This is a genomic window from Methylobacterium symbioticum, assembly GCF_902141845.1.
GTDB lineage: Bacteria > Pseudomonadota > Alphaproteobacteria > Rhizobiales > Beijerinckiaceae > Methylobacterium > Methylobacterium symbioticum.
Genome location: NZ_CABFPH010000003.1, coordinates 1 through 161697 on the forward strand (window position 1 = coordinate 1; position 161697 = coordinate 161697).

Below are 161697 nucleotides of genomic sequence, written 5' to 3' on the forward strand. Positions count from 1 at the left end.
GTGGCGACGCCGCGCCGCGCCGGGATCGCGCCGGGCGCGGCCTCGCCGGGCACCACGTGCACGCCGATCGTGCCGCTGCGGCGCACGAGGTCGTGCACCACCGAGCCGTGGACCAGCTCGAAGGCCCAGGACCGCGCCGCCTTGCCGACGACGATGTGGTTGACGTTGGCCGAGCGCGCATAGGCCAGGATGTCGTCGGCGATGCGCCGCCCGCCCGGCAAGGTGACGGCGTCGCCCCCGAGCCGGTCGGCGAGGCGCAGCGCCTCGGCGATGCGGTCGCGCTGCGTCTCGCTGAAGGCGGCCGAGCGTGCGCCCTCGATGAAGAGCGCGGTCCAGGGGGCGTGCAGGCGGTCGGCGAGGCGCTTGGCGTAGCGCACGAGTCCGGCCCCGCGCGGATCCTCGTTGACGCAGACCAGCACCCGCTCGCCGGCCGCCCAGGGGCCGGCGATGGCGTTCGCCCGCATGTGGCTCAGGAGCTCGTCGTCCACCCGGTCCGCGGTGCGCCGGAGGGCCAGCTCGCGCAAGGCGGTGAGGTTGCCGCGGGAGAAATAGTGGCTCAGGGCCCGCTCGGCATGGTCCGGCACGTAGACCTTGCCGTCCTTCAGGCGCTGGATCAGGTCGTCCGGGTTGAGATCGATCACCTCGATGTCGTCGGCCCGGTCGAGCAAGCCGTCGGGCACGGTCTCGCGCACGCGGATGCGGGTGATCGCGGCGACGACGTCGTTCAGGCTCTCCACGTGCTGGATGTTGAGCGTGGTGAGCACGTCGATGCCGGCATCGAGCAACTCCTCCACGTCCTGGTAGCGCTTGGGGTGGCGCGAGCCCGGCGCGTTGGTGTGGGCGAGCTCGTCCACCAGCGCGATCTCCGGCCGGCGGGCCAGCAGCGCGTCGAGATCCATCTCCTGCAGGAGGGTGCCGTGATAGGGCACGCTGCGGCGCGGGATCACCGCGAAGCCGTCGAGCAGCGCCTCGGTCTCGGCCCGGCCATGGGTCTCGACCACGCCGACCACCACGTCGGCGCCCGCCTTCAGCCGGGCGCGCCCGATCATCAGCATCTCGTAGGTCTTGCCGACGCCGGGGGCCGCGCCGAGGAAGACCTTGAGCCGGCCACGCGTCCGCGCCTCCCGGCGCGCCGCATCGAGCAGCGCGTCGGGCGAGGGGCGGTTCGGGTCTCGGCCGGTCTCGGGCATGCGCGATCTTACCGGCGCGCTCAGCGCCGGGCGAGATCGTCCAGCGCGAGGTTGAGCGCCAGGACGTTGACCCGGGGCTCGCCGAGGAGGCCCAGCGTCCGGCCCCGCATCTGCGCCGTCACCAGGGCGCGCAGGCCCTCCTCGGGCAGGTTGCGCGCCCGGGCGACGCGCGGCACCTGGAACAGGGCGGCCTCGGGCGAGATGTCGGGGTCGAGCCCCGAGCCGCTCGCGGTGACGAGGTCGATCGGCACCGGCCGGCCGGGATTCTCCGCCTGCAGGGCGTCGCGCTCGGCCTTCACGCGCTCGGCCAGCGCCGCGCTGGTCGGCCCGAGATTCGAGCCCATCGAGTTCGATGCGTTGTAGGGCGCCGGCACGGTCTTCGCCGGATCGGCCGGGTCCGCCGCGGTGGTGGCCGAGGGCCGGCCGTGGAAGTAGCCCGCCCCCGTGAAGCTCTGCCCGATCAGGCTGGAGCCGACGACCCGGCCGTCGCGCGTGATCAGGCTGCCCGCGGCCTGAGCGGGGAAGATCGCCCCGGCGAGGCCGGTCATGGCGAGGGGGTAGGCGAGGCCGGTCAGCCCGGTCAGGGCGACGAGGAGAACGAGGGCGGGACGCAGATGCGTGAGCATGGCGGTGGGTCCGGGCTGGGGGCAGGCGAAGATCAGGCGAGGTGCAGGGCGCTGACGGCGAGGTCGATCGCCTTGATGCCGAGGAAGGGCACCAGGACGCCGCCGAGCCCGTAGACGAGGAGGTTGCGGCGCAGGAGCGCGGCGGCTCCGACCGGGCGGTAGGCGACGCCCCGCAGCGCGAGCGGGATCAGCGCCACGATGACGAGGGCGTTGAAGATGATCGCCGACAGGATCGCGCTCTGCGGCGAGGCGAGCCCCATGACGTTCAGGGCCTGGAGCTGCGGGTAGAGCCCGAGGAACATCGCCGGGAGCACCGCGAAGTACTTCGCCACGTCGTTGGCGATGGAGAAGGTCGTCAGCGCCCCGCGGGTCATCAGGAGCTGCTTGCCGATGCCGACGATCTCGATGAGCTTGGTGGGGTCGGAATCGAGGTCGACCATGTTGCCGGCCTCGCGCGCGGCCACCGTGCCGGTGTTCATGGCGACGCCGACATCGGCCTGGGCCAGCGCCGGCGCGTCGTTGGTGCCGTCGCCGCACATGGCCACCAGCTTGCCCTCCGCCTGTTCGCGGCGGATCAGCGCCAGCTTGTCCTCGGGGGTGGCCTGGGCCAGGAAGTCGTCCACCCCGGCCTCGGCCGCGATGGCGGCTGCGGTCATGGGGTTATCGCCGGTGATCATCACCGTGCGGATGCCCATGCGGCGCAGCTCCGCGAAGCGCTCGCGGATGCCGCCCTTCACGATGTCCTTGAGGTGGACGACGCCGAGCAGCGCATGGTCGCGGGCCACCGCGAGCGGCGTACCGCCGCCCTTGGCGATCTCCTCGGCGATGGCGCGGATCTCGGCCACGGCCTCGCTCTCGGCCTCCGGCGCGTAGGCGAGGGCGGCGTTCGAGCCGCGATGGGCCAGCGGCCGGGTCGAGACGGCGGCGATCACGGCCTCCACCGCGCCCTTGCGGATGGCGCTGCCGTCGAGATCCACGCCGGACATGCGCGACTGCGCCGTGAAGGGCACGAAGGTGGCGTTGCGGGCGGCCATGTCGCGGGCGCGGATCCCGTAGGCCTCCTTCGCGAGCACGACGATGGAGCGCCCCTCCGGCGTCTCGTCGGCGAGGGAGGCGAGCTGCGCCGCGTCGGCGAGATCCCGCTCGGAGACGCCGCGCACGGGCCGGAACGCCGTGGCCTGGCGGTTGCCGAGGGTGATCGTGCCGGTCTTGTCGAGGAGCAGCGTGTCCACGTCGCCCGCCGCCTCGACGGCGCGGCCCGACAGGGCGAGCACGTTGAAGCGCACCAGCCGGTCCATGCCGGCGATGCCGATGGCCGAGAGCAGGGCGCCGATCGTGGTCGGGATCAGCGTCACGAACAGGGCCACCAGCACGATCACCGGGATCGTGCCGCCGGCATAGCGCGCGAAGCTCGGGATCGAGGCCACCGCGAAGACGAACACGATGGTGAGGCCGGCGAGCAGGATGTTCAGCGCGATCTCGTTGGGGGTCTTACTGCGCGCCGCGCCCTCCACCAGCGCGATCATGCGGTCGACGAAGGTCGAGCCGGGCTCGGCGGTGATGCGCACCGTGATCGCGTCCGAGAGCACCTGCGTGCCGCCGGTCACCGCCGAGCGGTCGCCGCCCGATTCGCGGATCACGGGGGCGGATTCGCCGGTGATCGCCGCCTCGTTGACCGAGGCCACGCCCGCGACCACCTCGCCGTCGGAGGGGATCAGGTCGCCCGCCTCGACGAGGACGCGGTCGCCGACCCGGAGGCTCGTGCCCGGCACGGTCTCGTAGCGGCCATCCTGGCCGGTGAGGCGCTTGGCCGTCATCTCGGTGCGGGTGCGGCGCAGCGATTCGGCCTGGGCCTTGCCGCGGCCCTCGGCCAGCGCCTCGGCGAAATTCGCGAAGAGCAGGGTGAACCAGAGCCAGAGGATGATCTGGCCCGAGAAGGCGAGGTCGCTTCCCCCGGCGGCGAGGTCGCGCAGGAACAGGACGGTGGTGAGCGCCGCCACCACCTCGACCACGAACATGACCGGGTTGCGGATCATGGCGCGCGGATCGAGCTTCCTGACGGAGCCGGCGAGGGCCGGCCCGACGAGGGCGGCGCTGAACAGGGATGGGGTCTTGCGGGACATGGGTCTTTCGTGTCCGGAAGGAGAGGCGAGGGGACCCGGGGGGAGGGCCCGGGTCCTCGGCGTTCTGCGCGCGAGGGCTCTAGGGCCCGGCCGTGCCGGCGGTCAGCGCGAAGGCTGCGGTGAGGGCGAGGCCGCCCAGCATCGCCACCGCGAGGAGCGCCAGCACGAGGTCGGAGGTGCGCACCGGCCGCGGGCCGGGCCCGTGCGCCCGGTGGCGGAGCCGCTCCTCTGCGAGCAGGTGCCGCGCGCGGCGGAGGTCGAGGGTGCGCGGCATCTCAGCCCCCCGTCGCGAAGGTCTGGCCCGCCGCGCCGGCGAGGTGCTCGACCACGGGGCCGAGCGCCAGCGAGGGGAAGAAGGTGAGGCCGCCGACGATCAGGATGACGCCGACGAGCAGCCCGACGAACAGCCCGCCATCGGTGGGGAAGGTGCCGGCGGAGGCCGGGACGCGCTTCTTGGCCGCGAGCGAGCCGGCGATGGCGAGCGCCGGCAGGATCACGAAGAAGCGGCCGACCAGCATGCCGAGCGCCAGCGTCACGTTGTAGAACAGGGTGTTGCCGGTGAGGCCGCCGAAGGCCGAGCCGTTATTGGCCGCCGCCGAGGTGAAGGCGTAGAGGATCTCCGAGAAGCCGTGCGGGCCGGCATTGGCGGGGGCGGCGGGGGCGGCCGGCAGCACGGTGGCGAGCGCGGTCAGCCCCAGCATCATCAGCGGCAGGCAGAGGACGGCGAGCATGGCCATTTTTCCCTCGCGCGCCTCGATCTTCTTGCCGAGATATCCCGGCGTGCGGCCGCCCACCAGCCCCGCCACGAAGATCGCCACCACGACGAAGACCAGCATGCCGTAGAGGCCGGCGCCGACCCCGCCGACGATGATCTCGCCGAGCTGCATGTTGAGCATCGGCACGAGGCCGCCGAGCGCCGTGAACGAGTCGTGCATGGCGTTGACCGCGCCGCAGGAGGCGGCCGTCGTCACCACCGCGAACAGGGCCGAGGCCGGGATGCCGAAGCGGACCTCCTTGCCCTCCAGGTTGCCGCCCGTGAGCCCGAGCCCGTTCAGCACCGGGCTGCCTGCGGCCTCGGCCCAGTAGGTCACGGCGGTGCCGGCCACGAACAGCAGCATCATGGCCGCGAGGATCGCCCAGCCCTGCCGCTCGTCGCCGACCATGCGGCCGAAGACGTTGGTGAGCCCGGCGCCGAGCGCGAAGATCGTGACCATCTGCACGACATTCGCCAGCGCGGTCGGATTCTCGAAGGGATGCGCGGCGTTGGCGTTGAAGAAGCCGCCGCCATTGGTGCCGAGCATCTTGATTGCGACCTGGCTCGCGACCGGGCCGACCGCGATGGTCTGCTGCGCGCCCTCCAGCGTCGTCGCCGCGACGGAGGGCGCGAGCGTCTGCGGCATACCTTGCGCGACGTAGAACAGGGTCAGCGCGGCGCAGAGCGGCAGCAGCAGGTAGAGGGTGCAGCGGGTCAGGTCGACCCAGAACGAGCCGACCGTCCGCGCCGAGGCGCGGGCGAAGCCGCGGATCAGGGCGACGGCGAGCGCGATGCCGGTGGCCGCCGAGAGGAAGTTCTGGTGGGTCAGGCCGAGTATCTGCGACAGGTACGAGAGCGTGCTCTCGCCGCCGTAGTTCTGCCAGTTGGTGTTGGTGACGAAGCTCGCCGCCGTGTTGAAGGCGAGATCGGGCGCGACCGCCGCCTGGTCCATCGGGTTGAGGGGCAGCACCGCCTGCAGGCGCAGCACCGCGTAGAGCAGCACGAAGCCGAGCGCGTGGAAGGCCAGCATGGCGAGCCCGTAGCCGAGCCAGCTCTGCTCGTGATCCGCGTCGATGCCGGCGAGGCGGTAGAGCCCGCGCTCGACGGGGCCGAGCACGGGCGAGAGGGGGGTGGGCACGCCGGTGAAGACCCGGGTCATGTAGAGGCCGAGCGGCTTCACGAGCGCCAGCACGACCGCGCAGAACAGCGCGATCTGGATCCAGCCGTCGAGGGTCATGGGGGGAGGTCCGTCAGGGGCCGCTCAGAACCGCTCGGGGCGGACGAGGGCGTAGGTCAGGTAGGCGAGGAGCCCGGCCGTCACGAGGGCGCCGAGGGCGAGGTCGAGACTCATGGCGGCGTGCCTCACAGACGCGCGCAGAGGGCGGCGTAGCCGGCCGACAGGCCGAAGAAGGCGAGGCCGCCGGCGAGGAAGAGGATGTCGAGCATGGTGCGTCCGGTCCGTTCGGCCGGGACGGACGCGACCTCGCGCCCTCCACGGCCCGGCCGGAGTGTCGGCCCGAACCGCGTTAGCGTTCGAGAGGGAGCGGACGGCGATCGTATAAGGATCCCATCAGGATCCGGGCGGCGGGGCTTTTCGGGGATCGGGACCGGGCCGGACGGCGCAGCACCGCAATCCTTGCGGCGACGCGCTCTGCTTCGCCGAACCGGTGCCCCCGTCGGCTTGAGCGCGCGAGAACGTTCTCCGTGATCCTTGGATCACGGAAGATGCTCTAAAGGATTGAATAAAAAGGATTTTCTTTCGCGGAACCGGCAACCACGTCCGCGGACGATGCGCTAGCCGCGCCGGTGCAGGAAGCTGCGCTCGCCCTTGGCGGCCTCCTCGACCTGCTGGATCGCGTCGAGCAGGTCCACCATCCGTTTCGGCTCGGCCGGACGGAGCAGGCCGGACGCGTCGACACGGCGAGGCTCGATCCGGTTCGCCCGGATCTGGGCCTCGGTCAGGGCTCCGAAATCGCGGCTCCTGCGTCGATTCATGGCGGCACCTCCGAACCGGAAGACCCTCGCCGCACATGGTTAACGATGCGTTACGCGCGCCCGCCCGGGCGCATTCTGAACGGGAGCCGTCCAGCGGTTTTCAGGTGCCGTTCAACTGGCACGGCCTAGCTTGGCTGACCTCGCAGGGATGGGCGCCCGAACCTCGGGCCGGCCACGCGCGGTTCGATCGATCAGGACCCCATGCCCTCTCGCGCGCCTCTCGCCATCGGCTCGAGCCCTCGGTGCGCGGACGGACGATCCGGGGCCGAGCCCCGGCCTGCCGAAGCCCTGCTGCAGGGCCTCGCCCCGCTCCTCGACCTCGCCTTCGGCATCGAGGGCGAGCCGGCCTTCCCCGACGAGATCGCCGCCTTGGTGGCCCGCCTGCATACCGGGCCGCTCGGATCCGGAGGCGTCGTGCCGGCGGACGCCGCGCCGGCCCTGGAGGCCGCCTGAGGCTTGCGCCCGCGGACAATGCTCTAGGCGCGGATCCTGCGGGAGACGACCTCGCAGGGATTGAGGCCAATATCCTCCAGCTCGCGGTCGCTGAGACGCGCCAGTTCCCGGCAGGCGCAACGCGCGCGCCGCCACGCCTGCATATATCGAAGCATTGTCCACATGCCCGCCTCCGCGCTCGGATGTCGCGTTGTCACGCTCGGTCCCAAGACGAAGGCCCGGATGTTCTCGCCTCGCGGGCGGGATGCCCGCCCCGAGGCTGCCGGTGCCGTGCGGATCGGCCGCTTCGGCCGGTCAGGAAGCCGCCCGAAGCCGGCCGATGGCCCCTTCGAGCTGGCACGCCTCAGCCTCGTAGACACGCTCGAACGCGGCCCAGGCGAGCAGGAGGCCGAGGAGCGACAGCGCGAAGGCGAGAGAGGCCGCGACGCTGTCGCCGGATTGCGGATGACGGATGATCTGCACGGATCACCTCCCATCCCCCCGATAGGCCCGGATCTGTAGACGGTCCGCGCGTGGACGACTGTGCTGACGCGCACCTCGTCGGGTTTCGGGCGGCCCGGTCACCGCGCGAGGTTCGAGCGCTCCTAAGCCGACGTGGATGCCGGCTCGGCGAAAGAGAGCGCATCGAAACAATGACGTGGGCCCGTGGTGTGTCGCGCGCTCTTGCCGAACCAGTCTTCGGGTCGGCGTCGGGATCACGCGAGGCGCCGCCCGACGCGGTCGTGGTAGGGATCGGCGGGTGCCTTCCGATCGGCATCCCCGCCCAGACAGGCTTCGCGTAGGGAGAACCCCCGCCATGGCGCAATCCGTGCCGGCTCCGATCAGCCGGTTTCCCGTCCCCGATCTCGCGGACATGCCCGCCGACATCCGGGACCGCCTGATCCGCGTGCAGGAGAAGTCGGGCTTCATCCCGAACGTGTTCCTGACGCTCGCCTACCGTCCCGACGAGTTCCGCGCCTTCATGGCCTATCACGACGCGCTGATGGACAAGGAGGGCGGCCTGACCAAGGCCGAGCGCGAGATGATCGTCGTCGCGACGAGCAGCCGGAACCAGTGCCCGTATTGCGTGGTCGCCCACGGGGCGATCCTGCGCATCCGTGCCAAGAATCCGCTGATCGCCGATCAGGTCGCGATCAACTACCGCAAGGCCGACATCACGGAGCGGCAGCGGGCGATGCTCGATTTCGCGTTCAAGGTCGCGTTCGAGGCGCACCTGGTCGCGGAGGCGGATTTCGCTGCGCTCGCGGAGGCCGGCTTCAGCCGGGACGACGTCTGGGACATCGCCGCGATCGCGGCCTTCTTCGCGCTGTCGAACCGCATGGCGAACGTGACGGGCATGCGGCCGAACGACGAGTTCTACACGCTGGGCCGCTAGAGCACGCGCCGATTGGATTGCCCCGCAATCCAATCGGATCACGCGTTCTCTATCACTGGGTTAGAGACGGATTCACCGATCAGGTTGAAGCAACCTGATCGGATCCGGCTCCAGAGGGTACGCGGCTTCAGGCAGCGGGAAGGCGCGCGCCTCCCCGCGGCCGGGCGCTCACTGCATGGTCGGCATCACGAAGTCGGCGCCGGCGCGGATGCCGGTCGGCCAGCGGGTCGTAATGGTCTTGAGGCGCGTGTAGAAGCGCACGCCCTCGGGCCCGTGCATGTGGTGGTCGCCGAACAGCGAGGCCTTCCAGCCGCCGAAGGAGTGGAAGGCCATCGGCACCGGGATCGGCACGTTGATGCCGACCATGCCGACCTCGATCTGGTGCGCGAACTCGCGCGCCGCGTCGCCGTCACGGGTGAAGATCGCGGTGCCGTTGCCGAATTCGTGCTCGTTGATGAGCCGGGCCGCCGTCGCGTAGTCGGGCGCGCGGGTCACGGCGAGCACGGGGCCGAAGATCTCCTCCTTGTAGATCCGCATCTCCGGCGTCACGCGGTCGAACAGCGAGCCGCCGAGGAAGTAGCCGCCCTCGTAGCCCTGCAGCTTGAGGTCGCGCCCGTCGACCAGCAGCTCGGCACCCTCGGCGACGCCCTGGTCGATGTAGCCGCGCACCTTCTCGTAGTGCTGCTTCGTGACGAGCGGGCCCATCTCGGAATCCGGATCGGTGCCGGGGCCGACCTTGAGGGCGCGGATCTTCGGGATCAGCCGCTCGATCAGGGCATCGGCGGTGCGCTCGCCCACCGGCACCGCGACGGAGACGGCCATGCAGCGCTCGCCGGCCGAGCCGTAGGCGGCACCCATAAGCGCGTCGACCGCCTGGTCCATGTCGGCGTCGGGCATCACGATCATGTGGTTCTTGGCGCCGCCGAGGCACTGGGCGCGCTTACCCTGGGCGGTGGCGGTCGCGTAGATGTAGCGGGCGATCGGCGTCGAGCCGACGAAGCTCACGGCGCTGATGCCGGGGCTGTGGAGCAGCGCGTCGACCGCCTCCTTGTCGCCCTGCACGACTTGGAACACGCCGTCCGGCAGGCCGGCCTCCGTCAGCCACTCGGCGATCAGCAGGGCGGCGGAAGGGTCGCGCTCGGAGGGCTTCAGCACGAAGCAGTTGCCGCAGGCGAGCGCGACGGGGAACATCCACATCGGCACCATGGCGGGGAAGTTGAACGGCGTGATGCCCGCGACCACCCCGAGCGGCTGGCGCAGCGAGTGGGAATCGACGCGCGTGCCGACATTCTCGGTCACCTCGCCCTTGAGCAGCTGGGGCGCGCCGGTGGCGAACTCGACGACCTCCAGGCCGCGCAGGACCTCGCCCTTGGCGTCGGACAGCACCTTGCCGTGCTCGGCGGTGATCAGCGCGGCGAGCGTGTCGATGCGCTCTTCCAGGATCGCCAGGAACTTGTTGAGGATGCGGGCGCGCCGCAGGGGCGGCGTCGCGGCCCAGGCCGGGAAGACGGCGCGGGCGCCCGCCACGGCGGCCTCGACCTCGTCGCGGTTCGCCAGCGCCACCGCGCCGGTCTCCTCGCCGGTGGCGGGGTTGAAGACCGGCGCCGTGCGGCCCGATCGGCCGGACACGCGGGTCCCGTTCACGAAATGGGGGATCTCGGTGGGCATGGGCATCTCCGTTTCCCTGTCGCGGCGGTGACGGCGCCCGGCCCCGGGCGCGCATCGGGCCTGGGCCCTGGAGGCCGCCCCCGCATCAGCGGAAACGGGCACGGTCCCGGCAAACCGCCGATTGTCGCCGGCTCGTTTTCGGCCTACGGAAATCGAAGCTCAATGACCGATCCCGCTGAACCGATGTGCGGGATTTGATGCCCGGACATCGGGATCAGCCATGAGGCCGGATCAGCCATGAACTGGGATCATCTGCAGGTGTTCCTGGCGGTGGCGCGCCACGGGCAGATGCTGGAAGCCGGCCGTCGGCTCGGCCTCAACCACGCCACCGTGGCGCGCCGGCTCGAGGCGCTGGAAGGCGCCCTCGGCACCGTCCTGTTCCATCGCCGGCCGAACGGCTCCGCGCTCACGGAGGCCGGCGAGCATCTCGTTCCGGTGGCCGAGCGGATCGAGGCCGAGGTTCTGGCGGCCACCGCCCGGATGCGGGCGCAGGAGGCGGAGCCCAGCGGCACGGTGCGGATCGGCGCGCCGGACGGCCTCGGCAACCTGTTCCTCGCGCGCGAGCTCGGTCTGTTCGCGAGCCGCTACGCCAACCTCGTCGTGGAACTGGTGCCGCTGCCCCGCTCCTTCTCGCTGTCGCGGCGGGAGGCCGACCTCGCGATCGGCCTCGACCGGCCGGCGCATGGACGCCTCATCCTCTCGAAGCTGTCCGAGTACAGCCTCGGCCTCTACGCGGCGCGCGACTATCTCGACCGGGCGGGCGAGCCGACCTGCGAGGCCGACCTCGCCGCGCATGCCGCCGTGATCGGCGTCGAGGACTATGCCTACGCCTCGGCCCTCGATTACGCCGCCTTCCTGCAGGATCGGGCCCAGCGCGTCTTCCGCTGCGCCGGCGTGGTCGGGCAGCTGGAAGCGGTGCGGGCCGGCGCCGGGATTGGCATCCTGCACGACTTCGCGGCGGCCGACTGCCCCGATCTCGTACGCGTCCTGCCGGAGACGGCGTTCGAGCGGACCTATTGGCTGATGTCGCATCCCGACAGCCACGAGGCCCGGCGCGTCGCGGCCTGCCGGGCCTTCATCACCCAGCGGTTTCGCGAGGAGCGCGACCGCTTCCTGATCCGGCGCCGTGCGCCGGCGGCGCGTGGCCTGTCCGATCGAGCGTCCTCGGAGCCGGTCTGAGCCGAGTCCTTGGGTTTGGGGCTCCGTCGAACAGGCTTCCCGGCCCGAGCGCGGTCGGCGGGCCGGGGCCTGTCCCGCTCTCAGGTCGCGGCGCTGCGCAGCTTCTGCCCGAGGCCGATGGCGCGGGAAATCCGCGAGCGCTCCGCGCTGTAGGTGGCGCAGACCAGGGGGTAGTCGATCGGCAGCCCCCATTTCGCCCGGTAGGCTTCCGGGGTCAGGCCGCGCAGGGTCAGGTGCCGGCGCAGGGCCTTGTAGGGCTTGCCGTCCTCGAAGCTGATGATGCTGTCGGGGCGGATCGAGGCGCGGATCTGCGCGTCGGTGGCCTTCTTCAATTCTTCCTTCGCCGGCGCCCCGAGGGTGCGCAGGGACTGGTGCACCGTGCTGACGAGGTCGGGCAACTGGCCCGAGGGTACGCTGTTATGCGCGACGTAGGCGATGACGATTTTCGCGGCGAGCTCGAAGACATCGGGTTCCGGCTGCATCGACTTCCCCCCATGGTCATGACACCCGCACTGCGGGAACAGCCGCATGCGATTGCATCTTACAATGGCATAATTTGCCGAATTCTTCTACCTCCGATTGAATTGATATGGGTGTAGAGATTCCGTCGGATCGGCGCCCCGGCGCGGTCTTGTGCAATGCGCCGCCGCCGCCGAGCTGCCGCGCACGCTTGCGCGCGGGATGACCGATTCTTGCTTGAAAATGCGCCACATGTCTCTCAGGAACAAGTGGATTTCACGGCTCCGCGCGTCCGGGCACGGGCCGGCATGAACGGATAGGTCGGTTGCGATGGAGATTCTCGTCGTTGGCGCGGGCGTCGTCGGTCTCGCGGTCGGGCGGGCGCTCGCGCTGCGCGGGCACGAGGTGGTGGTGGCCGACGCGGCTGAGGCGTTCGGCACCGGGGTCTCCGCCCGCAATTCCGAGGTCATCCACGGCGGCATGTACTATCCGGACGGCTCGCTCCGGGCGCGCCACTGCGTGGCCGGGCGGCGGATGCTCTACGCCTTCTGCGAGAGCCACGGCGTGGCGCACCGCGCCTGCGGCAAGCTGATCGTGGCGGTGAACGAGGCGGAGGCGGACAAGGTCGCGGCGATTCGCGACCAGGGCGTGGCGAACGGCGTCGAGGACCTCGTGCTCCTCGACCGCACCGCGGCGCGGACGCTCGAGCCGAACCTCGCCTGCACCGCCGCGCTGCTCTCGCCGCGCACGGGCATCGTCGACAGCCACGGCCTGATGCTGGCGCTGCTGGGCGAGATCGAGGATCGTGGCGGGATGCTCGCCCTGAACACGCCGGTCGAGTCCCTGGCGCGGTCGGACGGCCGCTGGCTCGCCCGGTTCGGCGGCGCGACGCCCGGCGCGTTTCCCTGCGATGCGGTGGTGAATGCCGCGAGCTTCGGGGCGCAGGATCTCGCCCGGGCCACCGACGGCTACGGGCCCGAGCGCGTGCCGCCCCTCGTCCTCGCGCGGGGCAACTATTTCGGCTGCACGGGCCGGCCGGCCTTCCGGCACCTGATCTACCCGGCCCCGGTCGATGGCGGGCTCGGCATCCATCTCACCCTGGACCTCGCCGGGCGGATGCGCTTCGGGCCGGATGTGGAATGGATCGACAGCCTCGATTACCGGGTCGATCCCGCCCGAGCCGCGCTGTTCTACGACGCGATCCGCCGATACTGGCCCGGCCTCCCGGACGGCGCCCTGGTCCCCGATTATGCCGGCATCCGGCCGAAGCTCACCGGACCCGGCGGCGGATCCGCCGATTTCCGCATCGACGGCCCGGCCGAGCACGGCCTGCCCGGCCTCGTCCACCTGTTCGGCATCGAGAGCCCGGGCCTCACCTCCAGCCTCTCCCTGGCCGAGGACGTCGCCGACCGCCTGGAGGCCTGATCCCGGGTGTCGAGAGGGGTCACCCCTCTCGCGGGTCCAGGGCGGAGCCCTGGGAAGGCCCGTCAGGGCTTCGCCCCGACACCCCACCGAAGGGGTGACCCCTTCGGGATCCCGGACCTGATTATGACAGCAGATGCAGGGCCAGCGGCACCACGATCGCGGTGAGGAAGGCGTTGAGGCCCATGGCGATGCCCGCGAAGGTGCCCGCCACCTCGCTCACCTGGAAGGCCCGGGCGGTGCCGACGCCGTGGGCGGCGAGCCCCGCGGCGAAGCCGCGCGCCCGCATGTCGCGGATGCCCATCAATTGCATCAGCGGGGTCACGAGGATCGCCCCGACGATGCCGGTGGTCATCACCAGCACGGCGGTCAGGGTCGGGTCGCCGCCGAGCGCCTCCGAGATGCCCATCGCGACGCCGGAGGTCACGGATTTCGGGCTGAGCGAGACGATCACCGGCTCGGGGATGCCCAGCAGCCGTGCGGTGCCGATCGCGGTGACGAGGGCGGCCGTGCAGCCGGCCGCGAGAGCCGCCAGCATCGGCAGGAAGGCCCGCACCACCGTGGCCCGGTGCTCGTAGAGCGGCAGCGCCAGCACCACCGTCGCGGGGCCGAGCAGGAAGTGCACGAACTGCGCGCCGGCGAAATAGGTGGGGTAGGGCGTCTCGGTGAGCGCCAGCACGCTCCCGGTGATGGCGATGGCGATCAGCACCGGGTTCGCCACCGGGTGGCGCCCGGTGGCCGCCGAGATCCGGTCGGCCACGAGATAGGCGGCGAGCGTCACCGTGAGCCAGAGGAGGGGGGTCCGCGAGAGATAGACCCAGAGGGCGAACTCGCCGCTCATCGCTCGCCGCCCCCGCGGCCGACCAGGCGCTCGACGCCGACGAAGACCAGCACCGTCACGGCGAGGGCGGCGACCGTCGAGGCGACGATGACGACGGCGAGCTTCAGCCCCTGCGCCTGCACCACGTCCAGCCGGCCGACGATGCCCGCACCCGCCGGCACGAACATCAGCGACAGGTTGGCGAGCAGGCCCTTGCCGGTGCTCTCCAGGGTGCCGTCGGTCAGGGGCCGCGGCATCAGGCGCAGCAGGGCCGGCGGCCCGCTGTCGCGCAGGATGAGGAAGCCGAGGAGCAGCGCCATGCCGAGCACGGGACCGGGCACCGGCAGGCCCGCGCCGCGCGCCGCGGCCTCCCCGATGAGCTGGGCCAGGAGGATGAGGGTGAGGCTCGCGATCATCGGCGTGGGCCGCCTCTCAGGCGGTCGCCTCGCCCCGCCCCGCCGCCTCGGCGCGGGCCTCGCCGATCGCAGCCTCGTCGAGGCCGAGAAGCCGGCCCAGCCGCCAGACCAGGGCCTCCTCGAACTCGTCGACGGTGCCGTCGGCGCCCGCGACGGACCAGGCCATGGCGAGCAGCCGCGTCCGCTCGGCGGCGTCGGCCGCGTGCGGCAGCATCTCGACCAGGCTCGCCACGTCGCGCGTCTCGGCATCGAAGGCGCTGGCGCGGGCGATCAGGGCGCTGGCCGCCTCCGGTGTGGGGGCATAGCGGCCGAGCACGAGCCGGGCCAGACGGTCGGATTCGGCGGTCGCGAGGATGCCGTCGACGCGCGCCACGTGGACGAGGAGCGCGGTCGCGGCGAGATGGGTATCGTCGATGGGCTCGGGTCGTTCCGCGAGACCGAAGGCCTCGGCGGCATAGGCACGCAGACGTGAGACGAGCGACATGACGTGCTCCCGCGGGGGTCGACGGCACAGTTCCGGGCCACGACCGTGCCGTCAAGGACAAGGCCGCACGGCGCCGGTCTCCGGCGGTTCGGCGTTGCAACCGGGCATCGGCCGGCGGCGAGACCTCTGGCCGATGCGCCTTGCCAAGACGCGGCCGGACCGCTAGAGCCAGCACCCGAACGGGCCGCGCACGGACCGTTCCTGCCGCAATAGCTCAGCTGGTAGAGCACCTCATTCGTAATGAGGGGGTCGGGGGTTCGAATCCCTCTTGCGGCACCATTCTTTTCAAGCGCTGAGCTCTCAAGCGCTTTAAGTTTGCACCCCAGCAGCCTGATATGGGGTGCACTGGGGGGCAGCGGGACAAGCCGCTTCTCGATTCTTGCCACTCAGCTCGAGATTGAAGGGTGAAGCAGCGATCGATTCGCCCGTGCTTTAACTCTTGGGCTTCAGCAAAGCAGGCGAAGCTTGACGCCGTGATCACGGCCGCGCGCTGAACGGCGTTGATGACGCTCTCACCCATCACTCACGAGGGGCGATGGACACCCATACTAGGCGGCCCGTCAGTGCGTGGCATACCGTGGAGGTCTGCCTGCGCCATAATTTGAGGGAACGACGCGGAAACTTGACGCTATCAATGAGCTACGACGACACGCCGCATCCGCACCCCCTCCCCCCATCAGCTCTGCTCCCGGACGCAGTGGCGTCGGACAAGGCAAAGGCACTGCCTCCAGAGTTACGGGGCGGTTACTATGCCATATCAACAGCCCTTAGGGGAGCCGCCAAAAGGGATGCAGCCCACGATTGGACGACCCTATCCGAAATCATGGGTTTCCAGTTCACTCCCGGGAACGTCGCTGAACCATTTCATCCGAAGGCCATTTTTGGTGACCGTCGGTCTATGATCCCGGACGATCTGACGGACGCTCAACTTGACCGGTTGTCCGAGTACGTCACCAATCTTGACGACGACCTCGTCGTCGCCCGCGCAGGCGACGTGCTTTGGCTTCGGCAGCGTGACGTAAAGGCGGCGCGCCGGACCGTCGAAGCCTATCTGGCAGCCGGGATTGCCTCCGAAGACCCGAACCACTGGACCACGTGCTTCGCGTTGTACGAGCGAGGTGTTCGGCTCGCGCGTCAAATTGAGCCCAAGGGTGAACTGCCTCGTCGACTGCTCGGGTATCTCGAAGGTCGTGTTCGGCACTACGATGGCGACGACCCGCTCTACCTTTCCTTGAAGATTATGGACCTGCTGGAGGAGGTGCGCTTCGGTGATTTCGCGGCGCTCGCAGAGATTGCTGGCCGCATCGCCTCGAAATCCGAGGAGGCCGGCGACTTCCGGCGAGCGCAGGAGTATTACGCGACACAAGCCCGGCTACTGAAGCGAGCGGGCGACCGCGATGCGGCCGAGGCCGCCCTTTGCGCCCGCGCCCAGACATTCGTGTCAGAGGCAGAGGATCAGGAGAAGGCGGGCTCCTTCATAGCCGCCCACAAGTTTTGGGAGGATTCAGTACAAGCGTTCCAGGCCCGCCCGTCGCTGCGAGCCCGACTGCCCGATCTCCGGCGTCGCCTCGCGGAGGCTGGACGGGGTGTCCTCGGCGAGATGAAGCGGGTGCAATCTGACTCGGTCGATCTTACCGAACAGGTTGATGCCGTGCAGGCTCTCTTCCGCGGTCTGCCACGCCAGGACGCGATCTTTCGGCTGGCGTTGATCGACGAACTTATCGACCCCGTGAAGCTCCGCGAGCAGACGCTCGCCACACTGAAAGACAGCCCCTTACAGACGATCATTAGAGCCGACGTGTTTGATCAAGCGGGCCGGAAGATCGCGGTGCGGCCTGCCCTTGGCTCAGGCGACTCGAAGGTCGAGGAGGCCGCCATTGACGGTTTCATGGATCAGAATGCACGGTTTCATCGACACTTCGCCGTCCATGCCGCGCTGGCACCTGCTGTTCGGGTTATGCGCGATGAGCACGATCTGGGGCAGGAGGAGATCGCGGTCGTCATTGCAGATAGCCACTTCATCCCGACCGGCCGGCTCGGCCTGTTCGCGCGTGGCCTTGAAGCAGGATTCAAGTTTGATTCCTCAACAGCGCTTCATTTGCTTATCCCGCAGGCTGAGAACTCGCTGCGGCACCTCCTCGAAGGTGAAGGCATCGTCGCGCGCAACATCAACACCGACGGAGTTGAGGAGGTTTGGGGCGTCGAACGGATCCTCGATCATCCCAAAGCGACCGACGTGCTGGGCGCAGAATGTGTCTACGAGCTTCGGACGCTCCTCGCTGGGCGACTCGGGCCGAATCCTAGGAACGTCGTCGCTCATGGCTTGGTCGACGAGGATCATCTGAACGGTCAGATTGGATTCTATCTGTGGTGGGTCATCCTCCGACTCGTCGTCGTGGGCAGCCCGCAACTTGCCGCCTTCATCGCGCGTCTGAATGCTGCCGGCTCGTCAGAGGAGGCCGAGGCGGAGGTTTGACCGTCAGACGGCATGCCCATGTATCCTGACTGCGATCTGCGCGGCTCCCGTCTTCGCCTGATCTGCGATCGCCGCGCTCGGCGCTCGCCAAACAGATCGGCCTGGGCATGGTTGGTGCAGCGGTGAAGGTCGAGGAAACCGCGCCGGTACCTGCTGAGGAGCCTGCCGCTCCGAAGACGCGCGGCCGCCGGAAGCAGTCCGGCGATCAGGCTTAAGCCAACCGTTGCGGCTCTGCTGCCTAGAGCCAGGGCTGCGAGGTAGCATGACGGGCCGGGTGTGAAGCTCTCCCAGCCCGCCGGCTTTGCGACGAGATCGGTGCCCCTCCCTCGCCTCGCTGCCAAGCTCAAGGCATTGCATGTCGGGTGGTTGCACAGCAGCGCATCCGGGTGGCAGCCTGCTCAGAACGATATGAGCTGAGGTGGTGATGGAACGTCCACGCAGGGTTGGCATGGCTTGGTACCTGCCGGAGGACTACGACCGCTTGCGCGGGATGATGTCGGATGCCGACCGGATGCCGACCGGATGCCGTTGAGCCATGAAGGCTGGATCATCTCCGCCGAGCAGCTCGAACGGGAGGTGATCCGAAGCGGCGTTGCAGTCATCCGGGTGCCGCTCATCCCGGATGAGTTTCGGTCTTGGTGTGCGGCCAGGAATTTGCCAGCTGACGGCGCCGCGCGCGCGCGATTTGCCAATGAGGCAGTCGACCAAGCTGATGAAGGCCAGCCAGCGGGGACGTATCACGTAGGCTAGCAGTCTGCTCCCTTAGCTGCCTCCAGCGTATTTGACACCCACCAGCAGCAGGGCGCATCTCGTTCGACACAGCAGCGCCAGTATGAGGCTTAGATGGATCAGTCCGAACGCGGGACGAAGCGGATCTGCCCGACGACGGGACGGAAATTCTACGACCTCAACCGTGACCCTGTGATCTCCCCCTATACGGGCGAGGTCGTGCCGACCGCCGTTGCAGCAGCCTATGGTCGCGGCGCACCGCCAGCCTTCTCGCGCAAGCCCGTCGTCGACGAGGAGGAGCCCGAGACGGAAGGTCCTGAGCTGGTCTCGCTCGACGAGGTCGAGGCTGAGGAAGCGGACACGGCCCGGGACAGCGACACCGAGAGCGACGATCTGAACGTCGAGGACGATGCCGAGAGCAGCGACGACGATACGCTGATCGAGGATGAGGACGACGATAGCGCTACGGATCTGGTCGATGTCGAGAACGACGACGAGGACTAGCGCCTAGTCGGCCTTGCCATCAGGAGGGCTGAGCGGACCGCGTTGCGCCGTGAGGGAGCATGCGTGTCCGCCAGCTCCGCGAGTTGCTGGGGTGAGGCGTGCCGCGTTACCGCAGCGGCGAGGTCGAGCGAGAAGCGCTGATCGATATGATGCTCGCCCGTGGTTGGATCGGCGAGGTAGGTGTCGACCGCCGCAGAGATATCCTCGATGGCGATGCGCTCGGCCGAGACGAGGTCCCACAGGGTCTGGTCGCACAGCATGCGCGCTGTCTAGGCCGTTGCCTATGGCCGCGCCACCGAAACCACCCTGCGGACCGTCTCCTGCGACGAGTCGTGCCAGTCCGAGCGGGCGCTGAATGACATTCTCACGATCTGTTGGCGGGCTCGTCCCGGGGCGAACGTGTGGACCCTGCACGGCCTGCTGCAAGATCCTGGCCGTAGAGGCTCTCGGCAAGCCGGCAGGCACCTTGTGCCCTCACAGCGCCGGCGATGCGTGCACGATCTACGCCGAGCGCCCTGACGCATGCGCCCGTTGGCACTGCCTTTGGCGGAAGATCGGGGCCTTGCCGGACGAACTCAGGCCCGACCGGTCGGGTGTGGTCTTCGCGTTGGAGAAGCGGTCGCCGGACGCAGCCGGACATGAAGGTGCCTGTATCGTCGGCCGCTCTGTCGAGGGAGAGCACGTCTTCGAAGGCTGGGCGGCGACCGAAGCGTTCGCCATGTTCAAGCGAGAGGGTTCCTTACCGGTGTGGCAGGCATCCGATCGCTTCGCGGCCCTGATGTATAGTCCAAAATAAAATCCCGGCAGGCCAGCACCTTCTCGCCTCCGAGCCGCAGCCCTTCTGCGATAATGACCGCGGCGGTTCTAATCAGCCTGAAAACTGCCGGGCTTGGCCCTAATCTTGCCGGAACAGTAGCGTTCGGCATCTCGGCGCTGTTGCGGTCGTACAGACACGTGCCCGCGCACAGGGTGATCGCAGCGGCTTATTGAAGCTGTGAGGAAATAAATCGCGCTTCTAAGGTTTAGTGCGAGTAGAAGATCCACCATGTTGCGCTTTCGGAAGCCCCTGGTGCCAGCAAACCTGCGCCTCGTGGTCGAGGCTTGTACCGTGAAGCCCGGCTGTTTCCGCTGGATCATCCGCTCAACAGATGGGCAAGAGGTGCAGTGGTCTCCATACAGCTTCGCGTCTAGGGACGGAGCCAAGCTGTCAGGTGAACTCTGGATGCGTGAGATGCAGGCGTCTGCATGACGCCCCACTACCTGGCGGCTGCCTTGCCGGCGGAGCCCGTGAGTAACGGCGTTTGCTGGTGCTGGACCAAGCGCCACTTGTCGTGAGAAGGCGGCAATAGGTCGAGGTGCACTGGGAGGCGCATTCTCCCATTGTACCGTAAGCGCTCGTTGGCAGGCGCCTTGCGGGACAAGATCCTGGACTGGGATACAGTGCTGTCGCGAGCCTGGGAGCCAGAGCACTGGATGTTCGACTGGAACGACCTGACCTTCTTCCTGGAACTCGCCCGGCACGGCCGTCTGATGCCGGCCGCACGGCGGCTGAAGGTCGACCACACGACGGTGAGCCGCCGCATCGCCGAGCTGGAGCGCGGCCTCGATTCCCGTCTATTCAACCGCAACTCGGACGGCTTCGCATTGACCGAGGCCGGCCACAAGCTGTTCGTGATCGCCGAGGCCATCGAGCAGAAGACGCTCTCGGTCCCGGAAGCGCTCGGGCTGCAGGACGTCGCCCAGCCAATTGGGCGTGTCCGTGTCGCGAGCATGGAGGGCATCGCCGCGTTCTACCTCGCGGCCAAGTTCAGCGAACTCACCGCGAAGGTGCCGGGCGTCGTCGTCGAGCTCGTCACGGAGCGGCACCTCATCAACCTGACCAAGCGGGAGGCGGACATCTCGGTGTCGTTCGTGCCGCCCCAGGGGCAACGCCTCCGGGTCAGGAAGGTCGGCGAGTTCCGCCTGGCCCTGTTCTCCTCCGAACATTACCTCGCCGGCCGCGGCTATCCGGCGACGCGCGCGGAACTCCAAGACCACGACTTCGTCGACTACGTCGACGACCTGGTCGCCATCAGCCCGGTGCACTGGCTGCTGGAAGTCTTGACGCCCTCGAACGTGGTCTTCCGCTCGACCAGCATGGCCGCCCAGCAAACGGCCGTCGCATCAGGCGCGGGCATCGGCCTGCTGCCGCTCTTCTCGGCGAAGACCAATCCGGCGCTGGTGCCCGTGCTTCCGGACGCGGTGGCGGTGAGCCGCGACCTATACCTCGGCGTACATGAGGATATCGAGTGCGTCGGCCGTGTTCGCGTGGTCACCCGGTTCCTTACGGACCTGTTCGCCGAAGATGCAGCCTACCTGAACGAATTCTGAGCAGGGGTCTGCATAAGCGCACTACGCATTGCGGATTTTCCGCCTTCGCTGATGGAGCGGGCTTTGATGAGATAGCGGCATTCTCATTTCAGAGCCGCGCCGATGCCGATAGAGTACCCACGCTTCAAAGCCGCGGCTTGCCACGTCGCCCCAGTCTACCTCGACAGCGCCGCCTCGGCCGAAAAGGCGGTGGCGCTGATCGGCGAGGCCGTCCGCGCAGGTGCGGACCTCGTGGTCTTCCCCGAAGGCTACATGCCTGGCTTTCCCCTCTGGGTGGCCTTGCGCGCGCCGATTCACAATCATGACCTCTTCAAGCGACTGGCAGCCCAGTCCGTCCGCCTCGATGGACCTGAGATCGGCGCGGTGCGCGCCGCTGCGCGGCGGCACGGTGTCGTCGTCTCCCTCGGGTTCAGCGAGAGCACCGAGGCCAGCGTCGGCTGCCTTTGGAACGCGAACGTGCTGATCGGGCGCGACGGCGCCATCCTCAACCACCACCGCAAGCTGGTCCCGACCTTCTACGAGAAGCTTGTCTGGGCGAATGGCGACGCCCGGGGCCTGCGTGTGACCCAGACCGAGATCGGACGGGTCGGCATGCTGATCTGCGGCGAGAACACGAACCCGCTGGCCCGCTACGCCCTGATGGCGCAGGGCGAGCAGGTCCACATCTCGACCTACCCCCCGGCGTGGCCGACCCGGCCGCCGGGCGAGAGCGCGGCCTATGACCTGAAGCGAGCCATCGAGATCCGCGCCGGGGCACACGCCTTCGAGGCCAAGGTCTTCAACATCGTCTGCTCCGCCGTCCTCGACAAGACAGCGAAATCGATCCTGTGCGACGGCGATGCCGTCCTGGCCGAGATCGTCGAGCGGACGCCTTCGGGAGTCTCCATGGTTCTGGATCCCACCGGGTCTCACGTCGTCGAGCCGCGCCAGGGGGGTGAGGGGATCGTCTACGCCGATATCGACGTCGCGGCTTGCATCGAGCCGAAGCAGTTCCACGATGTCGTCGGCTACTACAACCGGTTCGACATCTTTCAGCTGAACGTCGACCGGACGCCACGCGAGCCGGTCAGCTTCGAGGCCGCAGCCGGGCCGGCGATGATGGAGGTCGGCGACCCCGTCGGCCATCAGACCGGCTCCTTCGGGCCGGGCCTCGCTCGGGCGGCGCTCGAGGGTAGCGATCAGACATTGGCACCACCGTTGCGGCGGCCGGGCAGCTGACGGGTCCATAACGCGGCCCTACGCGCTTCGTGGTGCCCATCCGTCAGCATCGCGCATGCGACAGCCTGAGAAAAGACTTGGAATATTGCCATCCGAGCGGATTTTTCGCGATCATTCTTTGCGAATATCGGATATAGAATCAAATCTATCGACTAAATACATATCATAAAATGCCTAAGGGTCGTTGATATCGTTCCCGAGGAGAATCGAATGCGCCGGTCGTTGACGAATGCACTAATCGCTGGAGCAGCGCTCATCGTAGCCGCGCTGTCGCCCGCAGAGGCCAAAGACACGGTCAAGATCGCCTTCATCGGCCCCCTGACCGGCGGCAATGCTGCCGCGGGCGTCGGAGGGCGAAACTCCTCGATGCTGGCCGTGCAGCTCAGAAATGCTGATCCCAAGGCGAAATTTGCCTATGAGCTTGTCCCCTTCGACGACGAGTGCAAGCCGAATATCGGAGTCCAAGTGGCGACGAAAGCCGCTGCGGATCGCGCCATTGTAGCCGGCGTCACGCACTACTGTTCGGCCGTCGGCATCGCGACGGTGGACACCTATGCGCGCTTCAAGCTCCCTGTGGTGGTCTGGGGCGCGATCTTGCCGGACATCACCTACGGCAACGACTACAAGCAGATTCACCGCGTGAACGGGACGATGATCAACGAGGGCAAGCTCGCGGCCCAGTTCCTGACCGCGCGTGGCTTCAAGACGTTTGCCGTGGTCCACGATACGACCGATTATGGCAAGGGCCAGAACAAATACTTCTCGGAATATCTGAAGCCCGCGGGCGGCGAGATCGTCGCAACTTTCCCCGTCAGCCCCGATCAGCAGGACTTCACGGCTGAGTTGACCCGCATCAAGGAGCTCAAGCCCGACATGATCTTCGTCGGAGGTCTGACGCCGCTCGGCGTCCGAGTCCGTTCGCAGATGGAGCGGCTCGGTGTCGATGCCCGCATGGCAGGCGTCTCCGGCATCATGACGGCGGGATTCCTCGAAGGTGCGGGGGCCGCCGCGGAAGGGACGATCTCCTTCCACAACGGCGCTCCTCTCTCGAAATACGCGGACGGACAGGCCTTCGCCGACGCGTATGCCAGGGCCGGTTTCCGCGAGGATCCGGATGCCTACGGTCCCTTCGCATACAGCGCCGCGAACCTGATCATGGACGCCGTCGAGAAGGTCGGTCCGGATCGTGCGAAGATCACCGCGGAACTGAACGCTACGAAGGGCCGACCGTCCCTGATCGGCGAGATCAATTTCGACGATCATCGCCAGAACATCGTGACCGCGAACGTCTATGTCGCGCAGGGCGGGAAATGGGTCTTCTGGCCCGACAGCGAGTACGCGGCCGGCAAACGCACCATCGCGGGGCGGTAATTCCGGATCGCAGGTCATCCGCCATCTCAGCGGGCCTTCGGAGCACATGATGGATATCGGCTTCCTGGCCCAGCATCTGTTCAACGGACTGATGCTGGGTGTCATCTACGCGATGATCGCACTCGGCTTCTCGCTGTTCTTCGGCGTGCTGGACGTGATCAAATTCTCGCACGGAGACGTCGTGACGCTCGGCGCCTTCGCCGCGCTCGGTGCGATCGCCTTCGTCGGCTCCGTCGTTCCCCTGCCCGGCCTCGCCCTGGTCCTGGGACTGCTCGCGGCCATCGCGGCCAGCATGGCGGCGGGCATGGTGATCGGCGGCACGCTGGTGCTGCCGCTGCGGAACGCACCTCCGGTCAACGTCCTGCTCATCACCCTGATGGCCGGGACCATCCTGCGGGAAGCCATTCGCCTGGGCGTACCAAACGGCGGCAACCCGAAGCCGTTTCCGGCCCTTCTGCCGGACCGGCGAATCGAGATCGGATCCTTCAGCGTCGGGATCGACAGCGTGACGATCCTGCTGGCCGGCTTGGCCGTCGTCGTCGCGACGCACCACCTCGTCACTCGCACGCGCCTCGGGCTCGCGATCCGCGCCGTCGCTCAGGATCCCGAAGTGGCCTGCCTCTCGGGCATCGATTTTCGCCGCACAGTCCTCGGGACCTTCGCCCTGGGTTCGGCGCTCGCGGCCGTGGCGGGTTGCATGCTCGGCCTCTACTACCGCGAGATCAACTTCAGCATGGGCCTCGTTCTCGGGGTCATCGGCTTCGCCGCCGCCGTCGTCGGCGGCCTGGGCAGTCTGCTGGGCCCGATCCTCGGCGGCTTCCTGTTCGCCGGGGTGCAGACCCTCGTGACGATCACCGTCCCCTCCGCCAGCGCCTACAAGGACGTCGCCGCCTTCGCCGTCGTGATCGCTCTCATCGGCCTCTTCCCCACCGGCCTCATCTCCGAACGCGCCAGCGAGCGAGTCTGACCATGCCCCTCGCAGACATCCGGATCGCCGGAGCTCCGATGCCCGGAAACGGACTTCCGAAACGTGCCGCCGCGGTTGCGATCCCGGCCTTGGCCTTCGCGGGCCTCGCGTGGCTCCTCGGCGCCGAGCGCGAATGGGAGATCGTGACGATCCTGGTCGGGTTCCTGGCCGTCCTCGTTGTCCTCGACCGCACGCAGCCGGGGCGCGCCGTTGCCGCCGCCTGCCGGGCGGAGCGGAGCGTTGCGAACGCAACGGCCGTGATCGCGACCCTGGTCGTGCTCTGGACTTTCCGCGAAGAGCATTTCGCCCTCCTGATGGTCGCCACGGTCGCGCTCTCCGCCACTGCGTGCGTCGGCCTCAACATCCAGATGGCCTTCGGCGGCATCGCCAACTTCGCTGCGGCGGCCTTCTTCACGCTCGGTGCCTACACAGCCGCGGTCCTCACCGGACATACGGCACTCCCGCACCTGCTGGTCCTCGCCGCAGGCGGAGCCGTGACGAGCGTTCTCGGCCTCGTGCTTCTGCTGCCGGTCCTGCGGACGCGGGGCCACTACGTGGCGCTCGTCACGATCGCCTTCGGTCTCCTTCTGCGCAACCTTCTGGAGGTGAACGACACCTTCGGCGGTCCGCAGGGCATGAAGATCCCAGCTTTCGCACCGTTCGGCTTCGACTTCGGCACGATCACCTCCATCGCCGGCATCGAGGTTTCGTTCTACCTGCCCTACGCTCTGGCTGCGGCCGCCCTCTTCGGCATGGCCTTCCTCGCCGCACGGTGTCTGGAGCTGTCCTGGATCGGCATCGCGATCGATGCGGTGCGGACTGATCCGATCGCCGCATCGACCTTCGGCTTGTCGCCTGCCCGCTGGAAGGCCACCGCCTTCCTGATCGGCAATGCGATGATCGGCGTCGCCGGCGCCCTGTACGGGATGATGAACGGTTTCGTGAACCCGAACGGTGCAGGCTTCGGTGAGTCCCTGACGCTGATCTCGATCGTCGTGCTCGGAGGCCTCGGCAATCTCTGGGGCACGGTGGCGGCCTCGGCCGTGGTTCTGGCCCTGCCCGAGAAGCTCCAGCCGATCCAGGAGTACCGGCTGCTGATCTTCGCCGCCGTCGTCATCGCGATCCTGCGCTTCCGCCCGGGTGGTCTGCTGCCACGTCCGCTCCGCGTCCTCGGCAGCCGGGACGGAGTCGAAGCATGACCGCCCCCCTGCTCGCCTGCTCCGGTCTGACGATGCGCTTCGGCGGCCTGGTCGCCCTGGACGGATTGGACATCGCTGTCGAGCGCGGCACGACGATTGGTCTCGTCGGTCCCAACGGTTCGGGCAAGACGACCTTCTTCAACGTCCTGACCGGGCTCTACCGTCCCTCCGCGGGAGCGGCCGCGTTGGCCGATGAAGACATCTTCGCCAAATCGCCCCAGGCGATCGGGCGGGCCGGCGTGGCGAGGACGTTCCAGCACTGCAGGTTGATGCTCGACCAGAGCGTGTTCGACAACATCGCTCTGGGTGCCCTGCGGCATCGGCATCTCGGCCTCGCGGCCCAGTTCTTCCGCCGCCGTAGGCTGCGTGAGGAGATCGACGCCCTGGTCGATCAGGTTCGGCAGCTCGCAAACCGCTTCAACCCCGCCATTGCCACGGCCCTGTTCGAGCCGGCGGGCAGCTTCACCATGATCGACCGGAGGCGCATCGAGATCTGCCGGGCACTCATCGCGAACCCGCGCCTTCTGCTGCTCGATGAACCCTCGGCAGGCATGACGCCGGAGGAGACGCGGCGGCTGATGGACGATCTGCTCGAATTCCGTCGCGAATCCCCAGACCTCGCCGTGATCCTCGTCGAGCACGAGATGGACGTGATCCGCCGCGTCTCGAACCGCTGCATCGTCCTCAATTTCGGCCGCAAGATCTTCGAAGGCTCTTTCGAGGCCTTGATCGAGGATCGCGACGTCCAGACCGCCTATCTTGGGAGCGGCCATTGAGCACGACACGCAGGGCCGCCACGCGGCAACTCTCGGTCGCCCGGGTGACTTCGGGCTACGACCGGGCCGACGTGCTCAAGGAGGTCTCGATCGAGGTGCGGCCCGGCGAGGTCACCTGCATCCTCGGCGCGAACGGCGCCGGCAAGAGCACCCTCATCCGGACCATCCTCGGGCTGAACCGCGTGCGGGCCGGAGCGATTGCCTTCGGCGGGGCGAGTCTCGCCGGCATGCCGCCCCACAGGATCGTGGCGCTCGGCATCGGCGTCGTCCCGGAAGGCAACCGGGTGCTTCCGCGTATGACGGTCGCGGAGAACCTCCAGGTCGGTGGCCTTCTTGAAGCGCAGCCGCGCAAGGTCGCAGAACGCATGGAGGCAATGTTCGCGATCTTCCCGCGACTCAAGGAGAGGCGAGCTCAGCTGGCAGGCACCTTGTCAGGCGGAGAGCGCTCGATGCTCTCGATCGCGCGCGGGCTGATGACCGATCCCGAACTCGTCGTATTCGACGAGCCATCGCTCGGCCTGTCGCCGCTGTTCGTGTCGGAGGTCTTCGCGATCGTGCGTCACCTGAAGGCGATGGACCTGACGATCCTTCTTGTCGAGCAGAATGTGCGGCAGACACTGGACGTCGCCGATCATGGCTACGTGCTCTCCCAGGGGCGCGTCGTTGCCGCAGGCGAGACGCGAATGCTCCGGGAGGATCCGGAGTTGCACAAGGCCTATTTCGGCGTCCACTAAGGAAAAGCGGAGGCTCCGGGGTGAGCGCGGTCTGGCTCTGTGCTCCACCTGGCCTCGGTAAGGCGGAGGACTCCGTCGGGCTGCATCCGTCCGGGCTGATAGGTCGCGACGTGGACCTCGCGCGCGTCCTCGGCGGCCATGAGATCGTCGTCACCGCCCAAGTGCCGATCCCATCGGCCGTGCTGCGGGGGTGTCCCTGGGTGCGCGGCATCGTCATCGTCGGATCCACTTCCGACACGCTCGTCGACCGGGAGGTGATCGGGGTGGCAGGCCTTCTGTCCGCATGGATCCGGATGGACGCGGATCATCTCCGAAGCGAAGCCCTCGTCAGAGAAGAGATCGCGGGCATGGAGCGCCGGCTGCGGGCCCTCGATGCCCTGGCGGAGGGCTGGGAAGGGACCTGAAGCCCAGGTCCCGCTGGCGTTCAGGCGAGCCGCTCCGCCTCGAACCAGGGCAGAAGGCCGGTTCCCGGATCGCAATTCACATATTCGAAGCGCTGACCCTCCTCCGGGAGGACGAAGACCTCGTGCCATGTCCGGAGCTGGTTCCGTGGGCCGTAGTGGCGGTAGCGCTGGATGGCCGCGCGGAAGATCGCCGCGTGCGTGGCGTGATCCTCGGCCCAGCGCTCCATGTGGCGCAGCGACAGGAAGTAGGCGTGGGCGTGGGCCTCCGGCTTTCGCACGCCGTCCGTGTCCGTCGTGTCTTGCCAGCGCATGCAGGCGCAACCGGTGGGAAGCGGATTGCCCGCGAGGTAGTCCATGCCGGCTCCGAGCGGGCCGCGCAGCTTGGCGTCGTAATCCGCACGCTGCTCGTCGTCCATGCGCCCCCAGGTGTTGGCCGAACGGATCAGTGCCAGGTTTTGCGGCGGCCGGACCGACCAGTGTTCCCCGAAGCCGTTCCGCGCCGGCTGCGGCGCGAGGCCAGCGTCCTCCGGCGTGTCGAGCGGATCGATCGCGGCCGCGGGCAGCCGGTCGCGCATGGCGCCGTAATAGCCGCAATAGGGGGTCGGAAAGATCGCGATGTCCGGGCTTGACATCAGGCCGGCGGGATAGTCCTTCCAGTAGATGCTCTCCTGCCGGTCGCGCGGAACCCACAGGACTTCCCGCCAAGCGCCGTACGGTCCGGCCAGCCGCTCCGGCTCGTGCCACCAACGCTCCACCTCGGCATCCGCGGCCCAGGCCTCGAAGCGGGCCGATGAGACCCAATAGGCGCAGACGACGTGCTCCACGCGCCCGCTGGCGAGACGGGAGCGGGCGTGGTCGAAGCAGGTCGGACCATCGGCATGAGCCGTGAGCCGGTCCCCGATCCAACCCCGCATCGGATGATGGTCGAGTTCGGCGTCCGACGACGCCTGGGCTCCGAAGAAGGCGATATGCATCCCTGCCTCGCCTTCCGGGAGCAGGAACGACCAACGTTGGACCGCAGGTACGAAACCCGGCGGCTTGCGCAGCGGTGCAAGCCGCTCACGAGGACCGAAGGCTTCGGTTGGCGCGGCATCCAACACGCGCCCGCCTCTGTACAATTCTTCGGCAACCTCAGGCCCGGCGTCCATCAGGATATCCGCGATATTTTGATCTGAGCCGAAGGATGCCAGGATCCGACCGCAGGCTCACGACCGAAATGGTGCAACCGTGCGTGCAAAAATGCCAACTCGACGGTTCCACGGGACTGCTAAACCTGCGCTCGGTCAGCGGGCCGGCTATCCCGAGCATGGTACATGCCATGCTTCAGTCCGCTTCGCGCCATAAGCGGTCCTTGGCCTTTGGTCAGGAAGCGGGCCTTCAGATTTGCGCTCATCGCCGTTATTCAGCCCGTTCCGGCCAAGGCTCCGAAGCGAAAGTAGCAACCGTCGAGGTAGCAGCTAAGGAGTCAGGCCGAACGGTGCCCACGCCAGCCGCGCGTAGACGTGTGAAAGCTAGTTGAGCGAGCCTGCGTATGATGTCAATACGCTGACATCTGCGCCAAATTGCTGATATATTAAATGTATATGTATCATAAATCAAATCTCAGAATCATATTTTAAATACTCATAAATAGCATTCGATCGTCTGACCCTGCGAAGATAGGCTGTCTCGATGGGATACAATAAGATATCCCTCCGCCTTCGAGCAGACAGATCGTTTATATCTGCGAATAAGAGCCTCTCACAAAACTCCCGGTGGCCGGGAGATCTCCCTCTGGGCACGACAGCGCAGCGGGAATTTTGTGAGAGGCTCTGAGACTTCACGGCGCCGATGAAAGGCCGAGCAATTGCCCGACCGCGACCTGTAGCGTCCCGCCGAAGAAGAAGCCATCGCGTGCCACCCGCGTGCTGCGCGGGTTGTAGAAATTATTGGCGTTCTGGAAATACTGGATCGTAGGTTCGATCGCGATGTACTGGGCAATCTGAATGTGGGCATTCAGCTCGTAAGCGAAGCTGTTCCTCGACTTGAAGTAGCCCGCGCCGCCTGCGGCGATGTTGGACATCTGTAAGAAGGATTGTTCGGAGTTGGAGAGCTGCGTCCAGTGAAATTTCACGCCAATGCTGTCATAGGGACGGCTCTGGAGTGGCGACTGGAGGGTGAAGCCGCCATAGGCCTCAGCCGTCACCGGGACGATGCCGTAGGGCGCCGCGGAGACGCTGGCGAAGGCGACCAAGGACGTCGGATGGAGGTTCCCGGCTTCGGTACCCCCGTCGGCCCGCCACACTACGCTCTGCGCGTTGAAGATGAAGCCGGCGCTACCGTCCTGCGTGCGCGCGGGATCGGTCGGATTGAACACGATGGAGCGACCGCGCGCCGAGAAGGCCGGGTCGGTCCGCTGCGAGGAATTGTAGAAGCCGAGCAGCTCGAAACGGTTCGGATAGAGCGTCGTCGTGAAATCGGTCTTGTAGCCGATCTCGGCCAGCGCGAGGGCACCGGTGGAAGTCCGGGTATCCCAGTCGAACCCGTACTGGAAGACGGCGCGGGGATTGTCCTCGTAGGCGCCCGCCTGGACATACCAGGCGGGGGTGATGTTGTACGAGACGCGGGCCATCCACGAGGCCAGCGTCGGGACCTTCACGCCCGCCGATTGATACCAGACGTTGTTCCAGTTGCTGACGAAGTTGCCCTGGATCGGGAGGTTGAAGGCGCGGTTCGGATTGCTGCGGCCCACCTCGACGGTCATCGCGCCGTCCAGGAGCTTCTGCTCGTAGCTGAGGACGGAGAACTGGCTGGCGGTCGCGGGGAAGACGGGCTCGAAGCCCGCGGTCAGGTCGCCATAGGCCGGCGCGAAGTTGTTGATGTGGGTCCGCAGGGTGTGGACCGTCTCCAGGACATGGAAGGTGCCGCCGTTGATGCCGGCGATCCGGCCCATGTCGAAATCGGCGCCGGCGATCAAGAGGCCCGTATTGGCGCTGATGCCTTTGATCACGCCCATGTCGAAATTGTTGTAGTACGCGTCGATGAACAGCAGATGCAGGTTGATGCCGGCGGCCTCCGCCGCGGCGCCGATGGGCGCGAGCGGCCCGACGGGAAGGGGGCGGACCGGGCCCGGCTGCGTGACGGCAGGCTGGATCTGCGGATTGATGTTGCGGATGATCCGTCCGGGCGGTCCCTTCGGCCGCCGCAGGGCCGTGTGCCGGTCGTCGCCGCGCCGCATCGGGCGCGCGCTCCGCGCGTCGAGCAGCCGCTCCGCCGTGGCCTCCGGCTGCAGCGCCGCTTGCCGGGCCGCAGCGTCCTGGGCCGCCGCCTGCGACGCGAATCCGAGGACACTGGTGCCAGCCAGAAGATTTAGGACAATAAGCCTAATATTTGAGCGCACGAAAGCAAGCATGGTCAAACCCCGGTTGTGAGTGTCAGTCGGGCTGGCGGCCGTTGGTCCGGCTTATGGGTGCCAGGCGTCGAGCAGGGCGGCGCCGTCCGTGACGAGGCCGACATGCATGGCGATGATCCGCATCGCGGCATCTTCGAGATGCGGATTGGTGCCGGCCACGAGGTCGCGCGGGACGACCACCCGGTAGCCGAGGTTCGAGGCGTCGAAGGCGGTGTTGAGCACGCAGCAATCGGCGAGGCACCCGTCGAGGACGAGGGTGCCGACACCCATGTTGCGCAGCAGGAAGTCGAGGTCGGTCGGGTAGAAGGCCGACAGGCGCTTCTTGCCGGACACGATGAGGTCGCGCGCGTCGACCTCGGTGACGAACTCGGTCCAGCGCGTTCCCTCGATGGCGTGGGCGTCGGCATTGCCGATGGCGCCGACATGCAGCGGGAAGACGAGGCGCCAGGCCGACTTGCGCCCGGCCACGTCGTCGACCCCGCCCGCCCGCAGGGTGCTGCGGACGTGGATCACCGGGACACCGAGGTCGCGGGCCTTCGCGTGGAAGGCATCGACCGGGGCGACGACGTCCCGGGCCCGGGGCGCTGGACAGGGGCAGAGCGGATCGTCCTCGAGATGACCGCGATGGAGGTCGATGGAGACGATGGCGGTGCGGCTCCGGTCGAAGAACTCGGAGAATTCCGGGCCGAGCTCCCGCAGCTCGCCGTCGATGTAGCTCTTCATGGCGCGGGCTCCTTATCTGCGCTCGCGGTCGTAGGCGACGCCGAGGAGGGTGGGGGTTCCGGCTCCTTGCGCCGGCCGGCGGCTCTGAAGACCGAGGACGACAAGGGTCGCCACGTAGGGCAGCATGTTGAGGAAGTGCGGGTCGATCCAGCTCGCGCCGCCGACCTGCGCCCGGAAGCGGTAGGCGTCGATCAGGCCGAACAGGATGGCCCCGGCCACGATCCAGAGAGGCCGCCAGCGGGCGAAGATCACCAGGGCGAGGGCGATCCAGCCGCGCCCCGCCGTCATGTTCTCGATCCAGGAGGGGGTGAGGACGACGGAGATGAAGGCCCCGCCGAGCCCGATGAGGCCGGAGCCCAGGACCACGTACAGGCCGCGCAGCGGCACCACGGGCAGGCCGAGGGCATCGAGCGCCGCCGGGTTCTCGCCGAGCGTGCGCAGGAGCAGTCCGGGCCGGGTATGCCGAAGGAACAGGGCGGCGATCACCGCACAGGCCAGGGCCGCGGCGACGTAGACGCCGCTCGCCGCCGCCGAGGCGGCCCCGGCCTCACCGAGAGTCAGCCCCACATAGGATTGCCCTAGGAAGGCGGAGAGGCCCGATCCGAGGATCGTCATGGCGAGTCCCGTGACCACCTGGTTGAGGCGCAAGCCGACCACCAGGGCCGCGAAGAGGCCGCCGAAGGCCGCCGCCGCCAGGACGGCGCAGCCCATGCCGGCGAGGCCCGAGCCCGTCCCGTGGGCCACCATGAAGGCGGCCACGGCGCCGACCAGCATCGTGCCCTCGATCCCGAGGTTCAGGACACCCGCCCGCTCGATGAGTAGCTCCCCAAGCGCCGCGTAGAGGATCGGCGTCGCCGAAACGAGAGCGGCCCCGAGCAGGAGGAGGCTTGGATCGCTCGCGCTCATGCGGTGGTGCTCCGGACGATGCGGATGCGGTAGCGGGCCAGCGAGCCGGCTCCGAGGATGCAGATGAGGATGGTCGCCTGGAGGACGGTGCTGATCGCGCCGGGGATGTGGGCAATCTGCAGGCTAAAGCCGCCGTTCAGGAGGCCGGCATAGAGGATCGAGACCAGAAGGATCGGCAGGGGCCGCCCCCCGGCCAGCCACGCGACCAGCACGCCCATGAAGCCGTAACCGGGGGACAGCCCGGTCTGGAGCCGGCCGGTGGTCGCCGAGATCTCGATCGCCCCGGCCAGGCCCGCCAGCGCTCCCGACGCGCACAGCCCCGAGATCACGATCCAGGCGGCGTTGATGCCACTGTAGCGCGCGGCCTCGGGGGCATCGCCCGCGACCCGCAGCTCGTAGCCCCAGCGCGTGCCGGAATCGACAACCGCGAGCAGGGCGACCGCCGCGAGGAGGACGGGAAAGCCGCCCTGGATCGCGCCGAAGACGGGACCGAGCTGCCCGGCATCCAGGATCGGCGGCGAGTAGGGGAACGAGAAGGTCAGCGGGTCCGCCCAGGGGCCGCGCACCAGGTAGTTGATCCAGAGCAGGCAGATGTAGTTCAGCATGAGCGTCGTCAGGATCTCGCTCATGCCGAGCACCGCCCGCGGGATGGCTGCCAGCGCCGCCCAGGCCGCCCCGCCGAGCAGGCCGGCGCCGAGCACCAGCGCCACGGCCAGGGGGTGGGCGGTGTCCTCGGGGAGGCAGAGGCCGATGCCGGTGGCCGCGAAGGCCCCGAAGAAGAACTGCCCCTCGGCGCCGATATTGATGAGGTTCGCCCGCGACGCGAGGGCGATCCCAACCGCGCAGAGGCCGATCGGCACGGCCTTGCTCAGGGTCGATTGCACGGCCGGCCAGGAGCCGAAGGCGCCGCGGACCAGGGCATCGAGCACGGAGGCCGGAGGATGATCGGAGAGGGCGAGGAGGCCCGCCGACAGGGCGAGCGCGAGGCCGCCACCCACCGCCGCACGTAGGGCGTAGGCGGCTAGGGTCGGATCCGTCAGTCGCGGTTCGAGGCGCACACGCATCAGGAAGCCTCCGCTGCCGTCATGAAGCGCCCGATCTCGTTGAGGCTGGTCTGGGCGGTCGCTCGGTCGAGGACGATGCGGCCGCCGCTCATCACCAGAATGCGCGTGGCGATCGCCAGACATTCTTCCAGTTCCTCGCTCGCCATCAGCACGGCGGCGCCGGCCGCCGCCCGCGCGATCAGGGCGTTGCGGATCTGGGCCGCTGCGGCGATGTCGAGGCCGCGGGTGGGGTAGCTCGCCACGATCAGGTCGGGGTCGCCGACCAGCTCCCGCCCGAGGACGATGCGCTGGAGATTGCCGCCGGACAGGCGCCGGATCGCCGAATCCGGGTCGGCGACGACGCCGAACGTATCCTGGACCCTGCCGCAATGGCGACGGACCTCCCGGCGCCGCAGCCAGACGGAGAAGGGCTTGCGCCGGTGCACGCCGAGGAGGGCGTTGTCCTCGATGCTGAGGCCGGGCGCCAGCGCGACACCGAGGTGCTGTGCCGGGATGAAGGCGAAGCCGCGGCCCTTCCGACTCCCGGACGCGACGATGCGACCTGCGGACGGGGGCTTCTGCCCGCCGATCGCGTCGAGAAGCTCGGCCTGCCCATTGCCGGCGACCCCGACTACGGCGACGAGCTCGCCGCCGCGGACCTTGAAGCTGACGTCGTGGACGCTGTCCCGCCCGGAATGGCCGGTGACGCGCAAGTTCTCGACGACGAGTCTCTCCGGTCCCGGTGCCGAGGCCGGGCGGGCGGCGAGAGAGACGCTGCGCGTGCCCACGATCAGCCCCGCGATCTCCTCGGAGCTGCGGCCGGCCGCGCTGCCCTCGAACACCACGCGGCCGCCCCGCATCACGACGAGCCGGCTGGCCACCTGCCGGATCTCCGACAGCTTGTGGGAGATCAGGATCACCGAGCGGCCGCGGGCGACGATGCGGCGCACCAGCATGAACAGGCGCTCCGATTCCAGCGGCGAGAGCACCGATGTCGGCTCGTCGAGGATCAGGATGCGGGCGCCCTGTGCAAGAACCCGTAGGATCTCCAACTGCTGCCGCTCGGCGAGGCTCATGCGCCAGACCGGCTTGCCCATGTCGAGATCGAAACCGACCTCGGCCATGAGCCGCCGCACCTCGTCGGAGGGACGCCTGCGCTGCCAGACCCGGCCTCGGTCCACCGCCAAGGAGACGTTCTCGTAGGCGGTGAGCGACGGCACCAGCTTGAACTGCTGGTGTACCATCCCGATCCCCCGGGCGACGGAGGCGGCCGGAGACCCGAGCGCCATCGGGCGCTCGTCGACCTCGACCGTTCCCGCATCCGGCAGGTACAGGCCGCACAGGACGTTCATGGCCGTGGACTTGCCGGCACCGTTCTCGCCGAGCAGCGCCACCACCTCCCCGGGCATGACCGAGAAGGACACGTCGTCGTTGGCGACGAGCTTGCCGAAGCTCTTGGTCACGCCCTGCAGGCGGCACAGCGGCGCGGTGGCTCCGTTCACCTGCAGGGGGATGGGGAAGCCCGCGTTCATTTCTGCGGGACCGCGCCGGAGACGCCCTCGAGGAGCCAGCGCATCTTCTGGATGTCGGGCAGACCGAGGGCCTTGCCTTCGGACAGGACGACATTGCCCTTGTTGTCCTTCAGCGGCGCCTTCCAATAATCGAACGTGCCGCCAGCGATCGCCGTGCGCTTCTCTTCGACCAGCTTGGCCACCTCGGTCGGAACCAGCGGTGACATCTTCGCCAGGCCGACCACGCCGTCGTCGAGGCCGCCGTAATAGTCGCCGGGCCTGAAGGCCTTGTCCTGCACGGACTTGATCAGCCTCTTGTCGAGCTCGCACCAGTTCCAGACCGTTCCCGTCAGAACCTTGTCCCCGCCGATCGCAGACATGTCGGATTCTGAGCCGATGGCGAAGGCGCCCTTCTCGATCGCGCCCTGCAGGGCGGAGGCCGTGTCCTGATGCTGAGCGATCACGTCGTTGCCGGCTTCCACGAGGGCCACGGCGGCTTGCTTTTCCGCCGGAGGGTCGAACCACGACAGGGTCCACACCACGCTGACGGTCGCCTTCGGGTTGACCGAGCGCACGCCGAGCGCGAACGCGTTGATCCCGGCGATCACGGGCGGGATCGGCTGGGCGGCGACGAAGCCGATCTTGTTCGTCTTCGTCATCCGGCCGGCGACGATGCCGTTCAGGTAGCGCCCGTCCCAGAGCTTCCCGTAGACGTTCTGGATGTTGGCACCCGGTGCGATGGTCGGCGCGATGCCGAAGAAGTGCGTGTCGGGGTTCTGCTTGGCGACCTTCTGGGTGAAGGGCTGGTAGCCGAAGGCGGTCGCAAAGATCGCCTTGTAGCCCTGGCCGATCAGATCCTGCTCGATCCGCGCCGTGTCGGGCCCTTCCGGAACCGATTCCACGAAGGTTGTCTTGATGCCCGCCGCCTCCAGGCAGCGGCGCGCCTCGTCATGCCGGGCCGTCCAGCCGGCATCGGCCCGCGGCCCCACATACAGGAAGCCCGCCTTGAGCGGCTCGTCGGCCCCAGCAGGCGAGAGAGAGGCGGCCAGAGTCAGAAGCGCCGCGCCGAAAATTTGAGCCCGCATCAACAACCTCCGTGCCTGCTGATTTTTATGATATTAAAACATGGGCGGGTTTTTTCAAAGAGATTTCATGCACAATAGTACGGCAGAGATGCCTTTGAGTTCGGCAGGTCCGTCTCACTCAACGCCAGGATGTGGTTTTTCGCCAGGGGAGGCAGGCTTTGACGAGGGCCGTATCCGCGCCGGTGCGCAGAGGATCCCCCTGTGAAATATCGCGGATCGATGCCCACTGGCTTGTCATCACATATCGGTGATCTGAAAGCGGGGGCGCACAGCGATGACAAATTGGGCAGAGAGGAACTTTCTTGCCGATCGCTAAGACGGAGGGACCGAGCTGTGCCACTGGACAGGGAATTGGAACCGGCCTATCCCTGACTAGATTTTTAACAGTATCAAAATGAAGCCGGCAGCATTCGACTACCACCGACCGACCGACGTTGTCGCCGCGCTGGCCCTGCTCGACGCGCACGGCGCCGACGGAAAAGTGCTGGCCGGCGGCCAGAGTCTCGTAGCAGCGATGAACTTCCGCCTCGCGCGTCCGGGCGTGCTGATCGACGTCAACCGGATTGCCGAACTGGACTACCTCCGGGTCGAGGGCGGGCATCTGCGCGTCGGCGCGCTGACCCGCCACGCAGCCTTCCACCGGCCAGTGGTCGACGGGCCGCTCGGGACCCTCCTGAGTCGGGTTGTCGAGCACGTGGCGCATTATCCGATCCGCCAGCGCGGGACCTTCGCCGGCAGCCTCGCCCATGCCGATCCCGCCTCCGAATGGTGCCTGACCGCCACGGTGCTCGATGCGGAGATTTCGGTGCGGAGCCTGCGCGGCGCGCGCAGCATCCCGGCCTCCGCCTTCTTCAAGGGGACGTTCACGACGGCCCTGGAGCCGGACGAGCTGATCACCGAGATCCGCCTGCCTCTCCTCGATGCGGGCTGGCGCGGCGGGTTCTCCGAGTTCTCCCGGCGCGCGGGCGATTTCGCTCTGGCGATGGCGCTCGCGGTGCTGCGCGTCGAAAGCGGCGTGATCCGCGCTGCCCGCCTCGGCATCGGCGGCGTCGCCGACAGGGCGATCCGCCTCCACGCCGTCGAGGCGGCGCTGGTGGGCCGGGAGGCGACCGAGTCCATCTTCCGCGCCGCCGGGGCGGAGGCGAGCCGCGCCGTTGAGCCCAGCGCCGACATCCACGCCTCGTCTGAGTACCGGCGCGACCTGATCGCCGCGATGGTCGCGCGGGCCCTGGCGGAGGCGGCCGCGTGAACTGGATCGGCCGTTCGCTTCCCCGCCTTGAGGACCCGACGCTCCTGCGCGGCCACGGCCACTACGTGGCCGATCTCGCCCAGGATGCGGCCCATATCCGCTTCGTGCGCAGCCCCGTGGCCCGCGGGCGCATCCTCGGGATCGAGGCCCCGGAGGGCGTGACCGTCTACACCGCGGCGGATCTCTCCGATGTCGGTCAGATCCGGCCGGTCCTCGAACGGCCGGACTACGTTGCCGTGGGCCAGCCGGTCCTGCCGTCCGACCGTGTCTGCTTCGCCGGGCAGGCTGTGGCCTTCGTGGTCGCGGACGAGGCCGCCGCAGCCGAGGATCTCGCCGAGCAGATCTTCCTCGATATCGAGCCGGAGGAGCCGGTGGTCGACCTCGACGCCGCCCTGCGCCCGGATGCTGTCCCGACCCACCCCGAAGCCCCCGGCAACGTCCTCGTGGAGGGACGGATGCGCACCTCGGGGCTCGACGCGGCCTTCGCGGGCGCGGCGGCCGTCGTGGAACTCGATCTGCGCTCGCGGCGCCAGTCGGCCATGCCCATGGAGACCCGCGGCGGCGTGGCGCGCTACGACCAGCGCGACCGGCGCACGACGCTCCACGCCTCGGTGCAGATGCCGCACATGCTGCGCACGGGGCTCGCCGACCTGCTCGGCTGCCCCGAGGCAGATCTGCGGGTGATCGCCCCCGATGTTGGCGGCGGCTTCGGGCAGAAGATGTCCCTGTTCCCGGAATACGTGGCGCTCGTCTGGCTCGCCCGACACCTGAAGCGCGACGTGGCCTGGATCGAGGATCGCCGGGAGAACTTCCTCGCCTCGGCCCATAGCCGCGACCAGGCCTTCACGGTGCGCGGCGCCTTCGACGCGCAGGGCCGCCTCCTCGGGCTGGAGGCGGATCTGCGCAGCAATGTCGGCGCCTTCTCCTGCTATCCGGTCACCTGCGGCGTCGAGCCGCTGATGGCCTTCGCCGAGCTGCCCGGGCCCTACAAGGTGCTCGAATACGGAGCACGCTCGCGGGGGGTCACCACCAACACCTGCACCATGGCGCCCTATCGCGGGGTCGCCCGCCCCATGCTCACCCTGACCATGGAGCGGCTGATGGAGGACGCCGCCCGGCGCCTCGGGCTTGACCCGATCGAGATCCGCCGCCGCAACCTTATCGACAGCTTCCCGCACCGCTCACCCACCGGGCTCGTCTACGACGCGGGCTCCTACATCGCCGCGATGGAGGCTGCCGTCGCCGCGGTCGACCTGCCCGCCTTCCGGCGCCGTCAGGCGGAAGCGCTGACGCAGGGACGCTATCTTGGCCTCGGCATCTCGGTCTTCAGCGAACGCACCGGCTACGGCACGCCGGCCTACGCCGCCCGCGGCATGGCGATCGTGCCGGGCTACGAGCAGGTGGACTGCGCCCTCGATCCGTCCGGGCACTTGGAGCTCCGCATCGGCGCCTCGCCGCACGGCCAGGGCCTCGCCACCGCCCTGGCACAGCTCGTGGCGGACGAGTTGGGAGTCGTGCCGTCCCAGGTCCGTGTAATCTCGGGCGACACCGACCGAACGCCCTACGGATGGGGCACCTTCGCCAGCCGCTCGATGGTCATCGCCGGGGGCGCCTCGAAGCTCGCCTCGGCCAAGGTCGCGGCCAAGTTGCGCGCCGTCGCCGCCTGCCTGATGGAGGCGACGGAGGCCGAGATCGACCTGGAGGGCGGCCTCGCCCGGGTCAGGGGCACGAACCGCTCGACCCCGATCCGCGAGATCGCCCGGGCCGCCCACCACCGCAGCCACCTCTTCTCAGACCTGGAGGGCGGGCTGCGCCAGACCGCCTTCTACGATCCGTTCGGCACCTTCTCGAATGCCTGCCACGTGGCGGAGGTCGAGGTGGATGTGGATACCGGCGGGGTCCGGATCGAGCGCTTCCTCGTGGTCGAGGATGCCGGGCGCCTGATCAACCCAATGATCGTCGACGGGCAGATCCACGGCGGCGTCGCCCAGGGCATCGCCAACGCGCTGTACGAGGAGATGATCTACGATCCCGACGGCAACCTGCTGACGGCCTCGCTGGCCGACTACCTGCCGCCAACGATCAACGAGATCCCGAAGATCGAGATCATCCACATGGAGACGATCTCCGACGCCACCCTGACCGGGGCGAAGGGCGTCGGGGAAGGCGGGACGATTGGCGCGCCGGCGGCGATCGTCAACGCCATCGTCGACGCGCTCGCGCCCTTCGGCGTCGCGATCAACGAGACCCCCGCCACGCCTGAGCGCATCCGCGCCGCCATCCGCTCCGCCCGGGAGAACCGCCATGAATGACAGGCTCGCGATCACCCTCAACGTTAACGGACAGAGCTACCCCGTCACGGTCGAGCCCCGGAAGTCGCTGGCCGACGCCCTGCGCGAGGATTGCGGACTGACCGGGACGCATCTCGGCTGCGAGCACGGAGTCTGCGGCGCCTGTACCGTCATTGTCGACGGCCGCCCCGTCCGCTCCTGCCTGATGTTCGCCGTCCAGGCGGAGGGCTTGGCCGTCTGCACGGTCGAGGGCCTCGCCGAGGGCGAGGCGCTGCATCCGCTGCAGCGCCATTTCTGGGAACAGCACGGCCTGCAATGCGGCTTCTGCACGCCGGGCTTCCTGATGCTCGCGGCCGGCGCGTTCGAGGCCGACCCGACGATCGACGAGGCGGAGATGATAGACGTCCTGTCGTCCAACCTGTGCCGCTGCACCGGCTACCAGAACATCGCCAAGGCGGTGTCCCTGGCGCTCCAGGACATGCGGGCGGGCGTCTGACCATGCACGGCACCAGCTACAGCATCGGCCGCTCGCCGAAGCGCCTGGAAGACCACCCCCTCCTGACGGGCGCCGGCCGCTTCGCCGCGGACATCGCCTTTCCCGGACAGGTGACGATGCGGGTCGTCCGCTCTCCGATCGCCTTCGGGCGCATCCTCGATATCGATACGCGCGCGGCGCTCGACTGTCCCGGCGTGCTCGCCGTCTGGACCGCGGCGGACCTGACCGAGCTTCCACCGATCGACTTCCGCATGACCCGGGTCGACGGCCTGGAGCCTTACCGTCAGCCCGTGCTCGCCCGCGACTTCGTCCGCTATGTCGGCGAACCCGTCGCGGTGGTGTTCGCCGAGGATGCCTATGCAGCCGAGGACGCCGCCGATCTCGTCTTCTGCGAGATCGACGACCTCGCGCCGCGCCTCGACCCGCTCGACGAGCCGGGGGCGTTCGCGCCGGGGAAAGATGCCGGGCTGCGCACCGAGCCGGCGGTCCTGCGTAAGGGCTACGGCGACGTCGAGGCGGCCTTCGCCGCCGCGCATGCGGTGGTCGAGCTCGATGTCGCCATCGGCCGCCATTCCGGCGTCCCGATGGAGACGCGCGGGGCGGTGGCGATCCTCGACCCCGACACCGACATCCTGACCCTGCACGGCGCCGCCAAGGTCGTGCACTACAACCGCGACGCGATCGCCCGGATGCTCGGCCGTGAGCCGGACTTGCTCCAGCTCAGCGAGAGCCATGTCGGCGGCGGCTTCGGCATCCGCGGCGAGATCTACCCCGAGGACGTGCTGGTCTGCGCCGCCGCCCTACGCCTGCGCCGGCCCGTGCGCTGGATCGAGGACCGGCGCGAGCACCTGATGGCCGCCAACCATTCCCGCGACCAGCGCCACCGGATGCGGGCGGCGGTGGATGCGCGCGGCTTCATCCTCGGCCTCGACGTGTGCTTCTTCACCGACCAGGGCGCCTACATCCGCACCCACGGTGCCACCGTGTCGGACCTCGCCGCCGCCCTGCTGCCGGGCCCCTACATCGTCCCGGCCTACCGGGTGGAGGGGCGTATCCGCCTCACCAACAAGACGCCGTGCGGCACCTACCGGGCGCCCGGCCGCTACGAGACCACCTTTGCCCGCGAGCGCCTGATCGACGCCATTGCCCGGCGCCTCGGCCTCGATCCGGTCGCCGTGCGCCGGGTCAACCTGATCCCCGAGACGTCGATGCCCTTCGACCGGGGCATCGACGCGCTTGGCACGCATGTCGTCTACGATTCGGGCAAGTATCGCGACCTTCTGGACCGTACCCTCGACCATCTCGGCTATCCGGCCCTGAAGGCGGATCTCGCGGCCCGGCGGGCCGGCGGCGAGGCGGTCGGCCTCGGGCTTGCCGTCTTCGTGGAGAAGAGCGGCCTTGGGCCCCGCGACCTCGCGCGGGTGAACCTCGGCCCGGACGGTGCGATCCGCATCGTGACAGGTGCCTGCTCCATCGGCCAGGGCGTCGAGACGGCGATGGCGCAGATCTGCGCCGAGACGCTGCAGGTGCCGATCGCGCGGATGGCGGTGATCCACGGCCAGACCCGCGAGATCCCGATCGGCTTCGGGGCCTTCGCGTCCCGCGTGACGGTGATGACCGGCTCGGCCGTCAAGCTCGCCTCGGAGGATCTGCTCGGGCGAGCCCGGGTGGTGGCGGGACGCCTGCTCCAGGCGGAGCCCGCCCTGCTGACCTACCGCGATGGCGCCTTCCACCATTCGGAGACCGCAGCATCGGTCGATCTCGCTGGCATCGCCGCCCAGTCGGGCGAGGGCCTGACGGGGGAAGGCCTCTTCGAGACCAGCCACATGAACTACCCCTACGGGGTGCACGTGGCCCAGGTCCGCATCGACCGGGAGACCTGCGGCGTCACGGTTGAGCGCTACCTCGTCGCCTACGACATCGGACGGGCCGTCAATCCCATGCTCGTCGAGGGGCAGATCGTCGGCGCAGCCGTGCAGGGGATCGGCGGCGCGCTCCTGGAGGAGTTCGTCTACGACGCGGACGGGCAGCCGCTCGCCACCAGCTTCGCGGATTACCTGATGCCGACCAGCCGCGAGGCGCCGCCGATCGAGGTGCTGCTGCGCGAGGATGCGCCGAGCCCACTCAACCCCCTCGGGGTGAAGGGAGCGGGCGAGGGCGGCCTGACCGCTGCCGGCGCCGCCATCGCCTCAGCAGTGGACGACGCGCTCGGGCATCCCGGTCTAGTCACGCGCCTGCCGATCACCCCGCTCGCCCTCCACGAGGCCCTGACGGCGTCCGCCAAGCGATGAGGCCGTTTCCCGGCATCCGAAGCGGCGCGCGCTCGCCGATTCGCAGTGCCCTCCTACTGCCGGTCGATGTTGAACCACAGAGTGCGCACGAGCGTGGATCCGTGGTTCCAGATCCGGTGCGGACGCTGCGACAGGTAGGAGATCATGTCGCCGGGGTTGAGGATGTAGACCGCTCCGTCGACCTCCACCGTCAGCCGGCCCTCAAGCACGTAGCCGTACTCGAACCCGGCATGGGTGACGGGCCGGTCGTTGCTGCCGGTGTGGGGCTGATACTCGTTCACCGCCACGGTGACGCCGCGGGCGCGGTCGTCGCGCATCAGGCGGCGGATCACGTGCTGGGCCGTCTCGATGGCGGGCGGCTCGCTCGCCCGCACCACCAGCTTCTCCTCCGAGGTCGGCTCGCTTGCGACGAGTTCCGACATGGTGATGCCGAGCGCGCTCGCGATGACGACGAGCGATCCGATGGACGGCGAGGCGCGGCCCCGCTCGACCAGGCTGAGCATCGAGGTGCTGAGGCCAGACGCGGCGGCGAGCGCCTGCAGGGTCATGCTACGGGCGTTGCGGGCCTCCCGGATGCGCAGGCCGATCGCCGCGAGCGTCGCCGCAGTGCTCTCGGCGATCTCCGCCGCAGTCGCGGCAAGGGGCTCCTCCGGCGGGCGCTCCAACTGCGGGGTGTCTCGTTTCATGCCTCGGGTTCCTCGGGATTGGCCGCCGCGCAGCAAGCATTTCCGCTTGCGCGAGTTTTTCATACATGCAAAACAGTTTGAGTGGAATTAAAAAACGGAAATGCGGTATGACCTCCAACCCGGCGGGAACCGTCCGCGTCATCGACAGTGCGGTCGACTGTCCTGAGATACCGATCGTGACAGGCGGCGGCAATGCGCATGTCGTGATGTGGCCCGGAAACGGGGCGATATACAGGACCTTTCACCTCATTTCTCTGGATTTGTCCGGAAAGACCATTCCCCTGCAGCACTCATCCGACAGCGTATACTACATCGTGTCCGGCAAAGGCACCGTTACGGATGTCGCCGCGGGCGTCGTATCCGAGCTGACGGAAGGCGCGATGGTCCATATCGACCGCGGCGATACCTACATGTTCGCGGCGGATGGCATCTCGGGCATGCGCCTTCTGGGCGGCCCATGCCCGGCGGATCCGGACCTCTACGCGACCCTTCGTGCCTCCAAGTAGGTCGGTCATGGCGATTCGAGTCTTCCATCGCGATACCCCATCGCTGCGTCTTCCGCTCATCTCGAAGGATGCCCGGTTCGTCGTCTGGCCCGGAATCGGAGCCTGGATTGCGAATATGAACTACGTCCGCTTGGAGCCGGGGGAAGAGAACGTCCCGCACATCCACGTCGAGTCGGAAGACACGATCTTCATTCTGGAAGGCGAAGGCACGATCCAAGACTACACGAACGACGTCAGCCTGCCGTTCCATGCCGGCTGCGCGGTCCACGTGCCGGTGGGCATCAAGCATGCGGTCAAGGCCGACAGGGGCGTCGGCATCGTCAGCGTTGGAGGCCCGAGCCCGGCCGACGTGCCGCTTCTCAGGAAGGTCGGAGCGTTGTCGCCGGACGCGCAGGCGCCAGTCTGAGCCATGCGGATCGCCGTCGCGCAGTTGTCCGGCCGGATCGGCCAAGTCGAGGCCAACCGGGCCAGGAGCCGCACCGCCATCGCGGAGGCGGCGGCAGCGGAGTGCAGCCTCGTCGTCCTGCCCGAATTGATCGTCTCCGGCTACACGGTCGAGCCCGCCACGCTGCGGGACGCGGCCGAGCCGCTCCAGGGACCGACGCTCGAGCTCTGGTCCGGGCTTGCGCGCACGCACGGCATCCATGTGGCGGGCGGCTTCTGCGAACGCGAGGGCGACCACCTCTACAACAGCGCGATCCTGGTCGGCCCGGATGGCCTGCGGCTGCATTATCGCAAGTTGCATCTCTTCGACCGCGAGAAGGAGGTCTTCACGCCCGGCGACAAGGGGTTGCCGGTCGTCGAAACACCGATCGGCCGGATTGGCTTGTGCGTCTGCTACGATCTGCGCTTCGTCGAAGTGCTGCGCGGGCTCGCACTGGCAGGCGCCGAGATTGCGGCGGTGCCGACGGCCTGGGTTGGCGGCTTCGATCGTGGCGCCCGCGCGCCCGGATCGATGATCGGGCAGGCGCAAGGGGCGGTCCTCCAGGCCAATCTGGACCAGATCTTCGTCGCCTGCGCCTCGCAGGCAGGCATCGAGGGCGGGACCCGGTTCCTGGGTTCTTCCCTTGTCGCCGATCCGTTCGGCAACCTGCTTGCCGGGCCGCTCGCGGAGGATTGCGAGGCCACCGCTTGCGCCGATGTCGATCTGGCGCAGGTTCGTTCGGCCCAGAAGCGATCGGACCGAATCAGACCGCGCGCCGACCGGCGCACCGACGTCTACGCTCTTCGGGTCGGAATGGAACTCTACTGAATCCTCCCTGACTCTCGCCCGAACGCCTGCGGCGTCCGGATACCGTTCGAGCAAGGCTCAAGAAGGAGAACTGCCTTGAAGATCACTCAAGTCTTCACAGTTGGACGTCCCCTCCCGGTCGTGTGGGATTTCTTCCATGACATCCCCCGGGTCGCGGCCTGCGTACCGGGCGCAGAGTATCTCGGCGAGAAGGAGGACGGCCGGCATTCGGGCCGGGTGACGACGAAGGTCGGCCCGTTCCAGGCGAGTTTCGAGGGCGAGGCCGAGGTCACCTACGACGAAGGCACGCATGCGGTGACGGCAAACGGCAAGGGCGTCGACCGGAAGGGGGCCAGCCGCGGCAAGCTGGCCATGACCTGCACCTGCGAGGCCGCTGGCGACGCGACGAAGGTCACGGTCGACGCGGATATCCAGCTCTCGGGCCCGATCGCTCAGTTCGGGCGTACCAGCCTCTTCAATGAGGTGGCGGGCGTCCTGGTCCAGAGCTTCGTCCAGAACACCGAGGCACAACTCGCTCCGCTGGCGTCCGTCGAGGCTGCATCGGCCGGACAAGCACAGGCCATGCCCGCCCCTGTCCCGCCCACCAAGCCGGTCAGCGGCACATCCCTGATCCTGGCTTCCCTGAAGGCCTGGATCGTCGCGCTGTTCCGCAGGAAGGAAGCGGGCCGGAACGCCTGATACGGGCATAGGCCGAACCCGACCTCGCTCCGACACCCGCCCGAAGCGTCGGCCCAAGAGGGACCGCGACGGCGAAGCTTTGCCCAGACCAACCCCTTTGAAAGGAGAATCGACCCGTGAAGATCGTCGACCTGTCGCACCTGATGAACGTCCACACCCCTGGATGGGTGGGTTACGCCGGCAATAAGATGTACTACGCGCAGAACTTGCAGACCAAGCAGATCGTCGCGCAACGCATCGACACGGCCCTGCATGTCGGCACGCATATCGACGGCGCCATGCACGGCACCGACGGCATGGGCGATATGGCCTCCTACCCGCTCGACTTCCTGGTCGGTCCGGGGGCGGTAGTCGACGTCTCCCAGCACATGGACGATTGGGCCGTCATCACGCCCGAGATGATCGAGAGCGCTCCCGTCGAGGTGCGCGAGGGCGACATCCTGATCCTCCACACGGGCTGGCATCGTTACTGGGAGGGCAAGCCGCAGCAGGATCTCGTGCGCTACTTCTGCATGCATCCCGGCGGCAAGATCGAGCTTCTCGAATGGATGCTGGCGAAGAAGATCAAATGGTTCGGGGTCGATTGCGGCTCCGGCGACCACGCCATGAACACCTCGATCCGGCACATGCGTCCCGACTTGGCCAAGCGCTTCGAGCAGAAAGTTGGGATGACCTGTGATCAGTTCTTCGGCGATTACAGCTACACACACAAGCGGTCGGGCCGCGCCGTGACCGAGGAAATTTTCCCCTTCCACGCCTACGCGTTCCAGGAAGGGCTGATCCATGCCGAGAACGTCGGCGGCGACATCGAGCTGATGCTGAACAAGCGCTCGATCATTGGAGCCTTCCCGTGGCGCTACGATGGGCTCGAAGCCTGCCCCTGCCGGATCGTCTGTTTCGACGGCATGGACGAGGCGGTGGAAGCCGTCGGTGACGCTGCCAAAGCGGTCCTGGGCCCGCGCAGCATTGCCGCAGGATTGATGAGCGGTGGTCCTGACGGGCGCTGATCCTTGCAGCCTGCCCGGCTCAAAGTGGATTCTGAGCCGGGCAAACCGATTGGAGGCCGCCATGCGCTTTCTCAACAGAGCCTTTCTGTCATTGTCGTTGAGCTTTGTTCGATTCGCTGCATCAAATTCTATATTTGATGCCAATTGTTGGAATATTAGATCTGAGTAATTTTAAAATTATATAATATCCATGGGAAAAGAAATAAATCAGGATAAAATATTTTCGACATAATCATTGAGTATTTTATAATGTAATATGAGATCATATTGCGGCACACGCCGACATTGGCGTCGTCGGGCCTGGACCACGGCTACCGACCCTTTCCGGGCGCTGGGAACGTTCGCTCTCAGGTACTTGGAGGAATCCCATCGAAGCGGAGGCGGGCATCGAGGACGCTTTGATGACTGGCTTCTGCCCATTCGATCAACACTCCCAGGGGGCCTAGGAGAGAACGACCCAGATCCGCCAAACGATATTCAACGCTCGGCGGGCTGGTTGGGAATACATGGCGGGTGATGAGCCCATCGCGCTCCAGATTACGCAGACACTGCGTCAACATTCGCTTCGAGATATCGGGGATAGACCGGTTCAGCTCGCCGAAACGCCGGGGACCGCCGGCCAGTGCGATCACGATCAAGGTCGTCCATTTGTCGCTGAGGTGATCGAGCACGTTCCGGACCGGGCAGCGGGTCGGATCGAGCCTCATGCGCTGCCAGTCATCGAACTTGCTGGCCAGCTTGTTCTCATCACTCATGCGGGCGGTACCTTCCAAGTAACCAGGGTCCTAGAACCTGCCTCCTTACAGGCAGTGAAGGTCTCAGTTATAGACCTTGTGCGAAAAACGAACCGCTTAGGATTTTTCCCTATGACGCTCTCATCGCACACACGTCTGTTCGTGACAGGGGCCACTGGCCAACTTGGGCGCCTCGTCATCCAAGCCCTGCTCCGGACCGTGCCCGCCGCCCAGGTGATCGCTGGTGTCCGCCACGCTGGAAGCGAAGGGGCCAGGAAGCTGGCCGGGCTCGGCATCGCGGTACGCACGGCCGACTATGCAAAGCCCGGCACGCTCGCCGCGGCGTTCGAGGGTGTCGAGCGGCTGTTGCTAATCTCCTCCAGCGAGGTCGGCCAACGCGTCGTCCAGCACCGGAACGTCATTACCGCCGCTAAGGCCGCGGGTGTCCGCCTGATCGCCTATACCAGCGTCCTACGTGCCGACACGTCACCCCTGGCTCTCGCGGAGGAACACCGCACCACCGAGGCGATGCTCGCCGAATCGGGGGTGCCCCATGTCCTGTTGCGCAACGGCTGGTACACAGAGAACTATGCAGCCTCGATCCCGCCCGCACTCGCCCACGGCGTCATGCTTGGTAGCGCAGGGGAAGGCCGGATCGCCTCGGCGGCGCGGGCCGACTATGCGGCGGCCGCGAGCACCGTGCTGACAGCCGACACCGACCAGGGCGGCCGCATCTACGAATTGGCAGGCGACGAAGCCTACACGCTATCCAGCTTCGCCGAAATTGTGTCGCAGGCCTCGGGCAAGCCGGTTGCCTACAAGAACCTGCCCGAGGCGGAATTTAAGGCTGCCCTGATAGGCGCAGGACTACCTGAAGCCTTCGCCGGCCTTCTGGCAAACTCAGATGCTGCCGCAGAGAAGGGGGCCCTCTTCGATGACGGCCGCCAACTCAGCAAGCTCATCGGGCGGCCGACCACCTCCACCACATCGGTAATTGAGGCAGCACTCAAGGATTGATCCGCAAGACCCTGTCGCCCGGGAGCTGTACAAATCGCCCGTGGCAGCGAATTTGTGCCTATGGCGGGATGTCTGCCCCGGGGCGCAAGGCCAGGGTCCGGTCGTCACCCCATCCGGACCTTCAGCGGCAGCGCCCCGAATATCCGCAAGGGGTCATTCGGCACCCTGGGGGCGATCATACTACTGGTACACCGCGGCCCTTTCGACCGCGGCGCCCGGTTCAGATTTCGGTCTGCTCTGAGAGGATCAGTGCGTCGTCAACCTCAATGCCGAGTTAGCGAACCGTGCTCTCAAACTTGGTATGACCAAGGAGCAGCTGGCAGGCTCGGATATTGCCGGTTCGCTTGTAGACCAGCGCGACCTTCGTGCGGCGCAGGCTGTGCGTGCCGAACGCCGAAGGGTCCAGGCCGATCAGGGCAACCCACCGGTGTACCAGCCGACTATAGTGCCGCGTCGTAAGATGCTCTCCGAGTCGACTTCGGCTTGGAAACAGCCAGTCGCCGGCTTTCAACCTGCGCGCAGTCAACCAAGCCGCGAGAGCCTCGCGCGTCGGTTAGGTAATCCCGAACGGAACCGGCCTGCCGGTCTTGCGCTGGCAGACGGTCGTTCGAAGACGCACGGCGTCGCCCAGGTAGATGTCGCTCACGCGCAGGCCAACGAGATCACACCCGCGCAGCTTGCTGTCGACGGTAAGGTTGAACAGGTCAAGGTCTCGGGTGCGGTTGGCGAGCTGGAGGCGCGTGCGCAGGGCCCAGATGTATTTCGGCTTCAGCGGCGGCTTGGGTCCGACGATACGGCCGCAGTTCCAGGGAACACGCGTGCTTGAGGGAACGGCAACGACTTCGGGCATGGCTGGCTCCTGAGTTGAGGAGCTTCTCATGAGGAATCCGATGCTGCCGCTGAGCCTAATGTCGAATGACGGCTCTCTGCAGCACAAGCCGACAATGGAGCCGGCGGGCCTGGACTACTGCTCGCGACCCATTCCGGAGTCAGGAAAGGTCCGCTTCCAGGCAGTACGTTGGGCTGGCTTTGGCTGCTCATGGCCGAAGGTAGAACGGCGGCTTTCGGGCAAATCACTGAGCTAAGTGGACCTCCCAGTTCGGCTCACACCGCTGCCATCACCCAGGTGCACCCCCAAAGTCCCACCTTGAGGCCGGATCAGTCTTGCGCTGGAATTCGACCTACAGATTGTACCCGCAGGCCCTCTCAGAGGGCTCGTGCATAGCCTGGAGTCAGGCTGATCATCTGCGCCGTGTCCTGTGATAGCCGTGCCTCGGTAAGCTCGACCTCAGCATCGTCCTTCACAGCCTCTTTGACCAACCGGACTGCGCTTTCCGCATCCTCGGCGATGATCGCGTAGAACACGGTAACTTGGCCCGTCGGCATCTCGGCATCAGCGCGGGTGACCTTCACGATGAGGGCAGTTTGGTTCGGTTCAATCATAGCTTGATCGTGTACAGAGTGGGCGCGCCAACCAAAACCACGGTGGAATTCCTTTCCACTTGCATCATCATAGATTGACCCGGCAGGGGGGCGGGCGTCTTATATTTGATTGATCTTATCGAAGTGGTGATGGCCGGCAACTCGGATGGGTTGGATGCCCAAAAGAGTCGGCCGACCTTCCGTGACCGTCACCCTCGCGACCACTCCCCCGAGCGTCAGGCGTCGAAAGTGTTTCGCGAATGTCTCCATTGCCGGTAAATAGATCAGCGCCGCCGTAGGGCAGCCGCTGGGTTTAGATCCCGCTCCATAGCGGCCAGCGCGCTTTCGTGCGCCTTTTGCTCGCTCACGTGCGGCCGATCTGATCGCTCGGTGAGCTTGCCGTGCTTGCGCATTGCCCAGCCGAAATGCCCTGCGGGCTTCATCAGAGGTGAGACCTCGATGGAGTAAGGACGAGGTACGGCCTCAGTCATGATGATCACCTCTCCAGTGCTCAGGACGCGAGAATGAGCTCGCCCTCGCGCATCGCGCGCTCGCCAGTTAACGATTTCACGCGGTAGGACGGCTCGCCTGAGCGATCCTCAGGCATCAGGCGAACCACCTCAAAGAAGTCGCTTAACGCGCTTCTGGAGTCAGCGTGTACGACGTTGACCAGCCGGACACGCTGGCCGATCTTGAACTTGTGAGACATCCATCGTCCTCCGTGAGCCATGAACTGTGCGGAAGGTGGGCAAGCTATCGACGCGCTTTCACCTTGGCCTTGCGGGCAGCGAAGCGCGCGTCGCGTGCGGCTTTCTGCTCGACGGCGAGGGCAGCTTGCTGCTCGACCCTCTCAGCAGCCAGACGAACAGCTTCAGCAGCCTCTCGCTCTCTCGCTGCAAGGGCCTCAGCTTCGCGCTGAGCTTCGGCGGCTAGGCGGGCGGCCTCCCGTTCGTTAGCGCGAACCTCTCGTGCTTGAACGATGGCCCACCTTGCAGCCTGCCGGGCGAGAACGGCCGGGTCATTCGCTGCGGGGCGTGCCCGAAGCCGGGCAATGGTGGCCCGCCGCGCCTTCGCAGCGGCCTCAAGTCGATCAACGAGCTGGTCGGTTTTGAATTGACCCACGTAAATTCCTTATGCTCACCATGGCGTCGCGCTGGTGACGACAAAGAGATGAAGCCGCCCCATGGGGAGCGGCTCCGAACGCGTCAGTGATTGACGAGCAGGGCTCAAGCGGCCTGGAGGCTGCCGGCCGACTGCTTGCCGGTGCGGCGGTCGGTTTCCATCTCGTAGGAGACCTTCTGGCCCTCAACGAGGTTGCGCATGCCGGCACGCTCAACGGCCGAGATGTGCACGAACACATCCTTGCTGCCGTCCTCAGGCTGGATGAAGCCGAAGCCCTTGGTGTCGTTGAACCACTTAACGGTGCCAATGCTCATAGGTATTTCCGTATTTCGGTAGGCAATCGAAGAGAGCCCAGCGCATGCATTGCACGCGCTCGGAGGTTGGCCGTCGAAATGTGGGAGAGATGCAGACTGCGCACCCGAATGGGCGGCACGGCCGGATGTCTGGCCAAAGATCGATCACTAAATCTAACACGTCAGAAATAAATTCACAACCAAGCGGCCAGAATTTTCTGGAATTTCGAGTCTCTCAGCGGCGCATCTGGCTGATATAGAAGGCGAAACGGCTGTCATTTATTTTTTGGACTCTCATGGAAGCCAGACGCTGGCTCTCTTCGACTGCGCATGAGTCTCGGAACGCTTCCCCCCGAGCTGTGCACCCTATCGATGTTGAGGCGCCTTTGATGATCCGTGCGCCGACGCTCTGATTGACGACGCTGAAGGCCGCGCAACCGAGTAGCCGACCTCCACAGTCTCGCCGTGTTCGAAGCGCCATATCAGGTCCTTGGCCGCACTTGGCTTTCTGCGCAAGGCGAGCCGATCGTTTGAGAGGGCTGCGTGCTCAATTCCGTGATCGCGATCTTCACCGTGCTTGCCGTTCTGCTGGCATGGGCGTTGGTCAAGCTACCGCTTTTACCATTCCGCTTTGCTCGCGGATTGATGCGTCGGAGATCTGTCCCGGTCTGAGATTGAGAGGCGATCTCGCTTGGCCGGACGCCTGACAAACAGTGCGACATCTGCCTGCGCCCTCTCCAACGTGGTGTTGTGAGGCGACATCGTTGATCAGCTTGTGCAAAGCTGGCGCGGTCGGATGTTGTGTCTCGTCAATCGGCACGGGCAGGGTCGCCGCCATGGAGGCAAGCGGACCGGGAGTGTGAAGCAAGGGCCCGGCCCGCCCGCCGCACGACGAGATGAACGATATCCTTCGATATCCTCGTCGGGCTGCCTCAGCCTAATGCTTGGCTGCAGCGCTGGTTGCATTGGCTGAGCCGAGAGCGGGTCAGGCTGGCCTTATCAGTGGATGGGCGAGCGAGACCGCTGCGGGCTGCACTCGGCGGATCTACAACCGCTCAGCCTACGGCCTCGTGGTCAGCCAGGAGGGTGGTCCAGCCTTCACGGTTCGGCCGGGTACCTCTAGGTCCATTCAACTCTCTCGGTCGGACAAGATTGGTTTCGCCGTCTACTGCTCGGCCGATCGTGACAGCACCCCCCTGTTTGGTTGCTGTGTCATGTCACTTGTGCTCGCGTGGGCCTTGAAGAAGCGCACCATCTCGCGGCTGGCGTCTGGACCGAGGGGATCCGTGTAGCTGCCGTTCGGACTTCCACCGGACCAAGCATGCCCGACCCCGTGCAGAACCCACTGCTCCAGCACCTCTCCACCTGAACCGTCAGACTGCACGGTGCGGGTGTAGGTCACGCCACCTGCACTCTGCCCATGCTTGACGACCTTGCCCAATGCACCCGCAGGCTCGGCTTGCGCGATGATGCGGTCGCCGTTGATGGGGTTGACGGTGCGGTCGGCATCACCGTGGAAGACGATAGTTGGGACTACGGCGGACGATCCCCGCGGCTGGGTTATCCCACCCCCGTTCATGGCAGCGAAGGCGGACGGCATATCCTTGGCTGCGCCGTACGGAAGTCCTGAGTGGACGCCGATTGCAACGAACAAATCGGGGTAAGTGATCGCCATAATCACCGCAGCTGCGCCGCCGGCTGATAGCCCCGCAGCGTAGACCCGGGCCGGATCCGCCGAGAACTCCCGAATGACCTCACCCGTAATGCCAGCGATCAGCGAGGGCTCGCCGGTGCCGCGCTGCTGATCGGCAGCGTTGAACCAGTTCCAGCACTTCTGCATGTTGGCCGCTTGCGGCTGGCTCGGGTAGGCCACCAAGAAGGTCTGCTCCTCGGCAAGCTCGTTCATGCGCGACCCGGCAGCGAAGTCATCTGGCGACTGAGTGCAGCCATGCAGCATGACGACAAGAGGAAGGGCTTGGCCCGTATAGCCGCTTGGGACGTAGACCTTGTAGTTCCGGCTGCCTGCCGCGTTGGAGAAGGTCCGCTCCTCGTATCGCGCACCCTCGGGCACCGGGATCCGGGAACGCTGCGGCGATCCGATGCCCTCGCCGAGGCTGGGCAGCGGGCCCATCTTTGGGAAGCGCTCACGCAGGGACCGTAGCGTCTCTGCAAGGCCTCGGCGCTCTGAGGCGGTTGCTCGACCAGAGAGTGCCTCGCCGGCCGTCCCCGTCCCGAAGCCGGGCGCGGTCCAAGCGCCTCCGGGCATTGGAGGCGCCACCATGTCGATCGTCGGCCTAGATTGGTCCGTATTGCTGCGAATGTGACTTGCAACCTTACGGGGCGCCACCGCGGTTTGGTAGACGCTGAGCGTCCCTGAAGCAGTGCCATGGCCTCGGTGAACTGGCCAGCGCGGGTGAGACGGGTCACCTCAGCCATGTCGATGTTGGGGAGCGCGTTCATTATCATGATCCTGGATGAAGTCGTCGCGTCGGCGCAGCGGAGCTGACCGTCAGCGCGGATGGGTTGGGGCTAGAGATCAGGCTGTACGATCGGCCAACGCTTCCTTGACCTTTGGGCTGGCGTGAAAGGCGCCGAGCACCTGAACTGAGGCAATGGCTGCGCGGGCGAGTTCAGGCGTCACGTCAGAGGCGATGCTGGCGAGGCCGAGAACCTGAATGTGGAGCGGAGTGCTGGCGTCTCTCGCCGCTTCCAGATCCTGCCGAGTGTAGTGAGAAAGGCCAAGGCTAAGCTGCTTGCGGGCGACGGAGTGCTGCACCGCATCGCCTTGCCGCTCGAGTTGGTTGCGGACAGCCGTTCGGATGAAGTCGGCGCGGTTGGAGTAGAAGCCGTCCCGAACCAGCAGGTCGATGCGACCGAGATCGACGAAGCCGAGGTTGATCGTGAGCTTCTCGCTCTCAGGTGTCTTGGGCCGAAGGTCGTGAACGTTGCCGGCCATCTGTAAGCCATCCCATAACCATCCGTCTGGATGGTGAGGAGATGGTAGCCCGCGATGAACATACAAGGGTGAGGCTCTCGCCCTCCACTGACCAGGGACCGCGGCCTCTCCAGATAGGCGACCCAGGGGGCAGTGACATCCGAGACGAGCAGTCTCGGAAAGGCGGGCGGCGGCGCACTCACAAGGCTTTACCCACAGTCTGTGACTGGGCTTGAGCCGAGGTCTGCTTTGGAGAGGGCGACAAAGGTCTCCGAATGGCCAGGATCGGCGCGAAGCCGAAGGTCCTCTGCTGGGAGTAAGGCCAACTGCCGCTTCCGACCCCACCCGGACCTTCGGCGGCCTCACCCTGAATCTCCGCAATGGGTCACGAGTTCGCACGCCACTCGTTCAGCTATGCGCCATAAGCGGAAATCGGTGGTCAGCCCGAAACCGGACCTTCGGCTCTACGCTCCATTACGGCCATTCGTTAGACGTCTTTGCTATCTTCACAGCGGACGTCAGCTCAGGTCGGATTGCAGGTCTCAAACGCGTCGCTCTAGGTCGGGCGATCACGATATTGCTCGACCTTGATCACCTCAGAGGTAGTTGAGACTGCGCTGTCGAAGGGTGACACCGGGAGGACACCGCCGGCCATCTGGCGGAAATCCTCTCTCTCCGGATCTAGGCGCTCACCATGTCCCGCTTCCCAATCCAAACCGTCGACAGCGCGCCTGAGGCGTCCCGGCAGGCCGTCGAGGCCCTGCGTACCGCCTTCGGATTCCTCCCGAACGTCGCCGGCACGATGGCCACGTCTCCCGTCTTGATCGGGAGCCTCATCGCGTTGTTCGGCAAGGTACACGGTGGCAGTTTCACCGAGGCGCAGATCCAGGTGCTGCTACTGACCAATGCTGTCACGAATGGAAGTAATTGGGCAGTCGCCTTTCACAGCGCACTGGCGCTGGAGCAGGGGATCGATCTCTCTGACGTCAGTGCCGTGCGTTCAGGCACCGTGCCGAGCGAGCCCAAGCTCACGGCCGTCTCGAGGCTCGCCAGGACCCTGATCGAGAAGCGGGGCAAGCTCACTCAGGAGGACAGCGACGCGTTCCTCGACGCAGGGTTTACTCCGGAGCAGCTGCTGGAGGTCATCGCCGTCACAGCAGCCTCGACCATCACCAACTACACCGCGAATGTGACGAACCCACCGCTTGAGTCACGGTTCAGTGTCCAAGCATAGGGTTAGCCGCGCGACGTGCGTGATGCCGGTGCAGGTACGACGGAAGGACGGGCCGATCATGCCATCCTCAACCATGGGAGCGCTCGGCCCCGGCTCGGCTGGTATCCTTTTGCGGCAATGGCGCGACCTGCGCGGTCTGTCGCAACTCGACCTGGCGCTCGAAGCGGGCGTCTCTCAGAAACACGTCAGCTTCGTTGAGCGCGGCCGCAGTCGGCCAAGCTCGCAAATGGTGATCGACCTCGCAGAGGCGCTCGATGTGCCGCTGCGCGAGCGGAACACGATCCTGCTCGCGGCCGGCCACGCACCGCGGTACTCGGTGGCGGCGCTGGATACACCGTCCCTGGCGCGCATCGACGTGGCCCTGCGCCGGATGTTGCGGCAGAACGAGCCCTATCCAGCGGTGGTCATGGACCGCCACTGGAACGTGATGATGGCCAATGACGCGGCTCCACGGTTCTTCGGCCGCTTCGTCGACTTGGCTGCACTCCCGACACCGCGCAACCTTCTCCGCCTGATCTTCGACCCGGACGGACTTCGTCCATTCGTCGTCGACTGGCCGAGGACATCGCGCATGCTGCTCACTCGGGTCCGCCGCGAAGCCTTGGGCGGCCTCATAGACGCGGGCACCCGCGAACTCCTGGACGATCTCGAACGGCGAGCCGGTCCAGACTCGCGCCGGACCGTTCCAGATCACGAGCACGCGTCGCCGTTGATCCCGCTGACCTTCAGCAAGAACGACGAGACCTGGAGCTACTTCTCGCTGGTTACGACCGTCGGCACCCCGCAGACGGTCGCGGCTCAGGAGTTTCGCTTGGAGTGCATGATGCCGGCGGACGAGGAGACTGAGCGGCGGCACGTCGCCTCCGTCTCTCTGCGCCCTGACGATGAGGCAGCCCCGCCATGAACCGCTCACAGGTAGGCAGGGCCGCGCCGGCATGCAGCGAGAGGCCAGGATCGGACGGGCTTAAGCGGCGGGATGGTACCGGCAAATCGATCAGGGCGGGGCGGCAGTTCCGGAGCCGGTACTGGTATCATAATGGGCCTGCGCGGCGCCGATGGCGTCCAGATGCTGAAAAGCCCAGGCGCCCAGCGCCTTTACCGGCTCCGCGAGCGAGCGGCCCAGGTCGGTTAGCTCGTAATCGACACGAGGCGGTATCGAGGGTGTGACGGTGCGGTTCACGAGGCCATCCCGCTCCAAGTTTCGCAAGGTCAACGTCAGCATGCGTTGCGAAATGCCGCCGATGCTGCGCTTCAACTCGCTGAAACGGTGCGGCCCACGATGCAGAAGCATGATCACGAGCACGCTCCACTTGTCGCCTATACGAGCCAGGATCTGAGAGGCCCTGCGGCAGTCCGAGGAGGGTGAAACGACGGGTTCGGTCACATCCATGTAACCTCAGTATCAAACATGTGCCGTCTTGTGGCGGTCAGCCCATATCATATCATCTCGCGGTCACAAAGGAGAACTGGGTTCCGAGATGAAACTCCTGCACGTCGATACCAGCATCCTCGGGGCCGGATCGGTCTCGCGCGAGCTGTCGGCCCTGATTGTCCGGAAGCTGACTGCTGGCGCCGAAGCCGAGCTCATCTACCACGACCTCGCTGAGGAGGATCTGCCGCATCTAACGCTCGCGGCCCTGCCGAGTGCGCATCCGCGGTCCGCCCAGGCGGGCGAGCTCGACGCCGATGGTCAGTCTCGGCGCGATGCCAGCGACCGGCTCCTCGACGAATTCCTCGCGGCCGACATCGTGGTAATCGGCGCGCCGATGTACAACTTCGGCGTCCCCTCGCAGCTCAAGGCCTGGATCGACCGCTTGGCGGTGCCCGGCAAGACCTTCCGCTACGGCGAGGGTGGTCCGGAAGGGCTCATGCGCAGCAAGCGCGTCGTGGTCGCGCTTGCCCGCGGCGGCTTCTACGGTCCGGAGACGGCGATGGTATCGGTGGAACACGCACAGAGCTACCTACGTGCAGTTCTCGGTTTCCTGGGCATTTCCCCGGAGTTCATACTGGTCGAGGGTCTGGCGGCCGGCGAGCAAAACAAGGCGCATGCAATGGCCGCGGCCCGCGACGCCATCGGGCAGCTCGCCGCATAGATCGCATCCCGCCGTTCCGGGCCGCGGTCCGGCAATCCGCCGGGCAGACGGGCGGCCTGTCTTGACGATGGCATCGTTCCCCATGTTTCGGCCCCGAAATTTCGGGACATCGCCTTGAAGCCGAAAGTCAGACGGCCTGCCTTACCACAGGCCCCGTCATGATTGGTGTCCAGTCGCAGTGTGATGAATCGCACGTCACGTTGGCCTCAGATCTCACAAGACCCGTGCGTGTCTGTTGAGTGCTCGGCAACCGAAATCTCCGCGTCCGAGCCGAACGCCGGAATCGCTCTGCTCAAACACGACGCTCAACCCGGACGGAATGCGTATGTCCTTATCCCTATACAATGTTTCCGTCCCAGTATTCACGCGCGGCCTGACCATCCTCTCGACCCTACTTGCTAAGGCGGAGGCGCATGCATCCGAGACCGGTGAGCCACTTGCGTCCTATGTGGAGGCACGGCTCGCGCCCGATATGTTGACGTTGGCCGGCCAAGTGCAGCGTGCCTCTGACACCGCGAAGTTCGGCGGTGCGCGCCTCACCGGTGCTTCAGCTCCGTCGTTCGCGGACGATGAGACTACCTTCGACCAACTGCGGGAGCGCTGTTCGAGGACTATCACCTATCTGGGCACTCTACCTCCCCCCGCCTTTGAGGGCAGCGAGGCGCGGCCGGTCACCTTCGGTGGCGGGACCAGCAAGCAGACGCTTCCCGCCGAACGCTACGTCCTCCAGTTCGCGCTGCCGAACTTCTTCTTCCACGTCACCACGGCCTACGACATCCTCCGACACAAGGGCGTGTCCGTCGGCAAACGTGACTACCTCGGCCCCTTCGACGAGACCTCCTCCTGACTGTAGTTAAGCGAGGCTTGCCTCTCTAGTCACAGCCAAGGACAATGATAGCGTAATAGTAGCTGTTGAATATATGGTTCTCGGCTGGTCGCCCGCTTCGACAAATTCGATATCTGGAGGCTGATGTCCAGCTTTGCGCTCAATCGCCGCAGTACAGCGGCCTGCGGTCGCATCCTGGAAGCAGACATCAGGACAGCGCTGGCATCGGGTCTAGATCGCGCCACGAGAAGACCTGAATCAGACCTTTCGCAAGGGGACGGCATGTCCTGCAAACAGGACATTCGCTTGATGTGCCGCATAGACGTCCGTTGCCGACTATGCCCAATGGGAGAGTAGCAGCTGGCGTCAGATCTGCTTACGGTGCTCCACAAGAGAGCAGAAATTGTCATACTCGGCCGGATCGACTCGATAGGAGTGATCGTCGTCGGGGAAGGTCACGGCCTTGACCTCCTCGACATACCGGCGAATGCCGCTGACGGCGACCTCGGTAAGATTAGCATAGCGCTTCGTGAACTTCGGCTTGAAATCCGTGAAGACCCCGAGCAGGTCGTAGGCGAGCAGGATCTGCCCGTCACATCCGGCGCCGGCGCCGATCCCGATGGTCGGGATCGTGAGCTGCTCGGAGATCAGCTGTGCGATGGGGGCTGGGACAGCCTCGAACTCCAGCATGAAGCAGCCCGCATCCTCGATGGCGAGCGCGTCCTCCAGGATCTTCATTGCGGCTTCCGCTGTGCGGCCCTGAATCTTGAAGCCGCCGAAATTCGCGATGGTGTGCGGCGTTAGGCCGATATGCGAGGCAGTGGGGATGCCTGCATCGACAAGTGCCTTCAGGATGTGCGCCTGGCTCCGGCCGCCCTGGGGCTTCACCGCATCGCACAGCGCCTCCTGCATGAAGCGGGAAGCGTTGGTCAGGGCGCGGTCGACGGTGTTGTAGCTCTGGTAGGGCATGCAGCCGAGCACGAACGTGTTCGGCGCCCCGCGGCGCACCGCCTGGGCGTGCAGGATCATCATGTCCATGGTCGCCGGGATGGTGCTGGCATGGCCATGCGCGACCATTGCCAGGCTGTCGCCGACCACTGCCACGTCGACGCCCGCCATCTCGGCCCAGCGAGCGGAAGTGTAGTCCGGCACCGACATGTAGGCGATCTTCTCGCCCGTGCGCTTGGCCGAGCGAATGTCGAGAATCGTCCGCTTCTCGACCTTGCGCGCAGCCTCGCCTGCGCCGGTGCCAGCAGCCGTGCTCATCTCTGCTCCTAAGGCCAGGTAAGTTCTCGGTGCGGCAAAGACAGCCTGTCGCTGATTTCTTTGGAAAGCGCCGCAGATCCAGTGCGGCCTAGCCCAGGCGCTGGAGGACCCGGTCGATGTCGGCCGAGCTCATCTCCCACTCGTTCTGGAAGTTGGCCACGACGTCACGCATGAAGGCGCGCTCGAGTCGCTCCGCCCGGGCGGCGTCGCCAAGGTGATCGACCAAGATGGCGTAGGCGAGTTGCGAGGGTTCAGGACCCTCGTAGCTCCATTCGAAGCCATTGCGGGTGTAGCACTTCTTGTCCGTGTGCTCGGCGAGCGGCTCGCCGTCCACCGTAACGACGATACCGTCGATGGTGCGGTCGCCGACATAGACCTTGTTCACGAGCGCGCCTCCCTGAGCTGGTGGCGTGGCGTGCGGCCCTCGGAGCGGGTACGCATCACCTCGGGGAAGATCCAGAGGCTGACCACCATGAAGGGGCCGAGAAATGCGACGGCCCATTGCGGACCTGTCTGACCGAGGTAGCCCATGTAGAACCAGCCAGCGAGCGCCGCCAAGGCAACGGCCACCGACAGGCCGAACTTGATCGGAAACGGCATCTGTTCCCTCCCGGAACTGCTTGGTGTCAGAGGCTGAAAACCGAGCCGACGTGTTGGAGCAGCCCGAGCGCTGCGCCGACGCTTGCCAGCACGATGGCGAGGCCGGCCACGCCGTCGCGCCAGCGCTGGGGCCAGACGTTGAACAGGCCCGGCGCGAACAGCAGGGCAAAGCCGCTCACGATGACGAGGCTCGTCCAGCGCAGGTTTGCCGCGCCGTAGGCCACACTGCCGCCGATCAGGGCGAGCAGGAGCAGCACGTTGACCGTGATCAGAGCGAGACCGAGAGGCCTCTTTCTCAGGTCAGGCCGCGTCTCTAGCGGGAACATGCCCGTCAGAACGTAGAACCCGGTGCTGGCCACTCCCGCAAAGAGGCCGAACCAGAGCAGGGCCGCCACGTTCGGCTCGATCATGTTCATGCCTTCCTCCTCGATGTTCCTGCTGGCTTGTGCTTAACTCCGCGACCTCGAATGGACGCCGCGGGACTTGTTGGCGTGTCAGGGTCACTCGGCGGGCTGCATGGCGCCGGTCTCGGATGAGCCAGGCGTGCGCGAGGTCTTGCGCATGTCGGTCTTCACATGGCGCGTGTCGTACCCGTTGAAGAGCGTCCCGAGCAGGCCGCGGTTGAGGTCCGAGGTGCCGAACAGCCAATCCATGATTGGGAAAGTAAGGTTCATGTTGCGCTCCATCATGATCGACTGATCGTGATGGGCCGTGTGGTGTCGCCGGTTCGTGTTGATGAACGGCATGTTGCGGACGAACCAGTTGTCGTCGACATGGCAGCAGAAATGCATGAACTCGTAGATCAGGTAGATGCTCGTTGTGGTGGTGATGAACAGCCAGCCGACATTCGGCGTGAACACGTTGGCGAGCACGATCGCGCCGGGGATCGACATCAGCGTGAAGGTGGCCAGGGCGTAGGGCGGAAAGAACGTCACCCGGTAGTCCTTGTGGTCGGCAAAGCGCATCTCGTGGTCGGTGAAGAACTGATGATGCTGCAGCGTGTGGCGGTTGTAGACCGCACGCGCGATCGGATTCTTCGACGGGCGGTGCATCACGTAGCGATGCAGCCACCACTCGAAGAAATTGCAGAACATGAACACGACCGGCACCGCGGCGAGCTCAAGCCAGCTCGGTGCGTGGATGTTTGAGATGTAGATGTACAAGGCGGTCAGGCCGATCGTGTAGATGATCGCGATGTGCAGGAAGCCGTTGTACCAGCCCGCAACCCGCTGGCGGTAGTTGGCGCGGTAGGCGCGCTGCCGCTCGCTCATACTCGTGGCTGCGAGTTCCATGGCGTCTCCTCCTATCTTGGATAGCTTTAGGATACCGCTGATATATCAGAATGCAACGAGAAATGCGCTGCCGGCCGCCTGGGCGCGAACGCGCCCAGACGTGGCGCCACTTCCCCTATCAGTCGGAAATCGCCTCCAGAGAACGGCCCTTAGTCTCGATGCCGAGAAAAGCCACGCTCGCGGCCGCGATCACAAACGATCCGGCGCCCAGCGCGAAGACGCCGCCGTGGCCAAGCGTGGGCAGGATGATGCCGATGGCGTAGGGGCCGATCAGCGAGCCGACGCGGCCGACCGCGGAAGCGCACCCCGCTCCCGTCGCACGCGACCGCGTCGGGTACAGCTCGGGCGTGTAGGCGTAGAGCACCGACCACATCCCAAACAGGAAGAACTGCATCATCAGCCCGAAGGCGATGAGCCAGTTGAAGCTCGGGGAATGTCCGTAGAGGTAGGCCGCCACCGCACTGCCGAGCAGCATCAGCACGGCAGTCGGCTTGCGGCCCCAGCGCTCAACGAGGATGGCCGAGGTGATGAAGCCTGGCACGCCTGCCAGCGAGATCAGGATCGTGTAGACGACGGACTTCGTCACGCTGTAGCCGGCCTCTTGGAGCAACGCGCCGAGCCAGGTGGTGAGGCCGTAGAAGCCCAGCAGCGCAAAGAACCACGTCAGCCAAATCATCACGGTACGGCTGGCATAGCCCGGGCTCCACAACTCCAGGAACGAGAAGCGCCGCTCGCCGCGCGCCGCTTCCGGCAGGGGCTCGGGCTCCGGCAAAGCGCGGCCGTCAAGGCGTTCTTCCACCTTCGCCTCGATCTCGCTCATGACCCGGTCCGCCTCCTCGTAGCGGCCGCGATCGGCGAGCCAGCGGGGCGACTCAGGCACGAAGAACCGGATCACGAAAAGGAACAAGGCAGGGATCGCCTGGGCCAGAAACACGGCCCGCCAGTCGAAATAACTCAGCAGCACGTAGCTCAGGCAGCCCGCCGCGATGAAGCCGAGCGGCCAGAAGCCCTCCATAATCGCGAGGTAGCGCCCTCGATTGGCGGTGGGCAGGAACTCCGAGACGATGGCCAGGGCGACCGGGAACTCCATGCCCATGCCGAAGCCGAGGAGCAGGCGTGCGTAGCCGAGCGCGGTCGCGTCGGGCGCGTAAGCGCACCAGACGCTGCCCAGGCCCCAGAAGATCATGCTGACCTGGAAGACGACCTTCCGTCCAAAGCGGTCGGCGAGCATGCCGGAGATGCCCGCCCCGAGGAACATGCCGATGAAGCTCATGCTGGAGAGCAGGCCCGCCTGAGCGGTCGAGAGACCGAACTCCGTCTTGATCGAGCCGAGCAGGAAGGTGAGCGAGCCGAGGTCGATCGAGTCAAAGAACCACGCGGTCGCGATGATCAGGAAGATGTTGCGCTGGAACTGCGTCATCGGCAGGCGCTCCAGGCGCGCCGCAACCATCGCCCGCGAGGCACGTACCGTCGCGACCTCGGCGGCTTGCTCAGGCACGACCGTGCCGGCTCCTATGGCGATCTGCCCTACCACGTCTGCCTCCCTGGCATATTATATCTGCGTGAGAAACATGTCGGATATGCATGAGATGCGCAAGATATATCAATAGGTGCTCACTTGAGGATCTTCCACGGGCAGGCCATGTGCCTGTCGGCTCCGCGTGGTACTCAGGACACCGGCAGCAGCGTTGGGGGGACGATGAACTTCGTGACCGGCAAGACCTCTGCTCTCCGAGAAGGGGCGCGTGGCCGGAAACGGGCGCGCAAGTCCGTGGCCGAGGCGCCCGGTCAAACTCCGGTCCAGGCCTCGGATCGGGGCGACCTGCCCGACCTCTCGCTCACCGAGCAGGCCTACCAGCAGCTGGAGGAGTTGATCACTACGCTCGCCCTGCCGCCCGGGATGGTGCTCGGAGAGCAGAACCTGGTTCAACGGCTCGGGATCGGGCGCACGCCGATTCGCGAGGCGCTGCAGCGCCTCGCCCGCGACGGCTTGGTCGTAGTGATGCCTCGGCGCGGAATTCTTGTCTCCGAGATCAACATTCGCACCCAACTCCGGCTCTTAGAGACACGTCGCGTCCTAGAGCGCCTCATCGCCCGCCTCGCCGCGGAGCGAGCCACCACGGAGGAGCGCGAGGTCTTCGCGAGCCTTGCTCAAGACATGCGAGAAGCGGCCGCGGCGGCCGACGACCTCGCTTTCATGCGTCTCGACAGCCAGTTCAACGAGCTAATCGCGGCCGCGTCCCGCAATGAGTTCGCGGTGCGCGCACTCGCTAACATGGCCGGGCTGTCGCGGCGCTTCTGGTACCAGCATTACAAGCAGGCCGCCGATCTACCGCTGAGTGCGACCCTGCACGCCGATGTATGCGAAGCCGTTGCCAAGCGGGATGCGCAAGCCGCGGAGGCGGCATCGGACCGTCTAATCGATTACATTGAGAGTTTCGCACGCAAAACACTCGACACGTAGAGTCCGGGAGCAAATCGCCTGAAAGTACCTGCTGACCTTCGACTTCGCTGATCCGGTCCCCATGCCAGCATATTGTGTGAGTTTCGTGTTTAACCGCTGCAGCACGAAACACTGTGCAGCTGGCCCCTAAGTCTCTGCGATATCGAACCCGATGCACTTGTGATGCTCAGTTCAGCTGATTAACGTCGGCTCAAGGCTACGAAGCGATAAATCACATCAGGACCAACAAATGCATGCTTCCCACCTTGTCCCGACCTCAACTCGTGATCGCTTTTGGGAAGCAGTGACAGCCGGCAGCATGCTGGGCATAGACAGGTGAGGATCCGTCCGCTTTTGCTGAAGCCCTAGCTTAGAAGCAGCCATTCCGCTTCCCGCCAGCATCGATCGCCAGGCGGTACCTCAGACGCTCCGAAGCGGACGTTTCGAGGGCTTGCTACAGACCAAAAGTGCGCCTCGCTCACGGCGGTCGGCCATGCTCGGCTACGACCTCGCTCGGGACCTTGAAGTTCGATCAGCACGGCGGAGGGACCAGTCCGCTGGCGGCAGCCGGTGAGGTGATGATCGGAGGCTGGCTTCAGAGCAGGCCGCCTTTCGGGCGCGCCGGTTTAGTATGGTCATAGTAGGGGAGGTGGATCCAAGCCTATCCAACTCGAGCCAATCACATCTGGACCTAAGTCGCATTGGTAGTAGGGAAATTCCTGTCCCCTCCGTCCGAGTCCAACGCTTTCCTGTTTCGGGCCCGCTAATTCGTAATGAGGGGGGCGGCGGTTCGAATCCCTCTTGCGGCACCACTACTTAGCCCTGTGCTCACTTGCCGAGATATGGCGCCGGTAAGCACATAGGAAGCAGCTTGGCCGAGACACCCGCCGTTAGCCAACTCGCCATGGCGGTTGCCGCCGACGAAATGGGCGCTTTGTAGACCGCTCCTTGCCAAGTCGGACATCGAGCCTCCACTGATTCGCAGAGGCAATCTGCTCGACCGCGTCGAATCAGCCGTGGCGCACCAAGCCTGGGCCGCCGCCGTGGCGATCGCACCGCGAGCCGAGGTGGAAGTAGATGACCAAAGGCCTTTCTGGTCATTTGGTCGCTTGCGTTTACGCTCCTCTGGCCGCTTGGGGGCACGGTGTCTTGCGCAAGAGCGCAAATGCCCAAATTGGAGGTCAGCCTGGCGGACGTCAGCGTGTGCAACACGAAGGGGGCGTCGGGAAAACGACGCGGGTCATCGGCGTTGCCGACGCCTTCGCGCAGCGAGGCGACCAGGTCGCCGTGATCGACGCCGATCCGGACGGGCATGTCACACCTCGGCCGGCCCGCTCGTCATAGCTTCGAACGTCGATCTCCGGCGTTCCGAGCACTGGGATCCGTCATGAGCCAGAACAAACGGCTGGTCTGGAACGAGGTGGCACCGCAGGGTGCGAAGGCGCTCTTCGGCATCCACCACTACATCACCACTGGCACCAACCTACCCCACGAACTGATCCACCTCGTCTTCTTGCGCGTGTCGCAGATCAATGGCTGCGCGCATTGCATCGACCGACACACCCGTGACCTCCTCCAGACGATGCCGTTTGAGACGGTCGCCCTGGTTCCGGTCTGGGCCGAGGTGCCGCACCTGTTCCCCGACCAATACTGCGCTGCGCTCGCGTGGGCGGCGGAGGTCACGCTGGTCAGCGAGACACGCGCCTCCGACGAGGCCTATGCGGCCGCAAGCGCGGCTTTCACGCCAAAGGATCTTGTGGATCTCACGATCACCATTGCGGCGATGAACGCGTTCAATCGGCTCGGAGCGCCCTTCCGGCTCCCGGTCGCGGCGAAGGCCTGAACTCCTGCTCAGCACGGCCGTTGCTGGGGCAACGGCAGCCTTCCGGGCTCCCAAGCGATAGGCAGATCGGAAGCTTTCCCATCTTCAGCGGTCGTGGGGCGCGATCCATCAATCTGCCGAGCAGCGAACTTCCTGAGGGTCTGTAAAGGGCGGAAAGCGGCTGATGGTCATTCGGGTGGCGACGGACACGATCGCGCCAGCAGCAGTCCTCCAAGCCGCAAGTCCAAAGAAACTCTTTCAAAGTCAATCCCGCGCCTCGCTGAATGTATTGCCTTGCGGCCTTGCAGTGCCGGTTTCATCTGGATTTTAAGCAGATATATGCTGTTTGTCCGCTAAATGAGTGCGGATCATGTTCTTCGCGTGGATGACAATGCGAGCTATTCTTTTAAAATACAATGACAACTCAGTTCGGTCTTCTGCGAAGATCGCGATCGCTTCGGCCAAACAGGCGCGCCCAGAGGCCGCCGAAGATCGCTGATTTATCGATTGCTTGGATATCCTGCGAGTACTCGCCTGTGTAGAGCCGGACGATCATCGTGTCCCGGAGGTCGCCCTGAAGGTGGTATGAGAAGCTCGCACAGACCGGTCCACGATGGCGCTCGCGACTTGTGCCTGTGACCGTCGCCTCAAGGTGCGGGAACCGCTCCATCTCGATCCGGATCGGCTCACCGTAGCGCAGGCCGGGATCCTCCGTGAAGGCCGCGACCCCGCCGTCGAGGGACAGGCTGATCACGCGCGCGCGCAGCACGTGCTTTCCCCCAATCTCGATCCGGGCCGGCTCGTCGGTGGAGAAGCTGTCGAGGAGCGGGCGCGCATTCTCGAAGCAGATCAGCGCGGCGATCATCAGGACCAGGACGTTGAGGGTCCCCCAGTAGGCTGAGACCACCGAGAACTCGCCCTCGCCGATGCGCGACCATTCCGGCACGATGTTGACGATGAGCCCCAGCAGCGTCACGGCGATCCAGAAAGCGATCGAGAAGAAGGTGTAGGCGTCGAACGCGTTCTCCTCGTTGCCGCTGCCCTTTGGGGTCACCCGAAACGGGACGCCGAACGGCTTGATCACGCTGGAGACCACCACGGGAAGCATGCGGAAGGTCGCGAAGGTTCCCACCGCGCTCGATACCAGCGGCAGGTAGCGCGTCGGCGTGAGCCAGCCCATGAGCAAAAAGTAGGCGGTCAGCACCGGGAGCTGGTAAAAGACGATGTCCTGTGTGCCGGTGAAGTAGAGCGGCGCCGCCCCGGTCCATAGATACACGGCTGGCACAATCAGGATCACGAATCGCACCGTATACTGCATTAGCCAGGAGAGCGGGATGAACATCACCCGTTGAAACAGGCTCAGACCTGGCCCGCGCAGAGGGCCGTTGTGCAGGTAGATCGTCTGGATGCCGCCTCGGCACCAGCGGCCGCGCTGTACGAAGTAGCCCTTCAGGTTCTCGGCCGCGAGGCCCATCGACAGGCGCTCGTTCAGGTATCGGGTCTTGTAGCCCACGTTCAGCATAGCCAGCGTGGTGAGCAGGTCCTCGGTGATCGAGTCGTGCGGGAAACCGCCGATGGCGTCGAGCGCGGTGCGACGGGCGATCGAACAAGAGCCGCAGCAGAAGCTCACGTTCCAGGCATCGCGGCTTGCAGCCATCTCGTCGAAGAACAGGCGCTGCTCGTCGGGCCAGACCTTCTCGAGAGCGAGGTTGGCCTGCACAGGATCCTTGTTGAAGAAGTGCTGCGGCGTCTGCACGATGCCGATCGTTGGATCTGTGAAGAAGGGCAGCGTGCGGCGCAGGAAATTGCGATAAGGGACGAAGTCGGCATCGAAGATTGCCACGAATTGGCCCGAGGAGACCTTGAGGCCGTTGTTCATGTTGCCGGCCTTGGCGTGGGCGTTGTCCGGCCTGACGACGTGGATGGCGCCCTTTTCCTCGCAGTAGGCGCGCAGCCAGTCGCGCCGTTTGTCGTCGAGCACGTAGACTTTGAAGCGGTCGCGCGGATAGTCGAGGGCCAGCGCTCCGACGATGGTCCGCTCCAGCACGTCGAGCGGTTCGTTGTAGGTCGGGATGAAGATGTCGACCGTCGGCAGTTCCTCGGCGCCGCGCGCGAAGAAGGCCCGCTCCAGATGGTCGGCCTCAGCGCTGCGATCGACGGTGCGGCTCATGATGACGAGGAAGAGCAGAATGTCGGCAAAGGCGCCGAGCTCGACGCAGAACACGAACCACGTCCAGATGAAGCCGAAGCTCCCGTCTGCCGGGTAGGGCAGCACGGTGTGCAGCAGGCGCCAGACGAGGTAGCGGAGGGCGACTGCAAGCACGAAGACGCAGGCGAGCGTGCGCGCCCAGCTCCGCTGCCGCGGCCAGTTCGCGATGAAGATCAAGAAGATGCCCGCAACGAAGAACGTCGGCGCGAGTGGCCAGAGTTCTTGGTCTAGGAGATGCTGAACCACAGGCTCTTCGCCCAGTTGACGACGGGATCCGCGAGCGTCTGCAGGGATGACGAGCGGGCGAACCGCACCTGGACGGTGCGTCCGACCTGGCAGAAGTTCGCGTAGTCGATCTGCATGTCGCTCGGATCGAGGGCGACACGGATGCGGGCGTTCTTGCCGCGGCTCTTCGGGGGCAGCGCGGCGAGGACCACTTCCTCGACGGCAGCGGCCGAGCCCCGAACCGACAGAACGTGGCCGCCGATGACGTCCGAGGTGCCAAGAAGACGCACATCGGCACGGTCGCCGGGCTTGATCTCATCGTAATCCACTTCGTCCACGAGGATGTCGACGAACAGGTCGCGACAGTCGAGCAACCGCATCAGCTCGTTGCCGACGACCACGTTGGAGCCCGCCACCACGTTGTTGCGCCAGATCACGCCCTTGAAGGGCACTTGCACGGCCGCGAAGGAGAGCCTGTCGTTGCGCGCCCGCTCCAGATGCAGCTGACCGTTCAATTGCTGAATGCGCGCCTTCTCCGTGCGGATCTGAGCCTCGACATTGGCGAGCTGGATGGTCACTTCATCGGTGCGCTGCTGCGAATAAGGCACATCGTTCCGACCCTCTCCCACGAAGGTACCGCGCTTGAGCGCGTCGAGCTGGCGCTGCAGCCGCTCCAGCTCGGCCTTGGCAATGTTCTGCTCGCTCGTGGCCGCTACCGACGCCGCCCGCGCTTGCTCCACTGAGCTGCCTGCCACCACGCCGGTGGCGCCGAGTGTCTGTTTGCGCGCCAGGTCGGCCTCCGCGGACGCCTTGTTGGCCTGCGCAGTGCTGATCCGCTGCTGGCGGATGATGATCTCCTGCTGCACGCCGACGATGCTGGCCTGCTGATACTCCTTAAGCCGGGTGACCAGATCCGCCTTGAGCGCGGAGAGATCCTTGGCCTGGATCTCAAGGGCCTGCAGCCGCTCCTTTGCGGCTCCAAGATCCGCGTCAAGCTGCGCTTCGGCCGTGCGCGAGATGCGGTCGTTGTTGATGAAGAAGACGCTGGTCCCTTCCGGCAAGGCCGTGCCGACCTTCGGAGGGGTATCTGAGACCACGCCCTCGATCGGAGCCGAGACCAGTGCGAACCGCGCGTTCACGGTTCCGTCGAGACTCGTATAGCCGGTAAAGCCGGGCAGCAGAACGATCACGACGGTCGCAAGGAGGGCGAGCCCCACGCCGATGCGGACGAAGCGCGTGTTCCAGAACATTCTCCCCCATCCGTACCCGTCATGGCGAGGCGGTGCTCCGCTGCTTCGAGACCTTGCTGATCACGAGACGCCCGTGGAGCGGCAGGAAGCTGAACGCTCAACCTGTGATTTTTGATCCTTGCCATTTACACCCACTGGTTGTGCTCATCCCCCCATCCTTGACCACGATCGTACTCCCTCTGCCCCTTCCGAGGGCTGGCAGACAGGGCACCAGTTGGAAAACACTTTTCCAGGAGCTGACCCTGCCGTCCCCCGGCTGCAGCTTGATGAGACACATGGCATCGCCATGGTGATACTTTGAGTTAAGCTTTTTCGCTTGCGGACATTCTGCTGACCAGCTTCGTTGGGCAGCTCCAGCTCCGATCGGCGGTCACTCCGGAGTCTGCTCGGTCGAAAGCAGTCTCTCGTACGGCCAAGCTGATTGGATTTTGATCCTGGCCTTTGTAGCCTCATGCCGAATTGCGGACGGATCCCAAGGCCGAGCAAAGACCGGCGCTAGCTAGATCCCAAAATCTACAGTCCACCACCGACCAAGCGAATGGCTTTATCCTCTGCAGTCATATCGCCATCTGTGAGATCTTTCAGTCGCAGGACCTGATCATCATTGAAGATCAGATGGTGTCCTTGGTGCGCTCGGAGGAATGACCATATTTGAATATCATCCGATGTGTACAGGTGGCCACCTGTGCCATCTTTCGAGCTATGCCCAACCCATCGCTTAACGCCGCAATCTAGGCATCCGAGCGCATAGAATCGCGCCATCGCAGGCCTCCCGTTTACCTAGAGTTTTATTGTGTCCCGGGTCGGCCGGGTTCGCCGAGCACTTTAAACCAACCCCAGAGGTACTTTCAAATGACCCACAAGGCACTCCTCGCGGCGCTGGCGCTCGCCTGCGTCCTGTCCTCGTTCGCGATCCCGCACGCGGCCTTCGCCGAGGGCGTCACCGCACCGCCCGCCGCGATCGTCCTGCCCTGGGGCGACTGGATCGTGGCGCTCGGCCAGGCCGTGACCGCCGTGCTGGTGCCCGTGCTGGTCGGCCTGATCAGCCGGGCCTTCTACCAGGTCGCGCCCTGGGCCATGCTCGCGAGCTTGCCCCTCGCAATGACCGGAGTTGATAGGAGGCGGACATGGCAAGGCGCATGGTAAGCTGTGCCGATGCCCGACCTTGCCTTTGCCGCTGCCATCGCGGTTGTCGCCGCGCTCTACTCGGCTGTGGGCCAAGCAGGCGGCACCGGCTACGTCGCGCTGATGGGGCTGGTGGGGTTCGCTTCCGAGACGATCAAGCCCACCGCCCTTGCGTTCAACATCTTGGTGGCAGCGCTGGCCTGCATCCGCTTCTACCGAGCGAGGCTGCTGAGCTGGCGGGCCTGCTATCCCTTTGGTGTCCTGGGCCTGCCGTTCTCGCTGCTTGGTGGAGCGCTGCACCTGCCGGCTGCAACCTACCAACCCGTGGTCGGGGTGCTGCTGCTGGCGGCGGGGTTCCAGATGCTCCGGGGAGCGCGAACTGCCGTTGACAAAGCAGGGCTGCACCCGCCGCCCTTCCGAGCGGCACTTCTGACGGGTGGAGTGATCGGGTTGGTCTCGGGTGTGACTGGCGTCGGTGGCGGGATCTTCCTGGCCCCTGTGATCCTGACGCTTGGCTGGGCCGACACACGGCAAACAGCCGCGATCTCGGCGACCTTCAACCTTATGAACTCAGCCGCCGCACTCGCCGGTGCATGGGCAACCATGCCTGCACTGCCGGCGGCTCTACCCTTCTGGCTGGCTTGTGTCGGCAGCGGTGGTTTGGTTGGCTCATGGTTAGGAGCGCGCCACCTCCGCCCGCGCACCATGCGGCTGTTGCTGGCGGCCCTGCTGCTGGCTTCGGCCGTGCGCATGATCGCCACGTCCTTGTAGCTAGGCTCTCACCCTGCCGATTCCGGCCTCTGATAGGCGACTCCGCGCTCAATCCAACATGCGCCTTGTCATCATAGAACCGCTGCTACCCACCCATCTCGGACCTTTCGAGTAAGTACCCAGCGTCAGGCTCCGATCACGCGCGTTCGGCAGCCTGCCGCTTCGCCATCTCGTATGCCGTCTTCAGCGAGTGATGCTGCCCGCACAGGCATTGCCCGTTCGCCAGGTCGAGGGCCGCGCCGCCGTCCTTCCGCTCCACGATGTGGTCGGCGAACATCTGGCGGCGCAGGAAGGGCTGGTGGATCAGGACCGCGAGACCCGGGGCCGTGCGTCCGCGATCGCGAACGGCAGCTGCGGGCCGGCCTCGTGCAGCACTTCGAAGGTGGCGCGTTAGACGTCGCTCAGCGACCACAGGTCGAGCCGGTCACGGGGCAGGGGCGCCTCAGGCATTGATCCGCGTCCGGCTGCGGGAGCACCGATCGCATGCGACCTGCTCCACCATCAGGCCGCGGCAGGTGGAATAGCCGACGGTCCGCCCGCCTGGAGCGCCGAGGTGACGAAGCCGGCCCGCAGGTTGGTGAAGCCGGCGCGCCGAGGTCCGCTGAAAGCCCTCGCCATAGGGCGGGACGGACGCCTTCAAGACCGTCGCCACGCCGATCCTCAACGATATATGCTTCAGATCGCGAGCAAGGCCGCCTCGAACGAGATCCTGAAGGCCCTATTCGGCGACCTCATCGGGGGTGGTAGCAGCGCTGCCAGCGGCGGCAGCGGACGGTTGAGCAGCATCGTCGGCGCGTTCGCCGGAGCCTCGGTCGCACCCGGCATGGCGACCGGTGGCCTTGTCACGGATGGGGTACCGAACCGCGATCGCGTCCCCGGACCCTCATGCCTGTGAGTTGGTCCTGAAGCGGGTCGGCCGTGGACGTCATCGGCCGGGAGACCTTCGACCGCATGAACACCATGGGCGCGGGCGTGATGGCGAAGGCTCCCCCCGGTGGAACCGGCCCGGTTCGGCAGCTCGGCGCGGGCCGAGTCCACGGTCCATGGGTCGACCGCGACCAGGTGCCGGGCCGGAACGCGATCGTGCACATGATCGGCGACGACCTCCAACGCGGCGGCTCGATCCGTCAGCTCATCAAGCGTGTGGCGGTTGGAGGATAGTTTCCAACGCGAACGCATGACAGCTCGGCATCGGTGCTGCTGGCTATGGGAGCGAACCGGTAGCCGTCACGGCCCGCAGCCTTGGCGGCGTACAATGCCATGTCTGCGCGATGCAGCGCTCGATCGAACGGTTCATCGTGAGTGGTGAACGCGACGCCGAAGCTTGTGGTCACCACGGTATCAGTCGGCAACAAAGCATATCGGTTCTGCCGCCCAAGCCATTGCAGTGCCTCAAGATGTACGCGCGCAGCTGCTGGCCCGCAGTCTGGAACCAAGATGCAGAACTCCTCGCCGCCAAAGCGGCCGTGGAGTGCATCGTCTCCGAAGTACGCGCGGAGATTGGCGCCGAAAGATCGAATGACTTCGTCCCCGCCCGCGTGACCGAAACGGTCGTTGATTGATTTGAAGTGATCCAGATCTGCGAGAATGATAGCTGAGGGTCGTTGGGCCGACAACCGAAGCACGGCCGGCACCCGTTCAAGGAAGGCGGCGCGGTTAAGGATGCCTGAGAGCGCGTCCTGCTGTAGGCGCAAGCGCGTCTCCGCCATCACCTCGACGACGACCAGTCCGATCAGAGATAGCCCAAGGAGCAGCGACAGGATGCCCCCGGCCGTTTGCGAATAGAATGCGTAGGAGCTGACGACGTAGTCCCGCACGCCTGGACCACCGCCGGCAATCCCGGCCAAGACACCCTTCAGGGTAAACTGGATCGCGCTGAGACCGAGCACCGCGGCAAGCGCAAGGTCGACAGGGCGCCGCGGCGACGTTCGCAATACGAAACCGGCACCGATGGCGAGCATAAGCGAGAAGGGACCTTGGTAGCCCAACGCCCATTCCCAACTGCCGCGTCGAAGGTCGAAGATCACGAGAGCGTTGAGCAGGACCGCGGCAATTAGGATGGCGGCGAGCCAACTGATGGATGCCTGTGGTCTGTAATGACGGACGAGCCCAGCGGTAATGGCTGTCATAGCCAGCATCAACGAACCGAACGAAGCTGTGGAGGTTAGACGCACGGACGGAATCGTTGACGCCATTGCCTCGACCGATACCGTGGTCGCGGCCGCGAAGAAGCCTGCCGCACACCACCCCCCGAGCTGCACACTGGACCGCCATGTGAGAGCGAGGAAGGCGACCGCGAACGACAGCCCTATGGAAAAGTTGATGACGAGCAGGAAGGTTGCGCTGTTCGCCGTCGCATGCACAGGACCGCCTCATCGAAGCCGCATACCGGCACCCGTATCGGTGCTGCCGGTAGCGTCTACCCTACTCGCAATCAGGCGGCCACGGGCTGCGGTCCGCACTATACCCCTACCGCGGCCCGCCACTGCGACGCATCGCGATCTCCTGGCCCTCTTCGTTCAGCGCCCCGGACGGTGCGCGCGTCTCGTCCGGGATCGAGCGCATGCCCTCGTTCGAGGCACGTGTCGTCGGCCGGCTCACGGCCTTCTTCATCGCGAGAGCACGCCGCGAATGCGTGGCCGTGGTGCTGCGGCGCCGCTCCTGCTCCTTGCTGACGCGTTTCACGGCTGCTGCCAGCAGCGCCGCCTTCTCCCGGGTGCCGGTGTTGTCCGAGGCGGGACGGGCACCGGAGGGGGCTGCCTTGCCCCGCACCTCGCGTCGCTGACGGCGCGAGACATCGCGGGCACGGTCGCGTCGTTCCCGGAGGAGTCTGATCAGCTCGGAGAGCTGAGTATCACCGACCGTTCCCAGATCCGGCCGGTGGGAGCGGCCAACCAGATCGGCTTCGTTGGCATCCAACAGCCGTTGCTCACGGCGCCGCGATACGGACATGCGATCCTCCTGCTGCTCATGATGATGTGTCGCCAACATCGTCAGGATCGGGAGGTTGCAGCCTCTCGGTGGAGAGGGTGCAGGCGCGCACCGAGGCGGCTCGCTGCCGGGATGATCTCAGGCGCTGGCGCGTTGAGGATCGCCCAACCGGCTCCAGTCTTCATGATACTTCGAGAGAGCATAGGCTTTTGGCTGGAGCCAGTACGAGACCCTACCGGCACCGTTCACGCCTCGGTGGGCCGCGTTTCTCACCTCCTCCAGGGTCATCACGTAGCAGATCGGCGCGGCCGAGTTCGCGAGCGTGGTGATGATCCACCACGGTGACCGGAGCGATGTCAGGTCACCATCGTGAGGCCAAATGCCGGGGTGCAACAGGCGAGACCGCCCCACCGGGGGGCAAGAACAATAGGCTGGGGTGCTGCGCGAGCTTCAGGCAGCCTGCGCCCTGAAGGAGAAGAGCATCGCGGGCATCGTGGGGGACCGATTGGTCCGGACTTGCGGCGCCGCCGTTTTCGAGCTTCCAACGCGATGGCTGTTCGCGCTGATCGGGCGAGGTCGGCGAGCCCCCAAGCTTGAGCCTACACGGTCGCTGGGGTGCCGCCGGATCGCGCGACAACGCCGAACCTCTCGAGCGGACCGCGATCTGAATCCAGCTAGGCCAGCACGTCGGCCAGGATGGCGGGAATCTCGCCGGGGATCTCGCGCGCGAGGAAGCCGATCCCCCCGTGGCGTCGGGCCAGCCGCCGGCCCGCCTCGCCATGCGCGTAAACTCCCCACAGGGCGGCCGCCGCCGGGGCCGTGCCGCGCGCCAGCAGGCCGGCGATGAGGCCGGCCAGCGTGTCGCCGGAGCCCGAGGTCGCGAGACCGACGTGACCGGCCGCGTAGCACCACGCTTGCCCGTCCGGGGCGACGATGTGTGTGCGCGCGCCCTTCATCACCGTGACCGTGCCGAACCGCTCCGTCGCGGCGCGTGCCGCAGCCAGCGGCTCGGCCTCGATCGCCGCACGCTCCCGATCCAGCAGCTTCGCCATCTCGCCCGCATGGGGCGTGATCACCGCAGGCCTGGGCAGGTGACGCGTCAGAGCGGGATCGCTGCGCAAAGCGGCGAGAGCCCCCGCGTCGAGCACGACCGCGCCGTCTCCGACCGCCCGGATCAGGGCCGCCACAAGGTGCTCGCTCTCGGCGTCCTCGGCCATGCCGGGACCGGCGAGCAGCGCGTCGCAGCGCTCGGCCGGGCTGGCCAGCGTCTCCGCGGCGGTGCGGCTGATGCTGCCCCCTTCGCTCTGGGGCAGCCCGATCACCAAGGCCTCGGGCACCGCGATGCCGATCGGGATCGCGAGATCGCGACAGACCGCGAGCTGGAGCTTGCCCGCACCCGCCCGCATCGCCGTGTTGGCCGCCAGCAGGACGGCTCCCGGCAATCCGATGCACCCGGCCACGATCAGGACGCGTCCCCGTCCATCCTTGCTGTCGCTGTCCGGTTCGGGCAGCGCCATGTCGCGCAGCAGATGCTCGGTGACCGGCGTGAGCGTATCCATGGGGCTTCTCCCGATGAACGCCGCGGAGCGGCTCCGTGGTGCTAGAGCCGCGCCCGATCGCGTTGCGACGGGGCACGGCTCCAAGCCGTTGTTGTGACGCGCTCTCTTGCGCCGGAACGGCATCCACTTCGGCTTGAGAGCAGTCTAGCTGTCGTGACCTGGCGTTGTTCGGCCGTTATTTGGCTGCGGCATTGGTGTCGGGCTCAGCGGTGATGGGGGCGCCCTCCGCCTCGAGGGGCGCGACGAAGTTGTAGCGGATCAGCGAGAGGCCGCCGTCGGGGCCGAGATCGGGCGAGAACGCGTACTCGGTCACGCTGGAATTCGCGACGTCGCCCTCGGCATCGATGGCCAGAATCTCGGCCTCCGTCAGGTTCTCCAGGAGATAGCGCAGGCAGAGGACGACGACCTGATGGCCGACGATCAGGACGCGCCGTCCGCCGTGATGGAGCGCGAGCGTGTCGAGCGCGCTGCGCAGGCGCAGGATCACGTCGCACCAGCTCTCGCCGCCGGGTGGGCGGTGATAGAACTTGCCGAGATCCCGTCGAAGCTCGGCCTGTTCGGGATGGTGCTGCTCGATCCCGGCCCGGGTCAGCCGGTCGAGGATGCCGAACTCCTTCTCGCGCAGGCGCTCGTCCTCGATGAGGCGCGGCGCGCCGGGCACCAGCCCACCTTCGGCGCGGATCGCCTCGGCCGTCTGGACCGCGCGCCGATAGGGCGACGCGAGCACGAGCTCGGGCCGCGCGCTTTCCGGCATGTCCGCGAACCATCGGCCGATCGCGTCCGCCTGCCGGTGGCCGAGCGGGCTCAGCGGCACGTCCACATCGCGCTCCGGGATGTCGATACGGGCCGCACCTGCGGCGTGAGCGGCATCGCGGGCCACGTTGCCGGAACTCTCCCCGTGCCGCACGATCCAGAGACGAAGCGGGTATCTGTTCGGCACGAGGATCTCCGGGGCGGCGCGCGGTTCCGCCCGGGCGCAACGCCTCGCCGGTAGCCGCGTTCCGGCGGAGATCGCGTCGACGCGGCGCGGCGGCGTCCCCGGTCCGATCCGGACGCACTTGCCACGCGGCGTTGCGGATCTCGGACGCCGGGCTTCTGCCCGCGATCAGGTCATTCCATTCGGAGAGGAAGAGACCTGTTCCGCGCCCCTCGGATCCGGCTCCGCCGATCTGCGACGCAGTGCCCATGTTCGGAACTTCCGGTCGAAGCGAGCGGTTCACGCCTCCCGTCCGCTCCTGGCATGGCAAGAGACCGGCGAACCGTGCATCTCTCCAGTTCCGTGTTGCGCTTCCTCGTGGCGGAGAGCGAGCCGCCCGAGGCGCGCGAGGACCGGCGCGCGAGCGTCGGTCGCTCCTCGGGCGAGACCTATCGCGAGACCCTGCGAAGCCTCGCACCCGGTGCCGAATGCCATCGGGTCAAGCCCGCCGATGCCGGGGCCGCTCTGCCTCCAGGCGAGAGCCTCGCGGGCTACGACGGCGTGTTCCTGACCGGCTCGCCGCTCCACCTCTACACGGACACCCCGGAGACGCGGCGCACGGTCGCGTTCATGCGCGCGGTGTTCGCGTCCGGCACGCCGTCCTTCGGGTCCTGCGCGGGACTGCAGGTGGCGACCGTGGCCGCGGGCGGCACGGTTCGGGCCAATCGGCGTGGATTCGAGGCTGCCTTCGCCCGGCGGATCACCCCGACCGGGGAGGGCGCCGGCCACCCCCTCCTGGCTGGCCGGCCCGCCGCCTACGATGCGCCGTCGATCCACACCGACGCGGTCGAGACGCTGCCGGACGGTGCGGTTCTGCTGGCCAGCAACCGCGTCACCGCGGTCCAGGCGGCCGAGATCCGTTTCGACGGCGGCGTGTTCTGGGGCGTGCAGTACCATCCCGAGCTTGCGCTCGACGAGGTTGCCGGCGCTCTGCGCCGGCAGGCGAACGGCCTGATCGAGGCGGAACTCGCTGGGAGCCGAGCCGAGGTGGAGGCCTACGCCGATCAGGTCGACGCGCTGCATCGGGCACCCGGCCGGCGCGACCTGGCTTGGCGGCTCGGTCTCGACGATCAGGTCATCGATGCGTCGAAGCGCCTGACGGAATTGCGGAACTTCATCGATGCCCTGGACGGGACACGAGACATCGTCCGCCGTTGAGCCGCGCGGCGGGATCGGAACGCGGACCATTGCCGCATCCTCGTCGGGGCCCGGCGATCGGCTCCCGGAGTGTGGGGCCGTGAGAGCCTGACAGGGGACGTCGAGCGATGTGGGATCGGACCCGAGGGTCGGCACCGGCCTGCCGCCCCGTGTCCGTCAGGCGACCCGTGCCGAGGGGCGTCCCGGAAGCCGGGGGCATTCGCCAGAGCTAGAGCCGTTCCCGATCGCGTTGCAATCGCAAACGTCTAAGTCTCTGTTTTGACACGCTCTCTATCGCCAAGCCGGCATCCACTTCGGCGGAGAGCGCTCTAGGCGCTGGCGAACTCGGCCGCGTCCGCGCGCGCCCAGCGCCGCCCGAGGCCGACGCCGATGCACGCGGCCAGGCCGAGCTGCTCCAGCTTGGCGCAGGCCGCAAGGGTAGGGCCGACCCGCTGCGTCGTCGGCAGCTTCGCGCGCCATCGGATGACGGTCGCGCTGACGAACTCGTCATCGAGGGCACGCAGCACAGCCTGCTCGACATCGGTCAGGCAACGCAGAAGCGTGTCGGAGTCGGCCTCCGGTCCGTCGAGGATGGGGGCATGCATCGCCATCGGGGCCGGCTCCGCAATCGCTCACAAGAGCGGCGCATCCGGTTCGGGATGCGCCGCCGGTTGGAAATGCCCCTTTGGGAAGGTGCGGTGTCAGCTTAGCTCTCTGGCATACATTATACAAGGATGTCTCCGACCTCTGCGAAGAGCTCCGGATGGAGCGTCCCGCACCCGCGATCGGCGGGAGGCCGTCACATCCGGTGGTGCCGGTGACGGTGCATCGTCCGGTGACCGTGCCGCTTCATCATCGGCCGCGCAGCCGAGCGGGGTGCCATCGCCGGCCTTCCGCCCGGCGCACCCATCCGACGCTCCTGGCCGGCCAGCGGGCCGCCGGCTTGCGAGCCGGACGAGTTGTAGGGTGAACCGCCCTGCGCGAAGGCCGGAGCCGAGAGCAGAGCGAGTGTTGCGGCGAACAGGACGACCTTCTTCGTAGCCACGAGCGATTCCCTTCGAACAGTTGCGCCGCGAACGGCAGCACGCCCCCGCAGGAAAGAACCGAGGCGGGCGGGACTTTGATCCGGGCGGTGACGTCACGCCCGACAGTCCGCCCGGAATCCGTGGCGCGTTGACCGGCCCGGTCGCGTCGGACACCCGGTTGCTCACTCAGGTGATCCCGAAGCCGGCGAGCGCTGACCTTGCAAGCCAGGCCGTATGGCGGCAGTCTTAGCTTGACAGGACACGCGATGGATGTGGGCCGGTGCATCGCTCATCGGGCCGCTCGACATCGCTGGACGCGGGAAGTCTGAGATCGTGATGATGGACGGAAGCGCTCCGCTCGGGCCTCAGGCGCGGCGTCTCGACCGCCGGTCGTTCCTGACCGGCTCGGCCGCCGGGCTCGGCGCCCTGGGACTTGGCGGGCTGGGCCTCGGCGCGCTCGGCGGTTGCGCGACATCCGACGGCCTGATCCTCGCCGAGGCGGCGAAGATCTACGGGCCGATGCCGGACGAGAAATTCCCGATCCCGGCAGCCGATATCAGCAAGATCGACCCGAAATATTACCGCCGGACCGTTCGCTACGATTCGAAGGAAGCGCCCGGTACGATCGTCGTCGATCCGCGCAATTTCTATGTCTACCGCATCGAGGGCGACGGGGCCGCCACCCGGTACGGCGCCAATGTCGGGCGCGACGGGTTCTTGTGGAGCGGTGACGCTTATGTCGGCCGGAAGTCCGAATGGGCGACCTGGACGCCGCCCAAGGAGATGATCCGGCGTCAGCCCGAGGCTGCCAAATATGCCCGGGGCATGCCGGGTGGCCTCGACAACCCGCTCGGCGCCCGCACCCTGCATCTCTACCAGAACGGCGCCTATACGCTCTACACGATCTACGCCAGCAGCGACGCCGAATCGATCGGCACGGGCATCACGAGCGGCTGTGTCGGTCTGCTCAGCCAGGACATGATCCACCTCTACGCACGAACCCCGGTCAAGACGAAGGTGGTGGTGCTGCCCGCCTAGATGACCGGGTGGGCCGCGTTCCGGCCGCGCTGTGCTGCGGACAGTTCGACCGAGAGCCGTTGCCGGTCGCGTCGCGGCCGATCCCGCTCCAAGCTCCTGTCTCGACGCGCCTTCTTTCGCTGAACCGGCAGCCCCTTCGGCTCATGAGCGCTCTCGGAAGGGCAAGGGTGGACCGAGCCGAAGCATGAGGCTCGGCCCGTGCGGTCAGGTGTGGTGATACAGATCGTGGACCGGGTGAGGCTGATCCGAGATCCCCACGAGCCCGATGGTCGGATGCGCCGCTGCCTCGTCCGGGCCGTGTGACGCCGCGGGGCGTCCAGCGTCCTGACCATGGTCGGCGTGGAACACGAGGTTGCCGCTCGGGTCGATCGCCGCGCGGGGAGGGGCAGACGGATCCGGATTCGGCCCGGAATGACCGGACGGATCGTTCGGGGTCCCCCCTGTTGAGCCCGGCTGAAGCGCCACGGCTTCGACCGCAGCAGCGTTGCTCGATAAAGTCTGAGGCTGCGCGGCCGGGGCCTGATCGGTCGGACCGCCGCCCGGTCCGTGACCGGCGCGATCATCGGTCGGATGGCCGACAACGCCCTGTCCATGACCGTGATCGGCCGGTGCGTTGCCAGCCTGCGATGGAGATCCGGGCTGTGAAGCCGCAACCGGGCTCGGTCCGATGGACGGCGTGGATAGGCCACCGTCGACCGTGTCCTGGCCGGTCGCGGATGTCGTCGGGCCGGCCCCTCCGCCCGCCCCGTGATCGGCCGGAGCCTGGTCCGCAGGGGAGGGAACATGGCCCGTGGAGGCATGCCGAGCCCCCGAGACGGCAGGCGAGCCGGGTCCGGGATCGCCGTCGATTGGTGCCGCTCCGCTCCCATCCTGCGCGTGCGGGCCAGGGGCCGCGGCGTCCGGGCGCTGCCCATGCGATGCCTGCTCCCCGTGGGGATGCGGCGCCTGAGCGACCGCGGACGCGGCATGGGAATCCGCTGATGCAGGCGCGGCGACCTCGCTCGCTGACGCGCCGTGCGCCTTCACGGCCGGCGGCCCCCCATTCGGCAGGTCGGACGAGGGCGTGGCATCCGTGCCATGACCGGGGCCGTGATCCGGGGGGGCGCCGCGCCCGTGCCCCGGGGACGGCGGTCCCGTATCCGGGGAGGACCCGTTCGGCGGTGCGGCACCATGATCCGAGGCGTGGCCCCGGCCCGAGGGCTCCCCGGCTGCCGCGCCATCCCCGTCATTCGGCATCGCGGCGTTTGTGGCCTTGTCGGGGCCATGGCCGCCGATCGCCGCGTCGGACCGGACATCGGCGCTCCGCCCGGGCGTCGCCGGACCGGAGGCCGGGTCGATCCCATGGGCGCCATGCGCACCCGGCCCCCGATGATCGCTCTGCTCGGCCGGATCGGGGCCGTGCCCGTGAGTGTCGGAGCCTCCGGCCGGTGGGGTGTCAGCGCCCGCCGGAATGGCTTTGTCCGGGTTGGCGGATCCGTGATCCTTGCCGTTGCCGTGCGGGCCTGGTCCGCTTTCGTGTTGCGCGGCCGACCGAGTCTGCGAGCCGTTGCCCTGGCCTGCCGGCTCGGCCTGCGCGGTGTCCCCGGCTGCAGCTCCAGCCTTCGGCCCATGCCCGTTGCCGTTGCCTTGGCCGTGTTGCTCGACCTGCGCGCCGTCCCCGGCTGCGGCCTCGCTCTTCGATCCGTTGCCCTTACCCTGGCCGTTGTTGCCCTGACCTGCCGGCTCGGCCTGCGCGGTGTCCTCGGCTGCAGCTCCTGCCTTCGGCCCATGCCCGTTGCCGTTGCCTTGGCCGTGTTGCTCGACCTGCGCGCCGTCCCCGGCTGCGGCCTCGGCCTTCGATCCGTTGCCCTTGCCCTGGCCGCTGTCCCCCTGACTGTTACCATTGGCTTTGCCGGCCTGCTCGACCTGCGCGCCGTCGCCTGCCGTGGCCTCGGCCTTCGGGCCCTTGCCCTGGCCGTCGTTGCCTTGGCCATTCCCGTTGCCAGCCTGCTCGACCTGCACCCTGTCCTGAGCTGCAACCTGCGAGCCCTGGCCGTTGCTGCCCTGGCCATGGCCACGGCCGGCTTGCGCCGTGTCGCCGGTTGCGGCTCCGGCCTGCGAACCCTGCCCCTGCCCCTGGCCGTTCGCCTCAGGGACGGCCGGTGCAGACGGGGCCCGGTTCGCAACGGCTTGTCCGCCGGGATTGACCCAGGCCTGCGGCGCCGCGCCCGATCCGGTGTCGGACGGACCGGCATCGGCGGCCCGCGCCGGGGCACTCGTGTCCACCGTCTGCGCCGGTGCGGAGCTGCCGCGCGAAGCGCTGCCGGCCGCACTCGACGCGTCCGGTGTCCCGGTCGCGCTCTCGCTGCGCTCGGCGGGCGACATCTGCTGGCCGCCGGTTCTGATGGCGCCCGTCTCGGCAGGAGCCCCGATCGGTCCGACCACAATACCGAAGCTGGCCGCCGGTTGCCCGGTCTCCCCGGCCGGAGGAGTGGCCCTGTCCCCGGGAAGGTCCGGGCGGAGAGACGGAGACGTATCGATCCGATTCTCGGCCGAGACGGCGCCCTGGCTCGCGCCGCTGCCCTGCGCGGTCAGAACGGCCGGCTGACCTGCCGAGGCGGCGCCGAGCCCGGAGCCCGACGCTGTGCCCGATCCCGGTGTCGGATCGCCCTGCGCCGTCTGGCTCGGGGCGCCGCTCACCGCGTCCGAGAGCGCGAGGCCCAATTCCGCGCGCGCGTCGCGATGGTCGGCCGCCACGGCCTCCGCCGCGAAGATCATCGCGGAGAGAATGACCGCCTCGAGCTGCTTGCGGCTGCTCTCGGAATCACTCGACCCCGCGGCGGCCTTCGCCTTCGCGGGCTGCGGCTGGCCGTACGCCGCCTCGGCCCCAGCGGAGGCCGCGCGCGGGAGCATGCCCTCCGCTCCGGGATCGAACGCACCCGCATGCGCATCCTCGGCGGAGAGGCTCAAGGCTGCGGCCGCCACCAGAGCGGCCAGCAAGGCCGCGGGATGCACCACAAGCGTCGTGCCTGCCGCCGCCGCCGGGATCGGCAGCAGCTCCGGATGAAGCCGGGCGATCTGGTCGATCAAGGCGCGGAAATCCGGGCCGCGCACGGGGCGGTCCAGCACCTCGGAGGCGATCAGGTAGCTGCCGTCGATCCTGGCGAAATGCATGATCGCGTCGCCGTCCGGCCGGCAGAAGACGAACCACGGCTCGCCCTCGTCGCTGAGGCCGTGCTCGCTCGCGATGCCGATCCCGGCACGGATCAGGGCCGCCTCGACCCGGTAGAACTCGGCAAGCTCCTGCTGCGACCAGCTGCCCGGCCGCGCCGCGGCCGGACGCAGGAAGGGGATGACCGCGCTCATCGTCCGCTCCTCCGATCGGCGCTACCCGACGCGCGCTCGCGTGCCGATCTGAACTCCATCTCGGTGGAGAACGCTCTAGCGTTCATGGAAGGCGCGTCCCATCGCATCGAAGAAGGGGGCGAACATGTATTCGAGCGCCGTGCGCTCACCGGCCGAGACCACCACCTCGGCCGGAAGGCCCGCGACGAGGCGCTGCCGGACATCGGCCGGAAGCTGGTGCTCGTCGATCTCCACGGTGCCGGCGAAGTAGGGCTGCTTGGTGCCGTCATCGACGAGCCGGTCCCGCGACACCGTCGCGAGCGTCCCGAACAGCGCGGGCGTGCGGCGTGCCTGAAAGGTCGGGAACTTGATCTCCGCCCGCATCCCCGCATGGACGGTCTCAAGGTCGTTGGGCGAGAACTGCACGTTGATCACGAGGCGGTCGGTGGTCGGAACGATCTCCATCAGGGGCTCGCCCGACCGGATGACCTGCCCGATCGCGCTGACCTTGAGCCCCTGGATGACGCCCTCGTGGGAGGCGCGGATCTCGTGGCGCCGGAACACGTCCTGCGCGACGACGAGCTTCTCCCGCAGCTCGCCGATCCTCTGCCGCGTCTCGAGAAGCTGGGCCGTGACCGCCTCCTGCAGCTTCTGCTTCAACTGGGTGGTCTGCAGCCCGGCTTCGCTGATGGCGTTCTCGGCCTTGGCCCGCTCCGCCACCGAGCGCCCGATGACGCCTTCCAGGCGCGTGCGCTCCCGCTCCATGACGAGGAGGCGCGACAGCGGGATCAGGTTCTTGGCGTGCAGGCTGCGCAGGCCCTCGAGCTCCTGCCGGATGAACCCGACCTGCTGCTCGACCGACGACTTCTCGACGGCGAGGCCGGAGATCTCCGTCCTCAGCTGGGTGACCTTGGCCTCGATGAGGGCGAGCTGGCCCCGCAGCGTCGTCCGCCGCTCCGCCATCTGGCCGGCCTGATCGGCGATCATGCGGGCCAGCGCCGGCTCGTCGCGGCGCGCGGCGATCTCGGGCGGCAGGCGCAGGTCATCGCTCTGGTCCTGCTCCGCCCGCAGGCGCGCCTCCAGCACCAGGGCCGCGTCGAGCTGGTTCCGGAACAGGTCCGCGCTCGCCTGGGACTGGACGGGATCGATGCGCAGGAGGATGTCGCCGGCGCGGACGGTCTGCCCATCCTTCACGAGCACGGCCTGGACCATGCCGCCCTCGAAATGCTGGACGCTCTTGCGGCTGCTCTCCGCGACGATCACGCCGGGACTGATCACGGCGCGATCCAGGCGCGTGACGGCGGCCCAGGCACCCGCCACCCCGAAGAACGCGGCGATGAGGGCGTACCCGGCGACCGCGTAGCGTCGCCAGTCGATCATCGCGCTGTCCGCTCCGCCCCGCCCGGCCGGCGGCGCGAGAGGGGCCGGAACGGCCGCCAGGCTCTGGGCGGAGGGCGTCGTCATGGCTCAGCCCGCGCTGCGCTGGGCTTCGGCGACGCGCCGGACCTCGGGCGGCGCCGGTGCGCCGGCCGCGACCAGCGCCGGGACCGGACGGGGACCGGAGACCTGCGCGAGGATCTGGTCGGCCGGGCCCGCGCCGCGCAGGGTTCCGCCGTCCAGCATCAGCACCCAGTCGGCGCCCGCCAGCAGGCCGACCTTGTGCGTGACGATGACGACCGTCGTCCCGCGCTGCCGCAGGTCCGCCACCGCCCGCATCAGCGCGGCCTCGCCGGCTTGGTCGAGGCTGGCATTCGGCTCGTCGAGGACGATCAGGCTCGGCTCGCCATACATCGCGCGCGCCAGGGCGATGCGCTGCCGCTGGCCGCCGGAGAGGCCGTGGCCGCCGCTCCCGATCCGGGTGTTGTAGCCCTCCGGCAGGGCCTGGATCAGGTCGTGGCAGCCCGCCCGCTGCGCGACCGACACGATGGCGGCATCGTCCTGTGCGCCGAACCGCGCGATGTTCTGCGCCACCGTGCCGTCGAACAGCTCCACGTCCTGGGGCAGATAGCCGATATGCTGTCCGAGCGCCTGCGGATCCCAGTGCCGTAGGTCCGCGCCGTCGATGCGGACCGTGCCGGAGGCGACGGGCCAGACGCCGGTGATGGCCCGGACCAGGGTCGATTTCCCGGCCGCGCTCGGACCGATGATCCCCACGACGCTGCCGGGCTCCAGCCGGACGCTGACACCGTGCAGGATGGCCGCCGCCGAGCCCGGCGCCGTCACGACGAGGTTCTCCGTCTCGATGAGACCGCGCGGGCGCGGCAGCGTCAGCCGCTCCGGCTCCGGCCCGACGCGTGCCGCCATCTCGGCCAGCCGCGCATAGCTGCTCCGGGCCGCCGTGAGGCTCTTCCAGTGCCCGACGACCGCCTCGATCGGCGCCAGCGTCCGGCCCATGATGATCGAGGCCGCGATCATCGAGCCGGCGGAGATCTCGCGGTGGATGGCGAGATAGGCCCCGAGGCCCAGGACCATGGTCTGCAGCAGCATGCGGGCGAACTTCGTCGCTGCGGCGGTGAGGCCGGCGCGGTCGCTCGCGCGCGCCTGCAGCAGGATCGCCGCGTCGTGGCGTCGAAGCCAGCGGGTCCGTAGGGCACCGAGCATGCCCATGGCCCGCAGGACCTCGCCGGACCGGAAGGTCGTGCGTGCCCGCTCGCCGGCCTCGCGGGCGGCCTGGCCCGCGGCGTCGAGGGGGCGCCGGGTGGTGAGGTCGGTGAGGAGCGTCAGGCCGAGGAGCGTGCCGCCGCCGAGGAGCGCCATCCAGCCGAACCAGGGATGCAGGATGAAGCAGGCGACCAGGAACAGCGAGGCCCAGGGCAGATCGCAGAGCGCCAGGAGCGCGCCGCCCGTCAGGAACTCGCGCAGGACATCGACATCGCGCAGGCTCGCCTCGTGCCCCGCCTGAGGCCGGAGCAGGGTCGCCCGGTGGACGAGCGCGAAGGCGGGGCCGGCGACCGTCCGATCGAAGATCATCCCGCCCCGGACCAGCAGGCGCGACCGGAGCATCTCGAGCGCGGCGTAGACGGCGAGCGCGAGGGCCGCGATCGCGGTGATGCCGAACAGGGTCGCCTCGTTCCGGCTCAGGAGGACCCGGTCGTACACCTGAAGCATGTAGAGCGGCGCGGCGAACAGGAGCAGGTTCGTGAAGAAGGCGAAGACGAACACCGTCAGCAGAACGGGACGGATCGCCCGCAGGCCGTCCCGCAAGACAGAATCGGCCACACCACCGCTCATGGCGCCTCCCTGCGCGCCGGCGCGACGGCTCCGGATCGGCCGGCCCGATCCTTGCGCCGCGCGCACCGCGATCTCCTGCGCGCCCACGTCGATATCTTAGGGCAGTCTTATTGCATTCCAAGGTATGCCACGGGAACCGGGAAGGCCGGCGGACCGGGCGCGCCGCCGGCTGGACGCCGGCTCGAACCGCCCCATATAGAGATCACTGTACCATTCGGCGGCATGCCGCATCGCGCGCTGGCGGGAGACCGAACGCTTGTACGTCCACCAGCAACGTCTCGGCTCGGAGGAGGTGCAGGAGCTGCGCCGGGAAGGCGGCCGATTCCTGAAGGAGCTGCGCGAGAAGCGGGGTCTGTCGCAGCGCCAGCTCGCCGCCCAGGTCGGTGCGGACTACTACACGTTCATCTCGCAGCTGGAGACCGGGCGCGGCCGCGTGCCTCCGGACCGATACCGGATCTGGGCGGATGCGCTCGGCGTCGAGGCACGGGATTTCGTGAAGAGCCTGATGCGCTTCTATGACCCGCAGACCTTCGAGATCCTGTTCGGAGACTGAGCGCGGCCTGTCGTCCGGGCCGCAGCATCCGCCTGCACAGGAGGACGGCCGCCGGCGCCTATTCCGCGGCGAGGCCGAGCGTCGGCTCCTCGACCAGTTCCGCGCCGCAGGCCGCCATCAGCTCGCGCAGAAGAGAAAGAGCGGATTCGATCTCGGCGGGCGTCGACAGCCCCTCTCGCGCGTGGGTGCCGCCCCCGGCGAGGGTCACCGCGATGTTGAACAGCCCGTCGGGGCGTTCGATGATCCGGAAGGACGCGCGGCGAGACATGTGCACAGACGGGCAATGGCTGTCGGATGGGAGACGGCCCCTGTCATGCGCGGTCCATTCCTGAAGTTCAAGCTATGTCTTTCACTGTATCCGCGGGCGCCGACCGGGATTTGCAGCGGATTGAGCGCGCGATTTGCCCGCGACCGTCTGGCCTGCAGCGAGCCTGATCGAGCGAGGTCTGAGCGGAGATCTGCAGGACCTCGGCCTCGCGCTAGACCGACCCTGCGGCGACCGGTTCACGCCGACACCAGGGCCGACGGTGTCTGCAGGCGCTCGAACAGATAGGCACGGGCGCGGCTCACCCGGCTCTTCACCGTGCCGGTCTGACAGCCCATGACCTCTGCGGCGGCCTCGTAGGTCAACCCTTGCGCGCCCACGAGGAGCAGGGCTTCGCGCTGCAGCGCCGGAAGCCGGGCCATGTGGGAGAGCACCACCTGAAGGTCCGAGCCGTGCTCCTGCGCGGCCGGGGCGATCAGCTGACCGGCGATCGTGCCATCGACATCCTCGACCTCGCGCCTCTGCTTGCGGCACTCGCTGTAGAACTGGTTGCGCAGGATCGTGAACAGCCACGCCTTCAGGTTCGTTCCGGGCACGAAACGGTTCTGGTTAGCCCAGGCCTTCAGCAGCGCCTCCTGCACGAGATCGTCCGCCCGGGCCGAATTTCCGGTCAGCGATTGCGCGAAGGCCTGCAAGGCCGGGAGCGCCGCGGTCAGCCCATCGCGGAAGGCCGCGTTGCACGCGTCGGCCCGGGACGCGAGGGCGCCCTCGAGAACCTGGATCAGATCGAGCAGGTGCTGCGGCGGATCGCAGGCGACGAGCCCGCCATAGGCCGCCTGCAAGTGCCTCCCGAGATGCGTCCGCACAGTCAGAGGCAGGGTGGCGGATCCTGCCGCCGTCCCCCGATCCAGGCGAACCGGGCCAATTCCGCGTGCTGTCAGCATGTCGATCAACCCACACCCCTTCGCTGGATGAGCGGCTGAGGAGCGCCCGGATGGGCCCGTCCCGCCGTACAGTGAATATCTAACTCACGGTCCCTGAGGATCGATCCCACGCGCGGTTGCGTTTGGGCACCGCCCTTGGAAGACCAGCGCGGGGAGGTGATGGCGCGCCCGGTGACTTACAGCATCGTCGATTGCCCGGATGGACGGTTCGCGGTGGTCGCCGTCGCGGCGTCGGGTGCCGCGTATCGGCGCGGCGGATTGCTCACGCTCGCGGAAGCCGAAGCGTGCGTCGAAGACTTGCGCGTTGTGCTGGCTCGCTGCGGGGCCGTGCTCGCGCGCCGCGACGACGGATCTGATCTCCCCCGGAATGACGGACCCGATCCGCAACGGTGACCGGCCGCCGCCGGGGCGATGCTGACAATCGGAGGATCGGCTCCGTTCGGAGACCGCTGCGCCGCGTGCAACGATTTGCCGGTGTCGCGGCTTTTATCCCGGTTTCTCTGAACGGCTCTGGAGCCCCCATGCTGATCCGCCTTGTGACGTCCGTTACCCTTCTCGCGGGCGCCGCGACCGCCGCCCTCGCGGCGCCGATGTCCGCCGACGACAAGGCGCTCCTTCAGCAGCAATGCATGGGGGACTTCACGACCTTCTGCGGGGACATGCCGCCCGAGGACGGTCCCGAGACGCAGGCCTGCTTCGAGAAGAACATGTCGAAGCTCTCGCCGGGATGCCAGGGCGCCATCCGGAGCTACAAGCAGGGCAAGAAGGGCTGAACGTCCCCGGGATGTCCGCACCGGCGGCGGCGCGGACATCCCCGAGCCGCGAGGGAGAATCCGGAGAAGCGCGGCAACGCCTGTCGCGCAAGCGTCGGCCTCCCCGCCGCGGCACGGCTCAGGCGGGTCGGCACGCCAGGTCGACGCCGACGGCCTCGTCGACCGCGCGGGCGAGGGTGGCCTGATCGAAGGGCTTGCTCAGGCGCGGCAGGGTCTGGTGCGCCTCCGACGCCTCGCCGTAGCCCGATGCCAGGATGACCGGCACGTCGAAGCGTTCGGCGGCGATGGTCTGGGCCAATTGGGCACCGGTCATGCCCGGCATGGCCTGGTCGGTAATGACGAGATCCAACCCGCGTGTCCGCCGCAGGAGGTCCAGCGCCTCGTGGCCGGAACGGGCCTCGACCACGCGATGGCCCAGATCCTCCAGCATCGCCACCGTATTCTCGAGCACCAGCCCATCGTCGTCTGCCACCAGCACCGTGAGGGCTCGGGCCGATCCGCGCTGGCGGATGGCAGGCCCCGGAGCCTCCGCGTGCCGTGCCGACGCCTCGGCCATCGGGAGCCACATCTCCGCCGTGGTGCCCTCGCCCAGGCGACTTCTGAGCAGAAGGCGCCCGTGTGATTGCGCGGCCAAGCCCTGCACCATCGACAGGCCGAGCCCCGTGCCCTTGCCCACGCCCTTCGTGGTGAAGAACGGCTCCTGCGCGCGGGCCAGGGTCTGCGCATCCATGCCGGTCCCGGTATCCGTCACGGAGAGGCAGACGTAGCGGCCGTCCGGCAGGCTCGCCGCGTCTCCCGCGCCCGCTTCACGGCCCGCGATCGTGATCGTGCCGCCCTCCGGCATGGCATCGCGCGCATTCACGGTGAGGTTGAGCAGCGCCAGCTCGCACTGATGCGCATCGACCATCACGCGTGGCAGGCCGAGCGGAAAGCGGGTCTCGATGCGCACCCGTGGGCCGATCGAGCGCTGGAGCAGGTCGGTCATGCCGCGGACCAGATCGGGCAGATCGACGACCTCGGGCTTGAGTTCCTGCCGGCGGGCGAAGGCCAGCATCCGCTGCGTCAGGGCGGCGCCGCGTTGCGCACCCTGAACGGCGTTGTCGAGGAGGCGCCGAAGCCTGGGGTCGTCCGGCAGCCGCTTGCCCATCAATTCGAGGCTGCCCAGAACGGCCATGAGCAGGTTGTTGAAGTCGTGGGCGACGCCGCCGGTGAGCTGGCCGATGGCCTCCATCTTCTGGGCTTGAGCGAGGGCCTCGCGGGCCTGATCGAGAGCCTCTTGTGCCTGCTTGCGCTCGGTGATGTCGCGGGTGATTTTGGCGTAGCCGACAAGCTGCCCCTGCTCGCTGCGGATCGCGTGGATGACCACGTTGGCCCAGAAGCGGCTGCCGTCCTTGCGCACCCGCCAGCCCTCGGCCTCGAAGCGGCCTTCCCGCGCCGCCGTCTCGAGCGCGGTCGCGGGCACTCCGGCCTCCAGATCCTCCTGCGCGTAGAAGCGCGACAGATGGCTGCCGATGATCTCGTGGGCCGTGTAGCCCTTGATGCGCTCGGCGCCGGTGTTCCAGTTGGCGATCCGGCCATCGGGGTCGAGCATGAAGATGGCGTAGTCGCTCACGCTCTGGAGCAGCAGGCGGAAGCGCTCCTCGCTCGCGCGCAAAGCCGCGGCCTCGCGCTCGGAGGCCTGCGAGAGATGCCGGTCGAACATGGCGGCGGCAAGGGCCAGCACGAGGATCAGGAAGGTCGTGCCCGTCACCCACAGTGCGAGATGCATCTGGCTGACGCTGGCGCTGCCATGGGCGTGATCGACGGGAGCCTCGGAGCTGAAGACGGCGCCCTGCATCGCGGCATAGTGCATGCCCGACACGGCAAGCCCCATGATCAGGGCGGCGAGGAGACGCTGCCTGACGCCGGTCTGATTGAAGGCGAGCCAGAGTGCCGCGACGGCTGCGCCGATGGCGACGAGGATCGAGACCGCGACCCAGAGATGGTCGTAGCGCAGGTCGGCCGGCATGCGCATCGCGGCCATGCCGGTGTAATGCATGCCGGCAATGCCGAGGCCCATGACGAGACCGCTCAGGCACAGGGCGGCCGGCCCTGCGCCGGGTCGATTGACCACGAAGAAGCCGAGCCCCGTGACCGCAATCGGCAGAGCCAGCGAGAGAAGGGTGAGGCGCAGGTCGTAGCCGACCTCCAGGCCCGGCAGGCTGAAGGCCAGCATGGCGACGAAGTGCATCGACCAGACGCCCCCACCCATCGCGATGGCGGCGGTGATCAGCCACGCACGGCTGGACCAGCCGCTGGCGGCACGCATGCGGGTGGCCAGATCGAGGGCGGTGTAGGAGGCTGCGGCCGCGATCAGGACGGAGAGCGCGACGAGAACGGCGTCATGGGTTCCGGCGTGCGGCATCCTAGCGAAACACCTCAGGATCTCGTTCCATCCCCGCAGCGGCACGCTCGCGGCGGGCTGGGTAGCAGATTTTGCACTCAGAAGTAGAAATTATTGGAGAACATACAACCATTGGGCGTCATCCGTTCCGAGGCCATCCGGGCCCGCCCGAGGAGCATGCGGATGGCCGGGTGATCGACCCGGGCCATCGCCCGGACCAGCCTGGCAGAGAGGCCAGGCTGCCGTGGCCGTGGTCCTGAGGGTCAGGAGCGAGCCTGTGCGAACAGGTATCCGTCCGGCCGCTCGACGCCGCCACCGCTGCGCCGAAGGCCGAACCCGCTTCCGGTTCGAGGGACGCCGCCGGCAGCCGCCTCATGCGGATGCGCCCGATTCCAGCGCCTTCACGAGGGCGTGCAGCAGCCGGTTGACCGGCGTCGGCACGCCGCGCTCGGCGCCTCTGCGAACGATGAAGCCGTTGAGGTGGTCGATCTCGCTCGGCCTGCCGCGCGCGATGTCCTGTGCGGTCGAGGAGAGCTGGTCCGGCATGGTCCCGGCCAGCGCGAGGACCTTCGTGAGGGTGTCGTCGGGCAGCCGCAGGTCGAGAGCCGCGGCGACGGCCGCGCATTCCGCGACGATGTCGGCCATCACCGCCGGAATGCCCGCGACGCCGAGCAGGCGGCCGTAGGGGAGCCGCGTCACCGCCGACAGCGCGTTGTAGGCACAATTCAGGACCAGCTTGTCCCAGAGGGCATCGACCGCGTTGGCCGACACCGTGGTCGGGATGGCCGCGTCGCGGAACGCGGTGGCGACCGCCTCGCTCGCCGGGCCGGGCCCGAGCACGAGGTCTCCGCGGCCGAGATGCCGCACATGGCCCGGCCCCGCCATCTCGGTCGCCACGTAGACGGCCACCGGGACCACGGGCCGGCCGAGCACGGCTTCGAGCCGTTCGGCATTGTCGACGCCGTTCTGAAGGCTGAGGATCGTCACGTCTGGGGCCAGGAACGGGGCCAGGCCGCGCCCGGCCGCCTCGGTATCACCGGACTTCACGCAGACCAGAACCACCTCGGCGCCCGCCGCCCCATCGATCTCGGTGGTGGCACCCAGCCGGACGGCCTCGGCGCCGGACGCGGTCTCAAGGACGAGCCCGGCTGCGCGGATCGCCGCAACATGCGGCGCGCGCCCGATCAGGGTGACGGCGTGGCCGGCCCGCGCCAGCAGGCCGCCGAAATAGCAGCCGACCGAACCCGCTCCCACCACGGCGACCTTCATCGCAACCCGGCTCCCGTGCTCGACCTTCCGCGGTCTCGCTTTACGAAATGGGGCGGCCGCCTGCCAGCCACGCCCTTGAGCGGGCTCGAACCCGGTCCACACTCTGGGGCCCGTCCGGGATGCGTCATGCCTCCTCGATGCGCGGGATGCCTCCATTTGATACGTTTGTTGCATAAATTCAGATCTGCAACATACGTTGCAGACGCTGGCGAAGAGAGGTACGCAAAGGCTGCCATGGAACACGGTCCGCTCACGGAACAGATCGTCGCGACCTTCGAGGCCCTCGGACCTCAGCTGAAGGCTGCTGCCCGCTTCGTTCTCGACCAGCCGAACGAGGTCGCGCTGCTCTCGATGCGCGAGCAGGCCAAGCGCGCGGGCGTGCAGCCTCACACCATGACGCGCCTCGCCCAGCGCCTCGGCCTCGCCGGTTACGACGATCTCCGGGCGCTGTATGCGGGCGCCGTCCGGGAGGGGGCGCTCGGCTTCTCCGGCAAGGCGGGTGTGCAGGTCGCCACCCAGAAGGCGAAGGGCGAGCGGGCGCTGGCCGTCGATATCGTCGCGTCGGTTGGCGCGCAGATCCAGAGGCTGGCGGATCCGCAGGCGCTCGACCGGCTCGTCGCGGCGGCGGACCTGCTGGCCTCCGCGGAGAAGATCTACTGTCTCGGCCTGCGCTCCTGCCATCCGGTGGCCGCCCATTTCGCCTACGTCATGTCCTTTCTCGGCGAGCGCACGATCCTGCTCGATGCCGGTGCCGGCACGGGGCTCGACCCGATCCGCTCGGCTTCCTCCAAGGACGTCCTCCTCGCGGCCTCGGTCGACCCCTACACGCGCGCGACCGTCGAGACGGCCCGCTACGCGCACGACAGGGGCGTCCCCCTCGTCGCGGTGACGGACAGCCTCGTCTCGCCGCTCGCCGCGATCGCCCGGGAGACCGTGCTGATCCCGGCCGATTCCCCGTCCTTCTTCCACACCATCGCCCCGGCCCTGGTGGTCGGCGAGATCCTCGCCGCCCTCGTCGCCGGCCGCGGCGGCGACACCTCGCTCGCCGCGATCGCGCGCAGCGAGGCGCAGCTCACCGCCTTCGGCATCCACTGGTCGCCCCCGACCGCGAGGAGATCGCCATGACCCGCATCCTGCACCGCCAGATCCACGCGACGCTGCGCACCGCCGTCGGCGGCAAGGGCGTCGAACTCTTCGACCGGGACGGGCGCCGCTACATCGATGCTTCCGGGGGGGCGGCGGTGTCCTGCCTCGGCCACGGCCATCCGGACGTGATCGCTGCCCTCCACGCCCAGGCCGACGCACTCGCCTACGCGCATACGAGCTTCTTCACGAGCGACGTGGCCGAGGCGCTGGCCGAGCGCCTCGTGGCGGACGCGCCGGCCGGGCTCGACTATGTCTACTTCGTCTCGGGCGGCTCGGAAGCCGTCGAGGCCGCGCTCAAGATGGCCCGGCAGTACTTCGTCGAGGTCGGGCAGCCGCAGCGCGCCAGGATCATCGCCCGGCGCCAGAGCTATCACGGCAATACCCTGGGTGCGCTGGCGGCCGGCGGCAATGCCTGGCGGCGCGCCCAGTTCAAGCCGCTGCTCGCCGAGACCCATCACATCGACCCCTGCTACGCCTACCGATACCGGGAGGCCGGCGAGACGGAAGCCGATTACGGCCTCCGCGCAGCCCAGGCGCTGGAGGACAAGATCCTGGAACTCGGCCCCGAGACGGTCATGGCCTTCGTGGCCGAGCCGGTCGTCGGCGCGACCGCCGGCGCCGTACCGGCGGTGGCGGGCTATTTCCGCCGCATCCGCGAGATCTGCGACCGCTACGGCGTTCTGCTGCTCCTCGACGAGGTGATGTGCGGCATGGGCCGCACCGGCACGCTCCACGCCTGTGAGCAGGACGGCGTCGTCCCCGACCTGATGACCGTCGCCAAGGGGCTTGGCGGCGGCTACCAGCCGATCGGCGCGACCTTCCTGTCGGGGCGGATCTACGAGGCCTTCGCCAAGGGCTCGGGCCTGTTCCAGCACGGGCACACCTACATCTGCCATCCGATGGCCTGCGCGGCAGCGCTCGCCGTGCAGGAGGTGATCGCCCGCGACCGGCTCCTCGACAACGTCCAGGCGATGGGCGCCCATCTCGCCCGGCGGCTCGGCGAGCGCTTCGGCAACCACCCGCATGTCGGCGACATCCGCGGACGCGGCCTGTTCATGGGTGTCGAACTGGTCGAGGACCGCGGCAGCAAGGCCGCGTTCGATCCCGCCCGGAAGCTCAACGCGCGCATCAAGCACGCGGCGATGGACCGGGGCCTCGCGGTCTACCCGGCGGGCGGCACCATCGACGGAATTCGCGGTGACCACATCCTGCTGGCACCGCCTTTCATCATCGACGCCGCGACCGTGGACACGGTCGTGGAACGCCTCGGCGAAGCGGTCGATGCGGCCATCGCCCAAGCCGCCTGAGAGCGGCGTGACCTCATGACCCGCAACGGGCCGCACTGATCCAACCGTAGGATACCGACGATGCGAAACCTGCACAGAGCGGCCGCGGCCGCAACGATGACGCTTGCCTTGACGATGCTCGCGATAACGGGGCGCGCGCAGGCCGACGACCTCACCGGCACCCTGAAGAAGGTGAAGGAGACCGGCACGATCACCCTCGGCTACCGGGAATCCTCGGTGCCGTTCTCCTACCTCGACGGCAGCCAGAAGCCGATCGGGTTCTCCATCGACCTGTGCGGACAGGTCGTGGAGGCGGTGCGGAAGAAGCTCGGCTTGGCCGACCTGAAGGTCGCCTACAATCCGGTGAACTCGGCGACGCGCCTGCCGCTGGTCGCCAACGGCACCATCGACATCGAGTGCGGCTCGACCGCGAACCAGCTCGCCCGCCAGAAGCAGGTCGCCTTCTCGGTCTCGACCTTCGTGGCGCAGTTCAAGTGGCTGACCCGCACCGATAGCGGCGTCGCGACGCCGGACGATCTCAAGGGCAAGACCGTCGCCGTCACGGCCGGAACCAACACGTCCCAGTTCCTGAACAAGCTCAACCAGGACGAAGGACTGAAGCTCTCCATCTCTCAAGGCAAGGATCACGCGGAAAGCTTCCTGCTCGTCGACACGGGACGGGCCGCAGCCTTCATGGAAGACGATATCCTGCTGGCCGGCGTGCGCGCGAACGCGAAGGACCCGTCCCGGTTCAAGATTCTCGATCGGTCCTACTCGGCCGACCCCTACGCCTTGATGTTCCGCCGCGAGGATCCGGACTTCAAGGCGCTGGTCGACGAGACCTTGATCGGATTGATGAAGTCGGGCGCGTTCTCCCGGCTCTACGCCAAGTGGTTCGAGAGCCCGATTCCGCCGCGGAACCTGAACCTCGATTTCCCGATGTCCGACAAGCTCAAGGACCTGATCAAGACCCCGTCCGATAAGGCGAATTCCTGATCCGCCTCCACCGTGCAGAAAGGAGCCCGCCGCGGCGAAGCCGGGCGGGCTGAGTGACGATTCGCCTCGATCGTGGCGCCGCATCCAGGCGCCATGAGAAGCAATTCACCCGAACCGGTCGGGCGATGATTTGACGAAGGTCAAGTTGAGAGGCTGACCGCGTATGAAACGCGCTCTATCGGGCTGCTGTGGGCCGGGCTCTTCTGAGAGTCTGTTTGACGGGGACCGATCGTACTGCGGATCGTCCCGACATCCATCCGCCTCATCCTGCGTGCCGGCGCCTGCAGGCCCCTGTGGAGGGCCGCAGGATTTGCAGAGCCGTTCCTGATCGCGGTGCACGCGCGAACGGCTCCCAGTCCTTGCTCGGATGCATCCTCCTTCGCCGGACCGGTGCTCATGTCGGCGAAGGACGCTCCGACGCCATGCGCGGCGCATGACGGCTCGCAGCGGCGCCGTCCGGACCGCCAGCGCCGCCGCGCCTGACCGCGGGCAGATCCGGATCATCCCGGGTTCGGAGCATCGACCTCGATGCGGCCGGCCCGGGATTGTCCGGCGCCGTCCAGGCCCTGAACGCCGGTCGAAGGCTGCAATGGGAGGCTGCGTCGGCCTGCGGCTCGGCTCGGACCCAGGGCAGCGGGATCGATATGCGGCAAATCAGCAACATCGTTAATCGTTCATTAACGTTAACAATCGAGAAACCTCCTGCGGCGCTTTGGGTGCTTCAGATGGATTTCTCCGGTGCACCTCTGCTTCCGAACTCAAATCGCCTGCCGGTCAAAATCCGGGCTGTGGCGCGTGTGTGCCGCGATCGCGCTAACCAATGCTTGTATGATTGGCTAAATATACACGCTGCGGGAGCCGGGCGCTTTCGCTCTGACCGGCAACGACGGCAGTCCGGCCTCGCCCGTTGTGCAGGGGCGCCGACCCTTGGCCGGCGTCATGTCCGCTTTCCCCGCTCCAGAACCGACGGGCCGGGCGCGCGTCCCGGGGTGCCGGTCATCCGGCACATCGCGGTCCATTTCGAATCCGACCGATGCGGCGCTCCCTCCGGTGTTTCGAGCCGCACGCATTCCACGACTTCGACAGACCAATACGCCCACGCTGGCCGGATCGACGGGCCCGGCCGGCACGATGTGGTTCACATCACAAGGATCCTCTCTCGATGACTTCGCCCCGACTCTCTCCGCACCATGGGCCGAGCGCGTCCGCGCGGTTCGGCCGGACCCTCACGTTGCTGGCGGGCGTGAGCCTGTGCGCACTGGCCGCGGCGCAGAGCGGGCCTGCTCGGGCGCAAGAGGCGGCGCGCTCCTTCGTGCAGCGCGGAGCCGACGGTGCGAAGGGTGAGAACTGCGCCTTACTCTGCTTCAACAAAGATGGCGGCGATGGTGCCAGCGGGCCGAGCGTGGAGGCCACCCAAGGCGACGCGCTGACGATGATCGAGGGTATGGCCGTCCAGGCCAGGTCGTTCGGCGGAAACGGAGGCAACAATCCCAAGGGCCTCGTTTTCGACGGCAACGGCGGTCGGGGCGGAAACGGCGGCGCTGTCACGCTCACCGAGACCGGACCGGTGGGCGGCGGCGTCGATCAGAGTACCGGGCTGGCGCTGATCGGGGTCAGCTCGCAGGGTGGCAAGGGCGGCGACGGCGGGAATAAGGGCCTCGCCCGGGGCGGCGATGGCGGGCCTGCCCGCCTCATCCTGCAGGCGCCCGTCTCCGCCTTCGGGGATCGCACCTCGGGCGTCTCGGTCCAGTCGAAGGGTGGAAAGGCTGGCGACGGCGCCACGTCCGCGAGCCAGCGCTCGGTGCAGACGGGCGGCCAGGGCGGGCTGGCGGAACTCACCGTCACCCCCGCGGGCAGCATCGTGACGCGCGGCGCCTCCGCGCCCGGCGCCGTCATCGAGTCCCTCGGCGGCGATGGCGGTATGAGAACCACGCGGGGCGGCAGCGATCTCGCCGGCGATGCCGGGGCCGGTGGCCTCGCCGTGCTCGTCAACCGCGGCTCGATCGTCACCGAGGGCGCGAGCGCGGTGGGCGTGCTCGTCCAGAGCGTCGGCGGCGCGGGCGGCGGCGACACCACCGGCATCAACGGCTCCGCGGGCGGCAAGGGCGGCGCCGGCGGCGCGGTCACGGTGGACCAGAGCGGGGCCATCGCGACGCTCGGGGCCTACAGCTCGGCCCTCATCGCGCAATCGGTCGGCGGTCCGGGCGGCGATGGCGGCCGCGCACCCTTCGGCAGCGGCGGCGATGGCGGCGCCGCCGGGGCCGGCGGCGCGGTGAAGGTGACCCAGTCGGGCACGATCAGCACCTCCGGGACCGGCTCGGGCGGCATCCTGGCCCAGAGCGTCGGCGGCGGCAACGCCCTCGATGCCTTCCAGGCCCCGGCTCCGCAGACCGGGCGCGGCGGCGGCAGCGGTGGCAAGGCCGGCATCCTGCCCTTCACCTCCGGCGGAACCGGCGGCATGGGCGGCCTCGGCGGCGCGGTCACCGTGCAGCAGAGCGGCGTGATCGAGACGGCGGGCACGGACGCCTACGGCATCCTGGCCCAGAGCATCGGCGGCGGCGGCGGCGTCGGCGGCGCTTCGATCAAGCCGGGCGCCTTCTTCACCTACGCGCTGGGCGGCGGCGGCGGGGCCGGCGGCCATGCCGGCACGGTCCTGGTGCAGGCGACGGGCGGGTCGATCACCACCTCCGGGGACGGGGCGAGCGCGGTGCTCGCCGAGAGCATCGGCGGTGGCGGCGGCGCCGGCGGCGTCGCCACGGCCACGACCGCGAGCCCGGCCTTTGCGGTCGCCCTGTCCGTGGGCGGCAGCGGCGGCGGCGGCGGCAAGGGCGGCGAGGCCCGGATCGAGAGCAGCGCCAGCGTGACCACCAGCGGTCGCGCGGCGATCGGCCTAGACGCGCTCAGCATCGGCGGCGGCGGCGGCGTCGGCGGCTCGGCGCGGTCCACGGCCATCGCGACGCCGCTGGTCCTGCCCAATGGCAAGACTCTGCCGAGCATCGCCCTCTCGGCCTCGGTCGGCGGCTCCGGCGGCCTCGGCGGCGAAGGCGGCCTGGCCAAGGTGATCAATGACGGCAGCGTCGTCACCTATGGCGGCGCATCGATCGGCGTGCAGGCCCTCAGCATCGGCGGCGGCGGCGGCCTCGCCGGCGATGCCTTTGCCTACGCGCTCGCGGTCGCGCCGCCCGGCGAGGTGGCGTTGAGCCTCAGCACCACGCTGGGCGGAACCGGCGGCGGCGGCGGCAAGGGTGGCCGGGCCGAGATCACCAATAACGGTTTCATCTCGACCTCCGGCGACGAGGCCGTCGGCCTCCAGGCGGAGAGCATCGGCGGCGGTGGCGGCAATGCCGGCAAGTCGGATGCGACGAGCAACAGTCTCAGTCTGCATCAGAACATCGCCGCCGCGCAGGCCATCGGCGGCAAGGGCGGCAGCGGCGGCGACGGCGGTACGATCGGCGTCGACAATCTCGGCACGGTGGTGACCGGCGGCAGCTTCGCCCACGCCATTCTGGCGCAGAGCATCGGCGGCGGCGGCGGCAATGGCGGCAGCGCTACCGGGCTCGCCATGCCCGGCCTCTCCTTCGACAAGACCCTGAACGATCTGGTCGGCAAGCTCCCGGTGGCGGACACCCTGTCGGTGACCCGCACCATCGGCGGCGAGGGCGGGGGCGGCGGCAAGGGCCAGGCCGTCACCGTGACCAATGCCGGCGCCCTGCGCACCGGCGGCTCCGACGCCATCGGCATCTTCGCCCAGAGCATCGGCGGCGGCGGCGGCACCGGCGGCGATGTCCAGGGCGCCGCCCAGGGCAAGCTCAAGGTGAACCTCACCCTCGGCGGCAAGGGCGGCAGGGGCAATACCGGCGGCGGCGTCACCATCACCAACGCCGCGACGGGCGGAATCGAGACCTGGGGCGACGGTGCGCACGGCATCGTGGCGCAGAGCATCGGCGGCGGCGGCGGCAGCGGTGGCAGCGTCTCGGCGCGCAAGGAGAAGACGCCGGACGCCGTCGGCGAGATCTGGACGCAGCTCAAGACGGCGATCGGCGTCACGGCCTATGAGGACTGGGCGAAGGACAAGAAGAACAAGGACGACAAGGAGGCCCTCGATCAGTTTCTGAAGGACATCAAGGAGAGTGACAAGTACAAGTCCCTTGCGGCGAAGATCAAGAATTCCGACTTCGCCAAGATGCTCCAATCCTACAGCAAGAGCGCGTCGGACTATCTGGCGGCGCAGAAGAAGGGCAGCGTCAAGCTGCCTGACGTGGAGGCGACCCTGAGCCTCGGCGGCGACGGCGGTCGCGGCGGCAAGGGCGGCGCGGTCACCGTCACCAATGACGGGGCCATCACCACCCTCGGCGTCGTGGCCCACGGCGTCTTCGCCCAGAGCGTCGGCGGCGGCGGCGGCCAGGGCGGCATGGCCTTCGCCGCCGCGACCAACGCCAACACCTACCGGGCCGTTCTCGGCGGCAAGGGCGGCGACGGCAACGAGGGTGGCACGGTCTCGATCGTCAACCGCGGCGCCGTCGCGACGGCGGACGACATGTCCTACGGCCTTTACGGCCAGAGCGTCGGCGGAGGCGGCGGCAGCGGCGTGGGCGCCACGACCACCGGCAGCAGCAAGGAGGGCAGCCTGGTCGTCACCCTCAATGTCGGCGGCAACGGCGGCAAGGGGGGCAAGGGCGGCGACGTCTCGGTCGAGAACACGGGCGCGGTCGTCACCGCCGGCAGCGAGGCCCACGGCATCGTGGCGCAGAGCGTCGGCGGCGGCGGCGGATCGTTCCTGCTCCCGGTCGCCAAGGAGGCCGGCAAGACGGACGCCTCCGCACAGACCGGCAAGGCGCAGGCGGAGAAGACCCAGTCCGACAGCGACGCCAAGGAACTCGCCAGTGCGCTGCTGGCGGCGATCGGGATCGAGAAGATCCCCGAACAGCCTTCGTCCGAGGGGGCGCCGAAGAGGTCCGGCAGCCTGACCCTGGGCGGTTCCGGCGAGGCGGCCGGCGACGGCGGCGCCGTGACGGTGACGCAGGGCGGCGCCATCACCACCAGCGGCTTCGGCGCCCTCGGCATCCTGGCCCAGAGCGTCGGCGGCGGCGGCGGCATGGCGGCGGCGGCGGCCAGCGCCAGCGGCGACACCTACACGTTCGGGATCGGCGGCTCGGGCGGCGCGACCGGCAACGGCGGCGCGGTGGGCGTGACCCTCTCGGCCGGCGCGCGGGTGACGACCACGGGCGATGCCGCGACGGCGCTGCTGCTGCAATCGATCGGCGGCGGCGGCGGCTATGCCGGTGCGCATCAGGTGATGGGCTACGCGGTGCCGTTCCTGCTCGAGGAGGGCTCGAAAGGCTCGGGCGGCGCCCTCTCCGTCACCCTCAAGGAAGGCGCCGCGATCCGCACCAGTGGCGAGCGCGCTCACGGCATCCTGGCTCAGAGCCTCGGCGGCGGCGGCGGCCTGATCGTCGACCTCTCCAATCCGATCCTCGCCTCCGGCCAGCTGGTCCAGGCGTCGGATCCGCCCAAGTCGCGCTCCACCTCAACCGGCTCCGGCGGGACCATCACCATCGAGAGCGCCGGGTCGATCATCGCCTCGGGCAAGGATGCCAACGCGATCTTCGCGCAGAGCGGCGTCCAGAGCCGCGACGGCAGCCTCGACCCGACCCGCGCGGGCGGCAACATCTCCGTGACCGTGAAGGGTCTTGTCACCGGCGGCAGCGGCACCGGCGCGGCGATCCGTCTGGAGGGCGGCTCTTACGGCAACCGAATCCTGATCGACGAGCGGGCCGTGGTCAGCGCCGCCTCCGGCCGCGCCATCGTCGGGACGATCAACCCGGTCAATATCAAGAACCGAGGCGTTCTGATCGGCGATATCGTTCTGACGACCCCCCCAGGGACGATGAGCACCCTGACCAACGGGGCGGATGGCTACGGCGCAGCGATCCTGCGCACACGCCAGGGCGGCGTGATCGATCTGGGCGGCAGCGGCAACGGCTCGATGACGAACAACGCCACGCTCGATATCGGCGGGGTCGGCACCGTCGCCCGCACCGACGTGAAGGGCGATTTCGAACAGCGCAGCAGCGGCCAGTTGCTGGTCGACGTCGCCCCCCTCGCCCCGGCCGGCGCCCTGCGCGCCGACCTTCTGGCCGTGAGCCGCAGTGTCTGGCTGGACGGCACCGTGCGGCCCAACGTCATCGGCGGGCTCCTGCCTGGGCAGTACACCTTCCTCACGGCGGGCAGCATCACGAACGCCAACGCGGCGACCTCGTCCACGACGATCCAGTCTGACTCGGTGCCGGTCTCCTGGGAGATCCTGCGCTCGGGCAACAGCCTCGCCCTGAGCCCGACGGCGCGCTTCACCGCGCCCCTCGGGATGACCCTCACCAGCGACCAGAAATCCACGGCCGAAGCCCTGCAGACGCTGTGGAACAACGGGTCGATCGGCGAGGCCGACCTGTTCGCCCGCTTCCTCTCGGTCAACAGCACGAAGGGCTACGCGGCGGCCCTCGACGAGTTGAGCCAGGAATCCAGCCAGTACGTGCTCACCGGACGGACTCTCGACACCCGGGCCGGCCTGAAGCGGGCGATGAGCTGCCCCGCCTTCGAAGGCACCGGCACCCTGTTGCGCGAGGGCGAGTGCGTCTGGGGCCGCGTCGCGGCAGCCCGCACCAGCCTGTTCTCCTCACCCGGCGAGGGCGGCTACCGCCAGAACGCCCTGAGCTACCAGAGCGGCCTGCAGGCCGAGTTCGCTCCGGACTGGTTCTTCGGTCTCTCGGGCGCCTATACCCGGGCCTACCTGAACGACTCCGACCGGATCACCGGCACGGTGAGCGATGCCGCAGACGTCTCAGTCGCCCTCAAGCATCAGGTCGGTCCCTGGCTGTTCGCGGCCTCGGCCAATCTCGGCTACGCGTGGCAGAACAATCTGCGGGCGATCGATTTCGGCGGCGGCAACGTGCTGGCGCGCAGCAAGTCGGAGGTGCTGACGGCGGGCGGGCGTCTGCGGGCGAGCTACCAAGTCCTGTTCGACGACTGGTACATCAAGCCCTATCTCGACCTCGATGTGCTCTACTCCCACAGCCCGGCCTATTCGGAGACCGGCGCGCCTGAGGTGAACCTCGACGTGCGGGCCATGAGCAAGACCCTGCTGGCCTTCAGCCCGAACGTCGAGATCGGCGGCCGTTTCGACCTCGGGAACGGGCGCTGGCTGCGGCCCTATGGGACGCTCGGCGTGACGCTCCTGTCGGACGACCACTTCACCGGTTTCGCGAGCTTCCAGGGCAGCGGCGCACTCGGCCTGTTCGCCACCACCTCGCGGATCCCGGACAAGCTCGGCGAGGCGGGACTCGGCCTCCAGATCGGCCTCGGCGGCGGCGTCGAGCTGACGGGCGAATACCAGTCGCATATCGGCGACCGGTTCCTGTCGCATCTCGGCACGGCCCGCCTGTCGGTGCGGTTCTGAGCCTGAGGGCGGCGCGGGGGATGTCCCGCGCCGCCCTCCGAGACGGACGATTCTAACCTGGGGCGCGAACAGTGGCCGGCGCGGTGCGGATCGGGGTTGCGGCCGTCCTGGAGCCGAGCGCCTGAGGACGCGCCGGCTATCAAGCGTCGGCACCGTGTTCACGGGCCGCACTCCGCCGCGGACGGTCTTTGAGCCAACGGCGTATTGGTGTGCCGTTCAGACGGGCCGTTCCTAGGTTGGCGGCCCTATCGCCTCTCGTCTCCCGCTGATCGTCGCGCGCAGCGTAGATCAATCGGCTTGAGCAGGCGTTGAGCAATTCGCGATCAGCCGATCATGTCTGACGGCGCCAACGGTAGATGTGCGATCGTGTTGCTGACGAAAGGCGGGATCCGATTGACTTACAGGCAAAATCAAAATTTAACATCCTATTAACTATGTTTCTGCTTTTATTCCGATCCTGAATCCACCGATCGGCCTCGATCGCAGGTGCGCAGCCACGGTGGAGACGGCCGTCCTCGCCCGCACCGGATACGCTCCCCATGTTGGTCAACAGGGTCCGCAGCCTCTGCCTCAGTGCGCTGCTCGCAGGCTTGCTCTCGAGCACGGCTCTCGCGGAAAGCCGGTACAGCTCCATCTGGAATCTCGGCGACAGCCTGTCGGATACGGGGCGGACCTATCGGGCGACAGACACGTGGTTGCTTCGCGCAATCAAAAAAACGCGCCTTATGGGACCCTCTATGAGCAAGGTCGGTTCTCGAACGGAATTGTCTGGGTTGAGTATCTGAACAATACCAACGGTACGCCGTATATTGCGGATCGGAATTTTGCTTACGGCGGTGCAACGTCCGGATACTACGTCTCATCGAGTATGAAAAGAGTAGGCATCGAGACCATTGAGGAGCAAAACAAGCATCTTATCGATGTGACCAAGGCGAGCCCGGACCTTTTTGGGGGGCGACCGCTCTTCACGCTTTGGATAGGCGGGAACAATTTCAGACAGGAGGTGGAGGACTCGTGGGTCAGTGTCGATATTCCGAAGGCTGCCCGGACGTTGCTGAAGTATGTTCCTGACGATCTCGTCAGCCTGAGTAATGCTGTCCAAGGCAATCCAATAATCGCAGAGCAAGGCGCGACGTACTATATCAATACGGTCCCTAACATAGCGACAACGCCAAAGATTTCCTCGAAATATGGCAAATATGTCAACGAATTGAGTAATAGTATTGATGAGACCAACAGGTCGATCAAATCCAAGCTCTACGCGATCCAGGATGCCTTTGACGTCAAGGGGACTTCGGAGCGGGTTGTCGTCGTGGATGCTGCTGCACTTCTTAAGGAAGTGCAGGCACGGCCAGCATCGTTCGGATTCAAGCAAGGATCGCTGAATTGTATTAGTGCCGATTCTGGCGAGTACACCAATGGGTGCTCGAAGCCTGTCGAAAACGACTACCTGTTCTGGGACGAGTTCCACCCGACGACCAAGGCGCATGCCATGATCGCCGATTACGCGTGGAAGACCGATCTCCTCGAGGCGGGGGACACGGCCGAGCTTCTGCGGCCCTACGTGGCCAATATCGAGATCCGCGACCGCACCTTCGCCGGCCAGATCACCGGCGTCGGCAGCCTGATCAAGAGCGGTGAGTCGGTGCTGACGCTCGCCGGCCAGAACAGCTATGCCGGCGGCACCCGCATCGACAACGGCACCATCCGCATCGGCAGCGACGCCAATCTCGGCGCCCGTGCCGGCCTTCTGACCATCCAGGGCGGCACGCTGAACACGACGCAGAGCTTCACGATGAACCGCGACGTCGCGATCAACGCCTCCGTCTCGACGGGCGAGATCGGCGGCTCGACGTTCGGCGGAACCTTCCGGACCGAGGCGGGGACGATCCTGACGCTGCGCGACAACACGCTCTCGGGCAGCGGCGACCTTGCCAAGACGGGTCTCGGCACCCTCGACATCCGCTCGACCGTCACCGATGCCCGCGCGCTGACCGCGATCCAGGAAGGCACGCTGAAGATCAACACGGCCTCGACCTACCGGACGACCGAGCTGACGGTGGCGAAGGACGCCGTGCTCGGCGGGTCCGGCACGATCATCGGCACGGTCCGGAACGAGGGCACCCTGTCGCCCGGCAACTCGATCGGCACGCTGACCGTCGAGGGCAATTACGAGCAGGCCGGCACCGGCCGCATCCGGATGGAGGTCGATACCGACCGGTTCGACGCCCTGCGGGTCAACGGCAATCTCACGGTCGGCGGCACGATCGATCTCGTCTTCGATCCGACCGACAAGATCGCCAACCAGACCTTCACCTTCGCGTCGAGCAAGGGGACCACGAGCGGGCAGTTCGGCCAGGTGATCGACCTGAATCCCTTCCTGACCGAGACCCTGATCTACGGGGCGAACTCCGTCTCGATGACCTTCGACCGCGACTTCGCGGCGCCGGCGCAGACCGCCAACCAGCGCGCGGTCGCCCAGCACCTGAACCGCTCCTACCTGCTGGATCCGCAGGGCGACCTCGACACGGTGTTCTTCGCCCTCGACCGGACCGAGACGGATGCCGCCGGCGCCCTGGCCCTGCAGGCCCTGTCGGGCGAGGCGATCGCCAACGCCACCACAGCGGATGCCGTGCAGCGCGGCCAGTTCGTTCGGGCCCTCGAGGACCGCATGGCCGACCGCCGCGTTGGGCGCGCCGACGTCCAGCCGGGCATCGGCCTCGAAGGATCCTGGACCGCTCTCGACCAGGCCGGGACCGGCCCGGCCCTGCGCGCCGCCGCCGCCGGCCTCACGCAGACCGCGCCGGCAGCCGGCGGCACGGCCCCGGATGCGGGCGAGCTGTCCCTGTGGGCGCGGGCGCTGGGCGGCCCCGGCCGGATCGGCGGGCGCAACGGGTTCGACCTCACCCATGCGGGCGTCCTGGTGGGCGCCGACAAGCGGTTCGACGGCGCCCTGCTCGGCGTCAGCTTCGGCTACGCCGATGGGACGACCAACGGCACCTCCGGTCTGAACCGCAGCTGGGCCAGCGCCTATCAGGGCTCGGTCTACGGCTCGCTCGACCTCGGCCCGGCCTTCCTGGACGCGGTGGCGGCCTACACCGCCACCGAGAACCGGACGGCCCGCGGCCTGGTCTTCGGCGACCTGGCGCGCACGGCGGTCGGCACGTTCGGCGGCAACGATTTCAGCGGAGCGCTCAAGCTCGGCACGCGCTACCGGTTCGGCGCCCTCTATGCCGAGCCGAGCGTCGGCCTCGACTGGTACCGGCTGAGCCGCGACGGCTTCGCAGAGCGAAGCGCCGGGTCGGCCGGCCTGCTCGCGCGGGCCACGACGCAGGACATCATCCAGCCCTCCGTCGGTGCGCGCGTGAGCACGGCCTTCCTGCAGGACGGCGTGCTGATCAGCCCCGAGCTGCGGGCGCGCTATTACCGCAATGTCGGGGACACGCTCTCGCTGGTGACGGCGTCGCTGATCGGGGCACCGGGCGCGCCCTTCACCACGACCTTCGCCGGCATCGGGCGCGACACCGGGGTGATCAGCGCCGGGATCAGCGCGCAGAAGGCCAATCTGCAGGTGTTCACGCGCTACGAGGCGGCGATCGGTTCCCAAGCCACCGCCCACATCTTCGCGGGCGGCCTGCGCTACGCCTGGTAAGCGGATGTCTCGCCGGTTCCGCCGGGGCGATCCCTGCGGAACCGCGCGAGATCCAGGTCCCTGCGAAACCTCGATACGCGCTCCCGTCGCACGACCCGCGACGGGAGTCCTTGACGTCCCGATCCGCCGCCCGGGATCGGGCGTCCGGCCGTCGCGTGGCAGCGCTCAGCGCGGCGGCGCGGCTTCGGCCTTCGGCTCGGGGATCGGCGCCTCGGCCGCGGCATTGAGGATGACGGCCATGTCCTCGGGCAGCAGGAAGCCCTGCGCCGCGAGGGCCTGGGCCGCTGCGCGCACGCGGTTCACGTAATCCGACCGGTTGCGGTAGCGCTCGGCCAGGGCCGGTTGCCGGCCGGCCTCCGCGGACGTCCGCGCGAAGGGCTGATAGGTGCCGATGAGCGAGCAGGTGAAGGTCGCGAGCGGTGCGTTCTGAGCCCCGTGCACCCCGAGCGGCACGGCGATGTCCGGCAGGCGCACGCCCCCGAGCGGATTGCCGTCGGCATCGCGTTGCGGCACCTGGACGACGGCCTCCGGCAGGGCCCGGGGCGCCTGGAGCACGGTCGGGTCGTCCTTCGCCGGCTGGAGCGGCATCAGGCGCGTCTCCGGAGGCGCCGCGTTGCGGGCGACCCACTGGTCGAGCCTTGCCAGGGTGGCGCGCGCCACCGGGGCCCAGTCGAGCCGGCCCGGCGGCAGGCTGCACGCGTCGGCCTTCAGGACATTCACGTGCGAGGCCCCGGCGACGTCGTACATCCGGACAGTGGCGGGGAGCGGCAGGTCTGCGGTGCCGTGCGCGCCGGTGCGACCCAGGGAGGCACGCAGGGAGGCGTAGTCCACGGTCGAGTTGAGCAGCATCATCCGGGGCGGGATCTCGCCGCGCGCCTCGACCCGGGCGACGATCTCGCCGATGGTCAGCGGGCCGTCATGGACGCCGGGAAAGTCCGGATCGGCGAAGTTCGGCGTCCCGTCGGCGCTCGAGCCCGGCCCGGTGCCCGAGCGCATGATCGGCAGGAGACCGGCGCCCGAGACGAAGACGTGCATCCCGTCGAAGACGCGGCGGCCCTCGGCCGTGTTGAAACCGTCGAGCAGGAAGGTCTTGAGGAAGCGGCCATCCTGGGATTTGCCTGTGGCGAGCGTGCGGTTGATCCGGCCCGCCAGGGGATTCGGCGTACCGGCGCCGTCGGCGGCGGCATGGGCCAGGAAATCGGCGGCGTCGCGGACGATCGCGAAGCCGACACCCTCGACGAAGCGCCGGCGGCCCTCCGCATCGGTGAAGGAGGGTAACTCCGCGCCGCGGCCGAGTTCCCAGTAGATTTCGGCAACCGCGTAGCCGTTGTCCTGCAGGAATCCGGTCCCGATCCCGAGGTCGCCCGACAGCATCGGGATGTCGCGCGGGCTGTTGTAGAGCGCGTTGGCGTAGGCCCGGCCGCGGTTCGGCACATCGACCAGGAGCGCACCGTTGCCGGAGGCGGGATCGGCCGGCGCGATCAGGATGATGCGCGCGCTGTAGGCGACGCGGCCGGCATCGCTGCGGGGCGCCTTCTCGAGATCGGGAATGCCGTGATCGTCGGGCGCCAGCTCCCCGACGACGCGGCCGTCCCAGCGGACATAGTCGCCGCCGCGGAAGGTCCCGAAGCTCTGCCGCGACGCGAGTTCGAGCCGTGTGACCCTGGCCTCGGCCGGGCTGGCCAGCGCCGCGGCCAGAGATGGGCTCGCGAGCCCGATGAGGAGCCCGGCGACCACACGCGAACAGCGTCCCATCACGGATGTCCCTCGCTTGCTCTCCCGCAGGGCCAGCGTGGACCAGCCGCGAGGGCGTGACCAGCCTATCGCCCGGCGCCGCGTTCACAACCGCGACAATCCGGGCCGGGGCCCCACGATCCCTGAACCGCGCCGGTCCGACGGTCTGTCTCGCGGGCCCGGCTTCCGCTATCCTGGCCGTATGACCGGACCCGCAGATCCTCGTCCGCTGCGCCGATTCACGGCCTGCCTCCTGCTCGCCGGCGGCACCCTGTGCTCGGGTCCAGCGGCAGCCCAGTTCGCTCCGTCGTTCATCGGCTTCGGCCCGCTTCCCGCCTTCGCCTGGCCCCAGGCGCCCGGAGAGCTTGAGAGCCGCTGGTCCGGCTCCTACGCCCGCATGTCGACAGGCTTCGAGGCCGTCTCGTCGAAGCGTTTCGGCGGATATGCCGGCCCAACCATCGGGTTCGAGGCCGGGCGGATCTGGCGAGAGGGCGCGCTCGTCTACGGCATCGGCGGTGGCTTCGATTACTTGGCCGCGGTCGGCGGCGGCACGACGCCCGGCTTCGGCGGCCTCGCCTACACGCGCGACCTCGCGGGCGCGCTGCAGGTGAAGGTGGGCACGTTGCTCACGCCGGATATCCTGCTCTACGCCAAGGCCGGCGCCTGGGCCGCGCACGAGACGCTGCGCGTCGGTCCGACCGCGCTCTCGCAGCCCTTCTCCCGGGAGGATGTCGCGGTGCGGCCGAATGCGCAGGTCGGGGTGGAGTGGGCGCTCACCGACCGCCTCTCGGTCGCTGTCGAGGCCGGCGTGATCGGCGGCGGCTTTCGCTGAAGGCGAGCGATCTCGGCCGTGTTCCTGCCGGTGGTGCGGCGGGGCATAGCTGGGTGAAGGGGGCTGCGATGTGCCGGGTGACGTATCGGACCGTTGCCGTCGACGGATTGTCCGTCTTCTACCGGGAGGCCGGCCCGCGCGATGCGCCGACCCTCCTGCTCCTGCACGGGTTCCCGTCCTCGTCCCGCATGTACGAGCCGCTGCTCCGGCGCTTGGCTGGCGCCTATCACCTGGTCGCGCCCGACTTCATCGGATTCGGCCACAGCGACGCGCCCAATCCGCGATCCTTCGCCTACACCTTCGATCGTCTCGCCGACATCGTCGAGGCCTTCACCAGGGTCCTCGGCCTGTCCCGCTACAGCCTGTACCTACAGGATTACGGCGGACCGGTGGGCTTTCGGCTGGCGCTCGCCCATCCCGAGCGTGTCCCGGCGATCATCGTCCAGAACGCCGTGGCGCATGAGGACGGGCTCGGACCCCTCTGGGACACGCGGCGCGCCTTCTGGGCGGATCGGCCGGCGCACGAGGCCGCCCTGCGTGAGAACATTCTCTCGCTCGCCGCCACGCGGCAGCGGCATGTGGGGCGGGACCCGGACATCGCCGCCTACGACCCGGACCTCTGGACGGACGAGTTCGCCTTCCTGTGCCGTCCCGGACAGGACGCGATTCAGACCGATCTCTTCTACGATTACCGGACCAACGTCGCGCGCTATCCGGCGTGGCAATCATGGCTCCGAAGCCGCCAGCCGCCGCTGCTGGTGGTCTGGGGACGCTACGACCCCTCCTTCGAAACCGCGGAAGCCGAGGCCTACCGGCGCGACGTGCCCGATGCCGAGGTGCACGTTCTCGATGCCGGCCACTTCGCCCTGGACGTGAAGCCGGACGAGATCGCGACGCGCCTTGCTGATTTCCTGGCCCGCCGCGTCGGCCGTCGGCAGGCGTGACCCCGTAGCCGGTTGATCCGGAAGAGGGGTAGCGCCGACGTGGCCGGCGACTCTCAGGTCATCCGCGTCAGGACATCTTCCTTCCAGAGGGTTCGGTGCAGCACCACCATGCCCGCATGGCCGAGCACGATCACCAGAAGCGTGAAGCCGAGCCAGTAGTGCAGCAGGTCGGCTGGGAGCATCAACCACGCGATCTTGCTGTCGCGCTCCGGCATGAGGGGGATGCCGTAAGGCGCGAAGGGCTTTCCCGATCCGTACTGGCGCAGAAGAGCCAAGCTCGGAACGACGACCATCAAGGCGTAGATCGCGGCGTGTCCGGTCGTCGCCGCGCGGCCCAGACGTCCGGGATGCGGCGGCCGCCGCCTCAGATTCGCCAGTCCCCAGGCACCGCGCAGCAGCACGAGGATGAAGAGCGTAAAACCCATCGTGAAATGGCTTGCGCCCACGAAACGCGTCAGGGCCGTGTCGCCGATGCTGACATAGAGCAGCGCCCCGGCGAATTGCCAGGCGAAGAGCGCCGCCATCAGCCAGTGCAGGCCGCGGCTGATGCGGCCGTAGCGCTGCGGGTTATCGAGCCATCGGGATGTCGTCATGGCTGGCCGTCGTGCTGCTGCGCCGCAGCCAGCAGGTCGAGACGGTAGTCATCCGTGTCGATCTGGCGCAGGGGATGCAGGAAGGGGCCGGTCGCCGCGATGAAATGCTCGGCCGCTGCGTCGCCGCTCAGCGGGTAATGCGTCGTGCCGGTCCAGTGCACGAGCAGAACCTCGCCGTTCGGACGCAGGCTCCTGCGGACGCGCGCGGCCAGACGCTGCACGTCTCCCGGGTCGAGGAAGTAGACGACCTCCGAGAGCAGGATCAGGTCGAACGACCCGTCCGGCCATTCGTCGGGCACCTGTGCGCGCGCGAAGCGGACATGGCCGAGGCCCTGGCAGCGCGCGCGCGCCTGCTGCAGGGCCAGCTCGGTCAGGTCGAGGCCGAGCACGTCGTCGCACCGCGCGGCCAGGGCTTCGGTCAGCACGCCGATGGAGCAGCCGACTTCCAGCGCCGCGGCGTAGCGATCCCGCGACAGGGCCGCGAGCGTGGCCGCATATTTCGCGTGCTCGTAGGCGCTCGTGGCGAAGTTCCACGGGTCGGGGTCGCGGGCATACTGGTCCTCGAAGTAGCGCGCCGGGAGCGAGGTGGTGAACCGGCTCATGCGCGCCCCCCGGTCCAGAGGTCGCCCCCCAGGCCGCCGGCCTGCAGGACCACGCGCGCCGCGCCGGTGAGGGCGCCGTCCGGCGCGGGCTGCCGCAGATAGGTGGCGAGGTCGCGCGAGAGGCGCTCGAGCGGATGGCCGCGCAGAAAGCCCTGCAGGCCGACCGAGCGCTGCGCGAGCTGCAGCACGTCGAGGCCGGACCGCTCGACGGCGAGGCGGGCCAGATTGACGTAGGCGACGATGCGGTCGGCCGGGAGCTCCGCATCGGCGGCGATGGCTGCGGCGCGCGCCACCCAGTGCCGCGCGCCCTCCATCGCGATGGCTCCCTCGCCGAGCCGCGCGAGCTGGTGCGGATCGTCGCCGCGACCGACGCGCGCGAGATGCGCGCGCCAGGCGTCGAACACCGCCTCGATGCCGCCGAGCTGCACCGCCGCGAAGCGCCAGGCGCCGCCCGAGAAGTCCGGCTGGCGGTGATAGTCGTCCGGTCCGCCGAGGATCGCCTCCGCGGCGACCGGAAGCCCGCTGAAATCCACGGTGCCGGTGGCCGAGGCGCGCATGCCGTGCGCGCGCCAGGCCGAGAGATCGGCCCGGGTACCCGCCTCCAGCGGCACGACCAGCATGAGCGGCGCACCCTCGTCTGGACGGCGCCCGGTGACGAGCGCGCGCGTGACGTGGCCCGCCCCCGAGGCGAAGGTCTTCACGCCGCGCAGGCGGAGGCTATCCGGTGCATCCTCGAGGACGAGGCCGCCAGCCGGCTCGGTGTTCCACACACCGAAGAGGTGCCCGGCCGCGGCATCGGCGAACAGGCGGGCGCGCTGTCCGGCGTCGCCGTAGCGGGCGACGAGCTGGAGCGCGTTGACGTGCCCCTCGTAGAGCCTCCCGAGGGCGAGGCTGCCGTAGCCGACGAGGCGCAGAGTCTCGGACAGCTTCGCGGCCCCGGGCTCCTCGCCGAGGCCGGCACCTCCCTCGGCCACGGGGATGGGGGCGGCGAGCAGGCCGAGGCGCGCCAGATCGGCCACGTCCTCGGCCGGGAAGCCGTCGTCGCGATCCTCCGCGGCCGCGCGGGTCGCGGCCGTCGCGGCGACTGCCCGCGCGGCTGCGACGGCATCATAGACCAGGTTGAGCGGGGTTCTCTGGTCCATGCGCCTCACTCCACGCGGGCCGCCGCGGCGGCAATCTCATCGACCGTGCGGCCGGTCGCCACCGAGCACGGTTGCTCGTCCAAGATATCCGGGTCGCCCGGGCCGCGCGCGGCCGCGTCCTGCGACTTGATCAGCAGCCAGGATTCCTGGCGCTCGCGCGGTCGCGGCTTCATGCGCATCAGACGCCAGCGGCCGGTCAGCTTCTCGCCGTGCAGGCGAAAGGCCAGCGATCCGGATGCGAGCGCCGCCACCGCGTCGCCCTCGGGTTCCCAGGTGCCGCGGTCCCACAGCAGCACGACGCCCGCGCCGTACCGGCCCGGCGCGATCACGCCTTCGAAGTCGGCATAGCCCAGGCCGTGATCGGCCACCGCGATGGCAAGGCGGCGCTCGCCGGCGACGAGGCTCGGCCCCCGCGCGACCGCCCAGCTCTTCAGGGCGCCGCCGAGTTCCAGCCGGACATCGTAGTGCAGCCGGCGCGCGGCGTGCTTCTGCACGCGGTAGGCGAGGGCGTTGCCCTCACGCATGGCCGGAGCGCCCCGTATCCGCGTGCCGGCCCGGCGGGACGGCGCCGGCCGGACGAGCGGTGCCGCTGTCCCTGAGCGCGACCTCGGACTGGGCGCGGTGATCATCCAGCGGCATCGTGCCCCCCGTCAGGCCGGAACGCGACGGCCTGTAAGCTCGACGACAACCGCGCGCCGGACGCCTGGTTCTGCGGAGCGGACGAAATGCGCTGTCGTAGCGCACCGGATTGATCGCAGTCCCGTCGCGCGCCGGCGGCAGGCTGTGCGCAGGGAGGGATAACCGCGAAGCCGGCGCCGTCTCCGCGCATCCTGTCGCGCGATGCTACCGGTCTCGCCAACATCAGTCACGAACCGTGCGTGGTGCGGCGATCTGCTCTGATACCGCGACATACAACTCATCGTTGTTTATCTTCGACCGCTTCGGCCGCGCTATTCGGCAGATTACGAAACGGATTGGCAATCCATCCCGTCTAATCAAGCGGTCGAGTGCGCGGCGCCGACGGGCCCATCGGTCCGGTGCAGGAGCGCGCTCCAGGCCATGACCCGCTGCGCCCAGCCGGAGCCATGCGGTCATCTGCGGAATGCGCGCATCATGAGGCTCGGCTTTCGAAGGGCAAGGGCAGCGGATCCCGGTGGGGCCGCGGCCCGGCCCGGCTCCATTCTTCGCCCGGCTCTGCGCGCCCTGTCCGACTTTCGGCGGGCGAGGGGGGGCTCGGTGGCCGTCGAGTTCGGCTTCGTGGCCCTGCCGTTCCTGGCGCTCACCGGAGCCAGCCTGGAGGCTGGCCTGACCTATTTCGGGCAGGAGATCCTCCAGACCGCGGTCTCCGAGGCCGGCCGCCAGATCTATACGGGCCAGTTCCAGACGGCGCATGCGGGCACCACCGACCCGCAATTCCTGCTCGCCAATTTCCGCGCCGACATGTGTTCGCCCGGCGGGCAGGCCCGCGTCACCACGTTCCCCTGCGACAGAGTGAAAATCAGCATCACCAAGGCCGCGAGCTTCTCCGCCGCCACCCTCGTCCAGCCGGTGATCCGAAATCCCGATACCGGACTGACGGATTGGAATCCGGGGTTCCCGTCCTACACCTGCGCGCGTGCCAACGATATCATCATCGTTCAGGCGGTTGTCGACGTGCCGATCTACTTTCCGCTGCTCGGCGCCGTCTACGCGACGCTTCCCAATCGTCGCCGGGTTCTTCAGGCGGCCACGGTGTTTCAGGTCGAGCCGTTCGATTCGACCACAGCCTGTCCCTCCGGCACATGAGCAGGCCCCGACCCGGCGGTCTCGGCCGTTGCCTCACCCGGCTCCGATCCGATGCAGAGGGGACGGCAGCCCTTGAGTTCGCGCTGATCCTGCCGCTGATCGTGACGATCTATTTCGGCCTGACCGAATTGCTGCGCGCCGTCGACACCGGCCGCAAGGTCACGCTCTACGCGCGGACGATCGCCGATCTCTCGGGCCGGGCGACCAATGGCAGCCCCGTGGCGGCCGACATGGCCGCCATCGTCGACGCGGCCGGCGTGATCATGCGTCCCTATTCGACGGCGAGCCTGCAGGTCGCCATCCATGCCATGGGCGTGGGGAACGGCACGGGCACGCTCCTCGGCGGCGTGTGCTCCAGCTACCCGCCCGGCGCCCGGCCCGTGCGCACCCTCAACGGCACCGCGGGCCTGCCTGCCACGCCGTCGACCTTCGGATATGACGGCGCCCGCTACGTCCTGGCGGAGGTGTCCCTGCCCTACACCCCGATCGTCGGCTCGAATCTCTTTCGCCTGATCTTCGGCCGAACCGGATTGGTGTTCAGCCGGAAGATCTCCTGGGCGCAACGGCTCGACAAGGGTGAGGTGGTCATGCCGGGAGGTTCGCCGTGTCCGAGTTTCTGACCCGACATCCCGCGCGGCCCGGCCCGGCATCCCGGTACATGGACCCGGTCCTCCGGCGTTTCGTGCGGGCGCGCGGCGGACACGTGGCCGTCACCTTCGTCGTCTTCCTGATCCCCATCCTGTTCGCGGCCGGGGCCGCGATCGATTACGGCCGGCGCGGCGCCGCCAAGGCCGAGCTCGACGCGCTCCTGGACGCGGCGGTTCTCGGGGTGATCGCCCAGAAGACGAACACAATCACCGCGGCGATGGTGGATAGCGCGCGCGCGCAGTTCCTGGCGGACGCAGCCAAGGTGCCGGGCGTGACGAAGATCACCTCGTTCACGGCAACCCCGGTCCAGGGCGCCACCCAGCTCGGACTGACCGCTGCCTATACAGCGATCGTCCAGACCACGCTGAGCGGCCTCATGATGAAGACGGTCGGGATGACGATCGGCGGCCAGTCCAGCAGCGTGCGCCGGATCGCGCAATATATCGACTTCTATCTGCTGCTCGACAACTCGCCGTCGATGGGATTGGCCGCAACCAGCGCCGACATCCAGCGCATGCAGACTGTCGCCAACGGTTGCGCCTTCGCCTGTCATCTGCCCAACCCCAATGGATCGGAGAACCTGAACGACAATTATCACATCGCGAAGCGCAACAATATCAAGCTGCGCATCGATGTTCTGCGGAGCGCCGTGTCGAATCTCGTCGACTCGGCCAAGGCGAGCATGAGCCTGCCGCAGCAATTCCGGATGGAGATGTGGACGTTCAGCGATGTCCAGACCCGGCTGAGCCAATTGACGGCCGATCTCGAACAGGTCAAGCGCGCGTCGGCCCAGATCGATATGGCCACGTCCTATCAGGACCAACGCGACTGCCAGACTTCCTACGGTCCAACGCTGAGCAAGATGACCGACACGATTCCGGTGAGCGGCGACGGTGTGACGCCCGCGTCTCCGATCCGGTTCCTGTTCTTCGTCACCGATGGCGTGCAGGACCTGCCGTTCGCCCGCTCGAAGCCCCGTCCGACCATCGGATCCGTTATCAACGATGGCCGCTACATCGGTCCCATCGACCCGGCCCTGTGCCAATCGATGAAGGACAAGAAGATCCGGATCGGCATCATCTACACACAATATCTGCCGCTTTACAACAACGGCTTCTACAATTCCTACGTGAAGCCGTTCGAAAATAACATCGGTCCGCTTTTGAAGAGCTGTGCGACGGACGGTCTTTACTTTGCTGTCTCGACGAATGGCGACATCAATCAGGCCATGCAGCAGCTTTTCAGCGCGGCCATGTCGTCGGTGCGGATCACGAATTGAAGCGCTCCTTGCGCCGAACCAGGATCCGCTCCGGCGCAAGGAGCCTTGCAGGGCTCGTCCGGGTCGGCGGCGGCGCCCGAGACCGATCCCCCTCAGCCGCGGGCGCGGCGCTGCAGCGGCAGCCGATCGGCGGTGAGGCCGTGGATCAGCATGCCGCCGAGCATCGCGGCGACGAACAGGGCGATCTGGGGCAGGCCGAGCACGAGCCCGGCGAGCGCGGGGCCGGGGCAGAGGCCGGCAAGCCCCCAGCCGACGCCGAATAGGGCGGCGCCGCCGAGAAGGCGGCCGTCGATCCGCCGATTCGTCGGCACCTCGAAGCGGGGCGCCAGCACCGGCTTCGCCATCCGCGCCTTGAGCGCGTAGGCCAGCGCCGACACGCCGACCGCCCCCCCGAGGACGAAGGCGAGGCTTGGATCCCAGGCGCCCGCGATGTCGAGGAAGCCGAGCACCCGCTCCGGGTCCAGCATGCCGGACAGGGCGAGGCCGAAGCCGAAGAGCAGGCCGCTCACGAGCGCGGTTGCGATGCGGGGCGCGCTCATCGGCCCACCCCATGCCGGACCAGGAATACGGTGACGATCGCGGAGGCCATGAAGGTCGCTACCGCCGCGAAGGAGCGCGGCGACAGCCGGGCGAGGCCGCAGACGCCGTGGCCGCTGGTGCAGCCGGAGCCGAGCCGCGTGCCGTAGCCGACGAGGAGGCCCGCCACCACGAGCATCGGCCATGAGGCTTCGACGTGCAGGTCGGGCCAGTGGCCGGCCGCGAGCCGGAACAGGACCGGCCCCAGCAGCAGGCCGACGAGGAAGGCCGCGCGCCAGGCCGCGTCCCGCCCTGCCGGCCCGAGCAGGCCGCCGGCGATCCCGCTGATGCCGGCGATGCGGCCATTGGCGAGGAGAAGCAGCGCGGCCGCGGCGCCGATCAGCGCGCCGCCCGCGAACGGAGCGAGAAAGGCCATCTTGACGGATCTCCAATCTCCCCGAACAGCGCCGCTTGGCCGAGCGCCCGGATGCGCATCCGCTGCGATGGTCATGACGCGGGCCTCGCCCGGGCCGCACGGAATGGCGTGCGGCCCGCGAGATGCGGGTGACCGTGACCCGCGTCAAGAGGACAGTCGAGGATGTTCGGCGCGCGGCGCGACAACCGGGATCGCGGGCCGCCCGCGGGGGCCAACGGCGCCGGACCCCGCGCGCCTCTCAGCGTTCGTGGCCGGCCGAGGCGGTGGTCTCGCGAATGGGGGTGAGGACGTAGTCGATCACCCGGCGGGTGCCGGTATGGATCTCGGCCTGCACCGTCATGCCCGGCGTCAGCGCCACCGGCTTGCCCTCCGACACGATGTCGTTCCGCATCACCTCGATCGTCACCGGGAAGACCAGGTTCTGGGTCCGCGGGGCGCCGATCACCCCGTTGGTGCCCTGGCTGCGCGCCACAGAGAGAGCGTCGGTCGAGCCGCCGGCGTCCCGCTCGTCGATCGCGTCGCGCGAGATCCGCACCACCCGGCCTTCCGCCGTTCCGTAGCGCGTGAACGGGAAGGAATCGACCTTCACCGTCACCGTCTGGCCGGCCGTCACGAAGCCGATGTCCTTGTTGAGCACCAGGGCCTCGATCTCGACCGTCCCTGCGCTCGGCACCAGCACCAGAAGCGGCTGGCCCGGCGTCACCACCTGACCCACCGTGGTCACGGCGAGCTGCTGCACCGTGCCGTCGATCGGCGCGCGCAGCTGCATCCGCTCGCGGCGCAGGCGCGCCTTCACCACGTCCTGGCGCAGGCCGTCCACCTTCTGTGCCGTCTCGGTCAGCGCCTGGGCCTGCTTCGCGATGGTCTCGCTGGTCAGCTGCTCGATGCGCCGCTGCAGCGAGGCCGCCGCCGCCCGCGCCTCCACCAGCTGGCCCCGGTCATAGGCCAGCTCGGCCGAGACCTGCTCGACCTGCTGGAGGGCGTCGATCACCGCCGCACGGGTGCCGGCCGAGCGCGCCACCAGGGTCTCGCGCATGTCGGCGCGCTCGCGCAGCACCGTCTTCAGGCGCTCGCGCGCCTCGATGCTGCCGGTGAAGCGCTCCTCCTGCGCCGTCTTCTCGGTCAGCTGCGACTCGAGGGCGGCCCTTGTGGCATAGTGCTGGTTGAGCTCGCTCGTCATCGCCGCGCTCTCGCGCAGACGGACCGCCGGCGCGGTCTCGGGCGCGTAGTCCGGCTCCGCCTCCTTGCTGTCGGAGCGGATCGCCGCGATCGTGGCGGTGCGCCGGGCGATCTGCGCCGAGAGCGCGGCGAGCTCGTTCTCGCGAGCGGCGAGGTCGGCCGCCTGCTCGGTGGCGTCGAGGTCGATCAGCAGGTCGCCCGCCTTGACGCGGTCGCCGTTATGCACGGCGATCGCCTGGACCTTGCTGGTCTCGAAGGGCTGCAGCACCTTCGAACGTCCGGAGGGCTGCACCCGGCCCGAGGCTACGGCGAAGATGTCGAGGCTCGCCAGCACGCTCCAGAGCAGCGCGCAGGTGAACATCGCGCAGATCGTCCAAGTGAAGGCGGTGGCCAGCGGCGAGGCCGGCGTCTCGAGGATCTCGAGATGGGCGGGCAGGAATTCCTGATCCTGGCGGGTATCGGCCAGGGTGCGCATCCGGGCGGAGAGGGCACGGGGCGAGAGGTCGCGCGGCCGGATCGCCGGCAGGCGGGTGGCGATCCGGTCCAGGGCGGCTCCGGCCCGGTCGCGGGCACCGGGGCCACGCGAGGTCTCGGCCGGGAGCGATCCGCTCGGCTGAGGACTCGTTGAGGGGCTGGGGCTCATGCGGCGGCTCCCTGCTCGGCATGGTAGGATTGGAGACGCCAGAGGCGGCCGTAGAGGCTGTCGGGCCGGGCGACGAGGTCGCGGTGCGCGCCGTCCTCGACGATGCGGCCGTCCTGCATCGCGATGATGCGGTCGCAGCCCCGCACCGCGGCGAGGCGGTGGGCGATGATCACCACCGTGCGGCCCTGCACGATCAGCTTCATGTTCTCCTGGATGATGCGCTCGCTCTCGTAGTCGAGGGCCGAGGTGGCCTCGTCGAGGATCAGGATGCGCGGGTTGGTGGCGAGCGCCCTGGCGATCGCGAGGCGCTGGCGCTGGCCGCCCGAGAGGTTGGCGCCGCGCTCCTCGATCATCGTGTCGTAGCCGCGGGGCATGCGGTTGATGAACTCGTCGGCACCGGCCAGCCGCGCCACCTGGATGACCTGGGCCCGGCTCAGGCCGGGATTGGCCAGCGCGATGTTCTCGTGCACGCTCTTGTTGAAGAGCAGGTTCTCCTGCAGCACCACGCCGATCTGACGGCGGAGCCAGGCGGGATCGACCTGGGCGATGTCGATGCCGTCGACCAGCACCTGCCCCTTCTCGGGCAGGTAGAGGCGTTGCAGCAGCTTGGTCAGCGTCGACTTGCCGGAGCCCGAGGGGCCGACGATGCCGATCACCTGCCCGGCGGGGATGTCGAGCGAGACGTCCTTGAGCACCTCCGGCGCGCCCGGCTGGTAGCGGAACACGGCGTTGCGCACGGTGATCTGGCCCTTGGCCGGGGGCAGATGGGCCTGGGCCATCGAGCGGGTCTCGACGGGGGCGTTCAGCACGTCGCCGAGGCGCTCGATCGAGACCTTCACCTGCTGGAAGTTCTGCCAGAGCTGGCTGAGGCGCAGGATCGGCTGGGTGACCTGGCCCATGATCATGTTGAAGGCGATCAGGCTGCCGACGGTCATCTCGCCGGCCATCACCGCGTAGGCGCCGAAGAACAGCACCAGGGCCGTGGTGACGGCGTTGATGTACTGGATCGCGTTCTGGCCGAGGCTGCCGAGCAGGCCGGTGATGAAGCTCGTCTTCACATAGGCCGCCAGCCGCTCCTCCCACTGCACGCGCAGGGTCGGCTCCACCGCCATCGCCTTCACGGTGTGGATGCCGACGATCGACTCGATCAGGAACTGGTTGGACAGGGCCGAGCGGCTGAACTGCTCGAGCGTCTTCTCGCGCAGGATCGGGCGCAGCAGCACCGCCACGAGCACGTAGCAGGGGATCGACAGCGCCACGATCGTGCCGAGCACCGGCGAGTAGAAGAACAGGATCGCGATGAAGAGCAGGGTGAAGGGCACGTCGATGGCCGCGGTCAGCGCCTGTCCGGTGAGGAAGGCGCGCACCTGCTCCAGCTCGCGCACGCGCGCCACGGTCTGGCCGGCGGCGCGGGTCTCGAAATAGCCGAGCGGCAGGCGCATCAGGTGGTCGAACAGGCGTGCGCCGAGCTCGACGTCGATGCGGCTCGTGGTGTGGGTGAGGATGTACTGCCGCAGATATTGCAGCACGCCGTTGAACAGGCCGAGCGCCAGGAGGCCGACCACCACGAGGGTGAGGGTGGCGTAGCCCTTGTGGACCAGGACCTTGTCGATGACGATCTGGAAGAAGACCGGGGTGATCAGGGCGCAGAGCTGGATGAACAGCGAGGCGACGAGCACGGTGGCCAGCGGGCGTCGGTAGCGCCAGATCGAGGGCATGAACCAGGTCAGGCCGAAATCGGCCACGACCTTGGCGAGGCTGGCGCGGCGGGCCACGAGGATGACGGTACCGGTCCAGCGCGCGGTGACCGCCTCGGGCGCGAGGTGCTCGGCGGTGCGGGCGAGGGGATCGATGATGCGCCAGGTCCCGTCCTCGAGCCGGCGGCCGAGCAGGCGGTAGCTGCCGTCGTCGTATTGCAGGATGGCGGGGGTGGGCACGCTGTCGAGGCGCTGCGGCTTCTGGCGCTCCAGCAGGCGCACCTTGAGGCCGACCGATTTGCCCCCGCGCACGAGATCGATCGCCGAGGCGGCGCCCGCCCCGAGCCCGAGCTCGTGCCGGATCTGGCCGGCCTCGCATGCGACCTGATGGAACGAGGCCACCAGAACCAGGGCGCTCAAGCCCGAATCGAGGCGGCCCTGCGCCCCGGCCGCACCGGCCTGACCCGCATGGCCCTGACCCGCGCCGGCCTGAGCCGCCACCTGTATCCGTGGGGTCGGCGCCCCGTCCTGCCCGGCCCTGACGGCCGCTTCTGCAAACATACACGTCTCCCGGCACGGCCTCGCACACCGTCGCGTGGCGACGGCGCGAGCCGATGCTGCCCAGCCGTCGCGGCGGCGGGCGATTCCGATCACGGTCATGAGGGGTCGGCCACGATCGCCGCCCGTCAGCCCGCTGCTTCCTCCAGAATTGCGGCAGCACCAAGCCGACTCGATCGCGACTAACCGATCCGTGATCGGACATGGGAGCGTTGTCCGCGCGTTTCGGGGCCGGATCGACGGGGGAAGAACAATAGAGAGGCGTGTCGGGCTGAAGCGGAGTGCTCCACCGCTGTGCATCGATGCCGCGGATAGCCGAAAAACAAGGCGGAGGAGAATTTGCCCGCCCGCCTGATCGATCCTCGGAAAGGTTCGCAAAATAAGATTAAATGCGGGGCACTAGGCCGGCGCGTAAGACGTCTTCACTAGGCGTGGCTGTGCCATATCATGATCAGGTCTGGTCCCGGATCATCCCGTGCGGGCCTTGCCGGGCGGTCTGAGGCCGATCAGAGCCTGCGCGCGTCAGCCGCCGCGGCCTGCTGCGACCTCACCAGGGCGCCGGACTGAACCCGTCCGGGCACGGCGGCGGCACGGTCCCGGAGCGGCGGCAGGCCACGTAGTCGAGGGTGCGCGCGACGACCCGCTCGGAATAGGGTTTGGCAATGACGCCAAGCGCGCCGGCGAAATCGTCCGGGATGCGCTTGGCATTTGCGGTCATGAACACGACGGTGGTGCGCGGATCGGCGCTCAGCGCCCGGGCGACCTCCACGCCGGTCGGGCCGTCGACGAGGTGCACGTCCACGAGGGCGACGTCGGGCGCCGTCGAGCGGGCCAGCGCGATCGCCTCCTTCGAACTGCCGGCGACGCCCACCGTGACGTGGCCGAGATCGCCGAGCAGGCATTCGAGTTCCAGGGCGATCAACGCCTCGTCCTCGACCACGAGGACTCGCAGTCCCGAGTCCGACTCATGCATCATGGCGCGTCATGCGGCGGGTCTCCGATTGCAACTCTTAGTTGCGCTCTCCAGCGCTGAAGCTCAAGCGGGATCCGGCAGCGGAACGCTGATCTCCACCCGTGTCCCCGGTGGTCCATCGCTCCAGTCGATCCGGCCGCGCAGCTGCCGGACCAGCATCTCCACGAGGTTGCGGCCGAACCCGGCCGGGTTGGGCTCGGACGCCGCCATGCCGACGCCGTCATCGGCCACGGTCATGCGCAGGGTGTCCGCCTCGCGCCGGGCCGTCACGGTGACGAGGCCGGTCCGCTCCTCGGGAAAGGCGTGGCGGACCGCGTTGCTGGTCAATTCATGGATCATCAGGGCGAGCGGCGCGGCCATGGCGGCCGACACCGCCACCGGCTCCACGCTGGCCTCGACCCGGGTGCGCTCCCTGTCGAGGGCCGCGTTCACGTCCGAGAGGAAATCGCTCATGAAGTCCGCCAGATCGAAATGGCTGACGTCGTCCGAGGCATAGAGCATCCGGTGCGCGGTGGAGAGGGCACCGATCCGGTCGGCCATGCCCTGCAGCGCATCGCGGGCCTCCCCGTCGGGCGTGCGCCGCGCCTTCAGCAGCATCAGCGACGAGATCACCTGCAGGTTGTTCTTCACCCGGTGATCGACCTCGTGCAGCAGGGCCGTCTTCTGGGCGAGCGCGGATTCGAGATCCGCCGTGCGCGCACCGACCTGCCGCTCAAGCTCGTCGTTGGTGCCGCGCATGGCGGTCTCGAGCCGGCGCTTGTCGGTCATGTCCGCCTGGGCGGCGAAGAAATAGATCAGCCGTCCCTCGCGGTCGCGCACCGGGTTGATGGTCATGCCGTTCCAGAACGGCGTCCCGTCCTTCCGGTAATTCAGGATCTCGCCGGCATAGGGCACGGCCGCCTCGATCGCCGCGCGCATGCGGCCGACCTCGGCGCCGTCGGTGTCGGGCCCCTGCAGCATGCGGCAGTTCCGGCCGATCAGTTCGTGGCGCTCATAACCGGTGAGGCCAAGGAAGGCGTCGTTGATCCAGACGATGGGCCTGTCCGGGCGCCGCGCGTCGGTGACCAGCATCGGCGTCGGGCTCGCGTCGAAGGCGAGGGCGAAGGTGCCCGGCGCCAGCGCGATGTCCGGTGGAGCAGGCGCGTGCGTCATGCTGGATTCATCCGCGGCTGCCATCTCGGTGGCCGCCGCGTGATCGAGATGTTCCCCCCGGAGCTTCATCTCAACGGCCAGAATTCTGCAAATCCGTTAACGAACTATCGATCATGATCTCGCCGCCATGTCGAGATCCGGTACGCGCCCGGGTCCCGGATCCGAGTTCGAGGTCAAGGCGCTCGCGCCCGAGGAGTTCCCATCGCACCATGGTCCAAGTCGCTCCGCGCACAGGAAAGCAGGCCAGCCCCGAGATGAAGACCGGCGAGACGACGAGCGGCGCGCGCAAGCCCGGACAGACGCCCGGCAAGCCGCGGCTTCGCCTGAAGGATGTCCTCGAGGATGCGCGCATCGGCCTGATGCTGGCGCTCGGCTTCGCCTGCGGCCTGCCGATCCTCCTGGTGTTCTCGACGCTCTCGGCCTGGCTCGCCACAGCCGGGATCCAGCGCACCAGCATCGGCCTGCTCTCCTACGTCTCCTTCGCCTACTCGATGAAATTCCTCTGGGCGCCGGTGATCGATCGGTTCGACCTGCCGCTCGCCGCGCGTTGGCTCGGGCGGCGGCGGGCCTGGATGGTCCTCTCTCAAATCGTCGTGATCGCGGGATTGCTCGGCATGAGCCAGGGCAACCCGTCCGAGTCGCTGTTCTTCATCGTGGTCTGCGCGCTCGTCACCGCCTTCGCCTCGGCGACGCAGGACATCGTGGTCGATTCCTGGCGCATCGATGCGGCGCCGACCGAGCGGCAGGGCGTGATGCTCGCCGCCTACCAGCTCGGCTACGCGGTGGCCCGCGCCTTCGCAGGGGCCGGCGCCCTTTACATCGCGCAAGGGGCTGGCTGGCATCTCGCCTACAGCGCCATGGCGGCGCTGATGCTGGTCGGGCTGATCGCCGCCTTCCTGGCGCCGCGGCAGGATCCGGTCGCCGTCGAGGGCGAGCATCGCTCCCTCGCCACCACCCTGCGGATCGCCGTGGTCGATCCCTTCTCCGACCTGGTCGCGCGCAAGGGCTGGCGCCTCGTGGCGATCCTGGCGCTGATCATGCTCTACCGCCTGCCCGACATCATCTCGGGCGTCATGGCGCAGCCCTTCTACATCGAGCAGGGCTTCACCCTCACGGAGATCGCCAACGTGACGAAGGTCTACGGGGTGATCGTCGGCATCGTCGGAGCGCTCGCCGGCGGCTGGGCGGTGATCCGCTTCGGGCTGCAGGCCTCGCTCCTGTTCGGCGGCATCATCGCCGCGGCCTCCAACCTGATGTTCTCCTGGCTCGCGGTCTCGGGCCACGACACGGGCCTCTTCGTGCTCAGCATCTCGATCGACAACTTCGCCGGCAACTTCGCCGGCACGGCGCTGATCGCCTACATGTCGAGCCTCGCCTCGCCGGCCTTCGTGGCGACGCAGTACGCGCTCCTGTCCTCGCTCTACGCTCTGCCCGGCAAGTTCGTCGGCGGCTTCTCCGGCTACATGGTGGACGCGATGGGCTATCCCGTGTTCTTCGCCGCCTCGGCCGGGATCGGGATCCCGGTGGCCCTGCTCTGCCTGGTCCTGATCGCCCTGCGCGAAGGCCGCGCCGAGCCCGAGCCCGTGGCGCCGCCCGAGGCGGAGGCGATCGCGGCCAAGGCCTGAGCGGGGCGGGCCTGGTGGCGGCAAAGGGCTATGCGGAACCAAGCGGGTGCCCCCGCGCTTGCTCTGTCCGACGTTTCTGACCACGTTTTCGGCCCCATCAGCGGGAACGACCTGTGAGCGACATCACCCTCGCCGGAGAGACCCTGCCGGCCACCATCGACACCGTGGAGCGCACGCTGAGCGAGGCCGACCGCGCCGCCTTGCGGCGCGCGGTCCGGGCCCTGGAGCAGCCGGGCCTTGCCGCCCGGCTCTCGGCTGCGGCGGGCGCGCCCCTCGATATCATCGGGCGCTCGCTGCCCGCCCCGGTCACCGAGACGGTGGGGCGCAGCGCCGAGGCGGCGATGCGCGGCGCACTCCGGGTCGCGCTCGCGACCCTGCCGAAGAAAGAGGTCGTGCCGACATCCGGCACCGAGATCGAGGCTGCGACCGCGAAGGTAGAGGGGCGCCTGGAGCGCCTGCTCGGATCGAGCGAGGCGGTCCACAAGGCGATGGCCGCGGTGAGCGGAGCGGTGGGCGGCGCCTTCGGCCTCGCCACCCTGGCGGTGGAGTTACCGGTCTCCACGACCCTGATGCTGCGCTCCATCGCCGAGATCGCCCGCGAGGAGGGCGAGGATCTCGAGACGCCGGAGGGCGTGCTCGCCTGCATGCAGGTCTTCGCCCTCGGCGGGCGCCGCGGCGAGACGCAGGTGCTGGCCACCGGGCTGACCGAGAGCGGCTACTTCGCCGTGCGCGCGGCGCTCGCCAAGACCATGGCCGAGGCGGCGCGCTATGCCGGCAGCAAGGCGCTTCTCGACGAGGGGGCGCCTGTCCTGGTCCGTCTCACCGCGCAGATCGCGGCCCGCTTCGGCATCGTGGTCTCGCAGAAGGTGGCCGCCCAGGCGGTGCCGGTCCTCGGCGCGATCGGCGGCGCCACCGTCAACACCGCCTTCATGAACCACTTCCAATCGACCGCCCGCGCCCATTTCACCGTGCGGCGGCTGGAGCGGATCTACGGCCAGGACGTCGTCCGGACCGCCTACGAGGCGGAGAAGGCCGCGCTCGGGATCGCCTGAACCGGTTCCGGCGCCCGCCCGGTCCGCGGCCTGATCGACCGTCCCGACGCGATCGGTCGGATTTGTTATGAGCCGGCAAAACTCCTATCACAGGACCTGAACGGACCTGGACGGGGAGCTTGGTGCTGATCGGCAATCTGGAGATGATCGGCCGCCTCGCGCTGGCGGCGGTGCTCGGCAGCGTGGTCGGGCTCGAACGCCAGCGGCTGCTCTGGGCCGCGGGCCTGCGCACTCACATGCTGGTCTGCGTCGGGGCCTGCCTGTTCATGCTGGTCTCGGCCTTCGGCTTCGGCGATGTGACCGGCCAGAGCCACGTCGTCCTCGATCCCTCGCGCGTCGCCGCCCAGGTCGTCTCGGGGATCGGGTTCCTAGGGGCCGGCACCATCCTCCTGCGCGGCGAGATGGTGAAGGGCCTGACCACCGCGGCGAGTCTCTGGGCCGTGGCCGCGATTGGCCTCGCCAGCGGCGGCGGCCTCTACGTGCCGGCCTTCGCCGCCACCGCGATCGTGCTCGCCATCCTCGGCGGCGTGAAGCCGTTGGAGGAGCGCTGGCAGGCCCGGCTGCAGCCCCGATCCTTGCGCATCGTCGCGCGCGCCGGCGCGCTCTCGCTGGAGAGCGTGCAGGAGGCCGCCGGCCTGCCGGCCTCGCGCATCCGCCAGTTCATCCTGCGCCCGGCGGACGCGGCGGGCTGCGACGAGATCCAGCTGGCGCTCACGCGCCTCTCGCCCGCCCAGGCCGAGCGCGTGGCGCGCATCCTGCGGGCGCTGCCCGAGGTCGAGAGCGTCGCCGTCGAGCCGGACTGATCCTATTCCGCTGCCTTGGTGGCCGGGCCGGTGCCGTTGTCGAGGAACAGGCGGTAGGCCGGGTTGTCGGTCTCGTCGAAACAGGGGTAGCCCAGGGCCTCCAGTGCCGCGTCGAAGCGGGCGCGGTCGGCCGGGCGCACCTCGATCCCGGCGAGGACGCGGCCGTAATCGGCCCCGTGGTTCCGGTAGTGGAACAGGCTGATGTTGAAGTCCTCGCCCAGCGCCTCGAGGAACTTCAGCAGAGCGCCCGGCCGCTCCGGGAACTGGAAGCGGTAGAGCCGCTCATGGACGAGGCCGAGGGCCCGCCCGCCCACCATGTAGCGGACATGGACCTTGGCCATCTCGTTGTCGCTCATGTCGAGGACGCCGTAGCCGGCCTCCTTCAGCGAGGCGATCAGCGCGCGCTTCTCGGGCTTGCCGCCCGCGAGGTTGATGCCGACGAAGATCTGCGCGTCGGCGCCGCGGGCGTAGCGATAGTTGAACTCGGTGATGGCGCGCGGCCCCAGCGCCCGGATGAAGGCGCGGTAGGCGCCCGCCCGCTCCGGGATGGTGACGCCGATCAGCGCCTCGCGCTCCTCGCCGATCTCGGCCCGCTCGGCGATGTGGCGGAGCCGGTCGAAGTTCAGGTTGGCGCCCGACGAGATGGCGATCAGCGTGCCCGCGCCGCCATGCTCGGCCGCCCAGGCCTTGGCGCCGGCGAGCGACAGCGCCCCGGAGGGCTCGGACACGGCGCGGGTGTCGTCGAAGATGTCCTTTACCGCCGCGCACATGGCGTCGGTGTCCACGGTGATCACCCCGTCGAGATGCTCGCGGCAGAGGCGGAAGGTCTCCTCGCCGGCCTGGCGCACGGCGACGCCGTCGGCGAACAGGCCGACGGTGGGCAGCGTCACCCGCGCGTCGGCCTTCAGCGCCTCGGCCATGCAGGCGGCATCGTCCGGCTCGACGCCGATCACCTTGGTCTCGGGGCGGAGATACTTCACGATCGTACTGATCCCGGCCGCGAGCCCACCGCCGCCGATCGGCACGAAGATCGCCTCGATCGGCCCCGGATGGTGCTCCAGGATCTCCTTGCCGATCGTGCCCTGGCCGGCGATCACGTCGGGATCGTCGAAGGGATGGAGGAAGGTCAGGCCCTGCTCGGCCTCGAGCCGGCGCGCCTCGGTGAGGGCCTCGTCGAAGGTGTCGCCGTGCAGCACCACCTCGGCGCCGCGCGCCCGGCAGGCATCGACCTTGATGGCGGGGGTGGTGCGCGGCATCACGATCACGGCGCGCGCGCCGAGCTTGGCGGCGCCGAGCGCCACACCCTGCGCGTGGTTGCCGGCCGAGGCGCAGACCACGCCGCGGCCGAGCTGCTCGGCATCGAGCCCGGCCATCTTGTTGTAGGCGCCGCGCAGCTTGAACGAGAAGACCGGCTGCAGATCCTCGCGCTTCAGGAGCACCGGGCGGCCGAGCCGGGCCGTCAGCCGCGGCATCGGGTCGAGCGGGCTCTCGATCGCCACGTCGTAGACGCGGGCGGTGAGGATCTTGCGGATATAGTCGGTGGCCGGGCGGTCGGTCGTCATGCCCGCCGAGATAGACCTTCGCGCCGCGAGATGCGAGCGCCCGAAACGCCGGGCGGCCGCGGGGCAGCCATGATCCCGTTACGACAGGCGCTCGATCAGCGCGGCGATCCAGACGAGGGCCGCGATCATCTGCGCCAGGAAGGTCCCGGCCGAGGCGAGGTCCTTGACCGTGCCGATGGCCGGGTGCCGATCCGGATGCAGGTGATCGCAGAGCTTCTCCATCGCCGTGTTCAGGAACTCGGCGGCGAGCATCAGCAGCAGGCTCGCCACGAGCGCGACCTTCACCCAGAGGCCCGAACCGAGCACGAGGGCGACGGGCACGCCGAGGGCGAGCAGCGCCAGCTCCTGGCGCACCGCCCGTTCGGTGCGGGCCCCGTGGCGGAGGCCCCGCCAGGAATTGAGGAAGGCGAGGACGAGCGCGCCCATCAGGCCGCGCCCCCCGGCACGGCGCGGGCGATCCACTTGGCCAGAAGCGGGCCGGTCACCAGCACCACGAACAGCCGCAGCGTCTGCACCGCCAGCACGAAGGAGACGTCGGCGTTCGAGCCCACCGCGATGATCGCCACCGAATCGAGCCCGCCGGGGCTCGTCGCCAGGAAGGCGGTGAGGAAGTCGATGGCGAGGAGATGGGTCAGCGCGTAGGCCCAGCCGCCGCAGAGCAGGATCACCGCGAAGGTCGCCACCAGGATTCCGGGCAGCGCCCGGATCGTGAGCCTGAGGGTCTCGCGGGTGAAGCGCAGGCCGACATACCAGCCGATGGCCGCGTAGGCGAGGTCGAGCACCGGCGGCGGCAGGTCCATGCGGACGAGGCCGGCGGCGTGCAGCCCGGCGCCGAGGATCATCGGGCCGACGAGGGCGCCGGCCGGCACGCGGAGCGCCATGGCGACCGCTGCGCCGACCGAGGCGACCACGAGGGTGGTGAATACGGAGGCGGCGGAGGCCGCCTCGGCCGCCTGGTCGGGCCCGGCCGGGAGCGGGCTGCCCTGGAGCAGGATCCGGGTCACGAGGGAGGCCGAGAGCACCACGGCCACGACGCGCACATATTGCATGAAGGCGACGAGGCGGGGATCGGCGCCAAACTCCTCCGACATCGCCACCATGGCCGAGGCCCCGCCGGGCGAGGAGCCCCAAGCGGCGGTGGTGCCGGGCAGGACGCGCAGGCGGGTCAACGCCCAGCCGACCACGCCGCCCGCCGCGACGGTGACGAGGACCACGGCGATGATCACGAAGCCGTCATCGGCCAGGGTGTTGGCGATCGAGCCGGTCACGGCATGGGCGACGAGGCAGCCGATCATCGCCTGGGCCGCCTGGAATCCAGCGCGCGGCAGCGCGAGCCGCGCACCCGTCACCCCGAAGGCGATGGCCGCGAGCATCGGCCCGAGCAGCAGCGCCGCCGGGAAATGGGCCGCGTGCAGACCGTAGGCGAGGAGGGCGGAGACCGCGACGAGCGCGCTCCAGAGACCGAAGGTTCGAAGGTGGGACACGGGGAGAATCTGGTGTGCCATGCGAGCGGCACGGCCGCGCTACACCGCTTCGGCCCGCCTGTCACGGCGCAGCAAGGGTGCAGGGGGTGACGGCGGCGCGGCATCGTCGCGGCAGGCCGCCGTGCCGGCGGGGGCATGGCCGCGCAGGAAGGCGGCGAGATGGGCAAGGCCCGGGGCGCGCGGGTCGCTGGTGCGCCAAGCGAGCGCGATGGTGCGGCCGGGCCCGTCCGCGTCGAAGCCGCGCGTCACGGTGAGCCCGCTCGGATCCGGCCCGGCGGGCACCGCGAGCGCGGGAAGCAGGGTGTAGCCGGCCCCCGCCGCCACCATCGAGCGGAGCGTCTCCAGGCTGGTGGCGTGGCGGCCGGCCGAGCCGCCGGCGCCGCAGGCCGCCACCGTCTGGTCGCGCAGGCAGTTGCCCTCGTCGAGGAGCAGGAGATCGGGGCCGGCGATGTCGGTGGCACGCAACGCTCCGCCCTGCGCCAGCGGATGCTCGGCCGGGCAGGCGAGCCAGAACGGCTCCACGAAGAGCGGCGAGACCGTCAGGGCGGTCGCCGGCAGCGGCAGCGAGATCAGCGCGGCGTCGATCCGACCCTCGCGCAGGCCATCGACGATCTCGGCGGTGCGCAATTCGCTGAGCGCCAGGGCGAGGAGCGGGAATTCCTGGCGCAGCAGGCGCAGGATGAGAGGGAAGTAGTAGGGCCCGAGCGTCTGGATCGCCGCGAGGACGAGACGGCCGGTCAGCGGCGAGCCGCGGCCCTCCGTCGCGAGCGCCAGCAGGCGCTGCGCCTCGGCCAGCACCGTGCGCGCCTGCCGCACGATGATCTGGCCGGCGGGGGTGAGCAGCACGCGGCGGTTCGAGCGCTCGAACAGGACGAGTCCCAGCGCCCCCTCCAGCTTGCGCACCTGCACGGAGAGCGTCGGCTGGCTGACGTTGCAGCGCTCCGCGGCCCGGCCGAAATGGCCCTCGTCCGCGACGGCGACGACATATTCGAGATCGCGCAGGGAAAGGCCCATCAGGTTCATAGGCTGCGTCTATCACAATCTTTGTGACGATGCATTTGCCTCAGGGTCACAGCGGGGTCATAACCCGTGTCCAGAACGGTTCCAGGCTGACCGCGTTGTCCGCCTGAACCTGTGGTTTCTTAACGAGAGACGGTAGGCATGAGCGATCAACGCCCGATCCTGACCACCCGCCAGGGCCATCCGGTCCGGGACAACCAGAGCCTGCGCACGGTCGGCGAGCGAGGCCCGGCGACCCTCGAGAACTACCAGTTCATCGAGAAGATCACCCATTTCGACCGCGAGCGCATTCCGGAGCGCGTGGTGCATGCCCGCGGCGCCGGCGCCCATGGCTGGTTCGAGGCCTATGGCAAGATCGGCGACGAGCCGGCCTCCAAGTACACTCGCGCCCGCGTGCTCAACGAGACCGGCGTGAAGACGCCGATGTTCGTGCGCTTCTCGACCGTGGCCGGCGCCAAGGAGAGCCCCGAGACCGAGCGCGACCCGCGCGGCTTCGCGGTGAAGTTCAAGACCGTCGAGGGCAACTGGGACCTCGTCGGCAACAACCTCAAGGTCTTCTTCATCCGCGACGCGATCAAGTTCCCGGACATGATCCACGCGTTCAAGCCGGACCCGGTGACCAACCGCCAGGAGGCGTGGCGCTTCTTCGACTTCGTGGCCCAGCACCCGGAGTCGATCCACATGGTGACCTGGCTGAAGTCGCCCTGGGGCATCCCCGCCAACTATCGCGAGATGGAGGGCTCGGGCGTCAACACCTACAAGCTGGTCAACGACCAGGGCGAGGCGGTGCTCTGCAAGTTCCACTGGATCCCGAAGCAGGGCGTGCGCAACCTGACCTCGGCCCAAGCGTCCGAGATCCAGGCCAAGGATGTCGGCCACGCGACGCGCGACCTCTACGACAACATCTCCGCCGGCAACTTCCCCGAGTGGGAGTTCGCGGTGCAGATCATGCCGGACGGCCCGAACGACCATCTCTCGTTCGACCCGCTCGACGACACGAAGCGCTGGCCCGAGGACCAGTTCCCGCTCCTGAAGTGCGGCCGCATGGTGCTCGACCGGGTGCCCGACAACTTCTTCGCGGAAGTGGAGCAGTCGGCCTTCGGCACCGGCGTGCTCGTGGACGGCATCGACTTCTCGGACGACAAGATGCTGCAGGGCCGGACCCTGTCCTACTCGGACACGCAGCGCTACCGCGTCGGCGCCAACTACCTGCAGCTGCCGATCAACGCGCCGCAGCCCGGCGTGAAGGTCTATTCGAACCAGCGCGACGGCGTGATGACCTATCAGGTCGACGGCACGGGCCCGAACCGGCACATCAACTATGAGCCCTCGACCCTGGCCGAGGGCCTGCGCGAGGCGCCCAAGCCGGCCCGTGACTATCACCAGCCGGTGAGCGGCAATCTCGGCCGCTACCAGACCTCGCGCGCCGAGGACGACTACGCCCAGGCCGGCGCCCGCTACCGCTCCTTCGAGGATTGGGAGCGCGAGGACCTGATCGCCAACCTCGTGGCCGACATGAAGCAGTGCCCGGAGCCCATCCAGCTCCGGATGGTCTGGCACTTCTGGCACGCCGACGAGGATTACGGCCGCCGCGTCGCCGAGGGTGCGGGCATCGACCTGGAGAAGGCCAAGGCCCTGCCGCCGCTGCCGGGCCGCGCCGCCCCGCACAAGCGCCTCCAGGCCGAGACCTACACGGACGGCACGCAGTCCCATAAGGTCGCCGCCGAGTAACAGCGGCGCCCGATCGAAGCCTTCTGCCCCGCGCGGCTCCCGCCGCGCGGGGTTTTCGTTTGGCGCCGCGCGTCCCCACATCGACGACTGGAACGTTCGAGGGGAATCACGCGATGGGTCAGGTCTATCGGGCGGGGGGTGCCCCCAATGTCACCATCGGCGGGATGCAGGTGCGCTACCTCGCCCGCAGCGGTGCGACGCGGGACGCGCTCGGCATCTACCGGATCGAGCTGGCGCCGCATTCTCCCGGCGCCGGCCTGCATCGCCATGCCCGGCTCACCGAGACCTTCGAGGTCCATTCCGGCCGCCTCACCCTGCGGATCGAGGGCCACAGCCTCGACCTCGGCCCCGGCGATTTCGTGCTGATCCCGCCCGGCCAGCCGCATGCCTTCTGCAACCGCAGCGACGCGCCGGTCTGTTTCACCCTGAGCTTCACGCCGGCCCTGGCGCGTGAGGGCTTCTTCGAGGGGCTGGCCGAACTCTCCGCCACCGACCGCCTGTCGGACGAGGCGGCGATGGAAGCCCTGATGGCGCGCTACGATCAGGAGCCGCTGGAGGGATTTTCGGGCTGGAGCAGCCTCGAATAAGCGTCGTATCCGGCTCGCTTGCGGGGGGAGGCCGCTCTTGCGAAGCGGCGGCGAAGCATCGACAACCGGCCGCATGACCGCGACGCCCAACCCCAACGCCGACCGGCACGACCGCTATGCCGACGAGGCGATCCGCGCCATCCTGCGGGCGACGCGCTCCGTCGCCCTGGTCGGTGCCTCGGCCAATCCCGCCCGGCCGAGCTGGATCGTGCTCAAGTACCTGCTCGACCGCGGCTACGATGTGACCCCGGTCAATCCGGGGCTGGCCGGCCAGGAGCTGCTCGGGCGCCGCGTGGTCGGCAGTCTCGCCGCGCTGTCCGGGCCCGTCGATATGGTCGAGATCTTCCGCAATTCGGCGGCGGCCGGCCCGCTCGTGGACGAGGCCTTGACCCTGCCGCAGCCGCCGACGGTGATCTGGATGCAGCTCGGCGTGCGCGACGACGCGGCCGCCGCCCGGGCCGAGGCGAGGGGCGTCGCCGTCATCATGAACCGCTGCCCCAAGATCGAGTACGGCCGCCTCTCCGGCGAGATCGGCTGGACGGGGGTGAACTCGCGCATCATCAGCGCGCGGAAGCCGAAGCTCTCGCCCAAGGGCGTGCAGAAGCTGACCATCGAGTCGCGCGGATAGCGGCAGAATGTACGGTATCTTGATACCGTTATTGTGAACCCTTTGGAGATGTTGGCTTTTCCTTCCGAGGGCGCTCAACTTTTCCGTTGACCTTGCCGGCCTGCCCGGCTATGCACCCGCCATCGCCGCCGCGGCCCCGCCGCGGCGGCGCCTCGTTTTTCGACACACCACCGAACGCCACGGGATTTGGCCATGAAGACCACTTCGCTGAAGCCCGCCGACGTCGACAAGAAGTGGATCGTGATCGACGCGGAGGGCCTCGTCGTGGGTCGTCTCGCCTCGATCGTGGCGATGCGCCTGCGCGGGAAGCACAAGGCCGCCTATACGCCCCACGTCGATTGCGGCGACAACGTCATCGTCATCAACGCCGAGAAGGTGAAGTTCACCGGCCGGAAGTACAACCAGAAGAGCTACTTCCATCACACCGGCTACCCGGGCGGCATCAAGGAGCGCACGGCCAAGTTCATCCTCGAAGGTCGCTTCCCGGAGCGCGTCGTGGAGAAGGCCGTCGAGCGCATGCTGCCGCGCGGCCCCCTGTTCCGTCAGATCCTCGGCAACCTCCGCGTCTACAAGGGCGCCGAGCACCCGCACGTAGCCCAGCAGCCGCAGACGCTCGACGTCGGCGCCCTCAACCGTAAGAACGTGAGCGCTTGATCATGGCGACCCTTCAGTCTCTCGCCGATCTGAACCGGGCGAATGTCGCCGACGCCACGAACGAGGCGCCGGTCCACGTGCAGAAGCTCGACGCGCAGGGCCGGGCCTATGCCACCGGCAAGCGCAAGGACGCGGTCGCCCGCGTCTGGATCAAGCCGGGCTCCGGCCAGATCACCGTCAACAAGCGCCCGGTCGAAACCTACTTCGCCCGTCCGGTGCTGCGCATGATCCTGCGCCAGCCGCTGCAGATCGTCGACCGCGTCGACCAGTACGACATCGTCGTGACGGTGGCCGGCGGCGGCCTCTCGGGCCAGGCCGGCGCCGTGCGCCACGGCCTCTCGAAGGCGCTCACCTACTATGAGCCGGAGCTGCGCGGCCCGCTGAAGCGCGAAGGCTTCCTCACCCGCGACGCCCGTGTCGTCGAGCGTAAGAAGTACGGCCGCGCCAAGGCTCGCCGCAGCTTCCAGTTCTCGAAGCGCTAAGACGCCAGCGATCGGGGCGCCCCTTCGAGGGCGTCCAGTCCAGGGACCGGTTCGGGCATCGCCCGGGCCGGTCTTTTTCGTTTTTCCGGGTGTCGAGAGGGATCATCCCTCTCGCGGGTTCAAGGCGCAGAGCCCTGGGGGATGCAGGTCAGGGCTTCGCCCCGACACCTCACCGAAGGGACTCAGATCGCGGCTGCGGTGAGGGGCGGGCGGCCGAGCTCGATCAGCACGATCTCGGGCGGCACGCCGATGCGCACCGGCAGGCGGCTCATCCCGAAGCCGCCGGACACGATGATGTGGCGCCCGCCCGCGACGACATGGCCGTAGGAGAGGTCGAGCCCGTCCACCCGCCGGATCGCGGGAGAGTGGCCGAGCAGGCGGATCTGGCCGCCATGGGTGTGGCCGGAGAGCGTGAGCGCGACGCGGGACGGCACCTTGGGGAAGATGTCCGGCTCGTGCGCCATCAGCAGCACGGGCGCGTCGTCCGTCACCTTGGCGAGCGTGCCGGGCAGGTCGTCGACGCCGCCGTCGGTCTCCTCGCTCATGAAGGCCTGCTGGTCGCCGAGCCCGGCGAGCCAGAACGGACGGCCGTCCTTCACGAAGCGGGTGACGTCGTTCTCCAGGACGGGGATGCCCCGCGCCTCGAGCGCGCGGCGCGATTCCGGCGTCCCGTGGCCGGCGATCTGCACGGCCTCGTCGTCCCAGTAATCGTGGTTGCCGAGGACGGCATGGATGCCGAGCGGCGCGCGCAGGCCCTCGACAACCCGCGCGAAATCGAGGAGCGGCACCGGCCGCCAGGCGATGCGGCGCGAGGCCGGGTAGTCGCCGAGCAGCAGGACGATGTCGGGCTTCAGCGCGTTCGTGGCCGCGACGATCTCGGCGACGCGGTCCAGCGACATGAACGGCTCGCAGACGTGGAAGTCGGCGAGCACGGCGATGCGCAGAGCCGGGCCGTCCGTCCAGCCCGGCAGGGCGGGCGCGTAGCGGGTCACCACGAGCCGGTGCAGCGGCTCGATGCCGATGCCGTAGGTCGCGGTCGAGAGGCCGAGCGTCGTCGCCGTCGCGCCGAGGCCGGTCAGGAACTGCCGCCGACTCGGCAGGATCAGCATCGAAGGTCCTTCAGGGGGAACGAGGCGGCGCGACCCTATCGCGCCGCAGCATTCCAACCAACCAGCCCGCTATGGCCGAATCGTGATCCGATCAGAGGATCGGCGCATCCTCGTGAACGAGGTCGAGGATGCCGCGACGGGCCGCGGTCTCGGCTGCGGGCTTCTTCACGGTGGCGGGAGCACGGGTCGCGGCGGCGAGCGCCGGGAGGGCGAGGGGCCGGAAGCCGCAGCGGGCCTCGGTCTGGTCCATCTGGCGACGATCGCTCTCGGAGGCGTCGGCCTGGGTCTCGCGCGGGGGGTACATCGGGGGTCCTGCTGACGGTTGCGTGGCGCGGCACGGCGGAACGTCGGCCGCAGGGTGGATTCAAGCGCCGGCAACCTGAATGCCGGCTTAAGAGATGACCCTTCCACGCCCCGCATGTCTATAAATGCAATATACCTAAAGCCCCCACCCAGGAGGACGAATTGATTCCTCTGTCGGGGTCCGGAGGATGATCGATCGCACGAATGCGCGCGGTTCTTTTAGAGCTGCGTAGACGAGCGCAGATGCAGGGTGCGAGCCTCGCGCTCCGATGGATCTCCGCCTTGCGCCGCCACGCCCGCGTCCTCGTCGTCTCCGCTCCGCTTCTGTGCTTCGCCGGGCCGGCGGCCGCCGACCCGATGCCGAGCCGCTTCGGCCCGGCCTTTGCCGGACAGCGTTCCCCGCAGCCGCTGCGGATCGAGTCGTCGCTCTCCGTGCAGGTGCCGCTCCCGGCGGGCAGCAATTCGGACGAGCAGCTCCAACTCGGTGAGGCGGTTCGCAAGGCGATCTACGGCACGGCCGCGCGGGAATGCGCGACGCTGAAGGACGCCTTTCACGCGGAGTGCCGGCTGCAATCCGTGCGCATCAACAGCAACGTCCAACGGCGCGGCACCGGGACCGACATCCTCTTCATCAACGGCACAGCGAGCTACGAACTGGCCGAAACCGCGAACTGACCGGGCCGGCCCTCAGCCGGCGGCCTGCAGGCCCTCGGCCCGGATCCAGTCCCGGGTCCGGTCGAGCGCCCGGGTCAGGCGGTCGAACAGGGCGTCGATCTCGGCCTCCGCGATGATCAGCGGCGGGCAGACCGCGATCCGGTCGCCCGCCAGGAAGCGCAGGATCAGCCCTTCCTCCTGCGCGAAGGCGACGCAGCGCGCGGCGACGCCCGCCTTCGGCTCGTACTGCGCCTTGCTGGTCTTGTCGGCGACGATCTCCAGCCCGCCGATCAGGCCGATCCCGCGCGCCTCGCCGACGATCTCGTGCTCGGCGAGGCGCGACAGGCGGCTCTGGAAGTGGGGCGCCTTGGCGGCCACGCCCTCGACGATCCGCTCGCGGCGATAGATCTCGATCGTCTTGAGCGCCACCGCGCAGGCGACCGGATGCCCGGAATAGGTGGTGCCATGGCCGAAAGTGCCGAGCTTGCGGCTCTCGGCCAGCATCGCCTCGTAGAGCGGCTCGTCGACGCTGACGCCGCCGAGCGGCACGTAGCCCGAGGTCACCGCCTTGGCGAAGGAGAGGGTGTCGGGCCGGATGCCCAGGGACTCCGATCCGAACCAGGTGCCGAGCCGGCCGAAGCCACAGATCACCTCATCGGCGATGAAGCGCACGTCGTACTTGCCCAATACCGCCTGCACGGCCTCGAAATAGCCCTCCGGCGGCACCAGGGCGCCCCCTGCGCCCATCACCGGCTCGGCGATGAAGGCCGCCACGGTCTCGGGGTCCTCCCGCAGGATCAGCGCTTCGAGCTCGGCGGCGAGACGCTCCGAATAGGCGCGCTCGCTCTCGCCGGCTTCCGCGAATCGGTAATGGTGCGGGCAAGCGCTGTGGAGGAAGCCCGGAAGCGGCAAGTCCCAGTCGGCGTGGTTGGCGGTGAGGCCAGTGAGCGAGGCGCTCGCCACCGTGACCCCGTGATAGCCGCGCTGCCGGGCAATGATCTTCTTCTTGCGCGGGCGGCCGAGCGCGTTGTTGTAGTACCACGCGAGCTTGACCTGAGTGTCGTTGGCCTCGGACCCGGAGGAGGTGAAGAACACCTTCGAGGTCGGAATCGGCATCAGGCCCTTCAGCACCTCGGCGAGCTCGATGGCCGGGTCGTGGCTGCGCCCCGAGAACAGATGGCTGAAGGGAAGGCGGCCCATCTGCGCGTAGGCGGCTTCGGCGAGCTCGCCGTTCGAGTAGCCGAGCGCCGTGCACCAGAGCCCGGCCATGCCCTCGATATAGGGCTTGCCCGCCGTGTCGTAGACGAACACGCCCTCTCCGCGCTCCAGCACCAGCGGGCCGGCGCTGCGGTGGGCGTCGAGATTGGTGTAGGGGTGGAGCAGGGTTTCGACGTCGCGGGCAGCGAGGTTCGACAGCATGGCAGGTCCGGTGGCGTGAACGCGTTTCGCCACACTACCGGCCCGATCCCGGCCCAGTAACCCCGGTAGACCCCGGACGGATCACCGCCCGGCGCATGGACCGAACCGGATGCACGACCCCGCCCAGATCGTCGCCACGCCCGCGCCGGGCCGGGCCTGCGGCCCGTGCACCCTGTGCTGCAAGGTCTACGACGTCCCCGCGGTCGAGAGCGTCGCCGGCCAATGGTGCCGGCACACGCTGGCGGGCCGGGGGTGCGCGATCCATGCCGCGCGGCCCGACCATTGCCGCGCCTTCCATTGCCTGTGGATGACCGAGAGCTGGCTCGGGCCCGAATGGAAGCCGGACAAGGCCAAGATGGTGCTCGCCCTCGATCCGGCGACGCGCAACATGAACGTGCAGGTCGATCCCGGCCAGGCCAATGCGTGGCGGCGTGAGCCCTATTACGGCCAGCTCAAGCGCTGGGCCGCCGCCTCGATCCCGAAGGGCCGGCACGTGCTGGTCCACGTCAACAAGACGACGACGGTGGTTCTACCCGACCGCGACGTACCCCTCGGCGTGCTGACGCCGGAGGATCGCATCGTGTCGCGCCCGCGCATGACCCCGCAGGGGCCGACCCTCGACATCGAGGCGGTGCGGGCCGCCTGAGGGGCTCGCGACCGTTCGGCAGAGAGGCGCCTGGCGCCGTCCCCGATCGCGTTGCAATCGAAGGCGGCGCCAAGGCGTGGTTTCTGCGCGCTTTCGGTCGCCGCTTCAGCTTCAGAGCGCTCTAGGCCGCGAGCCGCAGGCCGGCCGAGACCGGCACCGGCCGCCGCGGCAGGGCGGCCACGGGGCATCGCGCGCCCGGCGCGGCGTCGTCGCCGGTCCAGCGGCACACCAGCCTGCCGGTGACCGGATCGAGGCTCCAGGCCGCCCGCAGGTCGCGGCGCGGCCGGGGCGCGATCCGCGGCGGGGTCGCGGCCGGGGCGGTCTGCGGGCCGGTCCGGACATGCGCGGTGGCGGCCGCCATCGGGAGGACGGCCAGGATCAGCTTGAGAAGGGTCATGGTGCACCTCGCTGGGACCGGCCGCTCGCGCAGCCACGTCCGCGAGGCGCGCCCCGTCAGGCGCCCAGGCGGGCCGCGACCGGCGCGAACGGCGCGGTCGATCGACTGTGACTGTCGCTTGGCATGGGGTTACGGGTTCCGTGGAAGGTGGCCGGGCGGAGGCTCCGGCGGGGCCACGCCGCCCCCTTAAACCGCTCCGCTTCCCTGTCAATCCTGCCCGGGCGGGCGGCGCGGCCGCGATGCGCCGGCGTCTCGAGCGGCGCCATCAGGACGTCGTTCGGGCAGGTCCTCGCTCGGACGCGGCGGAGAGGGGGCCTCAACGCAGGCCGATGCGGTCGAGCAGGCCCGCGAGGTCGGCCGGATCGATGGTGAAGTCCCGCAGGTGGTCCCGTTGGGCGCTCTCCGCGGCGCGCCCGTAGAGGGCGTGGTAGGGCTGGCCCCGGGCCGCGGCGATGTCGCGGTAATAGGGGTCCTGGAAGGTCTCGGGCGCGAGGTGCACCACCGGGGTGCCGGGCGGGCAGAACACCGTGTTGACGAGCCCCGCGCCCTTGATGCCGACCACCGCCTCGGCATGAGCAAAGAGGGCTGCCTGATCCGGCACGCCCAGGCGCTCGGCATCGAGGATCTCGAAGCCGCGGGCGCGCACCAGGGCGTGGATGTCCGTGCGATTGAGGAGGACGCGCTCGCGCAACGGGTTGCGGTCGATGAACAGGCGGAGGGCCCGGCGGCCGCGCAGGGCGGCGCGGAGGCGGGCGCCGGCGAGGGCGGGCCGCAGCCCGGAGGCCGGCCGTGCGAGACGCCGGTCGATTTCGGCCATGGCGTCGGGCGACTTCGCGATGCCGAGGTGCTTCACCGGGGTCGCGTAGTGCAGGCGCGGGAAGTGGTAGGTCGTCTCGGGATCGAGGAAGACGATCGCGAGCGGCCCCCCGGCGAAAAACCGGCTCGTGCGCTCGCGCATGCGGTTGTTGAACCAGTCCTGCCGCGGCAGGACCAGGGTCACGGTCTTGCCCGGATGGAGACGCCGCAGCACCTCCACCGCCTTCAGGCGCGGCAGGTCCTCCAGGAGCCAGTGCCCGTAATTGAAGGACCCCTGGTTGCCCACGTAGAGATACGGCCCGGGGCCGGCGGGTCCGGGTTCGGCGTCGTCGTCGAGGACGAGCGGACCGGCCATGTACCGTTCCTGAAGGAGGTGGGTCTCGTAGAGGACCGTGCGGCCCTGGAACAGCACGTTCCGGCGCAGGCGTACCTCCTCCAGGACGACGAGAACCGAGGGCGGCGCGACGCCGCGTGCCGCGGGCGCGTCGCGGAAGGCCTGCACCATCGCCTCAGGGGCCGGAGCGCCGCGCAGGTGCAGGGTCTCCGGCATCGGCCAATCGTAGGACCAGCCCGGATAGAGTTCGGCGAGCGCCGTTCCGGCCGGCGCGCGCTGCCGCAGCAACGCGACGACGTCGGGTTCCTCGACGGGCCTGTTCTCGGGATAGAGCGCGTCCGGCGCGCAGGAGACGTACTCGGTCATCGGGGGCGGGTGATGGCACAGCCGGGCCGGCGCCGCACGCGGGAAAGCGCCGGGCGGATTGCGCGTGCAGGGCTTAACGGTCCTGCAACCATGCCGGTCAATAAAACCCATGGTGCCGCTTGTTCTTCACCGGACGCGGACCGCTCGGTTGCCGTCACAGGTTGCGTTCGCCGTGAAGACGAGACGTGGACGACGCGGAACGGGCCTGCGCGGGCTCTCCTCCGCCATGATCGCCCCCATGGTATCGGCCATGGCGCCCTGGGCCGCGGCCCTGACCCTGCTGGTCTCCTTCACGGCGTCCGCGGGCACCGAGAGCGCCCTCGGCTCCAACGTGATGGCCGCGGGCGACCTGCGCGTCGTCCCGGCCCTGCCGCCGGGGGTGAGCCTGATCGGCGCCGTGCCGCGCCGCGACGGCGCGCACGACCTCCTGATCGAGCGGGCCGACGCATTGCCGGCGCGGTCCCTCGGGGAGGCCGCCCTCCATGCCGACCTCAAGGTGCAGGCCCGCGTCTTCCCGGCGGTGCAGCGCGCGGGCAAGGGCGATCCGGCCCGGCCGCCGCGCCCGAGCTTCGAGCGCCGGGCCAGGGGCCTGCGCGACGCGCCCGGCGCCCTGATCTTCGGCAACGTCACCGGCAATGTCAGCGGTGTGCTGACCCCGGGCTCCGCCACCTGGAACCCGGAGCTGGAGCCGGAGAACGCCTTCGTGCCGGTTCCCGATCTCGGCCTGACCACCGGGATCGGCTCGGCCGCCTCGACGGGCGAGGGCCGCGCAGACACCACCGCCGAGATCGATTCCGAGCGTCATGACGGCTCGACGCCTCCGGTCCCGCGCGCCGTGGCGCTCTCCTCGACCACGCCCGCGCCCGCCGACGCCATCCCCGTCGAGGTCGCCGCGGCGAGCCTCGCCCTGCCGGACATCGCCCTTCGCCCGGCGCCGCCGGCTCTGCCCCTCGCGGAGGCCGGACGCAGCCGCTACGCCGACCTGATCAGCCCCGACGCGATGGAGCGCGAGCAGCGCTGCCTGGCCGAGGCGGTCTATTTCGAGGCCCGCAGCGAGCCCGAGGCCGGGCAGGCGGCGGTGGCTCAGGTGGTGCTCAACCGCGTGAAGAGCGGGCTCTACCCGACGAATGTCTGCGGCGTCGTCTACCAGAACCGCCACCGCTTCATGGGCTGCCAGTTCTCCTTCGCCTGCGAGGGCAAGTCCCTGCGCATCACCGACGCGGCCTCCTGGCAGACGGCGACGCGCGTCGCGCAATCGGTGATCGAGGGGCGGACCTATCTCAGCGAGGTCGGCGCCGCGACCCACTACCACGCCGATTACGTGCGCCCCGGCTGGTCGCGCCGCCTGCGCAAGATGGATGTCATCGGCCGGCACATCTTCTACACATTGAAACCAGGCCAGACCTGATTCTCACAGCTTTCTTCGGCGTAAATTTACTTAGGTATAGGCCTCCTAAGCAGTCGATCCCGAGGGTTAATTTTACCCTGAATCGGGATTAGGCTTGCTTGTCCGGCAACCCCGACGCCTTCTGCACGTCGAGATGGGTGCGAGCCTTCGCGCTCCATCCGATCCTGCCGTATCCGCGTTCCAGAGGAAGCCGAATCCATGACCGCCCCGGTCGCACGCATCTCCAGCCTGCTCGCCGCGCTCGGCGGCCTCGCCCTTCTCGCAGGCCCGGCCCAGGCCGGCGGCTGCTACGGGGCCGAGTGCTATCGCCACGTGACCACGCCGCCGGTCTTCGACACGGTGCAGGAGAACGTGCTGGTGCGCCCGCCGCGGACCGTCTACCGCAGCGTCCCGCCGGTCTACGACACCGTCTCCGAGCGCGTGATGGTGGCTCCCGGCGGTCGCGTCTGGACGACCCGCCGCGGGCCCTATGGCGAGCTGATCGGCTGCTGGGTCAACACGCCGCCGCGCTTCGCCGTGCAGACCCGCCGCGTGCTGGTGCGCCCGGGCGCGACGATCCCCGAGACGATCCCGCCGGAATACGCGAGCGTCAGCCGCCGCGTGCTGGTGGCGCCCGCCCGTTCCGGCTGGGTGCCGGTGGGTGGTTACGGCGGCTACGGCGGCGGCTACGGGCCCGCACCCCTCGTCGGCTCGATCCCGGACGCCTTCGGCATTACCGGTGCCAGCTCGGCCGATATCGGTGTCGGCCTCGGCTTCTCCCGCGGCAGCCTCTACGACGGCTACTGAGTTCGGCCGATCCGATCGGTCGAGGGGCCGGCGCCGGGAGACGGCGCCGGCCTCTTCGCATTTGCGCCATCCGGTCCGCATCGCCGCGGCCCGCGCAGCCCTCGATTCCGCGTGCGCTGTCACCGAGCCGGCATCCCCTTCGGACCGGAGCGCTCTAGATCCCGGACAATCCGGGAGGGTCGGACATGGCGACGTTCAAGGCATGGGTGATCGAGAAGGGGGCGGGGGGCCAGAGCCTGACCTTCCGCGACTTCGACGAGACCGAGCTGATGGAGGGCGACGTCACCGTGCGCGTCACCCATTCGGGCCTGAACTACAAGGACGGGCTCGCCCTCACCGGGCGCTCTCCCGTGGTGCGCCGCTTCCCCATGATTCCCGGCATCGATTTCGCGGGCGTGGTCGAGGCCTCCGAGGACCCCGCCTACAAGCCCGGCGATGCGGTGGTGCTCACCGGATGGGGCGTGGGGGAGACCCATCTCGGCGCCTATGCCGAGCGGGCGCGGGTGAAGGGCGGCTGGCTGGTACCGCTGCCGGAGGGGCTGACACCGGCCCAGGCCATGGCGATCGGCACCGCCGGCTACACGGCGATGCTCGCCCTGATGGCCCTCGAGGCGCACGGGCTCAAGCCCGAGGCGGGCCCCGCCATCGTCACCGGCGCCTCCGGCGGTGTCGGCTCTGTGGCCGTGGCGCTGCTGGCGCGCGCCGGCTGGCACGTCATCGCCTCGACGGGCCGCGCATCCGAGGCCGACTACCTGCGCGGGCTTGGCGCGGCCGAGATTCTCGACCGGGCGGAATTGTCGATCCCCGGCAAGCCGCTCGCCAAGGAGCGCTGGGCCGCGGGCGTCGATGCCGTCGGCTCGACGACGCTCGCCAACCTCCTGGCCCAGACCCAGGCGGATGGGGCGATCGCGGCCTGCGGCCTTGCGCAGGGCATGGACCTTCCGTCCTCCGTCGCGCCCTTCATCTTGCGCGGCGTCGCGCTCCTCGGGATCAACAGCGTGACCACCCCGCAGCCGAAGCGCCGCGAGGCCTGGAGCCGCCTCGCCCGGGAGCTCGACCTCGCCAAGCTCGCCGCCATGACGACGACGGTCGGCTTCGCCGAGGTCGGACGGCTCGGCGAGGCGATCCTGGCGGGCGAGGTGCGCGGGCGCACGGTGGTGACGGTCGCCTGACCGCGCGGCAGGAACCGCGGCCTTTGAGGCCGCGTTGCCTGCTTCATGAGCATTGCATTCGTCCGCGAGAAGGAAGGTGGCGAGGCCTTCGAGGACCTGCCGGACCGTCCGATCTCGCCGCACACCAACTTCGTCACCCCCGAGGGCCTTGCTCGGATCGAGGCCGAGGTCGCGCGCCTGCAGGACGAGGTCGGCCGGCTCGCGCCCGAGGACAAGGCCGGCAATGCCCGCGTCGCGCGCGACCTGCGCTACTGGACCGCGCGCCTCGGCTCGGCCCAGCTCGTCGAGCGCGTTGAAGGCGAGACCGTGCATTTCGGCTCGACCGTGACGGTGCTGCGCGAGGACGACAGTGCCCAGACCTTCCGCATCGTCGGCGAGGACGAGGCCGATCCGGCGAAGGGCTCGATCTCCTATGTCGCCCCGCTCGCGCGCGCGATCACGGGCAAGAGCGTCGGCGACGTGGTCGAGGTGAACGGCCACGAGGTCGAGATCACCAAGATCGCCTGAGGTCCGGGATCCCAAAGGGATCATCCCTTTGGTGGGGTGCAGGGGCAAAGCCCCTGCGGATATCCCAGGGCTCCGCCCTGGACCCGCGAGAGGGATGATCCCTCTCGACACCCCGACTTCAGCCGCGTCCCTCGAAGCGAGGGCGCAGCGGCAGCAGGGAATCGGCCGCGAAATCCATGAAGGCGCGCACGCGCGGGCCGTGGCGCAGGTCCGGATGCGTCAGCAGCCAGAGGTCGGCCTGCAGATCGGGCTCGGGATCGCCGAGCCGGCGGAGATCCGGGCAGGCATCGCCGACATAGCAGGGCAGCGGTCCGATCCCGATTCCGGCCTCGATGGCCTCGCGCAATCCGTCCACCGTGTTCAGGCGCAGCGCGATCCGGTCGGGCTCGGCGCGGGCGCGGACGAAGGCGGCGAAGCGGCCGCCCGCCACCGAATCCGCGAGACTCACCCAGCTTTGCGCCTCCGGCCGCTCCGGCTCGCGGTCGGCGCGGCCGTAGAGCGCCCAGGCGATGCCCGAGAGACGCCGCCCGACCAGATTGGCCGGCGGATCGGAGCTCGCGCGGATGGCGACATCCGCGTCCCGCTGCGACAGGTTGAGGGCGCCCTCCGCGGCGATCATGTCCACGCGCATGGCCGGATAGCGGACGAGGAAACGTGCGACGACCGGGATCAGCAGGTCGCGCACGAAGCTCGCCGCCGCGGTGACCCGGATCTCACCGGTCGGGCTCTGGGCCTGGCCGGCCACCGCGCGGCCGAAGCCGGCGACGTCGGCCTCCATGCGGGTGGCGGCGGCGAGCATCGCCTCGCCGGCCGGCGTCGGCAGGTAGCCGGCGCGCAGCCGCTCGAACAGGCGCACGCCGAGCCCTGCCTCGATCTGCGCGAGGCGGCGGAAGGCCGTCGAGTGGTTGATGCCGAGATGGGCGGCGGCCCGGGTCAGGCCCCCGCGCTCGGCCACCGCCTTCACGAGGCGGAAATCGTCCCAGGCGAGGTCCGGCTTTGCGTTCATGCAAGGTCATTCTTGCAGGCCAGGGCATTTCCGCAAGGCGCGAGCGGAGCGATATGGCGGCGAGCGGTGGGCCGGGATCCTACCGGGATGTCGAGGAGATCGCGTCGATGGCGAAGGTTCTGGTGCTGTACTACTCGTCCTGGGGCCATGTGGAGCAGATGGCGCAGGCTGCTGCCGAAGGCGCACGCGAGGCCGGTGCCGAGGTGACGGTGAAGCGGGTGCCGGAGCTGGTGCCCGAGGAGGTCGCCCGGCAGTTCCACTACAAGCTCGACCAGCAGGCGCCGATCGCGGACCCGAACGAGCTTGCCGAATACGATGCGATCATCCTCGGCACGCCGACCCGCTTCGGCAACATGGCCGCGCAGATGAAGCAGTTCCTCGATCAGACCGGCGGCCTCTGGGCCAAGGGTGCCCTCGTCGGCAAGGTCGGTTCGGTCTTCACCTCGACCGCCTCGCAGCACGGCGGCCAGGAGACCACGCTCACGAGCGTCCACACCGTGCTCCTGCACCACGGCATGGTCATCGTCGGCCTGCCCTACAGCTTCCAGGGCCAGAACGGGGTCGAGGAGGTGAAAGGCGGCTCGCCCTACGGCGCCACCACGATCGCGGCGGCCGATGGCTCGCGCCAGCCGAGCCCGGTCGAGCTCGAGGGTGCCCGCTACCAGGGCCGCCACGTCGCGACGATCGCGGGCAAGCTCGCCTGAAGACCTGCCGCCCTTCCCCACGAAGGGGGAGGGCGCGCGGCATGGCGGCGGCCAAGAAAAAAGGCTCGGATTGCTCCGAGCCTCTGAAGGGTAAAGGCCATTGGGGGCTGAACTGGCCTTCGTGATCCACCAACGGGGGTGACAGCGTTTCGTTCCGGGCCGGCCCGCGATTTTTTGATCGGCGGCATTCAGCGGGGTGCCGCAGCCCGCGCGAGCCGGTCGCGGATCGCCTCGCCGAGCCCGTCCGCGGGGATCGGCGCCACCGCGATGGTCGCGGCGCCCGAGGCGTCGAGATCGCGCAGGGCGGCGAACAGGTTCGCTGCCGCCTCAGCGAGATCACCGTTCGCACTGAGGCTGCGCGCGGCCACGGCATTGTCGAGACCGCGCGGCGTCTGCGGTCCGAACAGCAGGGCCGCCTCGCCGGTTGCGATCGCGATGGCATCGAGCCGCACCCGCGCCCGCGGCGCGTAGTGCGAGGCGAGAAGTCCGGGCCCGACCGGGCGCGCCGCGTCGTCCGCGCCGGCCTCTCCGATCGTCTGCCCGAGCACGTCGCGGATCATCGCGCGGGTGATCGCGCCCGGACGCAGCAAGCGCGGCCCATCCCCCAGACAGGCGACCACCGTCGATTCGACGCCGACCCGTGCCGCCCCCCCGTCGAGCACAGCGTCGAGCCGTCCGTCGAGGTCGGCGAGGACATGCGCGGCAGAGGTCGGGCTGACATGGCCCGAGCGGTTGGCCGAAGGGCCGGCGACGGGACGGCCCGTCGCCGCGAGCAGGTCGCGGGTGAGTGGGCTTCCGGGAATCCGCAGCGCCACGCTGTCGAGCCCGGCCCGGGCGAGATCGCAGACGGTGCAATCGGGACCCGCCGGGACCACCAGCGTCAGGGGGCCGGGCCAGAAGGCGGCGGCGAGCGCCTCCGCATTCGCGTCGAAGGCGCCCTCGATCCGAGCTGCCGTCACGTCGGGCAGGTGGGCGATCAATGGATTGAAGCGGGGGCGCGCCTTGGCCGCGAAGATCGCCGCCACCGCGGCGGAGTCCGTGGCGTCTCCGCCGAGGCCGTAGACCGTCTCGGTCGGGAAGGCGACGAGCCGGCCCGCCCGCAGCAGAGCGGCCGCGTCGGCGACGCCCGCTTGCGTACCCGGAAGCAGGCGCGTGGCTGCCGCAGGGTCCGTCCAGGCCGTTGACCGGCGATCGTTCATATATAAACTATCTCCGTTCGCGGCGGTAGGTCCGTTGGACGGCGCGCCTGGGCCGGCGTATCTCGGCGGATCTGCGCCGGCCTAATCCTCGATCCGCCGGCGCGTCAAACGGCCTGCCCGGAGAGGCGGGCCGAGGGAGGTTGTCCGTGAGCTACCGCGCGCCCGTATCCGAGATGGTGTTCACGCTGGCCCATGTCTCCGGCATCCCGGGCGATGCGGTGAGCGTTGAGGATGCCGAGGCGATCCTCACCGAGGCGGGCCGGCTGGCGAATGGAGTGATCGCGCCGCTCAACCGGTCGGGCGACCGGCACGGCTCGACGCTCGCCGACGCCGCGGTGACCACGCCGCCGGGCTGGCGCGAGGCCTATCGGGCCTTCACCGAGGGGGGCTGGAACGGGCTCGCCGCCGATCCGGATTTCGGTGGCCAGGGCCTGCCGCATACCTTAAGCGCCGCGGCGACCGAGATGTGGAACGGCGCCAACCTCGCCTTCGGCCTCTGCCCGCTGCTCACTGCCGGCGGCATCGAGGCCCTGTCCGCGCACGGCTCGGACGACCTGAAGGCCCGCTACCTCGACAAGCTCGTCTCGGGTGCGTGGACCGCCACCATGAACCTGACCGAGCCGCAGGCCGGCTCGGACCTCTCCGCCCTGCGCAGCCGGGCCGAGCCGGTGGGCGACGGCACCTACCGGATCATCGGCGCCAAGATCTTCATCACCTACGGCGAGCACGACCTCACCGACAACATCCTCCACCTCGTGCTCGCCCGGCTGAAGGATGCGCCGGCCGGAACGCGCGGCATCTCACTCTTCCTCGTGCCGAAGGTTCTGCCGGACGGCAGCCGCAACGACCTGCGCTGCTCCGGGATCGAGCACAAGCTCGGCATCCACGCCTCGCCGACCTGCTCGATGGCCTTCGGCGACGGGGGTGGCGCTATCGGCTGGCTCGTCGGCGAGGAGAACCGGGGGCTCGCCTGCATGTTCACGATGATGAACTCGGCCCGGCTCAATGTCGGGCTGCAGGGGGTGGGCGTCGCCGAGGCGGCCACTCAGCGCGCGCTCGCCTACGCGCAGGAGCGCCGCCAGGGTCGCGCCGCGGGCGACACGCAGGCGAGCCCCATCGTCGCGCACGCGGACGTGCAGCGAATGCTGCTCACCATGAAGGCCTACACGGCCGCCGCCCGCGGCATCTGCTACCTCACCGCGGCGGCCCTCGACGCCGCCCACGGGCCGGAGGGGCAGGCCGCCGCCGACCGCGCCTCGCTGCTGACGCCCGTGGCCAAGGCCTTCTCCACCGACATCGCCAACGAGGTCACGTCGCTCGGCGTACAGGTCCATGGCGGCATGGGCTTCGTGGAGGAGACAGGCGCCGCCCAGCTCATGCGGGACGCGCGCATCCTCGGCATCTACGAGGGCACCAACGGCATCCAGGCGATCGACCTGACGAGCCGCAAGCTGCCGCTGGCCGGGGGCACCACGGTGCGGGCGCAGATCGCCGCCATGCGCAAGGTCGCCGAGGGGCTCCTGAAGAACGCCGATCCGGCCTTCGGCCACATGGCCCCGCGCCTGCGCGCCGGCATCGAGAGCCTCGACCGGGCGACCAGCCACCAGCTCGCGGCGCTCGCCTCCAACCGGCCCGACGCGGCGCTCGCCGGCGCCACACCGTATCTGCGCCTGTTCGGGCTCGCTCAAGGGGCGGCCTGCCTCGCCAAGGCGGCGCTCGCCGCCGACGCGGCGCTCAAGGCCGGCGAGACCGATCCGGCTCACCGCGCCCGCATCGTGCTGGCCCGCTTCTTCGCCGAGAACCTGCTGCCGGCGGCCTCCGGCCTCGAACAGGCCGTGACCGAGGGAGGCGCCTTCGTGGATGAGGCGGCCGTGGCACTCGCGAGCTGAGGAGAGGATCGATGAGAGAGAACGTCCGGATCGAGGATCTGCAGGGCGGCGTCCGCCTCGTGACGCTCGACCGCCCCGAGAAGAAGAACGCGCTGACGGGTGCCATGTACGACGCCATGCGCGGCGCGCTGGAGGCGGCGGATGCATCGGATGCGGTCGGCGCGGTGGTGTTCGCCGGGGTGCCGGGTGCCTTCAGCGCCGGCAACGACATCGCCGATTTCGTCACCCGGGCTGAGAAGGCCTTCAGCGAGGCGCCCTCGCTCCGCTTCATCCGGCAGCTCGCCCGCACCAGGACGCCGCTGGTCGCGGCCGTGGATGGCGTCGCGGTCGGCATCGGCACCACGCTGACTCTGCACTGCGATCTCGTCTATGCGAGCCCGGCCGCGCGCTTCCGCATGCCCTTCGTGGAGCTCGGCCTCGTGCCCGAGGCCGCCTCCAGCTACCTGCTGCCGCGCCGGGTCGGCCGCCTCAAGGCGACGGAGCTCCTTCTCCTCTCCGAGATGTTCGGCGCCGATCAGGCCGAGGCGCTCGGCCTCGTCAACGCGGTGATGCCCTCCGACATGCTGGTGGAACATGCGGTCGCCCAAGCGACGCGGCTCGCCGCCCTGCCGCGGGGCGCGCTTGCCGCCTCGCGGGCCCTGATCCGCGGCGACCAGGCGCAGGTCGATGCCGCGCTCCAGGCCGAGGCGGAGGCCTTCGACCGGCAATTGCGCACGCCCGAGGCGCAGGAGCGCTTCCAGGCCTTCCTCGCCCGTGCCAAGCCCGCCTCGGCGTGAGCGCGCTCGCCGGCAAGGTCTGCCTCGTCGCCGGCGCTTCGCGAGGCGTCGGGCGGGGCATCGCCCGGGGCCTCGCCGAGGCCGGTGCGACGGTGATCGTCACCGCTCGCTCCAGCGAGACCGGCCCGCGCACCGAGATGCGCCCCGAGGCGATCGAGGACACCGCCCGCGAGGTGGATGCCGCGGGCGGCCAGGGCCACCACTATCTCTGCGACCATCTGAGCGAGCGCGCCGTGGACGAGCTGGTCCACTGGGTTCTCCGGCGGTTCGGCCGCATCGACGTGGCCGTGTCGAGCGTCTGGGGCGGCAACGAGGGCTATGACGGCGCCCGCTACCCCGACGGGGCGGCCTGGGGCACGCCGTTCTGGCGCCGCTCGGCCGAGCCCTATGCCCGCTTCCTCGAAGTCGGTCCCTACGCCGCCCTGCTGCTCGCCCGCGCCGTCGCCCCCGCCATGGTGGCGTCGCGCGCCGGGCTTCTGGCCCTCGTCTCCTTCGGCACGGAGGAGGGCTATCTCGGCGACGTCTTCTACGATTCGGCCAAGGCAGCGACCAACCGGCTGGCGCTCGCTTGCGCCGAGGAATTGCGCCCCCACGGCGTCACGGCGCTCGCGCTCTCGCCCGGCTTCGTCGCCACCGAGCGGGTGCGCGACCTGGGCCAGGAGGCTCTCGCCACCGAGAGCCCGCTCTATGCCGGCCGGGCGCTCGCGGCGCTCGCAGCCGACCCGGATGTGGGGCGCCATGCCGGCCGGGTGCTGCATGCGGCCGATCTCGCCCGCACCTACGGCTTCACCGATGCGGACGGGACGCAGCCGGAGCGGTTCCGGGTTGGCCCGGGGGGCGAGTGACGGGCTCGTGCCGCCGCCGCATCTCCTTCCCCCCTTTGCGGGGGAGGGTGGCCTGCGAAGCGGGTCGGGAGAGGGGTGCGACGGTGCCGAACTGCGCGCGGCATCGACGCTTCCCCCCTTTTTCCGAAAGCCGGGTTCTCCTACCCGACCCCCTTCGGGGGCCACCCTGTCCCGCAGAGGTGAGACGCGCGAGATCATGACCAAGCGGAGCACACGATGACCGACACCTTGCGCGGAAAGACCCTGTTCATCACCGGCGCCTCACGCGGCATCGGGCTCGCGATCGGCCTGCGCGCCGCGCGCGACGGGGCGAATGTCGCGATCGCGGCGAAGACCACCGAGCCGCATCCGAAGCTGGAGGGCACGATCTACACGGCGGCCGAGGCCATCGAGCGGGCGGGCGGCAGGGCCCTGCCCGTGGTCGTCGACGTGCGCGACGAGGCGGCGGTCGCCGGTGCGATCGCGCGGACGGCCGAGACCTTCGGCGGCCTCGACATCGTGGTGAACAACGCGAGCGCCATCTCGCTCACCCCGACGCCGCAGACCGAGATGAAGCGCTTCGACCTGATGCATCAGATCAATACGCGCGGCACCTACATGGTCTCGAAATACGCCATCCCCCATCTGGAGAAGGCCGAAAATCCGCACATCGTGATGCTGTCGCCGCCCCTCGACATGGCGGAGAAGTGGTTCGCGCCCCACCTCGCCTACACGATGGCGAAGTTCGGCATGTCGATGTGCGTGCTGGGGCTCGCGGGCGAGCTGCGCCGCAAGGGCGTCGCCGTGAACGCGCTCTGGCCGCGCACCACCATCGCCACGGCCGCCGTCAACAACCTGCTCGGCGGCGAAGCGTTGATGCAGGCGAGCCGTACCCCCGAGATCATGGCGGACGCCGCCCACGCCCTGTTCCTGAAGCCGTCCCGCGAGGTCACGGGCCGCTTCCTGATCGACGACGTCTTCCTGGCCGAGCAGGGTGTCACGGACTTTTCAAAATACCGCGTCACACCGGGCATACCCCTTGCGCCGGACTTCTTCGTGCCGGATGCGAGCCTACCGCCACCCGGCGCGCTCGACTGAGCCGCCCCATCCTCCGAGCCCCCTTGTGATCTTCATCCACCAACCGGTCTCCGTCGCCGGGACGATGCAGCTCGAACGCCGGTCGCTCGAGCTTCAGGACGCGATCCCTGAGGACACCGTCTGGCTCGACCTGATCCGCCCGAGCCGCGAGGAGGAACTGAAGGTCGAGGGCTTCTCCGGGATCGAGGTGCCGACCCGCGAGGAGATGAAGGACATTGAGCCCTCGGAGCTGCTCTACGTGGAGGACGGCGCCCGCTACATGACGGGCCGCCTGCTGTCGAAGGTGAGCGATTCGGAGGAGCCGGGGCTCGCCGGCATCACCTTCATCCTGCGCGGCAACCGGCTCGTCACCGTACGCTACGAGGAGCCGCAGGCTTTCCGCATGTACACGCAGCGCGCCGGCCGGGCCACGGGCAACGGGCCGACCGCGGTGATCTCGGGCGAGTCGATCCTCGCCGGGCTGATCGAGGCGGTGATCGACCGCGCTGCCGACGTGCTCCAGCTTCAGGGCGAGCGCATCGACCGGCTGTCCGCCAAGATCTTCGAGGTGCAGGACGATCCGAGCGCCCGCAACACCGCCCTGCAGGACACCCTGCGCGCGCTCGGCCGGCACAACGACCTGATCTCGAAGCAGCGCGAGAGCCTCGTCTCGATGGAGCGCATCCTGCTCTCGCTCTCGGCCACCTATCGCACCAACAAGGCGCCGCGAGAGCTGCGCGAGGACGTGCGCTCGACGTTGCGCGACCTTCAGTCGTTGGAGGAGCACGCGACCTTCCTCTCGACCAAGATCAACTTCCTGCTCGACGCGACGCTCGGCCTCGTGAACCTCGAGCAGAACAACATCATCAAGCTGTTCTCGGTCATGGCGGTGGTGTTCATGCCGCCGACCCTGATCGCCTCGATCTATGGCATGAACTTCAAGACCATGCCGGAGCTGGAGCTGCCCTTCGGCTACCCGCTCGCCGTGGTGATGATGGTGGTGGCCGCCGTGCTGCCCTATGCCTTCTTCCGCTGGAAGCGCTGGCTGTAGGGCGCGACCAACTCGCAGAGCCGCACGCGCGGCCGCGCGTTGCTGCCCATGCGGCGGATCAAGGCCGTCCGGCCTTGCACTGGGGATGACACCGATGTGCGGACGCTTCTTCATCGCGCAGGCGCCGCAGGTCTTCGCCGAATTCTACGCCTATCCGGAGCGGCCGAATTTCCCGCCGCGCTACAATGTGGCGCCGACCCAGCCCGTGCCGGTGGTGCTGTTCGAGCAGGGCGGACGGCACTTCCGGCTGATGCGCTGGGGCTTCTGGCCCTCCTGGCTGAAGGATCCGAAGGGCTTCCCGCTCATCATCAACGCCCGCGTCGAGACGATCCTCGACAAGGCGACCTTCCGCGGCGCGGTGCGCCACCGGCGCTGCATCTTCCTCGCCGACGGCTTCTACGAGTGGCGCCGCGAGGGCACGGGCCGCGCGGCGAAGAAGACGCCCTTCCTGATCCGCCGGGCAGACGGCGCGCCGATGGCGCTGGCCGGCCTGTGGGACGCCTGGCTCGGGGCGGACGGCTCGGAACTCGACACGGCGGCGATCGTCACCACCGGCGCCAACGGCACCATGGCCGCGATCCATGACCGGATGCCGGCGATCCTCAGCCCGGACCAGATCGAGCCCTGGCTCGATGCGCGCACCACCGACGCGGCCTCGGCGGCCGCCCTGTGCCGCCCCTGTTCCGACGACTGGCTGCGGCTCGACCCCGTGAGCCCGCGGGTGAACGACGCGCGCCACGACGATGCGGGCCTGATCGAGCCGCTGGCGCAGGCGCGCCCCGGCTCGCCCGAGCCGCAGGCGCCAGCCGAGGACAAGCCGCGTTCCAGCGACGAGGACGAACAGGGCAGCCTGTTCTGATCGAGAGGGCTCGCCGCCGCACCGGAGATCGCTTCGGCACAGGAGAGCGTGTCGGAGCGAAGACCGTAAGCCCGGCCCGATCGCAGGGCGGTCGGGCCGGGCGTTAGGCGCGCCAGAACGGCTTCAGGCTCTCGGCCCGCACGATCAGCGGATCGAGCCCCGCCTCGCGGATCTGCTCGGGATGCAGCGCGGCGAGTGCCCGGCGGGCGCGGAGGCGCCGCAGCCAGACCCACGGCAGGGTGGGCGCGGGCGCGAGCGGGTTCGTGCGGGTGGTGGAGCAGGCGTTCAGCGTGGCGGCGGACATGGTCGGCGATCCGGTGGCAGGGAATGCAGTCCGGCCGGGATTGCGTGTCGAGGATTGAACCGATATTTGTCTCGGTGCAATCGAAACATTGAACTCGGAGCAATTGTGTCGAGCCCGGATTATCGGACCGTCGCCGACGCGGTCGCCGCCGAGATCGCGGCAGGGCGGCTCCGTCCCGGCGACCGCCTGCCGCCCCAGCGCGATTTCGCTTATGCCCGCGGCATTGCGGTCTCGACCGCGAGCCGGGTCTATGCGGAACTCGCCCGGCGCGGGCTCGTCCTCGGCGAGGTCGGGCGCGGCACCTATGTCCGATCCGATCTCGGCGCGCCCGGGGCGATCACGGCCGAGCCACCGCCGGCTGCGATCGACCTTCAGCGGACCCACTCGCACCTGCCGGAACAGGAGAGCCTGCTCGCCGAGACGCTCGCCGCCCTGCCGCGGCTCGGTGCAGCGGACGCGGCCCTGAATCAGTTCGGCCCGGCCGGGACGCCCCGCGCCCGCGCGGTCGCCGCCCGTTTCCTCACCCGTGCCGGATACGCGCCGGACCCGGAAGGGCTGCTGTTCACCGGCAACGGCAAGCAGGCGCTCGCCGCCGCCCTCGCCACCCTGGCGCCGCCCGGCGAGCGCATCGGCTGCGAGCCGCTGACCTATCCGGTCGTGAAGGGCATCGCCGCCCGTCTCGGCATCGCCCTCGTGCCGCTTCCCATGGATGAGGAGGGCGTGCGGCCGGAGGCGGTGCTGCAGATCCACCGGGCGCAGCCGCTCGCCGGGCTCTATCTGCAGCCGACCCTGCAGAACCCGTTGGGCGCGACGATGGGCTCAGGCCGGCGGGCGGAGATCGCGGCGCTCTGCGCCGAGACCGGGCTGACTCTCGTTGAGGACACGGTCTACGGCTTCCTGTCCGATGCGGTGCCGGTGGCTGCCCTCGCGCCCGAGCGGACCATCCTCATCGACAGCCTGTCGAAGCGGGTCATGCCGGGCCTCAGCATCGGCCTGATCGCGAGCCCGGTCGGCTTGGTCGACCGTCTCGCGGCCTCGGTGCGCCAGGGCGGCTGGACGGCGATGGGGCTGCCGCTCGCGGCTGGGGTCCACTGGATGAGCGACGGCGGCGCCGAGCGCCTCGCGCTGGTCAAGCGGGCGGACGCGGCGGCCCGCCACGCCCTCGCCCGCGAGGCGCTGGCCGGCCTGACCATCCGCGGCGACGCCTGCGCCTATCACCTCTGGCTCGAACTGCCCGAGACCTGGCGGGCCGAGGCCTTCGCCGCCGCGGCCCTGCGCCGGGGCATCGCGCTGATCCCGGCGGCCTCCTTCGCGGTGAGCCCCGGCCATGCCCCGAATGCCGTGCGCCTCGCCCTGGCCGCGCCGGCAAGCGACGACCTCGTCCGGGCCTTGAGCGACCTGCGCCGTCTCGCGCTCGCCGGCGACGATCAGGTCGTCGAGTAGGGGATCAGCAGCCTTTGCAGATGCTGCCCTCGATCCGGTCGATCTCGCGGCGCTCGCGCCTCTGCGCCTTGGGGGAGGGGACCTCGCCGGGACCGAGGGAGGTGCCGGGCGGCTTCGTGACGCCCTCGCGGTTGGTGTAGGGCGCGGTGATCGTGCTGTCCGGGCCGCCGCCGGTGCCGGTGCGGTCCGCGGGCTGAGCCTGCGCGACGGCGGTGAGCGCGGTCAGGGCGACGAGGGAACAGAGCAGAGAGACGAGGGGCATGGCGAACCTCCGCCTGACCCAACGCACGAGAAAGGCCAAGGTTCAGCACGATGCTTCGGTGCACGATGCGTCAGCGCGGGCGGCGCAGGCCGGCGCGGCGCGCGGGCGCCTTTGTGAAGACGCCGACCATCTCGAGGTGCCCCGAATAGCGGAACTGGTCGACCGGGGTGACCCGCTCCAGGCGGTAGCCGCCGGCGGCGAGGATGGCGGCATCGCGCGCGAACGTGCCGGTGTCGCAGGCGACGCCGACCACCACCGGCACTTGCGATTCGGCGAGCTGGCGCGCCTGCGCCTCGGCGCCTGCCCGCGGCGGATCGAGCACCACCGCGTCGAAGCCCTTGAGGTCGTGGGCGAGGAGCGGCCGGCGGAACAGGTCGCGCCGCTCCTGGGTCACGCGGCGCAGGCCCGTCGCCGTCCGCATCGCGCGGTCGAGGCCGGTGAGGGCCGCCGCATCGCCCTCGACGGCATGGACATCCATGTGCTGCGCGATGGCGAGGCTGAAGGGGCCGCTCCCGGCGAAGAGATCGGCGACGCGCTTGGCCTTCTTCGGCAGGGCCGCCAGCACCAGGGCGGTGAGCGCGGCTTCGCCCGCCGCCGTCGCCTGCAGGAAGCCGCCCGGCGGCGGGAAGAGCTGCGCGGCGCCCGAGCGGAGAGCCGGCATCGTGCGCTCCACCACCACGTCCCCGTGGAGCGACAGACGGGCGAGGCCGTGCGCTTCGGCGAGCCGCACCAGCGCCGCACGCACACCGGCTTCGACAGGGCCGTGTCCCCGGATATCGACGTCGAGGCCGCTCTCGGTCGCCGTCACCAGAACGTCGAGGGGCTTGCGGCCGTGGCCGAGCGGCGCACTCAGCGCCGCCGCGAGGGCGGGCGCGGAGTGCAGGGCGGGCACGGTGATCGGGCAATGGTCGATCGCGACCAAGTCGTGGCTGCGCGCCGCCATCAGCCCGGCTTCGGCTTGGCCGTCGCGGTTGCGCACGTGCAGGGTGAACCGGCGGCGGCCCTCGCCATGCCCGTCAACCATCGGCTCCGGCTGGATTGCGAGTCCGGCCTGGGACAGCGCCTGGGCGAGAAGGCCCTGCATCCACGCGGCGTAGGGCTCGGGCGCGAGGTGCTGCGTCGCGCAGCCGCCGCAGCGCCCGAAATAGGGGCAGAACGGTTCGATCCGGTCGGGGGAGGGGTCGAGGACCGCGTCCAGCACGCCGCGTCCCTCGGCGCGGGTGATCGCGACCCGCTCACCCGGCAGGGCTCCGGCCACCGGGGTGCCGTCCGCGGCGATGCCGTCGCCGCGGGCGCCGAGGCGGACGATGGTGACGGTCTCGCTCATGCCTCGGCCTTCCGCGCAGCGATCAGGAATTCGGTGTTGCCGTCGCCGCCCTGGATCGGCGACGGGATCAGGCCGCGGACGGCGAAGCCGAGCCCTTCGAGGACCGCCCGCACCTCGGCGCAGACGGCGTCATGCACGGCCGTGTCCCGCACGATCCCGCCGCGGCCGACCCGGTCGCGGCCGGCCTCGAACTGGGGCTTGATCAGCGCGACGAGATCGGCCCCGGGGGCGAGCAGGCTCGCGACCGCCGGCAGGACGAGGCGCAGAGCGATGAAGCTCACGTCGATGCCGCCGATATCGGGCATCGGCGCGAGGCGGGTGCCGGCGAGGTCGCGGATATCGGTCCCTTCCAGGCTCGCGACGCGCGCGTCGGCGCGCAGGCTGGCGTGAAGCTGGTCGCGGCCGACATCGACCGCGTGGACGAAGGCGGCGCCGCGGCGCAGCAGGAGATCGGTGAAGCCCCCCGTCGAGGCGCCGACATCCAGGGCGGTGCGGCCGCGCGGATCGAGCCCGAAGGCGTCGAGGGCGGCTTCCAGCTTCAGGCCGCCGCGGGAGACGTAGGGGTGTGGCGCCTCCGCCTCGATGCGCGCGCCGGGCGCGATCGGCTCCGAGGCGCGGGCGACGACGCGGCCATCCGCCCGTACGAGGCCAGCCGTGATCGCGGCCTGCGCGCGCGCGCGGCTCTCGAAATGCCCGTGCTCTACCAGATAGCGGTCGGCCCTGAGCCGGTCCCCCGTCATCGCTTGCTCAATAGTCCGGATGTATGGGCGGCCTGTCGGCCGGTCGCAACGCGCCTACCTAGCCCGGCGTCACGAGGAGAGCCATCACATGACACGCATCCTGCCCCTGCTCGCGCTGGCCGCGGGCCTCGCGCCCCTCCAGGCGCTGGCCCAGGAGCCCGCCAAGCCCGCGGGCCAGGCGCCGGCCGCGCCGCAGACCTACGAGACCGCGATCAAGAACAACAAGGGCGAGGAGATCGGCACCGCGAGCTTCCGGGACGGCGCCAACACGCTGGTCGTGCGCATCGCAATCAAGGCGGGCGGCCTCACGCCGGGCTGGCACGGCATGCATTTCCACGCGGTCGGCGATTGCTCCGATACCGAGAAGTTCGCCAACTCCAAGGCCCATGTGAACCACGACCAGAGCAAGCACGGCCTGCTCAACGCGGACGGGCCCGACGAGGGCGACCTGCCCAACATCTTCGCGGGCGCGGATGGCTCGGCCAATACGGAAGTGTCGAGCGAGACCTCGCTCGTCGGCGAGGGCGGCCTGAAGGATGCCGACGGTTCGGCCTTGGTCTTCCACGCCAAGGAGGACGACCACATGAGCCAGCCGATCGGCGGCGCGGGCGACCGGGTCGCCTGCGCGGTCATCAAGTAAGGGATCACGGAGCCGGACCCGTGCCTCCCTCCCCCTCAGCGGGGGAGGGAGGCACGGCCGTTCAGGCGTGGGCGAGGGCGGGCTTCTTGCCGAGCGCCTCCTCGACGGTGCCGGCGCCGTCGAGATAGCCGTGCACCTTCGGGTTCGGCATGATCACCGAGGCGACGAAGGCGATGGCGAGCAGCACGGTGACGTACCAGAAGAAGGTCGTCTCCATGCCGCTGTCCTTGAACCACAGGGCGACGTACTCGGCCGTGCCGCCGAAGGTGGCGTTGGCCAGCGCGTAGGACAGGCCGACGCCCAGCGCCCGCACCTTGGTGGGGAACAGCTCCGCCTTCACGATCCCCGAGATGCCCGTGTAGAAGCTCACCACGAGCAGGCCCAGGGTGATGTACAGGAAGGCGAGGTAGGGATCCGTGTTGGACCCGATCGCCGTCATCAGCGGCACCACCATCAGGGCACCGAGGCCGCTGTAGAGGATCATGTTGGCCTTGCGGCCGATCCGGTCCGAGAGCCAGCCGAAGAAGGGCTGGACCATCATGTAGACGAGCAGAACCGCCGTCATCGTGCGCGAGGCGGTCGTCTTGTCCATGTGCGCGGTGTTGACGAGGTATTTCTGCATGTAGGTGGTGAAGGTGTAGAATACGAGCGAGCCGCCCGCCGTGTAGGCCAGGACCACGCAGAAGGCGCGCCAGTGCTTGAACAGCTCGCTGAAGGTGCCGGCATCCTCCTTGTCGGAGCCGCCGGTCTCGGCGAGCGAGCGGCGCAGATACAGGGCGACGATCGCGGCGAGCGCGCCGATGAAGAACGGGATGCGCCAGCCGAAGGCCGTGATCTGCTCGCTCGTCATCACCGCCTGCAGGACGATCAGCACCAGCGAGGCCAGGAGCTGGCCGCCGATCAGCGTGACGTACTGGAACGAGGCGAAGAAGCCGCGATGACCTTTGAGCGCCACCTCGCTCATGTAGGTCGCGCTGGTGCCGTACTCGCCGCCGACCGACAGACCCTGGAGCATGCGGGCGAGGAGGAGCAGGATCGGGGCGGCGGCGCCGACTGTCTCGTAGGTCGGCAGGATGCCGATGAAGAGCGAGCCAGCGCACATCATCAGCACCGAGATCACCATGGAGGTGCGGCGCCCGACCCGGTCGGCGATGCGGCCGAACAGCCAGCCGCCGATGGGCCGCATGAAGAAGCCCACCGCGAAGATGCCGGCCGTCTGCAGGAGCTGGCTGGTGGCGTCGCCCTTCGGGAAGAAGGCCGGGGCGAAGTAGATCGCGAAGAAGGCGTAGCAGTAGAAGTCGTACCACTCGACGAGATTGCCGGAGGACGAGCCGACGATCGCCATAATGCGGCGGCGGCGATCCGCGGCGGCATCCGCCGCGGACGGCGCGATTCCGATCGAGTCTGCCATTCTCTTGCTCCCGGCGTTTCCTCGCCCGCGCCGCGGGCAGCCTCGTTGTGCGGTGCGGGCCTAGCACGGGGCGTCGGCAGCCGCGAAGAGCGAGGGCTCGGGGTGGGTGAGTTACGCACGTGAACTGTCACTTAATCCCGGCGGACACCGATTAAGCGCACCAAGTATTTGCCGCATCCGGTTGGGTTCGAGGGATTTTGTCCGCAGGCGAACAAGCCGGGATGTGACGGAACGGTTTGCTGTCCGTTGTCGTTGCGGGGCGGCACGATGATCGGTCGTCGTCAGTAACGCTCCGGTCAAGATTGGTACAGGGACAGGAAAAATCGCCATGAACAAGCTTGTTCGGACCACGCTGACGGCTGCCTTGCTGGCAGCCGGCGCGACCGTCGCCCTCGCCCAAGGCGGCGCGGGCGGCGGTGCAGGAGGGGGCGCGGGCGGTGGTGCCGCTGGCGGGGCTGGCGGTGCCGGCATGGGCGCGGG

At 68.6% G+C, this 161697-nt stretch carries 154 protein-coding genes, 1 tRNA gene and 2 pseudogenes; 75 read left to right on the top strand and 82 right to left on the bottom strand.

Going from position 1 to position 161697, the window contains the following annotated elements; translation table 11 throughout:
- The 7 genes from MET9862_RS01670 to MET9862_RS01700 all read right to left on the bottom strand — a co-directional run.
- Positions 1–1190: universal stress protein (locus MET9862_RS01670; protein ID WP_142581379.1), on the bottom strand; the 1190-nt coding region annotated here is incomplete at its 3' end.
- A 20-nt stretch (positions 1191–1210) separates the two neighbouring features.
- On the bottom strand, positions 1211–1816 hold the full coding sequence (locus tag MET9862_RS01675; RefSeq protein ID WP_142581380.1) for a K(+)-transporting ATPase subunit C: 606 nt from the start codon (positions 1814–1816) through the stop codon (positions 1211–1213).
- A 32-nt stretch (positions 1817–1848) separates the two neighbouring features.
- On the bottom strand, positions 1849–3939 hold the full coding sequence (gene kdpB / locus MET9862_RS01680) for a potassium-transporting ATPase subunit KdpB (RefSeq protein WP_142581381.1): 2091 nt from the start codon (positions 3937–3939) through the stop codon (positions 1849–1851).
- A gap of 79 nt (positions 3940–4018) precedes the next feature.
- A complete protein-coding gene (locus MET9862_RS01685) occupies positions 4019–4213 on the bottom strand; it encodes a hypothetical protein (protein ID WP_142581382.1) in 195 nt (64 codons plus the stop codon).
- Position 4214: 1 nt separating this feature from the next.
- Positions 4215–5930 (bottom strand): potassium-transporting ATPase subunit KdpA, encoded by a 1716-nt coding sequence (gene kdpA, locus MET9862_RS01690; RefSeq protein WP_142581383.1) that lies wholly within the window; start codon positions 5928–5930, stop codon positions 4215–4217.
- A gap of 24 nt (positions 5931–5954) precedes the next feature.
- Positions 5955–6044 carry a K(+)-transporting ATPase subunit F gene (locus MET9862_RS01695; RefSeq protein ID WP_142581384.1) on the bottom strand — a complete coding sequence of 30 codons (90 nt, stop codon included), beginning with the start codon at positions 6042–6044 and terminating at the stop codon, positions 5955–5957.
- Positions 6045–6487: 443 nt separating this feature from the next.
- Entirely contained in the window at positions 6488–6688 is a 201-nt protein-coding gene (locus MET9862_RS01700) for a hypothetical protein (protein WP_142581385.1), read from the bottom strand.
- A gap of 201 nt (positions 6689–6889) precedes the next feature.
- On the opposite strand from MET9862_RS01700, the gene MET9862_RS01705 reads away from it, so the two are divergent.
- Complete coding sequence (locus tag MET9862_RS01705) at positions 6890–7141, top strand: hypothetical protein (RefSeq protein ID WP_142581386.1); 252 nt, start codon at positions 6890–6892, stop codon at positions 7139–7141.
- Positions 7142–7164: 23 nt separating this feature from the next.
- On the opposite strand, the gene MET9862_RS30395 is transcribed toward MET9862_RS01705, so the two are convergent.
- Together MET9862_RS30395 and MET9862_RS29115 are read right to left on the bottom strand one after the other, a co-directional pair.
- The gene (locus tag MET9862_RS30395; protein WP_306438885.1) at positions 7165–7305 is read right to left on the bottom strand and encodes a DUF1127 domain-containing protein; all 141 of its coding nucleotides are present in this window, start codon (positions 7303–7305) and stop codon (positions 7165–7167) included.
- Positions 7306–7435: 130 nt separating this feature from the next.
- Positions 7436–7603 (bottom strand): hypothetical protein, encoded by a 168-nt coding sequence (locus MET9862_RS29115; RefSeq protein WP_185156712.1) that lies wholly within the window; start codon positions 7601–7603, stop codon positions 7436–7438.
- Between the two features lie 334 nt (positions 7604–7937).
- On the opposite strand from MET9862_RS29115, the gene MET9862_RS01715 reads away from it, so the two are divergent.
- Entirely contained in the window at positions 7938–8516 is a 579-nt protein-coding gene (locus MET9862_RS01715; protein WP_142581388.1) for a peroxidase-related enzyme, read from the top strand.
- Positions 8517–8684: 168 nt separating this feature from the next.
- Here MET9862_RS01715 and MET9862_RS01720 read toward each other — a convergent pair whose 3' ends face one another.
- Complete coding sequence (locus MET9862_RS01720) at positions 8685–10184, bottom strand: CoA-acylating methylmalonate-semialdehyde dehydrogenase (RefSeq protein ID WP_142581389.1); 1500 nt, start codon at positions 10182–10184, stop codon at positions 8685–8687.
- Between the two features lie 237 nt (positions 10185–10421).
- Here MET9862_RS01720 and MET9862_RS01725 point away from each other — a divergent pair, with 237 nt between their 5' ends.
- Entirely contained in the window at positions 10422–11363 is a 942-nt protein-coding gene (locus MET9862_RS01725; protein WP_142581390.1) for a LysR family transcriptional regulator, read from the top strand.
- A gap of 80 nt (positions 11364–11443) precedes the next feature.
- Here MET9862_RS01725 and MET9862_RS01730 read toward each other — a convergent pair whose 3' ends face one another.
- The gene (locus MET9862_RS01730; protein WP_142581391.1) at positions 11444–11845 is read right to left on the bottom strand and encodes a Ros/MucR family transcriptional regulator; all 402 of its coding nucleotides are present in this window, start codon (positions 11843–11845) and stop codon (positions 11444–11446) included.
- A 307-nt stretch (positions 11846–12152) separates the two neighbouring features.
- Between MET9862_RS01730 and MET9862_RS01735 the strand changes: the two genes are divergently transcribed.
- Positions 12153–13247 (top strand): NAD(P)/FAD-dependent oxidoreductase, encoded by a 1095-nt coding sequence (locus MET9862_RS01735; protein WP_142581392.1) that lies wholly within the window; start codon positions 12153–12155, stop codon positions 13245–13247.
- A 121-nt stretch (positions 13248–13368) separates the two neighbouring features.
- Here MET9862_RS01735 and MET9862_RS01740 read toward each other — a convergent pair whose 3' ends face one another.
- The 3 genes from MET9862_RS01740 to MET9862_RS01750 are packed head-to-tail and all read right to left on the bottom strand — an operon-like array spanning position 13369 to position 14964.
- Positions 13369–14085 (bottom strand): LrgB family protein, encoded by a 717-nt coding sequence (locus tag MET9862_RS01740; RefSeq protein WP_142581393.1) that lies wholly within the window; start codon positions 14083–14085, stop codon positions 13369–13371.
- Entirely contained in the window at positions 14082–14480 is a 399-nt protein-coding gene (locus tag MET9862_RS01745; RefSeq protein ID WP_142581394.1) for a CidA/LrgA family protein, read from the bottom strand. The genes MET9862_RS01740 and MET9862_RS01745 overlap by 4 nt, the downstream gene beginning before the upstream one ends.
- A gap of 16 nt (positions 14481–14496) precedes the next feature.
- Positions 14497–14964 (bottom strand): tellurite resistance TerB family protein, encoded by a 468-nt coding sequence (locus MET9862_RS01750; protein ID WP_142581395.1) that lies wholly within the window; start codon positions 14962–14964, stop codon positions 14497–14499.
- A 203-nt stretch (positions 14965–15167) separates the two neighbouring features.
- Between MET9862_RS01750 and MET9862_RS01755 the strand changes: the two genes are divergently transcribed.
- The 3 genes from MET9862_RS01755 to MET9862_RS01770 all read left to right on the top strand — a co-directional run bounded on the left by MET9862_RS01755 (position 15168) and on the right by MET9862_RS01770 (position 18673).
- Positions 15168–15243: transfer RNA gene (locus MET9862_RS01755), tRNA-Thr, on the top strand.
- A gap of 355 nt (positions 15244–15598) precedes the next feature.
- The gene (locus MET9862_RS01760; RefSeq protein WP_438616586.1) at positions 15599–17440 is read left to right on the top strand and encodes a DUF7380 domain-containing protein; all 1842 of its coding nucleotides are present in this window, start codon (positions 15599–15601) and stop codon (positions 17438–17440) included.
- 843 nt (positions 17441–18283) lie between these two features.
- Complete coding sequence (locus MET9862_RS01770) at positions 18284–18673, top strand: TIGR02300 family protein (RefSeq protein ID WP_142581397.1); 390 nt, start codon at positions 18284–18286, stop codon at positions 18671–18673.
- Here MET9862_RS01770 and MET9862_RS01775 read toward each other — a convergent pair.
- Positions 18670–18933, bottom strand: coding sequence for a hypothetical protein (locus MET9862_RS01775; protein WP_142581398.1), 264 nt, complete (start codon positions 18931–18933; stop codon positions 18670–18672). The genes MET9862_RS01770 and MET9862_RS01775 overlap by 4 nt on opposite strands.
- Positions 18934–19235: 302 nt before the next feature.
- Here MET9862_RS01775 and MET9862_RS01780 point away from each other — a divergent pair, with 302 nt between their 5' ends.
- The 9 genes from MET9862_RS01780 (at position 19236) to MET9862_RS01825 (ending at position 27712) form a co-directional block, all read left to right on the top strand.
- Entirely contained in the window at positions 19236–19469 is a 234-nt protein-coding gene (locus tag MET9862_RS01780; RefSeq protein ID WP_244612518.1) for a hypothetical protein, read from the top strand.
- A gap of 677 nt (positions 19470–20146) precedes the next feature.
- Positions 20147–21043, top strand: a complete 897-nt coding sequence (locus MET9862_RS01790) for a LysR family transcriptional regulator (RefSeq protein ID WP_142581399.1) — start codon at positions 20147–20149, stop codon at positions 21041–21043.
- A 102-nt stretch (positions 21044–21145) separates the two neighbouring features.
- Positions 21146–22261: a carbon-nitrogen hydrolase family protein gene (locus MET9862_RS01795; RefSeq protein WP_142581400.1), complete on the top strand. Its 1116-nt coding sequence runs from the start codon at positions 21146–21148 to the stop codon at positions 22259–22261.
- A 210-nt stretch (positions 22262–22471) separates the two neighbouring features.
- Positions 22472–23632: a branched-chain amino acid ABC transporter substrate-binding protein gene (locus MET9862_RS01800; RefSeq protein WP_142581401.1), complete on the top strand. Its 1161-nt coding sequence runs from the start codon at positions 22472–22474 to the stop codon at positions 23630–23632.
- A gap of 49 nt (positions 23633–23681) precedes the next feature.
- Entirely contained in the window at positions 23682–24599 is a 918-nt protein-coding gene (locus tag MET9862_RS01805; protein ID WP_185156714.1) for a branched-chain amino acid ABC transporter permease, read from the top strand.
- An 89-nt stretch (positions 24600–24688) separates the two neighbouring features.
- Complete coding sequence (locus tag MET9862_RS01810; RefSeq protein ID WP_244612519.1) at positions 24689–25798, top strand: branched-chain amino acid ABC transporter permease; 1110 nt, start codon at positions 24689–24691, stop codon at positions 25796–25798.
- Positions 25795–26574 carry an ABC transporter ATP-binding protein gene (locus tag MET9862_RS01815; RefSeq protein ID WP_142581403.1) on the top strand — a complete coding sequence of 260 codons (780 nt, stop codon included), beginning with the start codon at positions 25795–25797 and terminating at the stop codon, positions 26572–26574. The genes MET9862_RS01810 and MET9862_RS01815 overlap by 4 nt, the downstream gene beginning before the upstream one ends.
- 44 nt (positions 26575–26618) lie before the next feature.
- Positions 26619–27308: an ABC transporter ATP-binding protein gene (locus MET9862_RS01820; protein WP_244612520.1), complete on the top strand. Its 690-nt coding sequence runs from the start codon at positions 26619–26621 to the stop codon at positions 27306–27308.
- A gap of 20 nt (positions 27309–27328) precedes the next feature.
- Entirely contained in the window at positions 27329–27712 is a 384-nt protein-coding gene (locus MET9862_RS01825; protein WP_142581404.1) for a hypothetical protein, read from the top strand.
- 20 nt (positions 27713–27732) lie between these two features.
- Here the strand turns inward: MET9862_RS01825 and MET9862_RS01830 are convergent, their stop codons facing one another.
- The 7 genes from MET9862_RS01830 to MET9862_RS01860 all read right to left on the bottom strand — a co-directional run bounded on the left by MET9862_RS01830 (position 27733) and on the right by MET9862_RS01860 (position 36371).
- Complete coding sequence (locus tag MET9862_RS01830) at positions 27733–28686, bottom strand: phenylacetaldoxime dehydratase family protein (protein WP_244612521.1); 954 nt, start codon at positions 28684–28686, stop codon at positions 27733–27735.
- 845 nt (positions 28687–29531) lie between these two features.
- Positions 29532–31103 (bottom strand): carbohydrate porin, encoded by a 1572-nt coding sequence (locus MET9862_RS01835; RefSeq protein ID WP_142581406.1) that lies wholly within the window; start codon positions 31101–31103, stop codon positions 29532–29534.
- 51 nt (positions 31104–31154) lie between these two features.
- The gene (locus MET9862_RS01840; protein ID WP_142581407.1) at positions 31155–31826 is read right to left on the bottom strand and encodes a cysteine hydrolase family protein; all 672 of its coding nucleotides are present in this window, start codon (positions 31824–31826) and stop codon (positions 31155–31157) included.
- 12 nt (positions 31827–31838) lie between these two features.
- Complete coding sequence (locus MET9862_RS01845; RefSeq protein ID WP_142581408.1) at positions 31839–32732, bottom strand: ABC transporter permease; 894 nt, start codon at positions 32730–32732, stop codon at positions 31839–31841.
- Entirely contained in the window at positions 32729–33796 is a 1068-nt protein-coding gene (locus tag MET9862_RS01850) for an ABC transporter permease (RefSeq protein WP_185156716.1), read from the bottom strand. Before MET9862_RS01850 ends, MET9862_RS01845 begins: the two co-directional genes overlap by 4 nt.
- Positions 33796–35307, bottom strand: coding sequence for an ABC transporter ATP-binding protein (locus MET9862_RS01855; protein ID WP_142581410.1), 1512 nt, complete (start codon positions 35305–35307; stop codon positions 33796–33798). The genes MET9862_RS01850 and MET9862_RS01855 overlap by 1 nt, the downstream gene beginning before the upstream one ends.
- Positions 35304–36371 (bottom strand): BMP family ABC transporter substrate-binding protein, encoded by a 1068-nt coding sequence (locus MET9862_RS01860; protein ID WP_142581411.1) that lies wholly within the window; start codon positions 36369–36371, stop codon positions 35304–35306. Before MET9862_RS01860 ends, MET9862_RS01855 begins: the two co-directional genes overlap by 4 nt.
- 394 nt (positions 36372–36765) lie before the next feature.
- On the opposite strand from MET9862_RS01860, the gene MET9862_RS01865 reads away from it, so the two are divergent.
- From MET9862_RS01865 to MET9862_RS01880, 4 genes are read left to right on the top strand one after another with little or no spacing between them, the layout of a single operon-like run.
- On the top strand, positions 36766–37620 hold the full coding sequence (locus MET9862_RS01865; protein ID WP_142581412.1) for an FAD binding domain-containing protein: 855 nt from the start codon (positions 36766–36768) through the stop codon (positions 37618–37620).
- A complete protein-coding gene (locus tag MET9862_RS01870; protein WP_142581413.1) occupies positions 37617–39932 on the top strand; it encodes a xanthine dehydrogenase family protein molybdopterin-binding subunit in 2316 nt (771 codons plus the stop codon). The genes MET9862_RS01865 and MET9862_RS01870 overlap by 4 nt, the downstream gene beginning before the upstream one ends.
- Entirely contained in the window at positions 39925–40407 is a 483-nt protein-coding gene (locus MET9862_RS01875; RefSeq protein ID WP_142581414.1) for a (2Fe-2S)-binding protein, read from the top strand. The genes MET9862_RS01870 and MET9862_RS01875 overlap by 8 nt, the downstream gene beginning before the upstream one ends.
- Before the next feature lie 2 nt (positions 40408–40409).
- On the top strand, positions 40410–42698 hold the full coding sequence (locus tag MET9862_RS01880) for a xanthine dehydrogenase family protein molybdopterin-binding subunit (RefSeq protein ID WP_142581415.1): 2289 nt from the start codon (positions 40410–40412) through the stop codon (positions 42696–42698).
- A 53-nt stretch (positions 42699–42751) separates the two neighbouring features.
- Here MET9862_RS01880 and MET9862_RS01885 read toward each other — a convergent pair whose 3' ends face one another.
- The gene (locus MET9862_RS01885; protein ID WP_185156717.1) at positions 42752–43384 is read right to left on the bottom strand and encodes a helix-turn-helix domain-containing protein; all 633 of its coding nucleotides are present in this window, start codon (positions 43382–43384) and stop codon (positions 42752–42754) included.
- 107 nt (positions 43385–43491) lie between these two features.
- Here MET9862_RS01885 and MET9862_RS01890 point away from each other — a divergent pair, with 107 nt between their 5' ends.
- The 5 genes from MET9862_RS01890 (at position 43492) to MET9862_RS01910 (ending at position 46827) form a co-directional block, all read left to right on the top strand.
- Complete coding sequence (locus tag MET9862_RS01890; RefSeq protein ID WP_142581417.1) at positions 43492–43890, top strand: cupin domain-containing protein; 399 nt, start codon at positions 43492–43494, stop codon at positions 43888–43890.
- Between the two features lie 115 nt (positions 43891–44005).
- Positions 44006–44296: a cupin domain-containing protein gene (locus MET9862_RS01895; protein ID WP_210248081.1), complete on the top strand. Its 291-nt coding sequence runs from the start codon at positions 44006–44008 to the stop codon at positions 44294–44296.
- A 3-nt stretch (positions 44297–44299) separates the two neighbouring features.
- Positions 44300–45142: a nitrilase-related carbon-nitrogen hydrolase gene (locus tag MET9862_RS01900; protein WP_142581419.1), complete on the top strand. Its 843-nt coding sequence runs from the start codon at positions 44300–44302 to the stop codon at positions 45140–45142.
- A gap of 75 nt (positions 45143–45217) precedes the next feature.
- The gene (locus tag MET9862_RS01905; protein ID WP_185156718.1) at positions 45218–45820 is read left to right on the top strand and encodes an SRPBCC family protein; all 603 of its coding nucleotides are present in this window, start codon (positions 45218–45220) and stop codon (positions 45818–45820) included.
- A 116-nt stretch (positions 45821–45936) separates the two neighbouring features.
- Positions 45937–46827 carry a cyclase family protein gene (locus MET9862_RS01910; protein WP_142581421.1) on the top strand — a complete coding sequence of 297 codons (891 nt, stop codon included), beginning with the start codon at positions 45937–45939 and terminating at the stop codon, positions 46825–46827.
- Positions 46828–47174: 347 nt separating this feature from the next.
- Here the strand turns inward: MET9862_RS01910 and MET9862_RS01915 are convergent, their stop codons facing one another.
- Positions 47175–47582: a winged helix-turn-helix transcriptional regulator gene (locus tag MET9862_RS01915; RefSeq protein WP_142581422.1), complete on the bottom strand. Its 408-nt coding sequence runs from the start codon at positions 47580–47582 to the stop codon at positions 47175–47177.
- 111 nt (positions 47583–47693) lie between these two features.
- Between MET9862_RS01915 and MET9862_RS01920 the strand changes: the two genes are divergently transcribed.
- Positions 47694–48578, top strand: coding sequence for an SDR family oxidoreductase (locus MET9862_RS01920; RefSeq protein ID WP_142581423.1), 885 nt, complete (start codon positions 47694–47696; stop codon positions 48576–48578).
- A gap of 274 nt (positions 48579–48852) precedes the next feature.
- Here the strand turns inward: MET9862_RS01920 and MET9862_RS01925 are convergent.
- The 8 genes and pseudogenes from MET9862_RS01925 to MET9862_RS01960 form a co-directional block, all read right to left on the bottom strand.
- A pseudogene (locus MET9862_RS01925) lies at positions 48853–49428 on the bottom strand (tyrosine-type recombinase/integrase).
- Positions 49429–49784: 356 nt separating this feature from the next.
- Complete coding sequence (locus tag MET9862_RS01930) at positions 49785–50021, bottom strand: hypothetical protein (RefSeq protein ID WP_142581424.1); 237 nt, start codon at positions 50019–50021, stop codon at positions 49785–49787.
- 263 nt (positions 50022–50284) lie between these two features.
- Complete coding sequence (locus tag MET9862_RS29905; RefSeq protein ID WP_142581425.1) at positions 50285–50491, bottom strand: hypothetical protein; 207 nt, start codon at positions 50489–50491, stop codon at positions 50285–50287.
- 20 nt (positions 50492–50511) lie between these two features.
- Positions 50512–50709 carry a hypothetical protein gene (locus tag MET9862_RS01940; RefSeq protein ID WP_142581426.1) on the bottom strand — a complete coding sequence of 66 codons (198 nt, stop codon included), beginning with the start codon at positions 50707–50709 and terminating at the stop codon, positions 50512–50514.
- A 44-nt stretch (positions 50710–50753) separates the two neighbouring features.
- Positions 50754–51122, bottom strand: coding sequence for a DUF6481 family protein (locus MET9862_RS29910; protein WP_142581427.1), 369 nt, complete (start codon positions 51120–51122; stop codon positions 50754–50756).
- Positions 51123–51226: 104 nt separating this feature from the next.
- Positions 51227–51436 (bottom strand): cold-shock protein, encoded by a 210-nt coding sequence (locus tag MET9862_RS01950; protein WP_142581428.1) that lies wholly within the window; start codon positions 51434–51436, stop codon positions 51227–51229.
- A gap of 1144 nt (positions 51437–52580) precedes the next feature.
- A pseudogene (locus MET9862_RS01955) lies at positions 52581–53875 on the bottom strand (extracellular catalytic domain type 1 short-chain-length polyhydroxyalkanoate depolymerase).
- A gap of 76 nt (positions 53876–53951) precedes the next feature.
- Positions 53952–54371, bottom strand: coding sequence for a ribbon-helix-helix domain-containing protein (locus tag MET9862_RS01960; RefSeq protein ID WP_142581429.1), 420 nt, complete (start codon positions 54369–54371; stop codon positions 53952–53954).
- Positions 54372–55044: 673 nt separating this feature from the next.
- On the opposite strand from MET9862_RS01960, the gene MET9862_RS01965 reads away from it, so the two are divergent.
- Positions 55045–55584, top strand: a complete 540-nt coding sequence (locus MET9862_RS01965) for a carboxymuconolactone decarboxylase family protein (RefSeq protein ID WP_142581430.1) — start codon at positions 55045–55047, stop codon at positions 55582–55584.
- A gap of 22 nt (positions 55585–55606) precedes the next feature.
- On the top strand, positions 55607–56488 hold the full coding sequence (locus MET9862_RS01970; RefSeq protein WP_306438886.1) for a helix-turn-helix domain-containing protein: 882 nt from the start codon (positions 55607–55609) through the stop codon (positions 56486–56488).
- Between the two features lie 90 nt (positions 56489–56578).
- On the opposite strand, the gene MET9862_RS01975 is transcribed toward MET9862_RS01970, so the two are convergent.
- Positions 56579–56974 carry a winged helix-turn-helix transcriptional regulator gene (locus MET9862_RS01975; RefSeq protein WP_142581431.1) on the bottom strand — a complete coding sequence of 132 codons (396 nt, stop codon included), beginning with the start codon at positions 56972–56974 and terminating at the stop codon, positions 56579–56581.
- Positions 56975–57062: 88 nt separating this feature from the next.
- Here MET9862_RS01975 and MET9862_RS01980 point away from each other — a divergent pair, with 88 nt between their 5' ends.
- Together MET9862_RS01980 and MET9862_RS01985 are read left to right on the top strand one after the other, a co-directional pair.
- The gene (locus MET9862_RS01980) at positions 57063–57677 is read left to right on the top strand and encodes an FMN-dependent NADH-azoreductase (RefSeq protein WP_142581432.1); all 615 of its coding nucleotides are present in this window, start codon (positions 57063–57065) and stop codon (positions 57675–57677) included.
- Positions 57678–58002: 325 nt separating this feature from the next.
- Positions 58003–58524 (top strand): DUF1993 domain-containing protein, encoded by a 522-nt coding sequence (locus MET9862_RS01985; RefSeq protein ID WP_142581433.1) that lies wholly within the window; start codon positions 58003–58005, stop codon positions 58522–58524.
- A gap of 345 nt (positions 58525–58869) precedes the next feature.
- On the opposite strand, the gene panB is transcribed toward MET9862_RS01985, so the two are convergent.
- From panB to MET9862_RS02015, 6 genes are all read right to left on the bottom strand, one after another.
- Positions 58870–59769, bottom strand: a complete 900-nt coding sequence (gene panB, locus MET9862_RS01990; RefSeq protein ID WP_142581434.1) for a 3-methyl-2-oxobutanoate hydroxymethyltransferase — start codon at positions 59767–59769, stop codon at positions 58870–58872.
- 88 nt (positions 59770–59857) lie between these two features.
- Entirely contained in the window at positions 59858–60154 is a 297-nt protein-coding gene (locus MET9862_RS01995) for a DUF6166 domain-containing protein (RefSeq protein WP_142581435.1), read from the bottom strand.
- A complete protein-coding gene (locus MET9862_RS02000) occupies positions 60151–60369 on the bottom strand; it encodes a hypothetical protein (protein WP_142581436.1) in 219 nt (72 codons plus the stop codon). The genes MET9862_RS01995 and MET9862_RS02000 overlap by 4 nt, the downstream gene beginning before the upstream one ends.
- Positions 60370–60395: 26 nt before the next feature.
- Positions 60396–60785 (bottom strand): hypothetical protein, encoded by a 390-nt coding sequence (locus tag MET9862_RS02005; RefSeq protein WP_142581437.1) that lies wholly within the window; start codon positions 60783–60785, stop codon positions 60396–60398.
- An 84-nt stretch (positions 60786–60869) separates the two neighbouring features.
- Positions 60870–61661, bottom strand: a complete 792-nt coding sequence (locus MET9862_RS02010) for a sterol desaturase family protein (RefSeq protein WP_142581438.1) — start codon at positions 61659–61661, stop codon at positions 60870–60872.
- 118 nt (positions 61662–61779) lie between these two features.
- On the bottom strand, positions 61780–63195 hold the full coding sequence (locus MET9862_RS02015; RefSeq protein ID WP_142581439.1) for an MFS transporter: 1416 nt from the start codon (positions 63193–63195) through the stop codon (positions 61780–61782).
- 165 nt (positions 63196–63360) lie between these two features.
- Here MET9862_RS02015 and MET9862_RS02020 point away from each other — a divergent pair, with 165 nt between their 5' ends.
- The 3 genes from MET9862_RS02020 (at position 63361) to MET9862_RS02030 (ending at position 65947) form a co-directional block, all read left to right on the top strand.
- The gene (locus MET9862_RS02020) at positions 63361–64125 is read left to right on the top strand and encodes a GntR family transcriptional regulator (RefSeq protein ID WP_142581440.1); all 765 of its coding nucleotides are present in this window, start codon (positions 63361–63363) and stop codon (positions 64123–64125) included.
- A 1056-nt stretch (positions 64126–65181) separates the two neighbouring features.
- On the top strand, positions 65182–65448 hold the full coding sequence (locus MET9862_RS29915) for a nucleotide-binding protein (protein ID WP_244612522.1): 267 nt from the start codon (positions 65182–65184) through the stop codon (positions 65446–65448).
- A gap of 43 nt (positions 65449–65491) precedes the next feature.
- On the top strand, positions 65492–65947 hold the full coding sequence (locus MET9862_RS02030) for a carboxymuconolactone decarboxylase family protein (RefSeq protein ID WP_142581441.1): 456 nt from the start codon (positions 65492–65494) through the stop codon (positions 65945–65947).
- Positions 65948–66350: 403 nt separating this feature from the next.
- Here the strand turns inward: MET9862_RS02030 and MET9862_RS02035 are convergent, their stop codons facing one another.
- Both MET9862_RS02035 and MET9862_RS02040 read right to left on the bottom strand, forming a co-directional pair.
- Positions 66351–68381, bottom strand: a complete 2031-nt coding sequence (locus MET9862_RS02035; RefSeq protein WP_142581442.1) for a glycosyltransferase family 2 protein — start codon at positions 68379–68381, stop codon at positions 66351–66353.
- Complete coding sequence (locus MET9862_RS02040) at positions 68363–69610, bottom strand: HlyD family secretion protein (protein ID WP_142581443.1); 1248 nt, start codon at positions 69608–69610, stop codon at positions 68363–68365. Before MET9862_RS02040 ends, MET9862_RS02035 begins: the two co-directional genes overlap by 19 nt.
- Positions 69611–70462: 852 nt before the next feature.
- On the opposite strand from MET9862_RS02040, the gene MET9862_RS02045 reads away from it, so the two are divergent.
- Positions 70463–70756: a hypothetical protein gene (locus MET9862_RS02045; protein WP_142581444.1), complete on the top strand. Its 294-nt coding sequence runs from the start codon at positions 70463–70465 to the stop codon at positions 70754–70756.
- Positions 70757–70765: 9 nt separating this feature from the next.
- Positions 70766–71506 (top strand): sulfite exporter TauE/SafE family protein, encoded by a 741-nt coding sequence (locus MET9862_RS02050; RefSeq protein WP_142581445.1) that lies wholly within the window; start codon positions 70766–70768, stop codon positions 71504–71506.
- Positions 71507–71642: 136 nt separating this feature from the next.
- Here the strand turns inward: MET9862_RS02050 and MET9862_RS02055 are convergent, their stop codons facing one another.
- Positions 71643–71783: an HNH endonuclease signature motif containing protein gene (locus MET9862_RS02055; RefSeq protein ID WP_142581446.1), complete on the bottom strand. Its 141-nt coding sequence runs from the start codon at positions 71781–71783 to the stop codon at positions 71643–71645.
- Between the two features lie 393 nt (positions 71784–72176).
- Between MET9862_RS02055 and MET9862_RS02060 the strand changes: the two genes are divergently transcribed.
- Positions 72177–72401, top strand: a complete 225-nt coding sequence (locus MET9862_RS02060) for a hypothetical protein (RefSeq protein ID WP_142581447.1) — start codon at positions 72177–72179, stop codon at positions 72399–72401.
- 23 nt (positions 72402–72424) lie between these two features.
- Positions 72425–72667, top strand: a complete 243-nt coding sequence (locus tag MET9862_RS02065) for a hypothetical protein (RefSeq protein WP_142581448.1) — start codon at positions 72425–72427, stop codon at positions 72665–72667.
- Here MET9862_RS02065 and MET9862_RS02070 read toward each other — a convergent pair.
- The 4 genes from MET9862_RS02070 to MET9862_RS02085 form a co-directional block, all read right to left on the bottom strand.
- Positions 72634–73869, bottom strand: a complete 1236-nt coding sequence (locus tag MET9862_RS02070; protein WP_142581449.1) for a GGDEF domain-containing protein — start codon at positions 73867–73869, stop codon at positions 72634–72636. The two genes, MET9862_RS02065 and MET9862_RS02070, sit on opposite strands and share 34 nt — an antisense overlap.
- Positions 73870–73975: 106 nt before the next feature.
- Positions 73976–74458 carry a hypothetical protein gene (locus MET9862_RS02075; RefSeq protein WP_142581450.1) on the bottom strand — a complete coding sequence of 161 codons (483 nt, stop codon included), beginning with the start codon at positions 74456–74458 and terminating at the stop codon, positions 73976–73978.
- 653 nt (positions 74459–75111) lie between these two features.
- The gene (locus tag MET9862_RS02080; protein WP_142581451.1) at positions 75112–75996 is read right to left on the bottom strand and encodes an NAD(P)H-hydrate dehydratase; all 885 of its coding nucleotides are present in this window, start codon (positions 75994–75996) and stop codon (positions 75112–75114) included.
- A gap of 175 nt (positions 75997–76171) precedes the next feature.
- Entirely contained in the window at positions 76172–76936 is a 765-nt protein-coding gene (locus MET9862_RS02085; RefSeq protein ID WP_142581452.1) for a histidine phosphatase family protein, read from the bottom strand.
- Positions 76937–77257: 321 nt separating this feature from the next.
- Here MET9862_RS02085 and MET9862_RS02090 point away from each other — a divergent pair, with 321 nt between their 5' ends.
- Positions 77258–78130: a type 1 glutamine amidotransferase gene (locus tag MET9862_RS02090; RefSeq protein WP_210248082.1), complete on the top strand. Its 873-nt coding sequence runs from the start codon at positions 77258–77260 to the stop codon at positions 78128–78130.
- 308 nt (positions 78131–78438) lie between these two features.
- Here MET9862_RS02090 and MET9862_RS02095 read toward each other — a convergent pair whose 3' ends face one another.
- Positions 78439–78720 carry a hypothetical protein gene (locus MET9862_RS02095; protein WP_142581453.1) on the bottom strand — a complete coding sequence of 94 codons (282 nt, stop codon included), beginning with the start codon at positions 78718–78720 and terminating at the stop codon, positions 78439–78441.
- Between the two features lie 188 nt (positions 78721–78908).
- Positions 78909–79154: a hypothetical protein gene (locus MET9862_RS02100; RefSeq protein WP_142581454.1), complete on the bottom strand. Its 246-nt coding sequence runs from the start codon at positions 79152–79154 to the stop codon at positions 78909–78911.
- Between the two features lie 316 nt (positions 79155–79470).
- Here MET9862_RS02100 and MET9862_RS02105 point away from each other — a divergent pair, with 316 nt between their 5' ends.
- Positions 79471–80172, top strand: coding sequence for a L,D-transpeptidase (locus MET9862_RS02105; protein WP_449289145.1), 702 nt, complete (start codon positions 79471–79473; stop codon positions 80170–80172).
- A gap of 204 nt (positions 80173–80376) precedes the next feature.
- Here the strand turns inward: MET9862_RS02105 and MET9862_RS02110 are convergent, their stop codons facing one another.
- The 3 genes from MET9862_RS02110 to MET9862_RS02120 form a co-directional block, all read right to left on the bottom strand.
- Positions 80377–83517, bottom strand: coding sequence for a hypothetical protein (locus MET9862_RS02110; RefSeq protein WP_142581455.1), 3141 nt, complete (start codon positions 83515–83517; stop codon positions 80377–80379).
- Between the two features lie 75 nt (positions 83518–83592).
- On the bottom strand, positions 83593–84960 hold the full coding sequence (locus MET9862_RS02115) for an HlyD family type I secretion periplasmic adaptor subunit (protein ID WP_142581456.1): 1368 nt from the start codon (positions 84958–84960) through the stop codon (positions 83593–83595).
- 3 nt (positions 84961–84963) lie between these two features.
- The gene (locus MET9862_RS02120) at positions 84964–86727 is read right to left on the bottom strand and encodes a type I secretion system permease/ATPase (protein ID WP_142581457.1); all 1764 of its coding nucleotides are present in this window, start codon (positions 86725–86727) and stop codon (positions 84964–84966) included.
- A gap of 256 nt (positions 86728–86983) precedes the next feature.
- Between MET9862_RS02120 and MET9862_RS02125 the strand changes: the two genes are divergently transcribed.
- Positions 86984–87280 (top strand): helix-turn-helix domain-containing protein, encoded by a 297-nt coding sequence (locus tag MET9862_RS02125; RefSeq protein WP_142581458.1) that lies wholly within the window; start codon positions 86984–86986, stop codon positions 87278–87280.
- Positions 87281–87338: 58 nt separating this feature from the next.
- On the opposite strand, the gene MET9862_RS02130 is transcribed toward MET9862_RS02125, so the two are convergent.
- Positions 87339–87548, bottom strand: a complete 210-nt coding sequence (locus MET9862_RS02130) for a hypothetical protein (RefSeq protein ID WP_142581459.1) — start codon at positions 87546–87548, stop codon at positions 87339–87341.
- Positions 87549–87784: 236 nt separating this feature from the next.
- Entirely contained in the window at positions 87785–88489 is a 705-nt protein-coding gene (locus MET9862_RS02135) for a sigma-70 family RNA polymerase sigma factor (RefSeq protein WP_142581460.1), read from the bottom strand.
- A gap of 159 nt (positions 88490–88648) precedes the next feature.
- Here MET9862_RS02135 and MET9862_RS02140 point away from each other — a divergent pair, with 159 nt between their 5' ends.
- Together MET9862_RS02140 and MET9862_RS02145 are read left to right on the top strand one after the other, a co-directional pair.
- Entirely contained in the window at positions 88649–88882 is a 234-nt protein-coding gene (locus MET9862_RS02140) for a hypothetical protein (protein WP_142581461.1), read from the top strand.
- Between the two features lie 128 nt (positions 88883–89010).
- Positions 89011–89262, top strand: a complete 252-nt coding sequence (locus MET9862_RS02145; protein ID WP_142581462.1) for a hypothetical protein — start codon at positions 89011–89013, stop codon at positions 89260–89262.
- A 118-nt stretch (positions 89263–89380) separates the two neighbouring features.
- Here MET9862_RS02145 and MET9862_RS02150 read toward each other — a convergent pair whose 3' ends face one another.
- Positions 89381–91666 carry an MHYT domain-containing protein gene (locus MET9862_RS02150; protein WP_142581463.1) on the bottom strand — a complete coding sequence of 762 codons (2286 nt, stop codon included), beginning with the start codon at positions 91664–91666 and terminating at the stop codon, positions 89381–89383.
- A 351-nt stretch (positions 91667–92017) separates the two neighbouring features.
- A complete protein-coding gene (locus tag MET9862_RS02155; RefSeq protein WP_142581464.1) occupies positions 92018–92914 on the bottom strand; it encodes a ketopantoate reductase family protein in 897 nt (298 codons plus the stop codon).
- Between the two features lie 234 nt (positions 92915–93148).
- On the opposite strand from MET9862_RS02155, the gene MET9862_RS02160 reads away from it, so the two are divergent.
- From MET9862_RS02160 to MET9862_RS02180, 5 genes are all read left to right on the top strand, one after another.
- Entirely contained in the window at positions 93149–94039 is an 891-nt protein-coding gene (locus tag MET9862_RS02160; RefSeq protein ID WP_142581465.1) for a MurR/RpiR family transcriptional regulator, read from the top strand.
- Positions 94036–95367, top strand: coding sequence for an aspartate aminotransferase family protein (locus MET9862_RS02165; RefSeq protein WP_142581466.1), 1332 nt, complete (start codon positions 94036–94038; stop codon positions 95365–95367). The genes MET9862_RS02160 and MET9862_RS02165 overlap by 4 nt, the downstream gene beginning before the upstream one ends.
- Before the next feature lie 60 nt (positions 95368–95427).
- Positions 95428–96342 (top strand): transporter substrate-binding domain-containing protein, encoded by a 915-nt coding sequence (locus MET9862_RS02170; RefSeq protein ID WP_142581467.1) that lies wholly within the window; start codon positions 95428–95430, stop codon positions 96340–96342.
- A 1162-nt stretch (positions 96343–97504) separates the two neighbouring features.
- Positions 97505–103795 carry an autotransporter outer membrane beta-barrel domain-containing protein gene (locus MET9862_RS02175; RefSeq protein WP_142581468.1) on the top strand — a complete coding sequence of 2097 codons (6291 nt, stop codon included), beginning with the start codon at positions 97505–97507 and terminating at the stop codon, positions 103793–103795.
- Between the two features lie 691 nt (positions 103796–104486).
- The gene (locus tag MET9862_RS02180) at positions 104487–107447 is read left to right on the top strand and encodes an autotransporter domain-containing protein (RefSeq protein ID WP_244612526.1); all 2961 of its coding nucleotides are present in this window, start codon (positions 104487–104489) and stop codon (positions 107445–107447) included.
- A 165-nt stretch (positions 107448–107612) separates the two neighbouring features.
- Here MET9862_RS02180 and MET9862_RS02185 read toward each other — a convergent pair whose 3' ends face one another.
- Positions 107613–109202 carry an alpha/beta hydrolase domain-containing protein gene (locus MET9862_RS02185; protein WP_142581470.1) on the bottom strand — a complete coding sequence of 530 codons (1590 nt, stop codon included), beginning with the start codon at positions 109200–109202 and terminating at the stop codon, positions 107613–107615.
- A 181-nt stretch (positions 109203–109383) separates the two neighbouring features.
- Between MET9862_RS02185 and MET9862_RS02190 the strand changes: the two genes are divergently transcribed.
- Together MET9862_RS02190 and MET9862_RS02195 are read left to right on the top strand one after the other, a co-directional pair.
- The gene (locus tag MET9862_RS02190) at positions 109384–110013 is read left to right on the top strand and encodes an outer membrane protein (protein WP_142581471.1); all 630 of its coding nucleotides are present in this window, start codon (positions 109384–109386) and stop codon (positions 110011–110013) included.
- A gap of 77 nt (positions 110014–110090) precedes the next feature.
- Positions 110091–110957: an alpha/beta fold hydrolase gene (locus MET9862_RS02195; protein WP_438616587.1), complete on the top strand. Its 867-nt coding sequence runs from the start codon at positions 110091–110093 to the stop codon at positions 110955–110957.
- Positions 110958–111010: 53 nt separating this feature from the next.
- Here MET9862_RS02195 and MET9862_RS02200 read toward each other — a convergent pair whose 3' ends face one another.
- From MET9862_RS02200 to MET9862_RS02215, 4 genes are read right to left on the bottom strand one after another with little or no spacing between them, the layout of a single operon-like run.
- Complete coding sequence (locus MET9862_RS02200; RefSeq protein ID WP_142581473.1) at positions 111011–111550, bottom strand: cytochrome b; 540 nt, start codon at positions 111548–111550, stop codon at positions 111011–111013.
- On the bottom strand, positions 111547–112152 hold the full coding sequence (locus MET9862_RS02205) for a class I SAM-dependent DNA methyltransferase (RefSeq protein ID WP_142581474.1): 606 nt from the start codon (positions 112150–112152) through the stop codon (positions 111547–111549). The genes MET9862_RS02200 and MET9862_RS02205 overlap by 4 nt, the downstream gene beginning before the upstream one ends.
- Positions 112149–113294, bottom strand: coding sequence for an acyl-CoA dehydrogenase family protein (locus MET9862_RS02210; RefSeq protein WP_142581475.1), 1146 nt, complete (start codon positions 113292–113294; stop codon positions 112149–112151). Before MET9862_RS02210 ends, MET9862_RS02205 begins: the two co-directional genes overlap by 4 nt.
- Before the next feature lie 5 nt (positions 113295–113299).
- Complete coding sequence (locus tag MET9862_RS02215) at positions 113300–113818, bottom strand: DNA polymerase ligase N-terminal domain-containing protein (protein ID WP_185156722.1); 519 nt, start codon at positions 113816–113818, stop codon at positions 113300–113302.
- 712 nt (positions 113819–114530) lie between these two features.
- Between MET9862_RS02215 and MET9862_RS02220 the strand changes: the two genes are divergently transcribed.
- Genes MET9862_RS02220 through MET9862_RS02230 form a run of 3 tightly spaced genes read left to right on the top strand, consistent with a single transcriptional unit; the run spans position 114531 to position 117006 of the window.
- Positions 114531–115079: a TadE/TadG family type IV pilus assembly protein gene (locus MET9862_RS02220; RefSeq protein WP_244612523.1), complete on the top strand. Its 549-nt coding sequence runs from the start codon at positions 114531–114533 to the stop codon at positions 115077–115079.
- Positions 115076–115699, top strand: coding sequence for a TadE/TadG family type IV pilus assembly protein (locus MET9862_RS02225; RefSeq protein ID WP_142581478.1), 624 nt, complete (start codon positions 115076–115078; stop codon positions 115697–115699). The genes MET9862_RS02220 and MET9862_RS02225 overlap by 4 nt, the downstream gene beginning before the upstream one ends.
- The gene (locus tag MET9862_RS02230) at positions 115684–117006 is read left to right on the top strand and encodes a TadE/TadG family type IV pilus assembly protein (RefSeq protein WP_244612524.1); all 1323 of its coding nucleotides are present in this window, start codon (positions 115684–115686) and stop codon (positions 117004–117006) included. Before MET9862_RS02225 ends, MET9862_RS02230 begins: the two co-directional genes overlap by 16 nt.
- 92 nt (positions 117007–117098) lie before the next feature.
- On the opposite strand, the gene MET9862_RS02235 is transcribed toward MET9862_RS02230, so the two are convergent.
- The 6 genes from MET9862_RS02235 to MET9862_RS02260 form a co-directional block, all read right to left on the bottom strand.
- Positions 117099–117545, bottom strand: a complete 447-nt coding sequence (locus tag MET9862_RS02235; protein ID WP_142581479.1) for a YeeE/YedE family protein — start codon at positions 117543–117545, stop codon at positions 117099–117101.
- Positions 117542–117958 (bottom strand): YeeE/YedE family protein, encoded by a 417-nt coding sequence (locus MET9862_RS02240; RefSeq protein ID WP_142581480.1) that lies wholly within the window; start codon positions 117956–117958, stop codon positions 117542–117544. The genes MET9862_RS02235 and MET9862_RS02240 overlap by 4 nt, the downstream gene beginning before the upstream one ends.
- Before the next feature lie 238 nt (positions 117959–118196).
- Entirely contained in the window at positions 118197–119780 is a 1584-nt protein-coding gene (locus tag MET9862_RS02245; RefSeq protein ID WP_142581481.1) for an HlyD family type I secretion periplasmic adaptor subunit, read from the bottom strand.
- The gene (locus MET9862_RS02250) at positions 119777–122038 is read right to left on the bottom strand and encodes a type I secretion system permease/ATPase (RefSeq protein ID WP_142581482.1); all 2262 of its coding nucleotides are present in this window, start codon (positions 122036–122038) and stop codon (positions 119777–119779) included. Before MET9862_RS02250 ends, MET9862_RS02245 begins: the two co-directional genes overlap by 4 nt.
- A gap of 544 nt (positions 122039–122582) precedes the next feature.
- Positions 122583–123011, bottom strand: coding sequence for a response regulator (locus MET9862_RS02255; RefSeq protein ID WP_142581483.1), 429 nt, complete (start codon positions 123009–123011; stop codon positions 122583–122585).
- A 60-nt stretch (positions 123012–123071) separates the two neighbouring features.
- Positions 123072–124160 (bottom strand): PAS domain-containing protein, encoded by a 1089-nt coding sequence (locus MET9862_RS02260; protein WP_142581484.1) that lies wholly within the window; start codon positions 124158–124160, stop codon positions 123072–123074.
- Between the two features lie 209 nt (positions 124161–124369).
- Here MET9862_RS02260 and MET9862_RS02265 point away from each other — a divergent pair, with 209 nt between their 5' ends.
- The 3 genes from MET9862_RS02265 (at position 124370) to MET9862_RS02275 (ending at position 127640) form a co-directional block, all read left to right on the top strand.
- On the top strand, positions 124370–125785 hold the full coding sequence (locus MET9862_RS02265) for an AmpG family muropeptide MFS transporter (RefSeq protein ID WP_244612525.1): 1416 nt from the start codon (positions 124370–124372) through the stop codon (positions 125783–125785).
- Positions 125786–125898: 113 nt separating this feature from the next.
- The gene (locus MET9862_RS02270) at positions 125899–126837 is read left to right on the top strand and encodes an EcsC family protein (protein ID WP_142581485.1); all 939 of its coding nucleotides are present in this window, start codon (positions 125899–125901) and stop codon (positions 126835–126837) included.
- A gap of 143 nt (positions 126838–126980) precedes the next feature.
- Entirely contained in the window at positions 126981–127640 is a 660-nt protein-coding gene (locus tag MET9862_RS02275; RefSeq protein WP_438616589.1) for an MgtC/SapB family protein, read from the top strand.
- 2 nt (positions 127641–127642) lie between these two features.
- Here MET9862_RS02275 and ilvA read toward each other — a convergent pair whose 3' ends face one another.
- The 4 genes from ilvA to MET9862_RS02295 all read right to left on the bottom strand — a co-directional run bounded on the left by ilvA (position 127643) and on the right by MET9862_RS02295 (position 131709).
- Positions 127643–129202 carry a threonine ammonia-lyase, biosynthetic gene (ilvA, locus tag MET9862_RS02280; RefSeq protein WP_142581486.1) on the bottom strand — a complete coding sequence of 520 codons (1560 nt, stop codon included), beginning with the start codon at positions 129200–129202 and terminating at the stop codon, positions 127643–127645.
- 78 nt (positions 129203–129280) lie between these two features.
- Positions 129281–129628 carry a diacylglycerol kinase gene (locus MET9862_RS02285; protein WP_142581487.1) on the bottom strand — a complete coding sequence of 116 codons (348 nt, stop codon included), beginning with the start codon at positions 129626–129628 and terminating at the stop codon, positions 129281–129283.
- Entirely contained in the window at positions 129628–130686 is a 1059-nt protein-coding gene (locus tag MET9862_RS02290; RefSeq protein ID WP_438616588.1) for an AbrB family transcriptional regulator, read from the bottom strand. Before MET9862_RS02290 ends, MET9862_RS02285 begins: the two co-directional genes overlap by 1 nt.
- Before the next feature lie 39 nt (positions 130687–130725).
- On the bottom strand, positions 130726–131709 hold the full coding sequence (locus MET9862_RS02295; RefSeq protein WP_142581489.1) for a LysR substrate-binding domain-containing protein: 984 nt from the start codon (positions 131707–131709) through the stop codon (positions 130726–130728).
- 138 nt (positions 131710–131847) lie between these two features.
- Here MET9862_RS02295 and MET9862_RS02300 point away from each other — a divergent pair, with 138 nt between their 5' ends.
- From MET9862_RS02300 to rpsI, 5 genes are all read left to right on the top strand, one after another.
- Positions 131848–133437 carry a catalase gene (locus MET9862_RS02300; protein ID WP_142581490.1) on the top strand — a complete coding sequence of 530 codons (1590 nt, stop codon included), beginning with the start codon at positions 131848–131850 and terminating at the stop codon, positions 133435–133437.
- Positions 133438–133550: 113 nt separating this feature from the next.
- The gene (locus tag MET9862_RS02305; RefSeq protein WP_142581491.1) at positions 133551–134024 is read left to right on the top strand and encodes a cupin domain-containing protein; all 474 of its coding nucleotides are present in this window, start codon (positions 133551–133553) and stop codon (positions 134022–134024) included.
- A 73-nt stretch (positions 134025–134097) separates the two neighbouring features.
- Positions 134098–134652 carry a CoA-binding protein gene (locus MET9862_RS02310; protein ID WP_142581492.1) on the top strand — a complete coding sequence of 185 codons (555 nt, stop codon included), beginning with the start codon at positions 134098–134100 and terminating at the stop codon, positions 134650–134652.
- A gap of 192 nt (positions 134653–134844) precedes the next feature.
- Positions 134845–135306: a 50S ribosomal protein L13 gene (rplM, locus tag MET9862_RS02315; protein WP_142581493.1), complete on the top strand. Its 462-nt coding sequence runs from the start codon at positions 134845–134847 to the stop codon at positions 135304–135306.
- Between the two features lie 2 nt (positions 135307–135308).
- Positions 135309–135788 (top strand): 30S ribosomal protein S9, encoded by a 480-nt coding sequence (rpsI, locus tag MET9862_RS02320; protein WP_142581494.1) that lies wholly within the window; start codon positions 135309–135311, stop codon positions 135786–135788.
- Positions 135789–135970: 182 nt separating this feature from the next.
- On the opposite strand, the gene MET9862_RS02325 is transcribed toward rpsI, so the two are convergent.
- Positions 135971–136897 (bottom strand): metallophosphoesterase, encoded by a 927-nt coding sequence (locus MET9862_RS02325; protein WP_142581495.1) that lies wholly within the window; start codon positions 136895–136897, stop codon positions 135971–135973.
- Between the two features lie 91 nt (positions 136898–136988).
- Positions 136989–137201, bottom strand: a complete 213-nt coding sequence (locus MET9862_RS02330; protein WP_142581496.1) for a hypothetical protein — start codon at positions 137199–137201, stop codon at positions 136989–136991.
- A 203-nt stretch (positions 137202–137404) separates the two neighbouring features.
- Between MET9862_RS02330 and MET9862_RS02335 the strand changes: the two genes are divergently transcribed.
- The gene (locus MET9862_RS02335) at positions 137405–137875 is read left to right on the top strand and encodes a hypothetical protein (RefSeq protein WP_142581497.1); all 471 of its coding nucleotides are present in this window, start codon (positions 137405–137407) and stop codon (positions 137873–137875) included.
- Positions 137876–137887: 12 nt separating this feature from the next.
- Here the strand turns inward: MET9862_RS02335 and MET9862_RS02340 are convergent, their stop codons facing one another.
- Positions 137888–139273, bottom strand: coding sequence for an aminotransferase (locus MET9862_RS02340; RefSeq protein ID WP_142581498.1), 1386 nt, complete (start codon positions 139271–139273; stop codon positions 137888–137890).
- A gap of 109 nt (positions 139274–139382) precedes the next feature.
- On the opposite strand from MET9862_RS02340, the gene MET9862_RS02345 reads away from it, so the two are divergent.
- Positions 139383–139919, top strand: a complete 537-nt coding sequence (locus MET9862_RS02345) for a hypothetical protein (protein ID WP_142581499.1) — start codon at positions 139383–139385, stop codon at positions 139917–139919.
- A 121-nt stretch (positions 139920–140040) separates the two neighbouring features.
- On the opposite strand, the gene MET9862_RS02350 is transcribed toward MET9862_RS02345, so the two are convergent.
- Both MET9862_RS02350 and MET9862_RS02355 read right to left on the bottom strand, forming a co-directional pair.
- Positions 140041–140316 (bottom strand): hypothetical protein, encoded by a 276-nt coding sequence (locus tag MET9862_RS02350; protein WP_142581500.1) that lies wholly within the window; start codon positions 140314–140316, stop codon positions 140041–140043.
- Between the two features lie 316 nt (positions 140317–140632).
- On the bottom strand, positions 140633–141832 hold the full coding sequence (locus MET9862_RS02355) for a glycosyltransferase family 61 protein (protein WP_185156723.1): 1200 nt from the start codon (positions 141830–141832) through the stop codon (positions 140633–140635).
- A gap of 226 nt (positions 141833–142058) precedes the next feature.
- Here MET9862_RS02355 and MET9862_RS02360 point away from each other — a divergent pair, with 226 nt between their 5' ends.
- From MET9862_RS02360 to greA, 4 genes are all read left to right on the top strand, one after another.
- Positions 142059–143240 (top strand): cell wall hydrolase, encoded by a 1182-nt coding sequence (locus MET9862_RS02360; protein ID WP_244612527.1) that lies wholly within the window; start codon positions 142059–142061, stop codon positions 143238–143240.
- Between the two features lie 198 nt (positions 143241–143438).
- Positions 143439–144026: a hypothetical protein gene (locus tag MET9862_RS02365; RefSeq protein WP_142581502.1), complete on the top strand. Its 588-nt coding sequence runs from the start codon at positions 143439–143441 to the stop codon at positions 144024–144026.
- Between the two features lie 185 nt (positions 144027–144211).
- Complete coding sequence (gene acuI, locus MET9862_RS02370; protein ID WP_142581503.1) at positions 144212–145198, top strand: acrylyl-CoA reductase (NADPH); 987 nt, start codon at positions 144212–144214, stop codon at positions 145196–145198.
- Positions 145199–145243: 45 nt separating this feature from the next.
- Complete coding sequence (greA, locus tag MET9862_RS02375) at positions 145244–145705, top strand: transcription elongation factor GreA (RefSeq protein WP_142581504.1); 462 nt, start codon at positions 145244–145246, stop codon at positions 145703–145705.
- 118 nt (positions 145706–145823) lie between these two features.
- On the opposite strand, the gene MET9862_RS02380 is transcribed toward greA, so the two are convergent.
- Positions 145824–146711: a LysR family transcriptional regulator gene (locus MET9862_RS02380; protein WP_142581505.1), complete on the bottom strand. Its 888-nt coding sequence runs from the start codon at positions 146709–146711 to the stop codon at positions 145824–145826.
- Between the two features lie 107 nt (positions 146712–146818).
- On the opposite strand from MET9862_RS02380, the gene wrbA reads away from it, so the two are divergent.
- The gene (wrbA, locus tag MET9862_RS02385) at positions 146819–147415 is read left to right on the top strand and encodes an NAD(P)H:quinone oxidoreductase (RefSeq protein WP_142581506.1); all 597 of its coding nucleotides are present in this window, start codon (positions 146819–146821) and stop codon (positions 147413–147415) included.
- A gap of 188 nt (positions 147416–147603) precedes the next feature.
- Here wrbA and MET9862_RS02390 read toward each other — a convergent pair whose 3' ends face one another.
- Complete coding sequence (locus tag MET9862_RS02390; protein ID WP_142581507.1) at positions 147604–148614, bottom strand: L-threonylcarbamoyladenylate synthase; 1011 nt, start codon at positions 148612–148614, stop codon at positions 147604–147606.
- Between the two features lie 146 nt (positions 148615–148760).
- Between MET9862_RS02390 and MET9862_RS02395 the strand changes: the two genes are divergently transcribed.
- The 6 genes from MET9862_RS02395 (at position 148761) to MET9862_RS02420 (ending at position 155090) form a co-directional block, all read left to right on the top strand.
- A complete protein-coding gene (locus MET9862_RS02395) occupies positions 148761–150503 on the top strand; it encodes an acyl-CoA dehydrogenase family protein (protein WP_142581508.1) in 1743 nt (580 codons plus the stop codon).
- Positions 150504–150514: 11 nt separating this feature from the next.
- A complete protein-coding gene (locus MET9862_RS02400) occupies positions 150515–151279 on the top strand; it encodes an enoyl-CoA hydratase-related protein (protein ID WP_142581509.1) in 765 nt (254 codons plus the stop codon).
- Positions 151276–152124: an SDR family NAD(P)-dependent oxidoreductase gene (locus tag MET9862_RS02405; RefSeq protein WP_142581510.1), complete on the top strand. Its 849-nt coding sequence runs from the start codon at positions 151276–151278 to the stop codon at positions 152122–152124. The genes MET9862_RS02400 and MET9862_RS02405 overlap by 4 nt, the downstream gene beginning before the upstream one ends.
- Before the next feature lie 216 nt (positions 152125–152340).
- Entirely contained in the window at positions 152341–153201 is an 861-nt protein-coding gene (locus MET9862_RS02410; RefSeq protein ID WP_142581511.1) for an SDR family oxidoreductase, read from the top strand.
- Positions 153202–153226: 25 nt separating this feature from the next.
- Positions 153227–154231: a magnesium transporter CorA family protein gene (locus MET9862_RS02415; protein ID WP_142581512.1), complete on the top strand. Its 1005-nt coding sequence runs from the start codon at positions 153227–153229 to the stop codon at positions 154229–154231.
- 94 nt (positions 154232–154325) lie between these two features.
- Positions 154326–155090 carry an SOS response-associated peptidase gene (locus tag MET9862_RS02420; RefSeq protein ID WP_142581513.1) on the top strand — a complete coding sequence of 255 codons (765 nt, stop codon included), beginning with the start codon at positions 154326–154328 and terminating at the stop codon, positions 155088–155090.
- Positions 155091–155193: 103 nt separating this feature from the next.
- Here the strand turns inward: MET9862_RS02420 and MET9862_RS02425 are convergent, their stop codons facing one another.
- A complete protein-coding gene (locus MET9862_RS02425) occupies positions 155194–155394 on the bottom strand; it encodes a translation initiation factor IF-2 (protein WP_142581514.1) in 201 nt (66 codons plus the stop codon).
- Positions 155395–155499: 105 nt separating this feature from the next.
- Between MET9862_RS02425 and MET9862_RS02430 the strand changes: the two genes are divergently transcribed.
- Positions 155500–156837, top strand: coding sequence for an aminotransferase-like domain-containing protein (locus tag MET9862_RS02430; protein ID WP_142581515.1), 1338 nt, complete (start codon positions 155500–155502; stop codon positions 156835–156837).
- Positions 156838–156841: 4 nt separating this feature from the next.
- On the opposite strand, the gene MET9862_RS02435 is transcribed toward MET9862_RS02430, so the two are convergent.
- The 3 genes from MET9862_RS02435 to MET9862_RS02445 all read right to left on the bottom strand — a co-directional run bounded on the left by MET9862_RS02435 (position 156842) and on the right by MET9862_RS02445 (position 159166).
- Positions 156842–157099, bottom strand: coding sequence for a hypothetical protein (locus tag MET9862_RS02435; protein ID WP_142581516.1), 258 nt, complete (start codon positions 157097–157099; stop codon positions 156842–156844).
- Positions 157100–157169: 70 nt separating this feature from the next.
- Entirely contained in the window at positions 157170–158426 is a 1257-nt protein-coding gene (locus MET9862_RS02440; RefSeq protein WP_142581517.1) for a class I SAM-dependent RNA methyltransferase, read from the bottom strand.
- Positions 158423–159166, bottom strand: a complete 744-nt coding sequence (locus tag MET9862_RS02445) for a TlyA family RNA methyltransferase (RefSeq protein ID WP_142581518.1) — start codon at positions 159164–159166, stop codon at positions 158423–158425. The genes MET9862_RS02440 and MET9862_RS02445 overlap by 4 nt, the downstream gene beginning before the upstream one ends.
- An 88-nt stretch (positions 159167–159254) precedes the next feature.
- Between MET9862_RS02445 and MET9862_RS02450 the strand changes: the two genes are divergently transcribed.
- On the top strand, positions 159255–159806 hold the full coding sequence (locus MET9862_RS02450) for a superoxide dismutase family protein (protein WP_142581519.1): 552 nt from the start codon (positions 159255–159257) through the stop codon (positions 159804–159806).
- 61 nt (positions 159807–159867) lie between these two features.
- Here MET9862_RS02450 and MET9862_RS02455 read toward each other — a convergent pair whose 3' ends face one another.
- Positions 159868–161217 (bottom strand): MFS family transporter, encoded by a 1350-nt coding sequence (locus tag MET9862_RS02455; protein WP_142581520.1) that lies wholly within the window; start codon positions 161215–161217, stop codon positions 159868–159870.
- Positions 161218–161697 lie beyond the last annotated feature (480 nt).

What these genes read in the sequence shown, in the direction of transcription:
- MET9862_RS02345 (WP_142581499.1), top strand. Translation starts at nt 139,383, where the DNA reads ATGCACGACCCCGCCCAGATCGTCGCCACGCCCGCGCCGGGCCGGGCC.
- MET9862_RS01850 (WP_185156716.1), bottom strand. Translation starts at nt 33,796, where the DNA reads ATGCGTGTGCGCCTCGAACCGCGACTGACGGATCCGACCCTAGCCGCC.
- MET9862_RS02185 (WP_142581470.1), bottom strand. Translation starts at nt 109,202, where the DNA reads ATGGGACGCTGTTCGCGTGTGGTCGCCGGGCTCCTCATCGGGCTCGCG.
- MET9862_RS01735 (WP_142581392.1), top strand. Translation starts at nt 12,153, where the DNA reads ATGGAGATTCTCGTCGTTGGCGCGGGCGTCGTCGGTCTCGCGGTCGGG.
- MET9862_RS01890 (WP_142581417.1), top strand. Translation starts at nt 43,492, where the DNA reads ATGACCTCCAACCCGGCGGGAACCGTCCGCGTCATCGACAGTGCGGTC.
- MET9862_RS01900 (WP_142581419.1), top strand. Translation starts at nt 44,300, where the DNA reads ATGCGGATCGCCGTCGCGCAGTTGTCCGGCCGGATCGGCCAAGTCGAG.
- MET9862_RS01865 (WP_142581412.1), top strand. Translation starts at nt 36,766, where the DNA reads ATGAAGCCGGCAGCATTCGACTACCACCGACCGACCGACGTTGTCGCC.
- MET9862_RS02160 (WP_142581465.1), top strand. Translation starts at nt 93,149, where the DNA reads ATGGAACACGGTCCGCTCACGGAACAGATCGTCGCGACCTTCGAGGCC.
- MET9862_RS02080 (WP_142581451.1), bottom strand. Translation starts at nt 75,996, where the DNA reads ATGGATACGCTCACGCCGGTCACCGAGCATCTGCTGCGCGACATGGCG.
- kdpB (WP_142581381.1), bottom strand. Translation starts at nt 3,939, where the DNA reads ATGTCCCGCAAGACCCCATCCCTGTTCAGCGCCGCCCTCGTCGGGCCG.
- MET9862_RS02355 (WP_185156723.1), bottom strand. Translation starts at nt 141,832, where the DNA reads ATGACCGAGTACGTCTCCTGCGCGCCGGACGCGCTCTATCCCGAGAAC.
- kdpA (WP_142581383.1), bottom strand. Translation starts at nt 5,930, where the DNA reads ATGACCCTCGACGGCTGGATCCAGATCGCGCTGTTCTGCGCGGTCGTG.
- MET9862_RS01830 (WP_244612521.1), bottom strand. Translation starts at nt 28,686, where the DNA reads ATGCATATCGCCTTCTTCGGAGCCCAGGCGTCGTCGGACGCCGAACTC.
- MET9862_RS02045 (WP_142581444.1), top strand. Translation starts at nt 70,463, where the DNA reads ATGACCCACAAGGCACTCCTCGCGGCGCTGGCGCTCGCCTGCGTCCTG.
- MET9862_RS02235 (WP_142581479.1), bottom strand. Translation starts at nt 117,545, where the DNA reads ATGAGCGCGCCCCGCATCGCAACCGCGCTCGTGAGCGGCCTGCTCTTC.
- MET9862_RS01745 (WP_142581394.1), bottom strand. Translation starts at nt 14,480, where the DNA reads ATGATCGCGAGCCTCACCCTCATCCTCCTGGCCCAGCTCATCGGGGAG.
- MET9862_RS02365 (WP_142581502.1), top strand. Translation starts at nt 143,439, where the DNA reads ATGACCGCCCCGGTCGCACGCATCTCCAGCCTGCTCGCCGCGCTCGGC.
- MET9862_RS01705 (WP_142581386.1), top strand. Translation starts at nt 6,890, where the DNA reads ATGCCCTCTCGCGCGCCTCTCGCCATCGGCTCGAGCCCTCGGTGCGCG.
- MET9862_RS01845 (WP_142581408.1), bottom strand. Translation starts at nt 32,732, where the DNA reads ATGAGCGCGAGCGATCCAAGCCTCCTCCTGCTCGGGGCCGCTCTCGTT.
- MET9862_RS02190 (WP_142581471.1), top strand. Translation starts at nt 109,384, where the DNA reads ATGACCGGACCCGCAGATCCTCGTCCGCTGCGCCGATTCACGGCCTGC.
- MET9862_RS02175 (WP_142581468.1), top strand. Translation starts at nt 97,505, where the DNA reads ATGACTTCGCCCCGACTCTCTCCGCACCATGGGCCGAGCGCGTCCGCG.
- MET9862_RS01700 (WP_142581385.1), bottom strand. Translation starts at nt 6,688, where the DNA reads ATGAATCGACGCAGGAGCCGCGATTTCGGAGCCCTGACCGAGGCCCAG.
- MET9862_RS01860 (WP_142581411.1), bottom strand. Translation starts at nt 36,371, where the DNA reads ATGCGGGCTCAAATTTTCGGCGCGGCGCTTCTGACTCTGGCCGCCTCT.
- rplM (WP_142581493.1), top strand. Translation starts at nt 134,845, where the DNA reads ATGAAGACCACTTCGCTGAAGCCCGCCGACGTCGACAAGAAGTGGATC.
- MET9862_RS01800 (WP_142581401.1), top strand. Translation starts at nt 22,472, where the DNA reads ATGCGCCGGTCGTTGACGAATGCACTAATCGCTGGAGCAGCGCTCATC.
- MET9862_RS02435 (WP_142581516.1), bottom strand. Translation starts at nt 157,099, where the DNA reads ATGCCCCTCGTCTCTCTGCTCTGTTCCCTCGTCGCCCTGACCGCGCTC.
- MET9862_RS02260 (WP_142581484.1), bottom strand. Translation starts at nt 124,160, where the DNA reads ATGACGCACGCGCCTGCTCCACCGGACATCGCGCTGGCGCCGGGCACC.
- MET9862_RS01805 (WP_185156714.1), top strand. Translation starts at nt 23,682, where the DNA reads ATGGATATCGGCTTCCTGGCCCAGCATCTGTTCAACGGACTGATGCTG.
- MET9862_RS02010 (WP_142581438.1), bottom strand. Translation starts at nt 61,661, where the DNA reads ATGGAACTCGCAGCCACGAGTATGAGCGAGCGGCAGCGCGCCTACCGC.
- MET9862_RS01790 (WP_142581399.1), top strand. Translation starts at nt 20,147, where the DNA reads ATGTTCGACTGGAACGACCTGACCTTCTTCCTGGAACTCGCCCGGCAC.
- MET9862_RS02310 (WP_142581492.1), top strand. Translation starts at nt 134,098, where the DNA reads ATGACCGCGACGCCCAACCCCAACGCCGACCGGCACGACCGCTATGCC.
- acuI (WP_142581503.1), top strand. Translation starts at nt 144,212, where the DNA reads ATGGCGACGTTCAAGGCATGGGTGATCGAGAAGGGGGCGGGGGGCCAG.
- MET9862_RS02200 (WP_142581473.1), bottom strand. Translation starts at nt 111,550, where the DNA reads ATGACGACATCCCGATGGCTCGATAACCCGCAGCGCTACGGCCGCATC.
- MET9862_RS01950 (WP_142581428.1), bottom strand. Translation starts at nt 51,436, where the DNA reads ATGAGCATTGGCACCGTTAAGTGGTTCAACGACACCAAGGGCTTCGGC.
- MET9862_RS02245 (WP_142581481.1), bottom strand. Translation starts at nt 119,780, where the DNA reads ATGAGCCCCAGCCCCTCAACGAGTCCTCAGCCGAGCGGATCGCTCCCG.
- MET9862_RS29905 (WP_142581425.1), bottom strand. Translation starts at nt 50,491, where the DNA reads ATGACTGAGGCCGTACCTCGTCCTTACTCCATCGAGGTCTCACCTCTG.
- MET9862_RS02075 (WP_142581450.1), bottom strand. Translation starts at nt 74,458, where the DNA reads ATGTCCGTATCGCGGCGCCGTGAGCAACGGCTGTTGGATGCCAACGAA.
- MET9862_RS01855 (WP_142581410.1), bottom strand. Translation starts at nt 35,307, where the DNA reads ATGAACGCGGGCTTCCCCATCCCCCTGCAGGTGAACGGAGCCACCGCG.
- MET9862_RS01835 (WP_142581406.1), bottom strand. Translation starts at nt 31,103, where the DNA reads ATGCTTGCTTTCGTGCGCTCAAATATTAGGCTTATTGTCCTAAATCTT.
- MET9862_RS02350 (WP_142581500.1), bottom strand. Translation starts at nt 140,316, where the DNA reads ATGACCCTTCTCAAGCTGATCCTGGCCGTCCTCCCGATGGCGGCCGCC.
- MET9862_RS02285 (WP_142581487.1), bottom strand. Translation starts at nt 129,628, where the DNA reads ATGGGCGCGCTCGTCCTCGCCTTCCTCAATTCCTGGCGGGGCCTCCGC.
- MET9862_RS02095 (WP_142581453.1), bottom strand. Translation starts at nt 78,720, where the DNA reads ATGGCGATGCATGCCCCCATCCTCGACGGACCGGAGGCCGACTCCGAC.
- MET9862_RS01985 (WP_142581433.1), top strand. Translation starts at nt 58,003, where the DNA reads ATGTCCTTATCCCTATACAATGTTTCCGTCCCAGTATTCACGCGCGGC.
- MET9862_RS02410 (WP_142581511.1), top strand. Translation starts at nt 152,341, where the DNA reads ATGACCGACACCTTGCGCGGAAAGACCCTGTTCATCACCGGCGCCTCA.
- MET9862_RS02005 (WP_142581437.1), bottom strand. Translation starts at nt 60,785, where the DNA reads ATGAACATGATCGAGCCGAACGTGGCGGCCCTGCTCTGGTTCGGCCTC.
- MET9862_RS02250 (WP_142581482.1), bottom strand. Translation starts at nt 122,038, where the DNA reads ATGTTTGCAGAAGCGGCCGTCAGGGCCGGGCAGGACGGGGCGCCGACC.
- MET9862_RS01715 (WP_142581388.1), top strand. Translation starts at nt 7,938, where the DNA reads ATGGCGCAATCCGTGCCGGCTCCGATCAGCCGGTTTCCCGTCCCCGAT.
- MET9862_RS02265 (WP_244612525.1), top strand. Translation starts at nt 124,370, where the DNA reads ATGGTCCAAGTCGCTCCGCGCACAGGAAAGCAGGCCAGCCCCGAGATG.
- MET9862_RS01970 (WP_306438886.1), top strand. Translation starts at nt 55,607, where the DNA reads ATGCCGGTGCAGGTACGACGGAAGGACGGGCCGATCATGCCATCCTCA.
- MET9862_RS02425 (WP_142581514.1), bottom strand. Translation starts at nt 155,394, where the DNA reads ATGTCCGCCGCCACGCTGAACGCCTGCTCCACCACCCGCACGAACCCG.
- MET9862_RS01895 (WP_210248081.1), top strand. Translation starts at nt 44,006, where the DNA reads ATGAACTACGTCCGCTTGGAGCCGGGGGAAGAGAACGTCCCGCACATC.
- MET9862_RS02210 (WP_142581475.1), bottom strand. Translation starts at nt 113,294, where the DNA reads ATGGACCAGAGAACCCCGCTCAACCTGGTCTATGATGCCGTCGCAGCC.
- MET9862_RS02115 (WP_142581456.1), bottom strand. Translation starts at nt 84,960, where the DNA reads ATGACGACGCCCTCCGCCCAGAGCCTGGCGGCCGTTCCGGCCCCTCTC.
- MET9862_RS01915 (WP_142581422.1), bottom strand. Translation starts at nt 47,582, where the DNA reads ATGAGTGATGAGAACAAGCTGGCCAGCAAGTTCGATGACTGGCAGCGC.
- MET9862_RS01750 (WP_142581395.1), bottom strand. Translation starts at nt 14,964, where the DNA reads ATGTCGCTCGTCTCACGTCTGCGTGCCTATGCCGCCGAGGCCTTCGGT.
- MET9862_RS01770 (WP_142581397.1), top strand. Translation starts at nt 18,284, where the DNA reads ATGGATCAGTCCGAACGCGGGACGAAGCGGATCTGCCCGACGACGGGA.
- MET9862_RS01720 (WP_142581389.1), bottom strand. Translation starts at nt 10,184, where the DNA reads ATGCCCACCGAGATCCCCCATTTCGTGAACGGGACCCGCGTGTCCGGC.
- wrbA (WP_142581506.1), top strand. Translation starts at nt 146,819, where the DNA reads ATGGCGAAGGTTCTGGTGCTGTACTACTCGTCCTGGGGCCATGTGGAG.
- MET9862_RS02060 (WP_142581447.1), top strand. Translation starts at nt 72,177, where the DNA reads ATGCTTCAGATCGCGAGCAAGGCCGCCTCGAACGAGATCCTGAAGGCC.
- MET9862_RS01685 (WP_142581382.1), bottom strand. Translation starts at nt 4,213, where the DNA reads ATGCCGCGCACCCTCGACCTCCGCCGCGCGCGGCACCTGCTCGCAGAG.
- MET9862_RS01675 (WP_142581380.1), bottom strand. Translation starts at nt 1,816, where the DNA reads ATGCTCACGCATCTGCGTCCCGCCCTCGTTCTCCTCGTCGCCCTGACC.
- MET9862_RS02455 (WP_142581520.1), bottom strand. Translation starts at nt 161,217, where the DNA reads ATGGCAGACTCGATCGGAATCGCGCCGTCCGCGGCGGATGCCGCCGCG.
- MET9862_RS01965 (WP_142581430.1), top strand. Translation starts at nt 55,045, where the DNA reads ATGTCCCGCTTCCCAATCCAAACCGTCGACAGCGCGCCTGAGGCGTCC.
- MET9862_RS02390 (WP_142581507.1), bottom strand. Translation starts at nt 148,614, where the DNA reads ATGAACGATCGCCGGTCAACGGCCTGGACGGACCCTGCGGCAGCCACG.
- MET9862_RS01815 (WP_142581403.1), top strand. Translation starts at nt 25,795, where the DNA reads ATGACCGCCCCCCTGCTCGCCTGCTCCGGTCTGACGATGCGCTTCGGC.
- MET9862_RS02135 (WP_142581460.1), bottom strand. Translation starts at nt 88,489, where the DNA reads ATGCTGACAGCACGCGGAATTGGCCCGGTTCGCCTGGATCGGGGGACG.
- MET9862_RS02145 (WP_142581462.1), top strand. Translation starts at nt 89,011, where the DNA reads ATGCTGATCCGCCTTGTGACGTCCGTTACCCTTCTCGCGGGCGCCGCG.
- MET9862_RS01730 (WP_142581391.1), bottom strand. Translation starts at nt 11,845, where the DNA reads ATGCAGCCGGAACCCGATGTCTTCGAGCTCGCCGCGAAAATCGTCATC.
- MET9862_RS01740 (WP_142581393.1), bottom strand. Translation starts at nt 14,085, where the DNA reads ATGAGCGGCGAGTTCGCCCTCTGGGTCTATCTCTCGCGGACCCCCCTC.
- MET9862_RS01840 (WP_142581407.1), bottom strand. Translation starts at nt 31,826, where the DNA reads ATGAAGAGCTACATCGACGGCGAGCTGCGGGAGCTCGGCCCGGAATTC.
- MET9862_RS30395 (WP_306438885.1), bottom strand. Translation starts at nt 7,305, where the DNA reads ATGTGGACAATGCTTCGATATATGCAGGCGTGGCGGCGCGCGCGTTGC.
- MET9862_RS02300 (WP_142581490.1), top strand. Translation starts at nt 131,848, where the DNA reads ATGAGCGATCAACGCCCGATCCTGACCACCCGCCAGGGCCATCCGGTC.
- MET9862_RS02330 (WP_142581496.1), bottom strand. Translation starts at nt 137,201, where the DNA reads ATGTACCCCCCGCGCGAGACCCAGGCCGACGCCTCCGAGAGCGATCGT.
- MET9862_RS02445 (WP_142581518.1), bottom strand. Translation starts at nt 159,166, where the DNA reads ATGACGGGGGACCGGCTCAGGGCCGACCGCTATCTGGTAGAGCACGGG.
- MET9862_RS02130 (WP_142581459.1), bottom strand. Translation starts at nt 87,548, where the DNA reads ATGTCTCGCCGCGCGTCCTTCCGGATCATCGAACGCCCCGACGGGCTG.
- ilvA (WP_142581486.1), bottom strand. Translation starts at nt 129,202, where the DNA reads ATGACGACCGACCGCCCGGCCACCGACTATATCCGCAAGATCCTCACC.
- MET9862_RS02120 (WP_142581457.1), bottom strand. Translation starts at nt 86,727, where the DNA reads ATGAGCGGTGGTGTGGCCGATTCTGTCTTGCGGGACGGCCTGCGGGCG.
- MET9862_RS02165 (WP_142581466.1), top strand. Translation starts at nt 94,036, where the DNA reads ATGACCCGCATCCTGCACCGCCAGATCCACGCGACGCTGCGCACCGCC.
- MET9862_RS02030 (WP_142581441.1), top strand. Translation starts at nt 65,492, where the DNA reads ATGAGCCAGAACAAACGGCTGGTCTGGAACGAGGTGGCACCGCAGGGT.
- MET9862_RS02110 (WP_142581455.1), bottom strand. Translation starts at nt 83,517, where the DNA reads ATGAGCGCGGTCATCCCCTTCCTGCGTCCGGCCGCGGCGCGGCCGGGC.
- MET9862_RS02150 (WP_142581463.1), bottom strand. Translation starts at nt 91,666, where the DNA reads ATGCCGCACGCCGGAACCCATGACGCCGTTCTCGTCGCGCTCTCCGTC.
- MET9862_RS29915 (WP_244612522.1), top strand. Translation starts at nt 65,182, where the DNA reads ATGACCAAAGGCCTTTCTGGTCATTTGGTCGCTTGCGTTTACGCTCCT.
- MET9862_RS01960 (WP_142581429.1), bottom strand. Translation starts at nt 54,371, where the DNA reads ATGGCCGGCAACGTTCACGACCTTCGGCCCAAGACACCTGAGAGCGAG.
- panB (WP_142581434.1), bottom strand. Translation starts at nt 59,769, where the DNA reads ATGAGCACGGCTGCTGGCACCGGCGCAGGCGAGGCTGCGCGCAAGGTC.
- MET9862_RS02340 (WP_142581498.1), bottom strand. Translation starts at nt 139,273, where the DNA reads ATGCTGTCGAACCTCGCTGCCCGCGACGTCGAAACCCTGCTCCACCCC.
- MET9862_RS02305 (WP_142581491.1), top strand. Translation starts at nt 133,551, where the DNA reads ATGGGTCAGGTCTATCGGGCGGGGGGTGCCCCCAATGTCACCATCGGC.
- MET9862_RS01980 (WP_142581432.1), top strand. Translation starts at nt 57,063, where the DNA reads ATGAAACTCCTGCACGTCGATACCAGCATCCTCGGGGCCGGATCGGTC.
- MET9862_RS02360 (WP_244612527.1), top strand. Translation starts at nt 142,059, where the DNA reads ATGATCGCCCCCATGGTATCGGCCATGGCGCCCTGGGCCGCGGCCCTG.
- MET9862_RS01725 (WP_142581390.1), top strand. Translation starts at nt 10,422, where the DNA reads ATGAACTGGGATCATCTGCAGGTGTTCCTGGCGGTGGCGCGCCACGGG.
- MET9862_RS01795 (WP_142581400.1), top strand. Translation starts at nt 21,146, where the DNA reads ATGCCGATAGAGTACCCACGCTTCAAAGCCGCGGCTTGCCACGTCGCC.
- MET9862_RS02050 (WP_142581445.1), top strand. Translation starts at nt 70,766, where the DNA reads ATGCCCGACCTTGCCTTTGCCGCTGCCATCGCGGTTGTCGCCGCGCTC.
- MET9862_RS02055 (WP_142581446.1), bottom strand. Translation starts at nt 71,783, where the DNA reads ATGTTCGCCGACCACATCGTGGAGCGGAAGGACGGCGGCGCGGCCCTC.
- MET9862_RS02225 (WP_142581478.1), top strand. Translation starts at nt 115,076, where the DNA reads ATGAGCAGGCCCCGACCCGGCGGTCTCGGCCGTTGCCTCACCCGGCTC.
- MET9862_RS02155 (WP_142581464.1), bottom strand. Translation starts at nt 92,914, where the DNA reads ATGAAGGTCGCCGTGGTGGGAGCGGGTTCGGTCGGCTGCTATTTCGGC.
- MET9862_RS02170 (WP_142581467.1), top strand. Translation starts at nt 95,428, where the DNA reads ATGCGAAACCTGCACAGAGCGGCCGCGGCCGCAACGATGACGCTTGCC.
- MET9862_RS01875 (WP_142581414.1), top strand. Translation starts at nt 39,925, where the DNA reads ATGAATGACAGGCTCGCGATCACCCTCAACGTTAACGGACAGAGCTAC.
- greA (WP_142581504.1), top strand. Translation starts at nt 145,244, where the DNA reads ATGAGCATTGCATTCGTCCGCGAGAAGGAAGGTGGCGAGGCCTTCGAG.
- MET9862_RS02325 (WP_142581495.1), bottom strand. Translation starts at nt 136,897, where the DNA reads ATGCTGATCCTGCCGAGTCGGCGGCAGTTCCTGACCGGCCTCGGCGCG.
- MET9862_RS02400 (WP_142581509.1), top strand. Translation starts at nt 150,515, where the DNA reads ATGAGAGAGAACGTCCGGATCGAGGATCTGCAGGGCGGCGTCCGCCTC.
- MET9862_RS01920 (WP_142581423.1), top strand. Translation starts at nt 47,694, where the DNA reads ATGACGCTCTCATCGCACACACGTCTGTTCGTGACAGGGGCCACTGGC.
- MET9862_RS01760 (WP_438616586.1), top strand. Translation starts at nt 15,599, where the DNA reads ATGAGCTACGACGACACGCCGCATCCGCACCCCCTCCCCCCATCAGCT.
- MET9862_RS02450 (WP_142581519.1), top strand. Translation starts at nt 159,255, where the DNA reads ATGACACGCATCCTGCCCCTGCTCGCGCTGGCCGCGGGCCTCGCGCCC.
- rpsI (WP_142581494.1), top strand. Translation starts at nt 135,309, where the DNA reads ATGGCGACCCTTCAGTCTCTCGCCGATCTGAACCGGGCGAATGTCGCC.
- MET9862_RS02240 (WP_142581480.1), bottom strand. Translation starts at nt 117,958, where the DNA reads ATGGCCTTTCTCGCTCCGTTCGCGGGCGGCGCGCTGATCGGCGCCGCG.
- MET9862_RS02275 (WP_438616589.1), top strand. Translation starts at nt 126,981, where the DNA reads ATGATCGGCCGCCTCGCGCTGGCGGCGGTGCTCGGCAGCGTGGTCGGG.
- MET9862_RS01885 (WP_185156717.1), bottom strand. Translation starts at nt 43,384, where the DNA reads ATGAAACGAGACACCCCGCAGTTGGAGCGCCCGCCGGAGGAGCCCCTT.
- MET9862_RS01975 (WP_142581431.1), bottom strand. Translation starts at nt 56,974, where the DNA reads ATGGATGTGACCGAACCCGTCGTTTCACCCTCCTCGGACTGCCGCAGG.
- MET9862_RS02380 (WP_142581505.1), bottom strand. Translation starts at nt 146,711, where the DNA reads ATGAACGCAAAGCCGGACCTCGCCTGGGACGATTTCCGCCTCGTGAAG.
- MET9862_RS02215 (WP_185156722.1), bottom strand. Translation starts at nt 113,818, where the DNA reads ATGCGTGAGGGCAACGCCCTCGCCTACCGCGTGCAGAAGCACGCCGCG.
- MET9862_RS02040 (WP_142581443.1), bottom strand. Translation starts at nt 69,610, where the DNA reads ATGTTCTGGAACACGCGCTTCGTCCGCATCGGCGTGGGGCTCGCCCTC.
- MET9862_RS01695 (WP_142581384.1), bottom strand. Translation starts at nt 6,044, where the DNA reads ATGAGTCTCGACCTCGCCCTCGGCGCCCTCGTGACGGCCGGGCTCCTC.
- MET9862_RS02000 (WP_142581436.1), bottom strand. Translation starts at nt 60,369, where the DNA reads ATGCCGTTTCCGATCAAGTTCGGCCTGTCGGTGGCCGTTGCCTTGGCG.
- MET9862_RS01930 (WP_142581424.1), bottom strand. Translation starts at nt 50,021, where the DNA reads ATGATTGAACCGAACCAAACTGCCCTCATCGTGAAGGTCACCCGCGCT.
- MET9862_RS02105 (WP_449289145.1), top strand. Translation starts at nt 79,471, where the DNA reads ATGATGGACGGAAGCGCTCCGCTCGGGCCTCAGGCGCGGCGTCTCGAC.
- MET9862_RS01880 (WP_142581415.1), top strand. Translation starts at nt 40,410, where the DNA reads ATGCACGGCACCAGCTACAGCATCGGCCGCTCGCCGAAGCGCCTGGAA.
- MET9862_RS01940 (WP_142581426.1), bottom strand. Translation starts at nt 50,709, where the DNA reads ATGTCTCACAAGTTCAAGATCGGCCAGCGTGTCCGGCTGGTCAACGTC.
- MET9862_RS02295 (WP_142581489.1), bottom strand. Translation starts at nt 131,709, where the DNA reads ATGAACCTGATGGGCCTTTCCCTGCGCGATCTCGAATATGTCGTCGCC.
- MET9862_RS02440 (WP_142581517.1), bottom strand. Translation starts at nt 158,426, where the DNA reads ATGAGCGAGACCGTCACCATCGTCCGCCTCGGCGCCCGCGGCGACGGC.
- MET9862_RS01775 (WP_142581398.1), bottom strand. Translation starts at nt 18,933, where the DNA reads ATGCTGTGCGACCAGACCCTGTGGGACCTCGTCTCGGCCGAGCGCATC.
- MET9862_RS02420 (WP_142581513.1), top strand. Translation starts at nt 154,326, where the DNA reads ATGTGCGGACGCTTCTTCATCGCGCAGGCGCCGCAGGTCTTCGCCGAA.
- MET9862_RS02255 (WP_142581483.1), bottom strand. Translation starts at nt 123,011, where the DNA reads ATGATGCATGAGTCGGACTCGGGACTGCGAGTCCTCGTGGTCGAGGAC.
- MET9862_RS02140 (WP_142581461.1), top strand. Translation starts at nt 88,649, where the DNA reads ATGGCGCGCCCGGTGACTTACAGCATCGTCGATTGCCCGGATGGACGG.
- MET9862_RS02205 (WP_142581474.1), bottom strand. Translation starts at nt 112,152, where the DNA reads ATGAGCCGGTTCACCACCTCGCTCCCGGCGCGCTACTTCGAGGACCAG.
- MET9862_RS02335 (WP_142581497.1), top strand. Translation starts at nt 137,405, where the DNA reads ATGCGCGCGGTTCTTTTAGAGCTGCGTAGACGAGCGCAGATGCAGGGT.
- MET9862_RS02020 (WP_142581440.1), top strand. Translation starts at nt 63,361, where the DNA reads ATGAACTTCGTGACCGGCAAGACCTCTGCTCTCCGAGAAGGGGCGCGT.